The organism is Erythrobacter donghaensis (assembly GCF_002155425.1).
GTDB classification, from domain to species: domain Bacteria; phylum Pseudomonadota; class Alphaproteobacteria; order Sphingomonadales; family Sphingomonadaceae; genus Erythrobacter; species Erythrobacter donghaensis.
This window is the reverse complement of record NZ_MUYG01000010.1, coordinates 225874-446518: the sequence shown is the minus strand read 5'-3', so window position 1 is coordinate 446518 and position 220645 is coordinate 225874. Positions and strand designations below refer to the sequence as shown.

Here is a 220645-nt window from a genome sequence, read left to right as displayed (position 1 = left end):
CAGGGTTGTATTTGGGATCGCTGTCATACACCCCGTCGACGCTGGTGCCCTTCAGCAGCGCGTCACAGCGCATCTCCGCCGCGCGCAGCGCCGCGCCGCTGTCGGTGGTGAAATAGGGAGCGCCGACGCCCGCGGCGAAGATCACGACGCGGCCCTTTTCGAGGTGCCGTTCGGCGCGGCGGCGGATCACCGGCTCGCAAACCTTGTCCATCTCGATCGCGGATTGCACGCGGGTTTGGACGCCCAGTTGCTCGAGCGCGTTCTGCATGGCGAGCGCGTTCATCACGGTCGCCAGCATCCCCATGTAATCGGCCTGCGCGCGGTCCATCCCCTTGGCCGCGCCCGCCATCCCGCGGAAGATGTTGCCGCCGCCGATCACGAGGCAAATCTCGAGCCCCGTCTCCTTCGCCGCCTTCACTTCCTTGGCGAGTTCCGAGACGAACTCAGGATCGATCCCAAACTGCTGCCCGCCCATCAGCACCTCACCCGAAAGCTTCAGGAGAACGCGCTTGATGCTAGGCAGGGACATATCGGGCTGGCTTTCTGGCGGGAGTTGGCTAGCGGGGGCCTTTATCGGGGTGTCACCGTGCTGCCAAGAGGATAGCGGGGATAATGGGCAAGACAAGCATTCGCCGCCTCGCCCTGCTGGTGCTGGCGGTGGTGGTCGCGATGTGCGCCAAGGCGTGGCACGACACGATGCGCGCGCCGGTGGTGGAGCGGCTGGTGATCGAGAGCTCCGCCCTGCCCCGCGCCACGCCGCCTGTGCGGATCGCGCTGCTGGCCGATATCCACGTCGCCGGGCCCGACATGCCGCCCGAACGGCTCGCCCGGATCGTGGCGCAGGTGAACGCGCTGAAGCCTGACCTTATCGTCATCGCGGGCGATCTGATCAGCGAAAAGCGCACCGCCACGCATATCTACACCGCCGCCGAGGTCGTCGCCCCGCTCGGCAAGCTGTCCGCGCCGCTGGGAGTGGTGGTGGTGCCAGGCAATCACGATCACTGGTCGGGCTGGGAGGCAATCTCGGCAGAGCTGGCACGCCATCCGCAGATTACCGTGCTGCGCAATCAGGCGATAGCGCGCGGGCCGCTGGTGATCGGCGGGGTGGATGACGACTTCACTGGCCGCGCCGATGTGCCTGCCACCATGGCGGCGATGCCGCGCGGCGCGGGCGCGCGGATCGTGCTGTCTCACTCGCCCGACATCTTTCCGCAGGTTCCCGTCGATGTCGACGCGGTGCTCGCCGGGCACACCCATTGCGGGCAGATCGCCTGGCCCTGGGGCGGCGCGCCTGCGACGATGTCGGACTATGGCAACCTCTATGCCTGCGGAGTCACGCGCCAGCACGGCAAGGTGCTGGTGACCAGCGCCGGCCTCGGCACCAGCCTGCTGCCCTTGCGCATGTTTACGCACCCCGAAGTGTGGCTGATCGAAATACGGCCAGCCAAGCGCTGAAGTTGACGCCCGGTCAATCCGCGGCTGCAGCTTCTGCCAGCGTGTGCAACAGACCCTTGGTGAAACCGCGTGGCGCGACCGAGAGGTGATCTTCGTCAGCCAGAACATCCGACTTGAGCCGCAGCCCCGCAAATTCGCGCCCACGCAGCAGCGCGGCGAAGGCGGCATTGTCGGCGACCATGTCAACCTCCTGCTGGTAACGCGCATCGCCGATCCGCTGCGCCTCGAACTCTCCGACGTACAGATAGACGTCAGCGTCGATCGCATCGAGCGTGCCGAGCAATCCCGGTGCCTCACGCAGCAGGTGTTTCCGGTCGTACCAGAATGACGGACTGCCGAGCACATAGCCGCTGAACATTTCGGGCTGCGTCATCAGGATCTGCGCGCCCAGCAGGCCGCCGTAAGAATGCCCGACATAGACCCTCCGATCAGGCATGGTCCGGAACCGCGTCTCGATGAAAGGCAGCACCGCATCGCGCAGATAATCGCGATAGCGCAGCGACTGTCCATGGACCGCTCCCGCCGGGGCGTCCGAAGCACCCTTGGCGGTCGGAGTATAATCGCGCCGACGGCTCGCCATCGGGTCCTCGCCCTTGCCATAGGACAGGCCGACGAGGATGAACTCTTCGAGGCGCGGACCAGCCCCGTTCATCCGCCGGCCGATGGCGCGCAGCACGGGAAAGGCATAGTCAGCATCTGTCACATAGACGACCGGGTAGCGGCGTTGCGTTTGCTCGGCGTAGCTGGCCGGGAGGCTCACGAAGACCTGATAGGCGATACCGCTCGCCGGATCGGGCACATCGAACACCTGCGTGCCGAGCAGTTCGTAGGCCTGCCCTTCCCCGCGTTGCACTGGAGCCGCCGATGATGCCGCCTCGCTGAAAGGTACGGCCGAACAGGCCGATAGCAGCGCTCCGCCGATCAGCGCGCCCCTGAAAAATCGCATGATATGCCCCGTATATTGACGAGCGGCGGATGCCTTGCGGAACCGCGCAAACGCAACGGGCCGGATGGTCGATACCATCCGGCCCGTGCCATTTTTCCGATAATCGGGGGAAGGATCTGCGCTTGAGCGTAGCGATGGAGCGAGGAATCAGCCCTTCAGGATCGCCTTGATGCGTTGCTCTGAAGGGCGAAGCTCGGCGAAATAGGCGTTGGTCTCTTCCTGAGTCAGCTCGCCTTCGTCGCGCGAGGTGCGGATTGCTTCCCATCGGTCGTAAATCTCGCCCGCCGCCTGCAAGGCGCTGGCGAAATCGTGATCGCCCGCCGCTTCGAGATTGCGCACGCAGATTTTCCAGCGCTGCTCGAAGCCATGCTCGGACAGGAACCAGTCGAGACCCTTGTAGGACAGGACGCGCCTCGCGTCCTCGGCAGAGACGCCCTTGATCCAGCTTTGGTCATTCATCCCGTTCGGCTCCGGCTGGCGGTTGTGCGCGGGGCGTCAAGCCCCGAACACCATGCCGGAGGGACATAGGGCCGATTGGCAACCAACGGGTAAACAAGCAAAACGGCCGCCGCAGCGCTAAGCTGCGGCGGCCGTCTCAATGCCGATGGAAGGGAAGATCAGCCCTTGAGCGTCGCGGCGACTTCGGCTGCGAAGTCGACCTCTTCCTTCTCGATGCCTTCGCCGAGCTGGAAGCGGGCATAGTCCTTGAGCACGATCGGGGTGCCCGCAGCCTTGCCGGCCTGGGCGACCAGATCGGCGATCACGGTCTTGTTGTCCATCACGAAGATCTGGCTGAGCAGCGCGTTTTCCTTGGCGAACTTCTTCACCGCGCCATCGACCATCTTGGCTTGCACGTCTTCGGGCTTGCCGCTTTCGGCTGCCTTTTCGGCCGCGACCTTGCGCTCACGCTCGAGCACTTCGGGATCAAGGCTGTCGGCATCGAGCGCCATCGGGAAGGCCGCCGCTGCGTGCATCGCCAGCTGCTTGCCGAGCGGTTCGAGCACGTCCGCGCCCGCTTCGCTTTCCAGACCGATCAGCACGCCGATCTTGCCGAGGCCTTCCGCAGCAGCGGTGTGCATGTAGGACACGACCGCGCCCTTCTCGACCGAGACGGTCTTGATGCGGCGGATCTGCTGGTTTTCGCCGATGGTGGCGACGTTGTCGGTGAGCTTGTCGGCCACGGTGCCGCCGGTCGGGTATTCAGCCGCCTTGAGCGCTTCGACGTCTTCAGTGCCAAGCTCGAGCGCGACCGCGGTCACGTTGCGGACAAAGCCCTGGAACTGGTCGTTCTTGGCGACGAAATCGGTTTCCGAGTTCACTTCGACAGCCACGCCCTTGGTACCCGAAACGGCAACGCCGACGAGACCTTCGGCCGCGGTGCGGCTCGACTTCTTCTGGGCAGTGGCGAGGCCCTTGGCGCGCAGCGCGTCAACCGCGGCTTCGATGTCGCCGCCCGCTTCGGTCAGCGCCTTCTTGGCGTCCATCATGCCAGCGCCGGTGCGCTCGCGCAGCTTCTTCACGTCGGCGACGGAAAAATCGGCCATGAGAAATTCCTTTTCGTGTGTGTTCGGGCGCCCGGCCCTGCCGTCCCGGGAAGGGGGGCAATGCCGGGCGCGCTAGAGGGGGAATGTGACGGGTGATTGACGACCGGCGCCCATCACCCGTGCAAAAGATCAGGCTTCGGCGTCTTCCGCAGCCGGTTCGTCAGCGGCTTCGACCGGAGCGGGGGCTTCAGCCGGGGGCTCAGCCATCGCGCCGAAATCGCTCGACACGTCCTGCTGGAACTTGCCCTTGCCCGCCAGCGCGGCTTCGCCGATCGCCTGGCAATAGAGGCGCACAGCGCGGCTCGCATCGTCGTTGCCCGGAACCGGAAAGGCGATGCCGTTGGGGTCGACGTTGGTGTCGAGGATGCCGATCACCGGAATGCCAAGCACATTGGCTTCCTTGATCGCCAGGTCTTCCTTGTTGGCGTCGATCACGAACATCACGTCCGGAATGCCGCCCATGTCGCGGATGCCGCCGAGCGACATCTCGAGCTTCTCGCGCTCACGGGTGAGGTTGAGAACTTCCTTCTTGGTCAGACCGCTGGTGTCACCCGAGAGCTGCTCTTCGAGGCTCTTGAGACGGCGGATCGAACCCGAGATGGTCTTCCAGTTGGTGAGCATGCCGCCCAGCCAGCGGTGGTTGACGAAGTGCTGGCCCGACATGCGCGCAGCTTCCGCGATCGGCTCCTGCGCCTGACGCTTGGTGCCGACGAACAGCACCTTGCCGCCCGAACGCACGGTCGATTCGACGAAGTCCAGCGCACGCGCGAACAGCGGCACGGTCTGCGACAGGTCGATGATGTGAACACCGTTGCGCGCGCCGAAGATGTACGGCTTCATGCGCGGGTTCCAGCGGTGGGTCTGGTGGCCGAAGTGAGCGCCGGCCTCGATCAATTGCTGCATGGTGACGACGGGTGCCGCCATAGGTAATTCCTTTCCGGTTGTTCCTCTGGAAGGCTGGAACCGCGCTTGCGGAGTTCCCGCGAGCGGCACCGGTATGAGCGCCTTCCATGTGAATTTGCCCCGCGCCAAGGCCTCATGCCTCGCCCGGAGCGTGCGCGCCTCTAGCGGCCCTCCGGAACAAAATCCAGCCCCGATGTCTTGCTGCGGCAGAAAATTGCTTCCGCGACGACAACAAGCCGCTTGACAGATTGGAACAGGTGGAGAACAAAGCAGCGGAACAAAGATCGAACAGTTCGTCAGGAGTAACCGATATGCTCTCGCCTGCCCTCACTTTCGCGCTTGTTGCGCTGTTCACCTTCTCCGGACTCGTTTCTCTGGCCGTGATTACGGACAGCCTCATGCAGGCGCGCGTCGCCTATCGGCGGCTGATGGCGGAAGGCGAGGCGCTGCGAGCCGGGCTTGTGGCGCAGGCGGCAGCGGCAGAGCTGCGGCTGCGCCCGGCGCGGCCGGCGGCGGCGGCGGTTACGCCGCTGCGTCGCCCGGCACGTCTGGCGATGGCGCCGCTTCCAGCCCGCGCCGCCGCTTGATCGCGCCATATTTGACGAGCCCGTAAGGCATCAGCGCCAGATAGGCGATGCAGATCGCCGCCAGCGTCCACCACGGCTCCAGCAGCAGGGCGGCAAAGGCGAGGCCGGTAAACGCAATCAGCGGCAGCCGGATCGAACGGCGCGGGCGCAGCGAAGCCCAGCTGAGTGTCGCCATGTTGGAAATCATCAGGATCGCGATCACCGTCAGCCACCCGGTCATCAGCACCGGATCGCGAAACAGCGTGATGCCGGTCTCGTGCCACAGGTAGAACGGCGTGAAGGCCAGCCCCGCACCGACGGGAGCCGGAACGCCGGTCAGGAACCCGGCAGACTTGTGCGGCTGATCGTCCATGTCGATCCGCGCATTGAACCTTGCGAGGCGCAGCGCGCAGCAAATCGCGAAGGCCAGCGCGGCGAACCAGCCGAAGCGCGGCCAGTCCTGCAATGACCACATGAACAGGATCAGCGCGGGCGCAACTCCGAAAGAGATCGAGTCGGCGAGGCTATCGAGCTCGGCACCGAAGCGCGATTGTGCGTTGAGCAACCGCGCAACACGCCCGTCGATCCCGTCGAGCACGCCAGCGAGAACCACTAGTCCGATGGCGAAGGCCCATTGCCCTTCAGTGGCAAAGCGGATGCCGGTAAGGCCCGAACACAGCGCGGCAGCGGTGATCGCGTTGGGCAGCATCGCCCGCAAGGTCAGCCCGCCGGCGCGCGGATCCTTGATCGGGCCTTCGTCATCCTCGTCCTCGGCCGCCTTGGGGCCAAGCCGTGCGGTCAGGAACCGCGCACCGGGGATCGCGCGCGCGCCGCGCTTGCGGGGCGGACGGCTCATGCGTGGCGGCTCATTGGGCAATACCTTCAATCAATCCACGCTGGCCGATTTCGGCAATCACCGTCTCGCCTGCAATCACGGTCTGGCCGATCATCACCTTGGGATCGGTCCCCGCCGGCAGATAGACATCGACCCGGCTTCCGAAGCGGATCAGGCCGACGCGCTGTCCCTTGGCGACGATATCACCGGGCTTCACGAAAGGCACGATCCTCCGCGCCACCAGCCCGGCAATCTGGGTGAAGCCCAGCTTCAGCCCGTCGCTGCGCTCGATCAGGATATGCTGGCGCTCGTTTTCCTCGCTCGCCTTGTCGAGATCGGCGTTCATGAAGCGGCCCGGCACATAGACCACCCGCCGCACCGTGCCCCCCACCGGCGTGCGGTTGATGTGGACATCGAACACGCTCATGAAGATCGACACCCGCGTGACCGGCCCCGCCGCCAGCCCGGCAAGTCCCGATCCGTCGTCGATCTGCAATTCCAGCGGCGGCGCGGCCTCGGTGATCAGCGTAACCAAGCCATCGGCGGGCGAAATGATCGCGTTCTCGCTTTGCGGCACCACGCGTTCGGGATCGCGGAAGAAGGCAAAGATCCCCGCGCTCAGCAGCAGCACCGGCCAGCCGATCAGACCCCAGCCCACCGGCCAGAGGAAGAACAGGCCCACCGCCGCCGCGATCAGCCCGAACTTGCGGCCTTCGGGGTGGATCGCGGGCCAGTCCCAGCCAGCCTCGCCGCGTCCCTTGTTGTCGAGGATTTCGCCTGCCATCGCTCAGCTTCTAGGGGGTGCGGCGCAAGGCCGCAACCTCACGCGACCTTGCGCACAAAGACGGTGCCCGCCGAATAGCCCGCGCCAAAGGAGCAGATCAGCCCGGTGTCGCCCAGTGCCAGGTCGTCCGAATGCTGGTGGAAGGCGATGATCGACCCCGCGCTCGAAGTATTGCCATAGGTATCCAGCACAGTCGGGCTTTCGTCCTCGCTTGCCTCATGGCCCAGAACCTTGTGCGAAATCAGTCGGTTCATGCCCGCATTGGCCTGATGCAGCCACAGTCGCCGCAGGGCCGCTGGGTCGATCCCCAGCCGATCGGCCTCTTCGAGGATCATCTGCGCCACCATCGGAACGACTTCCTTGAAGACCTTGCGCCCCTCCTGCACGAACAGCTTGTCGGGCGTGCCCTCGCCTTCGGGCGCGGCGCGGTTGAGAAAGCCGAAATTGTTGCGGATGTTGTTCGAGAATACCGTCTTCAGCCGGGTACCGAGGATGTCCCAATGCTGCGCCGGGGCAATCGCGGCATCCTCCACCAGCACCGCGGTGGCGACATCGCCGAAAATGAAGTGGCTGTCGCGGTCGCGCCAGTTGAGGTGGCCGGACGTGATTTCGGGGCTGACCACCAGCACGCTTTTCGCATTGCCCGCGCGCACATAGTCGGCGGCGGTCTGGATGCCGAAGGTGGCCGAGGAGCAGGCGACATTCATATCGAAGCCGAAGCCCTCAATCCCCAGCGCCTGCTGGATCTCGATCGCCATCGCCGGATAGGCGCGCTGCATGTTCGAAGCCGCGCACAGCACCGCGTCCACGTCCTCGGGCTTGCGGCCCGCGCGCTCGAGCGCCTGCCGGGCCGCCGCCACGCCGATCTCGGCCATGACCGACAATTCGTCATTGGGCCGCTCGGGCAGGCGCGGGCACATGGTGTCGGGATCGAGGATCGGCGCTTTGCTCATCACGTGGCGCGCCTTGATCCCGCTCGCCTTCTCGATGAATTCGACCGAGGAATAGGCCAGCGGCTCAGCCTCGGGATGCGCCGCATTGTGGCGATCAACATAGGCGTTGAAGCTGGCGACCAGCTCTTCGTTGGTGATGCTCTCGGGCGGGGTGAACAGCCCGGTGGCGGAGATGACGGGTCGACCGGTCAGCATGACTTGCGTTTCCTGCATGGGGGCTGCGCCTTACTGTCCGCCCTGCCCGGCTGCAACCCCTGCCACCGCGCCAGGATCGGGTTCCAGCACATCGCGCAGCAGCGGATTGGGGAAGGTGCGGGCGATGGTGACCGCGTGGAATTCCTCGGTGATGGCGGGCAGCTGGAACAACTCGTAGAGCAGGCCCGCGGCCAGCTCGTCGCGCACCACAATCGGCGGAATCACCGCAACGCCTGCATCCGCGCGCGCAAGCAGGCGCAGCATCGCCATGTCGTCGGCTTCGGCAGCGATGCGCGGGACAATGCCCATCTGTTCGATCATCGCGTCAAACCCGGCCCGCAGCGCGGTCTCGGGCGTCGGCAGGATCAGCGGCGCATGGGCGAGCAGACGCGGCAGGCCCTGCGCGGCCAGCGCCAGTCGGCTGCGGGTACCGACGAGACTGACCGGTTGCTCGTCGATCCGGCGCACCAGATAGGGACTCGCTGCATCGCGCGCCGGGACCTGGTTGGTCAGCAGCACGTCGATGCTCATCGCCTCGAGCGCGCGAAGCAGCGAGGCTTGCGTGCCCGATCGCAGCACCACCTCGACATCGTCCCGGCCCAGCAAGGGCGCAAGGAACTGCATCTGGAAATTACGCGACAGTGTCGCCAGCGCGCCGACGCGCAGCACCTTGCGCTGCTCGCCAACCGCGCGGAAGGTGGCGGTGAGCTGTTCGGAAGCACGAAAGATCTGCTCGGCATAGTCCAGCGCGATCCGCCCCGCCTCGGTCAGCACCAGATTGCGCCCGCGCCGTTCGAACAGGTCGTGCCCGAGATCGGCCTCGAGTGCCTTGATCTGAGTCGAGACCGCGCTTTGCGAGATGTTGAGCGCGCGCGCGGCGGCGGTCAGGGTGCCTTCGCGCGCGGTGGCGCGGAACAGGCGCAGGTGGTGCAGATTGAGAGTCGCCATGGGGCTCCTGCGGCTTGATTGTTCTGTTGAGACGAACGTTTGCCCGCAAAATATGTATTTTCTTTAATTTCGTCCAGACTCTATCCGTCCGGCAGCCCAATCGCTGCCGGAGTGTCCCGATGCCGATCGCCCTCACCATGCTCGCCCCGCTGGCCCTGCTGCCGGTGATCCTGCTCGCCATCGTCCGCCCCGGCCAGCGCCCGGGCGCCCTGCCGCGCTTGTCCGAGACTGCCGCGCTGGCAGCGCTGGCGCTGGCGCTGGGCGGCCTTGTCCAGACTGCGATGGGAGCTGCCACCGGCGCAGCCCTGCCCGCCGGCCCCTTCACCCTCGCCCTGCGCGCCGACCTCGTCAGCGCAAGCGTCGCCACACTGGTCGGCTTCATCGGCTGGATCGTGATGCGCTACAGCCGCACCTACCTTGATGGCGAGGCGCGCGAGGGGGCCTTTCATGGGCTGATGCTCGCAACGCTCATGGCGGTGCTGGTGTTCGTACAGGCGGGCACGCTGCCGACCATGATCCTTGCCGCGATCGCCGTCGGCCTGACCCTCAAACGGCTGCTGCTGTTCTACCCCGATCGGCCCGAGGCCCAGCGCGCGGCGACCAAGTTTGCGGTCGTCTGGCACATCGGCGATGCGATGCTGGTGTGTGCGGCGGCGCTGCTCTTCGCCCGCTTCGGCACGCTCGATGTTGCCGCGTTGCCTGTCGCACTCGCCGCCGAGGGCCTCGGGCTTGCCGGAACCCTCGCGGTCGCCGCCATTGTCATCGCCGCCGCGCTCAAGACCGCAGCCTTCCCGCTGCACGGCTGGCTGACCGAAGTGATGGAGGCCCCCACCCCCGTCTCCGCGCTGCTCCACGCCGGGATCATCAACGCGGGCGGCGTGCTGCTGATCACGCTTGCTCCGCTTGTGCAGACGAGCCCCGGCGCGATGGCCGCGCTGGTACTGATCGGCGGATTGACCGCGCTGTTCGGGGCAGCCGTGATGCTCACCCAGAGCGCGATCAAGACCGCGCTCGCTTGGTCGACGATCTCGCAAATGGGCTTCATGCTGCTGCAATGCGGGCTCGGCCTGTGGACGCTGGCGCTGCTCCACATCGTCGCCCACTCGCTCTACAAGGCGCACGCCTTCCTCTCCTCGGGAGGCGCTGTAGCCGAGGTCGCGAGCATCCGCCGCCCTGGCCCGGTCGCCGCGCCGAGCGTGGCTGCTGTGCTCAAGAGCTTCGCGCTGGCGCTCGCCATCTTCGCCGCCATCGCCGCGATCTTCACCGCCGCATTCGGCCCTAAGTCGCCGCAAGCGCTGGCGCTGGGCGCGATCCTGATCTTCGGGGTTGCCTACCTTGTCGCGCAGGGCCTTGCCGACCGCGCGCCGGTGGCCCTGACCAAGCGCACCGTCGCCGCTGCTTTGGCCGCTGCCGTCGGTTACTTCAGCTTTCAGAGCATCGCGCAGGCGATCTGGGGGGCGCTGCTGCCGACGGCTCCGGCGCCGACCGATCTGGAATGGGCGATGCTGGTGATCGCAGTCGCGAGCTTCGGCCTCGTCGCCTTCGCTCAGGCGCTGTTCCCGCTGTGGGCACACCACCCGGCCACCGCCGGCCTGCGCGTCCACCTCGCCAACGGCCTCTATCTCAACGCCCTGCTCGACCGCGCGCTCGGCGGCTTCCGCACCGCCACCCGCACCGCGGGCGAGAGCTGACCCGAGCCTTCCAAGGAGACCTGCCATGCTGATGACTCACGCCGACATCGCCCCGGCCCGCTTCTCCGCGGTGCTCGACGCGGCCGAGGCCGCCGCCCGCGCCATTCCGCCCGCCTTTCCGCTGGATGCGACCGTCGCGGTGAACCCCTTCCTCGGACAGACCGGAGAGGATCTCGCCGCCACCGCCGCGCGGCTGGCGCGGGTCGCCGGGGTGCGCGTCACCCAGACCGGCGCGGACTATGTCGCCGCCATCGCGCAAGGGACGATCAGCGCGGATGACCTCGCCGAAGCGCTCGCCGCCTCGCCCTCGCCGCTCAAGCCCGCCAATGTCACGGCGCTGCGGGAAGTGGCCGAAACGCTGGGCGCTGGCCCCGATCCGCGCGCGCTGCCGACTGTCGCCGATCTCGCCGCCGAAGCGACCGGGATCGACTGGCCCGCGCTGATCGACAAGTGCATCGGCCTGTGGGCCGCCGGTCACTTCGACCGCGGGCAGGCGCTGTGGTCGCCCGCCCCCGGCGCCGAGGCCTTCGCCGCCTGGCGCGCCTGGGCGATGCATGACCTCACCCCGGAAATCGCCGGGCTCGACGAGTTTTGCGCTCATGTCGCCTGCGCGCCCGACACCACCGAGCGCGCGATCCTTTCGGCGGCCGAAACCCTCGGCCTCACCGACGCCGCCGCGCCGACTGCGCTGCACCGGCTCGCCATGAGCCTCGGCGGCTGGGCCCAGCACGCGCGCTGGCTGCTGTGGCAAGCCGAATTGCGGGGCGACACCGACCGCACGCTGGTCGATCTCATCGCGATCCGCATGATCTGGGACGAAGCGCTGCTGGTGCAGACCCCCGCCATCGCCGCACAATGGGCCGAAACCGTCGCCGCCCACGCAGCGCCGCTCGCTCCTTCACCCGACGAGGTCGCGCTGGCGATCCTGCAGGACGCCGCCGATCGCGGCCACCAGCGCCGCCTTGCCGCCGCGCTCGAAGGCAATGCCGCGCCGGAGGTCACCCGCCCCTTCCTTCAAGCCGCCTTCTGCATCGACGTGCGCTCGGAAGTGTTCCGCCGTGCGCTGGAGAGCATCGATCCCGCGATCGCAACCATCGGCTTTGCCGGCTTCTTCGGCCTGCCGCTGGCCCACCACGCACATGGTTCGGACACGCTCGAAGCGCGCCTGCCGGTGCTGCTCTACCCGGCGGTCCACACCTCGAGCGCGGGCGATCCGGCGCGCGATCAGGCCAGCCGCATCGCCGCCCGCACCGCGCGCGCCTGGGGCCGGTTCCGGCAAGCCGCCGTCTCCTCCTTCGCCTTTGTCGAAGCGATGGGGCCGGTCTATGCAGTCAAGCTGGTGAAGTCGGCGCTGGGGCTGGCCAGCAAGCCCAAGGCCGAGCCCGCCCCGGAAGTGATCGGCGGCATGAGCGCCGAGGCCAAGGCCGATACCGGCGCGGCGGTGCTCAAGGCGATGAGCCTCACCAAGGGCCACGGCGCAATCGTGCTGCTGCTCGGCCATGGCGGGAACGTCACCAACAACCCGCACGAAAGCGCCTATCACTGCGGCGCCTGCGGGGGCTACACCGGCGAGGTCTCCGCTCGCTTGCTGGCGATCCTGCTCAACGACCCCGAAACCCGCGCCGGTCTGGCCGCACGCGGCGTAGAGGTTGCCGAGGATACGCTGTTCGTCGCCGGGCTGCACGACACGACCACCGATGCAATCACCCTCTACGAAGACAGCCTGCCGCCCGCGCGCAGCGGCGATCTGACGCGGGTGCGCACGTGGCTGGCACAGGCCGCCAAGCTCGCCCGGGCAGAACGCGCCGTGCGTTTGCCGGGCGCGCGCGGGGATGCTATCGCCGCGCGGGCGCTCAACTGGGCCGAGATCCGCCCTGAATGGGGCCTTGCCGGATGCGCCGCCTTCATCGCCGCCCCCCGCAGCGCGACCACGGGCCGCGACCTCGGCGGGCGGGCCTTCCTCCACTCCTATGACTGGCAGGCGGACGAAGGCTTCGGCACGCTCGAACTGATCATCACCGCGCCTGTCGTGGTGGCGAGCTGGATCAGCCTGCAATATTACGGCTCCAGCGTTGCGCCCGAGATGTTCGGCGGGGGCAACAAGCTGATCCATAATGTCGTCGGCGGTATCGGCGTGATCGAGGGCAATGGCGGAACCTTGCGCGCCGGGCTGCCGTGGCAGGCGGTGCATGATGGCGACAGGCTGATGCATGAACCGCTGCGCCTCAGCGTGATGATCGAAGCCCCGCGCGAGGAAATGCTGAGAGTGCTGGAGAAGCACCCGCAGGTGCGCGCGCTGTTCGACAATGGCTGGCTGCACCTGTTTGCGCTGAAGGACGGCAAGGTCGATGCCCGCTATGTGCCCGGACGCGGCTTTGCCGAAGCCGGACCGCAGAGCATGGCAGCCTGAGCCCGGGTGAAGCGGGAGAGCCCCTGACGCCTGTGGCGTGATTGCCACATCGCCCTGAAATATGGGAACATCTCATCTCCCCTCTGGCGCTGCGAGAACGCCAAGCTAAGACGCGCGCCCCGGATTCGATACCGGGTGCAAACAACAAAAAAGGAATAGAAATGCGTCTTGCTACTTTCGCCGCTGCGGCCTCTCTCGCCGCCATCGCCACCTCGGCCCAGGCCGACGAAACCCGCGTCGAAGTCCGCACCGGGATCGTGTGGTGCTGCGGCGTTTCGGACGAAACCATCGGTCTGGCCGTCGGGCACGACTTTGATCTCGGCGGCGACCTCTTCGCCGGCGTCGAGGCGGTGGCCGATACCAACTTCGATTTCGTCGACCCGACGATTGGCGTAAACGCCCGTCTCGGCACCAAGGTTGGCGACAACACCAAGGTCTTCGGCCTGGTCGGCTATGCCTATGAAACCGGATTCGATTTTGACGACGCGGTGATCGGCGCCGGCGTCCAGCACAATGTCAGCGAAAAGGCGCTGCTGAGCCTGCAGTATCAGCGCTACCTCGACAGCGACGTCAACCGCGTCGCGGTCGGCGTCGGCCTGCGCTTCTGATACTCGCGCAAGGGGGGTGGCGCAGCGCTGCCCCCCAAACGCCTTCCCGCCGACCCGCACGGGCCGGAGGCCATTCTGGACAGCACCGAAGGAAGAAGGTGGTGGACAGGGCTGGATTCGAACCAGCGTACGCTTGCGCGGGCAGATTTACAGTCTGCTGCCTTTAACCACTCGGCCACCTGTCCACACAGTCCCCTGCTCGAGGGGGGCGATTCTGGACGTTTCCGCCCTGAAAAAGCGCGAGTCCGTTGCCGGGCCCGCCGCCGAGAGGCGCCCCTTTGGCGAAGCACTGCTTGCCTGTCAATGGCCCTGCTGGCAGGGGGCGCGCATGAAATCGCCAGTCGGGAAGATGAAATGAGCAAAGGTGAACGCAAACGCGCCCTCAGGGGCCGCGCAGGCCGGATGAAGGGCGGGCGCGGGTCGGGCCGGGCGTCGAGCGGGCAGGTGCGCCTGTGGGGCCGCCATGCGGTCGAGGCCGCGCTCAAGAACCCCGAGCGTCAGCACAGGAAGCTGTGGGCCACGCCCGAGGGGCTCGAGAGCCTCGACGGCGAACTCCTCGCCGATTTCCCGATCGAGCACGCGCAAGCCGCCGATCTTGCGCGGCTGGTCGCCAAGGATGCGCCGCATCAGGGGCTGGTGCTGGAATGCGCGCCGCTGGAGGACGTGTTCCTCGATGAAATCGCCAATGGCGAGGCGGGCCGCCCGATCGTGGTGCTCGACCAGGTGACCGATCCGCACAATGTCGGCGCGATCCTGCGCTCGGCGGCGGCCTTCAACGCGGCGGCGATCGTGACGCAGGATCGCCATGCTCCGCCCGAAGGCGGCGTGCTGGCCAAGGCGGCCTCGGGAGCGCTCGAAAGCGTGCCCTGGGTGCGGGTGGTCAACCTCGCCCGCGCGCTGGAGGAGCTGGCCGAGGCCGGATACTGGCGCATCGGGCTGGCGGGGGAGGCCGAGGCGACGCTCGCCGACATCCTGCCCACCGGGCCGGTCGCGATCGTGCTGGGCGCGGAAGGCGAAGGGCTGCGCCAGAACATCGCCGCGCATTGCGACGTGCTCGCCCGCTTGCCGATTGCTTCGGCGATGGAGAGCCTCAACGTTTCGAACGCCGGCGCGATTGCGCTTTATGCGGTGGCAACGCGCGGGTAGAAGGCGGGTATGAGGGGGGTATTGCCATGACCATGTTGTCCACCATTCGCCTGCGCGCCGCCGCGCTGCTGGCGGGCTTCGCGCTTGTTTTGACCGGGTGCTTCATGAGCCCCGGCAAGTTTACCTCGGAACTTGTGCTGACCGGCCCCGATAGCTTCATCTTCAGCTATGAAGGCGAGATCTTCTTCCTCGGCCTCAGCAAGCTGGCGCAGATGGAAGCGGCGGGCGAGGCCTTTGCGCCCAGCTGCTTCGACGAAGAGACCTATGAAAGCCGCGACTGCACGCCCGAGGAAGAGGCCGAACAGCGCGCCGAGTGGGAGGCCGGTGCGGCCGAGCGCGCTGCCAGTGCCAAGAAGCAGGCCGAACAGATGGCCGCGCTGATGGGCGGCATCGATCCCTTCGACCCCAAGGCCGCCGACGAGCTGGTCAAGCTGCTGTCCCGCCAGAAAGGCTGGGAGCGCGTGGTGCACAAGGGCGACGGTGTGTTCGACGTCAGCTACCGCGTGACCGGCACCATGGGTCACGATTTCACCTTCCCGATGATCGAAGGCTTCCCGCCGACCAATCCCTTCGTGCAGGTGTTCCTGCGCAAGGGCGGTCAGGTGCGGATCAATGCGCCCGGCTTTGCCGCGCAGAACAGTGAGACCGGCGTGTTGGGGACGATGCTGGGGGCCGGTTCTTTCGCAACGATGGCCGCGATGGGTATGGCTAGCGAGGCGCAAGACGGCGATCAGGCCGCAGAGGCGATCCCCGGCATCCCCGCGCTAGACGGCACGTTCACCATGCGCACCACGGGCGCGATGCGAGTGCTGGCGAACAACACCGACGAAGGCCCCGCAGCAGAGACCACCGGCGAGGCACTGACCTGGCGCATCAGCCCGCGCACCGCGCAGCCGCCGACCGCCCTGATCGCCACCGGCGGCTGACCCGCCCAGCTCGCGCCGCCTACGAAAAACCCCGCCAGCCCCAATCGGCTGGCGGGGTTTTTCGTAGACGGCCTCAAGCTGATGCCCAGGCCGCGTTAGTTGACAGCGTCCTTCAGGCCCTTGCCCGCCTTGAACTTGGGCTGGGTCGAAGCCGGGATCGGCATCGGCGCGCCGGTGCGCGGGTTGCGGCCCATCGAGGCCTTGCGCTTGGCGACCGAAAAGGTGCCGAAGCCAACCAGCCGTACTTCATCGCCCGCTGAAAGCGCTTTGGTAATCGCGTCGAACACGCTTTCCACCGCGCTCGAGGCATCGCTTTTGGACAGGCCGCTGGCATCGGCGACGGCGCTGATCAGGTCGTTCTTGTTCATCTGTGAACCCCCTCGTGTCAGGATATCATTGATCGTTGGGAATCGCGTTCGTTCAAAGCCGGAAACTTGAGACGTTTTTACAGGGGCTGTCAAAGCCAAAAGGCCAAGCCAATTTGCCCGTGCGAAAAGCGCACAGAAATCCCAGGTCGAGCATCGGCGATACGGCTGAGGCCCGGCCACACAAGCCGTCTTCGAAAGAAAGCGACCCTGCCGCGAATCACGGCAAGGTCGCTGTTCTAGCGGCTCAATGTGCGGTTGGCACGTCCGGGCTTGCCGTCCCTGCCGCAGCAGGGGCACTGCCCGGCTGGCTGGCGAGATCATCGGCCTCGGTCCACTCGATCGCCTCGAGCGGCTGCACCAGTGCGCGCGCCAAAACCTCGTCGACATGAGCGACGGGGACGATCTCCAGCCCCGCCTTGGCGTTGGCAGGGATTTCGGCGAGGTCCTTGAGGTTCTCCTCGGGGATCAGCACTGTCTTGATCCCGCCACGCAGCGCGGCGAGCAGCTTTTCCTTAAGGCCCCCGATCGCCAGCACGCGCCCGCGCAGGGTCACTTCGCCGGTCATCGCCACGTCGGGGCGCACCGCAATCCCGGTGAGGGTCGAGACGATCGAGGTGACCATACCGATCCCGGCGCTCGGTCCGTCCTTGGGCACCGCGCCCTCGGGCAAGTGGATGTGGACGTTCTTGCGGTTGATCAGGCTCGGCTTGATCCCGTAGGCTGGCGCGCGCGCCTTGACGAAGCTGAACGCCGCGGCGACGCTTTCGTTCATCACCTGACCCAACTTGCCGGTGGTCTTGACCTCGCCCTTGCCGGGCGTGGTGACGCTTTCGATGGTGAGCAATTCGCCCCCCACCGAAGTCCAGGCGAGCCCGGTGACCGCGCCGACCTGCGCCTCCTCTTCGGACACGCCATGCTTGAAGCGGCGCACGCCGGAGAAATCGCCGAGGTTTTCTGGCGTGATGGTGATGCTGTCGGCCTTCTTTTCGAGAATCTGCCGCAAGGACTTGCGGCACAGCTTGGCAATCTCGCGCTCCAGCGTGCGCACGCCTGCCTCGCGGGTGTAGTAGCGGATCAGATCGCGCAGGGCCTCTTCGGTGAGCGTGAATTCGTCCGCCTTGAGCCCGTGCGCCTTGACCTGCTTTTCGATCAGGTGGCGCTGGGCGATCTCGACCTTCTCATCCTCGGTGTAGCCTTCGAGCCGGATGATCTCCATCCGGTCAAGCAGCGGCTGCGGCAGGTTGAGGCTGTTCGCGGTGCACACGAACATGATGTCGGAAAGGTCGAGGTCGAGCTCCAGGTAGTGGTCCTGGAACTTGGCGTTCTGCTCGGGGTCGAGCACTTCCAGCAGCGCCGAAGCCGGATCGCCGCGGAAGTCCTGGCCAAGCTTGTCGATCTCGTCGAGCAGGAACAGCGGGTTGCTGGTCCCGGCCTTCTTCAGATTGGCGACGATCTTGCCCGGCATCGAGCCTATGTAAGTGCGCCGGTGGCCGCGGATCTCCGCCTCGTCGCGCACCCCGCCGAGCGACTGGCGAACGAATTCGCGCCCCGTCGCCTTGGCGATGGACTTGCCCAGCGAGGTCTTGCCCACGCCCGGGGGGCCGACGAGGCACAGGATCGGACCTTTAAGCTTGTTGGTCCGCGCCTGCACCGCGAGATATTCGACGATGCGGTCCTTGACCTTCTCCAGCGCATAGTGATCCGCATCGAGGACTTCCTGCGCCTTGCCGATATCCCGCTTCAGCTTCGACTTCTTGCCCCACGGCAGGCCGAGCAGCACGTCGAGATAATTGCGGATCACCGTCGCCTCAGCGCTCATCGGCTGCATCGAGCGCAGCTTCTTCAGCTCGGCCTGCGCCTTGGCCTTGGCTTCCTTGGAAAGCTTGGCCTTCTCGATCTTTTCGGTCAGCTCGGCAATCTCGTTGCCTTCCTCGCCATCACCGCCGAGCTCGCTCTGGATCGCCTTCAGCTGTTCGTTGAGGTAATATTCGCGCTGGGTCTTCTCCATCTGGCGCTTCACGCGCCCGCGGATGCGGCGTTCGACCTGCAGCACCGACAGCTCGCCTTCCATGAAGGCCATCACGAGTTCGAGCCGCTTCAGCGGGCTGGTCTCGGTCAGCAGGCTCTGCTTGTCGGCCACCTTGGCGCTGATCGCGGCGGCAATGGTGTCGGCCAGCTGCCCGGCATCATCGACATCGGCCAGATCGACCCCGGCATCTTCGCCCATCTTCTTGTTGAGCTTGACGTATTCGCCGAACTGTTCGGTCACCTGCCGCATCAGCGCGGTGACCTCGCTGCCCGAGACGGTCTCGGGCGCGATCAGATCGACTTCGGCGAGCAGATGGGTTCCGACATTCTCGAGCGCGGAGAGGCGCGCACGGGTCTTGCCTTCGACCAGCACGCGCACCGTGCCGTCCGGCAGCTTGAGCAGCTGGAGCACCTGCGCGATCACGCCGACATCGTAAAGGTCATCGCCCTCAGGATCGTCACAGCCCGGATCGAGCTGGGCAAGCAGGACGATATCCTTGGAAGCTTCCATCGCCGCTTCAAGCGCAGCCACGGACTTGTCGCGCCCGACAAAGAGGGGGACGACCATGCCGGGGAAAACGACAATGTCGCGCAAGGGGAGGAGGGGGAAGGTCTGTGTCATGCCCAAGATATGGGAAGGCCTGTCCGCTCCCGCAATGGCATGGTCAGGCTAAGCTGTGGACGCCCGAGCGGCCCCCCTCACCCCATTCCGGGCAGGTTGAACCCCGGCGGCAGGCCCATCGAGCCCTGCATGTCGCGCATCTGCTGTTCCGAGACGCGGTCGGCTCGGTCGCGCGCGTCGTTGAAGGCGGCGGCGACGAGGTCTTCGAGGATCTGCTTGTCGTCGGGCACCATTAGGCTGTCGTCGATGCTCACGCCAAGGATTCGGCCCTTTGCGCTGGCGCGGACCTTCACGAGGCCTCCGCCCGCCGTGCCCTCGACCTCGATCGAGTCGAGCTTCACCTGCATCTCGTTCATCTGCTTCTGAATGGTCTCGGCGGCCTTCTGGGCGGCGGCCATCATTTCTTCCATCGACTTCATGGGCGGGGACTCCTCAATTCCATGGGGGGGCCGCGCCGCCGGCAGCGGCGCGCACGGGGGTGATCAGTTCGGCATCGGGAAAGGCTTCGAAGGCCGCCGCAACCAGCGGATCGGAGCGGATGCGCGCGTCTTCGGCGGCGGCGGCGGCCTCGGCCAGCTCTCTCAGGGAGGGCTGCGCGTCGCCCGTGCCGCGTTCGATCTGCCAGCGCTTGCCCGTCAGCTTGAACAGTGCCTCGCGGATGTCGGGCGCGGGATCGTCGGGGAAATTGTCGGCCTGCTGATAGACCAGCCGTTCGGGCCCGAGCTCGATCACCCGCACCCGGTCGCGCATCATCTGAGCGACGCGCAGCTGGCCCGCCGCATCGACCCGCTCGACCAGCGCGGCCCAGCCCTCCACCGGCGCTGCTGCGACGGGCGCAGCGGCTGGAGCGGCAGCGCCCTCGCCCGCCGGAGCCACCACGGGCGCACGCGCCGCCAATTCCTCGATCCGCCGCGCCAGCTTGCCCGGATCGGGCATTTGCGCAGCGTGAAGGATGCGCAGCAGCGCCATCTGGAGCGAGACCAGCGGATCGGGCGCGGTGCGCACTTCGTCATGACCCTTGAGCAGCAATTGCCACAGGCGGTGCAACTCTGAAGGGGCCAGCCGTTCCGCGAAATCCGCCAGCGCCGCGCGCTCCTCCTCCGCCGGGGCATCGGGCTCGCCGCCGCTGACCTGCGCCAGCGTCACCCTGTGGGTTAGATCCATCAACGCCCGCATCAGCGCCAGCGGCTCCACGCCAAGCGAATATAGTTCGTCAACAGCGGCTAGCAAGGCCTTGGCATCGCCTGCCAAAAGGTGCCCTAGCACACGGCGCTGCGCGCTCTTGTCAGCGAGCCCCAGCATGTCGCGTACGCGCTCAGCGGTGACCTTGCCCTCGCCGTCGAGATCGGCATGGGCGATGGCCTGATCGAGGATCGAAAGCCCGTCGCGCACTGAGCCTTCCGCCGCCGCCGCGATGATCGCGAGCCCCTCGGCCTCGGCCTCGACTCCCTCAAGGCGGCACACCTTGGCGAAATGCTCGGCCAGCATCGGAGCGGGGATACGGCGAAGGTCGAAGCGCTGGGTGCGGCTGAGCACCGTGACCGGCAGCTTGTCGACCTCGGTGGTGGCGAACAGGAACTTCACATGCGCGGGCGGTTCCTCAAGTGTCTTGAGCAAGGCATTGAAAGCATTGCGCGATAGCATGTGGACTTCGTCGATGATATAGATCTTGTAGCGCGCCGAGACCGCGGCATAGCGCACCTGCTCGATGATCTCGCGCACATCGTCGACCCCGGTGTTGGAGGCCGCGTCCATCTCGATCACGTCGATATGGCGTCCCTCCGCGATGGCCGTGCAGGCCTCGCACACGCCGCAAGGGTCGATCGTCGGCCCACCCTCGCCGTCCGGCCCAACGCAGTTCAATGCCTTGGCGATCAGCCGCGCGGTGGACGTCTTGCCGACCCCGCGCACCCCGGTCATCAGGAAGGCATGGGCCAGCCGCCCGCGCGCGATGGCATTGGCAAGAGTACGCACCATCGCTTCCTGCCCGATCAGTTCCGAGAAGGTCTGCGGACGATATTTGCGGGCGAGCACGCGATAGGGCTGGCTCGCGGCAGCGGGTGCGGATGCCGGTGCCGCAACAGGCGGCGACGCGGGCGCGGGTGCAGGCGCTGGTGTCGGCTGGGGCGGCGGAGCGGGGTCGCCGAACAGCGCGCTTTGCCCCGCAGCCTCAAGTTCGGCCGCGCTTGGGCCGGTGTCGGTGTCTTCGGGCAGATCGGGGTCGGAATCGCTCATGGCGCGAAGCTAGGCGCTCGGGCGCGGTTTGTCATTTGCGATGTAGGGGAAAAGGAGCCGGGCGACCCGCCGCAATCCACCTGAGCTGCTTCCTTCCGGACCTGACTCGGTGAGCAGACGCAAACGTCCACCCGACTCCCGGAGCGTCATATGGCGCGGCTGGCGGGGGATTTCAATCGGGATTCTCACATCAAACGGCTCGGAGAGCCGCAAGCGCGACCGCGCGCCCGCAGCGGGTGCAGCTATGCTGCGCGTCTAGCGAGGACGCAGCCCCGGATGGGGCTGCACAAGAAGATCAGCGAAAATTATCGGCGTAGGCCTGCAGCTTGAGCCGCTTTGGCGGCGTCGCGTGGACACGCGCGGGGATGCCGTATTTCTCGGCATAGGCCTTGGCCGCGTCCTTGCTCGGAAACGTCAGCCGCACCTGCGACTGGGTGTCTCCCGAGCCCGTCCAGCCCATCAGCGGATCGGCAAAGCGCGCCTGCGACTGTTCGAACTCCAGCACCCACTCATCAGTATGGGCCTTGCCGGACTGCATCGCGTGCTTGGTCTTCTGATAAATTCTCGCGGACATTTTTGTTTTCGATCCTCGCTCATGCAGCCTGACGGCTGCGTCGCTGCGGGCGGGCAGTCGCCCTTGCGGGCCGCTCCGCGTCCCGAATTGTGCCTGTCCGTTAGCTGGATTCTATTCGCGGTTGAAGGCGTTTTTGGTCTTCATGCTCGGCTTTTCGAGCCAGGGCTGATCGGGCCAGCGGTGCTTGGGATAGCGACCCTTCATGTCCTTCACCACATCGCGCCAGCTGCCGCGCCAGAAGCCGGGAAGGTTACGGGTCGACTGGACCGGACGCCCGCCGGGGCTGGTGAGCTTCAGCAGCAGCGGCGTGTTGCCGATCATCGGGTGCGTGTCGAGCCCGAATACCCCCTGCACCCGCACCTCGACACTCGGCGCATCGTCGCCCGCATAGTCGATCGGGTGGCGCGTCTCGGCAGGCGAGGTGAAGTGGGTGGGCGCGGCACGATCTAGCGCTTGCCGGTCGTTCCAGTCGATGAGGCCCAATGCGGCTTCGGCATAGCGGTGCGGCGCCAGCTCGAGATCGCGCCGCCCGGTGAGCAAAGGCGCGAGCCACTCGCCGGCCCGTGCGCGCAGAGCCTCGGGCGAGAGCGCCTCGACTCCCGCAAAGCGGGCCCGCGCGAGAAAGCCTGCGGGGAGCAGTTCTCCCAGCTTTTCCAGCGCCTTCTCCACAAGGATATCCACAAGCAACGCCGGATCGGGCGCGGGTTCGGGGACGCTCGCCAAAACGATCGCGCCGAGCCGCCGCTCGCGGCGCGCCTCGACGCGGTTTTTCTCACCGTTCCAGCGGGTTGTGACGCGTTCTGCAAGTTGTTCGGCAAACAGTGCCGCGATCCGGTCGGTGGCAATTTCGGCCCCGGCGGTGATGCGCGCCCCCTTGGCCTGCCCGTGCGCGTCGCCGATCACGATCCACTCCGCGCGCGCGAGCGGCGAAGCAGGGTCAAGGATATAGCCGCGCCCGCCTGCGCTGATCCAGTGCTCGCCTGACGCATCACGGCGGCGCGCTACGAAATCGGGCCGGGCGAGCGCCAGCGCCTCGGCGGCATCGGCAGCGGGGCTTGCGCCGATAACCCCAGCCAGCTTGCGCGCCTGCCCTGCCCATCCCCTCGCGATCCCCGCCGCCGCTGTGCTGCGCGGTGCCCGGTCGCCGCGCCAGCGAGCGAGACGTTGCAGCAGGTCTTCCCCACGCCCGCCCAGCCCGCGTTCCTGCAACAGCATCACGAGCCGCGCCGCATCCTCGCCGCAGCCCGCCGCCGCGCCGTGGAGCACCGCGGCGGCCTGATCGGGGGCCATCGGCAGGCTCGCGATCGCTTCGCCCAGCGGCGTGATCCGCCCTGCCGCATCGAGCGCGCCGAGCGCCTCCAGCGCCTGCCGCGCCGCCGCGACCGAAGCCTCGGGCGGGGGATCAAGCCAAGGCAGCGCCGCCGGGCTCACCGTGCCCCACTTCGCCAGCCGCAGCAGCAGCGGGGCGAGATCGGCTTGAAGGATCTCGGGCGGCGCGAATTCCGGACGGCCGGCGTGGCCCGCTTCCTCCCACAAGCGGTAGGCGACCCCGAGGCCCTGACGCGCCGCTCGGCCCGCGCGCTGCGCTGCCGAGGCCTGCGAGGCGCGCCGGGTGACGAGATGCGTTGTGCCCGCCGCACGGTCGAACGCGGCGAGGCGCGCGAGGCCGCTGTCCACCACCACGCTCACCCCGTCCAATGTCAGCGAGGTTTCGGCAATCGCGGTCGCCAATACGATCCGGCGGCGGCGTTCCGGGTCGCGGCGGATCGCGGCGCGCTGGGCGGCAGGCTCGATCTGCCCGTGGAGCGCGTGGATCGGCACCCCGGCCAAGCGCGGCTCCAGTCGCTCGCGCACACGCTCGATCTCCCGCACGCCGGGCAGGAAGGCGAGGATGTCGCCCTCCTCCTCGCGCCATGCGGTCATCACCGCGGCGGCCATGCGATCCTCGATCGCCTGCGAACCGTCGCCGCCAAGCCATTTGATTGTCAGCGGAAAGCTGCGTCCCTCGCTTTCGATCACCGCGGCGCCTTCGCCTAGCAGCCGGCCAAACCGAGCGCCGTCGATGGTGGCGGACATCACCAGCACGCGCAGATCCTCGCGCAGCACGGCGCGGGTTTCGAGCGCCAGCGCCAGCCCCAAGTCGCTATCGAGCGCACGCTCATGCGCCTCGTCGAAAAGAAGAGCGGACACCCCCGGAAGCTCCGGATCCTCGACCAGCCGGTTCACGAGGATGGCCTCGGTGACCACAAGGATACGGGTCTTCGCCGAGGTCTTGCTGTCGAGGCGGGTCATGTAACCCACGGTCTCGCCCGGCTTTTCACCGAGCATCTCGGCCATGCGCTCGGCGGCGGCGCGGGCGGCGACGCGGCGGGGGGAGGTGAGGATGATCCGGCCGCTGCACCATGCCTCGCCCAGCAGATCGGGAGCGACCGCGGTGGTCTTGCCTGCCCCCGGCGGCGCGATCAGCACGCCCGCGCCGTCGCCCGCCAGCGCGGAGCGGATTTCGGGCAGGACTGCGTGGATGGGAAGGTCGGGGCGCATCACCCCGCCCGATAGCCTGCTCAGTGCCCTCGCGCGACCGCGAATTGCGCCGCTTCGGCCATGGCCGCGCGGGCCTTGCTGTCGGGGAAGATCGAGATGGCATCGATTGCCCGGTGCGCGAAGTGGCGGGCGCGTTCGCGGGTGTCTTCCACCGCGTTGTGCTTGCCGATCAGGTCGATGGCGTGGGCGAGATCATCGTCCGAGGTGCGGTGGCCGATGATCGCGTCTTTCCAGAACTTGCGCTCGTCCTCGTTACCGCGCGCATAGGCAAGGATCACCGGGAGGGTCATCTTGCCCTCGCGGAAATCGTCGCCCTGATCCTTGCCCATTTCAGCGGCGTCAGAATCGTAGTCGATAGCGTCATCGACCAGCTGGAAGGCGACGCCGAGATTGCGGCCATAGGCTTCGAGCGCGCGCTCCTGCTCCTCCGAACATTCGGCTACCACCGCGCTGATCTGGCTCGCGGCGGCGAACAGCGCGGCTGTCTTGGCGCCGATGATGTGGAGATATTGCTCTTCGCTGGTGTTGATCTGGCGCTGGGCCGAGAGCTGCGAGACCTCACCCTCGGCGATCACCGCGCTGGCGCGCGACAGGATCGAAAGGACACGCAAGCTGCCGTCCTCGGTCATCAGCTCGAAAGCGCGGCTGAACAGGAAATCGCCGACCAGCACGGTCGCCGGATTGCCGAAGATGATATTGGCCGCTGCCTTCCCGCGCCGCAGCTCGCTGCCATCGACGACATCGTCGTGCAGCAGCGTGGCGGTGTGGATGAACTCGACCGCCGCGGCGAGCTTATGGTGGCGCGTGCCCTTGTATCCGACCAGTTCGGCGCCCGCGAGCGTCAGCATCGGGCGCAGCCGCTTGCCGCCGCCGCTGATGAGGTGTCCGGCGAGGCGCGGGATCAGCGGGATCTCGCTCTGCATCCGGTCGAGGATGACCGCATTGACCGAATTCATGCCGCCCGCCGTCAGCGACAGCATCGGATCGAGTGTCGGCCGGTGGCGCGGCAGGGGAATGATGTCGGCACTCATGCTGCTTTGGCTCCTAGGGCCGCCCGCGCGTGCTTGGCAAGCGCAGAATTGGTGCTACTTTTGCGCGCTATGGCGCATGATCTGCAAAGCTCTCCCGTTCCCGACCCCGTGCTTGCGGGGTTCCGCAAGAGCATCGACAATATCGATGCCGCGCTGATCCACATGCTGGCGGAGCGGTTCCGGATCACGCAGGCGGTGGGGGAGTACAAGGCCAGGGCCACCCTGCCCCCCGCCGATCCCGACCGGGAGGCGCGCCAGATCGCCCGGCTGCGCAAGTTGTCGGAGGAGGCCGATCTCGACCCCGAATTCTCCGAAAAATTCCTGCGCTTCATCATCGACGAGGTGATCCGCCATCACGAGCGGGCGGCAGCGGGCTGAGCGCAGCTTACGGCCTGTCCGTATCCGCATCGGCAGGGCTTTCACTCTCGCGCGCCATGATCGGCGGCGCAGGCTGGAGCAGCGGCGGCGCGGTTTCGGCTTGGGATTGCTTGGCCACCTCGCGCAGCAATTCCGCCCGCTGGCGCAGGATGCGGCGCTGGTTCTTGGTGAGGCTGCGATAACTTCTCTCGCCGATCGCGTTGCCCCTGCCGTTGCGCGTCAGCGGTACGCCGAGGCAGGTCGCATCCTGCCCGCGGGCTTCGTCGCATTGCGGACCGACGCCGGTGCGGTCGATCTCCGGCACGGCATAGGGGTTGTTGAAGACGGTGCGCTGGCCCTCAAGCGAATCGGACGAGGCACAGCCTGCCAGCATGATGGCAGCAAGGCCTGCGGTGCAGCGGAACAGGATCATCGCGGCGCCTCCCCGTTTGGCGAGCCAAAATCAATCGCTTGACCGCTCTGAACCGGCCCTGAACCGGCACGCAAAAAGGGGCACGCAGCCGGGTCGCTTGCTGCGTGCCCCGCGGCGCGGGCGGCCCGTCCCACCAGATCGGGCCGCGCGCTGCCGTCATGCTCGCTCCAATCGGGGTGGCAGGCGCGCAGGGCCGCATCGCCTGCCAGAGCGCGGCATGAAGACTTGGCGGATCAGCCGCGCGGACGGCGCGCGCGCGGCGGGCGGCTGACGCCCTCGGCACGGGTGCGGGTGACCGAGCGGCTCACCTGCCCGTCGCTGCGGGTGGTGGCACGGCTGCGCGATGCGAGCGTATCCCCGGCGCTGTTGGTGACCGACTGGCTGGCCTGCGAATTGCCCTGCCCGTCGCGGCTGCGGCTGCCTGCGAGGCCATAGGTGTCCCCGCGCCGCCCGGTGGCAGTGCCGGAGAAGGTCGATCCGTCCTCGGTACGGGTGCGTTCGCCTTCGAGGCTGCGGCTGCGGCCCTGCGGACCGGTCTGGACCACGCCGATGGTCGATCCGGTCTCGGTGCGCTGGCGCTGGGCGCTGCTGCTGGCCGTGTTGCCGGTGTTGAGATTGGTGACCTCGCGATCGCGGGTGGCGGTGCCGGCGTCGCGGTCGACCGTCGTGGTTTGCGCGGCGCTGACATTGGGGCCTTCAAAGGTCTTGGTGCGGGTTTTCTCCTGCGCGGCGGCAGGCATGCTGAGTGCGAGCGCCGAGAGCGCGGCGAGCATCACGGGGGTCTTGATCATGGCGCATATCCTCCATCTTAATCATGGGCTTGCGGGGTTGTCCCGGCAAACCTTGTGAAGTGCAGCCGGTGACAAGGAGGAAACGTCGCAAGGTGCGATACCCTTCGCGCTTCGAGCGATTTTTCTACTCGGAAGGCGTGGGCGCGGCCGAAGGTTCGACCGACGGAGCCGGGCTCGGGGCCGCGGCGGCTTCGGCACGGCGGGCGCGGAACTCCTCGATCAGCGCGCGGCGTTCTGCCGGGGGCAGGCGGCGCAGCGCCTCGCGGCGTTCCTCGGGCGAGAGGCGGCGCAACTCGCGCAGGCGTTGCTGGCGTTGGAGGGCCTGCGCATCCTCGCGCAGGGGCTGGAGCACGTCCTGCCGGGTGAGCGCCTCGCCGCTTTCGACCTTGCGCGCCAGCTCCTCGCGGCGCGCGGCGACGACGTCGTCGACCCTTTGCTTGCGGCGGGCCTGAGCATTGTCGATCCGCTCGCGCAGCTGCGCCTCTTCCTCGGACGTTGGCACCCTCAGGCCGGCGGCGCGGCGGCGTTCGATTTCGGCATCGATGCGCTGGTCGATGCGCGATTGCCGGGCAGCAAAACGACCGTCGCGCACCGCGTCGATGCGACGGAAGGCTTCGGAGAGTTCCTCGGGCGTGTCGATCGGGCCGACGATTTCGACTGGGGCGAGCGCCGCAGCGGCACTCGCCTGCGCGGCAGGCACGGGCGGCGGAGCCACCGGCGCGGCGGCGACCTTGGCGGGCTTGCCTGTGAGGCTCGCCCACACCTTTTCGGCCGAGGGCACGGGGATGTCGAAACGTTCGAGCAGCCCCGTCGCCGCCGCCGCGCTCGCCAGCGCAGTGAAGCTGGCAAGGCCGATGACGACGCGCTGCCCCACCCGCCAGCCACGCCGCCGGGCGGGCGCGCGGCGCAGCGGCGGCAGCGGCGCGAGATCCGGTGCGGCGCGGGCTTCGGCGGCTGCCAGCACCCGGTCGGCGAACCCGACGGAGAGGCTGGGGGCGGCAAAGTCGTCCAGCTTGCGCGCCAGCGGGCTGCCGGGGGCAATGGGTGCGCCGGGATCGGGATCGGTGGCGCTCATGGCGCGTCTCCTTGCGCGGCGAAGGCCTGCCGCAGCGCCGCACGGGCACGGTGAAGCAGGCTTTCGAAGGCCTTGATGTTCATGTCCAGGGCCGCCGCCGCTTCGACATTGGGCATCTCCTCGTAATAGGTCAGGACGATCGCCGCGCGCTGGCGATCAGGCAGAGCCGCAATCAGCGCGCGCGCCTGGCCGTCGCGCTGCTCGGCAGCGATCAGCGCATCGGCGAGCGGCGCACCGTCCGCGCTGTCAGGCACTTCCGCGTCCGACAGGCGGCGGGTGCGGCGCAAGCGGTCGATCGCGAGATTGCTGACGACGCGGGTCAACCAGCCGCCGAGGCGCAAGGTCCCCGCCGCCGGGCTCCCGACCGAATGGCGCGCGGCGATGGTCGGCGCCTGATCCCACAATCGCAAAACCGCCTCCTGCACAATATCCTCAGCCTCGTGATCATCGCCCGTCATGCGGAAGGCGATGCGGTGGAGCACGGGGCCATGCTGCGCGATCACGGCGCGCAAGGCTTCCGCCTCACGCGCCGCCAGCCGCGCGGCGAGCACGGCATCGCCCCCGCCCTCGGCAGGGCGATGGGCGGTGGGGGAAGGCTCGCCGCTGGCTGTCATCCTGTCTCGCGCAAATGGCCCCGTTTGCGTGGGGCCCGGTGAGCCCCTGATGCTGACAACGCCGCAGCGGGCGAAACCCTTCGCGCCTTCCCGCGTACCGTCACTCGGCGCGCGGCAGGCGCAGTTCGACCAGCAGCCCGCCCAAGTCCTCGCTCTCCCGCAGCGTGACGTTGCCGCCGTAGATTTCCGCGACATCGCGCACGATCGCAAGGCCAAGCCCCGTGCCCGGCTTGCCCGTATCGAGGCGCACGCCGCGATCGAATATGCGGATACGCTCGGCTTCGGGAATGCCAGTGCCGTCATCCTCGACCCAGATCACGCACATCTTGGGGTCGCGCGGCGTGTCGTCATCCTCGGGGTCGATCGTCACGAAGACCGAGCCGCCGCCATATTTGGCCGCGTTCTCGATCAGGTTGCCGAGCAGCTCGTCGAGATCCTGCCGCTCCATCGACACAGTCGCATCGCGGCTCCCGGCGATGTCGAGGCGACCTTCAGGATAGAGCCGCTCGACCGCGCGGCGCACTGCCTCGGCGCTTGCCATCACATTGGTGCGCGCATGTCCGACCGCACGGCGACCCACGGCGCGGGCACGGGCGAGGTGGTGGTCGACGTGGCGCTGCATGGTGCGGGTTTCCCGGAACACCGCTTCGCTGAGCTTGGGATCTTGCGCGGTCGCAGCATTGGTCAGCACGGTCAGCGGCGTCTTGAGCGCATGGGCGAGATTGCCCGCATGGCGCCGGGCTTCCTCAGCCTGCCGCTCCGAATGTTCGATCAACGCGTTGAGCTCGTCCACCAGCGGCTGCACTTCCAGCGGCAGCGGCTCGGTGATGCGCCCCGCCCCGGTGGTGCGCAGGTTCTGGATCGCCGCGCGCACCCGCCGCAAGGGCGATAGACCATAGCGGATCTGAAGCAGCGCCATCACGAGGAGACCGAGGCCCAGCACCACGAAGCTCCAGATCAGAATCAGCCGTACGCGGGATATCTGCGCGTCCATCTGCTCGGTTGCGCTGGCGACGGCGAAGGTCCAGCGGGTCTCGCTGCCCGGCAGGATCACGGTGCGCTCGGCAATCCGGATCGGCTCGCCGGGGAACTGCGCAGAGTTGTAGAAATGCACATCGGCATCGAAGTGCTCGCCCTTCTCCCGGGAGCCTTCCAGCTCCATCGTCCGGTCCCACAGGCTGCGCGAGGCGATGGGTTCGAAGTCGCCGCCGCTGATCTGCCAGTAGAGGCCGCTGCCGGGTTCGAGGAACCGCTGGTCGCCCAGCGCGCGGTAGAACCACACCTCGCCGAACGGATCGATCTCGGCCGAGGCGATCATGGCGGTGAGAATGTAATCAAGCTGCTCGTCGAAATTGGCTTCGACCTGTCGGGTGAGCGTCCGTTCGAGCGCGATGCCGCCGCCCAGCAGCAGCACGAAGATCCAGCCTGCCGCGATCAACCCCATGCGCCGCGCAAGACTGGCGCGGGGCTTGGGGGCAGCGGGCGGCGCGGCTGCGGCTACGCTATCCGGCGCGCCAGCGCCCTCGCCCGCAGGCAAGACCGCAGGTGCATCGCCGCCGGACGCCCGCTCAGGCGCGGGGTGCGTCGGCGGGGTCGTCGAGGCTGTAACCGAGGCCACGGATGGTCGTTATCACGTCTGCGCCAAGCTTCTTGCGGATGCGGGTGACGAAGACTTCGATGGTGTTCGAATCCCGGTCGAAGTCCTGATCGTAGATATGCTCGATCAGCTCGGTGCGGCTGACCACCTTGCCCTTGTGGTGCATGAGGTAGCTGAGCAGCTTGTATTCCTGCGCGGTCAGCTTCACCGGCTCACCCGAAAGCGTCACCCGGCCCGAACGGGTGTCCAGGCGCACGTCGCCGGCGGTGAGTTCCGAGGAGGTGTTGCCCGAAGCGCGTCGGATCAAAGCGCGCAGGCGGGCGATCAGCTCTTCGGTCTGAAACGGCTTGGCGAGGTAATCGTCGGCGCCGGCATCCAGCCCTGCGACCTTATCGCTCCAGCTGTCGCGCGCGGTCAGGACCAGCACTGGGAAGGTGCGCCCTTCGCGGCGCCACATGCCGAGCACGGTCAGCCCGTCGATTTCGGGCAGGCCCAGATCGAGCACCACCGCATCATAATCCTCGGTCGAGCCCATGAAGTGCCCGTCCTCACCATCGGCAGAGAGATCGACGGCATAGCCCTGCCCCTCCAGCGTCGACTTCAGCTGCGCGCCGAGCGTGGGTTCGTCTTCGACGATCAGAATGCGCATGAACCACCATACCCTTGAATTGTGTTGGCCGGTTGGTGCGCTTTTGGCGGGGATGCGTCAAGCAAGGCACCCGCCGCCGCACCGCGGCTGTCCCCGAAAGATGCGCGCATCTGCCCGGCCCGTCAGCGCGACCGGCCGATGACACGCCCGGTGCGGGCATCGACATCGACATAGGTCACGCGGCCATCCTTGATGAACTTGAGGCGATAGGCCCGTGCGGTCGAATCATAGGCAAAGCCGAGATATTCCGCGCCCTTCATGGTCGGCAGGATCCGCGCCTCGATCTCGCGCGAACGCATGATGTTGCCCGCCTCGGCCTCACGCCGGGCCTCGCCCTGATCGCCGCGCGGCTGATCCTGCGCCGATGCGGGCATCGGGGCCAGGGCGAGCGCGGCAAGCGCGGACAGGAGGAGGGCGGAGCGGTGTTTCATAGTGTGACCATGCCTATCCGCCCTCCATTGAACAAGCCGTGAATGACTTAACGGGCCGCCGGGCCGCCGACCATCTCGTAAGTGATGGCGACATTGACGCCGGTCTGGACCATGCCTGGCTGCACCGGCGGTGCCGAAGCGGTGAGTTCGATTGCGTCGCGCGACTTGCTCATCGGCATCGGCCCCATGCCCTGCATCGCCTCGCTGATCGAGAGAACGCGGACGTTCTGGTAGCCGAGCATCGCGGCATAGGCCTTCGCCTGCGCGTTGGCGCGCTCGACCGCGCGCTTGCGGGCGGCGTCCTTTGCGGCGGTATCGTCGTCGATCGAGAAGTCGGGGCCGCTCAGATCGGTCGCCCCTGCCTCGACCAGCGCATCGAGCACGCGGCCCGTATCGTCGATCTTGCGCAGGATCACATTGACGCGGTTCGAGGCCTGATAACCCCGGAACACCTGCCGCTGGGATTGCTGATCGTAATCGTAGCGGGCATTGAGATTGATCCCGGTGGTCTGGATGTCCTTCTCGGCCACGCCCGAAGCCTTGATGCGCGCGATCACCTTCTGCATCTCGGCCGAGTTCTGGCGCAACGCCTCGGTCGCGGTGAGGGCTTCGGTGGTGACGCCCGCACCGATGGTTACGAGATCGGGGGCGACCTCCACACTCTCGAAGACGCTGAGTTCGACCACCGGCCCGGTGGCAGCGATGTCGATCTGCGGCGCAGCGGCGGCGATCGCGGGCATGCTCAGGGCGGCAGCGGCAACAGAAAGGGTAAGGGGCTTCAACATGGGCAATTCTCCGTTTCGCTGTGCGCATGGCGCGCCTCGGCTTTCGCGGGACTGAACCGTGGCGTTTCCGGCAATGTTCCGTCTCTTGTGGCGGGCGCCGTCAGCGCCTAGGTGGCGCATCGCATGGCACAGCCCCCCATCTTCTCGCTCGAAGGCATCGCGTTGCAACAGGGCGGCCGCTGGCTGTTCGGCGGGCCGACGCCCACCAGCGGCGCGGCGCCGATCGACCTGCACGTGCTCCCCGGCGATCGGCTGGCGCTGATCGGCCGCAACGGCGCGGGCAAGACCACGTTGCTCAAGATCATCACCGGCAAGATCGAGCCGGATCGCGGACATCGGCGGGTGAAGCCGGGCACGCGGATCGTGTTCCTCGAACAGGACCCCGATCTTTCGAGCTACGCCACGCTGATGGACTTTGCCATCGGCGGCGAGGATGCGCCCGCCGCGCACGAGGTGGATGCTATCGCCGGCCAGCTCGGGATCGACATGAGCCGTCCCGCTGCCACCGCCAGCGGTGGCGAGCGGCGCCGCGCCGCCATCGCCCGCGCGCTGGCGCAGGAGCCCGATCTGCTGCTGCTGGACGAGCCGACCAACCACCTCGATCTGGCCGCAATCGACTGGTTGGAGGACTGGCTGAGCCGCTATCGCGGGGCCTTCATCACGATCAGCCACGACCGCACCTTCCTCACCCGTCTGACCCGCGCGACCCTGTGGCTCGACCGCGGGACGCTGCGGCGCAAGGAGGTCGGCTTCGGCGGGTACGAGGCGTGGGAGGAGACCGTCTACGCCGAGGAAGCGCGCAACGCCGACCGGCTCGATGCCAAGCTCAAGATCGAGGCGCATTGGCTGGAGCGCGGGGTGACCGCGCGGCGCAAGCGCAACCAAGGGCGGCTTGAGAAGCTGCACCAGATGCGCGCCACGCGGGCCGCGATGATCTCGGGCGCGGGGACGGCCAAGCTCAAGCTGTCGAGCGATGATGACTTCAAGTCGAAGTCGGTGATCGTCGCCGAAGGCATCTCGAAGTCCTTCGGGGAGCGCGCGATCGTCAAGCCCTTCTCCCTGCGCATCCAGAACGGCGACCGCATCGGCATCGTCGGCGCGAACGGCGCGGGCAAGACCACGCTGCTGAAGCTGCTCACCCGCGAGCTTGAACCCGACACCGGCACTGTCACCCATGCGCGCACGCTGACCGGGGTGATGATCGACCAGCAGAGGAAGCTGCTCGAACCGGGCGCGACCGTGCGCCAGATCCTCGCTGAAGGCGGCGACTGGATCGACGTGCGCGGGGTGCGCAAGCATGTCATGGCCTACCTCAAGGACTTCCTGTTCGATCCCGGCCTGGTCGACACCAAGGTCGGCATACTCTCGGGCGGGGAGCGCTCCCGCCTGCTGCTGGCCCGCGAATTTGCGCGCACCGCCAACCTCTTGGTGCTCGACGAGCCAACCAACGACCTCGACCTCGAAACGCTCGACCTGTTGCAGGAGGTGATCGCTGATTTCGACGGCACCGTGCTGATCGTCAGCCACGACCGCGACTTCCTCGACCGCACCGTGACCGTCACGCTCGGGCTCGACGGGTCGGGGAAGGTGGACATTGTGGCGGGCGGCTATGCCGACTGGGAGGCCAAGCGCAAACCCGGCAACAAACCCGCCAAGACCGCACAACAACCCGTGCATGACCGCTCAACGCCCTCGCAACAACCCGGCGCACCGTCAAAGCCCGCTGCCGCGCCCAAGCTGACCTACAAGGACCAGCGCGATTACGAGATCCTGCCCGCACGGATCGAAGAGCTCGAAGCGATCATCGCCAAGGGCGAAGCCCTGCTGGCCGACCCCGGCCTCTACACCAGCGACCCCAAGCGGTTCGCCACGATCAGCGAAGGCATCGCCAATGCCCGCGCCGAGAAGGACGCCGCCGAGGAGCGCTGGCTGATGCTGGCGGAAATGGTCGAGGGCTGATGGCTCCGGCGCCTCCTGTTGGAGACACATGAGACACTGTCCAGGAGCAAAACTCCCGCCCCGCCGGATCAGGTGATCTGGTAGTAGTCCGCCACCCGCTCCAGCGCGATCGCGAGCACCAGCTTGCCGCTGCGCGCGGGCCAGCCGAGGCTCTTTTCGGCCTCGGGCAGCGCCTCGCCCGCGCAGACCACGCGCCACAGGATGTCCTCCAGCCCCTTGCCCGCAGCGCGGATGGCCCCGTCGAAGCGCTGACGCGCGGCGATCTGCTTTTCGGACGGTGCCAGGCCGCGATCGCCGGTCGATTTCACCCGCACCGGATCCCAGCGCATAGTGATGTTTGCGGGCAGCGCGCTGCGCTCGTAATCGGCGCGCAGGGCCTCGCCCGCGTCGAGCAGCCGCGTGGGCAGATGCCCGCGTGCGTGCAGCCAGGCGAGCGGGCTTTCGGCCAGATTGACCGTCACCGTGCGGCGCGGACGCGCGTCGCTCTTGATCGCGCCACGACGCGGGCCTTCGGGCGTAAGCTCTCGTTCGGCGAGATGGCGTTTCATGCTGGTTCCTTTGCGATTGGGCGCAAAACCGGACTTGCCAAGTCAGCACATCTGTAGGAAAGGGAAAACCAATTCGGTTAAATCTGCTGGAGTGACATGACCAACCGCATCCGCGACATCCGCAAGGCGAAGGGGCTGACGCTGGCAGACCTCGCCGCCGCCTGCGACCCGCCCACCACCGCGCAGACCATCGGGCGGCTGGAGACCGGGATGCGGCAATTGTCGCTTGGCTGGATGAACAAGATCGCCGCCGCGCTCGGCGTGGAGCCCGCCAGCCTGATGCGGGACGAGACCGGCGCGCGGGCGCAGATCGTCGCTGAACTCGGCGCAACCGGTCCCGAGGCGCTCTCCACCCCGCGCGAGGCAGTGCTGCCGCACGAGCTGGCGGGCGAAGATGGCCCGCCGCCGCTGGTGCTGGCGATCACCGCCAGCATCGGAGAATATCGCGCGGGCGATCTGCTCTGGCTGCGCCCGATCGCTCCATCTGCGGTGCAGTCGGCGATCAACCGCGATTGCCTCGTCCCCCGCTCCGGCGGGCGCTTCGCCTTCGGGCGGCTGATCGACCGGCGCGACACGTTGGTCGGCCTGCTGCCGCCGGGTGCGGGGCAGAAGCAGGTGGTGGTCGACAATCCGGCATGGGTGGCGGTCGCCTTCATGCTGGTGAGACCGCTTTAAGGCCGCCGGAGCTAAAGGTGCGCCCGTGAAGCACGTCCTCGCTCTCTCGACGCTCTATCCCAACCCGGTCAATCCGCGGTTCGGCACCTTCGTCGCGCGCTCGCTGGAGGCGCTGGCCAAGCGCGGGGACTGGCGGGTGACACTGGTCAATCCGATCGGCCTGCCGCCACTGGCGCTGGGTCGCTATCGCCCGCTCGCCGATCTGCCCGACGTGGCCGTGGAAGGCGGCGTAACCGTCTACCGCCCGCGCTTCACGCTGATCCCGCGTATCGGCGCGCGGCGCAATGCGGCGGCCATCTCCCGGGCCGCGCTCCCGCTGGTGGAGCGCATCCATGCCGCCACGCCAATCGACATGCTCGACGCGCAGTTCTTCTTCCCCGATGGCCCCGCCGCGGCGGAGATCGCACGCGCGACCGGCCTGCCGCTGTCGATCAAGGCGCGGGGGAGCGATATCAGCTTCTGGGGCGAGCAGGATTTCGCCCGCCGCCAGATGCTCGATGCGGCCGAGGCGGCAACCGGACTGCTCGCTGTCAGCCGCGATCTCGCCGGGCAGATGGCTGCGATGGGGATGGATGCGGACAAGATCACGCTGCACTACACCGGCCTCGACCGCGACCGCTTCCGCCCGCTCGGCCACACGCAGCTGCGCCGTCAGCTGAGCGTTGAGCTGGGCTTTGCCATGCCCGACACTGCGCCGCTGCTCGCCTGCGTCGGCGCACTGATCGAGCGCAAGGGGCAGGGAATCGCCATCGCGGCCTTGCAGGACATTCCCGGCGCGCGGCTGGTACTGATCGGCAAGGGCGAGAACGAGGCGGCCCTGCGCGTGCAGGCGGCGCGCGAGGGTGTGGCGGACAGGGTGTTCTTCGCCGGATCGGTCGATCACGACCTGATGCCGCTGCTGCTGTCAGCCGCCGATGTGATGGTGCTGCCGACGGTCAGCGAAGGGCTCGCAAATGCCTGGGTCGAAGCGCTCGCCTGCGGGACGCCAGTGGTGACCTGCGATGTCGGCGGCGCGCGCGAACTGATCGCGAGCGAGACCGCCGGGCGGTTGGTGGCACGCAATCCGCAGGCGGTGGCCGCCGGGATCAACGCGGTGCTCAACAACCCGCCCCCCCGCGAGGCCGTGGCCGCGCTGACCGAGCACTTCAGCTGGGAAGCAAACGCAGCCGCGCTGGCCGCGCATTACGAGGCCTTATTGGCCCGGTAATCGCGGGAGCGGGTCGCCCCGCTCCCCGCTTACACCTCGCCGCGCGCGATCTTTTCCTGCCGGTCGACCGCGCTTTCGGTCTGGACGAAGCTGTTGGTCGTCACCCCCATCCAGATCAGCAAGGGCCCTGCCATGTAGATCGAGGAATAGGTGCCGATGAACAGGCCCACGGTGATCGCCGCGACCATGCCGAACAGACTCGGCGGGCCGAAGATCAGCAGCGGGATCAGCGCGATGAACAGCGTCAGCGAGGTCATCACCGTGCGCGCCAGCGTTTCGTTGACCGACAGATCGAGCAGATCGCCCATGTCCATCTTGCGGTATTTCTTCAGGTTCTCGCGGATGCGGTCATAGACGACGATGGTATCGTTCAGCGAATAGCCGATGATCGCAAGGATCGCCGCGACGATCTGCAAGCTGAACTCCATCTGCGTCAGCGCAAACAGGCCGAGCGTCACCGACACGTCGTGCACCAGCGCGAACATCGCGCCGACTCCGAACTGCCATTCGAACCGCACCCAGATATAAAGCGACACCGCCGCCATCGCCGCCAGAAGCGCAAGGATCGCCGAATTGCGGAACTCGCCAGCGACCTTGCCGGACACGGTGTCGTTGCCGTCCTTCCGGGCGTCGGGATATTCGGTGGTGATCGTGGCGATCACCTTGTCGCCGATCGCGCGTGCGGCACCGGGGGTATCCTCGGCCCCTTCGGGCAGGGGCACGCGCACCGAGACCTGGTTGGGCGCGCCGAATTCTTGCACCACCGGGCTGCCATAGCCAAGCCCCTCGACCAGCTCGCGCAGCTGCGGGATGGGTGCGGTCTCGCGCTCCTGAAAGGTCATGCGCACTTCCTGCCCGCCTGCAAAATCGACGCCGAAGTTGAGGCCGTTGACCGCCACCGCCGCCCAGCTGCCGAGGATCAGCACGAGGCTGACCACGAAGAACGGCACGCGCAGCTTCAGGAACTTGATATTGGTGTTGTCGGGGACGAGCTTCAGAAGTTTCATCGTCTCGCGCTCCTCAAATATTGATGTCGTTGGGGCGCGCCTTGCGCAGCCACCCGGCGACGAACATGCGGGTCAGCGTCACCCCGGTGAAGACCGAGGTGATGATGCCGATGATCAGCACCACCGCAAAGCCGCGCACCGGCCCCGAACCGAAGGCGAACAGCGCCACGCCCGAGATCACGTTGGTGAGGTTGGCGTCGAAGATCGCGCGGCTGGCTTCCTTGTAGCCGGTCTCGACCGCGGCGATGACCTTGCGCCCTCTCGCCCGCTCTTCGCGGATGCGCTCGTTGATCAGCACGTTGGCGTCCACCGCCGCGCCGATGGTGATGACGAAGCCCGCGATCCCCGGCAGGGTCAGGGTGAACCCGCCCAACGCCATGATCCCCAGCAGCATCAGTACGTTGAACACCAGCGCCACGGTCGCATAGACGCCGAAGCGGCCATAGCTCGCCACCATCAGCGCAATCACCGCAAGGCTGCCGATGCCCATCGCGAGCAGGCCCTTGCGGATCGAATCGGCGCCAAGATCAGGCCCGACGGTGCGTTCTTCGACAATCGCCAGCGGCACCGGTAGCGCGCCCGAGCGCAGCGCGATCGCCAGCTGGCTCGCGCTTGCAGCGGTGAAACTACCCGAAATCTGGGCGCTGCCGCCGATGATCGGGCCGCGGATGCTGGGGGCTGAGAGCACCTGTCCGTCGAGGATGATGGCAAAGGGCTTGCCGACGTTCTCGGTGGTCAGTTTGGCGAACTTCGCCCCGCCCTGCGCGTCGAAGGTGATGTTGACCACGTCCTCGTTGGTCTGCGGATCCTTGCCCGCCTGCGCGCCGGTCAGGTTGTCGCCGCGGATGCCGCCGAGCCGTCGCACCGCCAGCGAAGAGCCCTGCTCCGGGGTGCCGGGGGCGAAGGGGAAGATCTCGCTGCCCGCCGGCGCGATCCCCGCCTCGACATTGCTGGGGAGCGCATTCAAATCGACCAGCTTGAATTCAAGCTGCGCGGTCTTGCCGACCAGCGCCTTCAGCGCTTCAGGGTCCTGCAAGCCGGGCACCTGCACCACGATCCGCGTGTCGCCCTGACGGATGATCGTCGGCTCACGCGTGCCAAGCTCGTCGATGCGACGGCGCACGACTTCGGTGGCGCTCGCCATGGCATCGTCGATCGCCTGGTTCACCCCGGCATCGGTCTGGGTGAGCACGATGCGCTGGCCATCGACCACGTTGAGTTCCCACTCGCGCACGGTGTTCGCGCCTTGCATCGCCGGTTCGATCAGCCCGCGTGCACGGTCGATATCGGCCGGACTTTCAAGCATGAAGGACAATTCGCCCCCTGCGGTGGAGACATCGCCGATCCGGATGCGCGGCTTGGCGTTGCGCATCAGCTGGCGGACGGTCTCTTCCATGTTCTCGAGCCGCTGGGCGCGCACGTCGTCGGCCTTGGCCTCGAGCAGCAGGTGCGAGCCGCCGGCAAGGTCGAGCCCGAGGTTGACCTGCGGGTCGGGCAGCGCGGCAGGCCAGTCCAGCCCCGCGACATTGACCAGCGAGGGCAGCGCCAGCAGCGAAGCCGCCAGTGTCACTGCCCAGAGCGAGAGCTTTTTCCAGAGGGGGAAGTCGAGCATTGCGTCAGGGTCTCATGCGCAAGAGAGCAGGTGCGGCGGTCGCCGGATCAATCATTGGCGGGCTTGCCGCCCGGCGGGATGATGTCGCCCAGCGTGGCCTTGATCGCCTTGACGCGGACATTGGTGCCGAGGTCGATCTCGCAATACACATCGTCGACCTTCACCACCTTGCCGACGAGGCCGCCTGCGGTCACCACCTGATCGCCCTTCTTGACGGCGGCGATCTTGGCGCGGTGTTCCTTCTGCTGCTTCATCTGCGGACGGATGATCAGGAACCAGAAGATCGCGACCATGCCGACGATCGGCACGACGTTGGACAACAGGAAGCCCGCCCCCGAGGGCGCGCCCGCGCCGGCAGCGGCGGCGAGAAGTTCGAATGTCATAGGTTAAAGCCCGTCAGGATCCCGTGAAACATGTGTCAGAGCAGCCGCCCTGCCGTTCAAGTGGGCGCGCCTAGCAGCAATGCAAGTCAGCCGCAATCATGGTGCGGATCAGCGTTGTGAACCGGCCACACCCGATCATGCGTGAAACCGGCTTGCAAGCCCCGGCCCGCGCTCCTATAGGCCCCGCTCCACTGGTGTCGGGACGTAGCGCAGCCTGGTAGCGCATCACACTGGGGGTGTGGGGGTCGGAGGTTCGAATCCTCTCGTCCCGACCAGTGGTTTCCCCCCTTTCTGCCGAGCCATTTCCTGTCCGGGGCCGCGCGATTGCGCGGGCGCGGCGGGCGGGCTAGGCTGGGCCGCGACCTCTCCAGGAAAGCCCCCTCGCCCATGAGCCGCTGGCATCTTGCCGCCCCTGTCGACGATATTCGCGAGGCGCTTCTCGGTCTTGAGACCCTGCCCGAGCGGTTCGCCATCGCCACGCTGGTGACGGTCGACGGCTCGGCCCCGCGCGATGTGGGCGCGCAGATGCTGATCACGGCTGAAGCGCATTGGGGCTTCCTGTCGGGCGGCTGCATCGAGGATGACGTTGCGCGCCATGGCCGCGAAGTGCTGGCAGAGGGCGTGCCGCGCCTGCTGCGCTATGGCGAGGGCAGTCCGTGGATCGACATCAAGTTAGCCTGCGGGTCGGGCATCACCGTGCTGGTGGAGCCGGTCGCGAGCGATGAGGACGCGGTGGAGACATGGCTCGACGCTTGGCGCGCACGCCATCCGGTGCTGTGTTCGAGCGACGGGGCGACGCGCACCGCCGACCCAGCGCCCATTGCTCCCGCGCCCGACAATTGGGACGGCACCCGATACGCCCGCCTGTTCCTGCCCCCCTTGCGGCTGGTTCTAATCGGGGAGGATGGCGCGACCCTGAGCTCCGCTGCGCTGGCCCGCGACATGGGCTGGCAGGTCGCGCTCGTCACCCCCGGCGGGCCCGAGACTGCGCCGTGGGAGGGCATCGCCTATCACTGCAGCGCCCCCGCTACCGCGCTCGCCGCAATCGGCATCGACCGCTGGACCGCCATCGCCGTGCTCTCGCACGACCGCGAGGATGACGAGGCCGGACTGGCGGCAGCGCTTCAGTCGGAGGCCTTTTATATCGGTGCGATCGGCGCACGGGTGCGGCTCGATCAGCGCATAGCGCGGCTGCGCGGGCACGGGGTGAGCGAGGCGGCGCTGGCGCGGCTGCATGCGCCGATCGGCCTTGCGGGCTTTTCCAAATCCCCGCGCGATGTCGCTTTGTCGCTGGTGGCCGAAGTCGCTCAGGCCTTCCACGCGGCGACGGCGGCGGCGAGGTCGGACGGCGTGTCGATATCGAGCAGCGCCCCGCTGTCGGCGGTCTCAACATAGGCCACGGCGTCGCCATGCGCCGCGAGCAGCGCGGTCGCACCCCGGTCGCCTTCGAGGGTTATCAGATCACCGAAGGCCGCGCGGGTGAAGGCGACGGGGTGGCCGGGCTTGCCCTTGCAGCGCGGCCTTGCCGCATAGCCCGCCTGCACCGCCGCTGCGACCAGAGGGGGGCATAGCTCCAGCGGCACCAGCGGCATGTCGCCGAGGAAGACGCACACGCCCTCGCTATCAGGGTCGAGCGCTGCAATCCCGGTGCGCAAGCTCGCCGCCATGCCTTCTGCCCAATCAGGTGCGGGAGTTATCGACAAATCGGCACCTGAAAGCGCGCGCGCGATTGCCGCATCTTCGGCCCCGGTGATGGCGATCACCTCGGCAAATCCGACACCCGCGACCCGGTCGGCCACCCGCCGGATCACCGGCGCGCCTGCCAGATCGGCGAGCAGCTTCCCCCCGCCAAAGCGCCGCCCCGCCCCGCCCGCGAGGATCAGCGCCGACCAGCGCGCGATCACGCCTTGGCTTGCGTCAGCACCGGCAGAGTGCGGATGCGCTTGCCCGTCAGCGCGGCGAGCGCGTTGGCGAGCGCCGGCGAGGCAGGCGGCAGGCCCGGCTCCCCGATCCCGCCCGTCTTCGCCCCGCTGTCGATGAAATGCACGTCCACCACAGGCGGCGCATCGGCGAGCTTGAGGATCGGATAGTCGGTGAAGTTACTCTCCACCACCGCGCCCTTGTCCAGCGTCACCTGCTCGCCCATCGCCGAGGACAGCCCCATGATCAGCCCACCCGCAATCTGCGCTTCGGCGTTCAGCGGATTGATCGCGGTGCCGCAATCGACCACCGCGAACGCGCGCACCACCTTGGGGCTGCCGTCATCCTTCAGCGCCACCTCCACCACCTCGGCGACGATGGTGTCGAAGCTTTCGACGATCGCGATCCCGCGCCCGACACCTTCGGGCAGCGGTGTGCCCCAGCCCGAGCGCCTGGCGACTTCATCGAGCACCGCACGGTGCCGTCCGCCCTCGGGCAGATGGTTGCGCCGGAACTGGTAGGGGTCCGCCCCGGCCGCCGCCGCCAGCTCGTCCATGAAGCTTTCGGTATAGAACCCGATCTGCGTCGCATTGACCGAGCGCCACGGGCCGTCGACCTGGTTCGACTGGTAGGCGTAGTGCCGCCGCGAGCTTGCCGGAATGTCGTAGATGAAGGGCACCTCGCCCTCGGCATTGCCGCTCTGGACGTAATCCATCCGCATCGCGGTGATCTGCCCGCTATACAGGCTGGCCTTGAGCGCCGCCGAGGATTGCGGGCGATAGGTGCCGTGACGCACTTCCTCCTCGCGGCTCCAGATCAGCTTGACCGGGTAAGGCACCTGCTTGGCCAGCACAGCGACCTGATCGATGATTTCGACCAGATCGGGGAAACGCCGTCCGAAGCCGCCGCCCATGATCATCGGATTGAACACGACGTTCTCGACATCGAGCCCCGCAGCCTTCGCCGCCTTGGTCCGCGTGCTGAGCGGATCCTGCAAGCCGCCCCACAGGGTAAGCGTGCCGTCCTTGAAATGGCCGGTGAGCGCAAAGGGCTCCATCATCGCGTGATGGAGGAAGGGCACCTTGTATTCGGCCTCGACCAGCTGCGCGCCGCTCGCGCCGAAGGCTGCATCGACATCCCCCGCGCCGCCCTTGTTATCGGGCTTCTCGGCAGTCTGGCGCAGTTTGGCCTGCGCGGCATAGACCGCCGCGGTCGAGACCGATGCGTTGCCGCCATCGCTCCATTTCGGGGCAAGCGCATCGAGGCCTTTCTTCGCCTGCCAATAGCCCTTGCCGACGACGATCACGGCGTCGGGCAGCTTCACGACCTTCTCGACGCCCTTCACGGCCATGGCCGGGGCTTCGTCCAGCGATTCGAGTTTGCCGCCGCGCACCGGGGCCATCGCGATGGTGGCGACGCGCATGTCGGGCAGCGTGAAATCGATCCCGTAGACCGCAGAGCCATCGACCTTGGCGGGAATATCGCGCCGGGGGATGGGCTTGCCGATCAGCTTCCACTGCTCGCGGGTCTTGAGCACCGGGTCGCTGCTGAGCGAACGCTCCGCCGCGCCCGCTGCCAACTCGCCATAGCGCAGCGACTTGCCGGATTTGGCATGGGTGACGACCGAATCGGCGGTGGTGAGTTCGCTCTCGGGAACGCCCAGCCGGTCGGCCGCCTCCGCGATCAGCGCCGCGCGCACCGCCGCGCCGGTGCGGCGCATCGCGACCTCGCCGGTAAAGCGGATCGCGGAGGAGCCGCCGGTGATCATCAGCGGCATCGAGCGCGCCATCATCCCGATCACTGCATCGGGGATCAGCCCGGCGGCAAATTCGCCCGTCATCGTCGGGAGGAAGCCCTTGGCCAGCGCGGCGTTGGCGAAGGCCATGTCCGCCGGGGCTTGCTCGATCGCCACCTTATCCCAGTCGGCATCAAGCTCGTCGGCGAGCATCTGGCCCAAGGCCGTGTGCGAGCCCTGACCGAAATCGATATGCGGCGAGAAGACCGTGACCGTGTCATCCTCGGCGATGGTCATGACGGAGCCGAAGGCCTGCTTGCCCTCGCCGCCGATCAGCGCATTGGCGCGCGCCTTGGCGGAGCTGTCGGTCCACCACACGCCGAAGATCCCGCCGCCCACCACCAACGCGGAACCGGCGAGGAAGATGCGGCGCTTGACGCCCTTTTTCTTGGGCTTGGCAGCGGGGGTTTCGGTTTCCGGGTAATCGAGATCGGGGGTCGGATTGTCGGCCATCACGCGGCTCCTTCGGCTGCGGCAGCGGCGCCGGTGGCGGCGAGGATCGCCTTGCGGATGCGCGGATAGGTGCCGCAGCGGCAGATATTGGTCATCGCCTCGTCGATCTGGTCGTCCGAGGGCGAGCCGACCTGCTCGATCAGCGCCACGGCGGCCATGATCTGTCCCGACTGGCAATAGCCGCATTGCGGCACCTGCGCGTCGATCCAGGCCTGTTGCACCTTATGGAGCGTGCCGTCGGCGGCCTTCAGCCCCTCGATCGTGGTGACGGATTTGCCCGCCACCTCGCCCACCGGCAGGCTGCACGAGCGGGTGAGATTGCCATCGACATGCACCGAGCACGCCCCGCAGGCGGCAACGCCGCAGCCAAACTTCGTCCCGGTCATGCCGAGATCGTCTCGCAGCGCCCAGAGCAGCGGCGTGTCGGGCTCTGCCTCCACGCTGACCGGTTTGCCGTTGACGGAAAATGCGATGGCCACTGGCGGCTCCCCCCGCTGGTTTGATGGTCGGTCTTTCATAGCAACGGACAGGCCCGCGCGCCACTTGTAAAGACCCCGCGCGGATGACCTCGGGCAAATGACGCAGGCTTGCGGGGCACGGCCGCGCTTCGTAAGCGCTGTGGCAACGACGAGAGGATTGCCCCGATGGCCCACACCGCACTTGCCCTGCCGAAAATGCGCTCATGGCTGTTCGCGCCGGGCGACAGTGCAAAGAAGATGGGCAAGGCGATTGCTGGCACTGCCGATATCGCGCTGCTCGATCTTGAGGATTCGGTCGCGCCCGAAAACAAGCCCGCCGCGCGCGCGATGGTGTGCGAGCAGATCACTGCGACGGAGAACCGCGCGCGGCTGTGGGTGCGGATCAATCCGGTCAGCACCCCCGCCTGCATCGCCGATCTGGTCGCGGTCATCCCCGCGCGCCCCGGCGGTGTGTTCCTGCCCAAGGCTGAGGGTGCCGGCGACATCACCCAGCTGCACCACTATCTTACTGCGCTCGAGGCCGCGAACGGCATTCCGCTCGGCCGAACCCTGATGGCGGCGCTGGTGACCGAGACAGCCGCAGCCATGTTCCGCACCGGCGACTATGCGGGCGACTATCCGGGCCGCGAGCGGCTGGTCGCGATGAGCTGGGGCGCGGAGGACTTGTCCTCGGCGCTCGGCGCGCGCGAGCAGCGGGGGCCGGACGGCGAATATTCCCACACCTATGAAATGGCGCGCAGCCTGTGCCTGATCGGGGCTTCGGCGGCGGGCGTCGCGGCGATCGAGACGGTGCAGCCCGAGTTTCGCGATCTCGAGGCTTTGGCAGCCCGCGCGCGGCGGGTGCGGGCGCAGGGGTTCCGCGGGATGCTGGCGATCCATCCCGCGCAGGTCGATCCGATCAACGCCGCCTTCACGCCGAGCGCAGAGGAGTTGGCCCATGCGCGGGCGGTGGTACAGGCCTTTGCCGATCATCCGGGCGCAGGCGTAGTGGCATTGGACGGGGCGATGCTCGACCGTCCGCATCTGGCGCTGGCGCAGCGGCTGCTGGCTGAAGCAGGGACGGAATAGGTTAAATCATTTTCCTACTCTAACCAATCTGGTCATTTTTGTGCGCGACTCACCCAACAGGAGCACGCATTATGGCCCTAGTCGACATTCTCATCGGCCCCATCGCCTCGATCATCGACAAGATCATCCCCGACAAGGAGGCGCAGGCACGCGCCAAGCTCGAGCTGATCGCGCTCGAAGGCACGCAGGAAATGAAGATGATCGAGGCGCAGCTTCAGGCGATCGTCGCCGAGGCGAACTCCGCCGACCCCTGGACCAGCCGCGCCCGGCCGAGCTTTCTTTATGTGATGTATATCCTGCTGCTCGCCGCGCTGCCGATGGGGGTGCTCTCCGCCTTCCACCCCGCCGCCGCGCGTGACATCGCGGCGGGAATGAACGCCTACCTCGCAGGCCTGCCCGAGCCGCTCTACGCGCTCTTCGGCACCGGCTATCTCGGCTACACCGCCGCGCGCCAGTGGGGGAAGGTCAAGGGCGTGGACCGGTAGCACGCCTGCGGCCAATCCTCTGCCGAGATCCTCCGACCCGCCCCTAACAGCATTTGTCACGGGCATCGCCGCAGGCCGCTGCTAGAAAGGCGGTGCGACCCGTGGAGCCGGAGGCTCCTGACTTCATGCCCCCGCCTGCGTGGCGGGGGCATTTTTTCATGACATCCCGCGCCCGGTGGCCTCAACGATCGAGCTTTGGCCGATGCCCCTTCCCCGCATTTGTTCGGCAAGCTAAGCGAGGGCCCATGAGCAACCTCGTCTATGTCCTCAACGGCCCCAACCTCAATCTCCTCGGCACGCGCGAGCCGGAGATTTATGGCACCACCACGCTCGACGACATCGCCGGGATGCTGGAGGATCGCGCCCGCGAACTCGGGCTCGAAATCGAGATGCGCCAGACCAATCACGAAGGCATGCTGGTCGACTGGCTGCACGAGGCGCAGGCCGAGGGTGCGCGCGCGGTGCTGCTCAATGCGGCGGCCTACACCCACACCTCGATCGCGCTGCTGGACGCAATCAAGGCGATCAAAACCCCGGTGGTCGAAGTCCACCTCTCCGACCCCACCACCCGTGAACCCTTCCGCCATATCTCCTATGTCGGGATGGCCGCCGCGCTCACCATCCAGGGGCACGGCGCGGATTCCTACCGCATCGCGCTCGAAGCCGTAGCGTCGGGGCGGGTCTGATCCGTCACCGGTCTTTCACAATTTCCCGCCCTTGCCACTTGCCAGCCGCAATTCGCGGCAATAGTCCCGCGCGGCATACGGGCGATGCACCATAACAAGGGACACACATGGCAAACGACGCTGGCCAATCCGGCAAGGCAAACGGGCGCAAGTCGGGCATGAACATCGACACCGCGCTGGTGCGCGAGCTGGCCGAGCTGCTCAACGAGACCGGCCTCACCGAAATCGAGGTCGAGGATGACGATCGCAAGATCCGCGTCTCGCGCGGGGCCGTTGCCTCGGCCGCGCCGGTCTATGCCGCAGCGCCCGCCCCTGTGGCCGCCGCGCCTGCGCCCGCTGCCGCCGCTGCGCCTGCTCCGGCAGAGGCTGCCGCACCCGCCGGGCCGGACATGACCAACGCCGTAAAGTCGCCGATGGTCGGCACTGCCTATCTGACCCCCGAGCCGGGCGCTGCGCCCTTCATCGCGGTCGGCAAGGCCGTGAAGGAAGGCGACACGCTGCTGATCGTCGAGGCGATGAAGGTGATGAACCCGATCACCGCCCCGCGTTCCGGCACCGTGACCGCGATCCTGATCGAAACGGCCCAGCCGGTCGAATTCGACCAGCCGCTGGTGGTGATTTCGTAAGCTCATGGCCATCAAACGCATCCTGATCGCCAATCGCGGCGAGATCGCGCTGCGCATCCACCGCGCGGCGCATGAAATGGGGATCGAGACGGTCGCGGTGCATTCCACCGCCGATGCCGACGCGATGCATGTGCGCCTCGCCGACCATGCGGTGTGCATCGGCCCGCCGCCCGCGGCCGAGAGCTATCTCAACATCGCCAACATCATCTCGGCTGCCGAAATCGCGCAGTGCGATGCGATCCACCCGGGCTATGGCTTCCTGTCGGAGAACGCCAAGTTCGCCGACATCGTCGAAGCGCACGACATCATCTGGATCGGCCCCAAGCCCGAACACATCCGCACGATGGGCGACAAAGTCGAGGCCAAGCGCACCGCGGGCGCGCTGGGCCTGCCGCTGGTGCCGGGCTCCGACGGCGCGGTTTCCGACTTCGACGAAGCGCGCAAGATCGCCAAGGACATCGGCTATCCCGTGATCATCAAGGCCGCTTCGGGCGGCGGCGGGCGCGGCATGAAGGTGTGCGAGAGCGAGGACAAGCTCGAAACCCTGATGCAGCAGGCCGGCAGCGAGGCGAAGGCCGCTTTCGGTGACGCCACGGTCTATATCGAGAAGTACCTCGGCAACCCGCGCCACATCGAATTTCAGGTGTTCGGCGATGGCAATGGCAATGCGATCCATCTGGGTGAGCGCGACTGCTCGCTCCAGCGCCGCCACCAGAAGGTGCTCGAGGAAGCCCCCTCCCCCGTCATCAGTCACGAAGAGCGGATGCGGATGGGCGAGGTCTGCTCCAAGGCGATGCGCGACATGGCCTATCGCGGCGCGGGGACGATCGAATTCCTGTGGGAAAACGGCGAGTTCTACTTCATCGAGATGAACACCCGCCTGCAAGTCGAACATCCCGTGACCGAAGCGATCACAGGCGTCGATCTGGTGCGCGAGCAGATCCGCATCGCCGAGGGCAAGCCGCTGTCGGTAACGCAGGACGAGCTCGAATTCACCGGCCATGCGATCGAATGCCGGATCAACGCCGAAGACCCCTTCAACTTCGCGCCCTCGCCCGGCCTCGTCACCTATTACCACCCGGCGGGCGGGATGCATGTGCGCGTCGATAGCGGTCTTTATGCCGGATACCGGATCCCGCCCTATTACGATTCCATGATCGCCAAGGTGATCGTCTATGGCCGCAACCGCGAAGGCTGCATCATGCGCCTGCGCCGCGCGCTCGAGGAAATGGTGGTCGAGGGGCCCAAGACCAACATCCCGCTGCATCAGGAACTGCTGCGGCAGGGTGATGTGCTCAACGGCGACTATTCGATCAAATGGCTGGAGAAGTGGCTGGAGGAGCGCGAGGTCTGATCGACCTGCGGCTCGATCAGGACGGAGCACAGCTTTTCCCCGGCGCCGGCACAGCGATGCTGCTGGCTTTGAAGGATTGGTACGCAAGCGCTCCGTCTGCGCCCGGCACCCGCATCACGCAGCTTGGTGCGCTGGGCTCGTTCCTGACAGGATCGGGGCCGATCGCTGCTGTCGTGACGCAATTGGGCGGCGCGAGGATGCGTCCCGTCCGCGCCATTGCCTTCGACAAGTCGCCGCAATCCAACTGGTCGCTTGGCTGGCATCAGGATCGCACCATCAATGTGGCCGGGCGGGCGGAGGTTGAGGGCTACGGCCCATGGACGATCAAACAGGGCAGCCCCCATGTCCAGCCACCCTTCGCGGTGATCGCGGAGATGCTGACGCTGCGCATCCACCTCGATGCGGTCACGCCCGACAACGCGCCGCTGCAAATCGCGCTCGGCTCTCACCGCAGGGGTTACATCGCCGAGTCCGATGTCGCCGCGGTCGTGGCCGAAAGCCCCCAGGCTGCGTGCCTCGCTCAGCCTGGCGATGTATGGGCCTATGCCACCCCGATTCTCCACGCCTCGCAGCGCTCGCGCAGCACCGCGCGGCGGCGCGTGCTGCAGGTCGATTTCAGTTCCGCCGATCTGCCCGTGCCGCTCGAATGGGCGCTGCGAGCCTAACAACGCCATCCCGCGATACATTGGGAAACGTTTTTCGCCTCACGAACTGTTGCCTTCATGCTGCACTGCAACATCCGTTGTGTGGCGCTACGTTGATTTGACGCGCAATTGTCGGCGCCACAGGCTAACACGGCTTCGGGATTGCGCTGCACAGTCGTGCCAAGGAGTGCCTGAATGAACCGCAAGACCCAGATTGTTGTCGTCGGCGGGGGCGCGGGCGGGCTGGAGCTGGTCCGCCGGCTCGGCGCCAAGTATGGGCGCGAGCGGCACGATATCATACTCGTCGACAAGAATCTCAGCCACATCTGGAAGCCCTTGCTGCACGAGGTCGCCGCCGGATCGCTCGACGCGAACCTGGACGAGGTCGGCTATCGCGGGCATTGCCACCGCTGGGGCTATCGCTTCTTTCAGGGCAGCCTCGAAGGGATCGACCGCGATGCCAAGACCATCCGCCTCGCGCCCGTGAAGGACGAGGATGGCAGCGAACTGATCGCGGGCCACACCATCCGCTACGACATTCTCGCGCTGGCGATGGGATCGGTCTCGAACGATTTCGGCGTGCCGGGGGTGAAGGAGCATTGCCTCTACCTCGACAGCCGCGTGCAGGCGGACCGGTTCCGCACCCGGCTGCTCAACCACTGCCTGCGCGTCAGCCGGGCGATGATGAACGATCCCGCAGCCAACGAGCAGGTGCGCGTCGCCATCGTCGGCGGCGGGGCGACCGGCGTGGAACTGGCCGCCGAGCTCTACAACGCGGCCGGGGCGCTGCGGCACTACGGGCTCGAGGTGTTCGACGAGAGCCGGATGCACGTTACCCTGCTCGAAGCCGGGCCGCGCATCCTGCCTGCCCTCCCCGACAAGCTGGCCGCCGCCGCCAAGCACGAGCTCGAAGTGCTCGGCGTCGATGTGCGGCCCGGGGTGCAGGTGGTCGAAGCCCGCCCGCGCCAGCTCATCACCAAGACCGGCGAGGTGATGGAAGCCGATCTGATCGTCTGGGCGGCGGGGGTGAAGGGCGCGGATTTCATCTCCGGCCTCGGGCTGGAGACGAATGGCCGCAACCAGATCCTCGTCACCGACACGCTCCAGACGACGGTCGATCCCTGCATCTATGCGCTGGGCGACTGCGCCAGCTACACCCCACCGGGCGAGGATCGTCCCGTCCCCCCGCGCGCACAGGCGGCGCATCAGATGGCGTCAACGGTGTTCGCCAATATCGTGCGGATGCAGCAGGGCAAGCCGCTGAAGCACTTCACCTATCAGGACAACGGATCACTGGTGTCACTCAGCCGGTTCTCGACCGTCGGCAGCCTCATGGGCAACCTGATCGGCGGGAGCATGGCGATCGAGGGGCGGCTGGCGCGGTTCATCTATACCTCGCTGTATCGCCTGCACCTGATCGGCATCCACGGCTGGGTGAAGGCGACCTTCCTGATGCTGGTCGGCCGCGTCAACCGCATCGTGCGACCCAAGCTGAAGCTGCACTGACCGGTTCAGACCACCCGCCCCGCCTCCCCACCCGGCCACCAATGATACCATCAGGCTATGGTGGCCGGGTGGAGAGGCGGGGCGGGTGGCGCGTGGGTTCGCATCGGCGAACCTTTATATCAAAAGTCGATCTTCAGCCGCAACTCGCCGCCCTGCGCGTTGAAGCCGCCGACGCCCGGCGCGGTGGCGTTGGCCTGCAACTCGGCATTTTCCGACAGCTTGATCCGCGCGCGCGGGATCGCGCTGCCGAAACCGTCGTCCACCGGGCCGATCAGCGGGCCGACACGCGGCGAGGGGCCGGTCACGGCGCAGACCACGATCTCGGAGGTGAGAGGATCGGTGGGTTCGTCGATGCATTCCTCGGCGGGCAGCGGGGGTACGAGCTGGGTGAGATCGATCACCACGGTGCCATCGTCCCTCTCGGCGATCACCGGCGCCGCAGCGCTGGAGCCGTCCTCAGCCGGGGCGGCGAGGATAGACGTTTCGGGCGGCGGTTCGTCGATCATCCGTCTCGCACTCCTCCGCGGTCAATCGAAGCTGAACCCGTGCGCTTTCGCTTCGGCGATTACTTCGGGGCCCGTCAGCATCGGACTTTCCCTAGCAATATCATACCAATCGGGCTTCTCGTCGACAAAAATCTGTTGCTCGATCCCGAAGCCCTTCGGCAGATCGAACAGGCCCGCGAGGAAGCTGCGATTGCCGGTCGGCAGGAAGCGATACCACAGGTTGCTGCCGCAGGTGCCGCAGAAGGCGCGCTCGGCCCATTGGCTCGAGCGATAGACGGTCACCGCGTCCTCGCCCGTGACCTCGGCGGCTTCGCCCTTCACGCCGGCGTAGAATACACCGCCCCATCGCTGGCACATACCGCAGTGGCAGATATCGACCTCGCACCGCATCGCCGTCACCGTGATCGTCACCGCGCCGCAGAGGCAGTGCCCGGTCACAGGCTCCGCGAGACGGGCCGTGTCACTCACAGCGGAACGCCGGGTTCCTGCTTGGCGGTGCGGATAGTGAGCGAGGTCTTGACGCTTTCCACATTGGGCGCGGGCGTCAGCTTGCCGGTCAGAAATTCCTGAAAGCTCTGCAAGTCCTTGCTGACGATCTTCAGGATGAAGTCGATCTCGCCGTTGAGCATGTGGCATTCGCGCACTTCGGGCAGCGCGCGCATGTGCTCCTCGAACTCGCGCAAGCTGCTTTCGGCCTGGCTCTTCAGGCTGACCATCGCAAACACGGTGATCGCGAAGCCGAGCTTCGACGGGTCGAGATCGGCGTGATAGCCACGGATGACGCCATCTTCCTCGAGCCCCCGCACCCGGCGCAGGCAGGGCGGCGCGGTCAGCCCGACGCGCTGGGCGAGTTCGACATTGGTGACGCGGCCTTCTGCCTGCAATTCCGCCAGCAGACGGCGGTCGATATCGTCGAGATTGGCCACGTGGCTTAAGCTCCTCCGGCGCAGGGTGCCGGGCCGGAGGGCGAGGCAGGCGCGCTATGATCCCAAAGAAACAAGAGGCGTGCCGCATGGCTCGCTCGGCTAATATTATTAGGTCTGCCAGCAATTGTCCCGCTTTGCAACGCACCTTTCGCGTCAGACTGTGACAAATGCTCCAGCCTGATAAGACGGCGGGGACTAAGCCGACTATAGCGGCGCTGCACCCGCCGGCCATGCGCGCGATTCGCGCCGCCTGCGTGTATTGAGGAGAGTTGTTTGTTTTTCGACGATCGCCTTGCCACCGTGCTGCGCCAGCGCGCCATGGGCGAGGGATCGTTGCGCACGCAATATCGGCAATTGCTCGATCTTCTGGGCCGCAGGCGCATCCATGCGCCGGGCGACGATCACAGCCTGCTCGCCGCCGCCTGGCTGCGGATGGACGCGCTCGCCGAGGCGATCCCGGCCGACGCACGCGCGCGGATGATCCGTGAGCCTGGCTGGCGCTTCCAGAGCCCCGATCTCGCCTCGCATCTGGCCGATCACGAGCCCGAAGTCGCCGCTGCCGCCCTGACCCGCGCCGATCTCGCCAGCGAGGATTGGGCCGCGCTGATCCCGCGCCTGCCGGTGCGCGCGCGCGGGTTTCTGCGATTGCGCCGCGATCTGCCGGTCGATGTCGAGGCGCTGCTGGCGCGGCTGGGGGTGCATGACCGCGGCCTGCCCGCGCCCGCGCCCGCAGCGAGCGATGACGCCGCGCAGGCCTCGGCCGAGACAGCGGCGCGGCCCACTCTTGCCCCGGCACCGATTGCGACACGCCCCGCCCAACCCATCCCGCTGCACCCCTCCCCCGCCAATCGCCGCGACCGCGACGAAAGCGGGCGCACCGAAATCTCCGCGCTGGTCGAGCGCATCGCCCAGTTCCGGCGCAGCCGCGGCGATAATCCGATCGACCTCGAACAGTCGCCCCGCCTACCGCTGGGGGAGCTGGCGCAGCGCCCGGATCGCACGCTGTCCAGCTTCGGCTTTGCCGCCGACACCGCCGGGCGGATCAACTGGGCCGTCAGCGACGTCGCACCGATGGTGGTGGGCACCCGCCTGTTCGGTGCGGATGACGCGATCGCCCGCGCCTTTGCCCGCCGCCAGCCGATCAGCGGCGGCGCGGTGAGCCTTGCGGGCGCGCCGGCCATCACCGGCGAATGGAGCCTCGATGCGGAGCCGCATTTCCGCGAGGACGGGCACTTCACCGGCTATCTCGGGCGGCTGCGCCGGGTGCCCGATCCGGCGGCGCGCACCCCCGGGCCCGAAGCGCGCGAGGCTGATCGGATCCGCCAGCTCCTCCACGAATTGCGCACGCCCGTCACCGCGGTGCAGGGCTATGCCGAGGTGATCCAGCAACAACTGTTCGGCCCGGCCCCGCACGAATACCGCGCTCTCGCCGCGGCGATCGCCGCCGATGCCGCGCGCATCCTTTCCGGGTTCGAGGAGCTTGACCGGCTTGCCCGGCTGGAAACCGGGGCGACGCGGATCGAGCCCGGGGAATCCGATCTGGCCGCGCTGGTGCGCCGCACCGCCGCGCAGCTCGATCCGGTGCTGGCCCCGCAAGGTGCCGGGCTCGACCCCGCTTTCGCGCTTGAGACCGCGCTGTTGATCGGGCTCGACCCCGAGGATGCCGAAGCGCTGGTCTGGCGGGTGCTCGCCAGCCTCGGCGCAGCATGCGGCGCGGGCGAGCGGATCGGTGTGACGCTCGCATCCCTTAACTCGCCGGGCGGACAGGCCATGGCGCGGCTGGCGTGCCAGCTTCCTGCCACATTGGCCGCAGCGGACAATCTCTTTGCCGCCACCACCCGCTCTGCCGAGAGCACGATCAATGCCGGGCTGTTCGGCACCGGCTTTGCCCTGCGCCTCGCCCGCGCCGAAGCTCGCGCCGCGGGTGGCGGGCTGGGCCGCGAAGGCACCGACCTGATCTTGACGCTCCCTTTACTTCGCGAGACTAGCATCTTCGCAGATACGGCCTGAGCCGAAAGGATCGCGACCGGGAGGCGCAAGTCAGGGGGATGACGACAGGTTCGATGCTCGAGGTGCCGCCCGCCGGGCGCAGCGCCCGCTTTGCGCCCGGCTTCGGGCGGCGGGTGCTGCTGACGGTCGACACCGAAGAGGAATTCGACTGGCGCGCCCCGTTCCGCCGCGATGGCTATGGGCTCAGCCACCTCGCCGCGCTCCCGCGCTTTCAGGCCTTTTGCGAGACGATCGGCGCGCATCCGGTCTATCTGGTGGACTGGCCGGTGGTGAACGAGCCCCGCGCGGTCGCCATCATTGGCGATGCCGTGCGGCGCGGCGTTGCCGATGTCGGCGTGCAACTCCACCCCTGGGTCAACCCGCCCTTCGAGGAGGAGGTGAGCGAGCGCAATTCCTTCGCCGGCAACCTTCCGCCCGCGCAGGAGGCGGCCAAGTTCACCATGCTACGCGATGCGATCGAGACCGCGTTCGGCACCGCGCCGCTGATCTACCGCGCCGGGCGCTACGGACTGGGCCCGCACACCGCCGACCTGCTCAAGCAGGCGGGAATCCGGATCGATACCTCGGTGCGCCCGCTGTTCGATTACAGTCCGCAAGGCGGGCCCGATTACAGCAATCACCCGCTCGCGCCTTACTGGGCCGACCCCGAAGGCGCGCTGCTCGAACTGCCAGTAAGCAGCACCTATGCGGGCCTGCTGAGCCCGGTGGGGCCGCTGATCCACCGCGTGCAGCGCCATTTGCCGACGGTATATTCGGGCTTTTCGCGCGCCGGCCTGCTCGAACGCATCGCGCTGACCCCCGAAGGCGTGTCGCGTGACGAAGCGCTGCGCGGGATCGACATTCTGCTCCGGAGCGACCTGCCGCTGCTGGTGCTCTCGTTCCACAGTCCGACCCTCGCGCCGGGCCACACGCCCTACACCAAGACCGAAGCCGATGTCGAAGCGCTCTACGGCTGGTTCGCGGCGGTCTACGCGCATCTCGCCGCGCGCGGGATATCGAGCTGCACCGTTGCAGAGATCATCGCCGCCACTACCCGTTAGAGCGCTTGTATCCCCGCCGCGCGCACAGTAGAGGCGGGGCTCGTCCTGTCTTCCGGTGCCTTGCGCGCAAGCCAGGGGCCTGTAGCTCAGCGGTTAGAGCTGGCCGCTCATAACGGCTAGGTCGCGGGTTCGAATCCTGCCGGGCCCACCGGAAGGGCGATGAGTAAAGTGTCGGGGAGTGGCGCAGTCCGGTAGCGCGCTTGCTTTGGGAGCAAGATGTCGCAGGTTCGAATCCTGTCTCCCCGACCACTTTCCTTCGGCGCGATCACGCCGCCGCGTTGGTCTGCTCCAGAATCCACTCGGGGATCGCTTCCTGCCTGAGATCGGCGAGGTCGAGCCCCTGCGCGCGCACGGCGTCATAGCGGTCGCGCGGGGCGTAGTCGGCGGGGCGCTGGTGGAAAACCTTGCCCCCGGTCTCGGCGAGGATCCCCAGACCGCGCACGCCATCGGCGCCGCTGCCGGTCAGCAGCCCGCCCAGCGCCGGCAGCCCGCTGCGGGCGAGCGAGCCGAACAGCAGGTCGGCCGAGGGACGGCAGCCGTTGATCTCATCGCGCTCGACCAGCCGCAGTCGCGGCGGTTCGCCCGGCTCGATAATCACATGGCGGGTCGGGTCATGCGCCAGCCACACCTTGCCGATCTCGAGCGACACGCCGTCCACCGCATCGCCCAGCTGGCACGGCAGCGAATGGCGCATCGCACGCACCGCGTTCTCGACCGCGGCGGGATCGGCATCGAACAGCACCACGGTCGGCGGGCAGGCGGCGTCATAGGTGGCGAGCACCTGCCGCGCGCTCTCGATCCCCGCCGCACCGCAGGCGAGCGCGACGATCCGCCCGTCGGAGCGGTAGCGCGCCCCGCTTGCCGCCGTGTCGCCCCCCTCCCCGCCGGGCTTCAGCGCGCCCGCCGCGGCCTTGAGCACGATGTCGCCCAGCTGGCGCACGGTCGCATCGAACTCCTCGCGCGAGGTGTGCAGCGGCTTGGGAAAGCAATGCACCGCCCCCAGATCGAGCGCGCGCCGGGCAGTGCCGGTGCCGGCCTGGGTGATGCTCGAGAGCATGATCACCGGCATCGGCCGGGTCGTCATCACCTCTTCCAGAAACTCCATCCCGCTCATGCCCGGCATTTCGACATCGAGAGTCAGCACATCGGGCTTGAGCGCATCGAGCTGGTCGCGCGCTTCGTCGGCATTCTTGGCCGTGCCGCACACCTTCACGCCCTTGGCATTGTCGAGAATGTCCCAGAACAGCGCGCGCATCGCGGCCGAATCGTCGACCACCAGAACCTTAACATCGGCCATTGTCGCTCAACCTCTTCATGGCGTTCGCGGCCCTGCCGGGGGCGCCCTGTCGGAGCCCGCGGCCTTGCCTGTCGGCCTTGCGATAATCGCGCAGCCGCGAACAAATTCGCGCGTGCCGCTTAAGGGCAAGCACAGAGGCGCGGCCACGGCATGAGTGGACCTTGAGACGATTGCCCACCCGGCACCTAGGGGATTTACCGAGGGCCCGCTGCGCCAAACGCAAAGGCAGCGGCGCTAATCCTCTGGCCGATTGACGCACAGCAGGGGCCGACAGGATGCTTAAGACAGTCGCCGTTTCCGAAGTCGAACTGGGCATGTTCGTCCATAAGTTCGAAGGAGGCTGGTTCGACCATCCGTTCTGGAAAGCGGGATTTGTGATCGAGGACGCGGACAGGCTTGCCGCGATCCGCGAAAGCCGTCTGCGCGGCGTGGTGATCGACACGTCGCGCGGACGCGATGTCGCCGCCAATGCCGCGCCATGCGAGGCCGTTGGTGCGGCGCAGGCCGCTGCACACCCTGCTTCTCGCGCCAAGCGGATCAGGCAGCGGGCGGTCGCGCAGGTCGCGCCCGTATCGCGCACCACGATGGCGCAGGAGGTCGAGACAGCCGCAGCCATCGCCCAGCAGGCGCGCGACCGGCTTGGTCAGACCTTCATCGCCGCCCGGCTCGGCAAGGCGCTCGACGTGCGCAAGGTCGAGCCGGTGGTGAGCGACATCCTCGCCTCGGTGCGGCGAAACCCGCAGGCATTCAGCGGGCTGATGCGCTGCAAGCTCAAGAACGAGGACGTCTTCCGCCATGCGCTTTCGGTAAGCGCGCTGATGGTGGCGCTGGCCGACCGGATGCGGCTGCCGCCGCAGGAGGTTCACAATTGCGGGCTGGCCGGGCTGCTGCTCGATATTGGCGTGAACTATCTCCCCCTGGCAGACCATGCCTCGCTCGGCGAATTGCGGCATCGCAGCGAGCGGGTGTGGCGCCAGCACGTGATGCTCGGCCACCGGGTCTTGCAGAACGACACCGACCTGCCGCAGCTGGTGCTGGACGCCTGCCTGATGCATCACGAGCGGATCGATGGCCATGGCTATCCCCAGCAGCTGGCCGGGGACGATATCCCGATGGTCGCGCGCATGGCGGCGATCTGCGATTCCTTCGAATTCCTGCTGGCTGGCAACGGCACTGCGCCCGGTCTCGACCCCGCCGCTGCGGTGGAGGCGCTGCGTGCGCAGGAAGGGGCTTTCGACGAAGAGATTCTGGGTCAGTTCGTCGAGGTCGTGGGCATGTATCCCGTCGGCGCCTTCGTGATGCTGCAAAGCCGCAAGCTGGCGATGGTCATCGACGAGGATCGCAAGGACCCGCTGCGCCCGGTGGTTCAGGCGTTCTACTCGCTCGATACGGGCGAGCGGATCCTGCCGCATCGCATCGTGCTGTCCGAATGCAACGACAACGAGCGGATCGTCGGGGTCGCCGACCTTACCGGGCTGGGCCTGCCGGCCGATGCCCAGCTGCGCGAGCTGGTGTTCCTCAGCGCCTTTCGCAGCCAGGCCTGAACGGCCCCGGACAACCTCAACCAGTAGGCGCGCCAGCCTGGCGAGCATTCTTGCCGGTGTCCCTATCGGCAAGGGTGCCACTCTGCCCGCCCGGACGCGGTTTGGCTGCGCGACCTAGGGAATTGCGCTGATCTGCCGCGCAAATCCGCTTTCAGCCAAGTCGCATAAACCTTCGGGTCAAACGTGTTTCAAGGACGTGGCAATGTTGAACTGGTTCACAAAAGACGCACCGATCCGCCAGAAATTCATGGTGCTGGCCGCCGCGGGCGGGATGCTGGGTGCGGTCAATCTGCTGGCTGCGACGCTGGTGTGGCTGGGTAGCGCTCCGCCGCTCACGGGTGTCATTGCCGCGCTGGTCACGATAACGGCAGTGACCGGGATGCTATTATTGGCGAGGACGCTGATTTGCGATCCGTATGTCGAGACCGTGGTGCGCATGGAAGCGCTCGCCGCCGGCGATCTCACCTCGCCGTTCCCCCACGCGGATCATACGGATTGCGTTGGCCCTATGAGCACGGCGATGACCACCTTCCGGAGCAATGCTGAAATGGTCCGTACAGCCAGCGACCACATCGAAGAAGTGGTTGAATTGCTGACGGAGGCGCTCAATCGCCTTGCAGAAGGCGATCTGACGCACCGAATTTCTGGCATGCCGCGTGGGGAAAATCAGCGGCTGGCCGAGGCGTTCAATGCATCGGTGGCTAAGGCTCGAGACCATGATCGGCGCTGTGCGGGCGACCGCGAGCGGCGTGCGCACCTCGTCGGACGAAATCCGCGCCGCCTCCGAAGACCTTGCCTTGCGCAACGAACAGCAGGCCGCCAGCCTTGAGGAAACCCGCCGCCTCGGTCGGCACCACCGTTGCCCTCACCCGCCAGTCCGCCGAGAATGCAGGCGCGGCCCGCAGCGCCATCACCCAGACCCACACCCGCGCCACCGAGGGCGGCGTGGTGGTCAGCAAGGCGGTCGCCGCGATGGGCGCGATCGAGCACTCCGCCAAGGAAATCACCCAGATCATCGACGTGATCGACGGGATCGCCTTCCAGACCAACCTTCTGGCGCTCAACGCCGGGGTCGAGGCCGCGCGCGCGGGCGAGGCGGGCAAGGGCTTTGCCGTGGTCGCGGGCGAAGTGCGCGCGCTCGCCCAGCGCAGCGCCGATGCCGCGCGCGACATCAAGGCGCTGATCGGCAAGTCCACTGCCCATGTCAGCGAAGGCGTGAGCCTCGTCGGCGAGACCGGCACGCTGCTGGCCGAGATCGTCGCGCAGGTCGGCGCGGTCACCGCACAGATGGGCGACATCGCCGACACCGCCGCCGCGCAGGCCAGCAATCTCGATCAGGTCAATTCTGCGGTCGGTTCGATCGACCGCATGACCCAGCAGAATGCGGCGATGGTGGAACAGGCCACCGCCGCAACCCGCAGCCTCTCGACCGAGGCTCAGCGCCTTGCCGAGCTCGTTTCGCAATTCCGCGTCAGCGGCGCAGGACAGCTTGCCGCCGCTGCGCCTGCGTCCGCGAGCGCACCCAAAGCCGCGGATGAAGCCGCCCTGCGCAAGCCGGCTTCGTCACCCGCGCCGGTGTCATTGCCGGTCAAGGGCAACCTTGCCCGCAATCCGGCGCCGATGCCCGCACCTGCACCGACTGCGCTCCCTGACGAGGATGACTGGAGCGAGTTCTGACACCCTCCCCGCCCTCCCCCAACCTTCGCACAAGGCCCTCCGCCATGATCACCCTTCCGCCGATCTGCGATCGCAGCGCCGCTGCCGCGCTCTATCCCGAAGTGGCCGAAGCGCTCGGGCCGATACCGCTCGCCATCGATGCCGCACGGGTCGAGCGGGTTGGTCAGGCGATGCTGCAGCTGCTGGTCTCCGCCGCGCGCAGCGAGGGCGGGATCGCGGTCCGCAGTCCCAGCCCCGCCTTCACCGCCGCTCTGGCGCTGACCGGACTTGACCAGGTCATCATGGAAGGCGTCGCTGCATGACCGAAGACGACATCAAGCAGATCTTCTTCGTCGAATGCGAAGAGGCACTGGAAGCCGCCGAAACCGGCCTTGCCGCCTACCGCGATGGCACCCACGATGCCGAGACGATCAACGCGATCTTCCGCGCGGTGCATTCGATCAAGGGCGGCGCCGGGGCTTTCGGGCACACCGCGCTGGCGGCCTACACCCACGGTTTCGAGAACCTGCTGGGAGAAATCCGCGAGGGGCTGGTGCCGCTCGATCCGGGGCTGGTCGATCTGTTGCTGCTGGCGCTTGATTGCCTGCGCGATCATGTCGAGGCGGCACGCGGCGGCACCGCTCCGCCCGAGGATGCCGAGCTGCTGACGCGGCTGGGAGCCGCCCAGGCGGGTGGTGACAGCGGCGCTTCGGCAACGCCCGCGCTGCAGCCTCCGCCACCCGCCTTCGACGATCTCGATTCGCTGCTCGACGAGCTTGCAGCACCAGCGCCCGTCCCGGCCCCGTCGAGCCCCGATAGCTGGCTGGTTCACATCCGCCCCCACGCAGGTGCGATGACCAAGGGCAGCGAGCCGCTGCTGTGGCTGCGTGAGCTGACCGATCTGGGCGGCGCTTGCGAACATTGCGACATCACCGCCATCCCCCCGTTCGAACAGCTGGCGACCGAACAAGGCTATCTCGGCTGGACCTTCCGGATGCCCGGCCATGTCAGCCGCCAGAGCGTGGCCGACATCTTCGATTTCGTCGGCGACGAGGTGGGGATCGCCTTCGGGCCTGAGTGGACGATGCCGGCGCCGCGCATCGCCGCGCCCGCGGTGGCTGCGGCTGCGGCGCCGACCCCCATAAACGCCGCGCCTGCGCCCGCGACCGAGCCCGGCACCCCGCCCCTCACCAATCAGCCAGCCGCACCCGCCGCTGCTGCCGCTTCCACCGCCCCGGCCAACCAGTCGGTGCGCATCGACCTAAGAAAGCTCGACATGCTGATCGACGGCGTGGGCGAACTGGTGATCGCGCAGGCGATGCTGGCCCAGCGGCTCGCCAACGAGAACCTCGCCCATGTCGAGGAGCTGGCGCTGATCGACACGCTGGTGCGCGACATTCAGGAACACGCCATGGCCTTCCGCGCCCAGCCGATCAGCTCGGTGTTCGGGCGTGTCCCCCGGTTGCTGCGCGAGCTCGGCAGCAGCACCGGCAAGCACGTGAAGCTGGAAGTTGCGGGCGAAACCACCGAGCTCGACAAGACCGTGATCGAGCGTCTCAGCGAGCCGATGACCCATCTCATCCGCAACGCGGTCGACCACGGGATCGAAAGCCCCGAAGAACGCCGCGCTGCGGGCAAGGACCCCGAAGGCACACTGACCCTCTCCGCAGAACAGAAGGCGGGCCGGATCATCATCCGCATCGCCGACGACGGGCGCGGGATCGACCGCGAGCGGGTGCTGGCCAAGGCGATCGCCAACGGCCTCGTCGCGCCCGAGGCGCAGCTGTCGGACGACGACATCAACCAGCTGATCTTCGCCCCCGGCTTTTCCACCGCCGCGCAGGTCTCCAACATCTCCGGGCGCGGCGTCGGTATGGATGTGGTCAAGCAGAACGTGAAGGAACTGGGCGGGCGCATCACCATCGAAAGCACGCCCGGCAAGGGCACCGCCTTCAGTCTCGCCCTGCCGCTGACGCTGGCGATTTCGGACGGGATGATCGTGCAGGTGGGCGATCAGTCGCTGGTTATCCCGCTCGCCCACGTGATCGAGAGCCTGCGCCCTGCGCCCGCCGACGTGAAGGGGCTGGGCACCAGCGCGCAGGTGCTGAACGCGCGCGGCAGCTTCGTGCCGATCGTCCCGCTCGGCCTGCTGACCGGCGCGGCGGACGCTGTCACCAACCCGTGCGAAGACGTGCTGGTGCTGGTCGAAACCGAGGGCCATGGCCGCGCCGCGCTACTGGTCGACACGATCACCGATCAGCGTCAGTTCGTGATCAAGGCGCTGGACGAGCATTACCGGCAGATCGACAGCGTGGCGGGTGCGACGATCCTCGGCAATGGCAAGGTCGCGCTGATCGTCGATGTCGACTTCATCGCCTCGGCCGCCGCACGCGGTCCGATCCCATCCGGCGGCGGCGCGACGCTGCTGGCTGCCGCCTGAGCCGGCAGCCAGAGCCATGTTCGCCCCTGCCACCGGTGCAAGCCCGGAGGGTATCGTGCCCGGTGTCAGCCCCGCGATCTACAGCGAGGCCGATTTCCAGCGTATCGCCGATCTGATCCACGCGGCCAGCGGGATCGTGCTGTCGGAGCGCAAGCAGATGCTCGCCTATTCCCGCCTCGCCCCGCTGGTGCGGCGCAGCGGGCTGGCGAGCTTCGGCGCCTTCCTCGATACGCTGGCGGATGATCCCGCCGCGATGACCGAAGTCATCACCGCGCTCACCACCAATCACACCTATTTCCACCGCGAGCCACATCACTAAGAGCATTTCGGGCGCGACGTGCGCCCTGCTCTGGTGGCGCAGGCGCAAGCGGGCAGGCCGGTGCGGATCTGGTCAGCAGGATGCTCCAGCGGCGAAGAGATCTTTACGTTGCTGATGGTGCTGCTCGGGCCCGAACGCAACGCAGGGCTTACCATTGCGCGCGGGCCGGTGGTGGCGCTTGCCAGCGATATCTCGACCAATGCGCTCGCCGGAGCGCGGGCTGCGACCTATCCAATCACCGCGCTCGATGCCTTGCCCGAGGCGCTGCGCACGCAATGGTGCGTGCCTGCCCATGCGGGCGAACCCGGGCAGCTGACGATCGACCCGGCGCTGCAGGCGATGGTGCGTTTCCGACGGCTCAACCTGCTGGAAGAATGGCCGATGCGCGGCGCATTCGACGTGATCTTCTGCCGCAACGTCATGATCTATTTCGATTCCCCCACCAAGGACCGTCTGGTGGAGCGCTTCGCCCGTCAGCTGGTGCCCGGCGGCTATCTCTACATCGGCCATTCGGAACGGGTCGGCGGCCCGGCCTCGGCGCTGCTCGAACCGGTCGGCCCGACCATCTACCGGCGAAAGGGCCACATATGACCATCCGTGTGCTGATCGTCGACGATTCCGCGCTGATGCGCGCGCTGCTCCAGCACCGGCTGGAGCGCGAGGCCGACATCGCCATCGTCGGCACCGCCGCCAACGCGGCCGAGGCGCGCCAATTGATCAAGACGCTCGACCCCGACGTGGTGACGCTCGATATCGAAATGCCGGGAATGGACGGCCTCAGCTTCCTCGAAAAGATCATGCAACTGCGCCCCACCCCCGTGATTCTCGTCTCGGGCGCGACCGAGGCCGGGGCGAGCGCAACCGCACGCGGGCTGCGACTGGGTGCGATCGCGTGCATCGCCAAATCGCAGCTGAGCGTGACGCCGGGCGCGGGCGACGACAGCGCGCTGGTCGATTTGGTGCGCGAAGCGGCCAGAGCGCGCGGGCATCTCGGTGCCCCGCGGCCAGCGCCGTCGCCGCCTGCCGCTGCCGTGCCCGCCGCCAATGCCGCAGCCGTCCGGCCCGAGGTGATCGTGATCGGTGCCTCGACCGGCGGGGTCGAGGCGCTGCACACCCTGCTCGCCAGCTTCCCCGCCGATTGCCCGCCGACGCTGATCGTCCAGCACATCAACGGCTGCTTTGCCGGAGCGATCGCGCAATCCTTCGACCGTGCGGTGCGCCCGCGGGTGATGCTGGCGGAAAGCGACATGCCGCTGGAGCCGGGCACGGTGTTGCTCGCCCCCGGCAACGAGCGCCATCTGCAGGTCGCCGCCGCGGGTGCGCGGGGGCTGCGCTGCGTATTGCGCGAAGGCGACCCGGTCTCCGGCCACCGCCCCAGCGTCGACCGCCTGTTCGCCTCGCTCGCCAGCACGCTGGCGGCGAACGGCAGCGGTGCGCGGGCGCTGGGCGTGCTGCTGACCGGCAGGGGGCAGGACGGCGCGCAGGGCATGGCGCAGCTTTCCAGCATCGGCGCCCGTACCATCGCGCAGGATCAGGCGACCTGTGTCGTCTTCGGCATGCCGCGCGCCGCGATCGAGCTGGGCGCTGCGGGCGAAGTGCTGCCGCTGCCGCGCATCGGCCCGTCCATCTTCACTCCCGCCAAGGCTGCGCTCGCATGACCGCCATGAACCCCATTGCCGCCGCCACGATCGAAATGCTGCGCGTGACCATCGTCCAGGGCGAGGCCAAGGCGAGCACCGATCCGCGCGTCGAGATGAGCACCATCCTCGGTAGTTGCGTGGCGACCTGCCTGTTCGATCCGGTCGCACGGGTCGGCGGCATGAACCACTTCCTCCTCGCCGAACCGCCCAGGCATGTCCGCAACCAGCAGTTCGATAGCGACTACGGCCTGTTCCTCATGGAGCTGCTGATCAACCAAATGCTCGGCCTTCGCGCGAGCAAGGGTCGGATGCGCGCGCGGCTTTGTGGTGGGGCCAATCTCAACCCCGATCTCGCCCCGATCGGCACCGCCAACGCGGCCTTTGCACGCCAGTTCCTCGACCGCGAAAGGATCCCCTGCGTGTTCGAGGACCTCGAAGGCACGCAGGCGCGGCGCATCCAGTTCCGTCCCGCCAGCGGACAGGTGCGCGCGCGCCTCGTCCCGGCAGAGACCGCCCCTACGCAAAAACCGCTGGGGCGGCCGCAATCGGCGCTTGGGACGGTCGAGCTATTCTAGGACCAAACGGAGACCATCATGAACACCCAATCGACACCGATCCGTGTCCTCACGGTCGACGACAGCGCCTCTATGCGCGCGCTCCTGCTCGGCGCCCTGACCTCGCGCGGCTTCGCGGTCGAACAATGCGAAGACGGTCAGGAAGCGCTCGAATGGCTCGCTTCGAACGAGGTCGATGTCATCATCACCGACATCAACATGCCGCGCCTCGACGGGTTCGGCCTGATCGAGAAGCTGCGGGGCAGCGCGCTCCATGCCGAACGCCCGATCCTGGTGCTGACCACCGAAAGCTCCGACGAAAAGAAGCAACGCGCCCGCAATGCCGGAGCAACCGGCTGGATCGTCAAACCCTTCGACACCGACAAGCTCACCGCCGCACTGCGCCGCGTGATCCACTGATCCCGCCGACCGAGGAGACCTTCCATGCGCCATGAACTCATCACCTTCGGCATCGCCAGCCAGCGCTTCGGCATCGACATCATGACCGTGCGCGAAATCCGCGCCTGGTCGCCCGTCACCCGCCTGCCGCGCGTGCCGGATTACGTCGCAGGCGTCGTCAACCTGCGCGGCGCGGTGCTGCCGGTGATCGACCTCGCCGCTCGTCTCGGCTGGGAACCGACCGAGGCCACGCCGCGCAACCCGATCATCGTCATCGAACACCTCGGCCAGATGCGCGGGCTGATCGTGCATGACGTGGCCGACATCGTCTCGAACGAGACCGGGTCGCTCCAGCAGCCCGATGCGATGGGGCATGAAACCATCACCCACTTCATCGAAGGCATCGCTCCGCTGGGCGAGGACATGGTGATGGTGCTCGATCTGGCGCGGCTGATGGCCGATGAACCGCTCGAACTGGCCGCGTGACGATAGCCGACGCCGCTCCCGCTGCTGACGCGTCTCCCGGCGCGCCGCATTCGCCCGCGCTGCTGGCAGCGATTGCCGCACGGCTGGCGACGCTGGCGCAAGGCTCGGAGGATTTCGGGATCGTGCTGTGCAGCGACCCCGGAGTCGCGGGCCGCTATCTGGTGCAGTTGCAACAGATCGACCGGCTTGCGCAATCGCTGCGTGAAGTCGCGGCGGTGCTCTGCGCAGAGGATCCCGCCGCTGCGGTTTCCGCCATCCGGCTGGGGGACCTGCGCGAGACGCTGGGGGCAGCCGATGCGCCGTGACACCGCGATGATCGCGCTGCTCAGGTGCAGCAGAACGCGGCGATGGCCGAACAGACCAGCGCGGCATCGATGCAACTGCTGTCGAGCGCGCAGGAACTGAACCGCGAAGTCGCACGATTCAGGCCGCAAGGGCAGTCGGCCCTCCAACTCTCTAACCCGCAAAGACGAGCAGCCTGACGACGATCACTCCCTCTCCCATCCCTACCTAGGAACACCATCATGTCCACCGACCCGTTGCAGGAACGCCTTGATTACTACGGTCTCGCAACCGTCCCCCAATCGACGCTGAGCGGGATCGGCAGAGCGCTGAAACGGCGGCTCGACGGCGCGCTCGAAGGTTTTTACCGCGTTATCGCCTCGCGCCGCGAGCTGTCGGCCCATTTCGACAGCCCGCAGCAGATGGACCGTGCCAAGGCGATGCAGGCCGAACACTGGCAGGCAGTGTTCCGCGACGGGGTCGACAACCGGTTCTACAACCGCGCGACCCGCATCGGGAATGTCCATGCCCGCATCGGGCTCGAACCCAAGTGGTATGTCGGTGCCTATGGTCTGGTGCTCGACGAGCTGATCACCGCGATCATCGCGCCCGGCTGGCGGAGCTGGCTGTCGTGGAAGCGCGCGCAGGCGCAGCACGTGGCGACGCTGGTGAAGGTTTCGTTGCTCGATATCGACCTCGCGCTCTCGGGCTATTTCCACAACTCCGAAGAACGCGTGCGCACGCTGGTCAGCGACAAGCTGGGAACCGCGCTCAAGCAGATCACCGCGGGCGACCTCACCGCCCGGATCGAGGGCTTCCCGCCCGAATATCGCCAAGTCGAACATGATTTCAACGCGGCCTTCACCGCCTTGTGCGCCACACTCGGCAATGTCGTGGCCGGTATGGAATCGATGAACAGCGGCGCGAGCGAGATCCGCCATGCCGCCGACGACCTTTCGCGCCGGACCGAAGAACAGGCCGCCAATCTGGAGGAAACTGCGGCGGCCATCGCCGCGATCAACTCGAGCGTACAAGACAGCGCCACGACCAGCGCCAGCGCCCGCACCACCATCACCGACACCACGGCGCGCGCCGAAGACGGGGCGCGGACCGTGTCCGAAGCGGTCGAGGCGATGCACCAGATCGAAAGCTCCTCGCAGGAAATTACCTCGATCATCGCGGTGATCGAAAGCATCTCGTTCCAGACCAACCTGCTGGCGCTCAATGCCGGGGTTGAAGCCGCGCGTGCGGGCGAGGCGGGCAAGGGCTTCGCCGTGGTCGCCAACGAAGTGCGTGCGCTCGCCCAGCGGTGCTCGGACGCGGCGGACGAGGTGAAGGCGCTGATCTCGGCAAGTTCAGTTCAGGTCGGCAAGGGGGTCGAGCTGGTGGGCCGCAGCGGCGAGGCCTTTGCCGCGATCAACCGCGACATCACCACGCTGTCCGAAGCGATCCAGACCATCGCCAGCGCTGCGGCGATGCAGGCCGAAAACCTCTCGCAGATCAACACCGTGGTGGGTGAGCTCGACCGCTCGACCCAGCAGAACGCAGCGATGGCCGAAGAATGCACCGCCGCGGCCACCTCGCTCACGCGCGAGGCCGAGGGGCTTAACTCGGCCCTGGCCGCCTTCACCGTCACCGGTGCGGCGTGGAACGGCGATGACCTGCGGATCGCCCGCGCGGCCTGAGGCGGCGTGAGCGCTGCCGGTTACATGATCGGCGGGGCGGAAGGCACCGGCGCGCCGGTCAGGATCGGCGCAGGTTCGTTGGCGAGGATGCCCACGACCTGCGTCCAGACCGCGACATTCTGACGCAGCTGGACGATGTCGATCTTGTCGAGCGTGTCGTCGGGGGTGTGGTGCAGGTCGAAATAGCGGGTGCCGTCCTGCTGGAGATCGACCAGCGCCCCCTTCTGGTCGCGCACGATGTTGAGATCGGCCCCGCCGGTCGCGACATCATTGCCGCTCGACACGCCGAAACGCGCGACGGCGGCGGCGATCTTTTTGTGCAGGGCCGGATTGGTCTCGCGGAAGTTCGAATCGAAGCGCCAGATGCGGTCCGCGCCGAAATCGCTTTCGAGGCCGACGGCGATCCGTTCGTCGGGATGCGCCGCGCTGTAGGCAGTCGAACCGAAAAGGCCCACTTCCTCAGCGCCAGCCATCAGCACGCGAATAGTGCGCAGCGGTTGGCCCGAACGGCTGACATTGAGCGCTGCCGAGGCGATGATTCCGCAGCCTGCCCCATCGTCGAATGCACCCGGCGCGTTCCACCAGCTGTCGATATGGCAGGCCAGCAACACCGGCGGCAGCGAGGGATCGCGGCCGACGATCTCGCCCACCACGTTGCCGCTCTCGGTCTGACCGATCTGGCGCGGGTTCATTTCGAGCTTCATTGTGATCGGCTTGCCATCTGCCCGCGCGAACATGCGTTCAAGATTGGCGGCATCGGGCAGGCTGAGCGCGCCTGCCGGGATCGCCGCAACGCCCTCGGGAAAGCTGGTGCCGCCGGTGTGGGGGTTGCGGTGATTGTCGGTGCCGACCGATTTGATCACCGTCGCCACCGCGCCCTTGCTCGCGGCGATCCCCGCACCGACCCAGCGCGCCGGGCCAGCAAAGCCGTACTGGCTGCCATCCTGCGTGCGCGACATGGCGTGACTGATATAGGCGATCTTGCCCTTGAGGCTCCCCTCAGGCGCAGCGCGCAGGTCGTCGACCGTGCGGAAGAACACCACTTCGGCTTCGATCCCGCCTACCGGGGTGGCAGCGGAATTGCCGAGCGGCACGACGACAAGGTCCTGCGCAAAGGGAGCGGTCACACGCGCACGGGCAATGTCGCCGGGTACCCAGGTGTCCATCATGAAGGGTTCGACGGCGACATTCTTGAAGCCAGATTGCTTCAGCCGCGCAACGGCCCACTCGCGCGCTCGAGCTTCAGCCTCGGTTCCGGCCTGACGAGGGCCGACCTCGGTGGTGAGGGCTTCGACAAACAAATAGGCAATCTGATCACTCTGCAGCGCTTGATCGGCCGCTTCTGCCAACGTCGGCGGGTTAGGCGGCACATTCGCAGCAGCAGGAGCGGCAACAGGAAGGGCAACGGCGAGTGCGGCAAGCGCGGTCAGGGTCTTGTTCATGGAGAGCGGTGCTATCCCCGCCCCGCCAGCCTGTCTAGCCGCTTGCCCTTGCCCCTCCCCTTCCCTATCTGCGCCACAACTTTCCAGACCCGCACGAGGACACATCCGATGGCCGCCCAATACGCCTATGTCATGAAGGGCATGACAAAGACCTTCCCCGGCGCGCAGAAGCCGGTGCTGAACAACATCTCGCTCCAGTTCTATCAGGGCGCGAAGATCGGCATCGTCGGCCCCAACGGCGCGGGCAAGTCGACGCTCATCAAGATCATGGCCGGGATCGACAAGGACTTCACCGGCGAGGCGTGGCCGGGCGAGAACATCACCGTCGGCTATCTCGAGCAGGAGCCCGAGCTCGACACGACCAAGACCGTGCTCGAAAACGTGCGCGAAGGGGCGAAGGAAACCGCCGATCTCGTCGCGCGCTTCAATGAAGTCTCGGCGTTGATGTGCGAGCCCGATGCCGATTTCGACGCACTTGGCGCGGAAATGGGCGAGCTGCAGGACAAGATCGACGCAGTCGATGGCTGGACGCTCGACAACCAGCTCGAAGTCGCGATGGAGGCCCTGCGTTGCCCGCCGGGCGACTGGCCGGTGAAGGACCTGTCCGGCGGCGAAAAGCGCCGCGTGGCGCTCACCCGCCTGCTGATCCAGAAGCCCTCGATCCTGCTGCTGGACGAGCCGACCAACCACCTTGATGCCGAAAGCGTCCAGTGGCTCGAAAACCACCTCAAGGAATACGCGGGCGCGGTGCTGATGATCACTCACGACCGCTACTTCCTTGATAACGTGGTCGAATGGATCCTCGAACTCGATCGCGGCTCCTACTACCCCTACGAGGGCAATTACTCGACCTATCTCGAGAAGAAGGCCAAGCGGTTGGAGCAGGAAAGCCGCGAGGAAAGCGGCAAGACGAAGGCGCTGCAGCGTGAACTCGAGTGGATTCGCCAGACCCCGGCCGCGCGCCAGACCAAGTCCAAGGCGCGTATCCGCAAGTTCGAGGAACTGCAGAACAGCCAGGACAGCCGCATGGTCGGCAAGGCGCAGATCGTCATTCAGGTGCCCGAGCGCCTCGGCGGCAAGGTGATCGAAGCCAAGGGCATCACCAAAGCCTATGGCGACAAGCTGCTGTTCGAAAACCTCAGCTTCATGCTGCCCCCGGGCGGCATCGTCGGCGTGATCGGGCCAAATGGCGCGGGCAAGTCGACGCTGTTCAAGATCCTCACGGGCAAGGAAACCCCCGACAGCGGCACGATCGAGATCGGCTCGACCGTGCGCCTCGGCTATGTCGATCAGAGCCGCGACCACCTCGACCCGAAGAAGAACGTCTGGGAGGAAATTTCCGACGGGCTCGATTACATGAAGGTCAACGGACAGGACATGAGCACGCGTGCTTACGTGGGCGCGTTCAACTTCAAGGGCGCGGACCAGCAGAAGAACGTCGGCAAATTGTCGGGCGGTGAACGCAACCGCGTTCACATGGCCAAGATGCTGAAGCAGGGCGGCAACGTGCTGCTGCTGGACGAGCCGACCAACGACCTTGACGTCGAGACGCTGGCAGCTCTGGAAGATGCGATCGAAAACTTCGCGGGTTGCGCCGTGGTCATCAGCCACGACCGCTTCTTCCTCGACCGTCTCGCCACCCACATCCTCGCCTTCGAAGGCAACAGCCATGTCGAATGGTTCGAGGGCAACTTCGAAGCTTACGAGGAAGACAAGCGCCGCCGCCTGGGGGACGCTGCCGACCGGCCGACCCGGCTTGCCTACAAGAAGCTGACGCGCTGAGGCTACCAATCGGGGCGGCGCGTTAGGCGCTGCCCCCTTGCTCGGTCAGCCGATCTTGACCTTGCGCTGCATCACGTCCTGACTGAACATCATCAGGTCGAAGATCGCATATTTGCGTGCCTCGTCCGAGATGTCGGTGCGGGTGGCGAATTCGCGCAGCTTCTGCCGCTGCAATCCTACCAGGCCATCGGCATAGCCGTTCTCGGCCGCGGGGTTGTAGAGCACCAGCCCGAAGCGCGCCTTGACCAGCGCCTCGCGCAGCGGATCATCGGGGCTCAGCGTCGCGAGCTTGGCCACGGTTGCCGGGCTCTTGGGCAGCGCGAGAATATTGCCCATCATGTGCGGTTTCAGCCCGTTCCTCTCGAGCATCGGCCCGATCGCCGGATCGTTCCACAGGCTCGGCGCGAAGATGAAGCCGCTCTCGAAATCGAGATCAAGGCCAAGCGCCTGCGAAAGCTACGCGATCGCTGCGTCAGCACCATCATGTGCGCCTGATTGCGACGGGCGCGGTTGCGGCGCGAAACTCTGCGGCGCGGGCTGAACTTTCTTGCGACCGAACATGCGGCACTCCCCTGACTTCCCTTGGGGATAACCCGTAAACGCAAGCGATTGAAAAGCGGTAAATGGTCGCGCGCGCCGCGCTGCACAGCATTACCGCGTCTTGCGTCTTCTTGCCACTTTCGTCAGCTTCGCCCTGCCTTGATTTACGCAATCTTAAGCAGGTTAACGTCACTCTACCTATCGACAAAACGGGGCACGAAAAGGGCAACGGGGCGTGATGACCGGAATCGAAGTGCCACTTGAAGTGGCTACTGTGCTGTGCGTCGGATGCGTGGCCATCGGTGTCTGGACCGGACGGGTCCGTGCCGCTCGCGAGTCTAATCCGCGCGGCAATGTCCTGTCAGAACGCCTTGGCGAATTGCTGAAGGCCGAGGCCCGCACCAACACGATTGACCTCGCCATACGGCGCGACGCGGTTCGGGCGGAGTCTCGCGCTGTGCTTGAGGCGAAGATCGACCCGCTCTGCGCGCAGCCGGGCAGCCTCAATGCCGATAACCGCAAGCAGATGCGCGATCACGTCGCGGCGGTGATGCGCGCGGGCCTGCGCCGGGGCGACCGTGTGACTCTGGCCGAGGGCGACGGCTTCACCATCATCCTGCCCGGTACCGATGAACGCAGCGCGGTGCGCATCGCCGACCGGCTGCGGCGCAAGCTCGCCCGGATGACGTGGCCCAACCTTTCCGCAGGCGCGGGCCTGAGCGCGCGCTTCGGCGTGGCCGCCGGTCGCCACGGTCAGCCGGTCGACAATATCGCGGCCCGCGCGCGCCGGGCGCTCGACGCGGCGTGGGATCATGGCAACGTCCATGTCATTCCGGCTAGCGCGATCGAGGAAATCCTGTTGCTACCGCCTCCCGCGGCGGCGGTATCGGCGGCAGCCTAGAGCACTTTCCGACCCATCCGGATCGCCCTGATCGCGTCAGGAAGTCCGCTGGACAGGAGTGATGCGCAGCAGGGGCTGGTTGCCCCTGCAAGCGTCGCGACGAAGCCAGCGGACTTCCTGACGCGACCCCGCAAGGGGCGGGCCGATTGGGGCCCAGCGCGGCGTCTCTCCTCACTCACTATGCTTCAGCATGGCTCGCTCGTCGTTCCTTGCTCTGGGCCCCAATCGGCTCCGTCAGGGTGACCCGGATGGGTCGGAAAGTGCTCTAGGGCGCGACCCAGCGCCCCTGCCAAGCCTCGCCCACGCGGGCAAACTGCGCGCGGACATGGCCGGTGTGCGCGAGATAAAGCCAGTCGAGCGCCATGATCCGAATGCGCAGCAGCGCGAAGTTTTCGCGCGCGGGCACCAGTTGCGCCTCATCGGGCTCCACCCCTTCGAACTCTGGCGGCAATCCCGACGTCGGCGCATCGGCTACGGCCCCCGGCCCTTCGCCCATGTAGCAGCGGCGGGCAAAGCGGGTGCTAGCCGCCCACGCGGTGTCGACCTCGGCCCCCTCGCGCACAATTTCGCCCTCCCCGCGCGCACGGATCTGCACCTTCGCGCCCTTGTCGTAGAACAGCACGGCGACGCGCGGGTCGGCGGCGATCACGCTCGCCTTGGGTGCGCGCGTGTCGGTGTGGAGGCGCAGTCGCCAGTCGGCCGCGTCGAAGGCGCGCAGCACCATCACCCGTGCATCGACATCGCCGGTCACGATCACCGGCGCATGCATCGGCGACTTGCGGTCGCGGGGCGCGCGAATCAGGCGGTTGCGGCAATCGGCGAGGGCATCATCGAGCGTGTCGAACATGCCCCGGCCCATTGGCCGCATCGGCCTCAACGTCAAGCACCTCGGCGCCCATGTTCATTTACAACGCAATTTTTCTGAACATCGACCAGTCGGTTCATCGCTGCGACAGATGGAGCAGGCTATTGCAGGCCATCTCAACAGACCGCTTGTGGTGGGCGGGCGATATTGGAGGCCTTTTATATGATGACCTTCCTTGCACGAGGCGGATCGCTGGCAGCTCTGGCTGCGGCGCTCGCCTTGACCCTTCCCGCCACCGCTGCCGAAGCGCAGGATCGCCGCAGCGGGTTCGAAGCCCGCGCTCAGGCGAGAGCCGAACGTGCGGCACCGCGCAGCGAAGTGCGCGGCGGTCCGGCACGCGCATCGGTTCAGCGCGCTGCTCCGCCGCCGCGTGCCGAGCGCGCTGCGGCCCCTCGCCCGGCAGCCCGCGCGGAGGCTCCGCGCCCCGCCCGCGCCGAAGCTCCCCGGCCCGCACAAGCCCGCTTTGAAGCGCCGCGTCAGGCCCCGGTGCGTGCCGCCGCGCCTGTCAGCAGTGCTCCGCCGCGCGGGTTTGGCGGCGATGTCCGTGCCCGGGTGAGCGCTGCCGAAAGCGCCGCCCAGCCGCGCCGCGGCCGGGCTGATCGCATCGACCGTCGCAGCGAAGTTCGCGCTGACCGCGTCGACCGTCGCAGTGAAGTTCGCGCCGATCAGGTCGATCGTCGCAGTGAATTCCGGGCCGACAGGATCGAGCGCCGCGGCGATGTCCGTGCCGATCAGCTCGACCGGCGCGGCCGGGATAGGGCCGCCGACCGAGTCGACCGCCGGACCGATTTCCGCTCCGACCGGATCGAGGATCGCGGCGACCGCAGGGCTGACCGCATCGAAGATCGCGGCGACCGCAGGGCCGACCGGATCGAAGACCGCGGCGACCGTCGCTTTGGCGACCGTCGCTTCGATCAGCGCGGCAGAGGCGGCTTCAGCGATCAGGTCCGTGACATCAGACGTGACGCACGCCGGGCCGACGATTGGCAGCGCGACGGACGGCGCGGTGACCAGTGGCGCGGCGATGATCGCCGCCGCGACGCCCGCGATCAGCGGCGCGATTGGCGGCGTGACGACTGGCGCTGGAGCTGGAACGGCCGTCCCGGCTGGGACCGGCGCGATTTCCGGCGCTGGGATCGCGGCTGGCGCGGTGGGCGCAATTACAACTGGATCGATTACCGGCGCGGGAACCAGTTCCTGTACCGTCCCGGCCCCTATTACGCCCCGTTCCGTGCGCACCGTTACAGCCGGGTGAATATCGGCTTCTACCTGGACAGCCTGTTCTTCCAGCCGCGGTTCTTCATCAACGACCCCTGGGCCTATCGCCTGCCGCCAGCCTACGGCCCCTATCAGTGGGTTAGGTATTATGACGATGTGCTGCTGGTCGATATCTACACCGGCGAGGTGGTTGATGTGATTGAGAACTTCTTCTGGTAGGTCTTCACCGGAATTGAGCGAGAGCCCCGTCGGAGCAATCCGGCGGGGCTTTTTCGTGCGGGCGCAGGCGCGCGCAGCGACTTGGCCGGGCCGCGTGCGCTTGCTAGTCTGGCGCGATGACTGCCGCAGCGCCCAGCCCCGAGACCGTTCCCGATCAGGCGGCCCTCGCCCGCCTCGGTGCGGCGGTGCGCGAACGGCTGGCGGCCGATCCGACGGTCTACCGCGTGCCGGTCGATCCGGTCGAGCTGTTCGCGGTCGGCGGGTTCCTGAACGATGACGAATGCGCCCGCCTGTGCAGCATGATCGATGCCATCGCACGGCCTTCGGCGCTGCACGAGATCGACTATGCGAGCGGCTTTCGGACGTCCTATTCGGGCGATCTCGATCCGCAGGACTCCTTCGTCGCGGCGATCTCGGCGCGGATTGATGCACTGCTCGGGGTCGAGGCAATGATCGGCGAGCCGGTGCAGGGCCAGCGCTATCAGCCCGGCCAGCAGTTCAAGGCGCATAACGACTGGTTCTACACCTCCGAAAGCTACTGGCCGCAGGAGGAAGCGCGCGGCGGGCAGCGCAGCTGGACCGCGATGGCCTATCTCAATCCGGTCGAAGCGGGCGGCGCGACCGCCTTCACCCAGCTCGGTATCCAGATCGAGCCGCAGCCGGGCGCGTTGCTGCTGTGGAACAATGCCCTGCCCGACGGCCGCCCCAATCCGGCAACTCTCCATGCCGGGACCCCGGTGGTGGCGGGGGTCAAATACATCATCACCAAGTGGTATCGCACCCGTCAGTGGAAGTAGCGCTGCCCTGCTACCCGGCAATCACCTCGACCCACTCCGACTTCACCCATCCCGAGGCACACGGGCCGAAATAGGGGCGGGTTTCCGGTTCAGGGTTCGGAATGTCGCAATCCCAGTCGGGGTCATGGCTGTAGACGATGCCCAGCATGTCGCCGACGACATCGCACACCCACACGCTGTTGCCGTCCCCCAGTGTATCGACCACCTCGAATTCGCTGGACGGCCCTGCAAAGACGAGGATCGCCCCCGTCTCGCCGCCCGTCGGCGGATCCTGGATCATGCCGAGCGCGCAAGGATCAACGTCCTCCCCGCCTGCCAGCATGACCGGGCGGCGGCTCTCTTCGGGTGCCGCCTGCTCCTGTGCCTGACTGGCGGGCGCGAGAATCAGTGCGGTCAGTGCGGTGCAATGGACTATCAGGCGAGAACGCATTGCGATGCCTCCTTTGGTCAGGCCTTGGCCAGTGCCTTGGCGATCAGCTGGCGCGTCGGCGCGATGCCGTAAAGCGCGATGAAGCTGCCCATGCGCGGACCCTGCTCGCTCCCCAGCAGCGTTTCGTAGAGCGCCTTGAACCAGTCGCGCAGGGACTCGAAGCCGAACTCCTCGATCTTGCCAATTTCGTAGACGATGGTCTGCAAGTCCTCGGCGCTGGTCGCAGGATCGGCCGCCTCGAGCGCCGCGTCGAGCGCCTGCAAGGCCCCCACCTCGCCGCCAGCAGGCGCGCGCTTCGCCAGTGTCGGTGCAACGAAATCGCGGTTAAAGGCCAGCGCCTTGTCCACCAGCGCATCGAGCGCCGGGTGCGCCGCCGGATCGGCGTCCTCGACATAATTGCCGAGGTACGACCACACCGCCTCACGCGTCGCGCCCGCGCCGAGCACGCCCACGAGGTTCAGCAGCAGGCTAAAGGGCACCGGCAGCGCCTCGCCCTGCCCGGGCGCATCCACGCCCTCGTGGCGCTGGTTGGCGCGCAGTAGGTGCCACACCGGATTGCCGAGCCGCTTGTCGATTTCCTGCCCGGGGATCGCGGCGCGGAACTGCCAGTAATCGTCGACCGCCTTGGGGATCACCCCGGCGTGCAACTGCTTGGCGCTCTTGGGATTGGCGAAGATGTAGTGGCCGAGGCTCTCGGGACTGCCATATTGCAGCCATTCCTCGATCGAGAGGCCATTTCCCTTGGACTTGGAGATCTTCTCTCCTCGCGCGTCGAGGAACAGCTCGTAGATCAGCCCCTCGGGCTTGTGACCGCCGAGCACGCGGGCGATCTTGCCCGACTGGATTCCAGAGTCGGTCAAATCCTTGCCATACATCTCGTAATCGACGCCCAGCGCCACCCAGCGCATCGCCCAGTCGACCTTCCACTGGCACTTTGCCATGCCGCCCAAGGCTGACTGTTCGACCACGCTGCCGTCCTCGTCGGTGAAGCGGATGACCCCGGCGGCGGCATCCACCACCTCTACCGGCACCTGCAACACCGCGCCGGTTGTCGGGCTAACCGGCATGACGGGCGAATAGGTCTTGCGGCGCTCTTCGCCCAGCGTGGGCAGCATGATGTCGAGGATCGCCTGAAAATTCGTCAGCACGCCCCGCAGCGCATCGTCGAAGCGGCCCGAATTATAGCAATCCGAGGAGCTGACGAATTCATATTCAAAGCCGAACCGGTCGAGGAAGTCGCGCAGCATCGCGTTGTTGTGCGCGGCGAAGCTTTCGAACTTCTCGAACGGATCGGGGATGCGCGACAGCGGCTTGCCGAGATTGGCGTCCAGCAGCGCCTTGTTCGGCACGTTGTCCGGCACCTTGCGCAGGCCGTCCATGTCGTCGCTGAAGGCCACCAGCCGGGTCGGCTGCCCGGTCAGCGTCTCGTAGGCACGGCGCACCAGCGTGGTGCGCAGCACTTCCTGAAAGGTGCCGATATGCGGCAGGCCCGAGGGGCCATAGCCGGTCTCGAACAGCACCCCGCCCGGCTTGCCCTGCGGCAGCCGCTTGGCAAGGCGCTGCGCCTCCTGAAACGGCCAGGCCTTGGATTGCATCGCGGCGTCGATCAGAGCGGTGTCAGTCATCGCCGAGGCTTTTATGGCCTGTGCCCAATGTTGCAAGCGCGAAGCGCGCAGCCTGCGAGCGCGGCGCGGCTTAGCGCATTCTCAACTCTCTTGGCTTACGGCGGTGAACCATGTCAGCGGGCACCACCTTCTTTATCCTGATCCCGGCGATGTATGCGATCTTTTCGCTGTCACTGGGACTGATCGCGCTGGCCGATCGGCGGCTGCCGGCCGCGCGCTGGGCCTCGCTCGGATTCCTGATCGCCTGCATCTCGATCAGCGTCGATGGCTACCGCGACCACAGCCAGATCGACTGGTGGCCATGGCTGTCGATCACGACCCATTACTTCGCTCTGCTGGCGATGATTCAGGCCTTCCTGTCGCGCCATCGCAAGCGGGCGGGCGCGGCGGCCCTCGCGATTTCCATGGTGGGCAGCCTGCTGGTCATGCCCTATGTGCCCTGGTCGCCCGAATACTGGTTCCGCGCCGTCGCGGTGCAGGCGATCGGCGCTGCGATCATCCTCTCGGCGCTACCGGTGATGTGGTCGTTCCGCAGAGCCTCGACGATCGACCGGATCGCCTTCTTCATCACCGCAAGCGCGTGCTTTGCCTATGCGGCGCGGGCCGTGGTCGCGCTGATTAACCCGGTCGGACAAACGACGCAGGCTTTGCGCGAGTTCTATTCGGGTCTCGCGCTCGTCTTCCACATGACCAGCGCGGTGACCGGCATGCTGGTGGGGATCGTGCTGATGATGTCGATCGGCTACGACATGCTGCGCAGCCGGATTGAGGAGACGGAGATCGATCCGCTGACCAAGCTCGGTAACCGGCGGCGCCTCGACCGGTTGATTGCCGACGACGAGGAAGCGGGCGGCGCGCAGATCGGCGCGGTAATCGTGATCGACCTCGACCACTTCAAGAAGATCAACGACCTGTTCGGCCACGATTCAGGCGACGTGGTGCTCCAGCGGGTGAGCGCGCGGCTGGCAGCGCTGCTCGGCGCGTTCGGCGAGGTGTGCCGCACGGGCGGGGAGGAATTCGTCGCGCTGGTCGGGCACGACTATGCGCCCGGCACATCGGCGCTGGCGCTGGCGGTGCGCGAGGCGGTATCCGCCATCACCTTCGACGGGCCGCTGGCCGAAACGCGCGTGACGGCCAGCGTAGGCTTCCACCGTCGCGCACCGGGGGTCGAGGTAAAGGCGGCGATCCACCGCGCAGATCAGGCCGTCTATTGCGCCAAGGCCGATGGCCGCGACCGTGTCGTCGCGGCGATCTGCGAGGGCGATTTGCAGGTATTGAAGGCCGTCGCCTGATCCGCGCCAGCGGTTCCGCATAAGCGCCCTCAGAGTCGTTTACTTATCGCGAGGTCTCGCCCATCGTGGCCGGTGTGAGCCTCCCCGATCCCCTCCCTCTGACAGCGCTCCACGCCAGCCATGGCGGGCACTGGCTGTGTGCCGCCGACGGCCGCACCACCGCGGTGTCGAAGGGCGATGCGATCATGGCCGCTGCCGACACCCCGGTGCTGCTGATCAACGCCCCGCTGGTGGCGAGCCGGCTGGGCTATCCCGATCTGTCGGGGCTCGATCTGCTCGAGGCTTTCGCCTTTGTCCACCCGGCGCGGTTCTGCGTGCCCACCCCGCGCGGGCTGGCCGAGGCGCTGGGGCTTCCGGTCCCTGCAAACGACGCGGCAGTGCCTGCGCTGCTCCAGCAGGCGGCGGGTGCGCTGGCGGCGGTGTGCCGCGATCCCGCTTGGCCCGAGCGCGAAGGCGCGTGGAGCGCGCTGCAATCGCTCGAACGGCTGCGCTGGCCCTGGGCACAGGTGCTCAAGGCCCACATCGCCAAGCCTGAGCGGGCCGAACGCTGGTTGTTCGCCAAGCTGCCCGAATGGGAGGAGGCCGGCGAGCGCGCTGCCCCACGGCAAGTCGAACTGGGGGCCGAGGCGGTGCAGGCGCAACTCGCGCGCCTTACCGGCGAGGGTGCAGAAAGCCGCGAGGGCCAGCGCGCCTATGCCGCCGACGTGTCGCGCATCTTCGGGCCGCGCTCCTCCCCCGGCCGGCCACATCTGGCGCTGGCGCAGGCGGGGACGGGCATCGGCAAGACGCTGGGCTATCTCGCCCCGGCCTCGGTCTGGGCAGGCCTGAGCGGCGGCACGGTGTGGGTCTCGACCTTTACCAAGAACCTGCAACGCCAGCTGCGCGCCGAGAGCCGCCGGGCATGGCCCGCCAAGCGCGGCGACGGCTCCCCGCCGGTGGTGGTGCGCAAGGGCCGCGAGAATTACCTCTGCCTGCTCAATCTTGAGGACGCTCTGCAAGGTGGCTTTGCCGGACGGCCCGCGGTGTTGGCGCAGCTGGTGGCGCGCTGGGGGGCCTATACGCGCGATGGCGACATGATCGGCGGCGACCTGCCCGGCTGGCTCGGCACGCTGTTCAGGAAGCGCGGGATCGCGGCACTGACCGACCAGCGCGGCGAATGCATCTATGCCGGGTGCCCCCACTACCGCAAATGCTTCATCGAGCGCGCCGCGAGGGATTCCGCACAAGCCGATCTGGTGATCGCCAACCACGCGCTTGTGATGGTCAATGCAGCCCGCGCCCGCGATCCCAACCAGCGCCCGACGCGGCTGATCTTCGACGAAGGCCACCACGTCTTCGATGCCGCTGATTCGACCTTCGCCGCCACGCTCTCCGGGCAGGAGACGATCGAACTCAGGCGCTGGATAATGGGCCCCGAACGCGAAGCGCGCGGACGCAGGCGGGGCCTTGCTGCAAGGCTCGCAGACCTTGCCAGCTATGACGATGCCGGCGCGGAAGCCATCGCCGCCGCCTGCAAGGCGGGGCAATTGCTACCCTCCGACGGCTGGCTCCAGCGCCTTGCCGAGAACAGCCCCTTCGGCCCCATCGAAGCCCTGCTCGCCGCGGTGCGCACCGCCACCTACGCCCGCGACGAGAGCGGCGGGCAGGAGGCGGGCTACGGGATCGAGACCGAGGCGGCGGGCCTTCCCGGAGAGGTGATCGAAGCCGCCAGCGCCGCAGCCGAGGCGCTCGCCAGTATCCGTGTGCCGCTGATCCGACTGGGCGGGCGGCTGGAGGCGATCCTCGCCGAACCGCCCGACTGGCTCGACGCACAGGGCCGCGCGCGGATCGAAGGTGCACGCTTCGCGCTGGCGTGGCGGATCGATCTGATCGCCGCGTGGGAAGCCCTGCTCGACCGGCTGGGCGGCCCCGCCGATCCCGAATTCGTCGACTGGCTCGCGGTCGACCGCTCCGACGCGCGCGAATTCGACATCGCGATCCATCGCCGCTGGCTCGACCCGATGAAGCCCTTCGCCCGCGTCGTGCTTGAACCCGCACACGGCGTGCTGCTGACCAGCGCGACCCTGACCGACCGCACCACCGATGCCGACGCGCCTGACGAGAAATGGGCCAGCGCGATTGCCCGCTCCGGCGCGGCCCATGTCGAGGTCGCGCCGCTGCTCTCCGCCGCCGAAAGCCCCTTCGACTACGCTGCCCGCGCCGAGGTGCTGATCGTCACCGACATCGCCAAGGGCGATCTGCCCGCGCTCGCCGGGGCCTATGCGCGGATCATCGAGGCGTCGGGCGGCGGGGTGCTCGGCCTGTTCACTGCGATCCGGCGGCTGCGCGCGGTGCATGGCCGCATCGCCGACCGGCTCGCGCGCGCCGGACTCCCGGTCTATGCCCAGCATGTCGACCCGATCGACACGGGGACTCTGGTGGACATCTTCCGCGACGATCCGCGCGCCAGCCTGATCGGCACCGACGCGTTGCGCGACGGGGTCGACGTTCCCGGCCATTCCCTGCGCTGCGTGGTGCTGGAGCAGGTGCCCTGGCCGCGGCCGGATATCCTCCACAAGGCGCGGCGGCTGGCAGGCGGCGGCTCTGCCTATGACGACCGCATCATCCGCGCCCGGCTGGCGCAGGCCTTCGGACGGCTGATCCGTTCAAAGGACGATGCGGGGCACTTCATCGTGCTCTCCCCCGCCTTCCCCACCCGTCTGCTCAGCGCCTTCCCCAAAGGCACCCCGGTGCTGCGCCTGACGCTCGATGAGGCTTTACAACGCCTCGCCGCTGGTGTTGTGCAGCAGCCGAGCGAGCACGCGGGAGGAGCCTTGCAACGATGAAGATTCTGGGCCTCCTGCGCCACGCCAAGTCGGACTGGGACGACACCAGCCAGCGCGATTTCGACCGCGGGCTGAACGCCCGTGGGCGCAAGGGCGCGGCCAAGATCGGCCAGCACATCCGCGACCATGGGGTGAAGTGGGACAAGGTGATCGCCAGCCCCGCGGTGCGGGTCAAGCTAACGCTTGAGAGCGCCCTGCCCGATGTCAGACCGATCTATGACGAGCGGCTCTACCTCGCCAGCTTCGACACCATCGTCGAGACGATCGAAGCCCATGCCGGCAGCGGAGATGACGAAGCGAAAACGATCCTGATCTCGGGCCACAATCCGGGCCTGCAGGACGTGCTGCTCGAACTGGTCGCGCCGGGCAAGGAGAACGCGCTGTTCAAGGAAGCGGTCGTGAAATTCCCGACCGCCGCCTATGCCGTGCTCGAATGCGACATCGCCCATTGGAGCGAGCTGAAGCGCTATTGCGCCGAGCTTGTCCACTTCGCGCGGCCCCGCGATCTCGACCCGGAACTGGGGCCGGAGAGCTAGGGCACCCGCTCAAGTCACCGGCACGACATTATCGTCCGAATCCCGGTCGATGTAGAAGTTGTAGGGATCGACCCCGGCAAAGGTCGGGCGCGCGCCCTTGGTCACCACCTCGATCACCTGCTTGCCGCCGCGCACGGGAAAGCGCTTCATCGACAGCACCTTGGCGCGGTCGAACACGCCGCTGCCGGGCCTTTCGGTGAAAACGCCGACTTCGATGTTCTCGGCGAGCTTCGCGGGGGTCTCGTTGCCCTTGGCGTCAGCAGTGAACTTGCCCGCTTCGATCGTGATGCGGGTGCGGTAGGTCAGATCGGGCAGCTGCGTGGTGACCGCTTCCTTGGCCTTGAGATCGTAGATCGTGATTGTTTCGAACAGGTCGGTGATCAGCGCCTGATCCTCCGGCGTTCTGGCTTCCTTGCGCAGCTCGGCAATCAGGTCGAGGCTGCGGGGATAGGGCGCCGGCTTGAACTTGTAGCGCGCGATCAGCCGCGCCAGCGCGCGGTTCACGGCGTCCTCGCCCAGCCGGTGCTGGAGCAGATACATCGCGATCCCGCCCTTGTTGTAATGGATGTGCTGCTGGTCCTCGACCCGCATCAGCGGCTGTTCGCCCACCACATCGCCCTTGCGCCCGGCCAGATAGCGGTCGAGCTCGAACTTGAGGAAACGGCGGATCTTGTCCTCGCCATAGAGCTCTTTCATCACCATCAGCGCGGAATATTCGGCGAGCGTTTCCGACAGCATGGTCGAGCCCTGCATGTCCCCGCCCACGATCTGGTGCGCCCAGTATTGGTGGCCCACCTCATGCGCGGTGACGAAGGTGACATAGTCGATCACCTCGGGATCGCGCACGTCGGCGGCAAAGCCGATGCTTTCGGAATAGGGCATCGTGCCCGCGAAAGCCTGCGCGAAGCTCGAATAGCCGGGGAACTCGATGATCCGCGCATAGCCGAACTGGTAGGGGCCGAAAGCGCGCTCGTAATAGCCGAGGCTGGTCTTCATCGCCTTGAGCATTGCCGGCACGTTCCAGGTGTGGCGGGGGTCGTGATAGACGCTCAGAAGAACGTCGCCCGCCTGCTCCTCGGCCACGGCATAGCGCGCCGACTGCACCGAGAAGAAGTTGAGGATCGGCGCCGGGCTCTGGAACACCGCCACCCGGCGGTCGCCCTTGACTTCGTCGGACAGCTTGTTGCCCGGCGCGATCGGCACCTGATCGGCGCTGGTCGAGATCGTGATGCGCGAATTGACCCAGTCTGCACCGATATAGTTGCGGCCCTGTGCGGCGGTATCTTCAAGCCGGGGCATCCGCAGCTCGTCAGGCAGGCCCTGACGGCGGCGCGCGGTGCGATCCTGCAACATCCCGCGGCGGTCGATCCCGATCAGCGGCGCGAAGGTGAAATTGTTCACGAAAGTGCCGTTGTCGACGATATCGGTCGCCGCCCCGCGATTGGCAAAGCCGCGCCGCCAGATCTGCGAGGCGAAATCGAGCCGCGTCGTCGCTCCGGGTGCGAGCGGCGTGTCGAAGCGGTAGATGCGGTAAGCGTGGCGTGTGTCATGGCTGGCAAGGCTTGCGCCGCCGATCGCAAGCTTTTCGAACACCGCCTCGTCGTCGCCCTGCCGTATGTGCACTTCGCGGATCGGCGCGCCGCTGTCGTTGCGCAGGTCGTAATGGCCGGTGACGGTCATGCGGCGGTCTTCGGGGTAGATCGCGACATCGAAAGCAACGTCGGTCACCACCGGGCGCGGCAGGTTTTCGTATTTCAGATACTTGCGCTCGTATTGCGCCGCGCGGACCTCGGCCTCGTCGGAGGTTTCGTAGGAGTTGAGCACCTTGATGTTCTGATGAATCACCACGCCGGTGCCGACCATGCCCGCCAGCGCCGCCGCCGCGATCCCGCCCGAGACCGGGGTGATCCGCCGCGCCATGCCTTTGAGGCGGGGCAGAACGGCGACCACCGTGCCCTTGGGCCAGGCCCAATGCGCCAGCACCAGCAAGAGCACGCCGAAGCTCGCCCAATAGGCCCGCGCGATCGCGCCGCCCTTCCAGAATTCGCCCGTGCCGTTCATGTCGCTCAACGGCTCGGCGGGCGTGCCCCCGAAGCTGTAGAGCATGTTGGTGTAGCCAAGGTTCGACAGGAAGATGCGCGTCAGGAACCACACCAGAAACAGGCCCCAGCCGACATATTTGTTGGGGCTCAGGACCTGGAAGAACACCGCCAGCACCGCGACCAGCAGCAGGTCGATGCTCTGCGGCACGACGAAGGCGGTAAGGTAGAGGCCGACATCGATGCTCGGCGCGCCCTTGATCAGTTGGTAGGCGATCCCCGTCACCATTCCGGCGAGCGACATGGTGATCAGCACCAGAAAGATCGCGAGAATCTTGGGCACGAACATCGCCCAGGCCGGGACGGGCGTGGCATCGACGATCTCGCCGATCTTCACGTCGCGCTCGCGCCACACCAGCTCACCGCCATAGAAGACCGCGACGATCAGGCTCGGTAGGAACATGTTGATGAGCACCGAGGTGATCACATTGGCGGTGAGCGGATAGGACGGCGTGCCGAAGATCGTCTGCGCAAAGGCGAGGTTGAGCGCGATAAAGGCCAGCGCCAGCAGCAACAGCACGATGAGGCCGGGGCTCTTGAGCACCAGCATCATCTCGGTCCTGAGGCGCGCCATGAAGCTCGCCCAGGCATGGCCAAAGCCGAAGCTGCGGGAGACGGGTGCGGCAAGCGTGCGCGGTTGCACCGTCTCAGCCTTGGCAGCACGCGCGGCCTGCTTGGCCAGCCGCCGCTGCCGCCAGCGCGAGGGCGCGCGGTCGGTCATGCTGAAGCGCGCCCATGCAAGGCCGAGGAAGACCGCCGACAGCCCCAGAATGAAAAGGCGGTTGAACAGCAGATTGCCTTCAAGCGGTATCAGCCGCGAGTTCATCTCTGCCGCCGTCCAATAGCGCGAGACCTCGCCGATCGCGCCCATGCCGAGCGGCTCGTAACGGGCGACGGCGTCCTGATTGGCCGGGTCGGCCCCGACGATGACGCTGATGACGAGATAACCCATCACCAGCACCAGCACGCCGAGATAGCTCGCCAGCATCGACCGGGTGATGGTCGCGAGGCTGAACAGCAGCGCCGAGGACAGGATGATATTGGGCACCGCAATAACGAGGAACGGCCAGGCATAGGCGGCAAAGCCTCCCGGCCCCAGCGTCTCGGGATCGACCCACGGCATCGCCGCGCCCAGCGCAATCCCGAGCGGCACGGCGGCATAGCCGATCAACGCGATCACCAGTCCGCCAAGAAAGCGTCCGGCGAGGAATTGCGTGCGTCCCACCGGCGTTGCGCGGATCATCGGGCCGAACCCGGTCACATCGTCACGCACCACGGCGTTGGCGACGAAGGAGGTGATGACGAAGAGATAGAACAGCGCCAGAATCCCCAGCGCGAAGGTGACGGCAAAGGGCGAATTCTCGTGCACCGATCCCGGCGTGCCGATGCTGAGATCTTCGCTGGCGCTGATCCCGAAACCGATCAGGAAGAAGATCATCACCGAAACCCAGAACACCGGGTTCTTCAGCTGATAGCGGATTTCGAAGCCGGCAAGGCTGGCGGTCAGCATGAGCGGTGCCCTCCCTTACGCGGCTTGCGCGGCGGGAGCGGTGGCGCGGCGGGTTTCGGCCAGCGTGGCGAAATAGACATCCTCCAGCCCGCCGCTGACCGGGGCGAAGCCTTCGGGCTGTGTCTCGCTGAGCACGTGCACGACGATATCGCCCGCAAAGAAGCGGTGCGAGATGACCTCGTATTGCGCCTGCATCTCTGCGAGCTGCGTGTGCGGCACGGTGCGTTGCCATACGCGCCCCTTGGTCGAGGCGATCAGTTCGAGCGGCGCGCCCTCCAGCCGCACCTTGCCGCCCGCCAACACCGCCATGCGCGGGCACAGGTCGGCAACATCGTCGACGATATGGGTCGAGAGGATCACGACCACGTTCTCGCCGATCCCGGCCAGCAGATTGAGGAAACGGTTGCGCTCTTCCGGGTCGAGCCCGGCGGTGGGTTCATCGACGATGATCAGATGCGGATCGCCGATCAGCGCCTGCGCAATGCCGAAGCGCTGACGCATCCCGCCCGAAAAGCCCGCGATGGCCTTGCTTCGCACCGCCCAGAGGTTGGTCTGGTTGAGCAGATGCTCGACCATCGCCTTGCGCTCTGCGCCGTTGTTCACGCCCTTCAGCACCGCCATGTGATCGAGCATCTGATAGGCCGAAACACGCGGATAGACGCCGAAATCCTGCGGCAGATAGCCCAACGTGCGGCGCAGCCGGTCGGGCTCGGCCAGAACGTCGATATCGCCGAAGCGGATCGCGCCGTGAGTCGGCGCCTGCAAGGTCGCGATGGTGCGCATCAGCGTCGATTTGCCCGCGCCGTTCGGCCCCAGCAGGCCGAACATACCCTTGGGGATCGACAGGCTCACATCGTCGAGCGCATGAGTGCCGTTGGGATAGGTGTGGCTGACGCTGGCGAGTTCGAGCATGTCTGTGACCCCCTTGCTGCAATCGCTTGCAATAGATGGCCAATCTAGCGCCATGCGCGGCGAGATAAAGCCGCATTGGTGGGCCAATACCCGCATTTGATCGAGCCTGCGCGTCGTTGGTCGATGCGGGCCTGCGGTTGGCCCCTTCACGCCAGCAGCTTGCGGGCGCCCGGCCCCTCCTCGCCCAGCGCATCCTGCGGGTTCCAGATCGCACAGTGGCTCAGGCTGAGACACCCGCAGCCGATGCAGCCGTCGAGCCGGTCGCGGGTGCGCACAAGATCGGCAATTTGCGCATCGAGCCGCGCGCGGATCGCGGCGCTGATCGCCTCCCAGTCGCGCGCGGTGGGCGTGCGCCCGTGCGGCAGACTGGCGAGTGCGCTGGCAATCTCGGCGAGCGACAGGCCGAGCCGCTGGGCAATCAGGATGAAGCTCAGCCGTCGGATGTCGGAGCGCAGGAAGCGCCGCTGGTTGCCGCCGGTGCGCAGCGGTTCGACCAGCCCCTGCTCCTCGTAGAAGCGGATCGCCGAGACACTTAGCCCGGTGCGGCGCGCGACTTCACCGATGGTGATGAGGTCCGTGGGTTTAAGTCGGGCGACGGGCATGGGGCACCTTCGGCGATAAAGCTTGACCTCAAGTTAGGTTGAGATCGCAAGCTGTGCAAGCTCACCGATTCGCACCCGCCCCGCGGCTCGCGCGTCGCCGACTTAACGAAAGGACACAGCATGGCCACCGGCTTTCTCGAACACGTCAACATCACTGTCTCCGAGATCGACCGCACTGCCGCTCTGCTGGAGCAATTGATGGGCTGGCACATACGCTGGCGCGGCCCCTCGCAAATGGGCGGTGAGACGATCCACGTGGGCAGCGCGCGCGATTACATCGCGGTCTATACCCGGGGCGCGCCGGTGGAGCGCTTTGCCAAGGGGATGCCGCTCAATCATGTCGGGCTGGTGGTCGAGGACCTTATCGCTGCGGAGACGGTGGTGACGGAGGCGGGCCTCGTCCCCTTCAATCACGCCGACTACGAACCGGGGCGGCGGTTCTACTTCTTCGACTGGGACGGGATCGAGTTCGAAGTGGTCAGCTACAGCTAAAGCAGCCCCGGCTGGCTCCCCGTTCCCTTGGCCCACAGCTGGTCAGTGTGGTCGATGACGAGCGGCCCTTCCCACCCCCGGCACAGATCGAGCGCGTCCTCGGCCGGGGCGGCCAGCCAGCGCGCGTGATCCTCGGGCGCGAGCAGCACCGGCATCCGTTCATGGACGCTCGCCGCCTCGGTGCCCTCGCTCGCGGTCATGACCATGGAATAGCAATCGCCCCATTCCTCGGACGGCCGCCAGACGCCCGCCACCGCAAACAATGGCGCGCCGGGCAGGGACAACCACGTGCGCGTCATCCGCCCTCTGGCCCCCTGCGCCTCGGCCCAGGCGCTGAGCGGGATCAGACAGCGGCGCTTGTGAAAGGCATGACGCCAGAACCCGGTCTGGAGCTTGTCGGAGCGCGCATTGTTGACCGGCTTGGGCTTCAACGGCTGGCCCTGTTTGCCCTTGAGCACCAGCGGGAAGCCCCATGTCATGGGCCTGACGGCCCCTTCCGCCACCACCAAGCCGGTATAGCCGGGATAGACCTCCTCGGCGAAATTGGCGCCCTGCGCGCGCTCCACTTCATCGAACCACGCTGCGACCTCGATGGCGTTCTGGGTCATGCGGTAGAGGTTGCACACCGCCCCTAGACCCCCGCGTTCCCGACCACGTAGCACGCCGCCGCCATCAGCGCCCCGGCCCAGCGGTTGGCGCGGAAGCGATCAAGCGGATTGGCGGGGTCATCCGCATTCAGCGTCGCCACCTGCCACAGCAGATGGCAGGCCACCGGCAGCAGCGCGAGCAGCGCGATCCAGTCCGCGCGGTAGAGCCAGAAGGCGGCGCCCCACAGGATGACAGCGGCAACATAGAAACCCGCTATCCCGCCCTGCACCCGCGCGCCCATCGCCAGCGCCGAGGAGCGGATACCGACCATCGCGTCATCCTCGCGGTCCTGGAGCGCATAGATCGTGTCGTAACCGATCACCCAGCAGATCGCGCCAGCATAGAGGCAGGCGAGCACCTCCCAATTGTCCCACCTGAGCTCAGTCCAGCCGACCAGCAGCCCCCAAGTGAACACCATCCCCAGCCACGCCTGCGGCCACCAGGTGATGCGCTTCATGAAGGGATAGGCGGCGACCAGTGCGAGACTGCTGAGAGCGACCACTTGCGCTTCGAGCCGCAGTTGCAGCAGCACCACCAGCCCGACGAGGCACAGCGCAATGAGCCACGCCCATGCGACTTTCTTCGACACCCGCCCGCTCGCCACCGGACGCAAGGCAGTGCGTGCCACCTGCCGGTCGAGATCGGCATCGACGATGTCGTTGTAGACGCACCCCGCCCCGCGCATCGCGATGCTCCCGAGCAGCAGCCAGCCGAGCAGCGCAAATTGCGCGCCCGCCCCCGCCAGCCACACCCCGAAGACGCAGGGCCAGAACAGCAGCCACCACCCGATCGGCCGGTCGAAGCGGGCGAGCATGGCAAGATCGCGCGGAAGCTGCGGCAGGCGGGCGACCATGCCGCGATGTTCAGAGTCAGGGACGATCTGTTCGTTCATCGCTTGCGCTCTAGCGTGCCGCGCGCCTAGGGCCAAGCCATGCCCGCCACTCCTGCCTGGCCCCCGAAAAGCGCACCGCGCCTGTTCGTCACGGGCGAACTGCGCGCCGGTGCGGATGTGCGGATCGAGGGCAATCCGGCCCATTACCTCGCCCGCGTGATGCGCGTGGGCGCGGGAGACATCGTGATCCTGTGCGACGACATCACCGGCGAATGGGCCGCGCGCGTCAGTGAGGTCGGCAAGCGCGACGTGGTGCTGGAAGTCGCCGAGATGCTCCGCCCGCGCGAAGCGGTGCCCGATCTGTGGCTGTGCCCCGCGCTGCTCAAGAAAGACCGCTTCGACCTGATCCTCGAAAAGGCGACCGAGCTGGGCGTGGCCCGCATCCAGCCGATCCTCACCCGCCGCTGTGTCGCCGACAAGCTCAACTTTGAGCGCGCCCGCACAATCACCACCGAGGCCGCCGAGCAATGCGCCCGCACCGCGCTGCCGCAGCTGGCCGAGCCGGTGAAGCTTGACGCGCTGCTCGCCAGCTGGCCCGAAGAACGCGTGCTGTTCTTCGCCGACGAGAACGGGGGTGAGCCTGCTGCTGCGGCTTTCGCAGCGCTCTGCGAGTCCCCGCGAAGGCGGGGACCTCATGCTGAGGGGCGCGAACCGGACGGAGGCCCCCGCCTGCGCGGGGGCGCGCCAGACATCAAAGCCGCGATCCTCACCGGCCCGGAAGGCGGCTTCGACGAGGCCGAGCGCGCCGCAATCCGCGCCCATCCGCAAGCCCGCCCGATCACCCTCGGCCCGCGCATCCTGCGGGGCGAGACCGCCGCGATCGCCGCGCTTTCGGTGTGGATGGCCACCGCCGGAGACTGGTAGACGCGCGTCGCCAAGGCGGATTTTGCAAGACAAACCGGCTTGGCCCGCGCAAAGGCGAATTTGCCTTCCCAGCGGCAAACCCGTTTTCTAAAGCAACCGGCCAGAGAGGGCCTTGTCGATGAGCACACGCGAAGTCACCACCGCCGAAGATCCGGTCATCGAGAGCCTCGACCAGCTGACCCTGCCGATGATCGGCGGCGAGAAGCCGCCCGAAAAGTGGCGCATCGGCACCGAGCACGAAAAGCTCGTCTACAAGCGCTCCGATCACCGTGCGCCGTCCTATGACGAGCCCTGCGGCATCCGCGACCTGTTGAAAGGCCTCGAAAAATTCGACTGGAGCCCGGTCGAGGAAGGCGGAAACGTCATCGCCCTGAAGGGCGAGGACGGGGCAATCAGCCTCGAACCGGCAGGCCAGCTGGAGCTGTCGGGCGCGCCGCTCGAAAACCTGCACCAGACCTGCGCGGAGACGGGTCGCCACCTCGCGCAGGTCAAGGAAGTGGGCGAGAAATGCGGGGTCGGCTATCTCGGCCTCGGCATGTGGCCCGACAAGACCCGCGCCGAACTGCCGATCATGCCCAAGGGCCGCTACGATATCATGCTGCGGCACATGCCACGCGTCGGCTCTATGGGCCTCGACATGATGCTGCGCACCTGCACGATCCAGGTGAACCTCGACTATTCTTCAGAAGCCGACATGGTGAAGAAGTTCCGCACCAGCCTCGCGCTGCAACCGCTGGCGACCGCGCTGTTCGCCAATTCTCCCTTCACCGAGGGCAAGCCCAATGGATTCCTGAGTTACCGCTCGCACATCTGGTCGGACACCGATCCGCACCGCACCGGAATGCTGCCCTTCGTGTTCGAGGAGGGCTTCGGCTATCAGCGCTGGGCCGAATACATGCTCGACGTGCCGATGTATTTCGTCTTCCGCGAGGGCAAATATATCGATGCGGCGGGGCTCAGTTTCCGAGACTTCCTCGACGGCAAGCTTTCGGTCCTCCCCGGCGAGCGCCCGACGCAGAGCGATTGGTGGGATCACCTCTCCACTGCTTTCCCCGAGGTGCGCCTGAAAAGCTTCCTCGAAATGCGCGGCGCGGATGGCGGCCCGTGGAACCGCATCTGCGCGCTGCCCGCCTTCTGGGTCGGGCTGCTCTACGATCAAGGCGCGCTCGATGCGGCGTGGGATCTGGTCAAGGGCTGGTCGATGGAGGAGCGCGAACGGCTGCGCAACGAAGTCCCGCGCCTTGCGCTCGCCACCCGCTCGCCCGATTGCGGCAACTTGCAGGATCTGGGGCGCGAGGTGCTCAAGATCGCGCATTCCGGCCTCAAGGCGCGCGCGCGGCTCAACGGCAGCGGCGATAACGAGACCGGCTATCTCGAAGCGCTCGACGAGATCGTGGCAACCGGCAAGGTGCCCGCCCAGCGCCTGCTCGACGCTTACCACGGCGAATGGAACGGCGACATCAGCCGCGTATACGAACAGTCGTTCTGACGAGGCCGGGGTGATCCTGATCGTCGGCACCATTCGCATTCCGCCGGGCACGCTCGACAAAATCAGGCCCGTGATGTCGGAGATGATCGAGGCATCGCGGCGTGAGGATGGCTGCCTTCATTATGCCTATGCGCTCGACGTTCTGGACGCCGGGCTCATCCATGTGATCGAGAAATGGCGCGACCGGGCAGCGCTCGATGCGCATTTCGCGGCGCCGCATCTGGCTGAGTGGCGGCAGCAATTCGCCCGCTTCGGCATTACCGATCGCAACCTGCAGCTCTACACCGCCGACGCGGGCGAGCCGACCTGACGCGCCCCTATTCAGCCGGAAAGGGATGCGTCTCTTCGGGGCTACGCACGCCGCCTCCGACAATCGCCCGCTTCAACCGCACCAGCGGCGCGGTGATGAGCCCGTGGCTCTCCATCCATGCGTGATATTCGCGGTACTTCGCATCTTCGGCGAGCAGATGCGCCTCCTCGGTGCGCGCGCGCCAGTAGTAGATGGCGTTGACCGCGAGCAGGAAGATGCTGTTGCGCACCCCCTCGATCACCGATCCGCCGGTGACGAGGAAGGGCAGCACGCTCGCCCACCAGAACAGATTCTTCGACAGATAGGCAGGGTGGCGGGTGAAGCGATAGGGGCCGTGGGTCAGCACCCCGCGATAGGTAAGGTTCGAAAAGCGGATGCCGAACACCACCGTCGCCCAGGCATAGACGCCGGTTAGCACCACCAGCACTCCGCCCCAGGCCCATAGCAACGCCGTGTTTCCGGCAAACCAGTGCGCCCAGCCCGGCGTTCCGGCCTCGTAGCTCAGGATCTGCTGATCCGGCCCGATGATGCCCCACACGAAGGGCGGATAGCACATCAGCGCCGCCAGCCATCCGGCAAGGAAGGGATTGCCCGACCGGATATGCGAATCCAGCGGGCGCAGGGTGAGCAGATAGCCCACCGTGCCGATCTGCACGTCGATCACGAACAGCAGCGTCACCAGTAGCGTGATGAATTCGACCGGATTGGCCAGCAGCGCCGCCGGATCGGCCTCGACGATCTGCGCGAAACCGGGCGGCAGGATCGAGATCATGAAGGCGCCGAAAAAGCCCTTGATGATCCACGCGCGCCAGTGCTTGGCCAGCCCCGCGCGGTCCCATTGCTCGCGGCCGATCACCCCGCCGCCCAGCACGAAGGCGCCGAACTGGAAGGCCCCGTCGCGCGGCTCCACCAGATAGCGGTCGAGCCAGATGACATAGGGCACCGAGAGCACCACCAGCGGCAGGATGGCGATGCTCAACACCTCCATCGCGAAGACGTAATTGCCGCTCCAGTACCACCGAGCCAACGCATAGAAGGTCGCCAGCAGCGCCCAGGTCGCCCACAGCCCGACCAGCTTGACCACCGCCACCGGCATGACATCGGGCAAGGGACGCCTGAGGCTCCAGTCGATGCCCGTGGAGGGGCGCAGGTGGACCTTGTCGACCAGCACCGACCACAGCGCCATCGGCACGGCGGTGAACAGCATCGCGGCGAGCGCCGCCAGCGGCCCGGAGAGCACGCCGCGTGCCCCCGACAGCTCTCCGCCGAGACTGAGCATTGCAGCAATTTCAGGATAGGCGCGGCAGAAGGCGATCCAGCCGAACAGGCCCACCAGCCCGATCAGGCCGACGCCGGTCGACACGTCGCTGCGCGGGGGCGCAGTTGGAGAGGGGGACGGATGCGGATTCATGGCCGCATCGTCCTACAAGACAAGGGTTAACACCCCGGCAATTGCGCCCCGGATTGGCGAAAAGGCCGCCCAAAGCGCACAACAACCCGACAACAACCCGCCAACGACCCCGCAACGGCGCACACCGGGGCAAAGCCGGGGTAGGACATCACTTCCAGGCGTGGATCGTGCCGCCGTCGTCCATCACGAACAGCATCCCGTCAGCTACCACCGGAGCAAGGCTGACCGGCTGGTCAAGCTCGGCAAAGAGGCTGGCCGAGCCTTCGCCCGCGCTCACCTTCCATACCTCGCCGCGCGAGCTGGCGACCCACAACTGGCCCCCGGCAAGCACCGGGCCGGTCCAGAAGATCGGGCCTTTCTTGTCCTTCTCGTCCTTGTAGGCCTGCAGCTGATTGATCCAGCGCACCCGGCCCGAAGACCGGGCGATCGCAAGCAGGCGCGCATCGTCGGTGAGGGTAAAGATCCACTCGCCCGCAATCGCCGGGGTGGAAATGCCGGCAAGGTTGAGCTCCCAGATGCGCTGGCCGGTAAGCAGTTCATAGGCGGCCATGCGCCCGCCCTGCCCCAGCGCATAGACGCGCCCCGAATCGATGATCGGATCGGCGTCGATATCGGTGACCGAACCGACCGAGGTCGAGATGTTGGTGCGCGCCAGCGCGTCCGACCACAGGGTGCGGCCGTTCTCGTAGCGATAGGCCGACAGCTCGCCGCTGGAATAGCCCGCGATCACCGTGCCCTGCCCCGCGGCAGGCGCAGCGACGCCGAACACGCCCGACTGGGTGTTCGATCCGCTTTCGTCCCACACCAGCGAGCCATCGGTGATGCTGAGCGAGATCAGCTGGTTGTCCTGCGTCATCACGAACAACTGGCCGAAGGCGATGGTGGGCGATCCGCGCAGCGGGCCTGCGGGCTTGACCTTCCACAGCACCTCGCCGGTTTCGGCATCGAGCGCCTTTACATCGCCCACGCCATTGGTGGCGTAAAGCTTGCCCGCTTCGTAGCTGACTCCGCCGCCGAAAGCCGAAGGCGCCTGATCCTTGGTCATGTCGCCATCATCGCGGGTCCACAGCCGCGCGCCGGTGGCCTTGTCGAAGGCGACGATCAGGCCATCGGTGCCCTCGGCGAACACCTTGCCCCCGCCGATCACCGGCGAGGAGGCGAGCCGCATGCGGTTGGTCGATCCGGCAACCTTGGCGGTCCATACCTTCTGCGGATTGTCGGCCAGCGCAAGGTGGCCATAGGACTTGCTGGCCGAACCGCCGGGCTGCGCCCATTCGGGGTTGGCGCGCTGCGGCGGCAGCACCACGCTGATCGCGGCGAGCGAAGGATCGACCTCGGCCCCACTTTCGATCCGCGAGAGAATCGGCACGCGGTTGCCGACGGTCGGCGTGGTTTTTTCGTCCCCGCCGCCGAACAGCCCGCCCTTGCAGCCGGTCAATCCGGCGGCGAACACACCGGCAAGCAGCGCGGCGCGCGCAAATTTCGTCGTCGTCATTCCCGTCCGTCCAATCTTACCTGACCTGCGCGGCAGCAGGCGCGCCGGTCGCTTGTGCATCATCGGACGTGGTCACGCCTTCGTCCTTGAGCAGCTTGTTGACATCGACCACCGCGTCGACCCCCATCAGCCCGGCCATCTGGCGCGCGCGGCTGCGCAGGGTTTCGGGCAGGTCTTCCTGCTTGGCGATATCGGCGAAGATCATCCCCGCCGCCTTGCGGTCGCCCTTTTCGAGATGCGCCATCGCCACCAGCTCCCCGGCCGAACCGAAAAAGGGATGGCCCGGCTTCGCCAGCGGGGCAAGCTGCGCGATCACGTCTGCGGGCTGCATCTGGTCGTATTTCAGCGTGACTTCGCGGATCCGCGCAAGGTCGCGCAGCGCCGGCGGGGCCTCGGCATCGTCGGCGACCATCTTGTAGAGATTGGCGGCGCCTGCCGTGTTGTTCTGTTCGATCAACCCGCCCGCCTGAATGAACCGCGCCGCAGCGCGCGCACCGGGCGAGGCATCCGCGCCGAGCAGCGGGGCGACCTTCTTGTTCGCCGTGTCGAAATCGCGTTGCTGGGCATAGTCGAGCGCCGAGATCAGCGCTTCGGACTGCTGCTCCAGTGCCTGTTCGGCATAGTGATCATAGATCAGCCAACCGCCCAGCCCCGCCACGCCGAGCAGAATCACGCCCAGCACCTTCATCCCGTGATCGCGCATGAAGGAATAGAGCGCATCCTCGCGCACCGCCTCGTCGATCTCGCGGATCAGCACCTCGTCCTCGGCCGAAGGGGTGGGGGTCGGGATGGTGGGAGTGCGCGCCATGGGGGCCTTCGTGTTCCTCGTGTCAGTCATGCGCCGCAGCTTGCGCGATACGGCGAGCGCGCTCTTTAGGCACCTGCGCCCCTTGGCGCAATGCCACCTGCGCGGGGACACGCAAATGGGGCGCGGCGATTGAACGGGGGATGAAGCGCAAGGGGCCTAGAACGAACGGCCCATCGCGGTGCTGTAGGCATCCTCGTAGGCAGCGCGCATCGCGGCGATGTCGAAATGCGCGGCCGCGCGCGCCCGGTTTTCGGCCCCCAGCCGCGCGCGCAGTGCCGGATCGGCGGCGAGCGCGGCCAAGGTCTTCCCCAGCGATTGCGGATCGTTCGCGGGCGTGAGCACAGCAGCGTTATCGGGCGCAAGGATAGCGCGGATATCCCCGACATCGGTCGCCGCCACCGGCAGGCCTGCCGCCATCGCCTCGACCACCGAGAGCGGGAATTGCTCCGAGGCGGAGGACAGTGCGAAGATATCGAACAGGCCCACCGCCCGCGCCGGATCGACATTGCCGGGCAGGTGCACCCGCGCAGCAAGCCCCAGTGCCTCGACCTCGGTCAGGATCGCCCCGCGCTCCGGCCCCTCCCCGCACATCACGAGGTGCCATTCGGGCGGGAGTGCCTCGAACGCCGCGACCAGATCGGGCAGCCGTTTGACCGCGCGAAGGCCCGCCAGCGTGCCGACCCAGAACTCGCCCTCGCCCTTGCGGATCGGCAAGGCGGCCGGATCGGGGGATGCGGCGAAGGCGGCGGTGTCGATGCCGTTAGGAATGCGGCGCAGGCGCGCGGGCGGCTGATGCCACGCCTCGCGTGCAATCGCTTCGAGTCCGGTCGAAGGCACGATAAGGCACGCCGCCCCGGCCAGCGCGGCGCGGCGATAGAGATTGCGGGCCGGGTTGAGCCGCTCGGCCTCGTCCTCGTTGAAACCGTCCTCGTGATGCACCAGCGGCGGCAGACCCTGCGGCCCGGCAAACAGGCGGTGCGCCATCACAACATCCATCGCGCCCCAGTTATAGGTGCACACCAGATCGTAGCCCTTGAGCGCCCGCGCCAGCCGCGCGAGCCGCGCCGGGGTGGGCTTGCCCTTCATCGCGGGGAAATCGTCCGGGATGCTGACCGGCACATCGGGCGCGATCAGCGCGGCGGCCCCCATCGCCTCGGGTTCGGCGGAGACGATGGTGTGCTCCAGCCGGTCACCCCAGCCGTTCATCAGCCGGGCGCAGCGCACCTCCTTGCCCCCGGCGGCGAAGGTCGAATGGCAGTGGAGGATACGGGGCACCGTGCCCCCCGCACTCGGGCTCACGCGGCCCCGTCGAACAACGCGGCGATCGCGGCGCGCACCTCGGGCTCATCAAGCGTCGGAGCATGGCCGACGCGCGGCACGGTGATGGTGCGCATCGCCGGATTGCGCACGCTCATCTGGCGCACCGTGTCCTCGCTCAGCAGATCGGACAGCGCGCCGCGCACCAGCAGCATCGGCACGCCGGTCAGCGCCTCGAAAGCGAGCCACAGGTTGGACGGTGCGGCGTTGCCGGGCTTGGCGAAAGGCTCGGCGATGGCCATGTCGTAATCGAACACGATCCGCCCCGATTGGCTCACCACCATGGTGCGCTTGGCCATTTCCAGCCACTGGTCGAGATCGTAGTCGGGAAACGCGGCCTCATGCGCCTCGGCCAGCCCGCGCGCGGCGTGGACCCAGGTGGGGTAGCTGCGCCCTTGCCCGACATAGCCCGAAATCCGCGCAAGGCCTGCCGCATCGACCTCGGGGCCGATGTCGTTCATCACCACCGCCGCCATGCGACCGGGCTCGCGCGCGGCCATCAGCATCATCATCAGGCCGCCCATCGAAGTGCCGACCACCACGAAGCGGCTGATCCCCTGTTCGGCCAGCAGCTTTTCAACATCGGCGACATAGGTGACGGGCGAGTAGGTGTCGGAATCCGGGGCATAATCGCTCATCCCCCGCCCGCGCATCTCGGGCACGATCACCCGGCGAGCGGTGGCCAGTTCCTCGGCCAGCGCGCTGAAATCGCGGGCGTTGCGGGTGAGGCCGTGCATGCACAGCACCGGCAGCCTGTCCGAACCCTCCGGTCCGGGATAGTTGCGATAATGCAGGTTCAGCCCGTCGCTGCTGGTCCAGTAGCGATCTTCGTAAGTGGCAGCCATTGGCGGCGGTATTCCCTTTGATCGTCGGGCCGCGGTGCTTGCGCGCAGACCCCGTTGCGCCCACTATCGCGGGATGAGCGAGCCTGTGCAACCCGCCGAATGCGATGTGCCCTATCTGGCCGATCCTGCCATCCTCGCCCTCGCCGACTGGCTGGGAGACCCGGTCGCCCCGGCGGACTTTCCCGAGGTGCAACTGCGCTGGCGCAACGACCGCGCGGCTGTGAGCGTCGGGCTGGCGGGGCTGAGCGACGCGGAATGGGTGCAGCACTTCGGGCGCTTCGCGCCGCTCGAAGGCAATCTCCCCCAGCCGCTCGCGCTGCGTTATCACGGGCACCAGTTCCGGGTGTACAACCCCGAGATCGGCGACGGGCGCGGCTTCCTGTTTGCGCAAATGCGCGATGATGCCGGCCGCCTGCTCGACCTTGGCACCAAGGGGTCGGGCCAGACCCCGTGGAGCCGCAGCGGCGACGGGCGGTTGACGCTGAAGGGCGCGGTACGCGAAATTCTCGCCACCGAAATGCTCGAGGCGCTTGGCGTCAACACCTCGAAAACCCTCAGCGTGATCGAGACCGGCGAGAGCCTGTGGCGCGGCGACGAGCCTTCACCCACCCGCTCCGCCGTGCTGGTGCGCCTCAGCCATTCCCACATCCGCTTCGGCACCTTCCAGCGGCTGCTCGCTCTGGAGCAGGCCGAGGAGATGGGCGCGCTGATCGACTATTGCCTCACCCAATTCCCCGCCTCGCCCCCGCCCGAGAACGCGCCGGGCCGCGACGAGCCCGCGATCCGGCTGATGCATGCCGTGGTCGAACGGATGGCCGATCTCGCCGCCAGCTACATGGTGGCAGGCTTCGTCCACGGGGTGCTCAACACCGACAACATGAATATCACCGGCGAAAGCTTCGACTATGGCCCGTGGCGCTGGCTGCCCGAATGGGATCCGGGCTTCACCGCGGCCTATTTCGATCACGGGGGCCTTTACGCCTTCGGCCGCCAGCCCGAGGCGCTGCACTGGAACTGCGGGCAGTTGGCGGTGGCGCTGCGGCTCCATGCCGAAACTGCGCCGCTGGTCGCCGCGCTCGAACGCTTCGGGCCGCTCTACATGGCGGCGGTCGCGCGGCGGTGGTGCTGGCGGTTGGGGGTCGAGCCGCAGGGGATTGAGGAAGACACGCAGCTTGTCGCGGGGTGCGAGGCGCAGATGCGCGCGTCCGCAGTGCAGCCCGACGCCTTCTTCTTCGCGCATCGCGGCGGGCGCGGCTTGCCCGAAGCCTTCAGCCATTACCGCCCTGTCGCGTCCGACCATCCCTACTGGTTGGGCGAAACCCCGCAATCCCTGCTGATCGAGGAGGTCGAGGCGATCTGGGCCGCGATCGCTGCGGATGACGACTGGGGGCCGCTCCACGCCAAGGTGGCCGCGATCCGCCGGATGGGCGAGGCCCACGGCCCTGCGCCCTTGCCTGCGGGTCATGCGTAGTCCGGCCCTACCCCTATCTTTTCAATTTCATTGCAGTTAGGTGCAGCGCGGGATGGCAGGTGCAGATCGGGCAGACAGACACGACGTGAGCGACGATATCCTCATCTCCACCCAGCCTGCCAACGGCGAGGAGCTGTGGCGCGGCCCTGTGAGCGATGTCGAGGCAGCGGTGTCGGCTGCGCGGCGCGCCTGGCCCCCCTGGGCGGCACGCGCTCTCACCGAGCGGATCGCGTTGCTGCGCGCCTTCAGCAATATCGTACGCCGCGATGCCGATACCTTTGCCGAACTGATCGCGCGCGAGACCGGCAAGCCCCTGTGGGAAGCGCGCACCGAAGTCGATGCAGTGGTGAACAAGGTCGATATCTCGGTGCAGTCCTACGCCGAACGCACCGGCAAGAAGAAGTTCGACGCCGGGTTGCAGGCGAGCGCTGCGCTGCGCCACAAGCCGCACGGCGTGATGGCGGTGCTGGGCCCCTACAACTTCCCTGCGCACCTGCCCAATGGCCACATCATCCCGGCGCTGATGGCGGGCAATGCGGTGGTGTTCAAACCCTCCGAAAAGACCCCCGCCGTGGGCGAGGCGCTGGTCGCCGCCTTCCACAGTGCGGGCGTTCCCGAAGACGTGATCCAGTGCGTGATCGGCGGGCCCGAACAGGGCAAAGCGCTGGTCGCGCATCCGGGCGTCGACGGCGTGCTGTTCACCGGATCGGCGCAGGCGGGGATCGCGATCAACCGCAAGCTAGCCGCAAATCCGGGCAAGATCGTGGCGCTGGAGATGGGCGGCAACAACCCGATCGTGGTGATCGACACCCCCCGTGTGGCCGATGCCGCAGCCCTCATCATCAAGAGCGCCTTCACCAGCGCCGGGCAGCGCTGCACGGCAGCGCGGCGGCTGATCGTCACGCAGAGCATGTTCGAGCCGCTGATGGCCGAACTCGTGCCGATGACGCGCCGGCTGATGGTGGGCGATCCGATGGGCGAGCCGCAGCCCTTCATGGGCCCGGTGATCGACAACGAGGCTGCCGACCGGCTGACCGAAAGCTTCCTCGCGCTGCTGACTGCAGGCGGGCGTGCGCTGCTGCACATGCGCCGCACGGTGATCGACCTGCCTTATCTCAGCCCCGGCATCATCGACGTGACCGACGTGCCTGAGCGCCCCGATATCGAACTGTTCGGCCCGATGCTGCAAGTGATCCGCGTCCCCGATCTCGACGCCGGGATCGCCGAGGCGAACAACACCGTCTACGGCCTCTCGGCCTCGCTGATCGGCGGCACGCCCGACGATTACGGCCGGTTCTGGGCCAATATCCGCGCCGGGATCATCAACTGGAACTCGCCCACCAACGGAGCCTCGTCCAAGGCGCCGTTTGGCGGGATAGGCCTGTCCGGCAATCATCGCCCGGCGGCTTATTACGCCGCCGATTACTGCGCCTACCCGGTCGCCAGCACCGAGATGGACCAACCGCGCGCGGCGATCACGGTCGGGATCCGGTCCTGACCGCGGGCCCTCGGGGCGCGAGGGTGATCAGATCGACTGCGGTAAGGCCATGTGCACCCGGACGGGCATGAACCGTCAGCCTTTCGCCTCCCTTCCCCTCGGCACGCAGAATATCCTCGGGCACTGCGTGGCGCACGGCTTTGAGCCCCGCACGGCGGGCCTTGGCATAGTGGTATTGCAGCACATCCTCGGGCCCCGCGGCCGTGCGATAACGGATGATGCGCAAGGCGCAGCCCGGCCCATCGGCTCCGCCCGCCTGCACCACCATAGCCTGTGGCGGCAGGGCGGCGAGCGGCGGCAGGCTGGCGGCGAGCGCGAAGTCTTCCTTCAAGCCCGATGCGCACGTCGCCGGCGCACCGACTGCCGCAAGCAGCGCCTCGGGGATCGCCATCGGGCCGAGCGGCGTGACCCCCGCGCCCGGCCTGACCGCGCGCGGCAGGTTGGGAATCGGCCCCTCGGCCAGCAGTTCGAGCCGCATCCGGTCGCGCGCAGCGCCAGCATCGGCGGCGCTGGCGGCGATGACCGGCAGGGCATGGCTGTCGGCAAAGCCAAGCGCGGCGTTGGCCTCGTTTCGGCTGGCAAGATCGGGATCGCTCATCAGCGGATCGGCGAGTGCGCGGGCCATCACCGGATCGGTGGCGATCAGCGCCGCGCGGGTCTGCTCCTCGCGCGCAGCCTCATCGGCGCAGGCAGCGAGCGCGAGGCTCAGCAACATCATGGCAGGCAAGCGGCGCATCGCCTTGGCCATCGCACAGGATGGTTAATTTCCCGCCACTCCTCCCCCTTGCAGGCAAAAATGAAAACGCCTCCGGATGCCGAAACCGGCAATCCGAAGGCGCTTTCCGCGAGAGGCACGAAGCCGCCTCGCGCTGGCGACCATTTGGTGGGAATGGCCGCAAGAGGGTTCGAGGCGGTCTGCCTCGCGGTGTTGTTCATTTATAGAGCGATTATTCTGAACGAATCGGCAGCAACGCCGACAGCCACCGTTCATCGCGCAAGGTCGCTTGCACGCAGGCCCGACGCCCCGTAACGCACGCGCGCCATGAGAGCCCCTTCCACCGCCGCCGCGTCCGCCCCCGTCGCCGGACACCAGCGTTCCGCATCGGGGCTGGCCCCGGCGATCGGGGCCTACACGATCTGGGGCTTCCTGCCGCTCTACCTGATTCTGGTGCAGAGCGTGCCGCCGTTCGAATTCGTCGGCTGGCGGATCATCTGGACGCTGCCGCTGTGCCTCGTGATCGTCGCTGTCCGCCGCCAGTTTCCCGAGCTGCTCGCTGCGCTGAAGAGCCGGCGCACGCTGCTCGCGCTGCTGGCAAGCTCGGTGCTGATCGGGATTAACTGGTTCGTCTATATCTGGGCGATCATGGCGGGCGAGGTCTATGCGACCAGCCTCGGATACTACCTCAATCCGCTGATCAACGTGCTGCTCGGCACACTGGTGCTGGGCGAGCGCCTGTCGAAGCGCCAGTGGCTCGCTGTTGCAATTGCCGGGGTGGCGGTGGCGCTGCTGGCGGCGGGCGCGCTCACCAGCCTGTGGATCAGCCTGTCACTCGGCATCAGCTTCGGCCTCTATGGCCTTGTTCGCAAACAGGTCGCTGTAGGCTCGCTCCCCGGGCTGACGATCGAGAGCGCGATCTTGCTGCCCGCCGCCATCGGCATCGCCGCGTGGTATGCGGCGAGCCCGCAAGGCTCGTCCTTCGGGCAGGATGCATGGCTGAGCGTGGTGATCGTCTTTTCCGGCGTGGTGACCGCCGTGCCGCTGCTGATGTTTGCGCTGGCCGCGCGGCGGATGGACTATTCGACGCTCGGCTTCATCCAGTATCTCGCGCCGACGATCGTGTTCTTTCTCGGCCTGTTCGTGTTCGAACAGCCGCTCGCCCCGGCCAAGCTCGCCAGCTTCGTGCTGATCTGGATCGCGGTGGGCGTGTTCGTGTGGGACTTGTGGGCCAAGCGCAAAAGCGCTGCTTAACCCACGAATTTCCAGCGCAGAGTCTGCCCACCATGCCAGGGCACGATCTCCTCGCCGGTCACGTGGAGACAGGCAGGCACCGCGATTTCAGTGCGTTCTAGTGTTACTGTGTCCTCGTTCACCGGCAGCTTGTAAAAGGCCGGGCCGTGGAGCGAGGCGAAGCCCTCGAAATGCTCCAGCGCGCCTTCCTCGTCGAACACGGTGACGTAGCTTTCCAGCGCATAGGGCGCGCCGAAGATGCCCGCGCAGCCGCAGGCGCTCTCCTTGGCGCTTCGCAGGTGCGGCGCGCTGTCGGTGCCGAGAAAGAATTTCGCCGAGCCCGAGGTCGCCGCGCGCCGCAGGGCGAGGCGGTGCTCCTCGCGCTTGGCGACGGGGAGGCAGTAATTGTGCGGCTGGATCCCGCCCACCAGCATGGCGTTGCGGTTGATGTGGAGATGCTGCGGCGTGATCGTCGCGGCGACCTGCGGCCCGGCCTCCATCACGAAATCGACCGCATCGGCAGTGGTGATATGCTCGAACACCACGCGCAGCTTCGGGAAGTTCGCAACAATCGCGCGCAAGTGCCTGTCGATGAATTCCTTTTCGCGGTCGAAAACGTCGATGGCGTGATCGGTCACCTCGCCGTGGATGCACAGCACGATGTCCTCGGCCTCCATCCGCGCGAGGACAGGATAGAGTTTTTCGACATCGGTCACGCCCGCCGCCGAATTGGTCGTGGCGTTGGCGGGATACATCTTGGCCGCGGTGAACACGCCCTCCGCCGCCCCACGCGCCAGATCGTCGGCATCGGTGTCGTCGGTGAGGTAGCAGGTCATCAGCGGCTCAAAGGCCACACCCTCGGGAACGGCGGCGCGAATCCGGTCGCGATAGGCGGCAGCAAGCGCAGTCGTCGTCACCGGCGGGGTGAGGTTGGGCATCACGATCGCACGTGCGAACTGCCGCGCGGTGTAGGGCACCACCGCGCGCATGATGGCGCCATCGCGGAAATGCAGGTGCCAGTCGTCAGGGCGGCGGATCGTGAGGCGGTCGGTCATGTGCGCGCCTTACGCCGGGCGCTCCGCTGTTTCCAGTGCCCGATGGCGTCTCGCGCGCCTATTGCCCCTTGGCGAGCTTTTTCAGCTCGTCACGCGCGGCAAGGTTCAGCCCCATGCACGAGGCCGTGCCCGTCGCCAGACCGGCCAGAAACCCGGCTGTCGCCCCCGACACCGTTCCGATCCCTGGCAGCGCGACTGTCCCGGCCTTGGCCGCCATCACCGCGCCCGCACCGCCCAGCGGCAGGCCCGACGTCTTGGCGCAGCGCTTGGCCAGCGCCAGCAGGCTTTCCTGCTCGTGATGGGCCAGAATGCCGAGCTGCATCAGCTGGTTGCGCATGTCGGTTGTCAGCACTTCCATCATCGTCTCCCTGTTTTGCACGCAGATATAGCGCCTCCGCGCAATCGCGCATTGCATGGAAGCGTCATGCGCCCCGGTCCGAGACGCCGCTTGACACCGCACCCATGCCGACCACTTTGGGCGGGACATGACCACTGCCACCCACCTCACCGCCCGCGCTCTGGTGCGCCTCTCCGCGCTCGACGAAAGCGAGGACGTCGCCGCCTTCCTGCAAGGCCTCGTCACCAACGACGTCACAGGCCCGCTGCCCTGCTACGCCGCGCTGCTGAGCGCGCAGGGCAAGCACATGTTCGATTTTCTGGTGTGGCGCGATCCCGCCGGGTTGCTGCTCGATTGCGAGGCGGAGCACGCCGATGCGCTGGTGAAGCGCCTTTCGATGTATCGCCTGCGCCGCAAGATCGACATCCGCCGCGACGATTCGCTGGCGGTGCACTGGAGCCTGGTGGAGCAGCCCGGCGCCGCGCCCGATCCGCGCCTGCCCGAACTCGGGTACCGCTGGCTGGCCGAGCCTGCGGGCGATCCCGCCGATGCGGCGTGGCAGGCGCATCGCCTGTCGCTGGGCGTGCCCGAGGGCGCGGGTGAGATGGGCGATATCCTGTGGCTGGAGACCAATGCGGTCGAGCTCCACGGCGTCAGCTTCACCAAGGGCTGCTATGTCGGGCAGGAGAACACCGCGCGGATGAACTGGCGGCAGAAGGTCAACCGCCGGCTGGTGGTGGTGCCGCTGGCGGCGTCGGACGAAGCGCGGCGCGTGGCGGCCTATCCCGATCTCGGCCTCGCGGTCGACCATCTGCGGGTGGAGAGCCTCGATCCCGCCGCCCTGCCCGCCTGGCAGCGCACCGCGGTCGGCGTCGATCAGGTGCCCTGAGCCTGCGCCAGCACGCTCTGCCGCTGCGCAATCGCGGCGGCCAGCAATTCAGACGCGCGCTCCCGCGCCGCATCGCGCGGTAGCCCCAGCGACTTGGCCAGCGCCCCGCCGATCAGGGCATCGCCCAGCGCCATCAGCACCAGCGTCAGCGTATCGCGCTCGATCCGCTGCTTGCATTCGGGATATTCGGGCTCCCCCGCCGACAATTCGTCGACCAGATCGTGGATCGTTCCGATGATCGGGTCGAGCGCGTCTTCATTTCCGGTCAGCAGCATCCAGCTGGTCAGCGCGCCTGCACCTTCCCGGTCAAAGGCATCGAAGGCGAGGTCGACCACCTCGCGTGCCGATGCCAACCCTGCGCGGCTGGCGCGCACCGCATCGATGATCGTCTGACAGACAGACCGCGCCAGATGCTCCGCCAGCGCCTTCTGCAAGCCCGAGGCCGAGCCGAAATGGTGCAGCAAATTGGCATGAGTCCGACCTATGCGCCCGGCCACAGCCTTCAGCGTAACGGCCTGCGGCCCAGCCTCAATGAGCAGGGTTCGGGCGGCGACGAGGGCGGAATTTCGGGATTCTTCGGGGGTAAGACGCTTGCGCTGGGTCATGGTTGCTCTGACGCTAACGCCTTTCGCACGGGCGAACAAGCAGCACTGACAACCCGCGCAGACTGCCGCCGTTGGCCCGCCCCGCTCAGGCGGCGCGGGCCAGCGGGGCGGGGTCTACCTCAGCTTCGGGATCATGCGCATATTCGGCCAGTTCCGCCGCCTCTCCCCGCGCCAGGCTGAAGCGTTTGGTGATCCGCCCGGTGGGGTGGAAGCCGATCTTTCTCAGTACCTTGCCTGAGGCAGGATTGTCGATGAAGTGCCCCGCCACGATCCGACGATGACCCAGCGTGCGGGCAATCCGCAGCACTGCTGAGGCCGCCTCGGTGGCGTAGCCCTGCCCCCAGTGTGCGCGCGCGATCCAGTAGCCGATCTCGGGCTCGCCCTCATGCTCGCCCATCCCCGCGGAGCCGATCACTCCGACGCCGGGGAGCGTGACGAGAAAGTGCGGCAGGCGCGGGTCCTGCGGCAGCGCGGCGAAGGCCTGGGCGTCGTCCAGCGTGTAGGGCCAGGGCGCGCGCGCAAGGTTGCGCACGATCGCCTCCTCCCCGATCGCGGCAAGAATGGCGCTGCCATCCTCGGGGAAAGCGGGTCTCAGGAACAGTCTTTCGCTGCGGTGGAACATGCGAGTTCTCCCATTCTCGCCCCACGCCGCCGATAGGACGGGCGCATGACAATTTCGTGCACGCGAAACATTGAAATCGCGCGATTGTTTCGAGGGAGAAACAAAAAGGGAGACGGACCCCCTCGGTTCGAGGACGGTCCTGTCTCCCTCTGATGATCGGTCTTTCACCGATCAGGACCATCCTTGCGGACGATCCCTTTAGCGAATCGTCCGCTTATTCGGCGGCTTCGGCCATCGCATCTACGCTGACGTATTTGCGGCCGAGCTTGCCTGCGTGGAAACGCACGACGCCTTCGGTCAGCGAATAGAGGGTATGGTCCTTGCCCATGCCCACGTTCACGCCCGGGTACACGCGGGTGCCGCGCTGACGAATGATGATGTTGCCGCCGATCACTTCCTGACCGCCGAACTTCTTCACGCCAAGGCGACGACCGGCCGAATCACGACCGTTACGCGACGAACCGCCTGCTTTCTTGTGTGCCATGGTTCAGTCGCTCCTTATTCAGCCGAGGCCGCCGCGGGGGCGTCTTCGGTCTTGGTCTTCTTGGCGGCGGCCTTCTTGGCCGGAGCCTTCTTTTCTTCCGCGCCCACGGCGGTGATGCGCAGCAGGGTCATCTGCTGGCGATGGCCGTTCTTGCGGCGATAGTTGTGACGGCGGCGCTTCTTGAAGACGACCACCTTTTCGCTCTTCGCCTGGGCGATGATCTCGGCCGAGACGGTCACCTTGGCCACGTCGGCGAGATCGTCGCCTTCGCCGGCGAGCAGGATGTCGCCCAGGGTGATCGTGTCGCCGGCTTCGCCAGCGAGCTTTTCAACGGCAATCTTGTCTCCGGCGGCAACCCGATATTGCTTGCCGCCCGTGCGCACTACAGCGAACATGGCTCTAAACTCTCTTGTCTGTGCAGGTCCGGAAAAGGGAGGCATTTGCCACACCATCCGAACAGCAATGCGAGGCTAGCGCGGATGCAGCCCCGTAAAGAAGGCGAGCCGTTAGAAGAAAGGCTGCGTCAAGTCAACGCCTGAGCAGCGATCCTGTCGCCAAAAAGTCGAACTGTCGGCGGTGTCGGCTGTCTTTGCCATTTGCGGGTGTCATGATAACAGGACATGGGATCACCATGCGAGCACACCGGCACAAAATCTGGATTTTCTCGGCGCTACCAGCGCTGCTGGGCGGCTGCGCGCAGGGCGAGGATGCCTATCCTTCGCTCGCGCTGCGCCCGTTCGAACGCGGCGAGCTGCTGCCTGCACCGCTCCCGACGCCTGCGCCTGCCCCGATTCGCCCGATCACCGACGCTGCCAGCCTCGCCGATCTGATGGCCACGATCACCGCTGCCGATACCGCCTTCCAGCGCCGCGAGCCCGAGGCGGGCCGACTTGTGCGCGCGGCTGCCGGGCAATCCTGGGAAAGCGGTGCGCGCAGTGCCGCGGTGGTGGCGCTCGCCGATCTCGATGCCGAGCGTGCCAAGACAGCCACAGCGCTCGCCGCGATCGATGCGCTGGTGGCGCAAGCCGCCACGGCGCTCGCTCCCGAGCCTGAGCTGGTCGAAGCGCAGGGTCAGGCCGCAGCGCTGCTGGCACGGCAGGATGCGGGAATCGCGCGGCTGTGGCAGGTGATGGGGTCATGAACCTCGCCTGCGCCACCTGCCCGGTCAAGGAAACCGCAGCCTGCGCGGTGCTGACACCGGAAGAACGCGACGCCATGGCCGCCGCCGGGCGCACCCGCACGCTGAAACGCGGCGAGATGCTGTTCGCCGCGGGCGACGAGGAAGCCGCCTGCGCGACTCTGCTGACCGGAGCGCTCAAGGTCTCGGCGGTCGATGTCGATGGCAACGAGCAGATCCTCGCGCTGGTCCACCCGGCAGGCTTCATCGGCGAGCTGTTCGCGCCTTTTGCGCATCACGATGTCGTCGCGCTGACCGAAAGCCGCCTCTGCACCTTCGCGCGCGCCGATATCGAACGCGCGATCGAGGATTACCCCGCCCTTGCCCGCGCGCTACTGCGCCGCAGTCAGGCCGATCTGCTTGCGACCCGCAACCTGCTTGAACTCACCGGCCACGCCAGCGCCGAGGCGCGGCTGGCCGCCCTGCTCCACGATTTCGCCGCCGCCGCGAGCGACAGCTCGTGCCACCTCGCGCAGCGTTTCGAACTGCCGCTGACCCGCGGCGAGATCGCCAACATGCTCGGCCTCACGATCGAAACCGTCAGCCGCAAGCTGGGCGAGCTGGAAGACATGGGCGCGATTCTGCGCGAGGGGAAACGCGGGATCGCCCTGCGCAACCCCGAATTGCTGCACGAAATATCGGGGCGGTAGCGTGGGAGTGGGCCACCGCCCCGAACCAAACCCTTCGCGTCAGGCGACCACCGCCGCGATCACCGCCACCGACAGACCCCAGACCACCAGCAGCACCGGCAGGATCAGCACCTGAATGGTCGCGTCCTTGGCGGCCAGCCGCCCGGTGTGGGTCATGATCCCGCGCGCACCGAACTCGCCGATGGTCTGCGGTTCGGAGGTGTTCCCCGCCAGCCGGGTCCAGATCGCCGGGACGCCGAAGCCAGCGACGATGAACACCACGAAAATCGCCATCGGGATCGCCAGCACCGGATTGGCAAAGGCGCTGCCGACCACCAGCAGAAAGCCGAGATAGCCCGCCACGGTCGCGGCGTAGAGCGCGCTCGGCAGGCCGAAATTGCGGTCGGTCTCGACCTGGTGACGCACCGGCGCTTCGGCGGGAGCTGGAACGATGCGCGCGTCGCCGCTGGCAAGAAGGTCGTGAACGATGTGGCTCATGGGACAATCCTTTCCTGTGTCGGAAAGGGATTTACCCTGCGTGGCGCGCCTCTGCTTTGACCGGGATCAAATCACGCCTGCCAGCGGGCGAGATCGGCATGATCCTGCGTCCGCGGTTCGATCCAGTGCCAGCCATCACCGCGCTTCTCGCGCTTCCAGAACCACGCGGCGCTTTTCAGGTGGTCCATGCAGAAGTCGACCGCATCGATGGCGTCGCGGCGGTGGAGCGCGGCCGCCGAGACGCAGACGATCGGCTCGCCCGGGCGCATCATACCCACGCGGTGGACCATGAGGAGACCCATCAGGGTGAAGCGTTCGAAGGCGCGGTCGGCCAGCTCATGCATCCCCGGCAGGGTGAGCGGCTCGTAATGCGTGAGTTCGAGCGCCTCCACCCCCTCGTCATACCGCACCTCGCCCACGAAAGTGCACACCCCGCCCAGCCCCGGATTGGCCTGCGTGAAGGGGCCAATCAGCGTGCCGGGGATGAACATGTGGGGCAGCAGGCGGATGTCGCGCATCAGCCCCCCGATACCGGCGGGAGCAGCGCGATCTCGTCGCCCGCCGCAGCCTGCAAGCCGGGCTTGTCTGCGATCAGCGCGCCGTTCACCGCCACGCGGTTGCGCGGATCGGCCAGCGCTTCGGCAACCGCCGGGGGCAGCGCGGCCTTCAGCCCCTCCCACCCGAGCGGCGCGGGTAGCTGTAGCGAGGGCGCGCCTGCCAGGTCGGCGAGCTTGCCGAGGAAGACCACGGTGACCACCCGCTCAGCCCCCCGTCATCGACATGTGCCGCGGTAGCGCCGGGGCGGCCCCGCGCGTGTCCATGCGGAAGTGGTGCTTCTCGGGCTTGATCCGCAGCGCCTCGTCCAGCGCGGCGGCGAGGTTCGCGGGCGGATCGTCGGAGCGCAAGGCAGCGCGCAGATCGACCTGCTCGCCCCCGCCGAGGCAGGGGTAGAGCTGGCCGGTTGCGGTCACCCGCAGCCGGTTGCAGCCTGCGCAGAAATTGCTGGTGTGCGGGGTGATGAAGCCGAGCCTGCCGCCGGTCTCGGCGATGTCGACATAGGTCGAGGGGCCGCCGGTGCGATGGTCGCTCTCGGTCAGCGTCCAGCGCTGTTCCAACTTGCTGCGCACCTGATCGAGCGGGAGGTACTGGTCGAGCCGCTCCTCCTCGACATCGCCCAGCGGCATCACCTCGATCAGCGTCACGTCGTGACCCTCGCCGTGACCCCATGCGATCAGGTCGGGCAGTTCGTCCTCGTTGACGCCCTTCAGCGCCACGGCGTTGAGCTTCACCTTCAGCCCCGCCGTCTTGGCCGCGGCGATGCCCTCCAGCACCTGCGACAAGGCGTCGCGGCGGGTCAGCTCCGCGAATTTTGCCCGGTCGAGCGTGTCGAGCGAGACGTTGACTCGCCGAACCCCCGCCTTGACCAGCGCCTCGGCATGTTCGGCAAGCTGTGTGCCGTTGGTGGTCAGTGTCAGTTCGGCCAGGTCATGCCCCAGCCTGCGCCCGAGCGCGGTGAACAGGTCGATGATGTCACGCCGCACCAGCGGCTCACCGCCGGTGATGCGGATCTTGGTGACCCCGCGCGCGATGAAGCCGGTGGCGAGATCGTAGAGCTCCTCAAGGCTCAGCACCTCCTTCTTCGGCAAGAAGGTCATGCGCTCGGGCATGCAATAGGAGCACCGGAGGTCGCAGCGGTCGGTGACCGAGAGGCGCAGATAGGTGATGCGGCGCTGGAAGGAATCGACCAGCGGCGGCGGCGCGGCCTCAGGGTCGCGCAGCAGGATGAGGTCAGGCTTGCGAGGCGCGTTCGTGGGCACGTGCGATGTCATGGCACACCAGATACTGCCCTGTCACCCCGGGCGCATCTGCCAAAAATCGCAAGGTCGCCGCCAGCGCTTCTCCGGGCCGCCCTGCGACCACGTTCACGCGGCGGGGCGTCGCCTCGCGCGCCAGATCGCGGGCCAACGCCAGCCGCCAGTCGCGGTGGTCGTAGGGCGCGGGCGGCAGGACGATCACCAGCGCGGTGGTGGCAGGCTCTGCCAGCAGAGCTCGCGCCGGTTCGAGGTAAAGCGCCATGAAAGCAGTTGCCGCATCCAGCGCGGTTTCGGGCAGCAGGCCGACGTCGAGCTGGCGCTGCACCCGGTCAGCCCCCGTGGTCTGTGCGCCGCTCACGGTGGAGCGTGATGCCGATCTGTTCGTCCGCCTCGGCAATCGCCAGCTTGACGATCTTGACCGTCACCGCCTCTACCCGCGCATCCTGCACGAACAGGGTCTCGCAAATGTGATCGGCGACCGCCTCGATCAGCTTGAAGTGCACCCCCTGCGGCAGCCCGGCCGACGCGGCGAACTTCAGGTCCATGTAATTCTTGGACGCCTCCAGCGGCGTATCGGGCTCGTAGCGATCCGCGACCTTGTAGCGCGCCGCAATCGAGATGCGCAGCGGCTGGGGCTTGCCGGTCTCCTCGGAATAGATGCCGGTGAGGACATCGACGACGAGATCGTTGACTTCGAGGGTAAGGGTGTCGGTCATTGCCGCGCGCGTTGGCAGGATGGGGCGCACAAGTCCAGTGCCCGAGGCGGGCCCGTCAGGGATTGCTCCACCGCGCGAAGATTGCGGTTGGCAACAGGCGAGCGCCCTCCCCCTCCTCGCGCACGGCAAGGTCGCCATGTTCGATCCGGCCCGGCAGGTGGCTGAGCGCCTCTTCGAGCAGGCCGGCAATCGCGAGGCTGCTCATGCGAACGGCATAAACGGTGAGGAACAGGAAGCGGCTGTCCGCATCGAGCAAACGGGCGCAATCGGTGACGAGGCCGGGGAGATGCTCCTCCAGCCGCCACACCTCGCCCTCCGGCCCGCGCCCGAATTTGGGGGGGTCGAGAATGATCCCGTCATAGCGCCGCTCCCGCCGCACCTCGCGCGCGGTGAACTTGGCGGCATCGTCGGTCAGCCAGCGGATCGGGCGCTCGGCCATGCCCGACAGCGCGGCATTCTCGCGCGCCTGAGCGACCGACTTTTTCGACGCATCGACATGGGTGACGCGGCCATGCTGCGAGAGTGCCAGCGTGCCGAGGCCGGTGTAGCCGAACAGGTTCATCGTCTCGGCCGCGTCCATCCCGGCGAGCCGCGCGCGCATCCAGTCCCACACCGGGGCCATGTCGGGGAAGAATTGCAGGTGCCGGAAGGGCGTGGGGCGTGCGGTGAAGCGCACCTCGTTCCACGCCAGCTCCCAGCCATCGTCGGGCAGGCGGTTCTGCATCTGCCCCGAAAACTGCCAGCGCCCGCCGCCGTCCTCGTTCGAGCCGGGGATGAACTCGCCCGCCGCCTGCCAGTTGTCGATCCGGGGCTGCCACAGGGCCTGAGGTTCGGGGCGGATGAAGCTGTAGGGGCCGAAACCCTCCCACTTGCGCCCCGCGCCGCTATCGATCAGCCGGTAGGAGTCCCAGCCGGTGCATTCCATCACCAGCGGTTGCTGGACGAGGGTTGCCATTACCCTGCCGCGCCTGCGCCCGCCGCGTGGCCGAGCACATGATCGCGGGTGGTGGCATAGTCGCCGGCAAGCTCGACGAAGCTCTCCTCGCGCCCGAACAGATCGCCGACGCGCGCCGGGAGCGCGGGGCGCACGCCGATGGCGCGCTCGACCGCGTCGGGGAACTTGGCGGGGTGCGCCGTGGCGAGCGTAACGATCGGCACGCCCGCAGGAACGGCGTCGGCAAGCGCCTGAGCACAGTGAAGGCCGACCCCGGTGTGCGGGTCGATCACTTGCCCGGCCGAGCGGTAAGCCCATTGCAGCGCACGCGCGGTTTCGGTCTGGTCAGCGCGGGCGCTGGTAAACAACGCCGATGCGCCTTGCGCTTGGCGGTTAGTGAGCTGCATGGCCTTGGACGCCTCGAAAGCGCGCATCTGCTCGCCCATCGCGGTGCCGTCGCGCCCGCCCGCGTCGAACAGCAGACGTTCGAAGTTGGAAGACACCTGAATGTCCATCGAGGGTGTGATCGTGGCGGTCACCCCGCCCGCCGAATAGTCACCGCTCGACAGCGCGCGGTGGAGGATGTCGTTGATATTGGTCGCGACGATCAGCTTCTCGATCGGCAGCCCCATCTTCGCTGCGACATAGCCTGCAAACACGTCTCCGAAATTGCCGGTCGGCACCGAATAGGCCACCGTCCGGTCAGGCGCACCGAGTTGCAAGGCGCTGGCGAAGTAATAGACCACCTGCGCCATCAACCGCGCCCAGTTGATCGAATTGACCGCGCCGAGATTCAGCGTGGCGGTCACGTCGGCGTCGTTGAACATCCGCTTCACGTGGGCCTGCGCGTCGTCGAAGCTGCCCTCGATCGCGAGGTTGTGGATGTTGGGCGCGCGCACCGTGGTCATCTGGCGGCGCTGGACATCGCTGACGCGGCCGTTGGGGTGGAGCATGAAAATCTCCACGCGCTCCAGCCCGGCGACCGCCTGAATGGCAGCGGAACCCGTGTCCCCGCTGGTCGCGCCGACGATGGTGAGGCGTTCGTCGCGCCGGGCGAGGAAGGTCTCGAACAGCCGCCCGAGCAATTGCAGCGCCACGTCCTTGAACGCGAGCGTCGGCCCGTGGAAGAGTTCGAGCAGCCAGTGCTGCTGATCGAGCTGCACCAGCGGGGTGACGGCGGCGTGGCCGAAATCGCCATAGACCGCGTGGCAGAGAGCGAGCAACTCGTCCTCGGTCAGACTGCCCGCGACGAAGGGCGCCATGATCCGCGCGGCAAGATCGGGATAGGCGAGGCCCCGCATGGCGCGGATCTCGTCTGCGGTGAAACGCGGCCATTCGACGGGGAGATAGAGACCCCCATCGCTGGCGAGGCCCGCGAGCGTTGCTCCTTCGAATTCCAGCGCCGGTGCGCTGCCGCGTGTCGAGACATATTGCATGGGCGGCGGACTAGCGCCGACGGCGACGCAATGCCAGCACGTAGATGACCAGCGCCGTCAGCGCGAAAAAGAACCACTGTCCGGCATAGGCGAGGTGATTGTTAGGCAGATCGCCGGGATCGGGCTTGGCCATCGGCTGCAACCCGGCAAGCGGCGGGTCGGCGACAAGGCGCGGCCCGGGAGCGATGATGCCGCTGACGGTGCCTCCGGTGAAGGCGGGCGCGGCAATGTCGCGGGTATAGCCGAGATCGACCGGAACGGTCGCGTCGTCGCTCACGATGCACCATGCACGCTGCACCCAGCCCTTTTGCCCCGTCGCCGAGGTGCCCGATACCGCCTCGATGCGCTCGGCGCCGAGACAGGTCAGAGCGCTACGTCGGAACAGCACCGCTTCACCCGCACCACCCAAGGGAAAGCCGACGGTTTCGCTGCTTCCTGCCGCCGCTTCGTAGCGCGCCAGCAGCACCTCCTTCTCGGCTCTGCGCCCCAGCTGCCAGATGCCCAGTCCAATCATCGTGGCGACGGCCGCCAGCACGATGATAGTGGGAATGATCGGCACGCGGCGGACGGTCATGGCTGCTGGCTTTCCTCGAATTGGTGATAGACCCACATCGTCTTGTAAAACCTGAGGCCAAAGACGACGCTGCCCACCGTCGCCGGCCCCCAGAACAGGAAGCTCGCCCACAGCGGCGGCTTCAGCCATTCGTCGACCGCCAGCGCGGCGAGGATCAGCGCCAGCGCCAGCAGCATGGTGATCACCCCGACGAACCGCCCGCCCCGCTCCAGCTTGCGGAAATCGAGGCCGCACTGCGCGCATTGCTCAGCCAGAGCGGCAGGCGCGGTGAACAGCGACTTCGCGCCGCAGCGGGGGCACAAACCGGAAAGGGCAGCCGAGACGAGTCCCGGCTGCCCCTTCTGTTCACTCGGACTTTCGTCCGGACGCATCAGTGGAATTCAGCGCCCCAGCCGCCCCACACGTAGATGGCGACGAACAGGAACAGCCACACCACGTCGACGAAGTGCCAGTACCACGCCGCCGCTTCGAAGCCGAAGTGCTGGCGCGGGGTGAAGTGGCCGAGATAGGCGCGGTAGAGGCAGACCGCGAGGAAGATCGTCCCGATCAGCACGTGGAACCCGTGGAAGCCGGTCGCCATGTAGAAAGCGCTCGAATAGGTATTGCCGCCGAAGCCGAAGGGCGCGGCGCTGTATTCGTAGGCCTGAATGCAGCTGAACAGCGCGCCCAGCGCGATCGTGGCCCACAGGCCCTGCTTGAGGCCAGTGCGGTCGCCGTGGATCAGCGCATGGTGCGCCCAGGTCACGGTGGTGCCCGAGCACAGCAGGATCAGCGTGTTGAGTAGCGGCAGCGCGAAGGGATCGAGCACTTCCATCCCTTCAGGGATGAACTGCGCAAGCGCGCCCTCTGTGCCGAACAGGCTGGTCGTCGCGCCCGTCGCCGCGTCATATTCGAGCGGGCTCGGGAACAGCGCGAAGTCGAAGAAGCTCCAGAACCAGCCGACGAAGAACATCACTTCCGAAGCGATGAACAGGATCATGCCGTAACGCATGTGAAGCTGCACCACCGGGGTGTGGTCGCCGCGCTGGGCTTCGACCACGATGTTCTTGAACCACATGAAGAAAGTCGCGATCAGGCCCGCGAGACCTGCCCACATGACGAAGCTGGAAGCGGCTCCAAAGACTTCGGGGTGGAAGCTCAGCACCATGCCGCTGGTGAAGGTGAGCGCCGAAAACGAGCCGACCAGCGGCCAGATATCGGGTTCGAGGATGTGATAGTCGTGGTTTGCCTTGCCAGCCATGTGGAAGTTCCCGTCCCTGGGTTTAGCGGATCAATTCGAGCTCCGGGGCGCCGCGGCTTGCGACGTCTCGGAACGGTGGAAAGTGTAGCTGAGGGTGATCTGTTCGACACCCTTCATGTTCGGATCGTCCAGCATCGCCGGATCGACGAAGTAGAGCACGGGCATGATCACCTCCTGCCCGGGCTGCAGCGTCTGCTCGGTGAAGCAGAAGCACTGGATTTTGTTGAAATACTTGCCCGCCTGCTCCGGCTCGACATTGAAGGTCGCCATGCCGGTGATCGGGAAATCGCTGTCGTTGCGCGCGACATAGGTCGCGATGTCGCGCTCGCCGATGGTGACGGTGTCGGTCGGCTGCGTCGGCCGGAAGGTCCAGGGCATCCCCATTGCCGCGGTCGCGTCGAAGCGGATCGAGATCTTCTGCCCGGTTACGCCCGCCGCAGCACGCGCCGCGTCACTCTCAGTCGCGGTCATGGTCGTGCCGCCAAAGCCGGTCACCTGACAGAACAACCGGTAAAGCGGCACCGAGGCATAGCCGAGGCCGAGCATCGCCAGCGCGCCCGCAAAGGCGATCAGCCCGGTGCGCAGATTGCGCCGGGCGGTATCGTCGTTGAGGGGCGCGGCAGACGCCATCAGCCCTGCCCTCCGATGCGGACCATGGTAATGGCGTAGAACAGCACCACGAAGAACAGCAGCGTCCCCGCGACAACCCAGTTGCGCGCCCTGCGACGGCGGATAAATTCGCGCTCTTCCTCGGGGGTCATGCGATCAGCCCCTGATAGGCCGCCACACGGTCTGCCACCAGCGCGGCGAACAGCACGAAAAGATAGACGATGGAGAACTTGAACAAGCGCTTTTCGGGCAGCATCGCGTCCGTTTCGGCCCGGCTGCGGGTGAAAACGGGCAGCGCCAGCAGAAGGAAGAGCGCCGAAAGCACCACCGCGACCGAGCCATAGATCCAGCTCGTCCCGGCAATCCACCACGGCGCGACCGCGATCGGCGCGAGCAGCACGGTGTAGCCCATGATCTGGCGACGCGTGGCGCGTTCGCCCGCGACCACCGGCAGCATCGGGATACCGACCTTTTCGTAATCGGTCTGCACGAACAGCGCGAGCGCCCAGAAGTGCGGCGGGGTCCAGAAGAAGATGATCGCGAAGAGCAGGATCGGCATCGCGGTAATCTCGCCCGTGACGGCGACCCAGCCGATCAGCGGCGGAAAGGCGCCCGCGCCGCCGCCGATGACGATGTTCTGCGGGGTGCGCGGCTTCAGCCACATGGTGTAGATCACGGCGTAATAGATGATCGCGCCGAGCAGCAGCGAGGCCGCCAGCCAGCCCACCGCAAGGCCCATCAGCCCCACCGACACCGCCGACAGGAAAATCCCGAAATCGCGCGCATCCTCGCGCCGCATCCGGCCGCCAGGCAGAGGGCGGCTCATGGTCCGCTTCATCCCGGCGTCGATATCGGCTTCCCACCACATGTTGAGAACCGCCGACCCGCCCGCGCCCATCGCGATGGCGAGGATCGCGGTGAAGCCGATCACCGGGTGGATGCTGCCGGGGGCCGCGAGCACACCGCAGATCGCGGTGAAGATCACCAGCGTCATCACCCGCGGCTTGGTCAGCGCGAAGAAATCGCGCCATTCCGTGGGCATCATCGCAGGTGTTGTGGTTGCGCTCGTGGCCATGCTCTTGGTTTCCATCGGCAAGGAGCGCAGGCACTGACCTGCGCTCCCTCCTTATGTCATTCTCCGGTGAGGGAGCTGATCACGCCGTCGCCGGACGGTGATCGTGGTAGTCCATGCTGTCGGTGATCACCGGCAGCGTTTCGAACTGGTGGTAGGGCGGCGGGCTCGGCAGGGTCCACTCGAGCGTCGTCGCGCCTTCGCCCCACGGGTTGGCTTCGGCCTTCTTGCCGGCGACCAGCGCGTAGAGGATGTTGACGAAGAAAAACACCATCGAACCGGCCATGATGTAGTACCCGTAGGTGCTGATCTCGTGCCAGAAATGGTAGGCTTCCGGATAGTCGGGATAGCGACGCGGCATCCCCTGCATCCCCAGGAAGTGCTGCGGGAAGAAGATCACGTTCACGCCGACAAAGAAAGTCCAGAAGTGGATGTGCGACAGCAGCTCGGAATGCATCCGCCCGCTCATCTTCGGGAACCAGTAGTAAAAGCCCGCGAACATCGAGAACACCGCGCCCATCGACAGCACGTAGTGGAAGTGCGCGACGACATAGTAGGTGTCGTGCAGGTTGTCGTCGATCCCGCCATTGGCGAGCACGACGCCGGTCACGCCGCCCACGGTGAACAGGAAGATGAAGCCCATCGACCAGACCATCGGCGACTTGAAGCTGAGGCTGCCGCCCCACATCGTCGCGATCCAGCTGAAGATCTTCACGCCGGTCGGCACTGCGATCACCATGGTCGCCGCGGTGAAGTACATCTTCGTGTTCACGTCGAGACCCACGGTGTACATGTGGTGCGCCCAGACGATGAACCCGACCACGCCGATCGCGACCATGGCGTAGGCCATGCCGAGATAGCCGAACACCGGCTTGCGGCTGAAGGTCGCGATGATCTGCGAGATCATGCCGAAGCCCGGCAGGATCATGATGTAAACTTCCGGGTGGCCGAAGAACCAGAACAGGTGCTGGTAGAGCACCGGATCGCCACCGCCCGCCGGGTTGAAGAAGGTGGTGCCGAAGTTACGGTCGGTCAGCAGCATGGTGATGGCAGCAGCCAGCACCGGCAGCGCCAGCAGCAGCAGGAAGGCGGTGACCAGAACCGACCACACGAACAGCGGCATCTTGTGCAGGGTCATGCCCGGCGCGCGCATGTTGAAGATGGTGGTGATGAAGTTGGTCGCACCCAGGATCGAGCCTGCGCCCGCAAGGTGCAGCGAGAAGATCGCGAAGTCGACCGCCGGGCCGACCGAACCGCTGGTCGACAGCGGCGCATAGACCGTCCAGCCCGTGCCGGCGCCCGGCCCGGTGCCACCGGGGACGAAGAGCGAGAACAGCAGCGAGAAGAAGCCCGCCACGGTCAGCCAGAAGCTGACATTGTTCATGCGCGGGAAGGCCATGTCCGGCGCGCCGATCATCAGCGGGACGAACCAGTTGCCGAAGCCGCCGATCATCGCCGGCATGACCATAAAGAAGACCATGATGAGGCCGTGCGCAGTGATGAACACGTTCCACATGTGGAGCGCGGTGTTCACGTCGCTCGCGCCGCCCATCAGCTGCGCCCACCAGCCGAGATACTGGATGCCCGGCTCGGCCAGTTCGACGCGCATGATGCCCGAAATCGCACCGCCAACGATCCCCGCGATAATCGCGAAGATCAGGTACATCGTGCCGATATCCTTGTGGTTGGTCGACATGAACCAGCGGGCGAAAAAGCCCGGCTTGTGGTCCGCGTGATCGTGGGCGTCATGCCCATGATCGTGGTGGGCATCGAAGCCTTCTGCGGTGGTTGCCATGGTCAGCTACTCTTCTCGCTTCTTGATCTTGTCGTGTTCAGTTTGCCGCAGCCGGAGCCGCTTCGGGCGCAGCCGGAGCGGCAGCAGCCGCTTCCTCGCCGGGCATGGAGCCGCCTTGCGCGCGCACCCAGGCAGCGAATTCGGCCGGGGGCAGCGCTTCGACGGCGATCGGCATAAAGCCGTGACGCGCGCCGCACAGTTCCGAACACTGGCCGTAATAGACGCCCGGCTCGGGAATGGTGAGCAGCTTCTCGTTCAGACGGCCCGGAACGGCGTCCATCTTGAACCACAGCGATGGCACGGCAAAGGCGTGGATCACGTCGCTGGCGGTGGTCTGGATACGCAGCGGCACGCCAGCGGGCACGACCATGCGGTTGTCCACCGCCAGCTGACCGGGCTCGCCGCGCTTCACCGCTTCGGCCGGGTCGAGCATGTTCGAGATCACCTCGATATCGCCGTGGTCGGGATAGGTGTAGCCCCAGTACCACTGATAGCCGGTCGCCTTGATGGTGACCGCGTCAGCGGGCGGGGTTTCATATTGGCGGGCCAGCAGCGTGATCGAAGGGACAGCGATGATCACCAGAATGATCACCGGAACGATCGTCCAGATCACTTCGATCGCGGTGTTGTGCGTGGTCTTGGAAGCGACCGGGTTGGCCTTGCGGTTGAAGCGCATCACCACATAAAGCAGCAGGCCCAACACCAGCAGGCTGATCGCGGTGATCACCGGCAGCAGGACGTAATCGTGCATCCCCAGCGCATATTCGCCGTTGGCGGTGTACTGATCCTGGAAGGTCATGCTCTTGAGCGGATCGTCCTCGTAGGAGGTCGGCATGCCCTTGCCCTCGGTCGGAGCCATCGGGATGTAAGCACCCTCACCCGCAGGCGCGGCCGACGCTTCAGCCGGGGTCAGATTGCCAACGCCCGCTTCAGCGCCGGGCGCAGTCTGAGCGCCTACGACCTGAACGGCCTCGGCCACAGCGGGAGCGGCGGCATCCTGCGCCGCCACGCTCAGCGGCGCAAAAGCCGCAAGTCCGGCTGCCAGCAGCGCCAGAATTGAATTTTTCATACGGGTGTGCCTCTGACCCATGAGAATGTGTCCAAATGGTTCGAATCTGATCCCATACCGCCTGTCGCTTCTGGCCCCTCGGACCCGCTCCAGATGGCGTCTGGCCAGCCCATAGGCTTGCCTGAACCTTGCCCTTAGCCGCGCTTGCCGAGGGCCTCAAGCGCTTCTAGGGAGAAAATTATGCAAGCCGCCATGTGGCAAGCGCAAGTCGGCCATTTCCCCAACGTTTTCCATGAGGAAGCCCTGTGACGCAAAAAGAAGTTCTCGCCGAATTCCGCCAGTCGGGCGCGCTGCTCGAAGGCCATTTCAAGCTGTCGTCGGGGCGGCACAGCGGGCACTATCTCCAATGCGCGCGGGTGTTGATGAACCCCGCACGCGCCGCGCGGCTGGCCGAGGCAGTGGTGGCGGGCATCCCTGCCGAGGTGCGCGAACAGGTCGATGTCGTCGTCTCCCCGGCGATGGGCGGGATCATCATCGGCCACGAAGTCGGCCGGGCACTGGGCAAGGACGCGCTGTTCCTCGAACGCCCGGACGGCGTGTTCCACCTGCGCCGCGGCTTTGCTCTCGAAAAGGGCGCGAAGGTGCTGATGGTCGAGGACGTGGTCACCACCGGCCTCTCCAGCCGCGAAGCCATCGCAGCGGTCGCCCGCGAAGGCGGCGAGGTGATCGCCGAATGCGCAATCATCGACCGGTCTTGCGGGTCGGTCGATCTGGGCGTGCCCTTCTACCCGCTGCTCGCCATTGATTTTCCGACCTATGACGAGAATGACATCCCCGCGAGCCTGGCGGCCGTAGAAGTGACGAAGCCCGGCAGCCGGAAGGAATAGCCCTGACCCACTCCCCCCGCCCCCTACGCCCCAATCCCCTCAGATTGGGCGTCAACATCGACCACGTCGCCACGATCCGCAACGCGCGCGGCGGGGATCATCCCGATCCGGTGCGCGCGGCGGAGATTGTCGCAGCGGTCGGCGGTGACGGGATCACCGCGCACCTGCGCGAAGATCGCCGCCACATCCGCGACGAGGACCTCGCCCGCATTCAGGCGGCGACGAACCTGCCGCTCAATCTCGAAATGGCGGCAACGCCCGAGATGCTCGCCATTGCGCTGCGCCACAAGCCGCACGCCGCCTGCATCGTCCCCGAAAAGCGCGAGGAGCGCACCACCGAGGGCGGGCTCGACGCGGAGGGGATGCACAACACGTTGGCGCCTATCTGCGAGGAACTGCGCGCCGCGGGCATCCGCGTCTCGCTGTTCATCGAGGCGGACGAGCGCCAATTGGACGCCGCGCTGCGCCTCGGCGCGCCGGTGGTCGAATTCCACACCGGCGAGTATGCCCACGCCTTCCTCGATAATGACGCCGAGCGCGTGACCCGCGAATTGCGCCGCATCACCGACATGGCCGCGCTCGCCACCAAGAACGGGATCGAGCCGCACGCGGGCCACGGCCTCACCTTCGACAACGTCCAGCCCATCGCGGCCATCCCGCAGATCGCGGAACTCAACATCGGCCACTATCTGATCGGCGAGGCGGTGTTCGTCGGCCTCGAAAACGCGATCCGCCGGATGCGCGAGCTGATGGACGAGGTGCGCTAGGCGTGAGCGAGCCCGAACTCCCCACGCTCACCGGTGCGCAGAAGCGCTGGGCCTTGGCCGCCGCCGCGCTGTTCCTGCTCGCGGTCGGCTTTCTCGGCTTTGCACTCAATACCGGGGTGATGCAGGTCTTCGCCGTCGGCTGGGTGGCGCTGATGATCTTCGGCTTCGTCGGCGCGTCCCGGGTGGCCAAGGGCGACTTCGCGCACCCGCTGTTCAAGGCGCAGGTGATGCTCCACGTGGTCGCGGTGGGCCTGCTGGTGGCGGTGATTATAAGGGCGCTCAAATGATCATCGGCATGGGCAGCGACCTCTGCAATATCGAGCGGATCGGCAATTCGCTCGCCCGCTATGGCGAGCGGTTCGAGAACCGCGTCTTCACCGATGTCGAGATCGCCAAGGCGCGCCGCCGCCCCTTCACCATCGCGGGCACCTACGCCAAGCGTTTCGCCGCCAAAGAGGCCTTCTCCAAGGCGGTCGGCACCGGGTTCAAGCGCGGCGTCTTCATGAAGGACATCGGCGTCGTCAACGCCCCCTCGGGCGCGCCGACGCTGGCGCTCACCGGCGGGGCGGCTTTGCGGCTTGAAGAAATGACGCCAAAAGGCCATGAGGCGCGCATACACCTGACGCTTACCGACGATCACCCCTGGGCGCAGGCCTTCGTCATCATCGAAGCCGTTCCCCTTTGAAGAGCCCTCCCATGGCAACCCCCATCGCAACCGACGAAAGCCCGAGCGTGACTGACAGCGACGCATCCGACAAGGTCAACTGGCTCGCCGAAATCCGCGGCCTTGCGCTGATGCTGCTGGCGGTGCTGGCGTTCCACAGCCTCGTCGCCAAGCCGTTCTACATCCCCTCGACCTCGATGATGCCGACCCTGTGGGTGGGCGACCGGCTGGTGGTGAGCAAATATCCCTATGGCTGGTCATGGGCCTCGGCGAGCTTCCACCTGCTGCCGCGCGGCAGCTGGCGGATCTGGCCGGCGACGCCGCAATATGGCGACATCGTGATCCCTGTGCACCCGGATGAGGATATCGACTACATCAAGCGCGTGGTCGCCCTGCCGGGAGACCGGATCGCGGTGAAGGATGGCGTAATCATCCTCAACGGCAAGCCGATCCAGCGCGAAGTCGTGCCTCAGGTGCGCCTGCCGTTCGAGCCGGAGCTGATGTGCCGCGACGAGAGCGGCGAGCGCGCGTGCCTTCAGGCGTTCGAGCAGTATCGCAAGACCGGCCCCGACGGGCGCGACTATTTCGACCCGCCCACCTGGCGCGAGACCCTGCCAAACGGCGCGACCTACCTCACCATCGATTACCGCGATCAGGATCTCGACAATTACGACGAGATCACCGTGCCTGCGGATTCGGTCTTCGTGATGGGCGACAACCGCGATCTTTCCGCCGACAGCCGCGCACCGGCGATTGCCGACGGTCTTGGCGGGCCGGTGCCGATGGCCAATATCGGCGGGCGCGCCGAGTTCATCACTTTCAGCCTCGACGGGTCGACCACCTGGAACCCGGCAAGCTGGTTCTCCAGCCTTCGCGGCGACCGGGCGTGGACGACGCTGCGCCCCGCGCTGGCCGAGGGCCAGGCCGCCAAGTGAGCTGACGAGACACATCGGCCATGGCCCGCAAGTTCCTCTACTTTGTCGCTGCCTGCATCGTGCTGGTGATCGCGGGCGGCTTTGCGCTGGCGCTGTTTCCGGCGCAGCTGACCAAGTGGGCGACGGTGCCTTCGGTCGACTTCACGCCCGTAGCACCGATGCAGGCCAATGCGTGGGAAGACCCCGCCCTGTGGTATTCGCGCCCCGGCATCGGGGTGAGCGACCCGGCGCGCTGGCAGCCGGCCTATGCCACTGATCGCGGCATGCTGCCCACCCCCGCCGATCCGCCCGCGCGCGCCTTTGCAGTCTTCTTCATCCATCCCACCAGCTATGTGAACCGCACCAGCTGGAACGCCCCGCTCGCCAATGGCGGCGACCCTGAAGCCGAGCGGATCGCGCGCATCTATCTGCGCGGCATGGCGAGCCCCTTCAATGCCGCCTCGGAAATCTGGGGCCCGCGCTATCGTCAGGCGACGATGGGCGCCTTCCTCACCGACGCGCCCGAGGGCAAGCAGGCGATCGACGCTGCCTATGCCGACGTGCGCGAGGCGTTCCGCTATTTCCTGTCCTCGGTCGATCCGGACATGCCGATCGTGCTGGCGGGTCATTCGCAAGGGTCGCTGCACCTCAAGCGCCTGCTGGCCGAGGAAGTGCAGGCTACGCCCGTCGCCGCGCGGCTGGTGGCGGCCTATGTGATCGGCTGGCCGGTTTCGGTGGAGCATGATCTGCCGGTGATCGGCTTCCCGGCCTGCGCCGTGCCCAACCAGACCGGCTGTATCATCAGCTGGTCGAGCTTTGCCGAACCGGCCGATCCGGCGCTGGTGCTCGAAGCCTATGGCAAGACCCCGGCGCTCGATGGCGATGCGCCGGGTAACAGCCCGATCCTGTGCACCAATCCGCTCACCGGCGGCGTCGGAGGAACGGCTCCCGCCAGCGCCAATCTCGGCACGCTGGTGCCCGAGGCAACGATGGAGAGCGGCACGCTTGTCCCTGCGCTGGTCCCCGCCCGCTGCGCGCCCAGCGGCCTGCTGCTGATCGGCCCACCGCCCGAAATGGGCGCCTATGTGCTGCCGGGGAACAACTACCACGTCTACGACCTGCCGCTGTTCTGGGCCAACACCAAAGCGGACGTGATCCGGCGGGCGGACGCGTGGACACCGCCGGCCTGATCTTCGAAGACGCGCGCGCCTTTGGCGAGGCTGTGGGGGAAGCGGGCGGCGCGCTGCTCGGGCTCGACCTCGGCACCAAGACCATCGGCACCGCGACCTGCGATGCGGGATGGCGCTTTGCCACCAACGGCACCACCATAAGCCGAGGCAAGTGGGGCCGCGACCGCGAGACGCTGGCGGCGCTCATCAAGAGCCGCTCGATCCGCGGCATCGTGCTCGGCCTGCCGCGCAACATGGACGGCTCCGAAGGCCCCCGCGCGCAGGCCAGCCGCGCCTATGCCCGCAACTGCGCCGAGGCCTTCTCCCTCCCCGTCTTGCTGTGGGACGAGCGCTGGTCGACCCAGGCCGCCGAAGCCGCGATGATCGGGCAAGACATGAGCCGCGCCAAGCGCGCCGCCGCGATCGACAGCCATGCCGCCGCGGTAATCCTGCAAGGCGCGATCGACCGGCTGGCGGGGGGTATTCTCTAGATGGTGGACGATGCGGTCGGCGAGGTGATCGGCGGCGCGGTTGAGGTCGCCGCCGAGGTTTTGGGCGACATTGGTGCAGATGTCGCCGCAGATGCCTTCGCTCCCGACCGTCGCCGTCGCCGGGGTTGCTGGCGGCTGTTCCTGATCGTGCTGGTGATCGCAGCGATCGTCGGCATCGTCATCGCGGTGATGCCCTAGGCCTGCCAATTCGACCATTGCGCGCCGCGCATCCTTGCCCCTATGCGCCATGCCATGACCACGCCCCCGTCCCCCCGGTTCGATGCGCGCGAAGCCTCCAAGTGGTTCTTCCGCCACGGTCACACCGGCTGGCTGGGCCTGCGCTTCACCGATCAGGGCGACAATTGGGTCGAGCTCGAACTGCCCTGGCGCGAGGATCTGCTGGGGGATGCCACCCGCCCGGTGCTCGCCTCGGGGCCGATCATCAGCCTCATGGACATGGCGAGCGGCATGGCGATCTGGCAGACGCGCGGCACCTTCGCGCCGGTTGCCACGCTTGACCTGCGCGTCGATTACCAGCGCCCAGCGCGCGAACGGGCGAGCGTGCGCGGGCGGGTCGAATGCTATCGGCTGACCCGCTCGGCGGCCTTCGTGCGCGGGATCGCCTATGACGATGATCCCGACGATCCGGTCGCCCATGTCGCGGGCGTCTTCATGACCATCGGCGCCGATCCGCGCTCCACGAACCCGGCGGTGCAGGGAGGCGGCGATGCCTGAAGGTCTGGAGCTGCCCGCCTATGCCCGCTCACTCGGGATCGTCGCGACCGGCGAGAGCGAGGGCGGAATGCCTGTCCTGACGGTCGATTTCGGCCCGCTGGTCGAAGGCCGCCCGCAGCATTTCCACGGCGGAGCGACCGCGGGACTGCTGGAGAATGCGGGCTATGCGGCCCTGCGCACCGCGCTGCTGGCGGCGGGGCGCGATCCGGTGATGAAGCCGATCAACATCACCGTCCAGTATCTCGCGGCGGGCAAGTCGCAGGCGAGCTTTGCAGTGGGGCGGATCACCCGGCTGGGGCGGCGCAATGCCAATGTCACGGTGGAAGCCTGGCAAACCGACCGCGCGCGGCCCATCGCCACGGCGGTCATGAACATCCTGATGGTCTGAGCCCCGCTTCGACCGGGGCGCTCACCCGCCGCGCCGGATCACGGCGGCGGCTGCGCGCTTGGGGCAGGCGCGGGCTGGATCACCACCCCGCCCCCGTCGAGCCGCAGTTCGATCGGCACGCCTTCCTGCCGCAAGGTCATGCCCTCGCGGTCGACCTGGAGGCTGGTGCCGTCCTCGCCGAGAGGAATCTCGCCGCCTTCGATCACGTCGAGCGGCTGGACCGGGCCTTCGGGATCGGGAGTGTCCTCCGCCACCGGCGCGGGCGCGGCGTCGATCTTGAGCGCGGCGCGCATGAAATCGGCCCAGATCCGCGCGGGCAGACTGCCGCCGGTGATGCCGCCCAGCGGGGTGTTGTCGTCATTGCCGACCCACACCCCCACCACCAGATCGCCCGCATAGCCCACGAACAGCGCGTCGCGGTAATCCTGAGTCGTGCCGGTCTTGCCATAATTGGCGATGGGCAGCACGGCATTGCGCCCCGTCCCCCGGTTGATCGCGGCGCGCAGCATCCCTTCGAGATCCTCGTGCGTGCCGCTCGACATGCTGTCGGTGCGGGTGGTCAGCCATTCGAGCCAGCTCTGCTCGCCGCGCGGGAAAGCATGGGGTTCGACCGGATATTCGTTGGCGGCTATCCCGGCATAGGCCGCGGTCAGTTCCATCAGCGTCATCGAGGAGGTGCCGAGCGCGAGGCTCGGGTCGCCCTCGGTCATTGGCGAAGAAATGCCCAGCCGCCGCGCGGTGCGGATCACCTTCTCGCTGCCCACCGCCTGAAACAATCGCACCGCCGCGACATTGCTCGACCGGGCAAAGGCGTCTTCCAGCGTGATCTGGTCGGAATATTGCTCGCGCGCGTTTTTCGGGCGGTAGCTGCCCTGCGTTATCGGGGTGTTGGGGATGGTGTCGTCCGGCTCCCACCCGTTCTCCAGCGCGGCGAGATAGACGATGGTCTTGAAGGTCGATCCCGGCTGGCGCTTTGCCTGCGTCACGCGGTTGAAGGGCGATTTGCGGTAATCACGCCCGCCCACCATCGCCACGACCTCGCCATTGCGCCGCATCGCCACCAGCGCAACCTGTGCCTTGCCCAGCGGCGCGCGGCCGACGATCCGGCTGGCGAGCGCCTGCAGCCGCGAATCGAGCGTGGTGGTGAGCGTCTGCTTCGAATAGCTCGCCTCCATCCCCTCGCGCGCCAGCGGCAGCGCCCAGTCGGCGAAATAGGTGCCGGTCGGCAGGTTATCGTCGCGGGTGCGCACGTCGATGCGCGGATCGGGCAGCGCGTCCGCCTCGGCCTTGGTCAGATAGCCGACATCGACCATCGACTGGATCACCAGATCCATGCGCTTCTTCGCCTTGTCGTAATGCTTCGTCGGCGCATAGCGCGACGGCGCCTGCAACAGCCCCGCCAGCATCGCCGCCTGTTCGGGCCGCAGCTTTTCGGGCTGGCGGTAGAAATAGTGCAGGCTGGCGGCGCGCAAGCCATACTGGTTGTCGCCGAAATAGGCGTTGGAGAGGTAGCGCTCGAGAATCTCGTCCTTGGTCAGCCAGCTCTCCATCCACAGCGCGATCAGCGCCTCGCGCGCCTTGCGGCTGACGGATTGCTCAGGGGTGAGGAAGGTGAACTTGGCGAGCTGCTGGGTGATCGTCGAGCCGCCGCCATAGCCGGTCCACGCCGCCCGGGCGATCCCGCGCGGGTCGATCCCCCAATGCGAATAGAACCGCCGGTCCTCGATCGCGAGGAAGGCTTCGACCACGTGCGGTGGCAGGTCGGCGACCTTGACCGGAGCCTCCACCACCGCCCCCTGCCGCGCGATTGGCGTGCCGTCGCTGGCGAGCAGCGTCACCTGCGGCGGCGCGATGGGCTCAAGGCTCTTGGAAAGCGGCGCGGTGATCGCCAGCCAGCCGATCAGCGTGACGAAGAGCGCCAGCGCCGCCAGCACGCCCCGCCCCGTCCACCACCACTTGCTGCGCGCGCGCCAGTAATCGCGCTGCCACCACCTGAGGCGGCGCTTCTCGGTAACGACCAGCGCCTCGTCGATTTCGCCGAGCCGCGCGTCCCATGTCTCGTAATCGGGCGTGGCCGAGACCTTGGGACGCGGGAGATCGTCGTCGTCCTCATCCTCAATGGGGCGCGAGGATTCATACAGCGGGAAGTACCCGGCAGGCCTGCCCGCGCCTTCGGGCGTATCGGCACGGGAGCCTTTCCAGAATCGATCAAACAGCGCCATGGTCGACGCTGTGTTATCAGGATAGGACACTTGGGGGCAAGAGGGACTAAAGCTTGCGCTTTTCGGGAATGGGATAGACCCGAACCTCGTCGCTGACCTGTCGCCAGCGAATCCGCGCCGAATTGTCGCGGCGGTTGGTTTCGAGCAATTCGATCTCGATCCCGGCAAAGGGGCTGTAGGCCGACTTTTCACCGACGGCGAACACGTTCTTGCGGTTCAGCGTGATGTCGCCCATTCGCAGCGAATCGAACTGGTCGACCCATTCATCGTCGATGAGGATCTTGAGCTCCAGTTCGACCCTATTCTCCCTGACAGTCGCCAGGCTGAGGAACGCCGAATTCCCCTCCCCGATAAACGCGCCGCGCTTTTCCTCGTAGCGCTGTGCGGGGATTTCGCCCAGGTCGATCACCTTCGTGCCATATCCGAGCGCCAGCGCGCGATCGAGCTGGCCGTCTCCGGCGCTGTCTTCGAGGCACAGCTGGCCGTCGCGCAGGCTCTTGGTCAGGTCGTTGAGCTGCTGGAGCAGGATGGGCAGCCCTTCGTTGCGGGCCTTGTTGCGCGAGCGGACGCAGAACGGCTGGCGCCAGATATCCGTCTCGCCAGCCTTCCTGACCATCACCCGCGGCAGCAAGGTGCCAGCCTTGATGACGGTCTGCTGGCCGCGGAACGAGAGTGTCACGTCCTCATCAATGCGTGTGGACGAAGGCCAGAGCAGCGGGAACAGCAGGACGATGCCGATTTCCTCGAACACCTCCTCACCGCTCCCTGCCATGGCCGGCACGAAGACGGCCGGAACCTGCCGGAATTCGACATCGGGGCCATCGGCCTCCTGCGCTACCAGCGGGCCAGCCAGAAATGCAGCGGCGAGAGCCGCCAGACCTGAACCGAGCGCGCCGCGCATGATCATTTTTTGCCCCCTTCAACGTCAGGGCAAAAATAGCCGGACGCGGCCCGGCGTCAACGCGAATTCAGGCGATTACCGCTTCTTCGCCGCGCCTTCCGGCAGGTCCTCGCCGAAGACGCGCTGGTAGTATTCGGCCACCAGCGTGCGCTCCGCCTCGTCGCATTTGTTGAGGAAGCTCAAGCGGAACGAGAAGCCTACCGAACCGAAGATCGCCGCGTTCTGCGCCCACGTGATCACGGTGCGCGGGCTCATCACGGTCGAGATGTCGCCGTTGATGAAGCCCTGCCGGGTCAGTTCGGCCACCTTCACCATGTCCGCGATCAGCTTGTCGTCGGCGTCCGGGGTCTTGGACTTGACGATCTGCTGCTCAACCTCGGGCTTGAGGTAATTCAGCGCTACGACGATGTTCCAGCGGTCCATCTGCGCCTGATTGATCGCCTGCGTGCCGTGATAGAGCCCGCTGGTGTCGCCAAGGCCCACGGTGTTGGTGGTGGCGAAGAGCCGGAACCACGGGTTGGGCGTGATCACCCGGTTCTGGTCGAGCAGAGTCAACCGGCCATCGAATTCGAGGATGCGCTGGATCACGAACATAACGTCCGGCCGCCCGGCGTCATATTCGTCGAAGGTCAGCGCCACCGGGTGCTGGAGCGCCCAGGGCAGGATGCCTTCCTTGAATTCGGTGACCTGCAAACCGTCCTTCAGCACGATCGCATCGCGCCCGACGAGGTCGATGCGGCTGATATGCGCGTCGAGATTGACGCGGATGCTCGGCCAGTTGAGGCGCGCGGCGACCTGTTCGATATGGGTCGACTTGCCGGTGCCGTGATAGCCCTGCACCATCACGCGGCGGTTGTGCGCGAAGCCTGCGAGGATCGCCAGCGTGGTGTCGGGATCGAAGACATAGGCGCCATCGGTCTCGGGCACGTGTTCGCTGCCTTGCGAGAAGGCGGGCACCTGCCAGTCGACATCGATGCCGAAGACCTCGCGGACATCGACCTTGGTGTCGGGCTGGGTGGGCAAGGCGTTTTCGCCGGCGACAGTGTTCTTGGAAGCTGAAGTCATCGTGGGGTTCGGTTAGAGCGCATGGCGCTTGGCCGCAAGCGGTGGTTTGCTGCCCCGCCCTCGCAAATTGACGAGCGCGTCTTTTGCGGGCCCCGATCGTGCCTATATTCGTTCCATGCCCGATCCGGTCGAATCGCTGCGCCTCAAACTGGTTTCTCAGGTGCGCGGCGTGTTTCACGATGCCAGCGCCGGGCAGACCCCCACCCCGCCGTCTGACGAGGCGCTGTTCGCGCGCGATACGCCGATCCGGCTGGTGCATGCCGATATCGTTGGCATGATGACCGGCGGCGTGCGTGCGCTGCTGCTCCAGATGCTCCACCCGCACGCGCTGCAAGGCGTGCTCGATCACTCCAATTTCCGCGAAGACATGCACGGGCGGCTGCAACGCACCGCACGGTTCATCGCGGTGACCACCTTCGGCCACCGCGACAAGGCCTTGAAAGCGATCGAACGCGTGAACCGCATCCACGCCAAGGTCGGCGGAACCTTGCCTGATGGCACAGCCTACGAAGCGACCAATCCGAGAACACTGGCGTGGGTCCATGTGACCGAAGCGCAAAGCTTCCTTGCGGGCTATCTGCGCCACGTCCGCCCCGACATGCCGGGGCATGAGCAGGACGAATATTACCGCCAGTTCGCGGTGATCGCCCGGATGCTGGGGGCCGATCCGGTGCCCGAAACGCGTGTCGAGGCCGAGCGGATTTTCCGCGAGTTGCGCCACGATCTCGCCACTTCGCCAGAGGCGCGCGAGGTCGCGCAGCTAGTGCTAAGCCAGCGGCCCAAGGGCACGCCGGTGGCGGTGCAGACCATGATCACCGCCGATGCGGTCGCGATGCTGCCCGACTGGGCGCGCCAGATGCTGCGGTTGCAACGCCCGATGCTGACCGCCCTCCCGGCGCGCGCGGCGACCTGGGGCATGGGCCGCACGCTGCGTTGGGCGTTCCGCCAGACCTAGAGTTTCGGAATGTCGAACAGACTGACGAAATCGAGCGCCGCAGCCCGGTTGCCGCTGATCGCGAGCGCCCCGTCCTGTTCCAGCGCCTCGGGGTCGACCTTGCCGTAGAACAGCGCGACCAGCACCTGCGCATCGCGCGCGGTGAAGGCAAAGTCCGGGTCTGCCAGCGGGCGGCGCGCGATCGGCAATTGCCCGCCTTTGAGTCGCGCAAGAAAGGTCTCCCCGGCGATGTCGAAGCCGATCCACGCCTCGCGCTCGCCCGCGCGGGCGGGATCGAACATGGTGCGCAGCGACAGCATCATCGACACCGCGGACATCGGCAGGGTTGGATCGTGCTGCGGCGAGAGCGCGGCCCAGCGCCCGAGCTCCTGCAACAGCGGCTCGGCGCGGTAGCCCCACTCGGTGAGCTCGTAGACCTGCGTCGCCGCCGGGGGCGGCAGCTGGCGGCGGGTGAGCACGCCGCTTGCCTCAAGCCCCGCCAGCCGCTCGGTCAACACCTTGGCGCTGATCGCGGGCAGACTGGCGCGCAAGTCGGAAAAGCGGCGCCCGCCCAGCATCAGTTCGCGCACGATCAGCATCGCCCAGCGCTCGCCCAGCAATTCGAGCGCGAAGGCCGTACCGCAGGCGTCGGCATACCACCTGCCATGCGGCGCCCCCTCAGTTTCTTTTGGTAACTTCATTGTTGCTTTAAGTAACCGATGCGCGCACATTCGGCAAGGATCGAGTCGGCGAGGAGGGAGATCTGCGATGTACGTCCAAGGTTTCGTGATACCCGTGCCCGAGGGCAACAGGGACGCCTACCGCGAAGTCGCCCGCAAGTTCTGGGACATCGCCAAGGATTACGGTGCGCTCTCGCAGATCGAATGCTGGGAGGCCGACGTGAAGGACGGCAGCTCGACCGACTTCCGCAGAGCGGTGAAGGCGCAAGGGGATGAGAAGATCGTCTTTTCATGGATGACCTGGCCCGACCGCGCCACCGCCGATGCCAGCCACGACAAGCTCATGGCCGACCCGCGGATGGAAACCGAATTCGGAGCGCCCGATGGCAGCGACATGCCTTTCGACGGCAAGCGGATGATCTTCGGCGGGTTCGAGCCGCTGTTCGTAGGGGAGGCCTGAGCCATGGCCGCATTCACCTTCTAAACCGTCGCCATGAGCCGCGGGCAGATCGCGCGCTGGGCGCTGCACGAAGCGGGCGCGGATTATCAGCAGGTGGTGTTCGACTGGCCGACACGGCCGGGGATACTCAAAGAGTTGAACCCGATGAACAAGGTGCCCACCTTGGTGCACCATCACGGCTCGCACGATCACGTCGTCACCGAATGCGCGGCGATCAACCATTACCTCGCCGAGACGCACCCCGAAAAAGGGTTGCTCCCTGACGCGCATGACCGCGCGGCCTATTTCCGCTGGCTGTTCTTTGCCGCCGGGCCGCTCGAACAAGCGGTAATCAGCAAGGCGATGGGCTGGGAAGTGCCGGAGGGCAAAGAGGGCATGGCGGGCTTCGGCAGCCTCGACCTCGCGCTCGATACTATCGAGAGCTGGCTCAAGGCCAACGACTACGTAGCAGGCAGCCGCTTCACGATGGCCGATACCTATGTCGGCAGCCAGTTCGTCTGGGGCCTGCGCTTCGGCTCGATCCCCGAGCGACCAGCGTTCAAAACCTATGTCGAGCGCATCACCCAGCGGCCTGCCTATGCCGAGGCCAATGCCATCGATGGCAGGCTGATTGCGGAGGTGCAGGAACGCTCATGAAGGTGCGCGAAGCCACCGCAGCCGATCTTGGGGCGTGGTCCGTGCTGCGCGCACAGCTCTGGCCCGACGATGATGCAGACGCCCACGCCGCCGATATTGCCGAAACCTTCCTGACGGGCGACCCCGACCAGATCGCGTTTCTTGCCGAGGACGCCCGGGGTCGTGTTGTGGGATTTGTCGAAGCCAGCATCCGGCACGACTATGTCAACGGGTGCGACACGTCGCCAGTGGCATTTGGCGAGGGCGCCTTCATCCTGCCCGAAGTACGCGGCACCGGGATCGGCCGCGCGCTGGCCGAGGCGGTAGCAGAATGGGGCCGCGCGCGCGGGTGCGCCGAGTTGGCATCGGATGCGCTGCTGGACAACACCGCCAGCCATGGCTTCCACGCGGCTTTGGGGTTCGAGGAGACCGAGCGGGTGGTGTTCTTCCGCCGGAGGCTCTGAGCCTCTACGCCAGCGCGGCGCTTTTCTTGAGCAATTGATAGGCGTCCACCACAGCCGTCAGCTGCGCCTCGTGCCGACGGTCGCCGCCGTTGCGGTCGGGGTGGTAACGGCGCACCAGTTCGGAATAGCGCCGCCTGAGCCGGGTGCGGTCTGTGTCGGAGCCAAGGCCCATCACTTCGAGCGCGCTCGCCTCCTCGCGGCTGAACCGCCCCGTCGCGGCCATCCGCCCCTCACGCTCGGCGCGCGACTTGATCCCGCGCGCGCGGGCGCTGATCGCATCCAATGGATCGGCATAGTCGGCCCAGCGCGGCGCGTCGGCGATCCCGGCGGTGGGGCGGAAGACGCGGCTTTCGGTCTGCCAGCCTGCAATGGGCGACTGCGCGCGAATGATCTCCTCGGCGCTCAGCCCCTCGAACCAGTCGTATCCTGCGTTGAATTCGCGCACGTGATCGAGGCAGAACCAGCGCCATTCGCCCGGCCCGTCGAAGCCATGCGGGCGCCGTCCGGGCGCGCGGAATTCGCCCGCCTCGCGGCAGCCGGGGGCCTCGCAAACGCGCCCCGGGCTCTCGACGCGGCCGTGAAATCGTGGTGAAGGCATAGGGGCCAAGAATGGCGATTGGGGCCCCAAGTTCCAAGTCCGAATTGGCCCGCAATGCTTGCAAAAAAGGAAAAACCCGATGTCCGTAGCCGAGGAAATGCGCGTCCGATTGACCGAGGCCTTTGCGCCGACGCGGCTCGCCATCATCAACGACAGTGCCAAGCATTCGGGCCACATGGGCGACGACGGATCGGGCGAGTCGCATTTCACGATCGAGATCGAGGCCGAGGCTTTTGCGAGCATGAACCGCCTCGCCCGCCAGCGCGCTGTGATCGCAGCGCTGGGCGATATCGTGGGCCAGAGGGTGCACGCGGTGGCGATCAAGGCGGGTGTGCCCGCTGAATGAGCCTTGACGATCGCGATAGCCTCAACCCCGCCCTGCGCCTGCGCCGCGCAGCGCGGCTGATCGTGCTCGATCCCGAGAGGCGCGCGCTGATGTTCCGCTATGACGTGCCTGGGCGCGAACCCTTCTGGGTGACGGCGGGCGGCGAATGCGAGCCGGGTGAAAGCTTCGAGGATGCAGCGCGGCGCGAATTGCTCGAGGAGACCGGCTTTGCTGTCGATCCCGGCCCTCAGATCGCGCGGATGACGCCCGAGTTCGTCACGGTCGAAGGCGAGCCGGTGCAGGCCGACGAACGCTTCTTCCTCGTCCGCGTCGCCGCAGCGCGGATCGACACCAGCCGCCACACTGCGCTCGAACAGGCGCTGATGACGCAGCATCGGTGGTTCACCCTCGCCGAATTGGCGAACTGGAAGGAACCAATCTTCCCTGCCAACCTTGCCGACATGATCGCAAAGGAGACAGGCGCATGATCACCCAGACCATCACCCCCGTCACGCACGATCTGGGCGCTTTCACCGTGCGCCGCGTGCTGCCCTCGAAGGCGCGCACCATGGTCGGCCCCTTCATCTTCGTCGACGAATTCGGCCCGGCCGACCTTACCGGTGACGGCATGAACGTGCGCCCCCACCCCCACATCAATCTCGCCACCGTCACCTGGCTGTTCGACGGCGCGATCGACCACCGCGACAGCCTCGGCACCTTCGCCACGATCCGCCCCGGACAGGTCAATCTGATGACCGCAGGGCGCGGGATCGTCCATTCCGAACGCAGCCCGCAAGGCGAGCTGGCGACCAATCCCGGGATTTTCGGAATGCAGACCTGGCTGGCGCTCCCTGACGGGCGCGAGGAGATCGACCCGGCATTCGAGGCGGTCAAGGATCTGCCCGTGGTGGAAGACAGCGGCGCACAGGCGCGCGTCATCATGGGCAGCCTATGGGGAACCCGCGCGCAGACCACCACCTATGCCGAAACGATCTACGCCGATATCGTGCTGGAACCGGGCGGCGCGATCCCTCTGGACGCCGAGGCCGACGAGCGGGCGGTGATGCTGGTGGATGGCAGCGCGGCGGTCGATGGCGTGGCGCTGGAGCGCTATCAGCTCGCCGTGCTCGCACCGGGCGCAGCGATGCGCCTGTCGAGCGAAAGCGGCGGGCGCGTGATGCTGCTGGGCGGGGAAGCATTCGCCACCAAGCGCCACGTGTTCTGGAACTTCGTCAGCTCGGACCGCGAACGGATCAATCAGGCCAAGGACGATTGGCGCGCGGGCAGCTTCCCGCTCGTCCCCGGCGACGAGGAAGAATTTATCCCCTTGCCCGACAAGCCCAAGACGGTCAGCTATCCCTGAAAGCACAGCTTCGGGAGAGAGAGTGATGGACTATACGGGCAAGGTGGCGTGGATCACCGGGGCATCATCGGGCATTGGCGCGGCGCTCGCGCGGGAGCTGGCCGCACGGGGTGCGCATGTGGTGCTGTCGGGCCGTGACGCGGCGCGCCTCGCCGAAGTCGCGGCGGATTGCGGCGAGACGCTGATCCTCGCCTTCGATGTGCGCGACGAGGCGGCTTTGGCTGATGCCACGGCAAAGGCGATTGACTGGAAGGGCGGTGTCGACATCGCCTTTGCCAATGCCGGCATCTCGCAGAGGAGCCGCGCGCTCAAGACCTCGATGCAGGTCTATCGCGACATCATCGAAGTGGATCTCCTCGCCCAGATCGCCTTCACGCAAGGGCTGATCGGCCACATGGCGGAGCGGGGGTCAGGAGCGCTGGGGTTCATTTCCTCGATCGCGGGCAAGGTCGGCGTGCCGATGCGCACGGCCTATTCCGCCGCCAAGTTCGGGCTGGCGGGCTATGCCGATGCGCTGCGCGCCGAGCTGACCGTCAACGGCGTCACCGTCCACACCATCTATCCCGGCTCGGTCGCCACCAATGTCTCGCGCAACGCGCTCAACGCCGATGGCACGCAGCGCGGGCGCAGCGATAGGGCGATCGACGAGGGCATCCCGGCCGACGTCGCGGCGCGCCAGATGCTCGACGAAATTGCCAAGGGGACACGCGAGATCATCGTCGCGGAAGGCATGGAACTTGCCATGGGCGAAGCGCGCCGCACGCCCGAGGCGTTGTTCGATCAGGTCGCAGGCATGGTCGCCAAGGGCTATATGGACAAGCTGGAGCAGCAGTGATGTTTGACCTCAAGCGCGTCCATCTGCCCAACGGCATCCACCTCGACATCGTCGACGAAGGGCCGGTCGATGCGCCGGTGCTGATCTTCCTCCACGGCTTTCCCGAGAGCCATCGGACGTGGCGTCACCAGATCGCGCATTTCAAAGATCGCTACCGCTGCATCGCGCCCGACCAGCGCGGCTATCGCGGCTCATCCAAGCCGCAGGCGGTCGAGGCCTATGCCCCGGCCAATCTGATCGGCGACATCTTCCTGCTGGCGGACACCTTGGCGATTCCGCATTTCACCATCGTCGGGCACGACTGGGGCGGGGCGATTGCCTGGGGGGTCGCGCTAAGCGGGCAGCACGCGCGCGTGACCGCTGCGGTGATCGCCAATGCGCCGCATCCGGTGACCTTCCAGCGGCTGCTCTACACCAACCCCGGCCAGCGCGAGGCGAGCCAGTATATCCGCGGCTTCCGCGATCCCGCCAATGACGCGCTGGTCAAGGAGCACGGCCTCACCGGCCTGTTGCTGAAGGAGGTCAAGTGGGACCGCCCCAGCGCGATGGAGCCCGAGGAGCGCGATCAGCTGCTGCGCGACTGGCAGAACCGCGATGCGGCCTTCGGAATGCTCAACTATTACCGCGCGAGCCCGATCGACGTGCCGACGATGGACGCGCCTTTCGAAGTCCCAGAGGGCTGGACGCCCCCTGCCCTGCCCAAACTCACCATCCCAACGCTGGTGATCTGGGGGCTCGACGACCTCGCCCTGCCCCCTGAGAACCTCGACGGGCTGGAGGACATCATCGATCCGCTGACCATTGTGCGCGTGCCAGATTGCGGGCATTTCGTCCCGTGGGAAGCGCCAGAGGCTGTGAACGCGGCGATGGACGCGTTTCTCGCGTGAACGACCCGGTCAAGAAAGATCCGCTCGCGCTTGCGCTGCGGGGTTGCGGCTGCGTCCTGATTGCGGCGGTGTCGCTGACGATTGCAGGGGCGCTGCTTCTTGGCGGCGTTCTCGGCGATTGTATCGATGACGCCGGTTGCATCGCCCGCAAGCAGAGCGCCTCGGTATGGCTCATCCCGCTGCTGGTGCTTGTGGCGGGAGGCGCGATCGGAGCGATCTTCCTGCGCATCACCCGGCGGCGCGACTAGGCCAGCCACTCCACATCCGCGCCATGTGGGTGCGACCAGGTGAGCTGCGTCTCTTCCGCCTCGCCCGGCCAGTAGCGCACCGTCAGCTTGTGGCGGTGGACCGAGCGGTCGGCTTCGACCATCACCCACGCGAGCGGGTGCTCGGGCGTGGCCTTGGCTCCCGCCGCTTCCATCGCCGCCGTCACCCGCGCCTGCTGGTCGACGGGGACATATTGCCAGACGATCGAGTGCATCAGCATCCGTGTGGTGCCCGCCGCCTGCGGCTTTGCGAGCTCGGCCTCGACAAAGTCCGCCGCATTCATTTGCACAATATCGGGCTTGCGCTCGGAGGCGGCGCGGATTGCGGCGTCCATCCGCTCGAAGCGGACGGTATGCTCGGGCCAGATATAGGCCTTCAGACGCAGCGCCTGCGCCGGATCGGTCAGGTCGACCGGGGCGACATCGCAGCCCTTTGTGCTGGCAATGGCGATGTCCCGCGTGGGCGGAGGCGCGCCGTGCCATTCGGGCCGGAACGCCATCACCGCATGCTTGGGCCCGACACTTACCCCGCCCAGATCATAAGCATAACGATCCAGCATCAGGTTGATCCCCGCGCTCGACCCGATCTCGAGACATTCGAAGCGCGGCGGCAGTCCCTGCTCTGCCAGCCACAGCATCGCCGCGATGAAATTGGCCGAGCGCCCCGCCTCGTTGGTCTGCGGCGGGCCGTCGAGCCAAGGGAGCAGCGCCGCCTCGTGCTCGGCAATCACGTCCGCGATCACCGCTGCGTCGTCGGCATCCTCACCGCCATAGATCGGGGCCAGCTCCGGCGCGGCGCCAGACAGATGGAGCGCGTGCAGGCCGCCTGCCACCCGCAAGGACAGGGCATCGGCGAGTGGTGCGCCCTGCCAGCCGCGCACGCGCTGGAGCAGTGCGCCTTTCGCATCCGATGCCAGCACCTCAGCGATCCCGCCGACCACGCGCGCAGTGATATGCGCTCCCGCGGCCGCGCAATAGGCGACCTGATTGGCAAAGGCCGTCGTCACTGCACCCGGCCCGGCGGTGTTCATGTCGACGAATTCATACGCTGGTCGCTGCTTCGATCCGCCCATTCCCATTGCCCTTTTGCCTGCTCGCCCCTAAGTGCGCCCCCGATCATGACCACCATTGGCCTTTCCGACAATCCCGGACAGCTGACCTTCGCTGTCCCCAAGGGGCGCATCCTCGATGAAGCGCTGCCAGTGATGGCGCGCGCGGGCGTGGAACCCGATGCCGAGTTTCACAATCCCAAGAGCCGCGCGCTCGCCTTCGGCACCAACCGCGCCGACATGCGCCTGATCCGCGTGCGCGCCTTCGACGTCGCGACCTTCGTCGCGCACGGTGCCGCGCAGGTCGGGATCGTGGGTTCGGACGTGATCGAAGAATTCGACTACGCCGATCTCTATGCCCCGGTCGATCTCGGGATCGGGCTGTGCCGCCTGTCGGTCGCGCGCCGGGCGGATGATGCCGACGAGGCCGCCAGCGTCAGCCACCTGCGCGTCGCGACCAAGTATCCCAGCCTCACCCGCCGCCACTTTGCCGCCGCGGGCGTGCAGGCCGAATGCGTCAAGCTGAATGGCGCGATGGAGCTTGCGCCTTCGCTCGGACTTGCGCGCCAGATCGTCGATCTGGTGTCGACCGGCACCACCCTGCGCGAAAACGGGCTGGTCGAAACCTCGGTGATCCTCGACATCAGCGCGCGTCTGATCGTCAACCGCACCGCCCTGAAGACCGAACCCCGCGTCGCCGCGCTGGTTGATGCCTTCCGGCGCGTGGTGGAAAGCGAGCCCGCATGATCAACATCCTCTCCACCCTCCAGCCCGATTTCGAAGCGAAGTTCGCCCGGATCGTCGACGCGCGGCGCGAATCCGACGCCGATGTCGCGGGGCAAGTGGCGGATATTCTCCAGACCGTGAAGCTGCGCGGCGATGCGGCGCTGGTGGACTTCACCCAGCGCTTTGATGGCTATGCGCTGGCCGAAGAGGCCGACTGGTCGATCCCGCGCGAGCTGTGCGAGGAGGCTTACAAGGCCCTCGCCCCCGATCTGCGCGACGCACTGGAACTCGCCGCCGCGCGCATCCGCGCCTATCACGAAGCGCAGCTGCCGCAGAACCGCGACTATACCGACAGCGCGGGCGTGCGCCTTGGCGCGATCTGGCGGGCGGTGGATGCGGCGGGGCTCTATGTCCCCGGCGGGCGCGCGGCCTATCCCTCTTCGCTGTTGATGAATGCCATCCCGGCGCGGGTCGCGGGCGTGGAGCGGCTCGCCATCGCCACGCCGACCCCCAAGGGCCAATCGAACCCGATGGTGCTCGCCGCCGCGCATATCGCAGGCGTGGACGAGATCTGGCGGATCGGCGGCGCGCAGGCGGTGGGCGCGCTCGCCTATGGCACGCAGCGTATCCGCCCGGTCGACGTCATCACCGGCCCCGGCAATGCCTGGGTGGCCGAAGCCAAGCGCCAGCTTTACGGCGTGGTCGGCATCGACATGGTCGCCGGGCCTTCGGAGATTCTGGTGATTGCTGACGGCAAAAACGATCCCGACTGGATCGCCGCCGATCTGCTCAGCCAGGCCGAGCATGACCCGACCTCGCAATCGATCCTGATCACCGACGACGCGGGCTTTGCGCGGCAGGTGGAGGATTGCATCGACCTTCAGATCGCCGCTCTCGCCACCGGCAAGACCGCGCGCACCAGCTGGGACGCGCACGGGGTGATGATCGTGGTCAACGATCTGCTCGCCGAGGCCCCGGCGCTCGCCAACCGGCTGGCGGCGGAGCACGTCGAACTCGCGGTCGACGATCCCGAGCCCTTCATGCACGCCATCCGCCATGCCGGGAGCATCTTCTTGGGCCGCATGACGCCCGAGGCGGTCGGCGATTATGTCGCCGGGCCCAACCACGTGCTGCCCACCGGGCGCCGCGCGCGCTTTTCGAGCGGGCTGTCGGTGCTCGATTTCATGAAGCGCACCAGTTTTCTGGGGCTCGACGCGGCGTCTTTTGCCGCCATCGGCCCTGCCGCTGCCACCCTGGCCCATGCCGAGGGGCTGCCCGCCCACGCCAAGTCCGTGGAACTGAGGATCAAATGAACTCTCCTGCCCGTTCCAAAGCCCGCTCGGCCGCGCGTCTCGCCGCCGTGCAGGCGCTCTACCAGCAGCACATGGAGGGCACCGCGCTCGCCAAGCTGCTCGACGAATTTCACCAGCACCGGCTGGGCCGCACCATCGACGACGACGATTTCGACGATGCCGAATATGCCGATGCCGAAGTGCCTTTCTTCGACGACGTGGTGCGCGGCGTGGACGCGCGGCGCGACGAGATCGACGCGTTGGTGGCTGGCAAGCTGGCAAGCGGCTGGAACCTCGCGCGGCTCGACAAGGCAATGCTTCAGGTGCTGCGCGCCGGAACCTACGAAATCATCGCCCGCGCCGATGTGCCCGCCCCCGTGGCGATCAACGAATATGTCGAGGTCGCCAAGGCCTTCTTCGACGACGGGCAGGCCAAGTTCGTCAATGGCATCCTCGATGCAGTGGCCAAGGACGCGCGCGCGGGCTAATCCATCGCCCGACGCATGAACGAGCCCGACTTCATCGCCGCCCTGCGCGCCCTGCCGCTCCATCCGGGTGCGCGCGGGCTGGCGGATGATTGCGCGGTTATCACGCTCGGCTCAGAAACTCTCGTCATCACCCACGACATGATGGCCGAGGGCACGCATTTCCGCAGCGGAGCCGACATGGCGGACGTGGCGTGGAAGCTGGTCGCGACCAACCTGTCCGATCTCGCCGCCAAGGGCGCGGAGCCGCTGGGCGTGCTGCTCGGCCACGTGCTGGGCCGCGACGATGCGCGGTTCCTCGAAGGGTTGCGCGAGGCGTTGGTCGCCTTCAACACGCCGCTGCTGGGCGGCGACACCATCGCCGCAGCCGGCCCACGCACCTTCGGCCTCACCGCTATAGGGCGCGCGACGCATACGCCCGTCCCCGCCCGCAGCGGCGCACAATTGGGTGACGCGGTGTTCCTCACCGGCCCGGTCGGATGCGCGATGCTGGGGTTCGAGGGCGCTTCCGATCACCACGCCGCCTTCCACCGCCCCACCCCGCGCGTTGCCGAGGGCCGCGCGCTCGCGCCGCTCGTGAGCGCGATGATGGATGTCTCGGACGGGCTGCTGCTCGATGCCTTCCGTTTGGCTGAGGCAAGCGGTGTGACCCTAGCGCTCGACCCGGCGGCGATCCCGGTCGCAGATCGAACGCGGCTGGAGGAATGCATCCGCTGGGGCGACGATTACGAGCTGCTGTTCACCGCCCCGCCTGCCGCCACCCTGCCGATAGCCGCGCACCGCATCGGCACCGTTGCACCTCGTGGCCCTGCGCCGCTGACCCTCGGCGAGATCGCCCTCACCGACCCCGCCAGCCTCGGCTACCGCCACGGGTGAGGCCCCCGGCCCGCCCCCGCACCCTCATAAAACTGCTGAAACTGTCGCAAAACCGGGATTGGCACTCGCGGTGAGGCTTGCCAGCCTTCGCGCAGTGCCTATGACTGTGCGCCTCGCGCCCGAGGGATCAACAAGAGGCGCGCGTCTTCATCACGGAAGACAGGACATAACGAGAGGGGATTGCTCGTGAATCTATTGCTCATTTCGATTGGGCTGGGGGTGCTTGCCATTGTCTATGGCATCATCACCAGCAGCCAGGTGCTCAGCGCGAGCCCCGGCAATGCCCGCATGCAGGAAATCGCCGCCGCCATTCAGGAAGGCGCGCAGGCCTACCTGAACCGCCAATATACCACCATCGCGATCGTCGGCGTGGTCGTCGCTGCGATCGTCGCCTTCGCGCTTGGCACCACCGCCGTGATCGGCTTTGTCACCGGCGCGGTGCTTTCGGGCGTGGCGGGCTATATCGGCATGAATATCTCGGTGCGCGCCAATGTCCGCACCGCCGAAGCCGCCAGCACCAGCCTGCAAGCCGGTCTCACCCTCGCCTTCCGCGCAGGGGCGATTACGGGCATGCTGGTGGCGGGGCTCGCGCTGCTGGCGATCGCGGTGTTCTTCGCCGCGATGATCGGGCCGATGGGCCTGACGCCTTCGAGCCGCGCGGTGATCGACGGGCTTGTGGGCCTCGCCTTCGGGGCCTCGCTGATCTCGATCTTCGCGCGTCTGGGTGGGGGCATCTTCACCAAGGCGGCAGACGTCGGCGCGGACCTTGTCGGCAAGGTCGAGGCGGGCATCCCCGAGGATGACCCGCGCAACCCGGCCGTGATCGCGGACAACGTGGGCGACAATGTCGGCGATTGCGCCGGGATGGCTGCCGACCTGTTCGAGACTTACGTCGTCACCGTCGGCGCCACCATGGTGCTGACCGCGCTGCTGCTGACCGATCTTGGCGAAATGCTGCTGCCGATGATGGCGCTGCCGCTGCTGATCGGCGGCGTGTGCATCGTCACTTCGATCCTCGGCACCTACTTCGTGCGCCTTGGCGGCGGGACCAACGTGATGGGAGCCATGTACAAGGGCTTCATGGTCACCGCGGTGACCTCGATCCCGGCGATCTATGGCGTGATGACCTACACGCTGGGTGATATGACGCGGGTGATTGCGGGCGGATCGGAAGAGACCACCCAGATTATCGATCGGGCCACCGGCGAAAGCATCACGCAGACCACCATCACGCTCGGCTTTTCGGGCATGAGCCTGTTCCTGTGCGCCCTGCTGGGGCTGGTCATCACCGGGCTGATCATCTGGATCACCGAGTATTACACCGGCACCAAGTATCGCCCGGTGCGATCGATCGCCAAGGCATCGGAGACGGGCCACGGCACCAACGTGATTCAGGGCCTCGCGATCAGCTTGGAATCGACCGCGTTGCCGACGCTGGTGATCGTCGCAGGGATCATCATCGCCTATGGCCTCGCTGGGCTGATGGGGATCGCCTATGCGGCGACCGCGATGCTGGCGCTGGCGGGCATGGTCGTGGCGCTCGACGCCTATGGCCCGGTCACCGACAACGCCGGCGGGATCGCCGAGATGGCGGGGCTGGACGATAGCGTGCGCGAGAAGACCGACCTGCTCGACGCGGTGGGTAACACCACAAAGGCCGTGACCAAGGGCTATGCGATCGGTTCGGCAGGCCTCGGCGCGCTAGTGCTGTTTGCGGCCTATACCACCGATCTTCGCACCTTCTTCCCTGATGCGGATGTGAACTTCAGCCTCGAAAACCCCTTCGTGATCGTCGGGCTCTTGCTGGGGGCCCTGCTGCCCTACCTGTTCGGGGCGATGGGCATGACCGCGGTGGGCCGCGCCGCGGGCGACGTGGTGGTGGACGTGCGCAACCAGTTCCGGGAGAACCCCGGGATCATGGCGGGCACCTCCAAGCCCGACTATGCGCGCACGGTCGACCTCGTCACCAAGGCGGCGATCAAGGAGATGATCATCCCGTCGCTGCTGCCGGTGCTGGCGCCAGTGGTGGTGTACTTCGTGATCACCGCGATCGCCGGGCAGGACAACGGCTTTGCGGCGCTCGGCGCGCTGCTGCTGGGCGTGATCGTGGGCGGGCTGTTCGTCGCGCTCTCGATGACCGCCGGCGGCGGGGCGTGGGACAACGCAAAGAAGTACATCGAGGACGGCAATCACGGCGGCAAGGGCTCGGAAGCCCACAAGGCCGCGGTGACGGGCGACACGGTCGGCGATCCCTACAAGGACACCGCTGGCCCGGCCGTGAATCCGATGATCAAGATCACCAACATCGTCGCCCTGCTGCTGCTGGCGGCGCTGGCGCATGGTGTGGCCTGATCCACTGATGGCCCTCAAGTAGCGAAGCGGTAGGGCACCAAGAACGCCCTCAAGTAGCGAAGCGGTAGGGCCGCAAAGACTCAACCCCGCCGGGAGCGATTCCGGCGGGGTTTATCTTTGCCGCACGCCCTGTCCCGGCCCCGGACAGCGCCCGCACGCGCTGAGGCTTTCTTAATCGCTCCATGTCATGACCCATCGCAAAGCTGCGCAGGGCTGCGCCGCGACGGGGTTAAGCACGATGGAAATGGGCCATGCGGACAGCTTCCGCATCCATGCAGAGACCGGCGACACGCCTGCCGCCCTGCCCCATGCCCAGTTGCGCCTGCTGACCCTCGCCGAAGCCGAAGACCCCGCCTTCATCGCCGCGTGGGAACGGCTTCTGGCCCGCGCGGCAGAGCCCAATCCCTTCTTCGAACCGTGGTTCCTCCTTCCCTCGCTGCGGCAATGGGGCGACGCGGCACGGGTCGTGATCATGGCGTGGTTTGCCGAGGGGCGGCTGGCAGGTCTGCTGCCGGTGGTGCGCAGCGCCAAATATTACGGCCACCGCGTCCCTCATCTGGGCGGCTGGCTGCACCCCAACGCCTTTTGCGGCGTGCCGCTGATAGCTGCCGGGCACGAGGAAGCCTTCTGGCGCGACCTGCTCGCCCACTGCGACCGGCAGGCGGCACGCGCGCTGTTGCTGCACCTGCCGCAGCTCCCCGCCGATGGCCCGGTGAACGCCGCGCTCGACCGGGTGCTGGCCTGCTCACCCCGTGCGCATTACACCGCCGCCGAGGAGCACCGCGCGCTGCTTACCGGCGAGGCCAGCGCCGCCGCCTATTGTGAAGCCGCGATGAGCGCCAAGAAGCGCAAGGAGCTGCGCCGCCAGCACAATCGCCTCGCCGATGAAGGTGCACTGACTTTCGAACGGCTGGCAGGCGACGAAAGCCTCACCGCATGGACCGCCGAATTTCTCGCGCTTGAGGCTGCCGGGTGGAAGGGCGCGGGCGGTTCCGCGCTCGCCAGCGCGCCCGATACGCGCGCTTTGTTCCAACAGGCGCTGGCGGGCGCGGCAGCGGCGGGGCGGCTCGAACGGCTGGCGCTGCGGCTCGACGGGCGGGCGATTGCGATGCTCGTCAACTTCATCACGCCGCCGGGCGCCTACAGCTTCAAGACCGCCTTTGACGAGGCCTATGCGCGCTTCTCTCCGGGGATGCTGCTGCAACTGGAGAACCTCGCGCTGCTGGAACGGCCCGAGGTGCAATGGGCTGATAGCTGTGCGGCGGAAGGCCACCCGATGATCGAGCGCCTGTGGCGGGACAAGCGCCGCATGGTCAGTCGCAATATCGCTATCGGCGGGCCGCTGCGGCGCGCCGCCTTCCGCCTGCTGATGGCCTATGAAACCCGATCGAGGACTCGCCCATGAACGCCCCTGCTCGCTTTGCAGACGCCCTGCCCGCCACGGTGTTCGACGCCGCCGCGCGCAGCCGCTTTGCCGCGCATTACCCTGAGCGCCCGCATATCCTCACCCACAGCCTCACCAGCCACCCGCTGCTGGAGATCGAGGCGCTGGCGCAGCTCGCGGAAAAGCTGCCGATCACCTCGGTCGAATACAACCGCGGCGATCTGCCGATCGGGGTGGACGGCAAGCCGGGCTCGAACGGCCTGACCATTGCCGAGACCATCCGCAAGGTGGCCGAGGCCGAAAGCTGGGCGGTGCTAAAGAACATCGAGCAGGTGCCCGCCTACGAGGGCCTGCTGCTCAGCCTGCTCGAGGAAATCCGCCCCGGGATCGAAGCCGCGACCGGTGCAATGCTGACGCCGCAGGGGTTCATCTTCGTCTCCAGCCCCAATTCGGTCACGCCCTACCACTTCGACCCGGAGCACAACATCCTGCTCCAGATCCGGGGCACCAAGGTGATGACCCAGTTCCCGGCGGGCGACACCCGCTTCGTGCCCGACGAGGCGCACGAGACCTACCATTCGGGCGGCCCGCGAGAATTGAAATGGGACGAAAGCTTCCTCACCCAAGGCACCGCGTTTCCACTCTGCCCTGGCGAGGCGCTGTTCGTGCCGGTGATGGCGCCGCATTTCGTCAAGAACGGCTCCGCCCCTTCCGTCTCGCTCTCGATCACTTGGCGCAGCGAATGGTCCTATCGGGAGAGCGACGCGCGCATCTTCAACGCAATCCTGCGCGAACGTGGGTTGAAGCCCCGCGCGCCGGGCCGCTGGCCGGTGCAGAACTATGCCAAGGCCTATGCATTTCGTGTGCTGAGAAAGCTGGGGTTGACCGGCAACTGACCGCCAAGCATGGCGGCAAGCCATGAGCGAGACACCCACCCCCGAAGAACTCGTCGCCGGCCTCGTCCGCCTGCTGACGGTCGAAAAACGCGCCGCCGATGTCTATGCCGGGCCGCCGCAGCAGGACGGCATCGGGCGGGTGTTCGGCGGGCAGGTGCTGGCACAGGCGCTGCAAGCCGCGCAGGCAAGCGTGAACGACGGCAAGAGCGCGCATTCGCTCCACGCTTATTTCCTGCGCGGCGGACGCGAGGGTGCGCCGATCGAATACCGCATCGCGCGGGATTTCGACGGGCGCAGCTTCGCCAACCGCCGCGTGGTCGCCAGCCAGGAGGACGAGCACGGGATGCCGGTGCCGATCCTCAACCTCACCGCCAGTTTCCAGCAGCCCGAGGCAGGCCTCGAGCACATCGACTCGCCCATGCCGGACTTGCCCTTGCCCGAAGACCTGCGCTCCGACATGGAACAGCGCCGCGATATCGCCGCCGCCTGGGGGGACAGGCTCTCCGAACAGCAACGCCGCCTGATGCTCCGCCCGCGACCGATCGAGATGCGCACCTGCGATGCGCTGCACTGGATGAGCAGCGAACCGCGTGAGCCGCGCGCGCATACCTGGTTCCGGGTCTGCGCGCCGATCACCGGGGTGGACGACACGCCCGACCTGCACCGCGCGATCATCACCTATGCCAGCGACTATACCCTGCTCGGCACCAGTGCGCTGCCGCATGGCCTCAGCTGGATGCGGAACGAGCTGGTTGGCGCGAGCCTTGACCACGCGATCTGGTTCCACCGTGACGCGCGCGCCGACGAGTGGCTGCTCTACGCTACCGACGCCCCGTGGAGCGGCGGCGGGCGCGGATTCAACCGCGGGCGCATCTTCAACCGCGCGGGCGAGCTGGTGGCGAGCGTCGCGCAGGAAGGGATGATGCGCAAGCGCGCGCCAGCAGCGAAACGGTAGCGCAGACGAGGGCCTGCGACACCTGCCCCGCCGATACCACGCTTCAAATGGATCCGCGCAGCTGAAGCACGGTTGCAACACGTGGAGCAGTGGTCAAAAGTTCAGATCGGTTCGATCGAAAACCGGGCCGATGATCGGACGGACCGAGCAGCAACCGACAGCGGGATGGCGCGGAGGAGCGAAATTGACGAGACACTTTTCGCAAGAAGCGCGCCAACTGCCGATCGCCGGAATGGCGCGATCGGGGGTCACGCGGCGGGTGTTTGCAGCCGGGTTGATCGGCGGCTCAGCACTGCTGAACGGCTGCGCCCGGAACCTCGCGGCCGGCGGCGACCTCCCCCAACCCATCGACCTTGGGGCATCCGAACGCGTTCGCGTGCTGCGCCAGGCGGAACAATGGCTGGAAGCGCCACCGATCACAGTCACTGCGTCGCTGGCACCGCGTAGCCCGGGGGACCGGCACGCCTATTATTCCGAAGGCGACTACTGGTGGCCGGACCCCGCCAACCCCTCGGGGCCGTTCGTCCGGCGCGACGGCGAGAGCTATCCCGGACGGTTCGACGATCACCGGCAGGCGTTGATCCGCCTGTCGCGCGCTGTCCCTGCGCTTGCGGCGGCATGGTTGCTGACCGGCCGGGATGTCTACGCGCAAGCTGCGCAGCGCCACCTGTCCGCCTGGTTCGTTGATCCCGAAACCGCGATGGCCCCGCATCTTGAACATGCGCAGGCGATTGTCGGCCGAAACACCGGGCGAGGGATCGGGATCATCGATACCCTCCACCTCGCCGAAGTCGCGGTGGCGATCCCGCAGCTGCCCATGCCGACCGCAACGCGTGACCGGATTGACGCATGGTTCGCTCGCTATCTTGAATGGATGTGGACGTCCCCCAACGGGCTGGACGAGCAGGATGAGCGCAACAATCACGGCACATGCTACGCCGTTCAGGTCGCCGTCTTTGCGCAGCTTATCGGCGACCGCGACAAGATCGCATGGTGCCGCACACGCTTGACCGGTTCGCTGGTGCCGGGACAGATCGCTGTCGATGGCTCGCAGCCGCTTGAATTGTCGCGAACAAAGCCATTCGGCTATTCGCTATTCAATCTCGACATGCTGTCGGTATTGGCGCACCTCGTTGCGCCGGGAGACCGTGCGGTCTGGACTCATCGTTCCACATCGCACGGCAGCCTCGCTGATGCTGCAGCCTTCATGCTGCCTTTCATCGAAGACAAGACTCGCTGGACGTTCGCGCAGGACGTCGCCTTCTGGGACCAGTGGCCAGTCAGACATCCGCTGCTCCTGATCGATGCCGCTCTGGAAAACCGCCCTTTGTCGCGCGCCTTGTGGGACAGGCTGGATCCTGACCCCTCAAATGCCGAGGTCATCCGCAACATGCCATTCAGGCAGCCGCTGATCTGGTTCAAGGGCTGAGAATTACAGCGCCGACCAATTCAGGACCACAAGGGCCGGATCGTCAGCGTGCCTTCGGCCCACCACGTGTCAGACGACTCGCTCCGCTAATGCGCCAGCAGGATCGGCATCTGCGGCGCGCTCAGCATCTTCCGCGTCACGCCGCCCAACAGCATTTCCGCCAGCCGCGAATGGCCATAGGCGCCCATCACCATCAGCCCGCATTCGCGCATCTGCGCGGCGGAGAACAGCGTGTCGGCAATGCTCGCCTCGCCGCGCGGGATCTCCACGATCTCGCAATCGATGCCGTGGCGGGCGAGATAGTGCGCGCCGTCGGTGGAGGGGAAATCATTGCGCGCCTTGTCAGAAGGCTCGGCGATGCTGGCGAGCGTCACCTTGCACGCGCAGGCCAGCAGCGGCACCGCGGCGCGCAGGGCATGGGCGGCCTCGGCAGAGCCGTTCCACGCCACCAGCATCGGCGCGCCGACATCAAGGCTGGGGGCACTTTCGGGCACCACCAGCACCGGCACGGGCGCTTTCAGCACCACATCGCCCACCAGCGCCGAAGGCCCGCGTCCGTCGCTCCCCGCCTCGGCCGGGCCGACGATCACCACATCCGCCAGCGGCGAGGCTTCGAGCAGGCGCTGCGGGGCGATGCCATAGACGAAGCGCCAGTCCCACGGCACGCCTTCGTTCTCCAGATCGGCCTCGATCTGGGCGCGCAGCTTTTCGGCGTTTTCCTTGATGATCGGCATCGCGGCGGCGATCGCCGATCCATAGAAGTCGCCCGGCGCGAAGACCTCGTAGCTGACCGCCTGAAGGCAGGTGATGTGGCCGTTGGTGGCCCGCGCGATGTCGAGCGCGACTTGCAGGCGCGCGGTCATCGCCGTGTCGTGGTCGATGTGTAGCAGGATCGATTTCATGGCGTGTCTCCCGGTGATGGTGAACATGGTCGCCCCGAACGCCGCGGCTGGCTTTGACAGGGATCAAATTCGGCCTGCGTGCGTCCGCCCAGCATAGCATCTTGCCATGGACAAAGCCCGCGCTCATTCTGGCGGGAGGGAGAGACCATCATGCAGATCACGCGCCACCCGCCGGTGAAGACCAGCCTGGAACCGTCGAACCACCCCTATCTGACCGGGGCGTGGACGCCGCTGCACGAAGAGGTCGATGTCGCAGAACTGCCGGTGCTGGAAGGCGCGATCCCCGCCGACATCGACGGCATCTACCTGCGCAACACCGAAAATCAGGTGCACCAGCCGCTGGGCCGCCACCACCCCTTCGATGGCGACGCGATGATCCATCAGGTCAACATCAGCGGCGGCACGGCGAGCTACCGCAACCGCTTCGTGCGCACCCATTGCTTCGAGGCCGAGCAGATCGCCGGGCAATCGCTGTGGGGCGGGTTGATGGACCCGTGGGGCACGTCGAAGCGCCCCGGCTTCGGTGCGCATGGGGGGCTGAAGGATACGGGCTCCACCGACATCATCGTTCACGCCGGAACGGCCTATGCGACGCTCTACCAGTGCGGTGAGGCGTGGATGCTCGATCCGGTCACGCTCGCCAGCCGCGGCAAGGCGCCGTGGGTGCCGCTCGATGGCATCTCGGCCCACCCCAAGGTCGACGAGGCGACCGGGGAGCTGATGTTCTTCAACTACTCCAAATACGCGCCTTACATGCATTACGGGGTGGTCGACCGCGAAGGGCGGCTGGTGCATTACGTGCCGGTGCCCCTGCCCGGCCCGCGCCTGCCGCATGACATGGCGATCACCAAGAACTGGTCGATCCTTAACGACATGCCGCTGTTCTGGGACGAGAGCCTGCTGGCGAACAACATCCACGCCGCGCGAATTCACGAAGGCCTGCCGACCCGCTTCGCGCTCATCCCGCGCCATGGCCAGCCGGAGGACATTCGCTGGTTCGAGGCCTCGCCGACCTATGTCCTGCACTGGACCAACGCGTGGGAGGAAGGCGACGAGGTCATCCTCGAAGGCTATCATCAGGCCAAGCCCATGCCCGATCCGCTCGAGGAAATGGGCCGCTACAGCCACATGATGGCTTATGTGGACGAACATTCCTTCCAGAGCCGCCTGCACCGCTGGCGCTTCAACCTCAAAACCGGCGAGACGCGCGAAGAGCGCCTGACCGACCGCATCGTCGAATTCGGGATGATCAACCCGGCCTACGCGATGCGCAAGAGCCGCTATGTCTGGTCGACCACCACGCGGCCCGGCTGGTTCCTGTTCAACGGCTATGTCCGCCACGACACCCAGACCGGCGAGGAACAGGTCTATCGGCTGCCCGAAGGCGTCTATGCCAGCGAAAGCCCGATGATTCCCAGAAAGGGGGCGGTTTCGGAAGACGACGGCTATCTGGTCACCTTCCTGATCGACGAGAACACCGGCACCTCGCAATGCGCGATCCTTGATGCGGCGGACATCGCCAAGGGCCCGATCTGCCGCCTCGCGCTGCCGCACAAGATCTGTTCAGGCACCCATTCGGTGTGGGTCGAGCACGATCAGCTGCGCGCCGATGCCGCCTTCCACGCCGCGCGCTTCGCCCGCACCTGATTCTGCGGCGCAACGTCACCCGTCGAACTGGCTCGCCCGCTCGTCGCCGCCGCGCTTGCGCCGGGTGCACCCCAAGGCGTAACGCGCCGGGATTGCACGACTGCCATTTTCGGGAACCCCACTTGATGACCCTGCGCTATGCTCTTGCCGCTTCGACCGCTCTGCTGCTGACGGGCGCCCCCGCGCTGGCGCACTCCCCCGCCGCGCCGATCGCCACAGCGGCACAGACGGCCACGAGCACCGCCACCGCCCCGCAGACTGAGCATGACAAGCTCTTCGCCCTGTTCGAGGACGCCGACGCGCGCGAGCTTGAGCTCGATCCGCTGGGCCGCCTGTTCCGGGGTGACGATCAGAATGCCGACCGCCTCGGCGACCTGCTCACCGATTCAAGCTTCCTAGCCAGCCGCACCAACATCAAGCTGAACCTCGCGCTGCTGGCGCAGATCGACCGCAGCAAGCTCGATGAGACCGACGCGCTTGCCTATGACGTGTTCAAATACACGCAGGAGCGCGCGCTCGACGGCTATTCGGACGAAATGCGCGCGCTGACCGAAGTGCGCCCGATCAACCACTTCTTCGGGCTGCACACCTTCTACCCGCAATTCGCCAGCGGCACCGGGGTCGCGCCGTTCAAGACGCTGGCCAATTACGAGGACAACCTCAGCCGGCATGACGATTACATCGCCTTCATCGGCCGCGCGATCGGCAAGTTCCGCGAAGGCATGGACAGCGGTGTGCTCGAAACGAAGCTCACGGTCGAAATCATGGTCAGTCAGCTCGACACGCAGCTGGAAACCCCGCTCGCCGATTCGATGTTCATGGCCCCGACCAAGGCCTTCCCCGACACGATTTCGGCGGAAGACCGCGCACGCCTGACCGCCGCCTACGAGGCCAAGACCCGCGAAATCTACGCCGCCACCACGGGCTTGCGCGATTTCCTCAAGAACGAATACCTCCCCGTCGCGCGTGACAGCATCGGCCTTTCGCAGATGAAGGGCGGCGACAAGCTCTATGCCCGCATGGTCGAAGAATCGACCACCCTGCCGCTCGATCCCGAAACGATCCACCAGCTCGGCCTGTCGGAAGTCGCGCGGATCAAGGCGGATCTGGAAAAGCTCAAGAAGGAAGTGAAGTTCAAGGGCACGCTCACCCAGTTCTTCGACTACGTCCGCACCGATCCCAAGTTCCAGCCCAAGACCCGCGAAGGGCTGACGCAAAACTTCTACGACATTGGCAAGCAGGTCGACGCCAAGATCGGTGACTATTTCTCGCTGCTGCCCAAGTCGCCGCTGGAAATCCGGCCCTATGACCCCTCGACCGAAAAGTTCGAGGCGGGCGGTTCCTATCAGGGTGGCTCGCCTGACGGGTCGCGGCCCGGCGTGTTCTACTTCAACGCCTATGACCTGCCGAGCCGCCTGACGCCGGGCAATGTCACGCTCTACCTCCACGAAGGCGCGCCGGGGCACCACTTCCAGATCAGCCTCGCGCAGGAAAACGAGGCGCTGCCCGCTTTCATGCGCTTTGGCGGGACGACCGCCTATGTCGAAGGCTGGGCGCTCTATGCCGAAACGCTCGGCTACGAGATGGGCTTCTACAAGGATCCGTGGAACCGTTACGGCACCTTGCAGGACGAACAGCTGCGCGCGATGCGGCTGGTGGTCGACACCGGCATCCACGCCAAGGGCTGGACCCGCGATCAGGCGATCGACTACATGCTCGAAAATTCCGGCATGACCCGCACCGAAGTGGTGGCCGAGGTGGATCGCTACATCGCTATCCCGTCGCAGGCGTTGGCCTACAAGATCGGCGCGCTCAAGATTCAGGAGCTGCGCCAGCGCGCCGAGGCGAAGCTGGGCAAGAAGTTCGACATCAAGGCCTTCCACGCCGAGGTGCTGGACACCGGCGGGTTGCCGCTGGCGATCCTCGAACAGAAGATCGACCGCTGGATCGCGGCCCAAGCGGCAAAGTAGGGCCAAGGCACCGGCCAGACGCGCGGCTGACGGAATGGGCCTTTCGCGGAGGGGCATTCTGCTCTCTGGACACTGTCTCATGTGTCTCCAACAGGCCCGATTCTGAACGCGCATCTCCGCGCTGTGCGTCAACTCGTCGCATCCCATGCCCCGGTTGCCCGCTCCTTTGGGCACCGGGGCATTGACGTTCACCTGCGAGCAAGGTGTTGCTGAACAACCACGCCCCACACGGAATTCACCAAGGGCCAGCATACGGGATCGCGGCCCATTTCGCAGGAGTAGAACCGCTGTGACCACCACCATCCGAAACTCTCGCAAGCTGGCGCTCGCCGCCATGCTGACAGCCACCGCCGCCACCGGCCTTGCCGCGCAGCAGACCATGCCGCCTGCCGAACAGGGCGGGGTGCTGACCACCGTCTACGGCTCGCTGCCGCCGCTCGCCGACATGACCGAAGGCCCCAAGGTGACCGGCATCATCTCGGCGCGTCAGGGACAGCGCCTGCAGGTGACCGCCAATGACGGCACAAACACCGTCATCACGCTCCACCCAGACACCGAAATTCGCACCCGCGGCGGGTTCCTCGGGATCGGCAACAAGACCTTCGATCAGAGCGCGCTGCTCAACGGCATGCCGGTGATCGTCAAGACCTCGCAATATGGCGAGGGCCTGGTCGCCAGCGAAGTGCGCTTCACCAGCGACGATGCGCAGATCGCGCGGATGATCCGCGGCGGCACCCAGCAGCAGTTTGGCGAGCAGGGCGCGGCGATCCAGGCCAACGCCGCCGCCACCGAAGCGCTGCGCGGCCGACTCGGCGATATCGACAAGTACAACCTCAAGAGCACCACCAACGTCTATTTCGACACCGGCAAGTCGGTGCTCTCGCCGATGGCCAAGAACGAGCTGTGCGCCGCCGCGCAGGAAGCCAATGCCAACGAGAATTCGCTGATGCTGGTGCTTGGCTACACCGACTCCACGGGTTCGCAGGAGATCAATCAGACGCTGTCGGAAAAGCGCGCTGCGGCGGTGGTCAACCACTTGCAGCAGGTGTGCAAGTGGAAGCCCTACCGGATGCTGACGCCGACCGGCATGGCGACCGCCGATCCGGCGGCCGACAACACCACCGCAGCGGGCCGCGCGCAGAATCGCCGCGTTTCGGTGAATGTGCTGGTGAGCAAGGCGCTCGACGGGCAGTAAGACCATTGGCTGCGGCAGCGCTGAGGCGTTGCCGCAGCCGCCTCACATGATGGGCAGGACGCTCGCCATCTGCGTGTTGGGCTTGCCGCCCTCGGGATGCGGCAGGCCCAGCGCCGCATTGACCGCACGGCGCACCGGATTGGTGCAGGTAGAGGGGCCCTGCGCGTAGTAGATCAGCCCCTCGACCCGGCGGGTCTTCGTATCGGGGATGAGGATCACCTGCCCCGCCGTGCCCCCGTCCCCGTCCCCGTCTTGGGCAACAGGATCGCAGCGGCGCAGGGCAATCGACCCGTCCGCCGCCCGGTCGATCGCGGTGCAGACGAACGGCTCGTCGAACCTCAGGATGCGGGTGTTGCGCTGATACGACCCCAGCTCGTCCGACAGCACATATTGGGGATCGCGTGGGGCGAGATCGAGCGCACCCGGCGCGACGCTGTTCCTCTCGGGCGACTGGCCGAAATAGTCCGCGACCTGCGCGAGGATCGCCTGCCGGTAAGCGCCGCTCGCATACCACCGGTCGAAGCTTGCCGCGTCGGGAAAAGCCACGTCGGATCGCCACAGGACCGCATTGCGCCAGCAGTCGCCCAAGCGCAGCGTCTTGTCGCGCTGCCGGTCGACCATCGTGCCCTCCGGCAGGGCAAAAGCGGCGCTCACCAGCGCGGCCTCATCGTCGAAATAGTCGCCCTGACTGTCGAGGTTGAGCAGCAGGACAGGCAGCCCGATGCACGACAGGAAGCCGGTCACCGCCACGGCCTGCACCGGTCGGCTGTACCAGATCTTTGTCGGGGTCAGACGGTGAGCAAGGAAGATCAGCGCGATAATCGCGGCAGGCACGCCGAACATGGCAGCAAGGGCGAAGGCGAACTGGGTCACCCCGCCGCTTTAGCCGCTGGAATGGTAAAAATCGTAAATCTGCCGCGCCACCGCCGCACTCACCCCCGGCGCGCGCTGGAGGTCCTCGAGCGCGGCGGCGCGCACCTTGCTCGCGGTGCCGAAGTGCAAGAGCAGCGCGCGCTTTCTCGCCGGGCCGATGCCGGGGATCTCGTCGAGCGGGCTTGCGGTGATCGCCTTCGAGCGCTTGGCGCGGTGTGCGCCGATGACGTAGCGGTGCACCTCGTCACGCAGGTTCTGCAAGTGGAAGAGCAGCGGCGAATTGACCGGCAGCAGCTTCTCGCGCCCGTCGGAAAAGTGGAACACCTCGCGGCCCTCACGCCCGTGATGCGGCCCCTTGGCGATGCCGATCACCGCGACCTCGTCGGCGATGCCGATCTCCTCGAGCACGCGCATCACGCTCGACAGCTGCCCCTTGCCCCCGTCGATCAGGATCAGGTCGGGGAGGATGGTCTCGTGCCCGCCCGACTTGGCCTCGGGGTTGCCCTCGCCCTCGGCGAAGTTGCGGAACCGCCGCGCCATGACCTCGCGCATCATCGCGAAGTCATCATTGGTCTGCGCCTCGCGGATGTTGAACTTGCGGTACTGGCCCTTTTCGAACCCGTCCGGCCCCGCCACCACCATCGCGCCCACGGCCTTGGTACCCTGAATGTGGCTGTTGTCGTAGACCTCGATCCGCTGCGGGGGCGCGTCGAGTTCCAGAAACTCGGCCAGCTCGCGGTTGAGGCGCGCCTTGGTGCCGGTCTCTGCCAGCCGCCGCTCCAGCGCCTCAACCGCGTTCCTCTGCGCCTGCGCCATCAGCTTGCGCCGGTCGCCGCGCTCGGGGACGGAGATGCGCACCTTGCGCCCCGCCAGCTCGGACAGCGCGGCCTCGATCAGCTCGCATTCGGGCAGGTCACGGTCGACCAGCACCGTGGGCGGCGGCGGCACTTCCTCGTAGAATTGCAGCATCACATCGGCGAGCACCTGCGCCTCGGCCACCTCATTGGTGTGGCGCGGAAACAGCGCGCGGTGGCCCCAGTTCTGCCCGCCGCGGATGAAGAAGGACTGCACGCTCATCTGCCCGTTCTTCGCCGCCAGCGCGAAGACATCGGCATCGCCCAGCCCTTGCGCGTTGATCGCCTGGCTGCCCTGAATGAAGGTCGCCGCGCGCAACCGGTCACGCAGCATAGCGGCGGTCTCGAAATCGAGGTTTTGCGCCGCCTCGGCCATCTGCCGCTCAAGGTCCGCCTGCACCGCGCCCGATTTGCCCGAGAGGAAATCCTTCGCCTGCCGCACCAGCGCGTCATAGCCCGGCTCGTCGATCCGCCCCACACACGGGGCTGAACAGCGCTTGATCTGATAGAGCAGGCAGGGCCGGTCGCGATTGTTGAAGAAGCTGTCGGTGCAGGATCGCAGCAGGAACAGCTTTTGCAGCGCATTGAGCGTGGTGTTGACGCTGCCCGCGCTGGCGAAAGGCCCGTAGTAATTGCCCTTCGCCCGCCGTGCGCCGCGGTGTTTCTGGATGCGCGGGTAGGCATGATCAGCGCGCAGCAGGATGAAGGGGAAGCTCTTGTCGTCGCGCAGCAGCACGTTGAACGGTGGACGAAAGCGCTTGATCAGCTGCGCTTCGAGCAGCAGCGCCTCGGCTTCGGAATTGGTGGTGATGATCTCCATGCTGCGGGTCTGGCTGACCATGCGCTGGAGCCGCCCGGAAAGCTGCGCGATCTGGGTGTAGTTCGCCACCCGTGCCTTCAGCGAGCGTGCCTTGCCAACATAGAGAACATCACCGCGCGCATCGAGCATGCGGTAGACGCCCGGCGAAGGCTTGAGCACCTTCACCGTCTCGCGGATCGCCTGCACCCCGGCTTCGAGATCGGGCTGGGCGCTCGAAACGGTATATGCAGCGCGCTCCTCGTTGAAGCGCTCCGCACCGCGTGGGTCGTGAGAGGTGCCGGCGGGGGAGTCGGCGGGGTTTCGGGCCATGGGGGCCAGATAGGGACTGCACCGCCCCCTTGGCAATTCCCCCGCGAGCGGTTTCCGTCAGGCCGCGATGATCGCCTGCGCGATGTCGTCGATCGGCTGATTGGTCATTTCCTTGCCGATCTCGCCCAGCAGCCGCTGTTCGAGCTCGACGTGGTAGTGCCGCCGCAATTCGCCTAGCGAGCGCTTGTCGGCGACCACGATCAGGTTTTCGATCTGGTTGGTCTTGGCCTGATGGTTCATCCATTCCGCCGCCGCTGCGACATGCGCGCCTTCCTCAAGCGCGCTGTCGCTGCTCTGGCCCGAAGTGATCGAATGGCGCTGGTTGCCCTGACTGTAATTGGTCGGGTCAAGCTCGGGGGTGTCGATCATTTCCAGCTGCGGATGAACCGCATCGCCGGTGTTGTGGAGCCACAGGAAACGCTCGCCATCGAGCACTGCGACATGGGTTCCGCCGGGTATTTTCATGGGGATTCTCCTATTTGCGGTGACGGTCGGCCTTGCCGAACACGGTATCGAGCCGGGTGACGAGCGTCCCGAGCGCGGCATTGACCGCGTCCATCGGCTTCTCGCCGCGTTCGGCGACGAAGATCGGATCGCCGTTCTTGGGCCGTGCCTCGAGCCGCGCCTCGATACCGTCGGGACGGTTGCTGTCGCCATCGACATCGCGAACGTGCACTTCGATCGTGGTCAGGCGCTCGCCGAAGCGCGCGTCGAGCCGCTCGGTCAGGCGCTCTTCGACTGCCTGTGCCATGTCGGCCGAACCTGCGGTGGCGTTGTCTGTGTTAAAGCGAATGTCCATCTCAGCGCACCTTCCGGCTGCGTTCGAGCACCGGGCGCTGACCTTCGGCGTCGAAGGCACCCGAAACGGGCTCTTCGCGGTTGCGCTGGCTGATCGGCCCTTCGCCTGCGGTCTTTTCCTGATGGTCGAGATGCTCCTGCGCGGGCGCGTTCTCGGTCTTCAGCTTCATGGCCTTGTCGGCGATATCTTTTTGGGTGGTGTCGGTCACGGGGACTTCCTCTCCTGATTGGTGTGGGGGGCCGCGCGGGGCAGCCTGGCATGAGAACCAAGGGCATAGGGCGCGCCTTGTTCCATTTGCGCCCGGGATTGGCGGCAGACAGAGGTGCCTCGCACGGCGGGTCGCAGCGGCGATTGGCAAGCGCGCCGCACACGCCTATCGCGCCCCAATGGAGCATAGCGACGTCATCATCCTCGGCGCGGGCGCGGCCGGGCTGTTTTGCGCCGGACAGGCGGGGCAGCGCGGGCTGCGGGTGGCGTTGCTGGAAAAGGCCGAGGCGCCGGGGAAGAAAATCCTCATTTCGGGCGGGGGGCGCTGCAACTTCACCAACCTCGGCGCGGGGCCGGGCAATTACCTTTCGGCCAACCCGCACTTCTCCAAGAGCGCGCTGGCCCGCTACAACCCGGCGGACTTTATCGCGCTGGTCGAGCGTTACGGGATCGCGTGGCACGAGAAGACGCTGGGCCAGCTGTTCTGCGACGGGTCGGCGAAGCAGATCGTGGCGATGCTGCTGGAGGAATGTCCGCCGGAGCGCGTGCAGCTGACCTGCGGCGTGGAGATCGCTGCCGTCGCGCGCGGGGAGGATGGCAGCTTCACCGTCACCGCCGCCGATGGCCGCGCATGGCAGGCCCCCGCACTGGTGATCGCCACGGGCGGGCCCTCGATCCCCAAGATGGGCGCAAGCGACTTTGCCTTCCGGCTGGCTCGGCAATTCGGGCTGAAGGTGGTCGAGCCCCGCCCTGCCCTCGTGCCCCTGACGCTGGGAGGCGAGGACGCGCTGTTCCGCGAGCTGTCGGGCGTCGCCGCGCCGGTGCGCGCGCGGGCGGGGAAGAGCGAATTCGCCGAGGCGGCGCTGTTCACGCACAAGGGGCTCTCCGGCCCGGCCATCCTGCAGGTTTCAAGCTATTGGCGGCATGGCGAGGAGGTCGGCATCACCTTCCTCCCCGATGCGGCGAGCGACTGGCTGCTTGAGGCCAAGCGCGATCGGCCCCGCACCCATCTGCGCACCTTGCTGCGCGAACGCCTGCCCGCGCGGCTGGCTGATGCACTGGCCGACCGGCTGGCGCTGGAGCGCGAGCTCGGCAACCTCTCCGACAAGGATTTGCGCGCGGCACAGGCGAAGCTCGACGACTGGCGCTTCGCTCCGAACGGCACCGAGGGCTATGCCAAGGCCGAAGTCACCGCAGGCGGCATCGCCACGACGGAGCTTTCCAGCCGCACGATGGAAGCCGCCAAGGTGCCCGGCCTCTACGCCATCGGCGAGGCGGTGGACGTCACCGGCTGGCTCGGCGGCTACAACTTCCAATGGGCCTGGGCGAGCGGCTTTGCCTGCGCCGAGGCGCTCGCCGAAAAATCGGCCAAATCGGGTTGAAGGTTCCCCTCGGGACGAAGGCCCGCAAGCGCGACCGCGCGCCCGCAGCGACGCGCCCAAAGGGCGCATGAGCGAGGATAGCGCCCGCCCGGATGGGCGGGCGCTCCCCATCAAAAGAGCTTCCGCAAGTCAATCCCGAGATAGAGCCCCAGCGGGTCGATCACGAAGGGCTGGTAATTGATCGGCGTCTCGCCCGCCGAATCGCGGACCCGGCGCTGCGCGTCGAAGACGTTGTCGGCGATAAGGCTGACGCGGAAATCCTTGAGCAGCCCTTCGTTCTTGCCCGTCACCTCACCCATATTGGCAAAGATGCGCAGGTTGAACGTGACGATGTCGTCGAAGAACAGATCGCTGGTGCCGACCGCGCCGTCGAGCCTGGTCTCGCCCGTGTAGATACCCGACAGGCGGAAGCCGATCCCCTTGCCGAACAGGCCCGCTTCGAGCCGGCTGGAATGCCGCGGCTGGCCGAAGGCGCCGGTCGCCTGACCGTCAAGCTGGTCGAGTGGGGCGATGCCGGGGGCGATCAGGACCTCGTTGGCGAGCTCGATCGTGTGGGTCAGGTTGGCGAAGTAGCGCCAGCCCTGAAACTGCCGACCGGCCAGCGGATTGAAGGCCGGGCCGCCCGCCGGCGCGCCGCCGCCTGCTGCCGGAGGCCCGCCCGCGCCCTGCCCTGCCGGGGCCGCCGCGCAGAAGCGCTGCTGGAACTGTGCCAGCGCCTCGGGCGGGATAGTGCCGTCAGGACGGCGCGAGCGGTCGATCGCCATCTTGATGAAGGCGGGGTCGACGCCGGGCAATTCGGCCGAGACATCTTCGCCGCGCTCGATCTTGGCGATCAGCTCGGCGATGGCTGTGGCGCCCTCGGGGCCGCAGGCACGTTCGCGGAAGGCGGCGCGCTGCGGCGGAATCTCGGCGGGAGCCCCGCCCTGACCGCCACTACCCGGCCCGCGCCCAGCACCCATCATCGCCGGGTCCATGCTGCAGATCCGGGTGCGGAACTGCGCCAGCCGGTCGGTGTCGACCGTGCCGTCCGCCGCCCGTACGCGCGCCAGCATCGGGGCGAGGCGGGCTGTGTCGATGCCGGGGAACTCGGCGGAGATGTCCGCACCGCTGTCGATCGCGGCGACCAGCCTTTCTAGGAAGGCCTGCCCGTCATCGGCGCACAGGCGGGTGCGAAAGGCCATGAACTGCTCGCGCTGTTCGGGCGTCGGGGCCGCGCCGCCGCCGAACATGCCGCCGCCGGGCCGTCCGCCCGCAGGCGGGGTCGCCGCCGGGCCGGTGGTCGGCGGGGCAGGCTGGGCCGCAGGGGCCGCCGCCGCAGGAGCGCCGCCACCACCACCGCCACCAAAGCGTCCGCGACCGCCGCCGCCAAGGCCACCCTCGCCCTCGGCAGGCGCGCCGATGCTGCCACTGGTCGATAACGTGAACTGGAGCCGGTCCGCCTTCGTCTGGGCGAAGCTGACCGAGCGCCGGTCGACCGCGATCAGACGTCCGATCTCGCCGGGATTGTCAGGCGCCGCGCGCGTCACACGGCCCGGGAAGGCCGCTTCGATCTCGGAGGTGATCTGCGGAAAGCCGCTCACGACATTGTCCGACCGGTTGCGAATGTAGTCGACCGCCAGGCGCGAATTCTCCCAGAACGGCAATTCCCAGTTTGCCGAGAATTTCCAGTCGCGCTGGGTCTCTGCCGGAAGATCGGGATTGCCGCCGGTGCGTACGGTCGCAAGCACCGTCTCCCCGCGTACGAAATCGAACACCGGCACGTTGAGATTGTCGATCTGCGGGTTGCCGAGCGCAGAGATCGAGGGAGCCGATTCGCGCCAGATATAGGTCGCCGACAGATCGAGCCCGTCGGTCGGCCGCCACGTGATCCCCGCGTTCCAGTCCCCCAGCGTTCCGAAATCGCTGAGATTCTCGAGCCCGGCCTGAAGGTTCAGCGTGAAGTCGCCAAGCGCATCGAGGAATTCGTCGCGGGTGCTGGTGAGCGGCACCACCACATTGGCGCCGGTGGAAATGCGCCGGCGGGTCAGTTCCGATCCCGTCAGCGACCGCGTGTCGTTGCTCTCGATCCGCTTCCAGTCGAAGCCGAGATCGAAGGTCGCCAGAACTTCGCCCGCAGGCAGAAGTGCAAGCGGCCCCTCCAGCGTGGTCTGCGTTTCGGTGCTGATGATCTTGCTGCGCGCCAGATCGAACCCGTTGTCGGTGTCGGACGGCAAGGAGCCGGTGATCGCCAGCGTGCCCGCCGCCGCGGCATCGCGGAACACCTGCAACTGGTCGGACCGCAGGCGCCGGTCGATCTCGGTTGCAGATTCGCTGTATGCGCCGTCGAAGGTGCTGGTAAGCCGGAAGGCATTGATCGGCTGGTTGATCGAACCGGCAGCCGACACCGTGTCGCTCGACGTGCGCCGGGATAGCGGGGTGTCCGCCCCGAAGGTGCGAAACGCCGTGTCGCCATCCGGCCCCGTCAGCGCGACCGTGTTGAGCCCGTCGAGACTGCGGCTCTCATTGCGGGCGTAGTTGAGGTTGGCGCTGAGCGAGGTGCCGCTGTCGATGATCGCCTTGGCCCACGACACATTGGCATCGAGCCCGAAGGTGTCGGCCAGCAGGCTACGGTATTCGGCCTGATCGGGATCGCCGGCAACGTCGGACTGCGAGCCTTCGGTCTGGATGATATTGCGTTCCGCCTCGGTCAGCAGCGTCGTGTCTTCGAGCTGCACGCTGGCGTTGATCCGGCCGCCATCGGCGATCCTGAGCGTTCCGACCCGTTGTTCATTGCGAACATAACCCCCGCGCGAGGGTGCCTCGAGCTCGAAATCGAGCTGCCGGTTCGAATAATTGTCCTTGAGGATCAGGTTGATCACGCGGCGATCGGGCGGAAAGCCGAAGCGCTGGGCGACTTCCTCGGGAAACACCTCGACCCGCGCGAGCGCCTCAGGGGGATAATTGGCGAATTCGCGGAATGACCCGATGCGGATGCCGTTGACGAGGATCACCGGCTGCCCGCCGCCTCCGCGCCCCCGCGCAGAGCCGGTGCGCGCGCTGATTTGGGCGATCAGATCGGTGATCGAGGTTACGCCCTCGGCTGCGATTGCTTCTTCATCGAGTTGCAGCAGCGGGGCCTGTTCGACGAACAGCTGCCCGCGCAGCCGCCCGGAGCGCACGATGATTTCCTTGTCCGCCGCCGGCACCACATCGCTGGCGCTGTCGAGCTCTTCCTCCTTGGGCTGGTTGGCAAGCTCGGGCTGCGGCTGCGCTGCCGCGGCGGCGGGCGCGGGCGCCGAAATTGCGGGCGCGGGGAACAGCGACAGGGCGAGAGCACAGGTGCCGGCGCGCAAGGCAGCGCGGGAGAGCGGGGAGAGGTTCATCGAGTCCCTTTGTTTACCGTATGTTATGTGGCCGGGCGGCTTGTTGTCGCCGCCATCTGGCCGTTGGGTTACGCTCTGCGCCGTGACCGGGACGCACACTTGCAAGTCAAAGGGCGCCCCGGCAGAAAACTGCCCGGACGCCCGGCTTTCCAGACCCCTAACGCACGAGCCTTCCCTTTTGGTTCCCGCATCGCTAAAGCGCAGCCCCGCATCGACGGACGTATTGTGCGTTCGCGGAACACATGAAGGAATTACATGGCCAAGGAAGAACTCCTCGAAATGCGCGGGCGCGTGGTTGAGTTGCTGCCCAATGCGATGTTCCGGGTGGAGCTTGAAAACGGCCATGAGGTTCTCGGCCACACGGCGGGCAAGATGCGCAAGAACCGCATCCGCGTGCTGGTGGGCGACGAAGTGCTGTGCGAACTCACGCCCTATGATCTCACCAAGGCGCGCATCACCTACCGCTTCATGCCGGGTCGCGGCGGCCCCGGCCCGCAATAATTGCCGGCGGCCCACATGGGCGCGCTTCACCTGACGCTCGCATCGGCCTCGCCCCGGCGGCGCGAATTACTCGCGCGGCTGGGCCTTGCGCCTGACGCGGTCACCCCCGCCGATATCGACGAGACCCCGCTGAAGGGCGAATTGCCCCGCGCCTATGCTTCACGCATGGGCCGCGAAAAGGCGCTCGCGGTGGACGCGCCGGGCTTCGTGCTGGCGGGCGACACGGTGGTCGCGGTGGGACGGCGCATCCTCCCCAAGACCGAAACCGAGGACGAAGCGCGCGCCTGTCTCGACCTGATGAGCGGGCGGCGGCATCAGGTGCTCACCAGCGTGGTGCTGCGCGCGCCCGATGGGACAATGCGCGAAAGGCTGAGCGAAACCGTGGTCTGCTTCAAGCGGCTCTCGTCCGAGGAAATCGCCGATTACATTGCGGGCGGCGACTGGCAGGGCAAGGCGGGCGGCTATGCAATCCAGGGCGCGGCGGAGGGCCTGATCCAGTGGATCCGGGGCAGCCACTCGGGCGTGATGGGCCTGCCGCTCTACGAAACGCGCGCTTTGCTGAAAGCGGCGGGGTTTCCGATTGGCTGAGTGGCTGATCGAGGAAGGGATCGGGGAAACCCGCGCCCTGCTGGTCGAGGGCGAGCGCGTGCTGGCCGCGAAGATGATGTGGCCGGGAGAGTTGACCGCAGGCGCGCGGGTGACCGGCCGGCTCACCGCCAAGCTCAAGGGCACGCGGCGCGGTGTGGCGCTGCTGGATGACGGGCGCGAGGCGCTGGTCGATCACCTCCCGCCGAGCGCCACGGAAGGCCAGAACCTCGATCTCGTCATCACCCGCGCGGGCCTTGCCGAGCGCGGACGTTTCAAGCGGGCGCAGGCGCGGGTGGCGGGGGCCGATGCCCCCTCGCCCGCTTCGGGCTGGCCCGAAGGCCGCATCGTCCGCCGCTTTCCCGCTGGCCTGTGGGACGAAGTCTGGCACGCCGCATCGGCGGGCAGCCTCGACATTTCCGGCGGCGAGATTCTTGTCAGCGTGACCCCCGCCATGACCGTGATCGACATAGACGGTGTCGGCACCCCGCGCGAGGTTGCGCTGGCGGCCGTGCCCGCAATAGCCCGCGCGCTGGCGTGGTTCGGGCTTGGCGGCAATATCGGGATCGATTTTCCGACGCTCCAGGCAAAGGATGATCGCCGCGCGGTCGATGACGCGCTGGGAGCGGCGCTCGCAGACTGGCCGCATGAACGCACGGCGATGAACGGCTTCGGCTTCGTCCAACTGGTCGCGCGGCTGGAGGGCCCCTCGCTGCTGCACCGATTCGCCACCTCTCGCGTCGGGATGTGCGCGCGCCTCGCCCTGCGGATCGGCGAGCAGGCCGAAGGGCACGGCCCGGTGCTGGAGCTGCGTGCCCACCCCGCGCTTAAGGCCAAGCTGAAGGCGCAATGGCTCGATGAACTCGCCCGCCGCACGGGGCGCACCGTGCGGGTAGAAACCGATCTCGGTCTTGCGCTCGAAGCGCCCAATGCCCAGATCGTGGCGGCATGACCAACAAGCCCTGCCCGATCTGCCGCAAGCCGCGGCATCCCGATCACCACCCTTTCTGCTCGCAGCGCTGCCGCGATCGCGATCTGGCGCGCTGGTTCTCGGATTCCTACGCTGTCCCCGGCCCGCCCGCCGACCCGGACGAAGTGGCGCAAGGCAGCTGGCCCGAGCAGGATTGAGTGCGCGCGCAATAATCCGGCGACGCGGCCATAAAAGCCCCTTGCCAACCCGTCACGCCTTCGCCATAGGGCCGCTCTCATTTGCTCGCCGGGCCACAGCGCCCGTCGCTCGCAGCGAATGCCCGAGTAGCTCAGGGGTAGAGCAGCGGATTGAAAATCCGCGTGTCGGTGGTTCAAATCCGCCCTCGGGCACCATTCGCTGAAAAGGGCCGAGCGCCCAAAGGGAAAATGCCAATGTCCCGCCGCACCAAGCTCTACGAAGGCAAGGCCAAAATCCTCTACGAGGGTCCTGAACCCGGCACGCTGATCCAGTATTTCAAGGACGATGCCACCGCCTTCAACGCGGAAAAGAAGGGCACGATCAACGGCAAGGGCGTGATCAACAATCGCATCAGCGAACACGTCTTCACCCGCCTCGCCCATATCGGCATCCCCACCCACTTCATCCGCCGCCTCAACATGCGCGAGCAGTTGATCCGGCAGGTCGAGATCATCCCACTGGAAGTGGTGGTGCGCAATGTCGCTGCCGGCTCGATCAGCAAGCGCCTCGGGATCGAGGAAGGCGAGCCGCTGCCGCACACGCTGATCGAATATTACTACAAGGACGATGCGCTGGGCGATCCGCTGGTCGCCGAAGAGCACATCGCCTGCTTCAACTGGTGCAGCCATGAAGAGATGCACGACATCTCCTCGATGGCGATCCGCATCAACGATTTCCTGTGCGGGATGTTCGCCGCGATCGACATCCGGCTGGTGGACTTCAAGCTTGAATTCGGGCGGCTTTACGATGGCGATTACAGCCGCGTGATCCTCGCCGACGAAATCAGCCCGGATGGCTGCCGGTTGTGGGACATGGCGACCGGCGAAAAGCTCGACAAGGACCGCTTCCGCCGCGATCTGGGCGGTGAGGAAGAGGCCTACCGCGAAGTCGCCCGCCGGCTCGGCCTGCTCAACGGTGAGGACAATGGCCCGGGCGAGGTGTTCGACCTCTCCCACGCCCGCTCGCGCCTGCGCGGGCCCCCGCCGATCAAGAAGTAACGCCGGGCAAGAAATAGGCTGACAGCCCGGTTTCAGTCGCTAGTCTCTCAGGTCACGCCAATGGCCTGAGAGAGACGTCTGATATCCATGCGGAATTTTGCCCTTGCCGCCAGCCTGATGCTGGCCCTGTCGCCGCTTGCCTTCACCACCGCGCTCGCCGCGCAGGATGCGCCGGCCACCGACGCTCCCGCTGCCGCCGAGGCCGCCGCCGAGGCTCCTGCCCCGGTCTGGGCCTTCGAGACCAGCGATGTGCCGGTCGACCCCGGCTACACCTTCGGCCAGCTCGACAACGGGATGCGCTACGTCATCCGCCAGAACGCGACCCCTGCGGGCACCGCGATGGTGCGGATGCGGATCGATTCGGGCGCGCTGGAAGAGACCGACAGCGAGCGCGGGCTCTCGCACTATCTGGAACACATGGCCTTCAACGGGTCGAAGGGCATCCCCGAGGGCGAGATGATCAAGCTGCTCGAACGCGAGGGGCTGGCCTTCGGCGCGGACACCAATGCCTCGACCGGCTTCGATGCGATCACCTACATGCTCAACCTGCCGCGCAATGACGAGGCGCTGCTCGGCACCGCGCTGATGCTGATGCGCGAGACGGCGAGCGAGCTGACCATCTCCGAGGACGCAGTGGCGCGCGAGCGCGGGGTGATCCTCGCCGAACGCCGCGACCGGGCGGGTTTTCAGCTGCGCAATTACGAGGACAACGCCGCCTTCCTTGCCCCCGGCGCGCGCTATACCGAGCGCCTGCCGATCGGCACCGCCGAGGTGCTGGAAAACGCCACCGCCGCGCAGATCCGCGCGCTCTATGAGCGCACCTATCGCCCGGCCAACACCGTGCTGGTCGTGGTCGGCGACTTCCCGGTCGATGTGGTCGAGGCCGCCATCCGCGAGCGGTTTGCCAGCTGGGCACCCGCCCCTGCCCCCGCCGAGCCCGAGGCCGGCCCGATCGACACGTCCGCCAAGGGCCTGACCGACATCCATATCGATCCCGCCTTGCCCGAAACCGTCACCATCAGCCGCCTCGCCCCCTGGCGCGACGATCCCGACACCGTTTCGAGCCGCCGCGCAGATGCGATGCGCAGCCTCGGCTATGCGATCATCAACCGCCGCCTCGCCCGGCTGGCGCGCGGGGCCGATGCGCCTTTCCGGGGCGCGGGCTTCGGCACCGGCGACATCTTCGAGGATGCGCGCATCACCAGCCTCAGCATCAGCAGCGCCGATGGCGAGTGGAACAAGGGGATGCTTGCTGCGGTGCGCGAGGTCAATCAGGCGCTGACCTTCGGCTTCACCCAGGCCGAGGTCGACGAGCAGCTCGCCAATCTGCGCACCACGCTGGAAAATGCCGCGAAATCCGCCGACACGCGCGGCAACAACGTGTTCGTCAACGCCGCGCTGGCGCTGGCGGGGGACGAGCGGGTACCGGTCACCCCCGAATGGCAACTCGCCGAGTTTGAGCGGCTCGCCCCCGAAATGACCCCGCAGGCGCTGTGGGAGGCGGTGCGGGAGGATGCCGCGCCGCTTGATGAGCCGCTGATCCGCTTCACCGGCCGCACCGCGCCCGAGGGCGGCGAAGTCGCGCTGCGCAGCGCCTTTGGCGAGGGCATGGCACTCGCCATCACCGCGCCGGTCGACAACGGCCCGCTGGCCTTCGCCTACACCGATTTCGGCACCCCGGGCACGGTGGTGAGCGACACGGTAGAGGAGCGCCTCGGCATCCGCCGCATCGTGTTCGACAATGGCGTGCGGCTGAACCTCAAGCAAACCGATGTGCGCAAGGACCGGATCGCGGTGAGCTTTGCCCTCGACGGTGGCGACCTACTCAACACCCGCGATGCGCCGCTGCGCGCCTACCTTATCGGCTCGCTGCCAGCGGGCGGGCTCGGCAAGCACAGCCAGGACGAGATCACCAGCGTGCTGGCCGGGCGCAGCGTCAGCTTCGACCTCGATAGCAGCGCCGATGCCTTCACCGCCTCGGCCGTCACCACCCCGCGCGATCTTCTGCTGCAAATGCAGGTGCTGGCCGCGACGCTGACCGATCCGGGTTACCGGCCCGAGGGGGTCGAGCGGTTCCGCAAGAACATCGACAACTTCTTCAATACGCTCGATTCCACCCCCGACCGCGCGCTGTCCTCGGCCAGCGGAGCAATCCTGTCGGACAATGACCCGCGCTTCAGCCTGCAACCGCGCGAGGCCTTTTTCGCGCTGGACTACCAGGCTCTGCGCAAGGCGATCGGCGACCGCCTGGCCTCGGGCGCGATCGAGATTGCGCTTGCGGGCGATCTTGATGAAGACGCTGCCATCGCCGCTGTCGCCGCCACACTCGGCGCTTTGCCGCAGCGCGAGGCGGCCTTCAATTCGCGCACCGAAAACCGCGATCGCAGCTTCACTGCGACGCGCGGCGAGCGCGTGCTGACCCACAAGGGCGAGGCCGATCAGGCGCTGCTGCAATGGTATTGGCCCACCACCGACGACAGCGACCTTGGCGAGACCCTGCGGCTCGATCTGTTGTCGCGCATCGTCCGGCTGGAACTGACCGACCGCCTGCGCGAGGAGCTGGGGCAGGCCTACTCCCCATCGGCGGGGTCGCAGCCGAGCCATTACTATCCGGGCTACGGCGTGTTCATCATCAACGCCTCGGTCGCGGTCGATCAGATCGAGCCGAGCCGCGCGGCCTTGCAGGGCCTGATTGCCGATCTGCGCAAGGGGCCGCTGGATGCGGACGTGATCGAGCGGGCGCGCAAGCCCTATCTCGAGGATTACAGCAATGTTCTGAAGGACCTGAGCGGCTGGATCGGGCTCGCATCGCGTACGCAAAGCGAACCGGAGCGGCTGGATCGCTTTGTCGCGGTGCCCGATGTCCTGCGCGCCATCACGCCTGAAGACCTGCACCAGACCGCGCTCAAATATCTCGATCCCGATGGCGCGGTGGCCTTCACCGTCGTCCCGGAAGCGGCAGCCGCAACCGCGGCCGAGTAGCAGGCAAAGAAAAAGCCGGCAGGTCGCCCCCCGCCGGCTTTCCCCTTTGCGGCGCGCCCCTCAGCGGGGCTGACCCTCAGTACTTGACGCTGATCATCGCGCCGATGATGCGCGGATCGTTGACGAAAGCGGTGTTGTTGTTGAAGTCGACCACGCCGAGCACGTTGTCTTCATTGGTGATGTTGCGCGCGAAGGCGGCGACTTCCCACTGGCCGTCATCCCCCGCATAGCCGATCTTGAGGCCACCCTCGATCCGGCTGCCGGCGTTGAACTCGGCGCTTTCGTAGAGCAGGAAGTTGGTCTCACCGAGGTAGACCCAGTCGGTGAAGATGAAGAATTCACCCGAATTGCCCACCGGGATGCCGTAGCGAGCGGTGAAATCGCCGCTCCATTCCGGCGCATTGGGGAATGGGTTGCCGTCGATGAAGGCACGGCGGGTGCCGCCCACCAGACGGGTCGGATCGGTCACGGTGCACTGCGCACAGATACCAACCGCGAGGTTCTCGTCTTGGATCTCGGTGTTGTTGTAGGCCACGCCCAGCGTGACCAGGAATTCGGGGCTGATCTGGAACGCGCCGTCGAATTCGACGCCCCAGCCCTCACCCTTGTTGGCATTGATCAGCTGCACGAGGTTCCCCGCGCCGCCTACGGCGGTGAACTGCGGGTCTTCGACAGTGTAGTAATAGGCTGCACCGTTCAGGCGCACGCGGCGATCGGCCAGCTCGCTCTTGAAGCCGACTTCGTAGGAGGTGATGTTCTCCGACTGGGCGACCGAGGGCGGGCTGAAGAACGCCACGTCGCGGCCCTGAATGGTCGGCCCGCGGAACGAATTGGCGACCTTGGCATAGACGCTGGCATCGTCCGAGACATCGGCGAAGACGCTGATGTCCCAATCGAACTGTTCGTCACCCACGCTCACCGGCTGCGGCGCCGCGCCCGAGCGGACGAAGAACGCCTTGTCATCCTCGGTGTAGCGCAGGCCCCCGGTGACGCGCAGGCTCTCGGTCAGCTGGTAGCCGACCTGACCGAACAGCGCCCAGGCTTCGTTGGTGTGGTTGACAGTGACCGGCGGCGGGAAGCTGAAGCCGACCGTGGTGACGTCGAAATCGCTCTCGAAATAGAAGCCGCCGACCTGCCAGCTCAAGGGCCCGCTGCCGTTCGAGGCAACGCGCACTTCCTGCGTGGTCTGCTTGAGGTCGATCGAGTCCTGCGTGTCCGAGGGGAACGGGATGAAGCCCGGCCCCGTCACGAGGTTGCCGCCATCGACATCGCCGCGGCTGGAGCCTTCGCTGGTCCAGTGGCTGGTGATCGAGGTCAGGGTCGCGCCGTCGAATTCATAGGCCGCCGTCAGCGTCGCGCCGAACTGCTGGTAATCGGCCACGTTCCCGCCGCCGGCGTCATAGAACACCCGGTTGCGATCATAGTTTTCGTTGAGCTTGTTGGTGTTGTTCGGCTGGTTGGCGCTCGGCCCCAGCACGTTGGCACGGAAGAAGGTCGAGGAACCGGCCAGATCGCGGAAATTGACCGACGCAAGGATGCTCGCCCGTTCGCTCGGCGTGAACAGCAGCTGCGCACGGGTGGCGAAATCGGTGTAGCCGCCGAGCACGTTGTCCTGCCCGGTGAAGCCGTTGTCGATCCAGTCGCCGCGCGTCTGGATCTGGGCGGCGACGCGGAAGGCCAGCACGTCTTCGGCGATCGACCCGCCGACCGCGCCGGTGAGCGACACCGTGTCGAGGCTGGCGAAGGACAGCGAAGCGGCGACCGAGGTATCGTGGCTCGGCTTGATCGAGTCCACCTTGACGATGCCCGCCGGGGTGTTGCGCCCGAACAGCGTGCCCTGCGGCCCGCGCAGCACTTCGACGCGCTGGATGTCGAAGATCGGGAAGCTCTTGAGGGTGACGTTCTCGAGCACCACGTCGTCGAGCAGCACCGACACGGGCTGCGAGGCGGCGAGGTCGAAATCGGTGTTGCCGAGGCCGCGGATGTAGAAGCGCGGGGCGACGCGGCCGTTCGAGCTTTCGACATTGAGGCCGGGCGCGGTGCCTGCCAGCGCGGTGATGTCGCCCGCGCCGCTGAAGATCGCGCTGACCCGCTCCTGATCCAGAATGTCGGCCGATACGGCGACATCCTGAAGGTTCTCCTCGCGCCGGTTGGCGGTGACGATGATAGTCGCAAGCTGACCTTCGGGCGCTTCGGCGGTGGCCTCGGCATCCTGCGCGGCGGCGGGTGCGGCAAGTCCGAAGGCGGCGGCGGCGAGCACGGTGGAACCGGCCCAGATGGCACGAATGGCGGAGAAACGAGTCGACATCGGACAACCCCCTGGTTGGAGCGGATGGAGAGTGGGTGCCGCGGCCCGTGACATTTTTGTTCGATTCGCGCGAGAACGCAGGCCCTGAAGGCTGGGCGAAAGCGGCACATCTGCGGCGTTCTTGCGACGGTTGTTGCAACAAGGTTACAATTGGGAGGCGCTTGCGACCCGATTATGACAAGCCCGCGAAAAAGCCGGCCCCTCTCCGCGTGCGCCAGACAGCGGTGCAGAATGCGCATCAGCGCGATTGCACCCTCCCGCCGGAGCGCTATAGCGGCCCCCAACACAGCCCCCCGAACAGGAGCCTCCCGCGATGCAAGTGCGCGTCCTTGTCCGATTGAAGCCCGGCGTGCTCGACCCTCAGGGCCGCGCGGTGCACCATGCGCTCGAAGGGATGGGCTTCGAGGGGGTCGGCGATGTCCGGATCGGCCGCCTGATCGAGCTCGATCTCGCCGACGGCACCGATCACGACACGATCAAGGCGATGTGCGAAAAGCTGCTCGCCAACACCGTGATCGAAAGCTTCACCATTGAGGGCGCCGACTGATGGCGTTCCGGGCGGCGGTCATCACCTTCCCCGGCTCCAATTGCGACCGGGACATGGCAACGGCGCTGGAAGCGGTGTCGGGCGTGCCGGCGATCCGGGTCTGGCACGGCGATGCCGAGCTGCCCGAGCGGCTCGACCTGATCGCCCTGCCCGGCGGCTTTTCCTATGGCGACTACCTGCGTTCGGGCGCGATGGCGGCGACCAGTCCGATCATGCGCGCGGTGATCGCGGCGGCGGAGCGCGGTGTGCCCGTGCTCGGCGTCTGCAACGGCTTCCAAGTGCTGACCGAGGCCCGGCTGCTCCCCGGCGCGCTGCTGCGCAATGCCGGACAGCGTTTCGTCTGCAAGACCGTGGCGCTTACCGTCGAAGGCACTGCTTCGCCCTTCATGGCCGGTTACACGGCGGGCGAAACGATCCGCATTCCGGTGGCCCACCACGACGGCAACTACTTCGCCGATGCCGACACGCTCGACCGGCTGGAGGGCGAAGGCCGCGTGGCCTTCCGCTATGCCGAAGCCTGCAACGGCTCGGCGCGCGACATTGCCGGGGTGCTCTCCGCCAATGGCCGGGTGCTGGGCATGATGCCGCACCCCGAACGGGCGATCGAACCAGCGGCGGTTACGGCGCTGGGCGGCGAGGATGGACGGCGGCTGTTTGCCGGCTTCCTTGAAAGCCTCGTCAGGGCCTAACCGGTCAGCGCCTCAGGCGCGGCGTTCGTTCGGCAGCACGAACAGGCGGCGCGCGTCCTCATCGGTCATCGGTCGGCCGAAATAGAAGCCCTGAATCTTGTCGCAGCCGAGGTTCCGGATCAGTTCCGATTCCTCGGCGGTCTCCACCCCTTCGGCAGTGGTCGTCATCTTCAGGCTCTTTGCCATCGCCACCACCGCGTTGATGATGGCAAGGCTCTCGGCGCTGCCCTGCGCTGCGCCCTGCACGAAGGTGCGATCGACCTTGATGGTCGAGAAGCGCAGCTTGCGCAGATAGCCGAGCGAGGAATAGCCGGTACCGAAATCGTCGAGCGCCACAGAACAGCCCAGCGCCATCACCTGCTCCAGCGCGTTGCGCGCCACGCTGGCGTCGCGCAGGAAGATGCTCTCGGTCACTTCGATCTCGAGCCGTTCGGGCTTCAACCCGGTCGCCGCGAGCGCATCCAGCACCTCGCCATGGAAGCCGGGCTCCAGCAGCTGTTCGGGCGAGACGTTGACATTGACCTTGACGTGATCGGGCCAATAGCGCGCCTCTTCGCAAGCCCGGCGCATCACCCATTGGCCGATCGGCACGATCAGGCGGGTGTCCTCGGCCAGCGGGATGAACTTGCCGGGACTGACAAAGCCGTGCTCGGCGCTGTTCCAGCGCACCAGCGCCTCGAAACTGACCACGCTTTCGGTCCGCGCATCGACCACGGGCTGATAGTGCAGCACCATTTCGTTGCGCCCCAGCGCCTTGCGCAGCGCCACTTCAAGCTGGCGGCGTTCTTCAGCGGAAGCATGGAGCGCAGGCTCAAAGCGGCAATGCTCGCCCCCGCCGCCATCCTTGGCGCGGTAGAGCGCAAGGTCCGCATTGCGCATCAGCTCTTCCACCGAGGTGCCGTCGCGCGGGCCTTCAGCCGAGCCGACGCTGGCGCCGACATAAAGCGTGTGGTGATCGACCAGATAGGGCTCCGACAAGCGCTCGATCACGCGCCGCGCGAGCTGGCCGATGCAGCCCGGCGCGCTGGCATCGCGCACAACGATCGCGAATTCGTCGCCGCCCAGCCGTCCGCACAGCTCGTTCTCGCCCATCAGCGATTGCAGCCGTGCCGACACCTGCGCCAGCAGCTTGTCGCCGGTCATGTGGCCAAGCGAATCGTTCACCGACTTGAACCGGTCGAGATCGACCATCAGCAACGCGCAGCGCGTGCGCCACTGGCTGGCATAGGCCAGCGCCTCGCCCAGCGCCTCGGTCAGTTGCAGGCGATTGGGCAATTGCGTGAGCGTGTCGAAGCGCGCGAGATAGGCGATTTTTTCCGAGGAATTGCGCTGCTCGGTGACATCCGATCCCACCCCGCGAAAGCCGGTAAAGCGGCCCTGCTCGTCGCGCATCGGCGTGCCCGAAAGCTCCCACCAGCGTTCCGCACCGTGGATCGAGACCTGCACCAGCATGTTCGAGAAATTCTCGCGGTTCTTGAGCCGCTCGGCCAGATCGTGGAGGCTCGGCGGAAACTGCCCCGTTTCCCACCCGCGCCCGGCGATCACTTCAAGCAGGGGCTTACTTTCGGTGTCCTCCTGCGAGCGGCCGAGCGCGAAGGCAAAGCGGGGGGACACCGCGCGCAGCCGCCGGGCGGGATCGACTTCCCACAGCCAGTCTGCCTCGTTCTCTTCGAACTCGCGCAGCAGCAGCGAGACCACCTCTTCCTTCTCGCTCACCATCGCCTCGGCGAGACGCGCCTTGAGGAAAATCGTGCGCACCTGAATGATGGCGACCAGACTGGCGATGGTGAACAGGATCGTTGCACAGGCGCCATGCCACTCGCCCTGCGCCGCCAAATTGCCGGCGGCCCCGAGCCCCATGATCGCATTGTAGATCATTACGCTGAGCGGCGCGGTCGAAAAGACGAAGGTGGAGCACATCATCAGCACGAGCACTACGAGCAGCATGGTGGTCTCTTGCGCCCCGTCCGCGAGCCGCGGGAAGAGGACCAGCGCCACCAGCCAGCACACCGCCGCCGCCACCGCGTTGAGATGCTGCGAACGCTCGTGCGCGCCGCCACCCGGCCTCTGCCCGGGCACTACCAGCAGCAGATCGGTCTGGCGGGTAATGTAGAGCACAAAGCCGAGCACCGCGGCCCAGGGCACCACGATCAGCAAACCGATCAGCGGGGCAAAAACCGATACGGCAAACACCGCCACCAGCGCGTTGGCAAACATCCGGTAGCGGCTGACCCGCGCAAGTTCCGAAAATTCGACCCCTCGCAAACGCGTCGGCTCAAACGCCGGATTGCGTGACAATCCAAGCACATCGGCGATTGCCAGTTCTGCCGGGAGCGGCGCAGGGACGGAGGACGGTTGTTGGACCACGTTCGGGCGATAGCGGCCAAACGTTAGGTTGGAGTAAAGTCTCCGGCCCGATTTTCGGCCCGTTGCAGCCCTATTCGACGGTCACCGATTTGGCGAGATTGCGCGGCTGATCGACATCGGTGCCCTTCACCACGGCGACATGATAGGCCAGCAATTGCACCGGCACGGCATAGACCAGCGGCACGATCAGCGGGTGGACGACGGGCATCTCAATCGTGGCGATGCAGCCCTCGCCCGCTTCGGCGATGCCTTGCGCGTCCGAGATCAGCACCACCTGGCCCCCGCGCGCACGCACTTCCTCCATGTTCGAGACGGTCTTTTCGAACAGCGGCCCCGAAGGGGCGATCACCACCACCGGCACGGCATCGTCGATCAGCGCGATGGGCCCGTGCTTCATCTCGCCCGCGGCATAGCCCTCGGCATGGATGTAGCTGATTTCCTTCAGCTTCAGCGCGCCTTCCAGTGCCAGCGGATAATCCTGCCCGCGCCCCAGATAAAGCACGTCGCGCGCCGGGGCGATCAGCGGCGCCATGGCGGCGATGTTCTCATCATGCGCGAGAGCGGCGTTGAGTGCGGCGGGCGCTTCAAGCAGATGGCGCACGATCTCGGCCTCCTGCTCGCGGGTCAGGCGGCCCTTTTTTACCGCCATATGCGCGGCGAGCGCCGCCAGCACGGCGAGCTGGCAGGTGAAGGCCTTGGTCGAAGCGACCCCGATTTCCGGGCCCGCGTGCGTCGGCAGCAGCAGATCGGCCTCGCGCGCCATGGAGCTGGTCGGCACATTGACGACCACGCCGATGGTCTGCCCGTTCGCCCGGCAATGGCGCAGCGCCGCCAACGTGTCCGCCGTCTCGCCGCTCTGCGAGATGAACAGCGCAAGGCCGCCCTCTTCCAGCACCGGGTTGCGATAGCGGAACTCGGAGGCGACATCGATGTCCACCGGCACGCGTGCGAACTGTTCGAACCAGTATTTCGCCACCATCCCGGCATAGAAAGAGGTGCCGCACGCAACGATCGTCAGCCGGCGGATGCTCGACAGGTCGAAATCGATCTGCGGCAGCGCCACGGAGTTGTCCGAACGGCGCAGATAGGAGGCGAGCGTCTGCGCCACCACCGTCGGCTGCTCGTAAATCTCCTTCTGCATGAAGTGGCGGTAATTGCCCTTCTCCACCGCTGCCGCCGAAGCGCCCGAGGCACGGATCTCGCGGGTGACGGGCTGGCCCTCGGCGTCGTAAATCTGCGCGCCGTCGCGCCGCAGCACGACCCAGTCACCCTCTTCAAGATAGGTGATGCGCTGAGTCAGCGGCGCGAGCGCCAGCGCGTCGGAGCCGAGATACATCTCCGCATCCGACCCTTCCGGCCCATAGCCCAGCACCAGCGGCGAGCCCAACCGCGCACCGATCAGCAGCTCGGGGTGCGCGCGGAAAGCGATGGCGAGCGCAAAGGCCCCGCGCAGGCGCGGCAGCACGGCCCGCACCGCATCCTCAGGATTGGCCCCGGCCTCGACCTCGGCGGAAATCAGGTGAGCGACCACCTCGCTGTCGGTCTCGCTCTCGAATGTGCGGCCCTTGGCGGCGAGATCGGCGCGTAGTTCCTTGAAGTTCTCGATGATCCCGTTGTGGACAATCGCGACCTCGGCGGTGGCGTGCGGGTGGGCATTGGCGGCCGTCGGCGCGCCGTGGGTCGCCCAGCGGGTGTGCGCGATGCCGACATCGCCCGGCGCCGGATCCTGCGCCAGCACGGTCATCAGATTGGCGAGCCGTCCTTCCGCCCGCCGCCGCACCAGCGCGCCATCGTTGAGCGTGCAGATCCCGGCGCTGTCATAGCCGCGATATTCCATCCGCCGCAGGCCATCCACCAGCCGTTCGGCGACGTTGCCCTGCCCCACGATCCCGATAATGCCGCACATCCGCCCGTGCCTTCCCTCAGTGTGATTGCCGCCGCTCTAGCCGTGCGCCGGTGAACAACAAGCCCCGATTGGCGCGAGGCCGAACGGGCTTAGGAAAAAAACAACCTTTCCTTTCTATTCACCATTGTTCGAGACGCACCATTCGCCTGTTTCGGGCGAGGTGCGCAAGGTTTCAGGCTAGAGCCTCGGGGGCTGGGAATGAGCGCATTCGGCAAAAAGGGCAATGCAGGCGGGTTGAAGTCGGGGGCACGTCCCGCCTTTGGCGTCGCACGGCCAATGAAGGGTGCAGGCGCGGGGCCGCGCGGCGGGGAACAGTTCCCGCCGATCCCCGGAGAGCCTGCGGCCGCACGCCCGGCACCGGCGCCTTCGCTGGCAAAGCCCGCCACCACATCGGAAGCGATCGAGCGTCTCAACGAGCGCATGGCGTCCGTCAACACGGGCGATTCCGAAGTCGGCGGCTTTGAAGCCAGCGTCCACAAGATCAAGGAACAGGTGCTCCCACGCCTGCTCGAGCGTGTCGATCCCGAAGCGGCGGCGACGCTGTCCAAAGAGGAACTCTCCGAGGAATTCCGCCCGATCATTCTGGAAGTGCTGGCCGAACTGAAGGTCACGCTCAACCGGCGCGAACAATTCGCACTGGAAAAGGTGTTGATCGATGAGCTGCTCGGCTTCGGCCCCTTGGAAGAGCTGCTGAACGACCCCGACGTCTCCGATATCATGGTCAACGGGCCGGATCAGACCTACATCGAAAAGAAGGGCAAGCTCACGCTCGCCCCGATCCGCTTCCGCGACGAACAGCACCTGTTCCAGATCGCACAGCGCATCGTGAACCAGGTCGGCCGCCGCGTCGACCAGACCACGCCGCTCGCCGACGCCCGCTTGAAGGACGGCTCGCGTGTGAACGTGATCGTCCCCCCGCTGTCGCTGCGCGGCACCGCGATCTCGATTCGTAAGTTTTCCGAAAAGCCGATCACGCTCGACATGCTGCGCGACTTCGGTTCGATGTCGGACAAGATGTGCACCGCGCTGAAAATCGCGGGCGCATGCCGCATGAACATCGTCATCTCGGGCGGTACGGGTTCCGGTAAAACCACGATGCTCAACGCCCTGTCGAAGATGATCGACCCGGGCGAGCGCGTGCTGACCATCGAAGACGCGGCGGAACTTCGCCTGCAACAGCCGCACTGGCTGCCGCTCGAAACCCGCCCGCCGAACCTTGAAGGGCAAGGCGCGATCACCATCGGCGACCTTGTGAAGAACGCCCTGCGTATGCGTCCTGACCGCATCATCCTCGGGGAAATTCGCGGCGCGGAGTGTTTCGACCTCCTCGCGGCGATGAACACCGGTCACGATGGCTCGATGTGTACGCTCCACGCCAACAGCCCGCGCGAATGCCTTGGCCGTATGGAAAACATGATCCTGATGGGCGACATCAAGATCCCCAAGGAAGCCATCAGCCGCCAGATCGCCGAATCGGTCGATCTGATCGTGCAGGTGAAGCGTCTGCGCGACGGTTCGCGTCGCACCACCAACATCACCGAGGTGATCGGGATGGAGGGCGACGTGATCGTGACGCAGGAGCTGTTCAAGTTCGAATACCTGGACGAGACCGACGACGGGAAGATCCTCGGCGAGTTCCGGAGCTCGGGCCTGCGCCCTTACACGCTGGAAAAGGCGCGGCAGTTCGGTTTCGATCAGGCGTATTTGGAGGCGTGTCTCTGACACGCCGATCCGGGCCATCCGGCCCGGATCGTTCGGCCTAACCGGCCGGCGGCCGGTCGGCCTTGCGACGCCTTTGGCGTCGTGCCGCCTTGCGTTGAGGATGGGCGGTTTTACATCCCCCCGATCACAACCGGCAGGCTCATCGCGAGGCATCCGCCGCCTGCGATGGCGAGGGTCATGAACAGGCCGGTCCACGGCACCCAGCCGACCCGCTCGAGCCGTTCAAGGCTGCGCCCGCGTGCGCGGCGGCGGTCCATGATGGCGGCAAAGGCGGCCAGCAGCCACAGCGCTCCGCCCGCCCAGGCCAGCTGCGCGGCATCGCTCAGCAGTTCGAATTGCGCAACAATATCCATGCTGCGCGCATATGGGACGCTCGCCCGCTTGCGCAATCCCCGGCGCTCGGCCAAGCCCTCCCGCGATGGATGGCTCGATCGCCCGCCCCCGGCCCCTGCTCGCGCTCGGCGTCCGCCTGCTCGCCGCCTTTGCGCTGGCGACGATGGGCATGTTGGTGAAGCTTGCAGGGACACGCGGCGCGCATCTGATCGAGCTGATTTTCTGGCGGCAATTGCTCACGCTGATCCTACTCGGCGCAGGGCTGGCGCTGACCGGGCGGTTGGCGATGCTGAAAACCCGGCGCCTGCCTGCCCACACCCGGCGCGCGGCGAGCGGGCTTGTCGGAATGCTGTTCACCTATGGCGCGGTGCTGCTGCTGCCGCTGGCCGAGGCGACCACGCTGGGCTTTACCGCTCCGGTCTTTGCCGTGCTGATCGCCATCGTGCTGTTCCGCGAGCGGATCGGGCCCTATCGCTGGGGCGCGGTGGCGATGGGCTTTGCGGGCGTGATCGTAGTGATGCAGCCTTTCGGCGGGTTTCACGAGGGCGTGACGCTCGCCGGGGTGGCGGTGGGGCTGGTCGCACCCTTCATGGTCGCGCTGATCAGCTTCCAGTTGCAGGACCTGAACACCACTGAAAACCCGTGGAGCATCGTCTTCTGGTTCAGCGCGCTGACGACCCCGATCGCCGCGCTCGCCCTGCCCTTTGTCGCCGCCGCGCATGATCCGCTGACGTGGGGGCTGATCCTCGGCATGGGCTTCGTCGGCGCAGCTGCGCAGATGCTGCTGACGACGTCGCTGCGGTTCGGTTCGGCGGCGGTGATCCTGTTGATGGATTACACCGCGCTGCTGTGGGCGAGTTATTATGGCTATGCCGTGTTCGACCGCGCGGCGCCCGCCAGCCTGTGGCTTGGCGCGCCGCTGATCATCGGCGCGGGGCTGCTGATCGCCTGGCGCGAGCGACAACTGGCCCGATCCCGGGTGCATTCTGCCGAATAGGATGGATCATTCCCGTCGCGAGGGCACTTGCGGGTTCTGGTTCAATAGGAGACCCGCCATGATCAATCGTAAACTGCTTCTCGCTCTTGCCGTCGGTGCCGTCACCCTCACCGCCTCGGCCTGCAACACCGTGGAAGGCGCAGGCGAAGACCTGCAATCGGCTTCGCGGGAAGTCGAAAAGGAAATCTGACCCGGCACGGCGGCGACGCGCTTCACGTTCCTGTCAGGAATATTTTTGCATGTTCATGCGTTACATTCCCGTCCCTGCTGAAAAAGGATGCAGCACGATGATTCGCAATATCTTGACCGCCGCCGCCCTCGCCGCGCTTTCGCTCACTGCCACCGCCTGCAACACGGTCGATGGCCTTGGCGATGACATCAAGTCGGTCGGCCAGGCCGGCAAGCGCGCGATCGACTGATTTCTATCGATAAACCAAAATGATGTTATTGGCCGGAAGTGCGTAGCGCGCGCTTCTGGCCAATCCGTTTTGGGCCGCGAGCGCATCCAGCGCTTCGGCTTCGCGCAGGCCCCAGCGCAGGTCGCGGGCCTTGAGGCTGGCGTCGAATTCCAGATTTGAGGGCGCGGTTTCGATCCCCTGCTCGATATAGGGCCCATAAAGGATCAGCGGCCCGCCGCTGTTGCCCAACAATCGGGCAGCCCCCCGGAAAAGCCCCAGGGTCGCCTCCCACGGGCTGATGTGCACCATGTTGATGCATACGATGGCATCAGCCTGTGTCACCGGCCAGCTGTCGGGTGCAGCGGCATCGAGCAGCTGCGGCGCGGCGAGATTGTTGCCGGGATAGTCTTCGCGATAGGCAGCAATCGACGCCAGCGCTTCGGGTGACGGATCGCTCGGTTGCCACGCCAGCGCGGGGAAGGCCTCGGCGAAGAACACCGCGTGCTCGCCCGTCCCTGCCGCAATTTCGAGCACCGTGCCGCTAGGGGGAAATTCGCGCGCCAGCACCGCGGCGATAGGTTCGCGGTTGCGCAGCGTCGCGGGGGCGTGCTGTTTCGCGCTCACGACACCTGGCGCTCCTGCCCCTCCCAATAGGGCGCGCGCAATTCGCGGCGCAGGATCTTGCCGCTGGCGTTGCGCGGCATCAGCGGGATGATATCGACGCTCTTGGGCGCCTTGAACGCTGCAATCCGCTCGCGCGCCCAGGCGATTACGTCGGCCGCGTCGACCTCGCAGCCGGGCTTGGCGACGACGCAGGCCTTGACCTCCTCGCCCCACTTGTCGCTCGGCACGCCGATGACGGCGACTTCGGCAATCGCGGGGTGGCCGTAGATCGCGCTCTCGACCTCGGCGGGATAGACGTTCTCACCGCCGGAGATGATCATGTCCTTGATGCGGTCCTGAATATAGACATAGCCGTCCGCATCCATCACGCCCGCGTCGCCGGTGTGGAGCCAGCCGTCGGCATCGATCGTCTTGGCGGTCGCCTCGGGCAGTTTCCAATAGCCGGAGGTATTCGAGGGAGAGCGGATGCACACTTCGCCGATCTCTCCGCGCGGCACCTCGACATTGTCCGGCCCACGGACCGCAATCTCCACCCCGGGCAGCGCCTTGCCCGCCGATCGCATCCGCTCATTGCCTTCGAGGCTGTGGTCCTCGGGCGGCAGGATCGAGACCGTGCCGGTGGTCTCGGTCATGCCATAGGCCTGCAGGAACTGCGTGCTCGGCATGGTGCTGACTGCCTGCTTGAGCAGTTCGAGCGGCATCGGTGCGGCGCCATAGATGAGATAGCGCAGGTTCGAAAAATCGGTGCCGGCCGCCTGCGGGTGCTGGATAACCATCTGCAAGGCGGCGGGGACGAGGAACATGTGCGTCGTCCCCGCCTCGATCGCGGCGAGCACGCCCGCGGGGGTGAATTCCGCCTCGAACCGGCAACGGATGCCCGCCAGAATCGCGAGGCTGAAGGTGCCTGTGCCGCCGATGTGCGCAATCGGCATGGCGACCATCATGCAGTCGCCGCTGCGGTAATCGGTGTAATAGGTCAGCCCCGCCGCCACCCCTTCGTTGCGCAGCCGGGTGAGGTTGGCGTTGGAGAGCAGCACCCCCTTGGGATGGCCGGTGGTGCCCGAGGTATAGAGCTGAAGGATCGGATCATCCGCGCCGCAAGGAGCGTAATCGGCCGGATCGCAGCCGCGCGCTTCTTCCAGCATCGCGCTATCGACGATCAGTTCGGGTGGGCTGTCGAGCTCGGCCATCGCCTTGCCTGCCAGCTCGATGAAATCGGGCGTCGCCACCAGCAGCCGGGCCTCGGTGTCGGCGAGGATATAGGCGATCTCGCGCGCGGCCAGCCGCCAGCCGGTAGGGGCGATCACGATCCCGGCGCGAGCGCAGGCGCAGTAGAGCACGCCGTAACTTGCCGCATTCTTGCCCAGAAACGCCACCCGGTCGCCCGCGCCGATCCCGCGCGCGGCCAGCCAGGCGATGATCTGGCGCGAGAGGAGATCGAGCTCGCCGTAGGAGACGGCCAGCCCACCATCCTCGATCGCGGGCGCATCGGGCTGCACCACCGCCCAATGGGACAGGATCTGGTCGAGGGTCACGAACTGGTGCTGCGCGATTTCGGTCATGCTGGCGTCTCTCCCCGATGCCATTTTGCGACCGAAGATAGCCCGCCCGCGCGCGTCGTCCACCCCCCGTTTTCAGCGAGAATCGTTTAGCGAAACCGGCCCTGCCGCCGCGCAGCCGGTTCGCGCAGAGCGAGCCAAACCCCCAAACCCAGCGGCCCGGCCAGCAGGGTCGCGAGCAGGATCGGCGCCTGCACGAACCGCGAAATGCTTTTCGCATCGGCATCGCGCGCGATCCACAGGCCGACGAAGAGATCGAAGGCGAGGTAGTGCGTCCAGCCGATCGTCACCCCGGCATCGCTGCCGAAGATCGCGCGCACGCCTGTAATGGTAGAGAAATCCGCCTCGCCGCCGCCGGGGGTGGCAAGCAGCCCGGTGAGCACCCCGATCAATCCGCCGGCATAGATCAGGCACAGCAGACCGACGCCGAGATAGAGCACACCCGAAAGCAGCGCAGGCCAGCGCGGCAGCAGGATCAGCGCCGCCCAGGCGATCATCGCGAGCAGGTTCACCATGCTGAACCAGGCGTTCCAGTCGATCATTCCGCCTCTCCCTGCGCGGCGACCTTGCGCCATTCGCGCGCGGCGCGGCGCATCGCGTCGTTATCGTGCGTGAAGCGCCCACCCGCGCGGCGCAGCGCGAGGCCGAGTGCGGCCTCGGCCACCAGGCCTGCGTCGATCGAGCGAAAGCGCGCCCAGGATCCCGACAGCAGCGGGTCGATCAAGGGCGCGGCGATCATCGCGGCGCGTTCGGCAAAGCGCAGGTCGTCCGGGCGCTCGCCACGCAGTAGGCCGGGGTGGAGGATGTCGAGTCGCTTGAACCCCGCGCGGCTCAGCGCGTCTTCGGTCTCGCCCTTGACCTGCATGTAGAAGTTCTTGGAGCGCGCATCGGCCCCGGCGGCGCTCACCAACACCATGTTGGGCACGCCCGCCCGCCGCGCCGCTTCCGCGGTGGCGAGCACCAGATCGTGATCGACCGCGCGGAAGGCATCCTTGTCGCCCCCGGCCTTCTTCATCGTCGTCCCGAGCGCACAGATCAGCGCGCGTGGACGCACCGCTTCCAGCACCTCGCCCCACTTTTCCGGCTCGGCGACGAACATCTCCATCCGCGCGCCGGGCGGCAGGGGTGCCTCGCGCCGGGCAATGCCGACGATCCGCACTTCGTCGCCTGCGCTGGAGACCTCGATCACCCGGCGGCCGACGAGGCCGGTCGCCCCCACCAGCGCGACGCGCACCGGGCCCACGGGGCGCGGATCAGACATTGATCAGGCCTTCGGGCTGGAAGCCATAGATGCGCGCCACGGCCTGCATGGCAAAACGGTCGCTCATCCCGGCGATGAAATCGGCGATCACGCGGGCGCGTTCGGGATCGCGGGCGGGTAGCCGCGCCTGCCAGTCTTCGGGCATCAACGTCGCATCCTGCGCATAGGCCGCATAGAGCCGCGCCACGACATCGCGTGCCTTCTCCGCCGCGCTGATCTGTTCGGGATGGAAATAAAGCCGTTCGTACATGAAGCTTTTGAGCCGCCGTTCCTGCGCCGCCATCGCGGGCGAGAATCCTGCGAGCTGGCGGCCTGCCGCGCGCACCTCGGCGACCGAGCCCATGCCCCGCACCTGCGCAGCCGTGTGGTCGATCACGTCATTCACCATCAGTCCGATCTGGTCGCGTATCATCTCTCGCAACAGACGCTCGCGCGGGGCATTGGGAAAGCGCTTTTCGACCGTCCGCCACTGGTCTGCGAGGAAATCGAGGCTGAGCAGGTCGTCGAGGCTCAGGAACCCGGCGCGCAAGCCATCGTCGATGTCGTGATTGTCGTAGGCGATATCGTCGGCGACGGCCGCCACCTGCGCTTCGAGCGAGGGCCAGGTGGTGAGGTCAAGCGGGAAAGCCGCATCCAGCTGCGCCAACGCCCAGCCGGGGGCGGTGACCGGGCCATTATGCTTGGCCAGCCCTTCGAGCAGATCCCAGGTGAGGTTAAGCCCGTCATGCTGGGGATAGGGGCATTCGATCCGCATCACCGTGCGCAGCGCCTGTGCATTGTGGCAGAAACCGCCGTGGCGCTCCATCGCAGCGGAAAGCGCCGCTTCGCCCGCATGGCCGAAGGGCGGATGGCCGAGATCATGCGCGAGGCACAGCGCCTCGGTCAGATCCTCGTCCAGCCCCAGCGCGCGGGCGATCACCCGGCCGATCTGCGCGACTTCGAGGCTGTGGGTCAGGCGGGTGCGGTAGTGATCGCCGTCGGGCGCGATGAACACCTGCGTCTTGGATTTCAGCCGCCGGAAGCTCATCGAGTGGACGATCCGGTCGCGATCGCGCTGGAAAGCGCTGCGCGGGCCGCGGCGTTCGCCCACGTCGGCCCCGCCGAATTCGCGGGGGCCGCAGGCGGCAGGATCGGCGGCATAGGGGGCGCGGGTCATCACGGCGCGAGCGATTAGGGCAGCGCGTGCATCCGCTCAACCGGAACGGGCCGTGAACACATGCAAAATGTCAGGAAAACAGGCGCTTGACGAGCGACAAATTATGGGGCCGCCTTCCGGTGATTGGGGGGGAGGAAAGCGACCCCATGGGTCCGTCGGTGCGACCCGAAGACCCGGATGATGCCAAAAACTTGTCGTGACAAAATCCACGGGCCACTTAGGGAGAGCGTTAACAAGTTGCACCCCCCGCAACCCGGCTATGCGCCAAGCCGCCCGCGTCAACAGACGAGCCGAGGACTAATTCACCGCTTCCTGCCCAAGGATCCAGTTCGCGGCCGCCTCGCAATGGATTCGGGTGCTGTCGAAGATCGGCAGGACATTGGCATCGACATCGACCACCAGATCCAGCTCGGTACAGGCCAGCACAATGGCGCTCGCGCCGTCCTGCGCCTTGTTGGTGATGATTGTCTTCAAGGTGCGCTCGGCCTCGCGCGTGACCTTGCCGACCATCAGCTCTTCATAAATGATCCGGTCGAGCATCGCGACATAGTCGAGATTGGGCGGGAGCAGGTCGATCCCGTGCGCGACGAGGCGCTTGCGGTAGAAGCTTTCGGTCATGACATTGCGCGTGCCGAGCAGCGCCGCGCTGCTGACCCCGGCGCGCTTCATGGCGAGGCCGACATATTCGGCGATATGCAGGATCGGGATGCCGACCGCGACGGCGACGTCATCATACAGACGGTGCATCGAATTGGCGCCGATGATCAGCCCTTCGGCCCCAGCCGCTTCGAGCCGCTGGGCGCTATCGATCAGGACACCCGCCGCGCGCTCCCAGTCGTGCGCTTCGCGCAGCGCGTAAAGCTGGCAGAAATCGAGACTTTCGATCAGCAGCGGCGCGCTCGCCATCGGAGGGCTGCGCTTCTGGACGAGGCGGTTGATGCGTTCGTAATAGGTCGCGGTCGACACCCAGCTCATGCCGCCGATGATCCCGAGTTTGCGCAAAACCGCCGCCCTTTCTCTTTTTGTGTGCAACTGCGAACCGGTTTAGGGCGCACAGGTTCCTTGCGTCCAGTGCGCAAGGCATTGCGGGCGTGGTTTACTCGGGTTTTGCAGTCGGGGCGTGTTCGGCAAGCCACGCCTGAAGGTCGCCCAGAGTGGCAGCGGGCGCCTCTTCGTGCGGAAGGTGACCGATGGCGGGATAGATCACGAGCCGATTGTTCGGCAGGGTCCGGCCCAGCCATCGCCCCGCTTCGACCGGGATCAGCCGGTCTTCCTCGCCCCATAGGATCAGGGTCGGCGTGGTAACCGAAGCGATTTCGGCCTCGCTCAGGGGATCGTAGGGCAGGCTGAAGCGCGCCAACGTAGCGCGCCTGTTGCCGGGATAGCGCAGCAGTTCCCAATAGCGGTCCACCGCTGCCTCGGTCACGACCGCTTTGTTCGAGACCGATTGTTCGAGGCTCTGCCGGATCAGGCTGCGCGGGGTGATCTGTTCGACCAGCAGGTTGATCCCCGGGGTCTGGGCGATGGTAAAGCCGATATTGCCGCTGTCGTCGTCTTCGGCGTCGCCAAGCTTCAGCATCGGTCCGCCGCTGGCGTCGACCAGCACGAGGCCGGTGAGGCGCTCCGGGTGCGCGATGGCGAAGGCGAGCGCGTGCTTGCCGCCCATCGAATTGCCGGCGAGGACGAATCTGTCCAGACCCAGCTTGTCTGCGACTTCGAGGATATCCTGCGCGAAATTGGCGCGGCTGTAATCGCCCTCGGGATCGGGGCCGGTGAGGCCGTGGCCGACCTGATCGAAGCGGATCACGCGATATTGGCCCTTGAGCGCCTGCACCCACGGCTCCCAGGTGTGCAGATCGGCGTTGGAGCCATGCAGCAGCATGATCACGGGCGCGTCTTTCGGTCCCTCGTCGCGCAGGTGGACTTTCACGCCGTCGCCGTTGGCGAGGAATTGCGAGGGCGGAGCGCCATATTTGGCGCGCATTCCCGCCGGATCGGTGTCGGGCGTGCGGAAGACGAGAAAGGCGATCACCAGCAATGCGACAATCGCCAGCAGCCCGCGCCAGAGCCATTTCATTCGGTTTTCATCTCCGCAATCCAGCGCCGCACCACGGCCACGCCGTCCTTGTCGACGCTCGCCTTGCCCAGTTCTGGCATGGCGACGCCGGGTTCGGCGCTGTCCATCCGGTAGAGCAGGATCGACGTGTCGGGCTGGCCGGGGACGATCGAGAATTCATGGCCGCCCGCCCCGCGTCCTGCCGCGACCGGGCGCTTGAAGATGCCGATGGCGTGGGCGTCCGACTGCTCCCAGCGCAGATCGAGGCCCGAGTTCGACGCGCCCCCACCCGGCTGATGGCAGTGCGCGCAGTTCACATCGAGATAGGCGCGGGCGAGCGGCGCGGCGGGGCCGGATGCGTGGGTGGACCAATCGGGCAGTATCCCGGCGCTGTCAGGCACACGGTCAATCGCGCGGCTTTCGACCATCTGCGCGAACCACTCGGCGGAGAGATTGCGCGCCTTGGGGCCGATCGGGATCACCTGCTCGTCCTTGCCGTGGCAGGACTTGCACTGGTTCTTGTTGGGGATCGCGTAGGAAATCGCCTCGCCCGCAGGCGTCACCAGATCGACCCGCCCGCCTGCCAGCGCGAGGCTGGCATCGGTCTGTTCGGCGTTCCAGCGATAGGGCAGCGCCACCCAGCCATCCGCACGGTGGAGCAGGACGCGGGTTTCGATCAGGCGGCGCGCATCGCCTTCGCCGAAGGCAAAGGTCTTGATGATCGCCGCACCGACCGGGAACTTGAGCAGGCCCTCCCCTTCCGCTTCCAAACGGGTTCCCCGAGGCAGATAGATGAACCGCAGTTTCTCCGCGCCGTCCGACCAGAGCGGGGTGTTGAGAGCATAGGGAAAGACGTAAGGGATCGGCTGCTGGGCGCGCGCATCAGCAAAGAACCGATAGTCCGAAAGCTGACGCGGCATCCCCTCGCCGATGATCGCCGCATCATTGACCCGCACCGCCGGCAGCCCGCTCGCAAGGCTATTGGCGGTCGCTGACGCCATCAGCGCCGCAGCCGCCAAGGCAATCAGGCCATTGCCCCACCTCACTTCAGCCGTGCCTCCAGCTCTGCAGGCGCGCCGACTTCCGGGAACTCCCAGCTTTCGAGCGGGGTGAGGGTGAGCGGACCGGGCTGCGCCTCTGCCAGATCCTGACCGGGCGTCGACAGGTTGAGGCTCCAGCCCGTCACCCCCTCGGCGATCATCAGCCCGTTGCCGTCCTCGGCGATCCCGTCCCAGAGCACCGGCGGCAGCGCGCCGCCGAAGGCTTCGAGCAGTTGCTCCTTGTCATCGAGCTGCGGATCGTACCCGCCGCGCCCGAAGGCGTTGGAGCCGACGATCACGTTGCGGGCGTGGGGGTTGTAGCGAGGGTCTTTGAAGGGCTGGGAATAGGCGATCACCATGATGTGCGCCGTGGCGTTGCCCTCGAAGGCGTTGCCCTCGATCAGCACGCCGTCATTTGCCATCACCAGAACGCCGGTGCCGCGCCGCACGGAGGCGACGATATTGCCGGGAGGCGCGAAATTGGGGGTGTCGTTGTCGATCACCATGTTGTTCCGCAAGATCACGTTGCCGCCGTTCATCACGGGGAGGCCCGGCAGGTCGAACACCAGCAGCCCGCCGGTATTGCGCATGGCAGTGTTGTTTTCGACCAGCGCATTGCGGCTGTTCTCGATCTCGATCCCGGCGACGTTCAAACTGACGACATTGCGGCGCACTGTGATGTCGCGGCTTTGCCCCACATAGATCCCCGCATCCGACGCGCCCATCACGACCGAGCCTTGGACCAGCACGCCGGTGCTCTCGACCGGGTAGATGCCGTAGGCGCCGTTGGTGGCCTTGGGCCCGCCGGTCCATTCGACGCGCAGACTGTCATACACGATCATGTCCGCGCCTTTGGACTTGATCCCGTCGCCCTTGGCGTTCTCGACCGCGAAGCCGCGCAGGGTGACATTGTCGGAGGTGACGAGCAGCCCCTCGCCCGAGCCCTGCTGGCCGGTGAAGTCGAGGATGGTCTTTTCCATCCCCGCGCCCCGCACCGTCACCCCGTCGACATCGAGGCTGAGCCCGTCGGTCAGCACGAAGCGCCCCTCGCCCAGTTCGATCGTGTCGCCGGGCGCGGCGAGGATCAGCGCCTCCTGCAAGCGTGTGCCCGCGCCCTCGCCCGGTTCGACCCGGTGCGTTTCGGCGGCGAGCGGCGCTGCGGTGCAGAGCAGCGCGGCAGCCAGAGCAAAGCGTTTCATGATTGTCTCCCTCTCCGCCGCGCAGTGTGGCGCATTGGGGGGAGCAATGGCAAGCCTTAGCCCAGCCCCATCGCGCACAGCCCGGCGCTGGTGGTGAGCACCGCCACGACCTCGCCATCGTTCACGCGGTCAAGCCGCTTGACGAGTTCGCCGAGGCCGTAGCCTTCCTCGGGCTCGCCCTCGCGCGGGGCCATCGCCTGACGCAGGTTCCAGAGCTGGCCGATGGTCAGGCGGTCGACCATGCGGCCGGCCATGCATTCGGCACGGCGCTCGCCCACCCCGGCCTCGACCAGCGCGCCCTTGACCTGCCATTCGACCAAGGGATCGGCGAGGCCGGTGAACAGCGCACCGGCCCCGAGAGCCACGACCAGCAAAAGGCCGATCAGCAACTTCTTCATAAACGGATCAGTCCAGCGACTTGACGATTTCCTCGACCATCTTCTTCGCATCGGCGAGGAGCATGACGGTCTGGTTCATGTAGAACACGTCGTTATCGACCCCGGCATAGCCTACGCCCCCCATCGAGCGCTTGATGAAGAACACCTGCTTGGCCTTGTCGACATCGAACACCGGCATCCCGTAGATGGGCGAGGACTTGTCGGTCTTGGCCGCGGGGTTCACCACGTCGTTCGCGCCGATGATGAAGGCGACGTCGGCCTGCGCGAATTCGGAGTTGATGTCCTCCAGTTCGAACACCTCGTCATAGGGCACGCTGGCTTCCGCGAGCAGCACGTTCATGTGCCCCGGCATCCGGCCTGCGACGGGGTGGATGGCGTATTTCACCGACACGCCCTTTTCGCGGAGTTTGTCTCCCATTTCGCGCAGCGCGTGCTGGGCCTGCGCCACCGCCATGCCGTAGCCGGGGATGATGATGACGCTTTCGGCCTGCTCGAGCATATAGGCCGCGTCTTCCGCGCTGCCCTGCTTGTAGGGCCGCTGCTCGCGCGCGCCAGCGCCGCCCGCTTCGGGAGCCGCGCCGAAGCCGCCCGCGATCACCGAAATGAAGCTGCGATTCATCGCGCGGCACATGATGTAGCTGAGGATCGCGCCCGAAGAACCGACCAGCGCCCCGGTGATGATCATCGCGCTGTTGCCCAGCGTGAAGCCCATCGCCGCGGCGGCCCAGCCCGAATAGGAGTTCAGCATGGAGACGACGACCGGCATGTCCGCCCCGCCGATCGGAATGATCAGCAGGAAGCCGATGGCAAAGGCCAGCGCAGTGACGGCAATCACCATCCACCCCTCGCCCGCGCCGCCCTCAGGCGAGACGGTATAGAGGCCGATCAGCACCAGAATCGCTGCCAGCGTCCCGAGGTTGATGACATGCCGCCCGGGCAGCATGATCGGAGACCCGCTCATCCGGCCCGAGAGCTTGAGAAACGCGATGACCGAACCGGAGAAGGTGATCGCCCCGATGGCGATGCCGAGACCGAGTTCCACGCGGCTGACCGCATTGATCTGCCCTGCAGCATCGGTGATCCCGAAGGCGGCGGGGTTGAGCCATGCGGCAAGGCCGACCACCACCGCAGCAAGGCCGACGAGGCTGTGGAATCCCGCGACCAGTTCGGGCATCGCGGTCATGGCGATGCGCCGCGCGATGGTGACGCCGAGGATCGCACCGATGGCGATGGCAATGCCGATCTCGACCAGATTGGTGCCGTGCATGATCAGCGTCGTCACCACCGCGATGGCCATGCCGATCATGCCATTGCGATTGCCGGCGCGCGAGGTCGCGGGGCTCGAAAGTCCGCGCAGCGCGAGGATGAAGAAGACGCCCGCGACAAGGTAGGCGAGCATCGCCCAGGCGGGAGTCGCGCCCTCGCCCGATGCGGCGGCGGAAAGCAGGGAGAAGCTCATCTCTTACTTCTCCTTCTTCTTGTACATCGCGAGCATCCGCTCGGTCACGGCAAAGCCGCCGAAGATGTTGATGCTGGCCATCACCACGCCTGCCAGCGCGAGATATTTCGCAACCGGGTTCTCGGCCTCGGCGGCAGCGATCAGCGCGCCGACGATGATCACCGAGGAGATCGCATTGGTCACCGCCATCAGCGGGGTATGGAGCGCCGGGGTCACCGACCAGACAACGTAATAGCCCACAAAGCAGGCCAGCACGAAGATCGAAAGGATTGCAATAAAGTCCACTAGTTAGCCTCCCGGGCACGGGGAGGGGGACCAGCCGCAGGCTGGTGGAGGGGACTCGCCGTGCGCGCGACAATGGCGTCAGCCGTGTCCACACAATCGCGCAGCACTCGCTGCGCCGAGACCCTCAGAACCCTGAACCCGTTTTCTTTCAAGAATGAAACCCGCCGGTCGTCGAACTTGGCCCGGTCGATATTGTCGTGCGCGCTTCCGTCAACCTCGACCACGAAGCGCTCTGACAGGCAGCAGAAATCGACCACATAGGGGCCAATGGGGTGCTGCCTGCGAAACTTGAACCCGCCTGGACGCTGGCGGAGCAGTTGCCAGAGCATCCGCTCGGGAAGCGGCATGTCCTTGCGGAGCTTGCGCGCGAGCGCCACCTCGGGCCGCGCGACGAACCGCGAGTCCCCACCACCGCGCTGCGCGCGGTCCCCCTCCCCGTGCCGGGGAGGATTGTGGCGGGCCGCGTTCAACCTAGCAGCCTCTCGCTGACAACCTTGCCGCCCTGCGTCAGGCGGATCGCGTTGCCGATTTCCTCATCGAGCACGGGCCGCTGCGCTTCCTTGTCCCAGAAGGCGCTCAGGAAGTTGTAGTGGTTGCGCGCGAACAGCGCCGAGGCGTCAGCGGGGAGCGCGGCGGGGGTGTTGGCGTAGCCGATGATCTTGACGCCGTGCTTCTCGACCACCTGATCGGCGACCGAGCCTTCGACATTCCCGCCCTGCGCCACCGCAAGGTCATAGATCACGCTGCCCGGCTTCATCGTCGCGATCTGCGCGTCGGTGACGAGGCGCGGCGCGGCCCGGCCCGGAATCAGCGCGGTGGTGATCACGATATCCTGCTTGGCGATGTGGCTGGAGACCAGTTCGGCCTGCGCCTTCTGGTACTCCTCGCTCATTTCGGTGGCATAGCCGCCCGAGCCCTCGCCCTCGATCCCCGCGACATTCTCCACGAAGATCGGCTTGGCGCCGAGCGACTGGATCTGCTCCTTGGTCGCGCTGCGCACGTCGGTTGCCGACACCTGCGCGCCCAACCGGCGGGCAGTCGCAATGGCCTGAAGGCCCGCAACGCCCACGCCCATGATGAACACGCGCGCGGCCTGCACCGTGCCGGCCGCAGTCATCATCATCGGAAAGGCGCGGCCATAGGCATCAGCCGCCGCCAGCACCGCCTTGTACCCGGCGAGGTTCGATTGCGAGGACAATACGTCCATGCTCTGCGCGCGGGTGATGCGCGGCATGAATTCCATGCTCAGCGCTTCGAACCCGGCGGCGGCGTAGGCGTCCACCACATCACGTTTGGTGAAGGGATCGAACAGCGCGGCGACCCACGCACCGGGCTTCGCGCCCTTCAACAGCCCCACATCGGGCGCCTGAATGCCGAGCACGATATCGGCATCCTTCACCGTCGCCGCCGCATCGCCCACCTCGGCGCCCGCCTCGGCATAGGCGGCATCGGTGATCGAGGCGACCACACCCGCGCCCGCCTCGACCGCGACCGTGCAGCCCAGTGCAGCGAACTTCTTGGCCGTTTCCGGCGTGGCGGCAACGCGCGTCTCACCCGAGGCGCGCTCTTTCAGGATGGCGATTTTCACTGGCGCGGCGGCTTAGTTGGCGATCAGCGCGACGACGATGAACGCGATCACCGCGATCACCGGAACGGCCCACTTCAGCGTTCCCATGAAGCCGCTGTAGGTGGCCTGCGCCTTTTCCATGTCGTGAACAGTCATGATCTCTTTCCCCTTGGGCTGTCCGAACGCGCCGCGGCGCGATTGGTTGCCGGTGGTTGTCGAAAAATCGGGCCGGTTGGCCCCCGCCTTCATCCCGTATCGAAGCGCGCGCGCTATCTCAAGTCACCTTTAATGAGAGTCTCCGCCCCCCCGCACCTGTCCCGTCGCGGCACAGTCTTAATCACGTTTTTACCTCCCCCGCTTATGCACAAGCCTCTGTTCTGCCCGTCCGCGCCGGACCGGCAGCTGGACATAAAGCGAGTGCCGAGACCGATGGCCGAGATGGATTGCCTACCCGAAGCGCAGGAACATGCGCGAATCGTGATGCTGATCGACGATGAGCCGGCTCAGTCGCGGCTCATCACCGCGATTGCCGCACGCGATGGCTGGCGCACGATCGTCGCGCCCGATGCCGAAACCGCCATCGCGATGCTGGGCACGCGCGAGGGGATGCAGCTGTCGGCGATTCTGCTCGATCAATGGGTTCCGGGTGACGATGCCTGCCAGTTGATCGCCGAACTGAAATCGCGCCGCCCCGCCCTCCCCATCCTGATGCTCACCACCAGCGCCTCGCCGCTGCTGGCGGTCGAGGCGATGCGTGCGGGCGCTTCGGATTATCTCGTCAAACCCGTCTCGCCCGACCGGCTGATGGAGGCGCTGCGGAGCGTCACCACCCGCGAGGCCCCGCGTGATGAGCTCGCGCCGCTAACCGAAAAGATGTCCGCCAGCCTCGATTTCGACGCGATGATCGGCACTGCACCGCAATTCCGCGCCGCGCTGGCGCAGGCCGCCAAGGCCGCGCGCGGGCATGGCCATGTGCTGATCGAAGGCGAAAGCGGCACCGGCAAGGAAATGCTGATGCGCGCGATGCACGGCGCATCCCCCCGTGCGAAGGAAAATCTGCGCACCATCAACCTCGCCTCGATCCCGCCCGGCTCGATCGATTCGGTGCTGTTCGGGCATGAGCCCGGCAGCTTCCCCGGCGCCTTCGACCGCCAGATCGGTGCCTTCCAGCATTGCGACGGCGGCACGCTGATCCTGGACGAGATCGACCGCCTCACCCCCGTGCTCCAGCAACGCCTCGCCGAGGCGCTGGAGAGCGGCATCATCCGCCCGGTCGGCGCAAGCTACGGCTTCCGCGTCGATGTGCGCCTGCTGGTGACGAGCAATGTCGGGCTCGAACGGATGGTGGGGGCCGGACAGTTCGACGCCGGGCTCGCCGCCAAGCTGGGCGCGACCCGCATCGTGCTGCCTGCGCTGCGCGACCGCACCGGGGATATTCCCGCCCTCACCCGCCACTTCCTCGCCCGGATCGGCGAGCAACCGGGGCTCAACCACCTGTCGGTCAGCGATTCGGCGCTGGCGCTGCTCGCCGCCTATGACTGGCCGGGCAATGTCCGCCAGCTGCAATCGGTGCTGTTCCGCGCGGCGGTCTATTGCGAGGGCAATTCGCTGACCGCCGACAGCTTCCCGCAGCTCTCCGAAATGCTCGGCGAACAGGGCAGCGTCACCGTGGCGAGCGCGCATGAGGGCGTGGGGATCATGCTCTATACCCCCGACGGCAACCTGCGCCCGCTGGAAGAGATCGAGGCCGACGTGATCCGCCTCGCCATCGGCCACTATCGCGGTCGGATGACCGAAGTGGCGCGCCGCCTCGGCATCGGGCGCTCGACGCTCTATCGCAAGCTCTCCGATCTGGGGATCGACAACGCTGCTTGAGCACTATTGTTTAGCCTTGTGATTCCCCGCGAAGGCGGGGACCTCAGGAAGCATTGCGCAATTCCGAAGGAGGCCCCCGCCTGCGCGGGGCGCACGGAGTTGACTTATTGGCCGCTTGATCGGCGCGGCGTTGCGGCCTAGCCCGCGCGCCATGACGAATATTCGCGATTTCGAAGGGCGCTCGGCGCTCGTGACAGGTGCGGCTTCGGGGATCGGGGCGGGTTGCGCGCGGGCGCTGGCCGCAAGGGGCGCAGGCCGGCTGTGGCTGGTCGATGTCGACGGCGCGGGGCTCGACGCCCTCGACCTGCCCTGCGAGGTGCACCGCATAATCGGCAGCGTTGCCGACGAGGCACTGTGGGCCGAACTCGAACCGCAAATGGCTGGGCTCGATCATGCCGTGGTCAATGCCGGGATCGGCGCGGGCGGGCCCATTGCTTCGCTGACGCTGGCCGAATGGCGGCGGGTGATGGCGGTCAATCTCGACGGGGCGTTCCTGACGCTGGCAGCATCGCTGCGCGCGATGGGCCAGACCGGCGGCAGCGCCGTCGTGGTAGCCTCGGTCACGGGGTTGAAGCCCGTACCCGGCATCGGCCCCTATGGCGTCTCCAAGGCGGCGGTTGCGCACATGGCCCGCATCGCGGCGGTCGAGCACGCCAAGGCGGGCATCCGCGTCAACGCCATCGCACCCGGCGGCGTCGACACCGCGATCTGGGAGAGCGGCGAGGACTTCCAGCGCTCGGTCGCCGCCATCGGGCGCGAGGCGACGATCAAGGCGATGGCCAAGACCACCCCGCTCGGCCGCTTTGCCACCCCGGACGAAATGGCCGCGACGATCTGCTACCTGCTCAGCGACGCCGCCGCCAACATCACCGGCCACGTGATGGTGTCGGACGGCGGCTTTACGCTTTAGCGCTTAAGCAGGCTCGATCGTGAAGCCCGGCACCGCTGCCGTCTCGCGGTGACCGCGATGATACATGTCCATGAAAATCAACGATTTCTCGGGCGAGCTGCCGTCGCACAGCACCTCGTATCCGTCGATGATCCGGCCATAGACACCAACCCCGAAGCTGCCCACCCGATCGAAGGTCGGGCGGTTGCCATCCGCGCAGCGCAGCCGTGAAAGATAGGCGCGCTGCCCTCCCGGCATATCGGCACGGACCGGGTTTTCCTGACTGCCGAGCGGGTGCTTCTGCGCCTTGGCAATCAGCTTTTCGAGCTTCTTGCCGCTGGGCGCCTTGGGGCCGCCGAACAGCTCCGAAAAATCCTGCGCATGGACTGCCGCCGGTGCGAGCGTGGCGACCGGCATGGCGAGCATCGCAGCTGCCAGCATCGCGCGGCGGATCGATCTTTGCATCATCCTGAATTCCCCTCCCAGACCCCTGAAACTTCCCACAAAATCACGGGCCGGGCAAGCGCTGGATCACAGGCCGGGCGGGCCCGTTTCACCAGTCGACAGTCTGCTCCGCCAGCGTCGCGCTCTGGTTGTTTTTCAGCGTCAGGGTCAGACGCCTGGCCTTCCAGTCGATATCGACGAGGCCGTAGTTCTCTTCCGAGAAGAGCTTCGATACCCGCGCCGGATCGGGCTCGCGCGCCGTGCTGCGGTCGTTGTTGCTCTCGAACGACAGGTTGAGCGAGGAGCTGGTCAGCTCCCACAGGGTCTCGTCCTTGTAGCGCGTGCTGTAGACCCCGCCCGCGTGGCGATCGCCCGACAGCAGCACCACCCCGCTCGCCTCGCGGCGGCTCAGCGCATCCAGCAGCCGCGCGCGCTCGATCGGGAAGTTGGTCCAGCCCTCGTATTGGTGCGCGGTGGTGATCACCTGCGTCGAGGAGACCACGATCCGCACGTCGGCGGGCTTGGCAAGCTCGGCCTCCAGCCACGCCCATTGCGCCTCGCCGAGCACGGTCTTGTCGAGATCGTCCTCGGGCAGATACCCACCCATCGGCGGGCGCTCCTTGCTCCATGGCATCCGCTTGAGGTCGGAGCGGAAGAATCGCGTGTCGAGCAGGATCACCTGCACGCGCTTGCCCTCGGGGCCGGTGATGGTGCTTTCATAGACGCCGGGCCGCGCGCGCACGGCGTCGGAGGAATTCCAGAAGGTCTCGAACAGGTCTTCCGCCCAGCGCCGGAAGGGGAAGCTGGCGCCTGCATCGTTGAGGCCGAAATCATGGTCGTCCCAGGTCGCCAGCATCGGCACCTTCGCCCGGAAGCCCGCGAATTCGGGGTGCGAGGCTTGCAGCGCGTAGGAGGCGCGCAGGGACTCCAGCCCCGCGTCGCCATCCCAGCCGTTATCGCCATAGACATTGTCGCCAATCATCAGGAACAGCTGCGGGTTCTGCGCGGCGATCTGCGCCCACATGTGCTGCGAGGCGTTCTGGTGGTTGCAGCTGCCAAAGGCGATGCGGGTGAGCGTCGTCGCCGGGGCGAGGGCGGGGTTCGGCCCGGCCTCGGGCATCGCGACCTGCTGGCGCAGCGCGGCGTAATAGGGTTCGAGCAGTTGGTCAGGCGTCAGGCTGACCGCTACCGGCGCGCCGCGCGGCGTGGCGAGCTCGTCCTCATGCGCGGCAAGCGGCGCGGCGAGCGCGGCAAGGGCGGTGGCGGCAAGCGGAATGAGGCGCATGGGAGGCTCCGTGACAAGATGGCAGCGGCTGGGTTCTGGCGCTGTCCGATGACAGAACCGGGGCAGCTGGAAAAGCGGGAATTAGGCCAGCGGGAGCGTGCTGAAATCGGTCAGCGCCGCATCGCGCAAGCCGCGCCAGACATTGCGCGCCTGCACCGTCTCGGCAACATCGTGGACGCGCAGCAAGTGGACGCCCGCCTCCATCCCCTTGACCGCCAGCGCCAGCGATCCCGCGAGGCGCCGGTCAGCGGGCTCCTCGGCCGAGAGCGCGCCGATCATCCGCTTTCGGCTCGCCCCCAGCATCAGCGGGCTGCCGAGCGCGTGGAACAGCGGCAGGGCGTTGATGAGCGCAAGGTTTTCGCTGAGCGACTTGCCGAAGCCGATACCGGGGTCGAGGATGATGCGATCCTCGGCCACCCCGGCGTCGATCGCCCGCGCACGAGCCGCCTTGAGGAAGTCGAACACCTCGCTCACCACGTCGGCATAGTCGCCGCCCTTATGCAGATCCTCGCCCGCACCCGGCGCGTGCATCAGCACCACCGGGCAGCCCTCGGTCGCGACCAGCTCGATGCTGCGCGGATCGTAGCGCAAGGCCGAAACGTCATTCGCCATGTGAGCGCCCGCCGACAGCGCAGCCGCCAGCACCCCGGCGCGGCGGGTGTCGACGCTGATCGCCGCGCCCATGCTCGCGCAATATTCGACTGCCGGGACGACGCGGCGGATTTCCTCGTCCTCGAAGGTCGCCGCCGCGCCGGGGCGCGTGCTTTCGCCGCCGATGTCGATGATCGCCGCGCCCACTTCGAGCATCGCAGCGGCGTGGGCGCGGCCGGCCTCGATCTGATCGTGCTGGCCGCCGTCGGAGAAACTGTCGGGCGTGACGTTGAGGATGCCCATCACCTGAGGCTGGTCGAGCCGGACGGTGCGACTGCCCAGCTGCAGCGGGGCGTGGGCCTTGGCGAGGTTGGCCCACTGCGCAGCCCCGTCCTCGGCCAAGGCACCGGAGAGGCGGGCAAGCGCGGTCTCGATCGCGCGCGGCGTGCCCACGATCCGCTCGGCCACCGCCCCGCCCTCGCGCACCACAAGCGCGAATTCGCGGGCATAGGCCATCGAGCCGCCGAGCCGGACCGCCGAACCCTCGACCGCCTGCGGACCGGAGACGAGGGTCAGGGGGTGGATGTAGACGGAATCAGCCATTGGTTCTCGCGGTGAGTTAATGTCGAATACGAGGGCGTGTTCTTACGACAGTGTGCCGCGTTAAGCGCGGCTTTTTTGAAACCACGAAAGCCCCAATTTCTCTACCAACTTCGCAGCCTTCTGAGCTCGCGCGGTTCGGCGATAGCTTGGATACAAGTCGATGACGGTAGCTATAGGAACCAGCCTCAGGTAGCCGGGATCAATTTGGATTTCCAGCCGATCAGAGTCCTCGCTTTTTGTAACAAATTCATTGCTTCGCCAAGGAATAATGAACGGCGTCAAAGGTGCAGAAGTTGAGAGCCAGATCGAAAATTCTGCCCGCAAGCCGCGCTCATTGTACTTCCGCGCACTGTAACCAATACGGTCGATTGCATCTTCTCGACTACGGACAAGCTGCCGCTTTTTCCCTTCACGGACAAACCCATGAGCGTTCATCCGTTGCTCGAGAACAATGAACGCGTCGTCGATAAGCTGACGTGGCAAAGGCGCATCGCGTTCTGGAAAGGCTTGCTTGATCGGTGAGCTAAAGATCAACCAGAACAATCCGACACACAGATGAGTGAAGATGATCGGAAAGAGGACGGCACTGACAACAAGGTCAAACCAGGTCGGCTTTTGGTAGGTCACCAAGCCGAACTGAGGTTCTTCCTCGAAGTTCATCAGTCCTCGGCGGCGAGGAGGTAGAGCTGCCGCGCCGCGTCAATCGGCTGCACGTCACCGCCGGTCTCGAAGTGCCAAAGGGCCCAGCCATTGCAGCTTGGCGCGCCTTGCAGCTCCTTGCCGAGGCCGTGGATCGATCCGGTCTTGCCGTCGCACTCAAGGCTGCCATCGGCGCGCACCGTGGCGATCCAGCGGCGCTTCTTGTCGAACACTTGGGAGCCGACCGGGATCAGCCCGCTCTCGACCACTGCTCCGAACGCCACCTTCGGCGCGGTGCGGGGCGATTGCATCGTGGTGAGCGCGCTTTCATCGAGCGGCAGTTCCTTGGCGATGCGCTTGGTCGCAACCTCGCGGTAGGCATCCTCGCGCTCGCAGCCGATCCACTCGCGCCCGAGCCGCTTGGCGACCGCGCCGGTGGTGCCGGTGCCAAAGAACGGATCGAGCACCACATCGCCCTTTTCGGTGGTCGCCAGCAGCACGCGATACAGCAACGCCTCGGGTTTCTGCGTCGGGTGCGCTTTCTTGCCGTTTTCCTTCAAGCGCTCCCCGCCCGAGCAGATCGGCAGCACCCAGTCCGAGCGCATCTGAAGCTCGTCGTTCAGCGTCTTCATCGCGCGGTAATTGAAGTGGTAGCGCGCCTTTTCGCCCATGCTCGCCCAGATCAGCGTTTCATGCGCGTTGGTGAAGCGGGTGCCGCGGAAGTTGGGCATGGGATTGGTCTTGCGCCAGACTATGTCGTTGAGGATCCAGAAGCCCAGATCCTGCAGGATACTGCCGACGCGGAAGATGTTATGGTAGCTACCGATCACCCACAGCGCGCCATCGGGCTTCAAGACGCGGCGCGCCTCGGTCAGCCATTCGCGGGTGAATTTGTCGTAGATCGCCATGGAATCGAACTGGTCCCAGTGATCGGTCACGGCATCGACATGGCTGCCATCGGGCCGGTTGAGATCGCCGCCAAGTTGCAGGTTGTAGGGCGGATCGGCGAAGACCAGATCGACGCTGTTGGTGGGCAGGGATCGCATGGCGGCGATGCAATCGCCCGGCAGGATGCGGCCCAGCGGCAGATCCGATGCGCGCGCAATTTCCTGCGTTTTTCCAACGCCTTTCGCGCGTGTCTTGACCTTCTCTGTCACACTCACCGGATCAACCCCGCCTTGTCTCGCTTGCACTTATCCACAGGCATGAGTCTTTGAAGAGTCCGCGTCAAGCATCTAATTTTGCGGATATTGTCTGTTGCCAGCAGGGCTGCGCGCGGAACGAAACGAGTCCGGCACAAGATGTAGAGCCCGCCGACGCTCGTCAGACTCCAGATGCGGGGGTGTGGCGCAAAAGACTCGAAACTGGCACAACCTCTCCGGGGCGCGTGCAAGGGGGGAATAGCTATGGCTTTGGAAGTGATCGCCGCCGGTCTGGGTCGCAATGCGACCTTCTCGATGAAATTCGCGCTGGAAAAGCTCGGCTTCGGCCCGTGCCACCACATGGTCGAGGTGTTCGCCGCGGGCAGCAAGCAAGTGCCGCAGTGGATCGCCGCCGCGCAGGGGAAGCCCGATTGGGACGCGATCTTCGACGGCTTCCGCGCGACCAGCGACTATCCCTCGGCCAGCTACTGGCGCGAACTGGCAGAGCACTTTCCTGCGGCCAAGGTGGTGCTGGCCACCCGCGATCCGGACAGCTGGTTCGACTCGGTCAGCGAAACCATCTTCTCGGACACGATGCAGGCCGGAGCCGTCGGCACGCCGATGGGCGAGATGATGCAAGGCGTGATCTTCAGCCATTTCGGCGGCGGCGACATCCGCGACCGTGCCTTCATGACCGATTGGTATGTGAAGCGGAACCAGCAGGTGATCGACACCCTGCCGCCCGAACGCCTGCTGGTGTTCCACCCCAGCCAGGGGTGGGAACCGCTCTGCGCATTTCTGGGTGTCGACGTGCCGCCGGTGCGGTTTCCCAAGGTCAACAGCCGCGACGAACTGAGCACCGCCGCCGAGCACGAAGGGGGCATGCCCACCGATCCGGACAAGGTCGAACGCTGGGCCCGGGATTACATGGCGCAGCTCGCCGAAAAAGCTTTCGCCTAGGCGAACGGAAGCGCCTGCGTCGCCGCGGCCCTAGCGCTTGGCGGCAAACAGATCGGCCTGCGCCACCGGCGCGAAGCTGCGGCGGTGGAGCGGGCTAGGGCCGTGGCGGCGCAGGGCCTCCATGTGCTCAAGCGTGCCATAACCCTTGTTGCGCTCCCACCCGTAATGCGGGTGCGCGGCGGCGGCTTCCAGCATCAGCCGGTCGCGCCATTCCTTGGCGATGATCGAGGCGGCCGAGATGCACGGCTCGAGCCCGTCCCCGCCGACGATCGCGCGCGCAGGCCAGCACCAATCAGCGCAGCGGCCGTGCGGGGTCATGTTGCCGTCGATCAGAACGGTATCCGGCGCGGCGTCCAGCGCATCGACGAGGCTCGCCACAGCGCGGGTCATCGCCAGCATGGTCGCCATGAAGATGTTGACCCGGTCGATCTCCTCGGGCTCCACCACTGCCACCGCCCACCCGCAGCCCGCTCGGATCGCTTCGTCGAGAACGGCGCGGCGCTTTGCGGAAAGGCGCTTGGAATCGTCGAGCCCTGCCGGTATCGCCGAACCCAACACAACCGCCGCGGCCACCACCGGCCCGGCGAGCGGCCCGCGCCCCGCCTCGTCGACCCCGATGACCAGCGGCTGGCCCGTTGCCGTCAAACCCGGAGTGACCCCTCGCATGAACCGTCCTGCTCGCTTTCTCGCCCTCCTTTCCGCCACCGTGCTGCCGCTGGCAAGCTGCGCGCAGGCCGAAACCGGGGAAACCACCGCTGCGGCCACGGCCACCGGCCCCGTCTCCTTCGCGGTGAACGAAGTCGCCAGCTTTGAGGAGCCCTGGGCCATCGCCTTCGCGCCGGGCACCGGGATGCTGTTCGTCACCGAAAAGTCGGGCACGCTGAAAATGATCGACACCGCCAGCGGCAAGACCGGCACAGTCGCGGGCGCGCCCAAAGTGGATTATGGCGGCCAGGGCGGGCTTGGCGATGTCGCGTTCCTGCCCGCCGAGGCCGGCAAGCCGCTCGATGGCCGCACGATTTATCTGAGCTGGGCCGAGGCCGGTGAAGGCGACACGCGCGGCGCGGTCGTCGGCAAGGGCACGCTCGCCTGCACCGGGATCGACGCCTGCGCAATCGAGGGCCTCGCGGTGATCTGGCGCCAGACCCCCAAGGTGAAGGGCCGCGGGCACTATTCGCACCGCATCACCTTCTCGCCCGACGGGCAGTATCTGTTCATCGCCAGCGGCGAGCGGCAGAAGATGCAGCCTGCGCAGGACACCTCGAACACGCTCGGCTCGATCGTGCGCCTCAACCTCGACGGTACGCCGGCGGCAGGCAATCCGCTCGCCGCAGAAGGCGGCGCGAGTGCCGAGATCTGGTCTTGGGGCCACCGCAACATCCTCGGCATCGACTGGGACGCGCAGGGGCGTCTGTGGGAGGTCGAGCACGGCCCGGCGGGCGGGGACGAGCTCAACCTCGTCCAGCAGGGCGCCAACTACGGCTGGCCGATCCGCTCCAACGGCGAGCATTACAACGGCGACCCGATCCTCGATCACAGCGCCGATGACGGCTTTGCCAAGCCCGCGCTGAGCTGGAATCCGGTGATCGCGCCGGGCGATATGCTGATCTACACCGGCGACATGTTCCCCGTGTGGAAGGGCCATGCGCTGATGACGGGCCTTGCCACGCAGGCGATCATCGACGTCGCGATCGAAGGCGAAAGCGCGCGCGAAGTCGCCCGCCACGAATTCGACAAGCGCCTGCGCTCCATCGCACAGGGCCCCGACGGCGCGCTGTGGGTCGCCGAAGACGGCAAGGGCGCCAAGCTGGTGAAGCTCACCGCGAAATGACCGCAGCCGCCAGCGCGCCGGCCAGCGCGACCCTGATCCCGCTCGAGGCGGTCGACCCCGCCATGATCGAGGAAGTGCTCGACCGTGCCTTCGGGCCGGATCGCCATGCGCGCACGGCCTATCGCATCCGCGAGGGCATGGACTGGCTGCCGGGCCTGAGCCTCGCCGCACTGGATGAGCACGACATGCTGGTGGCGACGATCCAGTGCTGGCCGATCGGGCTTCAGACGAAGCAGGGGCAAGTGCCGCTGGTGATGGTCGGGCCGGTCGCGGTCGTTCCCGAACGGCAGGGCGAAGGCTTCGGCGTCGGCCTGATGAGCGCGATGATCGCCGAGGATGCTCGGCTTGCGGCAAATGGGGGACGGGCCCTTCCGCAGGTGCTGATTGGTGATGCGCCCTATTACGGCCGCTGGGGCTTTTCCGCCGCGATGACCGGCGGCTGGCGCTGCCCCGGGCCCTATGCGCCCGAGCGGCTGCTGGCGCGCGGCACGGCGCTGGCGGCCATGCCGTCCGAAGGCATGCTCGGCCCGTGGGAATCCTGACCCCCTTCACCTTGGCCGCCGCATCTGCCATTCCCTGACACCATGCCCTACGAACCGCCCCCCTATCTCGCCAGCCTGACCCTTGCGGAAATCGCCCAGCTGGTGGCCGACCGCAAGCTGCCCCCGGTCGAAGGCTGGGCGCCGCAGGTGATCGGCGAAAGCCACATGGTGATCGCTGCCGACGGCACATGGTTCCACGAAGGCGGCCCGATCCGGCGCGAGGCGATGGTGCGCGCCTTTGCGGGGCTTCTCACGCGGGACGAGGCCGGCCATCACTGGCTCGTCACCCCCTTCGAGAAGCTCGCGATCGAAGTCGAGGACGCGGCCTTCATCGCCACCGATTGCGTGCGCCGCGAGGATGCGCTGGCCTTCCGCCTCAACACCGACGACATCGTTATCGCCGGGCCGGAGCATCCGCTGCGGGTGACGGGCGACCCGGCGAACCCTGCGGTCTATCTCCATGTCCGCCGCGGGTGCGAGGCGCGGCTGAACCGTTCCACATGGGCGCAGCTGGCCGAAATCGCGCTGGCCGAGGGGGCGGAGGAAAACGGCTGGCGGGTCACCAGTCAGGGCGCGACCTTCAACCTGCTGCCATGAGCCTGTTCGATCCCCTCGCCCGCGCCTTTGCGGCAGGCCATGCGCGCGAGATTCCCGATCTGCTGAGCGATGCGCATTTCGCGGCGGATGGCCGCGCGACTCCGGCGGCGGTGCTGGTTGCGATCACCGATGTGCCGAGCGACCCGCAGGTGATCCTCACCCAGCGCCCCCGCGCGATGCGCGATCATCCGGGGCAGGTCGCCTTTCCGGGTGGCAAGATCGATCCGGGCGAGGATGCCGTCACCGCCGCCCTGCGCGAAGCCGAGGAGGAACTCGCCCTGCCGCGCGATGCAGTGCGGGTGATCGGCACCAGCGATGTCTATCACACCGGCACCGGCTTTCTGGTGACCCCGGTGGTAGGCGTGGTGCCACCGGGGCTGCCGCTGGTGCCCAGCCCTCAAGAGGTCGAGGCATGGTTCGAGGCACCGCTCAGCGTCCTGCTCGATCCCGCCAGCTGGACGAGCAACGAGGTGTTCTGGCGCGGGGCGAACCGGCGCTATCTCGAGCTCGAATGGCAGGGCTTCCGCATCTGGGGCGTGACCGCGGCGATCATCGCCAACCTGTCGCGGCGGATCAGCTGGGAGGCGCTCAGCGATGCTGCGTGATCTGGCAGCGGCGGACTGGACCCGCCGTGAGGGCCTCACCGCGCTGACCACAGCGCTCGGTGCCGAGAACATCCGCTGGGTCGGCGGCGCGGTGCGCGACGGGCTGCTGGGCGTGCCGGTCGCCGATGTCGATTGCGCCACGCTGCTGCCGCCGCCCGATGTCATCGCGGCTTGCGCCAAGGCCGGCATCCGCACCGTCCCGACCGGGATCGAGCACGGCACGGTCACCGCGCTCCTCAAGGACGGCCCGGTCGAAGTCACCACCCTGCGCCGCGATGTCGCCACGGACGGCCGTCGCGCCACGATCGCCTTCGCCTCCGACTGGGCCGAGGATGCGGCGCGGCGCGATTTTACCATCAACGCGCTCTACGCCCATCCCGAAACGCTGGAGATTGCGGACTATTTCGGTGGGCTTGGCGATCTGCGCGAAGGCTGGGTGCGCTTCATTGGCGATGCGCGCCAGCGGATTGCCGAGGACCACCTGCGGATCCTGCGCTACTACCGCTTCCAGACCCGCTTCGGCGCGGCGCTGGACGAGGTGGCCGAGGACGCCTGCGCCGAACTCGCCCATACGCTCAAGGGCCTCAGCCGGGAGCGGATCGCGGCGGAACTGCTGAACCTGCTCGCCCTGCCCAATCCCCACTCCACGCTCGCCCGAATGCGCGCGCGCGGCGTGCTCGGCGTGATCCTGCCCGAGACCTGCCCTGCCCACCTCGCTGCGCTCGAACGGCTGATCGCCGCCGAAGCCGCGCAGGGTTTCGCGCCCGATCCGGTGCGCAGGCTGGCCGCGCTGCTCCCGCCCTCGCCCGAGGTGGCCGAGACCGTCGCCGCGCGGCTGCGGCTGTCGAAAGCCCAGCGCGGCAAGCTGGTGAACGCCGCCGAGCGCCGCGCCAGCGACGCCGACAATCCCAAGGCGCTCGCCTATCGCATTACCCCGCCGCTCGCGATCGATCGACTGCTGCTCACCGGGGCCAATGCGCGCCCGCTGGAGGGGTGGGAGCTGCCCGTGTTCCCCCTCAAGGGCGGCGCGATCGTCGCGCGCGGTATCACCGCCGGGCCAGAAGTGGCGCGGCTGCTCCAGACCATCGAATCGCGCTGGGTGGCCGAGGGCTTCCCTTCCGCCGACCGCGTCAACCAGATGCTCGCAGAGGAACTCGGGACCAGCGCCTTCAACTTCGATTAGTCGAACCGGTTCGCCTTGGGGAACCCCTGCGGCGGCATCCGCCCGGCGGCACCGCGGGCGACCTTCCACAGGCGGATTTCGGTCTCGGTGCGGGTGCGCTCACCGCTACCGCCCATCTGCCAGCTGAGCCCGTCCGCCAGCACGAAGGTCGTCGCATCCGACAGCCCGCCGTCCCGATAGCGTTGCAGCTGCACCCCCTGTCCGCGGGTCATCACCGGCAGCTCTTCGAGGTTGAACACCACCAGCTTGCGGTTGTCGCCCACCACCGCGACATGATCGTGGCCCTCACCGATCAGGCGGATCACCGCGAGCTGCGCGCCGTCCTTGAGGTTGACCACCTGCCGCCCCTTGCGGGTCTCAGCCAGCAGCTCGTTCATCTCGGCAACGAAGCCCTTGCCGTGGCTTGAAGCGAGCAGCAGCCTGCCGCCGGGCTTGTGCACCATCATCGCGCTGACCGAGGCCTCGCTTTCGAGGTCGATCATGGTGCGCACCGGCTCCCCGAACCCGCGCGCGCCGGGCAGCTTGTCGCAGCCGAGCGTGAAGAACCGCCCGTCAGACGCGGCCAGCAGCAGCTTGTCGGTGGTCTGCGCGTGGACGATGAAAGCGAGGCCATCGCCCTCCTTGTACTTGAACTCCTGATCGAGCGGCACATGCCCGCTCGCCGCCCTGATCCAGCCTTTCTGGCTGAGGATCACGGTGACGGGCGCCTTCTCGATCATCGCGTCCATGCTGAATTCGACCGTCGGCGCGGCTTCGGCAATCAGCGTGCGGCGACGGCCCAGCGGCGTGTCTTCGGCATAGGTCTTGCGCAGCGCCCGCAGATCGCGCTTCAGCCGGGTGCGCTGCGTCGCCGGGCTTTCGAGCAAAGCGTTGAGATCGGCCTCCTCGGCAAGCAGCTCGTCCTGCTCCTTGCGGAGCTGCATTTCCTCGAGCTTGCGCAGGGAGCGCAGCCGCATGTTGAGGATCGCCTCGGCCTGCCGGTCGGTCAGTTCGAATTCAGCGATCATCACCGGCTTGGGCTCGTCCTCGGTGCGGATGATCTCGATCACCCGGTCGAGGTTGAGGAAGGCGATGATATAGCCGCGCACCAGTTCCAGCCGGTCGGCAATCTTCTCCAGCCGGTGCTTCGCGCGACGCTGGAGGATGTCGATCTGCGCGAAGGTCCAGCTTTCCAGCAGTTCCTTCAGCCCCATCACCATCGGCGTGCGGCCATAGCCGGGCCGCGCGTCGAGCACGTTGAGATTGAGGCTGAAGCGCGTTTCCAGATCGGTGAGCTTGAACAGGCTCTCCTTCAAGAGCTCCGGATCGACATTGCGGCTCTTGGGCACGATCACGATGCGGATTGCCTCGTCGCTCTCGTCGCGCACGTCCTCGAGGATCGGCAGTTTGCGATCGGCGATCGCCTGCGCGATCTGTTCGATCAGCTTGCCCTTGGGCACCTGATAGGGGATTTCCGAGATGACGAGCTGCCACTGTCCGCCGCCCAGCCGCTCGATCCCCGCCGCAATATCGGCCGCGTCCTTGGCCTCGGGCGCGAGGAAGCGCCCGCGCAGGCGGAAGGCGCCGCGCCCGGTGCGATAGGCCTCGCTGATCGCGGCTGCGCTGTCGATCACCTGGCCGCCGGTGGCGAAATCGGGGCCGTGGAACAGCTCCATCAGGCGTTCGTGGCTGACAGAGGGATTGTCGATCAGCTCCAGCGTCGCGTCGATGATCTCGGCGACATTGTGGCTGGGGATGGAGGTCGCCATGCCGACCGCAATCCCGCTCGATCCGTTGGCGAGCAGGTTGGGGAACAGGCCGGGGAAGATCTCGGGCTCGATTTCCTCGCCGTTATAGGTGGGGATGAAGTCGACTGTGCCTTCGTCCAGCCCCGCCATCAGTTCCAGGGCGGTGCGCGTCAGGCGCGCTTCGGTGTAGCGATAGGCGGCGGCGTTATCGCCATCGACATTGCCGAAGTTCCCCTGCCCTTCGACCAGCGGGTAACGCAGGCTGAAATCCTGCGCGAGGCGGACCATAGCGTCATAGACCGAGGCATCGCCATGCGGGTGATACTTGCCGATCACGTCGCCCACCACGCGCGCCGATTTCTTGAAGGCATCGCTGGGGTTCAGCTTCAACTGCCGCATCGCCCACAGCAAGCGGCGGTGCACCGGCTTCAGCCCGTCCCGCAGGTCGGGCAGTGAGCGCGCGGTTATGGTTGAGAGCGCATAGACCAGATAGCGCTCGGACAGCGCGGCATCGAAGGGCGCATCGACGATGGCGTCAAACGGATCGGAATCGGCGGTGACAGGATCGGACATGGCCTTGATCTAGCAACCCGCGCGCTGCGCCGGGAGAGGGCTTTCCACAGGGTTGGCCCCGGGGCGACCCATCGCAGCCCAGCCACTCCCCGCCCTGCCCGATGGAACAAAATGCGCTGCCTACAGTTGGTGCAGTAACGTAAAAACAAGGAGATAGCATATGAAACCGATCCTCATCATCGCCACCGACGGGTTTGAACAGTCGGAATTGATGGAACCCAAGCGCCTACTCGAAGAAGCCGGTGCCGAGACCGTGGTCGCCAGCCTCGACGAAGGCGAGATCAAGGGCTGGAATGACGGCAACTGGGGCGACAGCGTCAAGGTCGACATGCTGGTCGATAATGTCAGCACCGACGATTACGCCGCGCTGCTGCTGCCGGGCGGCCAGATCAACCCCGATATCCTGCGCATGAACGACAAGGTCATCAGCCTGGTGCGCGAATTCGACAAGGCCGGAAAGCCGATCGCGGCGATCTGCCACGCGCCGTGGCTGCTGGCCGAAGCCGGGATCATTCGCGGCAAGGTGGTGACCGGTTGGCCCTCGATCCGCACTGACCTCACCAATGCCGGCGGTGCGGTGATCGACCAGAATGTCGCGGTCGACGGCCACATCATCACCAGCCGAATGCCCGACGATATCCCCGCCTTCACCAAGGCATTGAAGGATGCCGTGGGGATGCGCCGCACCGAAGACACCCGCAAGGTCGCCTAAGCCTGAAACAGACAAAACACCGCCCGCTCCCTACCCAGGGGGCGGGCGGTTTTACATGCGTCTGAGATCGTTGCTTTCGCCGGGCACGCTGACGGTAAGGCCGTCAAGCTCCGGCGTGATTTCGATCTGGCACGACAAGCGGCTCGTCCGCCGCGCACCCGCGGCGAAATCGAGCATGTCTTCCTCTTCCTCGCTGGCGGGCGGCAGGCGGTCGAACCATTCGGCGGCGACGACGACATGACAGGTCGAACACGCCATCTGCCCCTCGCACGTCCCCTCCAGCGGCAGGCCCGCCGCTTGTCCTGCGCGGAGCAGGTTGTCGCCCGGCGCGGCCTCGGTGGTGACCGTTTTCCCGCGCGGGTCGATGAAGGTCAGGGTGATGCTCACAGGCCTTGCTCCTTCGCGGCGGCGAGAATCGCGGCGGCGGCGGTTTCGATGTCCTGCGCCGTGGTATAACGCCCGAAACCGATGCGGATAGAGGACTTTGCCTGAGCGTCCGTCAGCCCCAGAGCGCGCAACACATGGCTCGGCCGGCCCGATCCGCTGGCACAGGCGCTCCCTGCGGAGAACATGATCTGGCGGCAGTCGCTCATCAGCCGGGCGACGTCGAGGCCGTCCTTACGGATGTTGAGGTTGCCGTGCCAGCGATCCACCGCGCTGCCGTTGAGCGTCCAGTCGGCGAAGGCGGTGCGACCGATGTTCCATAAATGTTCCACGTGAAACATTTGCTCTGACAGACCCTCCTGCGCGGCCTGCGCCGCTGCGCCGAACCCGGCGGCGAGCGCGGGCGAGAGCGTGCCTGACCTGAGGCCACCCTCCTGCCCCCCGCCCAGCATCAGCGGCGCGGGCGGCGGCGTGTCGGGGCCGATCCACAGCGCGCCGATGCCCTTGGGCCCGTGGCATTTGTGCGCGGAGATCGCGATGTAATCGGCCGCGACTTCGACCGGCACCTTGCCATAGGCCTGCACCGCATCGACCAGCACCCGCGCGCCCACGCGCCGGGCGATCTCCACCACCGGGGCGAGCGGGTTGCGCACCCCGATCTCGTTATTGATCGCCATCACCGCGACAAGGCCGGTCGAAGGCGTGACATGATCCGCCAAAGCTGCGACATCGGCGCGGCCATCCGGGGACACGGGAAGCACCGTGAAGCGCCGCCCCTGCGCCTCGACCGCGCGCTGGCAATCGAGCACGGCGGCGTGTTCGGTGGCGAAGGTGATGACATCGCCCGGCGTGCCCTGAATGACGGTGTTGATCGCCTCGGTCGCGCCGCTGGTGAAGATCAGCTTGCCGTTCGGGGGTAAGAGCGCCGCGACCCGCTCGCGCGCCGTCTCGACCGCGGCGGCGGCCATGCGGCCCATGCGGTGGGGCGAATGGGGGTTGCCGAAAGTGTCGCTCTCCGGCCCGCCGAGCCAGCGCAGCATCGCCTCGCGCGCTTCGGGCGCGAGGGGCGTGGTTGCTTGATAGTCGAGGTAGATCATGGTGTTACACTTCACCGCTTTTCGTCTTCCCGGGCTTGACCCGGGATCCCGCTGTCTTTGCGCTGCGGTTCAAGATAGCGGGGCCCCGGATCAAGTCCGGGGAGACGGTAGGGATTCAGCATAGCGACGCCCAGGCGTCAGCAAACCGCTCCAGCTCCTCGGGCGTGGTCGACCACCCGAGGCTCACCCGGATCGTGCGCGCCGCGACGTCGTCGGGCACCCCGAAGGCATCGAGCACCCGGCTTTTCTTGAGCGTGCCCGAAGAACACGCGCTTCCCGCCGAGACCGCGAAGCCTTGTCCGTCGAGCCGGATCAAAAGGGCTTGGGCGGACATGGTGGGGTGGGCGACTGCCATGATGTGCGAGCATTGCGGCCCCATCGTCATCCCCTCGCCAGCGGCCCATATCGCCTGTCGGAAGTCGAGCCGCTCGGCCTCGCTGGTGGCCCAGCTTTCCAGTCCCCCCGCGTCCAGCGCCGCTGCCATACCCATCGCGCCGGGAAGGTTCTCGGTCCCATGCCGATAGCCACGCTCATGCCCGCCGCCGGGTTCGAGCATAGCGAAATCACGCACCAGCAGCGCGCCGATCCCGATCGGCCCGCCGAACTTGTGGGCGCTCGCCACGATCATGTCGGCCTCGGGAAGCGCCATCTTGCCCGCGCTCTGCGAGCAATCGGCCAGCAACAGCCCACCGGCCTCGCGCACCTGCCACGCGAGGGAAAGGCTATGCTCCCACTTGGCATGGAGAAGCTGCGTTCCCGTCTCGGAATTGAGCGATTGAAGCGCGAAGACCGCCTCGCCCTCGCCCAGCGCCTCGGCCAGTGCATCGCGGTCAGGCTCCGCGCCGGACGGCGGGATGGGGATGACCGTCGCATCCGGCGCTGCCCGGAACACCGCATCATGTTCGACCGCGCTGACGATCCGGCGCTTCGCCTTCGCCCGGTTGAGTGCAATCCACAAAGCCTCGCTCGCGCCGCTGGTGAAGATCAGCTCCCCTTCCCACCCCAGCGCCCGCTTGATCCGCTCGCGCGCGTCTTCAAGCGCAGCGCGCGCTCGGCGGCCCTCGGCGTGGGGGCTGGAGGGGTTGGCCCATAGCCGGAACCCCTCTTCCATCGCCGCCCGAGCCTCGGGGCGCAAAGGCGAGGTCGCGGCGTGGTCGAGATAGACCCGCTCAGCCATTTGCTGCCCCCTTTTCAGGCACCCGCAAAGCCAACGCGACAAAAAATTGCGAAAATACCATCGCACCCTATATAGAGCCCGCTTTCGCGCGCGCCACCCGGCGTGGTGCGGCTCCTCGATCACAAGGTCTACCGATGCCCTCCGTCATCTTTCCCGGCCCTGAAGGCCGTCTTGAAGGCCGTTTCTCCCCGCCCCCGCGCCCGCGCGCGCCGGTGGCGATGATCCTCCATCCGCACCCCGAAGGCGGCGGCACGATGAACGACCGCATCGTGCAGCGGCTCTACAAGACCTTTGCCGACCGCGGGTTCGCCACGCTGCGCTTCAACTTCCGCGGCGTCGGGCGCTCGCAAGGGAGCTTCGACTCCGGCATCGGCGAACTCTCCGACGCGGCGAGCGCGCTCGACTGGGTGCAGTCGATCCACCCCGAAGCGCAGAGCACGTGGATTGCGGGCTACAGCTTCGGCGCGCTGATCGGGATGCAGCTGCTGATGCGCCGCCCGGAAGTGCGCGGCTTCATCTCGGTGGCACCGCCCGCCAACATGTACGACTTCAGCTTCCTCGCCCCTTGCCCGGCGAGCGGCATCTTCGTGCAAGGCGCCGCCGATACCGTGGTGCAGCCCGGCGCGGTGCAGAAGCTGGTCGACAAGCTGCGCACGCAGAAGCACATCACCATCCACCACGACGAAATCCCGCGCGCCAACCACTTCTTCGAGAACGAGATCGACGACATGATGAAGTCGGTCGACAACTATCTCGACTTCCGCCTCTCGCCGGATTGCCCGATTAAATAGGTGGTATTGAGGGCTGGAACACGCCTGCACCGGCCTGCCTCAAGGCAGGCCGCAAGCGCGACCGCGCGCCCGCAGTTGCTCCGGAGCGAAGCGAAGGAAACGCAGCGAGGACTGCACGCCGGATGGCGTGCAGTTAACAAATTCAGTCATTTCTCTACTGAAATGGTTGCAAAAAATACAGTATTGAAAAGCAACGCGAAAGTTCTTCGCGCCTATCAAAAATCATAGTATCTTCGACAGCGAGCCGGGCCGGAGGTCCTGCTTGCGATACGGTGCTCCGGCCCTGCTCCCATGATGATGGAGAGAGGAGCCCCCCTATGACCTATGCTTCTGCCAATCGCCGTCCCAATCCTGCTGCCATGCTGGCGGCGCTCGGCGTTCCGGGTGCCTTCGGCGCGGTGCTGGTGATCGGCCTTGCGGTGACGGTGGTGACCGTGCCCGAAAAGCCCCGGCCCGAGGCGCGCGATATCCCCGACTTCCCCTTGCCCCCGCCCCCGCCGCCCAAGCCGGACACCCCGCGTGACCGTGACACGCCCACCAGCGGGCCCACGACCACGCCCGACAATCCGCCGCTGCCCACGCCCGACCTGCCAAACGACTGGACCGGCTGGGACACCCCCGCCGATCCCTTCCCGGGCACGGGCGACGGCGGCGCGGGCACCGGCACGACCGGCGACAGCTTCCCCACCCCCGGCCCCAGCGCCTCGCCCTTCGACCCGGTCGGCGCCAAGCCCAAGGGCAATCCCGGCAAGTGGGTGACGAATGACGACTACCGCCCGCGCTGGGTGCGTGAGGAGCTGACCGGCACGGCGCGCTTCACGCTGGCGATCAGCGCGAGCGGCAAGGTCACCGGCTGCACCATCACCCGCTCGACCGGCCATGCCGCGCTCGATACCGCCACGTGCGAGTTGGTGACCAAGCGCGCCCGGTTCGAGGCGGCGCGCGACGGTTCGGGCAAGGCGGTGGCGGGCAGCTATTCGAGCTCGATCACCTGGCGTATTCCGTAATTTGTTGGTCGGCGCGCCCCTCCGGGCGCGCCGTTCCTCGCTCATGCGACCTGACGGTCGCATCGCTGCGGGCGGCCGGTCGGCCTTGCGGCGTCTGCGACGCCGAAAATCCGGCAAGCGCGCGACGGGAGTGGGTTATTCGCCCCCGGCCGCCTTGATCTGCTCGATCGGCGCCTCGCCGCCGGTGGAGGGCAGCGTCCAGATCAGCACGTTGATCACCGCGATGGCCGCGAGCAGCACCATCAGCAGCGGGTTCTTCGCCTCGCCCGTGCGCCGCCACAGCACGAAGGCACCCGCCAGCAGCGCCAGCGCGGCAAGCATCACGATGGAGAGCACGATATCGGTCATTGCGCGAAGGAGTCCTCGGCCTATGGTGCTGCGGCGTCACCGCAATTGCGCATGCGCCGGATATGGCTGGTGCAGCGACAATCTGCCGCGCGAAGGAGGGTATGATGGGGATTTTTGGTTCGATCAAGAACGCGATCTGGGGTTCTGACAAGGAAGAGGCCAAGGCCCCTGCACCCGCACCGGCTGCCGCTCCCGCCGCGCCTGCTGCTCCGGCTGCGCCCGATCCGATCAGTCAGGCGGAAATGGAAGCACGCATCGCCGCCATGCCGGGTGCCGACAAGTACAACTGGAAGACCTCGATCGTCGATCTGATGAAGATGGTCGGCCTCGATCCCAGCTTTGCCAACCGCAAGGAACTGGCCGAGGAACTGGGCATGGAAGGCTACTCGGGCACGGCCGAGGAGAATATCAATCTGCACCACGCGGTGCTCAACCTGCTGGCGGCCGAAGGCGGCAAGGTTGGCGGGATGCTGAAGGATTGATCCCGCAGCCATTGGCGCGCGATTGACTCGGCTCGGCCCCCTCGCCAAACCGGGGGCATGAGAGAGAACCACGCTGATTTCACACGCCGTCAGGCCCTCACCGGGCTTGGCGGCGTTTCCGCAATTGCCCTGATGCCCGCCGCCGCGCGCGCCGCGCAGGCAGCGCCGCCGATCCCCGGCCCGATCGCGGGCCTTGCGCCCGATGCCGCGCTCGATGCGATCGCCTACCGGATGCTCGCTTTTGAGCCGGGCCGTGCGACCGGTGCGGGGGTCGACACGGGCGATTATGCCGCGTGGCGCTCGACCTTCGGGACGCCGGGAGAAGCCGGGCGGCAGGCCTATGCCAGCGCGCTCAAGGAGATGGTCGCCGAGGTCAAGGCCTACCCGCGTGACGGCCTCACCAGCGATCAGCAGATCGGCTTCGAAGTGGTCGAGACCGCCTTCACCCGCGCGGTCGAGGGCATGGCCCTGCCCTATGGCGATGTCGCGGTCGGCAGCTGGCGTAACGCGCCCTATGTCGTGATCCAGAATGTCGGCGGCTATATCGACATGCCGCGCTTCTTCTCCTCGAGCCAGCCGCTCGCCACCGCCGATGATGTCGGCCCCTATCTCGACCGGTTGATCGAAGTCCCCGCGTTGCTCGATGGCGAGCGCGAGCGCATTCAGGCCGCGCGCGCAATGGGCGTGGTGCCGCCCGCCTTCCTGCTCGACAAGGCGATCGCGCAGATGGAATCGAGCATTGCCGGTGCGAAGGAGGCCTATGCCGGGCCGCTCGCCGGATCGGAGCTGGCCGAGGCCCAATCCGCCGCGGCCACGGCGGAGCGCATCGCCGCGCGCGGGATCGTCCCCGCGCTCGAACGCCAGCTCGCCGAACTGCGCGTCCAGCGCGCTGCCGCCAAGGATTCGGCGGGCGTCTGGGCGCAGCCGATGGGCGAGGAATATTACGGCTGGGCGCTGGGCGCTTCGACAACCACCAGCCTCTCGCCCGACGAAATCCACCGCCAGGGCCTCGCCGAGCTGGAGGAACTCCACGGCAGGATGGACCCGATCCTGCGCAAGATCGGCTACACCAAGGGCTCCGTGGGCGAACGGATGCGCGCGCTCGCCGAAGACCCGCGCTACCAGTTTGCGGAAGGGGACGAGGGCCGCAAGGAGATCTTCGCCTTCATCGAAGAGCGGCTGCAGTGGATCAAGGCGCAGATGCCGCGCGCCTTCACGCAGGTGGTCAATCCGCGCATGGAGGTGGTGCGCCTGCCGCTGTCGGAAGAGCCCGGTGCGCCCGGCGCTTACGGCGGGGCGGGCAGCAAGGACGGCAGCATTCCGGGCCGCTTCTGGATCAACTTGCGCACCACCGATCTGCACCGCAAATATGATCTGGCCGATCTCACCTTCCACGAGAGCATTCCGGGCCACGTGTGGGAGGGCGAGTTCTCCAACCGCCTGCCGCTGATCCGCTCGATCCTCGCCTTCAACGCCTTTTCCGAAGGATGGGCGCTCTATGCCGAACAGCTGGCGGACGAGCTGGGCGCCTACAAGGGCTTCGAGGTCGGGCGGCTGGGCTTCCTCCAGAGCCTCGCCTTCCGCGCCTGCCGGTTGGTGGTCGACACGGGGCTCCACTCCAAGCAGTGGACGCGCGAACAGGGCCGCCAGTTTTTTGTCGAAAGGAACGGTTCCAAGGTCGAGGAAGTCGCCTCCGAAGTCGATCGCTATTGCAGCTGGCCGGGGCAGGCCTGCGGCTACAAGATCGGCCACAGCGAGATCCTGCGCCAGCGCGAGCGGGCGAAGAGCGAGCTGGGGCGGCGCTACGACATGCGCGAATTCAACACCGCGCTGGTGCTGGGCGGCAATGCGCCGCTCAGCGTCATGGCGAACACGGTGAGCCGCTACATCGCGAGGGCGAAGGGATAGGGTCCGCCCCCTTCCCTTCCCCTGCCCCCGTCCCCATCTTGCAACCTTCGGCGCGCAGGAGGGTAGCATGGAAACACTGGGACAAGACCTTGAAACCATGCGCCGCGTGCCGCTCGCACAGGCCCATGTCGATGCCATCGGCGCGATTGGCGGAGAGCGGCATTACCCGGCTGGCACCACCGTCATGGATATCGGCGAGCCGCTCGACCGCTTCGTCTATGTGATCGAGGGCGAGGTCGAGGTGGTCAATCCCTACACCGACGAGCGCATGTTCGAACACGCGCTCGGCCCGACGCAGTTCATGGGCGAGATCGGCTTTCTGAGCGGCGCGACCAATTACCTCAAGATGCGCGCCGCGCGCGACACCCGCGTAATCGAGGCCCCGCGCGAGGCGATGCTGGCGCTGATGAGCCGCGTGCCCGAACTCAGCGATCACATCATCACCGTCTTCGCCGCGCGCCGCCGCAAGCAGTTCGAGCTGCGCAACAGCGCGGTCAAGGTGATCGGCGCGGACCGCGATGCCAAGGTGCAGGCGGTCGAGCGTTTCCTGTCGCGCAACCGCATCCCGTTCCAGTCCTACGACATGGATGCAGGCGATGCGGAGACCTTGCAGGTCTGCTCGCTGACGCAGCACGAACCTTCGGTGATCCTCGGCGTCGATACGCGGCTGGAGAACCCGACCCCGCGCAAGGTGGCGCAATATCTCGGTCTCGATCTCGATATCTGTTCGCGGCGCACTTACGATCTGCTGATCGTCGGCGGCGGGCCTGCCGGAGTGGCGGCGGCGGTCTATGCCGGCTCCGAGGGGATTGAGGCGCTGGTGGTGGAGGACACCGCCGTGGGCGGGCAGGCGGGCACATCCAGCCGGATCGAGAATTACATGGGCTTTCCCACCGGCATCAGCGGCACCGACCTTACATGGCGGGGGCAGGTGCAGGCGATGAAGTTCGGCACGCGCTTCGTCATGCCGCGCCGGATCGAGGCGATGATGCGCCGCGAGGACGGAGCCTATTGCCTGACGCTGGATGACGGTGACGAACTCTGCGCCCGCGCGGTGCTGGTGGCGACGGGGGTGCAATACCGCCGCCTGCCGCTTGCCCATCTGGAAGAGCTCGAAGGCGCCGGAATCTTCTATTCCGCGACCGAAATGGAAGCGCGGTTCTGCGCCAAGACCGAGGCGGTGGTGATCGGCGGGGGCAATTCCGCTGGGCAAGCGGCGATGTTCCTCAGCCGCGCGGCGAGCCATGTGCATCTGGTGGTGCGCGGCGGCTCTCTGGCAGCCTCAATGTCGAGCTACTTGTCGCAGCGTTTGGAGGCCGATCCGCGCGTCACGATCCACTATCACTCGGAGGTCACCGCGCTCCACGGCGAAAGCTGGCTTGAGGGAATTACCCTCAAGACGGGGGACAGCGAACGCCGGATCGATACCCGCGCGCTGTTCATCATGATCGGTGCTGCGCCCAACACCGGCTGGCTCTCAGGCCTCGCGGAAACCGACGCCAAGGGCTTCGTCCTCACCGGCGCAGCGGCCGGGCAGGCCGACGATTACGCCACCACCGCGCCCGGCATCTTCGCCGTGGGCGACGTGCGCGCCGGATCGGTCAAGCGCGTGGCGAGCGCGGTGGGCGAAGGGTCGGTGGTGGTCAGCCGGATCTGGCAATATCTCGAGGATACGCGCGTATCCGGCTGACCCCCGCGCGGATCAGCTCTTGCCGCCGCCGAACAGGCCCTTGGCCATGTCCATGATGTCGTTGACCGGATTGCCGTCGCCATCGCGGTCGATCATCGAGGCGAAGTTGCTGAGCGAGCCTTCGCCGCCGATCGCGCTGACGATCTGGCTGAGGATGTCGGGGCTGATCCCGGTCTTCTCCGCCGCCAGCGTCACGGTGTCGCCATCGAGCTGATGGGTGTGGCCGAGCGCGGCGATCGCCTTTTCCGCCATCGCCGGGTCGAGCCCGACCTGTTTGGCGAGGTTCACCACATCATCCGGCGCGCCGCCGATGTTCTTCAGAATGCCGTCAAGAATGCTCATGTCTGTTCCTCCCACGCGAATCGTACAGGCGCGATTGTGGCGCAAAGCCGCAGCGAGGCAAAGCAAAAGGCCCCGCTCCGGTCTTAGCGCCGGGCGGGGCCCCTCTCCCGAGCTGGTGATAGGATCCTGTCAGGCCGCGATCGGGGCAGGCGCGGCCTGCAGCACGCCGGCATCGACGTGCTGTTCGAACTGGGCGAAATTGTCGATGAACAGCTGCACCAGCTTCTTCGCGGTGGCGTCATACTCCGCCCCGTCGGCCCAGGTGCTGCGCGGATCGAGGATGGCTTGATCGAGCCCCGCCTCGGCCAGCGCGGGCACGAAGACCGGCACGTCGAAGCCGAAATTGGGGTCCTTGCGGAACTCAACTTCGTCCATCTTGCCATCGAGCACGGCGTTGAGCAGCGCGCGGGTCGCCTTGATCGGCATCCGGTGGCCGGTGCCGTACTTGCCGCCGGTCCAGCCGGTGTTGACCAGCCAGCAATCGACGCCGCCCTTGGCGATGCGCTCCTTCAGGAGGTTGCCGTAGACCGAGGGGTGCCGCGGCATGAAGGCGGCGCCGAAGCAGGTGCTGAAGGTGGCTTCCGGCTCGGTCACGCCGATCTCGGTGCCCGCGACCTTGGCGGTGTAGCCGCTGAGGAAGTAATACATCGCCTGATCCGCGGTCAGCCGCGCGATCGGAGGCAGCACGCCAAACGCGTCGGCGGTGAGCATGATGACGTTGGACGGCGCGGGGCCGAGGTTCTTCTCGCTCGTGTTCGGGATGAACTCGATCGGGTAGGCACCGCGGGTATTTTCGGTCTTGCTGCCGTCGGTGAAGTCCAATTCGCGCGTTTCCGCGTCCATCGTCACGTTTTCGAGGATCGTGCCGAACATCTTGGTCGTGGCGTAAATCTCGGGCTCGCCCTCGGCTGAGAGGTTGATCATCTTGGCATAGCAGCCGCCTTCGAAATTGAAGACCGCCTCGTCCGACCAGCCGTGCTCGTCATCGCCGATCAGCGTGCGGCTGGCGTCGGCGCTGAGCGTGGTCTTGCCCGTGCCCGACAGGCCGAAGAAGATCGCGCTCTTGCCGTCCGCGCCGATGTTGGCCGAACAATGCATCGGCATCACGCCCTGTGCGGGCAGGAGGTAGTTGAGCAGGCCGAACACGCCCTTCTTCATCTCGCCCGAATATTCGGTGTTGCCGATCAGGATCAGCTTCTCGGTGAAGCTCACCGCAATCACGGTGTCGCTGCGGCAGCCATGGCGCTCAGGGTCGGCCTTGAAGCTGGGCAGGTTGATGATGGTGTATTCGGGCGCGAAGTCCGCCAGTTCCTCGGCGGTGGGGCGCACCAGCAGGGTGCGGATGAAAAGGTTGTGCCAGGCCATCTGGTTGATGACGCGCACGTTGACGCGGTAATCGGGCTGCGATCCGCCGAACAGATCGGCGACGTAGAGCTCGCTCTGCCCTTCGAGTTCCTTGAGGAAATCGGCCTTGAGCGCGGCGAAGTGCTCCGGGCTCATCGGCTGATTGATCGCGCCCCAGTTGATCGTTCGCTCGGTCTCGGCGTCGCGGACGATATACTTGTCCTTGACGCTGCGCCCGGTGAAGCGGCCGGTATCGACCAGCAGCGCGCCATGCTTGGTCAGCTGCCCCTCGCCCCGCTTCAGCGCATGTTCGACCAGCGCCGCGGTGCCGAGATTGGCGTGAATGCGCGCCGCCGTGTTGAGATTCTGGGCGGCCAGCGGGGTTGCGAGCGAGGTCAACTTGCGTCTCCTGAGCGAAGGCGGATTCATGATGAGCGGCCAAAGCAGGATCACGCCGAAGCCGCGAATCCCTGTCCCGTCCGGGACCCTCCCTAGCACCCCCGCATACGTATGCAACCGCGCGCGGCACTACGGCATGCAATGCCACCGGTTTCCTTTGCGCTCCGCC

The 220645-nt window shown here is 66.8% G+C and carries 227 protein-coding genes, 5 tRNA genes, 1 other RNA gene and 1 pseudogene (1 of these 234 cut by a window edge); 114 read left to right on the top strand and 120 right to left on the bottom strand.

Annotated features, from left to right (window positions below):
- Positions 1 to 529 carry the 5' portion of a UMP kinase gene (gene pyrH / locus BZF59_RS10645; protein WP_086608214.1) on the bottom strand. The gene continues 191 nt to the left of window position 1, outside the view, so 529 of the gene's 720 nt are visible here — the first part of the coding sequence; it begins with the start codon at positions 527 to 529; the stop codon falls past the left edge of the window.
- An 83-nt stretch (positions 530 to 612) separates the two neighbouring features.
- On the opposite strand from pyrH, the gene BZF59_RS10640 reads away from it, so the two are divergent.
- Complete coding sequence (locus BZF59_RS10640) at positions 613 to 1455, top strand: metallophosphoesterase (RefSeq protein ID WP_086608213.1); 843 nt, start codon at positions 613 to 615, stop codon at positions 1453 to 1455.
- Positions 1456 to 1468: 13 nt separating this feature from the next.
- Here the strand turns inward: BZF59_RS10640 and BZF59_RS10635 are convergent, their stop codons facing one another.
- The 4 genes from BZF59_RS10635 to rpsB all read right to left on the bottom strand — a co-directional run bounded on the left by BZF59_RS10635 (position 1469) and on the right by rpsB (position 4869).
- The gene (locus tag BZF59_RS10635) at positions 1469 to 2401 is read right to left on the bottom strand and encodes an alpha/beta hydrolase (protein ID WP_211277385.1); all 933 of its coding nucleotides are present in this window, start codon (positions 2399 to 2401) and stop codon (positions 1469 to 1471) included.
- Positions 2402 to 2548: 147 nt separating this feature from the next.
- On the bottom strand, positions 2549 to 2860 hold the full coding sequence (locus BZF59_RS10630) for a hypothetical protein (RefSeq protein ID WP_086608211.1): 312 nt from the start codon (positions 2858 to 2860) through the stop codon (positions 2549 to 2551).
- A gap of 158 nt (positions 2861 to 3018) precedes the next feature.
- Positions 3019 to 3945 (bottom strand): translation elongation factor Ts, encoded by a 927-nt coding sequence (tsf, locus tag BZF59_RS10625; protein WP_086608210.1) that lies wholly within the window; start codon positions 3943 to 3945, stop codon positions 3019 to 3021.
- Positions 3946 to 4074: 129 nt separating this feature from the next.
- A complete protein-coding gene (gene rpsB, locus BZF59_RS10620; RefSeq protein WP_086608209.1) occupies positions 4075 to 4869 on the bottom strand; it encodes a 30S ribosomal protein S2 in 795 nt (264 codons plus the stop codon).
- A 290-nt stretch (positions 4870 to 5159) separates the two neighbouring features.
- Here rpsB and BZF59_RS16060 point away from each other — a divergent pair, with 290 nt between their 5' ends.
- A complete protein-coding gene (locus BZF59_RS16060) occupies positions 5160 to 5435 on the top strand; it encodes a hypothetical protein (protein WP_143738144.1) in 276 nt (91 codons plus the stop codon).
- On the opposite strand, the gene pssA is transcribed toward BZF59_RS16060, so the two are convergent.
- The 4 genes from pssA to BZF59_RS10600 are packed head-to-tail and all read right to left on the bottom strand — an operon-like array spanning position 5371 to position 9129.
- Positions 5371 to 6270 (bottom strand): CDP-diacylglycerol--serine O-phosphatidyltransferase, encoded by a 900-nt coding sequence (pssA, locus tag BZF59_RS10615; RefSeq protein WP_086608208.1) that lies wholly within the window; start codon positions 6268 to 6270, stop codon positions 5371 to 5373. The genes BZF59_RS16060 and pssA overlap by 65 nt on opposite strands.
- A gap of 10 nt (positions 6271 to 6280) precedes the next feature.
- Positions 6281 to 7033 carry a phosphatidylserine decarboxylase gene (locus tag BZF59_RS10610; protein WP_086608207.1) on the bottom strand — a complete coding sequence of 251 codons (753 nt, stop codon included), beginning with the start codon at positions 7031 to 7033 and terminating at the stop codon, positions 6281 to 6283.
- 38 nt (positions 7034 to 7071) lie between these two features.
- Positions 7072 to 8199: a beta-ketoacyl-ACP synthase III gene (locus BZF59_RS10605; protein ID WP_211277384.1), complete on the bottom strand. Its 1128-nt coding sequence runs from the start codon at positions 8197 to 8199 to the stop codon at positions 7072 to 7074.
- A 12-nt stretch (positions 8200 to 8211) separates the two neighbouring features.
- Positions 8212 to 9129, bottom strand: coding sequence for a LysR family transcriptional regulator (locus tag BZF59_RS10600; RefSeq protein WP_086608206.1), 918 nt, complete (start codon positions 9127 to 9129; stop codon positions 8212 to 8214).
- Positions 9130 to 9248: 119 nt separating this feature from the next.
- Here BZF59_RS10600 and BZF59_RS10595 point away from each other — a divergent pair, with 119 nt between their 5' ends.
- The 3 genes from BZF59_RS10595 to BZF59_RS10585 all read left to right on the top strand — a co-directional run bounded on the left by BZF59_RS10595 (position 9249) and on the right by BZF59_RS10585 (position 13838).
- Positions 9249 to 10820 (top strand): proton-conducting transporter transmembrane domain-containing protein, encoded by a 1572-nt coding sequence (locus tag BZF59_RS10595; RefSeq protein WP_086608205.1) that lies wholly within the window; start codon positions 9249 to 9251, stop codon positions 10818 to 10820.
- A gap of 25 nt (positions 10821 to 10845) precedes the next feature.
- The gene (locus BZF59_RS10590; RefSeq protein ID WP_086608204.1) at positions 10846 to 13230 is read left to right on the top strand and encodes a YbcC family protein; all 2385 of its coding nucleotides are present in this window, start codon (positions 10846 to 10848) and stop codon (positions 13228 to 13230) included.
- A gap of 161 nt (positions 13231 to 13391) precedes the next feature.
- The gene (locus BZF59_RS10585; RefSeq protein WP_086608203.1) at positions 13392 to 13838 is read left to right on the top strand and encodes an outer membrane beta-barrel protein; all 447 of its coding nucleotides are present in this window, start codon (positions 13392 to 13394) and stop codon (positions 13836 to 13838) included.
- A gap of 99 nt (positions 13839 to 13937) precedes the next feature.
- On the opposite strand, the gene BZF59_RS10580 is transcribed toward BZF59_RS10585, so the two are convergent.
- A tRNA-Tyr gene (locus BZF59_RS10580) sits at positions 13938 to 14023 on the bottom strand.
- 169 nt (positions 14024 to 14192) lie between these two features.
- Between BZF59_RS10580 and rlmB the strand changes: the two genes are divergently transcribed.
- Together rlmB and BZF59_RS10570 are read left to right on the top strand one after the other, a co-directional pair.
- On the top strand, positions 14193 to 14984 hold the full coding sequence (gene rlmB / locus BZF59_RS10575; RefSeq protein ID WP_158094297.1) for a 23S rRNA (guanosine(2251)-2'-O)-methyltransferase RlmB: 792 nt from the start codon (positions 14193 to 14195) through the stop codon (positions 14982 to 14984).
- A 26-nt stretch (positions 14985 to 15010) separates the two neighbouring features.
- Positions 15011 to 15910, top strand: coding sequence for a hypothetical protein (locus BZF59_RS10570; RefSeq protein ID WP_086608201.1), 900 nt, complete (start codon positions 15011 to 15013; stop codon positions 15908 to 15910).
- A 95-nt stretch (positions 15911 to 16005) separates the two neighbouring features.
- Here BZF59_RS10570 and BZF59_RS10565 read toward each other — a convergent pair whose 3' ends face one another.
- The 8 genes from BZF59_RS10565 to BZF59_RS10530 all read right to left on the bottom strand — a co-directional run bounded on the left by BZF59_RS10565 (position 16006) and on the right by BZF59_RS10530 (position 25309).
- Entirely contained in the window at positions 16006 to 16278 is a 273-nt protein-coding gene (locus BZF59_RS10565; RefSeq protein ID WP_086608200.1) for an HU family DNA-binding protein, read from the bottom strand.
- A 244-nt stretch (positions 16279 to 16522) separates the two neighbouring features.
- On the bottom strand, positions 16523 to 18928 hold the full coding sequence (gene lon, locus BZF59_RS10560) for an endopeptidase La (protein ID WP_086608199.1): 2406 nt from the start codon (positions 18926 to 18928) through the stop codon (positions 16523 to 16525).
- A 77-nt stretch (positions 18929 to 19005) separates the two neighbouring features.
- Positions 19006 to 19347: a YbaB/EbfC family nucleoid-associated protein gene (locus BZF59_RS10555; RefSeq protein ID WP_086608198.1), complete on the bottom strand. Its 342-nt coding sequence runs from the start codon at positions 19345 to 19347 to the stop codon at positions 19006 to 19008.
- Positions 19348 to 19360: 13 nt separating this feature from the next.
- On the bottom strand, positions 19361 to 21163 hold the full coding sequence (locus BZF59_RS10550) for a DNA polymerase III subunit gamma/tau (protein ID WP_086608197.1): 1803 nt from the start codon (positions 21161 to 21163) through the stop codon (positions 19361 to 19363).
- 47 nt (positions 21164 to 21210) lie between these two features.
- Positions 21211 to 21305, bottom strand: an RNA gene (gene ffs / locus BZF59_RS10545) — signal recognition particle sRNA small type.
- A 153-nt stretch (positions 21306 to 21458) separates the two neighbouring features.
- Entirely contained in the window at positions 21459 to 21737 is a 279-nt protein-coding gene (locus tag BZF59_RS10540) for an ETC complex I subunit (protein ID WP_086608196.1), read from the bottom strand.
- 111 nt (positions 21738 to 21848) lie between these two features.
- A complete protein-coding gene (gene hrpB / locus BZF59_RS10535; RefSeq protein ID WP_086608195.1) occupies positions 21849 to 24278 on the bottom strand; it encodes an ATP-dependent helicase HrpB in 2430 nt (809 codons plus the stop codon).
- Between the two features lie 20 nt (positions 24279 to 24298).
- Positions 24299 to 25309, bottom strand: a complete 1011-nt coding sequence (locus BZF59_RS10530; RefSeq protein ID WP_086608194.1) for a polyprenyl synthetase family protein — start codon at positions 25307 to 25309, stop codon at positions 24299 to 24301.
- A gap of 69 nt (positions 25310 to 25378) precedes the next feature.
- On the opposite strand from BZF59_RS10530, the gene BZF59_RS10525 reads away from it, so the two are divergent.
- A complete protein-coding gene (locus tag BZF59_RS10525) occupies positions 25379 to 25687 on the top strand; it encodes a chorismate mutase (RefSeq protein ID WP_086608193.1) in 309 nt (102 codons plus the stop codon).
- Positions 25688 to 25694: 7 nt separating this feature from the next.
- On the opposite strand, the gene BZF59_RS10520 is transcribed toward BZF59_RS10525, so the two are convergent.
- The 8 genes from BZF59_RS10520 to BZF59_RS10485 form a co-directional block, all read right to left on the bottom strand.
- On the bottom strand, positions 25695 to 26099 hold the full coding sequence (locus BZF59_RS10520; protein WP_086608192.1) for a hypothetical protein: 405 nt from the start codon (positions 26097 to 26099) through the stop codon (positions 25695 to 25697).
- A 233-nt stretch (positions 26100 to 26332) separates the two neighbouring features.
- Complete coding sequence (locus BZF59_RS10515; RefSeq protein ID WP_086608191.1) at positions 26333 to 26890, bottom strand: hypothetical protein; 558 nt, start codon at positions 26888 to 26890, stop codon at positions 26333 to 26335.
- Positions 26891 to 27014: 124 nt separating this feature from the next.
- Positions 27015 to 27965 carry a hypothetical protein gene (locus BZF59_RS10510; protein WP_086608190.1) on the bottom strand — a complete coding sequence of 317 codons (951 nt, stop codon included), beginning with the start codon at positions 27963 to 27965 and terminating at the stop codon, positions 27015 to 27017.
- On the bottom strand, positions 27962 to 28579 hold the full coding sequence (locus BZF59_RS10505; RefSeq protein WP_086608189.1) for a sigma-70 family RNA polymerase sigma factor: 618 nt from the start codon (positions 28577 to 28579) through the stop codon (positions 27962 to 27964). The genes BZF59_RS10510 and BZF59_RS10505 overlap by 4 nt, the downstream gene beginning before the upstream one ends.
- A gap of 100 nt (positions 28580 to 28679) precedes the next feature.
- The gene (locus tag BZF59_RS10500) at positions 28680 to 30197 is read right to left on the bottom strand and encodes a sensor histidine kinase (protein ID WP_245806111.1); all 1518 of its coding nucleotides are present in this window, start codon (positions 30195 to 30197) and stop codon (positions 28680 to 28682) included.
- On the bottom strand, positions 30148 to 30825 hold the full coding sequence (locus BZF59_RS10495; protein ID WP_086608187.1) for a response regulator transcription factor: 678 nt from the start codon (positions 30823 to 30825) through the stop codon (positions 30148 to 30150). Before BZF59_RS10495 ends, BZF59_RS10500 begins: the two co-directional genes overlap by 50 nt.
- 122 nt (positions 30826 to 30947) lie before the next feature.
- On the bottom strand, positions 30948 to 31256 hold the full coding sequence (locus BZF59_RS10490) for a PepSY domain-containing protein (RefSeq protein ID WP_086608186.1): 309 nt from the start codon (positions 31254 to 31256) through the stop codon (positions 30948 to 30950).
- A gap of 47 nt (positions 31257 to 31303) precedes the next feature.
- Positions 31304 to 32041 (bottom strand): SIMPL domain-containing protein, encoded by a 738-nt coding sequence (locus BZF59_RS10485; protein ID WP_086608185.1) that lies wholly within the window; start codon positions 32039 to 32041, stop codon positions 31304 to 31306.
- Positions 32042 to 32164: 123 nt separating this feature from the next.
- Between BZF59_RS10485 and BZF59_RS10480 the strand changes: the two genes are divergently transcribed.
- Complete coding sequence (locus BZF59_RS10480) at positions 32165 to 34000, top strand: ABC-F family ATP-binding cassette domain-containing protein (RefSeq protein ID WP_086608184.1); 1836 nt, start codon at positions 32165 to 32167, stop codon at positions 33998 to 34000.
- A gap of 68 nt (positions 34001 to 34068) precedes the next feature.
- Here the strand turns inward: BZF59_RS10480 and BZF59_RS10475 are convergent, their stop codons facing one another.
- A complete protein-coding gene (locus tag BZF59_RS10475) occupies positions 34069 to 34548 on the bottom strand; it encodes a DUF6456 domain-containing protein (RefSeq protein ID WP_086608183.1) in 480 nt (159 codons plus the stop codon).
- 96 nt (positions 34549 to 34644) lie between these two features.
- On the opposite strand from BZF59_RS10475, the gene BZF59_RS10470 reads away from it, so the two are divergent.
- Positions 34645 to 35223 (top strand): helix-turn-helix domain-containing protein, encoded by a 579-nt coding sequence (locus BZF59_RS10470; RefSeq protein ID WP_086608182.1) that lies wholly within the window; start codon positions 34645 to 34647, stop codon positions 35221 to 35223.
- A 25-nt stretch (positions 35224 to 35248) separates the two neighbouring features.
- Positions 35249 to 36430 carry a glycosyltransferase gene (locus tag BZF59_RS10465; RefSeq protein WP_086608181.1) on the top strand — a complete coding sequence of 394 codons (1182 nt, stop codon included), beginning with the start codon at positions 35249 to 35251 and terminating at the stop codon, positions 36428 to 36430.
- Positions 36431 to 36459: 29 nt separating this feature from the next.
- Here the strand turns inward: BZF59_RS10465 and secF are convergent, their stop codons facing one another.
- The 3 genes from secF to yajC are packed head-to-tail and all read right to left on the bottom strand — an operon-like array spanning position 36460 to position 39432.
- A complete protein-coding gene (gene secF / locus BZF59_RS10460) occupies positions 36460 to 37437 on the bottom strand; it encodes a protein translocase subunit SecF (protein ID WP_086608180.1) in 978 nt (325 codons plus the stop codon).
- Positions 37438 to 37450: 13 nt separating this feature from the next.
- The gene (secD, locus tag BZF59_RS10455; protein ID WP_086608179.1) at positions 37451 to 39049 is read right to left on the bottom strand and encodes a protein translocase subunit SecD; all 1599 of its coding nucleotides are present in this window, start codon (positions 39047 to 39049) and stop codon (positions 37451 to 37453) included.
- A gap of 47 nt (positions 39050 to 39096) precedes the next feature.
- Entirely contained in the window at positions 39097 to 39432 is a 336-nt protein-coding gene (gene yajC / locus BZF59_RS10450) for a preprotein translocase subunit YajC (RefSeq protein ID WP_086608178.1), read from the bottom strand.
- A 198-nt stretch (positions 39433 to 39630) separates the two neighbouring features.
- On the opposite strand from yajC, the gene BZF59_RS10445 reads away from it, so the two are divergent.
- A tRNA-Pro gene (locus BZF59_RS10445) sits at positions 39631 to 39707 on the top strand.
- A gap of 112 nt (positions 39708 to 39819) precedes the next feature.
- A complete protein-coding gene (locus tag BZF59_RS10440) occupies positions 39820 to 40827 on the top strand; it encodes an XdhC family protein (RefSeq protein WP_086608177.1) in 1008 nt (335 codons plus the stop codon).
- On the opposite strand, the gene BZF59_RS10435 is transcribed toward BZF59_RS10440, so the two are convergent.
- The 3 genes from BZF59_RS10435 to BZF59_RS10425 are packed head-to-tail and all read right to left on the bottom strand — an operon-like array spanning position 40740 to position 44079.
- Complete coding sequence (locus BZF59_RS10435; RefSeq protein ID WP_086608176.1) at positions 40740 to 41336, bottom strand: nucleotidyltransferase family protein; 597 nt, start codon at positions 41334 to 41336, stop codon at positions 40740 to 40742. The two genes, BZF59_RS10440 and BZF59_RS10435, sit on opposite strands and share 88 nt — an antisense overlap.
- A complete protein-coding gene (locus BZF59_RS10430; protein WP_086608175.1) occupies positions 41333 to 43600 on the bottom strand; it encodes a xanthine dehydrogenase family protein molybdopterin-binding subunit in 2268 nt (755 codons plus the stop codon). The genes BZF59_RS10435 and BZF59_RS10430 overlap by 4 nt, the downstream gene beginning before the upstream one ends.
- On the bottom strand, positions 43600 to 44079 hold the full coding sequence (locus BZF59_RS10425; RefSeq protein WP_425429572.1) for a (2Fe-2S)-binding protein: 480 nt from the start codon (positions 44077 to 44079) through the stop codon (positions 43600 to 43602). The genes BZF59_RS10430 and BZF59_RS10425 overlap by 1 nt, the downstream gene beginning before the upstream one ends.
- Before the next feature lie 165 nt (positions 44080 to 44244).
- Between BZF59_RS10425 and BZF59_RS10420 the strand changes: the two genes are divergently transcribed.
- The 7 genes from BZF59_RS10420 (at position 44245) to BZF59_RS10390 (ending at position 50448) form a co-directional block, all read left to right on the top strand.
- On the top strand, positions 44245 to 45147 hold the full coding sequence (locus BZF59_RS10420; protein ID WP_245806110.1) for an HpcH/HpaI aldolase/citrate lyase family protein: 903 nt from the start codon (positions 44245 to 44247) through the stop codon (positions 45145 to 45147).
- A gap of 71 nt (positions 45148 to 45218) precedes the next feature.
- Positions 45219 to 45632: a holin family protein gene (locus BZF59_RS10415; protein ID WP_086608174.1), complete on the top strand. Its 414-nt coding sequence runs from the start codon at positions 45219 to 45221 to the stop codon at positions 45630 to 45632.
- A 245-nt stretch (positions 45633 to 45877) separates the two neighbouring features.
- Positions 45878 to 46318 carry a type II 3-dehydroquinate dehydratase gene (locus tag BZF59_RS10410; RefSeq protein WP_086608173.1) on the top strand — a complete coding sequence of 147 codons (441 nt, stop codon included), beginning with the start codon at positions 45878 to 45880 and terminating at the stop codon, positions 46316 to 46318.
- 107 nt (positions 46319 to 46425) lie between these two features.
- Positions 46426 to 46944, top strand: coding sequence for an acetyl-CoA carboxylase biotin carboxyl carrier protein (gene accB / locus BZF59_RS10405; RefSeq protein WP_086608172.1), 519 nt, complete (start codon positions 46426 to 46428; stop codon positions 46942 to 46944).
- Positions 46945 to 46948: 4 nt separating this feature from the next.
- On the top strand, positions 46949 to 48298 hold the full coding sequence (gene accC / locus BZF59_RS10400; RefSeq protein WP_086608171.1) for an acetyl-CoA carboxylase biotin carboxylase subunit: 1350 nt from the start codon (positions 46949 to 46951) through the stop codon (positions 48296 to 48298).
- Positions 48262 to 48963, top strand: coding sequence for a phytanoyl-CoA dioxygenase family protein (locus BZF59_RS10395; RefSeq protein ID WP_143738143.1), 702 nt, complete (start codon positions 48262 to 48264; stop codon positions 48961 to 48963). Before accC ends, BZF59_RS10395 begins: the two co-directional genes overlap by 37 nt.
- A gap of 174 nt (positions 48964 to 49137) precedes the next feature.
- Positions 49138 to 50448, top strand: coding sequence for an NAD(P)/FAD-dependent oxidoreductase (locus BZF59_RS10390; protein WP_086608169.1), 1311 nt, complete (start codon positions 49138 to 49140; stop codon positions 50446 to 50448).
- Between the two features lie 119 nt (positions 50449 to 50567).
- On the opposite strand, the gene BZF59_RS10385 is transcribed toward BZF59_RS10390, so the two are convergent.
- The 3 genes from BZF59_RS10385 to BZF59_RS10375 are packed head-to-tail and all read right to left on the bottom strand — an operon-like array spanning position 50568 to position 51880.
- Positions 50568 to 50954: a hypothetical protein gene (locus tag BZF59_RS10385; protein WP_086608168.1), complete on the bottom strand. Its 387-nt coding sequence runs from the start codon at positions 50952 to 50954 to the stop codon at positions 50568 to 50570.
- 21 nt (positions 50955 to 50975) lie between these two features.
- Positions 50976 to 51422, bottom strand: coding sequence for a GFA family protein (locus BZF59_RS10380; protein WP_245806109.1), 447 nt, complete (start codon positions 51420 to 51422; stop codon positions 50976 to 50978).
- Entirely contained in the window at positions 51419 to 51880 is a 462-nt protein-coding gene (locus BZF59_RS10375) for an Lrp/AsnC family transcriptional regulator (protein WP_068862764.1), read from the bottom strand. Before BZF59_RS10375 ends, BZF59_RS10380 begins: the two co-directional genes overlap by 4 nt.
- Positions 51881 to 52153: 273 nt before the next feature.
- Here BZF59_RS10375 and BZF59_RS10370 point away from each other — a divergent pair, with 273 nt between their 5' ends.
- The 4 genes from BZF59_RS10370 to BZF59_RS10355 all read left to right on the top strand — a co-directional run bounded on the left by BZF59_RS10370 (position 52154) and on the right by BZF59_RS10355 (position 55179).
- The gene (locus BZF59_RS10370) at positions 52154 to 53890 is read left to right on the top strand and encodes a histidine kinase dimerization/phospho-acceptor domain-containing protein (protein WP_086608167.1); all 1737 of its coding nucleotides are present in this window, start codon (positions 52154 to 52156) and stop codon (positions 53888 to 53890) included.
- 38 nt (positions 53891 to 53928) lie between these two features.
- The gene (locus BZF59_RS10365; protein WP_086608166.1) at positions 53929 to 54930 is read left to right on the top strand and encodes a polysaccharide deacetylase family protein; all 1002 of its coding nucleotides are present in this window, start codon (positions 53929 to 53931) and stop codon (positions 54928 to 54930) included.
- A 75-nt stretch (positions 54931 to 55005) separates the two neighbouring features.
- A tRNA-Ile gene (locus BZF59_RS10360) sits at positions 55006 to 55078 on the top strand.
- A 24-nt stretch (positions 55079 to 55102) separates the two neighbouring features.
- Positions 55103 to 55179, top strand: a tRNA-Pro gene (locus BZF59_RS10355).
- A 16-nt stretch (positions 55180 to 55195) separates the two neighbouring features.
- Here BZF59_RS10355 and BZF59_RS10350 read toward each other — a convergent pair.
- The gene (locus BZF59_RS10350; protein ID WP_086608165.1) at positions 55196 to 56227 is read right to left on the bottom strand and encodes a response regulator; all 1032 of its coding nucleotides are present in this window, start codon (positions 56225 to 56227) and stop codon (positions 55196 to 55198) included.
- A 275-nt stretch (positions 56228 to 56502) separates the two neighbouring features.
- On the opposite strand from BZF59_RS10350, the gene BZF59_RS10345 reads away from it, so the two are divergent.
- The 13 genes and pseudogenes from BZF59_RS10345 to BZF59_RS10290 all read left to right on the top strand — a co-directional run bounded on the left by BZF59_RS10345 (position 56503) and on the right by BZF59_RS10290 (position 67232).
- On the top strand, positions 56503 to 57771 hold the full coding sequence (locus BZF59_RS10345) for an HD-GYP domain-containing protein (RefSeq protein ID WP_086608164.1): 1269 nt from the start codon (positions 56503 to 56505) through the stop codon (positions 57769 to 57771).
- Between the two features lie 202 nt (positions 57772 to 57973).
- Entirely contained in the window at positions 57974 to 58600 is a 627-nt protein-coding gene (locus tag BZF59_RS10340; protein WP_086608163.1) for a HAMP domain-containing protein, read from the top strand.
- Positions 58597 to 59448, top strand: a complete 852-nt coding sequence (locus BZF59_RS10335; protein WP_245806108.1) for a methyl-accepting chemotaxis protein — start codon at positions 58597 to 58599, stop codon at positions 59446 to 59448. The genes BZF59_RS10340 and BZF59_RS10335 overlap by 4 nt, the downstream gene beginning before the upstream one ends.
- A gap of 44 nt (positions 59449 to 59492) precedes the next feature.
- Positions 59493 to 59750, top strand: coding sequence for an STAS domain-containing protein (locus BZF59_RS10330; protein ID WP_086608161.1), 258 nt, complete (start codon positions 59493 to 59495; stop codon positions 59748 to 59750).
- Positions 59747 to 61867 carry a chemotaxis protein CheA gene (locus BZF59_RS10325; protein ID WP_086608160.1) on the top strand — a complete coding sequence of 707 codons (2121 nt, stop codon included), beginning with the start codon at positions 59747 to 59749 and terminating at the stop codon, positions 61865 to 61867. Before BZF59_RS10330 ends, BZF59_RS10325 begins: the two co-directional genes overlap by 4 nt.
- Positions 61868 to 61883: 16 nt before the next feature.
- Entirely contained in the window at positions 61884 to 62186 is a 303-nt protein-coding gene (locus BZF59_RS16425; protein WP_245806107.1) for a protein-glutamate O-methyltransferase CheR, read from the top strand.
- Between the two features lie 15 nt (positions 62187 to 62201).
- Positions 62202 to 62777, top strand: a pseudogene (locus tag BZF59_RS16420) (CheR family methyltransferase); the annotation flags it as partial.
- Positions 62774 to 63844 carry a chemotaxis-specific protein-glutamate methyltransferase CheB gene (gene cheB, locus BZF59_RS10315; protein ID WP_086608159.1) on the top strand — a complete coding sequence of 357 codons (1071 nt, stop codon included), beginning with the start codon at positions 62774 to 62776 and terminating at the stop codon, positions 63842 to 63844. The pseudogene BZF59_RS16420 and the gene cheB, both read left to right, overlap by 4 nt.
- Positions 63841 to 64401, top strand: coding sequence for a chemotaxis protein CheD (locus BZF59_RS10310; protein ID WP_245806105.1), 561 nt, complete (start codon positions 63841 to 63843; stop codon positions 64399 to 64401). The genes cheB and BZF59_RS10310 overlap by 4 nt, the downstream gene beginning before the upstream one ends.
- Before the next feature lie 18 nt (positions 64402 to 64419).
- Positions 64420 to 64800, top strand: coding sequence for a response regulator (locus BZF59_RS10305; RefSeq protein ID WP_086608158.1), 381 nt, complete (start codon positions 64420 to 64422; stop codon positions 64798 to 64800).
- A gap of 24 nt (positions 64801 to 64824) precedes the next feature.
- Entirely contained in the window at positions 64825 to 65265 is a 441-nt protein-coding gene (locus BZF59_RS10300; RefSeq protein ID WP_086608157.1) for a chemotaxis protein CheW, read from the top strand.
- Entirely contained in the window at positions 65262 to 65570 is a 309-nt protein-coding gene (locus BZF59_RS10295; RefSeq protein ID WP_086608156.1) for a hypothetical protein, read from the top strand. The genes BZF59_RS10300 and BZF59_RS10295 overlap by 4 nt, the downstream gene beginning before the upstream one ends.
- Positions 65571 to 65789: 219 nt before the next feature.
- On the top strand, positions 65790 to 67232 hold the full coding sequence (locus tag BZF59_RS10290; protein WP_086608155.1) for a globin-coupled sensor protein: 1443 nt from the start codon (positions 65790 to 65792) through the stop codon (positions 67230 to 67232).
- 20 nt (positions 67233 to 67252) lie between these two features.
- Here the strand turns inward: BZF59_RS10290 and BZF59_RS10285 are convergent, their stop codons facing one another.
- Positions 67253 to 68674, bottom strand: coding sequence for a M28 family peptidase (locus BZF59_RS10285; RefSeq protein ID WP_086608154.1), 1422 nt, complete (start codon positions 68672 to 68674; stop codon positions 67253 to 67255).
- 108 nt (positions 68675 to 68782) lie between these two features.
- On the opposite strand from BZF59_RS10285, the gene ettA reads away from it, so the two are divergent.
- On the top strand, positions 68783 to 70456 hold the full coding sequence (gene ettA / locus BZF59_RS10280; protein WP_086608153.1) for an energy-dependent translational throttle protein EttA: 1674 nt from the start codon (positions 68783 to 68785) through the stop codon (positions 70454 to 70456).
- Between the two features lie 45 nt (positions 70457 to 70501).
- Here the strand turns inward: ettA and BZF59_RS10275 are convergent, their stop codons facing one another.
- Positions 70502 to 70825 carry a hypothetical protein gene (locus tag BZF59_RS10275; protein WP_143738142.1) on the bottom strand — a complete coding sequence of 108 codons (324 nt, stop codon included), beginning with the start codon at positions 70823 to 70825 and terminating at the stop codon, positions 70502 to 70504.
- A 409-nt stretch (positions 70826 to 71234) separates the two neighbouring features.
- On the opposite strand from BZF59_RS10275, the gene BZF59_RS10270 reads away from it, so the two are divergent.
- A complete protein-coding gene (locus BZF59_RS10270; RefSeq protein ID WP_086608151.1) occupies positions 71235 to 71897 on the top strand; it encodes a GGDEF domain-containing protein in 663 nt (220 codons plus the stop codon).
- Between the two features lie 265 nt (positions 71898 to 72162).
- On the opposite strand, the gene BZF59_RS10265 is transcribed toward BZF59_RS10270, so the two are convergent.
- Positions 72163 to 72744, bottom strand: coding sequence for a pyridoxamine 5'-phosphate oxidase family protein (locus BZF59_RS10265; RefSeq protein ID WP_086608150.1), 582 nt, complete (start codon positions 72742 to 72744; stop codon positions 72163 to 72165).
- A gap of 183 nt (positions 72745 to 72927) precedes the next feature.
- Between BZF59_RS10265 and BZF59_RS10260 the strand changes: the two genes are divergently transcribed.
- Entirely contained in the window at positions 72928 to 74199 is a 1272-nt protein-coding gene (locus BZF59_RS10260) for an RcnB family protein (protein WP_086608427.1), read from the top strand.
- A 116-nt stretch (positions 74200 to 74315) separates the two neighbouring features.
- Positions 74316 to 74996 carry a prolyl hydroxylase family protein gene (locus BZF59_RS10255; RefSeq protein ID WP_086608149.1) on the top strand — a complete coding sequence of 227 codons (681 nt, stop codon included), beginning with the start codon at positions 74316 to 74318 and terminating at the stop codon, positions 74994 to 74996.
- A 10-nt stretch (positions 74997 to 75006) separates the two neighbouring features.
- Here the strand turns inward: BZF59_RS10255 and BZF59_RS10250 are convergent, their stop codons facing one another.
- Together BZF59_RS10250 and BZF59_RS10245 are read right to left on the bottom strand one after the other, a co-directional pair.
- A complete protein-coding gene (locus BZF59_RS10250; RefSeq protein ID WP_086608148.1) occupies positions 75007 to 75426 on the bottom strand; it encodes a hypothetical protein in 420 nt (139 codons plus the stop codon).
- A gap of 17 nt (positions 75427 to 75443) precedes the next feature.
- Positions 75444 to 77051, bottom strand: a complete 1608-nt coding sequence (locus BZF59_RS10245) for a lysine--tRNA ligase (RefSeq protein WP_086608147.1) — start codon at positions 77049 to 77051, stop codon at positions 75444 to 75446.
- A 110-nt stretch (positions 77052 to 77161) separates the two neighbouring features.
- On the opposite strand from BZF59_RS10245, the gene BZF59_RS10240 reads away from it, so the two are divergent.
- The 3 genes from BZF59_RS10240 to BZF59_RS10230 all read left to right on the top strand — a co-directional run bounded on the left by BZF59_RS10240 (position 77162) and on the right by BZF59_RS10230 (position 81704).
- Positions 77162 to 78343: a GGDEF domain-containing protein gene (locus BZF59_RS10240; RefSeq protein WP_086608146.1), complete on the top strand. Its 1182-nt coding sequence runs from the start codon at positions 77162 to 77164 to the stop codon at positions 78341 to 78343.
- Between the two features lie 74 nt (positions 78344 to 78417).
- Positions 78418 to 81168 carry an ATP-dependent DNA helicase gene (locus BZF59_RS10235; protein WP_086608426.1) on the top strand — a complete coding sequence of 917 codons (2751 nt, stop codon included), beginning with the start codon at positions 78418 to 78420 and terminating at the stop codon, positions 81166 to 81168.
- Positions 81165 to 81704: a SixA phosphatase family protein gene (locus BZF59_RS10230; protein WP_086608145.1), complete on the top strand. Its 540-nt coding sequence runs from the start codon at positions 81165 to 81167 to the stop codon at positions 81702 to 81704. Before BZF59_RS10235 ends, BZF59_RS10230 begins: the two co-directional genes overlap by 4 nt.
- Positions 81705 to 81713: 9 nt before the next feature.
- On the opposite strand, the gene BZF59_RS10225 is transcribed toward BZF59_RS10230, so the two are convergent.
- The 3 genes from BZF59_RS10225 to soxR all read right to left on the bottom strand — a co-directional run bounded on the left by BZF59_RS10225 (position 81714) and on the right by soxR (position 86827).
- Positions 81714 to 85313, bottom strand: coding sequence for an ABC transporter permease/M1 family aminopeptidase (locus BZF59_RS10225; RefSeq protein ID WP_086608144.1), 3600 nt, complete (start codon positions 85311 to 85313; stop codon positions 81714 to 81716).
- 15 nt (positions 85314 to 85328) lie between these two features.
- Positions 85329 to 86225 (bottom strand): ABC transporter ATP-binding protein, encoded by an 897-nt coding sequence (locus BZF59_RS10220; protein WP_086608143.1) that lies wholly within the window; start codon positions 86223 to 86225, stop codon positions 85329 to 85331.
- A 146-nt stretch (positions 86226 to 86371) separates the two neighbouring features.
- Positions 86372 to 86827: a redox-sensitive transcriptional activator SoxR gene (soxR, locus tag BZF59_RS10215; protein ID WP_086608142.1), complete on the bottom strand. Its 456-nt coding sequence runs from the start codon at positions 86825 to 86827 to the stop codon at positions 86372 to 86374.
- Positions 86828 to 86947: 120 nt separating this feature from the next.
- On the opposite strand from soxR, the gene BZF59_RS10210 reads away from it, so the two are divergent.
- Positions 86948 to 87319, top strand: coding sequence for a VOC family protein (locus tag BZF59_RS10210; protein ID WP_086608141.1), 372 nt, complete (start codon positions 86948 to 86950; stop codon positions 87317 to 87319).
- Here BZF59_RS10210 and BZF59_RS10205 read toward each other — a convergent pair.
- Positions 87316 to 87945 carry an SOS response-associated peptidase gene (locus BZF59_RS10205; RefSeq protein WP_086608140.1) on the bottom strand — a complete coding sequence of 210 codons (630 nt, stop codon included), beginning with the start codon at positions 87943 to 87945 and terminating at the stop codon, positions 87316 to 87318. The two genes, BZF59_RS10210 and BZF59_RS10205, sit on opposite strands and share 4 nt — an antisense overlap.
- A 5-nt stretch (positions 87946 to 87950) precedes the next feature.
- On the bottom strand, positions 87951 to 88859 hold the full coding sequence (gene ubiA / locus BZF59_RS10200) for a 4-hydroxybenzoate octaprenyltransferase (RefSeq protein ID WP_086608139.1): 909 nt from the start codon (positions 88857 to 88859) through the stop codon (positions 87951 to 87953).
- A gap of 39 nt (positions 88860 to 88898) precedes the next feature.
- Here ubiA and BZF59_RS10195 point away from each other — a divergent pair, with 39 nt between their 5' ends.
- The 3 genes from BZF59_RS10195 (at position 88899) to BZF59_RS10185 (ending at position 91522) form a co-directional block, all read left to right on the top strand.
- On the top strand, positions 88899 to 89723 hold the full coding sequence (locus tag BZF59_RS10195; protein WP_086608138.1) for a 16S rRNA (uracil(1498)-N(3))-methyltransferase: 825 nt from the start codon (positions 88899 to 88901) through the stop codon (positions 89721 to 89723).
- A 118-nt stretch (positions 89724 to 89841) separates the two neighbouring features.
- A complete protein-coding gene (locus BZF59_RS10190) occupies positions 89842 to 91212 on the top strand; it encodes a glutamate--cysteine ligase (RefSeq protein WP_086608137.1) in 1371 nt (456 codons plus the stop codon).
- 10 nt (positions 91213 to 91222) lie between these two features.
- Positions 91223 to 91522, top strand: coding sequence for a putative quinol monooxygenase (locus BZF59_RS10185; protein ID WP_086608136.1), 300 nt, complete (start codon positions 91223 to 91225; stop codon positions 91520 to 91522).
- Between the two features lie 7 nt (positions 91523 to 91529).
- On the opposite strand, the gene BZF59_RS10180 is transcribed toward BZF59_RS10185, so the two are convergent.
- The 5 genes from BZF59_RS10180 to BZF59_RS10160 all read right to left on the bottom strand — a co-directional run bounded on the left by BZF59_RS10180 (position 91530) and on the right by BZF59_RS10160 (position 97398).
- Positions 91530 to 92933, bottom strand: coding sequence for a methyltransferase family protein (locus tag BZF59_RS10180; protein ID WP_086608135.1), 1404 nt, complete (start codon positions 92931 to 92933; stop codon positions 91530 to 91532).
- Between the two features lie 148 nt (positions 92934 to 93081).
- A complete protein-coding gene (locus BZF59_RS10175; RefSeq protein ID WP_086608134.1) occupies positions 93082 to 94428 on the bottom strand; it encodes a PQQ-like beta-propeller repeat protein in 1347 nt (448 codons plus the stop codon).
- Between the two features lie 16 nt (positions 94429 to 94444).
- Positions 94445 to 95236, bottom strand: coding sequence for a tetratricopeptide repeat protein (locus BZF59_RS10170; RefSeq protein WP_086608133.1), 792 nt, complete (start codon positions 95234 to 95236; stop codon positions 94445 to 94447).
- A gap of 156 nt (positions 95237 to 95392) precedes the next feature.
- Positions 95393 to 96511: a glycosyltransferase gene (locus BZF59_RS10165; protein WP_245806104.1), complete on the bottom strand. Its 1119-nt coding sequence runs from the start codon at positions 96509 to 96511 to the stop codon at positions 95393 to 95395.
- A 20-nt stretch (positions 96512 to 96531) separates the two neighbouring features.
- Positions 96532 to 97398, bottom strand: coding sequence for an alpha/beta fold hydrolase (locus tag BZF59_RS10160; protein WP_086608132.1), 867 nt, complete (start codon positions 97396 to 97398; stop codon positions 96532 to 96534).
- 73 nt (positions 97399 to 97471) lie between these two features.
- Here BZF59_RS10160 and BZF59_RS10155 point away from each other — a divergent pair, with 73 nt between their 5' ends.
- Both BZF59_RS10155 and astD read left to right on the top strand, forming a co-directional pair.
- Positions 97472 to 98869, top strand: coding sequence for a protein adenylyltransferase SelO family protein (locus BZF59_RS10155; RefSeq protein ID WP_086608131.1), 1398 nt, complete (start codon positions 97472 to 97474; stop codon positions 98867 to 98869).
- Positions 98870 to 98921: 52 nt separating this feature from the next.
- Positions 98922 to 100367 carry a succinylglutamate-semialdehyde dehydrogenase gene (gene astD / locus BZF59_RS10150; RefSeq protein ID WP_086608130.1) on the top strand — a complete coding sequence of 482 codons (1446 nt, stop codon included), beginning with the start codon at positions 98922 to 98924 and terminating at the stop codon, positions 100365 to 100367.
- Here astD and BZF59_RS10145 read toward each other — a convergent pair.
- On the bottom strand, positions 100345 to 101085 hold the full coding sequence (locus tag BZF59_RS10145) for a hypothetical protein (protein WP_143738141.1): 741 nt from the start codon (positions 101083 to 101085) through the stop codon (positions 100345 to 100347). The genes astD and BZF59_RS10145 overlap by 23 nt on opposite strands.
- A 324-nt stretch (positions 101086 to 101409) precedes the next feature.
- Between BZF59_RS10145 and rarD the strand changes: the two genes are divergently transcribed.
- Positions 101410 to 102336 (top strand): EamA family transporter RarD, encoded by a 927-nt coding sequence (rarD, locus tag BZF59_RS10140; protein ID WP_086608128.1) that lies wholly within the window; start codon positions 101410 to 101412, stop codon positions 102334 to 102336.
- Here the strand turns inward: rarD and pyrC are convergent.
- Together pyrC and BZF59_RS10130 are read right to left on the bottom strand one after the other, a co-directional pair.
- On the bottom strand, positions 102333 to 103370 hold the full coding sequence (pyrC, locus tag BZF59_RS10135; protein WP_086608127.1) for a dihydroorotase: 1038 nt from the start codon (positions 103368 to 103370) through the stop codon (positions 102333 to 102335). The genes rarD and pyrC overlap by 4 nt on opposite strands.
- A gap of 58 nt (positions 103371 to 103428) precedes the next feature.
- Positions 103429 to 103728: a hypothetical protein gene (locus BZF59_RS10130; protein ID WP_143738140.1), complete on the bottom strand. Its 300-nt coding sequence runs from the start codon at positions 103726 to 103728 to the stop codon at positions 103429 to 103431.
- A gap of 127 nt (positions 103729 to 103855) precedes the next feature.
- On the opposite strand from BZF59_RS10130, the gene ygfZ reads away from it, so the two are divergent.
- Positions 103856 to 104596: a CAF17-like 4Fe-4S cluster assembly/insertion protein YgfZ gene (gene ygfZ / locus BZF59_RS10125; protein ID WP_086608125.1), complete on the top strand. Its 741-nt coding sequence runs from the start codon at positions 103856 to 103858 to the stop codon at positions 104594 to 104596.
- On the opposite strand, the gene BZF59_RS10120 is transcribed toward ygfZ, so the two are convergent.
- The 4 genes from BZF59_RS10120 to rplU form a co-directional block, all read right to left on the bottom strand.
- Entirely contained in the window at positions 104584 to 105201 is a 618-nt protein-coding gene (locus tag BZF59_RS10120; RefSeq protein WP_086608124.1) for a TetR/AcrR family transcriptional regulator, read from the bottom strand. The two genes, ygfZ and BZF59_RS10120, sit on opposite strands and share 13 nt — an antisense overlap.
- A gap of 85 nt (positions 105202 to 105286) precedes the next feature.
- A complete protein-coding gene (locus BZF59_RS10115; protein ID WP_086608123.1) occupies positions 105287 to 105823 on the bottom strand; it encodes a GNAT family N-acetyltransferase in 537 nt (178 codons plus the stop codon).
- 214 nt (positions 105824 to 106037) lie between these two features.
- Positions 106038 to 106307, bottom strand: coding sequence for a 50S ribosomal protein L27 (gene rpmA / locus BZF59_RS10110; protein ID WP_086608122.1), 270 nt, complete (start codon positions 106305 to 106307; stop codon positions 106038 to 106040).
- A 14-nt stretch (positions 106308 to 106321) separates the two neighbouring features.
- Entirely contained in the window at positions 106322 to 106690 is a 369-nt protein-coding gene (rplU, locus tag BZF59_RS10105; protein ID WP_245806103.1) for a 50S ribosomal protein L21, read from the bottom strand.
- A 248-nt stretch (positions 106691 to 106938) separates the two neighbouring features.
- Between rplU and BZF59_RS10100 the strand changes: the two genes are divergently transcribed.
- Together BZF59_RS10100 and BZF59_RS10095 are read left to right on the top strand one after the other, a co-directional pair.
- On the top strand, positions 106939 to 107448 hold the full coding sequence (locus tag BZF59_RS10100; RefSeq protein WP_086608120.1) for a hypothetical protein: 510 nt from the start codon (positions 106939 to 106941) through the stop codon (positions 107446 to 107448).
- On the top strand, positions 107445 to 108134 hold the full coding sequence (locus tag BZF59_RS10095; protein WP_086608119.1) for a Crp/Fnr family transcriptional regulator: 690 nt from the start codon (positions 107445 to 107447) through the stop codon (positions 108132 to 108134). Before BZF59_RS10100 ends, BZF59_RS10095 begins: the two co-directional genes overlap by 4 nt.
- A gap of 39 nt (positions 108135 to 108173) precedes the next feature.
- On the opposite strand, the gene BZF59_RS10090 is transcribed toward BZF59_RS10095, so the two are convergent.
- The 16 genes from BZF59_RS10090 to coxB form a co-directional block, all read right to left on the bottom strand.
- Positions 108174 to 108611: a hypothetical protein gene (locus BZF59_RS10090; RefSeq protein WP_086608118.1), complete on the bottom strand. Its 438-nt coding sequence runs from the start codon at positions 108609 to 108611 to the stop codon at positions 108174 to 108176.
- 71 nt (positions 108612 to 108682) lie between these two features.
- Positions 108683 to 109129: a molybdenum cofactor biosynthesis protein MoaE gene (locus BZF59_RS10085; protein ID WP_086608117.1), complete on the bottom strand. Its 447-nt coding sequence runs from the start codon at positions 109127 to 109129 to the stop codon at positions 108683 to 108685.
- On the bottom strand, positions 109129 to 109368 hold the full coding sequence (locus BZF59_RS10080) for a MoaD/ThiS family protein (RefSeq protein WP_086608116.1): 240 nt from the start codon (positions 109366 to 109368) through the stop codon (positions 109129 to 109131). Before BZF59_RS10080 ends, BZF59_RS10085 begins: the two co-directional genes overlap by 1 nt.
- 4 nt (positions 109369 to 109372) lie before the next feature.
- Entirely contained in the window at positions 109373 to 110440 is a 1068-nt protein-coding gene (gene moaA, locus BZF59_RS10075; protein WP_086608115.1) for a GTP 3',8-cyclase MoaA, read from the bottom strand.
- Positions 110400 to 110783 (bottom strand): Rossmann fold domain-containing protein, encoded by a 384-nt coding sequence (locus BZF59_RS10070; protein WP_086608114.1) that lies wholly within the window; start codon positions 110781 to 110783, stop codon positions 110400 to 110402. Before BZF59_RS10070 ends, moaA begins: the two co-directional genes overlap by 41 nt.
- On the bottom strand, positions 110755 to 111141 hold the full coding sequence (locus tag BZF59_RS10065; RefSeq protein ID WP_086608113.1) for a dihydroneopterin aldolase: 387 nt from the start codon (positions 111139 to 111141) through the stop codon (positions 110755 to 110757). The genes BZF59_RS10070 and BZF59_RS10065 overlap by 29 nt, the downstream gene beginning before the upstream one ends.
- A gap of 55 nt (positions 111142 to 111196) precedes the next feature.
- A complete protein-coding gene (locus BZF59_RS10060; protein WP_086608112.1) occupies positions 111197 to 112096 on the bottom strand; it encodes a class I SAM-dependent rRNA methyltransferase in 900 nt (299 codons plus the stop codon).
- Positions 112096 to 113511, bottom strand: coding sequence for a threonine synthase (gene thrC / locus BZF59_RS10055; RefSeq protein WP_086608111.1), 1416 nt, complete (start codon positions 113509 to 113511; stop codon positions 112096 to 112098). The genes BZF59_RS10060 and thrC overlap by 1 nt, the downstream gene beginning before the upstream one ends.
- A 10-nt stretch (positions 113512 to 113521) precedes the next feature.
- Positions 113522 to 114085: an SURF1 family cytochrome oxidase biogenesis protein gene (locus BZF59_RS10050; RefSeq protein WP_086608110.1), complete on the bottom strand. Its 564-nt coding sequence runs from the start codon at positions 114083 to 114085 to the stop codon at positions 113522 to 113524.
- Positions 114082 to 114456, bottom strand: coding sequence for a DUF983 domain-containing protein (locus BZF59_RS10045; RefSeq protein WP_245806102.1), 375 nt, complete (start codon positions 114454 to 114456; stop codon positions 114082 to 114084). The genes BZF59_RS10050 and BZF59_RS10045 overlap by 4 nt, the downstream gene beginning before the upstream one ends.
- Positions 114456 to 115325 (bottom strand): cytochrome c oxidase subunit 3, encoded by an 870-nt coding sequence (locus tag BZF59_RS10040; RefSeq protein ID WP_086608108.1) that lies wholly within the window; start codon positions 115323 to 115325, stop codon positions 114456 to 114458. The genes BZF59_RS10045 and BZF59_RS10040 overlap by 1 nt, the downstream gene beginning before the upstream one ends.
- A 30-nt stretch (positions 115326 to 115355) precedes the next feature.
- Entirely contained in the window at positions 115356 to 115955 is a 600-nt protein-coding gene (locus BZF59_RS10035; RefSeq protein ID WP_086608107.1) for a cytochrome c oxidase assembly protein, read from the bottom strand.
- Positions 115955 to 116086, bottom strand: a complete 132-nt coding sequence (locus BZF59_RS16490) for a hypothetical protein (protein WP_281251653.1) — start codon at positions 116084 to 116086, stop codon at positions 115955 to 115957. The genes BZF59_RS10035 and BZF59_RS16490 overlap by 1 nt, the downstream gene beginning before the upstream one ends.
- Positions 116083 to 117009, bottom strand: a complete 927-nt coding sequence (locus BZF59_RS10030) for a heme o synthase (RefSeq protein ID WP_086608424.1) — start codon at positions 117007 to 117009, stop codon at positions 116083 to 116085. Before BZF59_RS10030 ends, BZF59_RS16490 begins: the two co-directional genes overlap by 4 nt.
- Positions 117010 to 117088: 79 nt before the next feature.
- Positions 117089 to 118801, bottom strand: a complete 1713-nt coding sequence (ctaD, locus tag BZF59_RS10025) for a cytochrome c oxidase subunit I (RefSeq protein ID WP_086608106.1) — start codon at positions 118799 to 118801, stop codon at positions 117089 to 117091.
- A 37-nt stretch (positions 118802 to 118838) separates the two neighbouring features.
- Positions 118839 to 119870 carry a cytochrome c oxidase subunit II gene (coxB, locus tag BZF59_RS10020; RefSeq protein WP_086608105.1) on the bottom strand — a complete coding sequence of 344 codons (1032 nt, stop codon included), beginning with the start codon at positions 119868 to 119870 and terminating at the stop codon, positions 118839 to 118841.
- A gap of 245 nt (positions 119871 to 120115) precedes the next feature.
- Here coxB and pyrE point away from each other — a divergent pair, with 245 nt between their 5' ends.
- Genes pyrE through BZF59_RS09970 form a run of 10 tightly spaced genes read left to right on the top strand, consistent with a single transcriptional unit; the run spans position 120116 to position 125825 of the window.
- Complete coding sequence (gene pyrE / locus BZF59_RS10015; RefSeq protein ID WP_086608104.1) at positions 120116 to 120697, top strand: orotate phosphoribosyltransferase; 582 nt, start codon at positions 120116 to 120118, stop codon at positions 120695 to 120697.
- A 44-nt stretch (positions 120698 to 120741) separates the two neighbouring features.
- Positions 120742 to 121464: a pyridoxine 5'-phosphate synthase gene (locus BZF59_RS10010; protein WP_245806101.1), complete on the top strand. Its 723-nt coding sequence runs from the start codon at positions 120742 to 120744 to the stop codon at positions 121462 to 121464.
- 2 nt (positions 121465 to 121466) lie between these two features.
- The gene (locus BZF59_RS10005) at positions 121467 to 121751 is read left to right on the top strand and encodes a pyridoxal phosphate biosynthetic protein (protein ID WP_086608102.1); all 285 of its coding nucleotides are present in this window, start codon (positions 121467 to 121469) and stop codon (positions 121749 to 121751) included.
- Entirely contained in the window at positions 121748 to 122149 is a 402-nt protein-coding gene (acpS, locus tag BZF59_RS10000; RefSeq protein WP_086608101.1) for a holo-ACP synthase, read from the top strand. Before BZF59_RS10005 ends, acpS begins: the two co-directional genes overlap by 4 nt.
- Before the next feature lie 11 nt (positions 122150 to 122160).
- Positions 122161 to 123063, top strand: coding sequence for a signal peptidase I (lepB, locus tag BZF59_RS09995; RefSeq protein ID WP_086608100.1), 903 nt, complete (start codon positions 122161 to 122163; stop codon positions 123061 to 123063).
- Positions 123064 to 123083: 20 nt separating this feature from the next.
- Entirely contained in the window at positions 123084 to 124232 is a 1149-nt protein-coding gene (locus BZF59_RS09990; protein ID WP_086608099.1) for a DUF3089 domain-containing protein, read from the top strand.
- A complete protein-coding gene (gene ruvX / locus BZF59_RS09985; protein WP_086608098.1) occupies positions 124214 to 124702 on the top strand; it encodes a Holliday junction resolvase RuvX in 489 nt (162 codons plus the stop codon). Before BZF59_RS09990 ends, ruvX begins: the two co-directional genes overlap by 19 nt.
- A complete protein-coding gene (locus BZF59_RS09980) occupies positions 124703 to 124900 on the top strand; it encodes a hypothetical protein (protein WP_086608097.1) in 198 nt (65 codons plus the stop codon).
- A gap of 54 nt (positions 124901 to 124954) precedes the next feature.
- Positions 124955 to 125437, top strand: coding sequence for a PaaI family thioesterase (locus BZF59_RS09975; RefSeq protein WP_086608423.1), 483 nt, complete (start codon positions 124955 to 124957; stop codon positions 125435 to 125437).
- Entirely contained in the window at positions 125430 to 125825 is a 396-nt protein-coding gene (locus BZF59_RS09970; RefSeq protein ID WP_086608096.1) for a PaaI family thioesterase, read from the top strand. Before BZF59_RS09975 ends, BZF59_RS09970 begins: the two co-directional genes overlap by 8 nt.
- Before the next feature lie 38 nt (positions 125826 to 125863).
- Here BZF59_RS09970 and BZF59_RS09965 read toward each other — a convergent pair whose 3' ends face one another.
- The 3 genes from BZF59_RS09965 to cobS form a co-directional block, all read right to left on the bottom strand.
- Positions 125864 to 128047 (bottom strand): transglycosylase domain-containing protein, encoded by a 2184-nt coding sequence (locus tag BZF59_RS09965; RefSeq protein WP_086608095.1) that lies wholly within the window; start codon positions 128045 to 128047, stop codon positions 125864 to 125866.
- A gap of 46 nt (positions 128048 to 128093) precedes the next feature.
- Positions 128094 to 128954 (bottom strand): hypothetical protein, encoded by an 861-nt coding sequence (locus BZF59_RS09960; RefSeq protein ID WP_086608094.1) that lies wholly within the window; start codon positions 128952 to 128954, stop codon positions 128094 to 128096.
- A gap of 69 nt (positions 128955 to 129023) precedes the next feature.
- A complete protein-coding gene (gene cobS, locus BZF59_RS09955) occupies positions 129024 to 130013 on the bottom strand; it encodes a cobaltochelatase subunit CobS (protein ID WP_086608093.1) in 990 nt (329 codons plus the stop codon).
- A 115-nt stretch (positions 130014 to 130128) separates the two neighbouring features.
- Between cobS and BZF59_RS09950 the strand changes: the two genes are divergently transcribed.
- Positions 130129 to 130968, top strand: a complete 840-nt coding sequence (locus BZF59_RS09950; RefSeq protein WP_086608092.1) for an oxygenase MpaB family protein — start codon at positions 130129 to 130131, stop codon at positions 130966 to 130968.
- Here the strand turns inward: BZF59_RS09950 and BZF59_RS09945 are convergent.
- Positions 130965 to 131648 (bottom strand): winged helix-turn-helix transcriptional regulator, encoded by a 684-nt coding sequence (locus BZF59_RS09945; protein WP_086608091.1) that lies wholly within the window; start codon positions 131646 to 131648, stop codon positions 130965 to 130967. The two genes, BZF59_RS09950 and BZF59_RS09945, sit on opposite strands and share 4 nt — an antisense overlap.
- 67 nt (positions 131649 to 131715) lie before the next feature.
- On the opposite strand from BZF59_RS09945, the gene BZF59_RS09940 reads away from it, so the two are divergent.
- Genes BZF59_RS09940 through aac(6') form a run of 3 tightly spaced genes read left to right on the top strand, consistent with a single transcriptional unit; the run spans position 131716 to position 133166 of the window.
- Positions 131716 to 132087 (top strand): DUF1428 domain-containing protein, encoded by a 372-nt coding sequence (locus BZF59_RS09940; protein WP_086608090.1) that lies wholly within the window; start codon positions 131716 to 131718, stop codon positions 132085 to 132087.
- Positions 132088 to 132120: 33 nt separating this feature from the next.
- A complete protein-coding gene (locus BZF59_RS09935) occupies positions 132121 to 132723 on the top strand; it encodes a glutathione S-transferase family protein (protein ID WP_086608089.1) in 603 nt (200 codons plus the stop codon).
- Positions 132720 to 133166, top strand: a complete 447-nt coding sequence (aac(6'), locus tag BZF59_RS09930; protein ID WP_086608088.1) for an aminoglycoside 6'-N-acetyltransferase — start codon at positions 132720 to 132722, stop codon at positions 133164 to 133166. Before BZF59_RS09935 ends, aac(6') begins: the two co-directional genes overlap by 4 nt.
- 4 nt (positions 133167 to 133170) lie before the next feature.
- On the opposite strand, the gene BZF59_RS09925 is transcribed toward aac(6'), so the two are convergent.
- The gene (locus tag BZF59_RS09925; protein ID WP_086608087.1) at positions 133171 to 133764 is read right to left on the bottom strand and encodes a J domain-containing protein; all 594 of its coding nucleotides are present in this window, start codon (positions 133762 to 133764) and stop codon (positions 133171 to 133173) included.
- A 79-nt stretch (positions 133765 to 133843) separates the two neighbouring features.
- Here BZF59_RS09925 and BZF59_RS09920 point away from each other — a divergent pair, with 79 nt between their 5' ends.
- From BZF59_RS09920 to BZF59_RS09895, 6 genes are read left to right on the top strand one after another with little or no spacing between them, the layout of a single operon-like run.
- The gene (locus BZF59_RS09920; protein WP_086608086.1) at positions 133844 to 134110 is read left to right on the top strand and encodes a BolA family protein; all 267 of its coding nucleotides are present in this window, start codon (positions 133844 to 133846) and stop codon (positions 134108 to 134110) included.
- Positions 134107 to 134577 carry an NUDIX hydrolase gene (locus tag BZF59_RS09915; RefSeq protein ID WP_086608085.1) on the top strand — a complete coding sequence of 157 codons (471 nt, stop codon included), beginning with the start codon at positions 134107 to 134109 and terminating at the stop codon, positions 134575 to 134577. Before BZF59_RS09920 ends, BZF59_RS09915 begins: the two co-directional genes overlap by 4 nt.
- Positions 134574 to 135452 carry a pirin family protein gene (locus BZF59_RS09910; protein WP_086608084.1) on the top strand — a complete coding sequence of 293 codons (879 nt, stop codon included), beginning with the start codon at positions 134574 to 134576 and terminating at the stop codon, positions 135450 to 135452. Before BZF59_RS09915 ends, BZF59_RS09910 begins: the two co-directional genes overlap by 4 nt.
- A gap of 25 nt (positions 135453 to 135477) precedes the next feature.
- Positions 135478 to 136287: an SDR family NAD(P)-dependent oxidoreductase gene (locus BZF59_RS09905; protein ID WP_086608083.1), complete on the top strand. Its 810-nt coding sequence runs from the start codon at positions 135478 to 135480 to the stop codon at positions 136285 to 136287.
- Entirely contained in the window at positions 136287 to 137174 is an 888-nt protein-coding gene (locus BZF59_RS09900) for an alpha/beta fold hydrolase (RefSeq protein ID WP_086608082.1), read from the top strand. The genes BZF59_RS09905 and BZF59_RS09900 overlap by 1 nt, the downstream gene beginning before the upstream one ends.
- Positions 137171 to 137422, top strand: coding sequence for a hypothetical protein (locus BZF59_RS09895; protein ID WP_086608081.1), 252 nt, complete (start codon positions 137171 to 137173; stop codon positions 137420 to 137422). Before BZF59_RS09900 ends, BZF59_RS09895 begins: the two co-directional genes overlap by 4 nt.
- Here the strand turns inward: BZF59_RS09895 and BZF59_RS09890 are convergent.
- Complete coding sequence (locus BZF59_RS09890) at positions 137419 to 138513, bottom strand: DUF2332 domain-containing protein (RefSeq protein ID WP_086608080.1); 1095 nt, start codon at positions 138511 to 138513, stop codon at positions 137419 to 137421. The genes BZF59_RS09895 and BZF59_RS09890 overlap by 4 nt on opposite strands.
- Positions 138514 to 138558: 45 nt before the next feature.
- Between BZF59_RS09890 and hisG the strand changes: the two genes are divergently transcribed.
- The 9 genes from hisG (at position 138559) to BZF59_RS09845 (ending at position 148884) form a co-directional block, all read left to right on the top strand.
- Positions 138559 to 139236, top strand: a complete 678-nt coding sequence (gene hisG, locus BZF59_RS09885; RefSeq protein ID WP_086608079.1) for an ATP phosphoribosyltransferase — start codon at positions 138559 to 138561, stop codon at positions 139234 to 139236.
- Entirely contained in the window at positions 139233 to 140528 is a 1296-nt protein-coding gene (hisD, locus tag BZF59_RS09880) for a histidinol dehydrogenase (RefSeq protein ID WP_086608078.1), read from the top strand. Before hisG ends, hisD begins: the two co-directional genes overlap by 4 nt.
- On the top strand, positions 140525 to 140995 hold the full coding sequence (gene nusB, locus BZF59_RS09875) for a transcription antitermination factor NusB (RefSeq protein ID WP_086608077.1): 471 nt from the start codon (positions 140525 to 140527) through the stop codon (positions 140993 to 140995). The genes hisD and nusB overlap by 4 nt, the downstream gene beginning before the upstream one ends.
- Positions 140996 to 141010: 15 nt before the next feature.
- Positions 141011 to 141868 (top strand): thiamine-phosphate kinase, encoded by an 858-nt coding sequence (gene thiL, locus BZF59_RS09870; protein WP_086608076.1) that lies wholly within the window; start codon positions 141011 to 141013, stop codon positions 141866 to 141868.
- Positions 141869 to 142054: 186 nt separating this feature from the next.
- Positions 142055 to 144220, top strand: coding sequence for a sodium-translocating pyrophosphatase (locus tag BZF59_RS09865; protein WP_086608075.1), 2166 nt, complete (start codon positions 142055 to 142057; stop codon positions 144218 to 144220).
- A 187-nt stretch (positions 144221 to 144407) separates the two neighbouring features.
- A complete protein-coding gene (locus BZF59_RS09860) occupies positions 144408 to 145625 on the top strand; it encodes a GNAT family N-acetyltransferase (protein ID WP_245806100.1) in 1218 nt (405 codons plus the stop codon).
- Positions 145622 to 146500 (top strand): cupin-like domain-containing protein, encoded by an 879-nt coding sequence (locus tag BZF59_RS09855; RefSeq protein WP_086608074.1) that lies wholly within the window; start codon positions 145622 to 145624, stop codon positions 146498 to 146500. Before BZF59_RS09860 ends, BZF59_RS09855 begins: the two co-directional genes overlap by 4 nt.
- 22 nt (positions 146501 to 146522) lie before the next feature.
- On the top strand, positions 146523 to 147455 hold the full coding sequence (locus BZF59_RS09850; RefSeq protein WP_086608073.1) for an acyl-CoA thioesterase: 933 nt from the start codon (positions 146523 to 146525) through the stop codon (positions 147453 to 147455).
- Positions 147456 to 147639: 184 nt separating this feature from the next.
- Positions 147640 to 148884, top strand: a complete 1245-nt coding sequence (locus BZF59_RS09845; protein WP_211277383.1) for an alginate lyase family protein — start codon at positions 147640 to 147642, stop codon at positions 148882 to 148884.
- Between the two features lie 86 nt (positions 148885 to 148970).
- Here the strand turns inward: BZF59_RS09845 and BZF59_RS09840 are convergent, their stop codons facing one another.
- Positions 148971 to 149786, bottom strand: a complete 816-nt coding sequence (locus tag BZF59_RS09840) for a universal stress protein (protein WP_086608421.1) — start codon at positions 149784 to 149786, stop codon at positions 148971 to 148973.
- 150 nt (positions 149787 to 149936) lie between these two features.
- Here BZF59_RS09840 and BZF59_RS09835 point away from each other — a divergent pair, with 150 nt between their 5' ends.
- The 3 genes from BZF59_RS09835 (at position 149937) to BZF59_RS09825 (ending at position 154598) form a co-directional block, all read left to right on the top strand.
- The gene (locus tag BZF59_RS09835; RefSeq protein ID WP_086608071.1) at positions 149937 to 151433 is read left to right on the top strand and encodes a carotenoid oxygenase family protein; all 1497 of its coding nucleotides are present in this window, start codon (positions 149937 to 149939) and stop codon (positions 151431 to 151433) included.
- A 125-nt stretch (positions 151434 to 151558) separates the two neighbouring features.
- Positions 151559 to 153403, top strand: a complete 1845-nt coding sequence (locus BZF59_RS09830) for a DUF885 domain-containing protein (RefSeq protein WP_086608070.1) — start codon at positions 151559 to 151561, stop codon at positions 153401 to 153403.
- Between the two features lie 289 nt (positions 153404 to 153692).
- A complete protein-coding gene (locus tag BZF59_RS09825) occupies positions 153693 to 154598 on the top strand; it encodes an OmpA family protein (protein WP_245806099.1) in 906 nt (301 codons plus the stop codon).
- 42 nt (positions 154599 to 154640) lie between these two features.
- On the opposite strand, the gene BZF59_RS09820 is transcribed toward BZF59_RS09825, so the two are convergent.
- The 5 genes from BZF59_RS09820 to BZF59_RS09805 are packed head-to-tail and all read right to left on the bottom strand — an operon-like array spanning position 154641 to position 158461.
- Complete coding sequence (locus BZF59_RS09820) at positions 154641 to 155471, bottom strand: hypothetical protein (RefSeq protein WP_086608069.1); 831 nt, start codon at positions 155469 to 155471, stop codon at positions 154641 to 154643.
- Positions 155472 to 155480: 9 nt separating this feature from the next.
- Positions 155481 to 157454, bottom strand: a complete 1974-nt coding sequence (gene uvrC, locus BZF59_RS09815) for an excinuclease ABC subunit UvrC (RefSeq protein WP_086608068.1) — start codon at positions 157452 to 157454, stop codon at positions 155481 to 155483.
- 57 nt (positions 157455 to 157511) lie between these two features.
- On the bottom strand, positions 157512 to 157919 hold the full coding sequence (locus BZF59_RS09810; protein ID WP_158094296.1) for a baeRF12 domain-containing protein: 408 nt from the start codon (positions 157917 to 157919) through the stop codon (positions 157512 to 157514).
- Between the two features lie 10 nt (positions 157920 to 157929).
- A complete protein-coding gene (locus tag BZF59_RS16240; protein WP_158094295.1) occupies positions 157930 to 158253 on the bottom strand; it encodes an HPF/RaiA family ribosome-associated protein in 324 nt (107 codons plus the stop codon).
- 1 nt (position 158254) lies between these two features.
- On the bottom strand, positions 158255 to 158461 hold the full coding sequence (locus BZF59_RS09805) for a hypothetical protein (protein ID WP_086608066.1): 207 nt from the start codon (positions 158459 to 158461) through the stop codon (positions 158255 to 158257).
- A 178-nt stretch (positions 158462 to 158639) separates the two neighbouring features.
- Here BZF59_RS09805 and BZF59_RS09800 point away from each other — a divergent pair, with 178 nt between their 5' ends.
- Positions 158640 to 159842: a BaiN/RdsA family NAD(P)/FAD-dependent oxidoreductase gene (locus BZF59_RS09800; protein ID WP_086608065.1), complete on the top strand. Its 1203-nt coding sequence runs from the start codon at positions 158640 to 158642 to the stop codon at positions 159840 to 159842.
- A gap of 110 nt (positions 159843 to 159952) precedes the next feature.
- On the opposite strand, the gene BZF59_RS09795 is transcribed toward BZF59_RS09800, so the two are convergent.
- Positions 159953 to 163204, bottom strand: coding sequence for a porin family protein (locus BZF59_RS09795; protein ID WP_143738139.1), 3252 nt, complete (start codon positions 163202 to 163204; stop codon positions 159953 to 159955).
- 255 nt (positions 163205 to 163459) lie between these two features.
- On the opposite strand from BZF59_RS09795, the gene infA reads away from it, so the two are divergent.
- From infA to BZF59_RS09760, 7 genes are all read left to right on the top strand, one after another.
- On the top strand, positions 163460 to 163705 hold the full coding sequence (gene infA / locus BZF59_RS09790; protein WP_007163491.1) for a translation initiation factor IF-1: 246 nt from the start codon (positions 163460 to 163462) through the stop codon (positions 163703 to 163705).
- A 15-nt stretch (positions 163706 to 163720) separates the two neighbouring features.
- Positions 163721 to 164293 (top strand): Maf family protein, encoded by a 573-nt coding sequence (locus BZF59_RS09785; protein WP_086608063.1) that lies wholly within the window; start codon positions 163721 to 163723, stop codon positions 164291 to 164293.
- Positions 164286 to 165242, top strand: a complete 957-nt coding sequence (locus tag BZF59_RS09780; protein WP_086608062.1) for an Rne/Rng family ribonuclease — start codon at positions 164286 to 164288, stop codon at positions 165240 to 165242. The genes BZF59_RS09785 and BZF59_RS09780 overlap by 8 nt, the downstream gene beginning before the upstream one ends.
- On the top strand, positions 165239 to 165418 hold the full coding sequence (locus BZF59_RS09775) for a DNA gyrase inhibitor YacG (protein WP_086608061.1): 180 nt from the start codon (positions 165239 to 165241) through the stop codon (positions 165416 to 165418). Before BZF59_RS09780 ends, BZF59_RS09775 begins: the two co-directional genes overlap by 4 nt.
- A 120-nt stretch (positions 165419 to 165538) precedes the next feature.
- Positions 165539 to 165613 (top strand) — tRNA-Phe (locus BZF59_RS09770).
- Between the two features lie 39 nt (positions 165614 to 165652).
- The gene (gene purC / locus BZF59_RS09765; protein WP_086608060.1) at positions 165653 to 166456 is read left to right on the top strand and encodes a phosphoribosylaminoimidazolesuccinocarboxamide synthase; all 804 of its coding nucleotides are present in this window, start codon (positions 165653 to 165655) and stop codon (positions 166454 to 166456) included.
- An 87-nt stretch (positions 166457 to 166543) separates the two neighbouring features.
- Positions 166544 to 169438: a M16 family metallopeptidase gene (locus BZF59_RS09760; RefSeq protein ID WP_086608059.1), complete on the top strand. Its 2895-nt coding sequence runs from the start codon at positions 166544 to 166546 to the stop codon at positions 169436 to 169438.
- A 76-nt stretch (positions 169439 to 169514) separates the two neighbouring features.
- Here the strand turns inward: BZF59_RS09760 and BZF59_RS09755 are convergent, their stop codons facing one another.
- On the bottom strand, positions 169515 to 171746 hold the full coding sequence (locus BZF59_RS09755) for a TonB-dependent receptor (RefSeq protein WP_086608058.1): 2232 nt from the start codon (positions 171744 to 171746) through the stop codon (positions 169515 to 169517).
- A 313-nt stretch (positions 171747 to 172059) separates the two neighbouring features.
- On the opposite strand from BZF59_RS09755, the gene purS reads away from it, so the two are divergent.
- Positions 172060 to 172293: a phosphoribosylformylglycinamidine synthase subunit PurS gene (gene purS / locus BZF59_RS09750; protein WP_086608057.1), complete on the top strand. Its 234-nt coding sequence runs from the start codon at positions 172060 to 172062 to the stop codon at positions 172291 to 172293.
- On the top strand, positions 172293 to 172982 hold the full coding sequence (gene purQ / locus BZF59_RS09745; RefSeq protein ID WP_086608056.1) for a phosphoribosylformylglycinamidine synthase subunit PurQ: 690 nt from the start codon (positions 172293 to 172295) through the stop codon (positions 172980 to 172982). The genes purS and purQ overlap by 1 nt, the downstream gene beginning before the upstream one ends.
- 12 nt (positions 172983 to 172994) lie before the next feature.
- On the opposite strand, the gene BZF59_RS09740 is transcribed toward purQ, so the two are convergent.
- Positions 172995 to 175349 carry a putative bifunctional diguanylate cyclase/phosphodiesterase gene (locus tag BZF59_RS09740; RefSeq protein WP_245806098.1) on the bottom strand — a complete coding sequence of 785 codons (2355 nt, stop codon included), beginning with the start codon at positions 175347 to 175349 and terminating at the stop codon, positions 172995 to 172997.
- Between the two features lie 70 nt (positions 175350 to 175419).
- Complete coding sequence (glmS, locus tag BZF59_RS09735) at positions 175420 to 177255, bottom strand: glutamine--fructose-6-phosphate transaminase (isomerizing) (protein WP_086608054.1); 1836 nt, start codon at positions 177253 to 177255, stop codon at positions 175420 to 175422.
- Between the two features lie 198 nt (positions 177256 to 177453).
- Here glmS and BZF59_RS09730 point away from each other — a divergent pair, with 198 nt between their 5' ends.
- Positions 177454 to 178977: a TadA family conjugal transfer-associated ATPase gene (locus BZF59_RS09730; RefSeq protein ID WP_086608053.1), complete on the top strand. Its 1524-nt coding sequence runs from the start codon at positions 177454 to 177456 to the stop codon at positions 178975 to 178977.
- A gap of 110 nt (positions 178978 to 179087) precedes the next feature.
- On the opposite strand, the gene BZF59_RS09725 is transcribed toward BZF59_RS09730, so the two are convergent.
- Positions 179088 to 179330, bottom strand: coding sequence for a hypothetical protein (locus tag BZF59_RS09725; RefSeq protein WP_086608052.1), 243 nt, complete (start codon positions 179328 to 179330; stop codon positions 179088 to 179090).
- Between the two features lie 65 nt (positions 179331 to 179395).
- On the opposite strand from BZF59_RS09725, the gene BZF59_RS09720 reads away from it, so the two are divergent.
- The 3 genes from BZF59_RS09720 (at position 179396) to BZF59_RS09715 (ending at position 180726) form a co-directional block, all read left to right on the top strand.
- Positions 179396 to 180307: a DMT family transporter gene (locus tag BZF59_RS09720; RefSeq protein WP_086608051.1), complete on the top strand. Its 912-nt coding sequence runs from the start codon at positions 179396 to 179398 to the stop codon at positions 180305 to 180307.
- 58 nt (positions 180308 to 180365) lie between these two features.
- The gene (locus BZF59_RS16305; RefSeq protein WP_425429571.1) at positions 180366 to 180497 is read left to right on the top strand and encodes a hypothetical protein; all 132 of its coding nucleotides are present in this window, start codon (positions 180366 to 180368) and stop codon (positions 180495 to 180497) included.
- Positions 180498 to 180594: 97 nt separating this feature from the next.
- Positions 180595 to 180726: an Entericidin EcnA/B family protein gene (locus tag BZF59_RS09715; RefSeq protein ID WP_086608050.1), complete on the top strand. Its 132-nt coding sequence runs from the start codon at positions 180595 to 180597 to the stop codon at positions 180724 to 180726.
- A gap of 3 nt (positions 180727 to 180729) precedes the next feature.
- On the opposite strand, the gene BZF59_RS09710 is transcribed toward BZF59_RS09715, so the two are convergent.
- From BZF59_RS09710 to BZF59_RS09640, 15 genes are all read right to left on the bottom strand, one after another.
- Complete coding sequence (locus tag BZF59_RS09710; RefSeq protein ID WP_086608049.1) at positions 180730 to 181329, bottom strand: DUF938 domain-containing protein; 600 nt, start codon at positions 181327 to 181329, stop codon at positions 180730 to 180732.
- On the bottom strand, positions 181326 to 182891 hold the full coding sequence (locus BZF59_RS09705) for a long-chain-fatty-acid--CoA ligase (RefSeq protein ID WP_086608048.1): 1566 nt from the start codon (positions 182889 to 182891) through the stop codon (positions 181326 to 181328). Before BZF59_RS09705 ends, BZF59_RS09710 begins: the two co-directional genes overlap by 4 nt.
- 86 nt (positions 182892 to 182977) lie before the next feature.
- Complete coding sequence (locus BZF59_RS09700) at positions 182978 to 183430, bottom strand: ABA4-like family protein (RefSeq protein WP_245806097.1); 453 nt, start codon at positions 183428 to 183430, stop codon at positions 182978 to 182980.
- Positions 183427 to 184149, bottom strand: a complete 723-nt coding sequence (locus tag BZF59_RS09695; protein WP_086608047.1) for an NAD(P)H-binding protein — start codon at positions 184147 to 184149, stop codon at positions 183427 to 183429. The genes BZF59_RS09700 and BZF59_RS09695 overlap by 4 nt, the downstream gene beginning before the upstream one ends.
- Complete coding sequence (locus BZF59_RS09690) at positions 184142 to 185305, bottom strand: deoxyguanosinetriphosphate triphosphohydrolase (protein ID WP_086608046.1); 1164 nt, start codon at positions 185303 to 185305, stop codon at positions 184142 to 184144. Before BZF59_RS09690 ends, BZF59_RS09695 begins: the two co-directional genes overlap by 8 nt.
- Before the next feature lie 297 nt (positions 185306 to 185602).
- Complete coding sequence (locus BZF59_RS09685; RefSeq protein WP_086608045.1) at positions 185603 to 186307, bottom strand: aspartate/glutamate racemase family protein; 705 nt, start codon at positions 186305 to 186307, stop codon at positions 185603 to 185605.
- Positions 186308 to 186401: 94 nt separating this feature from the next.
- Positions 186402 to 187382 carry an alpha/beta fold hydrolase gene (locus BZF59_RS09680; RefSeq protein WP_086608044.1) on the bottom strand — a complete coding sequence of 327 codons (981 nt, stop codon included), beginning with the start codon at positions 187380 to 187382 and terminating at the stop codon, positions 186402 to 186404.
- The gene (locus tag BZF59_RS09675) at positions 187379 to 188362 is read right to left on the bottom strand and encodes an SO2930 family diheme c-type cytochrome (protein WP_086608418.1); all 984 of its coding nucleotides are present in this window, start codon (positions 188360 to 188362) and stop codon (positions 187379 to 187381) included. The genes BZF59_RS09680 and BZF59_RS09675 overlap by 4 nt, the downstream gene beginning before the upstream one ends.
- A 41-nt stretch (positions 188363 to 188403) precedes the next feature.
- On the bottom strand, positions 188404 to 189600 hold the full coding sequence (locus BZF59_RS09670) for a parallel beta-helix domain-containing protein (protein ID WP_086608043.1): 1197 nt from the start codon (positions 189598 to 189600) through the stop codon (positions 188404 to 188406).
- A gap of 56 nt (positions 189601 to 189656) precedes the next feature.
- Positions 189657 to 189998, bottom strand: coding sequence for a hypothetical protein (locus BZF59_RS09665; RefSeq protein WP_086608042.1), 342 nt, complete (start codon positions 189996 to 189998; stop codon positions 189657 to 189659).
- A gap of 7 nt (positions 189999 to 190005) precedes the next feature.
- Positions 190006 to 191457 (bottom strand): NAD(P)(+) transhydrogenase (Re/Si-specific) subunit beta, encoded by a 1452-nt coding sequence (locus BZF59_RS09660; RefSeq protein WP_086608041.1) that lies wholly within the window; start codon positions 191455 to 191457, stop codon positions 190006 to 190008.
- A 3-nt stretch (positions 191458 to 191460) separates the two neighbouring features.
- Complete coding sequence (locus BZF59_RS09655; protein ID WP_086608040.1) at positions 191461 to 191742, bottom strand: NAD(P) transhydrogenase subunit alpha part 2; 282 nt, start codon at positions 191740 to 191742, stop codon at positions 191461 to 191463.
- The gene (locus tag BZF59_RS09650) at positions 191742 to 192212 is read right to left on the bottom strand and encodes an endonuclease domain-containing protein (RefSeq protein ID WP_342744121.1); all 471 of its coding nucleotides are present in this window, start codon (positions 192210 to 192212) and stop codon (positions 191742 to 191744) included. The genes BZF59_RS09655 and BZF59_RS09650 overlap by 1 nt, the downstream gene beginning before the upstream one ends.
- Positions 192209 to 193330: an NAD(P) transhydrogenase subunit alpha gene (locus tag BZF59_RS09645; RefSeq protein WP_086608039.1), complete on the bottom strand. Its 1122-nt coding sequence runs from the start codon at positions 193328 to 193330 to the stop codon at positions 192209 to 192211. Before BZF59_RS09645 ends, BZF59_RS09650 begins: the two co-directional genes overlap by 4 nt.
- A gap of 12 nt (positions 193331 to 193342) precedes the next feature.
- On the bottom strand, positions 193343 to 193558 hold the full coding sequence (locus tag BZF59_RS09640) for a hypothetical protein (protein WP_086608038.1): 216 nt from the start codon (positions 193556 to 193558) through the stop codon (positions 193343 to 193345).
- A 189-nt stretch (positions 193559 to 193747) separates the two neighbouring features.
- Between BZF59_RS09640 and BZF59_RS09635 the strand changes: the two genes are divergently transcribed.
- On the top strand, positions 193748 to 195184 hold the full coding sequence (locus tag BZF59_RS09635; protein WP_086608416.1) for a sigma-54-dependent transcriptional regulator: 1437 nt from the start codon (positions 193748 to 193750) through the stop codon (positions 195182 to 195184).
- A 151-nt stretch (positions 195185 to 195335) separates the two neighbouring features.
- Positions 195336 to 196094, top strand: coding sequence for an SDR family NAD(P)-dependent oxidoreductase (locus tag BZF59_RS09630; RefSeq protein ID WP_086608037.1), 759 nt, complete (start codon positions 195336 to 195338; stop codon positions 196092 to 196094).
- Positions 196095 to 196097: 3 nt separating this feature from the next.
- On the opposite strand, the gene BZF59_RS09625 is transcribed toward BZF59_RS09630, so the two are convergent.
- The 5 genes from BZF59_RS09625 to BZF59_RS09605 all read right to left on the bottom strand — a co-directional run bounded on the left by BZF59_RS09625 (position 196098) and on the right by BZF59_RS09605 (position 200798).
- Positions 196098 to 196541, bottom strand: coding sequence for a hypothetical protein (locus tag BZF59_RS09625; protein ID WP_086608036.1), 444 nt, complete (start codon positions 196539 to 196541; stop codon positions 196098 to 196100).
- 85 nt (positions 196542 to 196626) lie between these two features.
- The gene (locus BZF59_RS09620; protein ID WP_086608035.1) at positions 196627 to 197802 is read right to left on the bottom strand and encodes an alkaline phosphatase D family protein; all 1176 of its coding nucleotides are present in this window, start codon (positions 197800 to 197802) and stop codon (positions 196627 to 196629) included.
- Between the two features lie 81 nt (positions 197803 to 197883).
- Positions 197884 to 198996: a dihydropteroate synthase gene (gene folP / locus BZF59_RS09615; RefSeq protein ID WP_086608034.1), complete on the bottom strand. Its 1113-nt coding sequence runs from the start codon at positions 198994 to 198996 to the stop codon at positions 197884 to 197886.
- A gap of 60 nt (positions 198997 to 199056) precedes the next feature.
- Complete coding sequence (locus BZF59_RS09610; RefSeq protein WP_086608033.1) at positions 199057 to 199656, bottom strand: hypothetical protein; 600 nt, start codon at positions 199654 to 199656, stop codon at positions 199057 to 199059.
- The gene (locus BZF59_RS09605) at positions 199656 to 200798 is read right to left on the bottom strand and encodes a site-specific DNA-methyltransferase (protein ID WP_143738138.1); all 1143 of its coding nucleotides are present in this window, start codon (positions 200796 to 200798) and stop codon (positions 199656 to 199658) included. The genes BZF59_RS09610 and BZF59_RS09605 overlap by 1 nt, the downstream gene beginning before the upstream one ends.
- 243 nt (positions 200799 to 201041) lie before the next feature.
- On the opposite strand from BZF59_RS09605, the gene BZF59_RS09600 reads away from it, so the two are divergent.
- Positions 201042 to 201737 (top strand): sulfotransferase family protein, encoded by a 696-nt coding sequence (locus BZF59_RS09600; protein WP_086608032.1) that lies wholly within the window; start codon positions 201042 to 201044, stop codon positions 201735 to 201737.
- 30 nt (positions 201738 to 201767) lie between these two features.
- Here BZF59_RS09600 and BZF59_RS09595 read toward each other — a convergent pair whose 3' ends face one another.
- The gene (locus BZF59_RS09595; protein WP_086608031.1) at positions 201768 to 202403 is read right to left on the bottom strand and encodes a ribonuclease HII; all 636 of its coding nucleotides are present in this window, start codon (positions 202401 to 202403) and stop codon (positions 201768 to 201770) included.
- Between BZF59_RS09595 and BZF59_RS09590 the strand changes: the two genes are divergently transcribed.
- From BZF59_RS09590 to BZF59_RS09570, 5 genes are read left to right on the top strand one after another with little or no spacing between them, the layout of a single operon-like run.
- The gene (locus BZF59_RS09590) at positions 202402 to 203568 is read left to right on the top strand and encodes a PQQ-dependent sugar dehydrogenase (protein ID WP_086608030.1); all 1167 of its coding nucleotides are present in this window, start codon (positions 202402 to 202404) and stop codon (positions 203566 to 203568) included. The two genes, BZF59_RS09595 and BZF59_RS09590, sit on opposite strands and share 2 nt — an antisense overlap.
- On the top strand, positions 203565 to 204110 hold the full coding sequence (locus BZF59_RS09585) for a GNAT family N-acetyltransferase (protein ID WP_086608029.1): 546 nt from the start codon (positions 203565 to 203567) through the stop codon (positions 204108 to 204110). Before BZF59_RS09590 ends, BZF59_RS09585 begins: the two co-directional genes overlap by 4 nt.
- 42 nt (positions 204111 to 204152) lie before the next feature.
- Positions 204153 to 204707: a DUF1285 domain-containing protein gene (locus BZF59_RS09580; RefSeq protein WP_086608028.1), complete on the top strand. Its 555-nt coding sequence runs from the start codon at positions 204153 to 204155 to the stop codon at positions 204705 to 204707.
- Complete coding sequence (locus tag BZF59_RS09575) at positions 204704 to 205312, top strand: CoA pyrophosphatase (protein ID WP_086608027.1); 609 nt, start codon at positions 204704 to 204706, stop codon at positions 205310 to 205312. The genes BZF59_RS09580 and BZF59_RS09575 overlap by 4 nt, the downstream gene beginning before the upstream one ends.
- Entirely contained in the window at positions 205302 to 206495 is a 1194-nt protein-coding gene (locus BZF59_RS09570) for a CCA tRNA nucleotidyltransferase (protein ID WP_086608026.1), read from the top strand. The genes BZF59_RS09575 and BZF59_RS09570 overlap by 11 nt, the downstream gene beginning before the upstream one ends.
- Here the strand turns inward: BZF59_RS09570 and parC are convergent.
- A complete protein-coding gene (parC, locus tag BZF59_RS09565; protein WP_086608025.1) occupies positions 206492 to 208795 on the bottom strand; it encodes a DNA topoisomerase IV subunit A in 2304 nt (767 codons plus the stop codon). The two genes, BZF59_RS09570 and parC, sit on opposite strands and share 4 nt — an antisense overlap.
- Positions 208796 to 208955: 160 nt before the next feature.
- Here parC and BZF59_RS09560 point away from each other — a divergent pair, with 160 nt between their 5' ends.
- Positions 208956 to 209507, top strand: a complete 552-nt coding sequence (locus tag BZF59_RS09560) for a type 1 glutamine amidotransferase domain-containing protein (RefSeq protein WP_086608024.1) — start codon at positions 208956 to 208958, stop codon at positions 209505 to 209507.
- Positions 209508 to 209558: 51 nt separating this feature from the next.
- Here the strand turns inward: BZF59_RS09560 and BZF59_RS09555 are convergent, their stop codons facing one another.
- The 3 genes from BZF59_RS09555 to BZF59_RS09545 all read right to left on the bottom strand — a co-directional run bounded on the left by BZF59_RS09555 (position 209559) and on the right by BZF59_RS09545 (position 212099).
- Positions 209559 to 209894: a 2Fe-2S iron-sulfur cluster-binding protein gene (locus tag BZF59_RS09555; RefSeq protein WP_086608023.1), complete on the bottom strand. Its 336-nt coding sequence runs from the start codon at positions 209892 to 209894 to the stop codon at positions 209559 to 209561.
- Positions 209891 to 210988 (bottom strand): cysteine desulfurase family protein, encoded by a 1098-nt coding sequence (locus BZF59_RS09550; protein WP_086608022.1) that lies wholly within the window; start codon positions 210986 to 210988, stop codon positions 209891 to 209893. The genes BZF59_RS09555 and BZF59_RS09550 overlap by 4 nt, the downstream gene beginning before the upstream one ends.
- A gap of 115 nt (positions 210989 to 211103) precedes the next feature.
- Complete coding sequence (locus BZF59_RS09545; RefSeq protein ID WP_245806130.1) at positions 211104 to 212099, bottom strand: cysteine desulfurase family protein; 996 nt, start codon at positions 212097 to 212099, stop codon at positions 211104 to 211106.
- A 200-nt stretch (positions 212100 to 212299) separates the two neighbouring features.
- Here BZF59_RS09545 and BZF59_RS09540 point away from each other — a divergent pair, with 200 nt between their 5' ends.
- Together BZF59_RS09540 and BZF59_RS09535 are read left to right on the top strand one after the other, a co-directional pair.
- Positions 212300 to 212956: an alpha/beta hydrolase gene (locus BZF59_RS09540; protein WP_086608020.1), complete on the top strand. Its 657-nt coding sequence runs from the start codon at positions 212300 to 212302 to the stop codon at positions 212954 to 212956.
- 317 nt (positions 212957 to 213273) lie between these two features.
- A complete protein-coding gene (locus BZF59_RS09535) occupies positions 213274 to 213963 on the top strand; it encodes a TonB family protein (protein WP_086608019.1) in 690 nt (229 codons plus the stop codon).
- A 135-nt stretch (positions 213964 to 214098) separates the two neighbouring features.
- On the opposite strand, the gene BZF59_RS09530 is transcribed toward BZF59_RS09535, so the two are convergent.
- Positions 214099 to 214311 carry a hypothetical protein gene (locus BZF59_RS09530; protein WP_086608018.1) on the bottom strand — a complete coding sequence of 71 codons (213 nt, stop codon included), beginning with the start codon at positions 214309 to 214311 and terminating at the stop codon, positions 214099 to 214101.
- Between the two features lie 101 nt (positions 214312 to 214412).
- On the opposite strand from BZF59_RS09530, the gene BZF59_RS09525 reads away from it, so the two are divergent.
- From BZF59_RS09525 to BZF59_RS09515, 3 genes are all read left to right on the top strand, one after another.
- Positions 214413 to 214793 carry a DUF3597 domain-containing protein gene (locus BZF59_RS09525; protein ID WP_342744119.1) on the top strand — a complete coding sequence of 127 codons (381 nt, stop codon included), beginning with the start codon at positions 214413 to 214415 and terminating at the stop codon, positions 214791 to 214793.
- A 57-nt stretch (positions 214794 to 214850) separates the two neighbouring features.
- Positions 214851 to 216701: a DUF885 domain-containing protein gene (locus BZF59_RS09520; protein WP_086608017.1), complete on the top strand. Its 1851-nt coding sequence runs from the start codon at positions 214851 to 214853 to the stop codon at positions 216699 to 216701.
- Positions 216702 to 216768: 67 nt separating this feature from the next.
- On the top strand, positions 216769 to 218391 hold the full coding sequence (locus tag BZF59_RS09515) for an FAD-dependent oxidoreductase (RefSeq protein ID WP_086608016.1): 1623 nt from the start codon (positions 216769 to 216771) through the stop codon (positions 218389 to 218391).
- Positions 218392 to 218403: 12 nt separating this feature from the next.
- Here the strand turns inward: BZF59_RS09515 and BZF59_RS09510 are convergent, their stop codons facing one another.
- Both BZF59_RS09510 and BZF59_RS09505 read right to left on the bottom strand, forming a co-directional pair.
- Positions 218404 to 218733 carry a hypothetical protein gene (locus tag BZF59_RS09510; protein ID WP_086608015.1) on the bottom strand — a complete coding sequence of 110 codons (330 nt, stop codon included), beginning with the start codon at positions 218731 to 218733 and terminating at the stop codon, positions 218404 to 218406.
- 129 nt (positions 218734 to 218862) lie between these two features.
- The gene (locus BZF59_RS09505; protein WP_086608413.1) at positions 218863 to 220506 is read right to left on the bottom strand and encodes a phosphoenolpyruvate carboxykinase; all 1644 of its coding nucleotides are present in this window, start codon (positions 220504 to 220506) and stop codon (positions 218863 to 218865) included.
- Between the last annotated feature and the right edge of the window lie 139 nt (positions 220507 to 220645).

Excerpts from the sequence above, each read along its gene's own strand:
- BZF59_RS10640 (WP_086608213.1), top strand. The coding sequence starts at position 613 with ATGGGCAAGACAAGCATTCGCCGCCTCGCCCTGCTGGTGCTGGCGGTG.
- BZF59_RS10635 (WP_211277385.1), bottom strand. The coding sequence starts at position 2,401 with ATGCGATTTTTCAGGGGCGCGCTGATCGGCGGAGCGCTGCTATCGGCC.
- BZF59_RS10630 (WP_086608211.1), bottom strand. The coding sequence starts at position 2,860 with ATGAATGACCAAAGCTGGATCAAGGGCGTCTCTGCCGAGGACGCGAGG.
- tsf (WP_086608210.1), bottom strand. The coding sequence starts at position 3,945 with ATGGCCGATTTTTCCGTCGCCGACGTGAAGAAGCTGCGCGAGCGCACC.
- rpsB (WP_086608209.1), bottom strand. The coding sequence starts at position 4,869 with ATGGCGGCACCCGTCGTCACCATGCAGCAATTGATCGAGGCCGGCGCT.
- BZF59_RS16060 (WP_143738144.1), top strand. The coding sequence starts at position 5,160 with ATGCTCTCGCCTGCCCTCACTTTCGCGCTTGTTGCGCTGTTCACCTTC.
- pssA (WP_086608208.1), bottom strand. The coding sequence starts at position 6,270 with ATGAGCCGTCCGCCCCGCAAGCGCGGCGCGCGCGCGATCCCCGGTGCG.
- BZF59_RS10610 (WP_086608207.1), bottom strand. The coding sequence starts at position 7,033 with ATGGCAGGCGAAATCCTCGACAACAAGGGACGCGGCGAGGCTGGCTGG.
- BZF59_RS10605 (WP_211277384.1), bottom strand. The coding sequence starts at position 8,199 with ATGCAGGAAACGCAAGTCATGCTGACCGGTCGACCCGTCATCTCCGCC.
- BZF59_RS10600 (WP_086608206.1), bottom strand. The coding sequence starts at position 9,129 with ATGGCGACTCTCAATCTGCACCACCTGCGCCTGTTCCGCGCCACCGCG.
- BZF59_RS10595 (WP_086608205.1), top strand. The coding sequence starts at position 9,249 with ATGCCGATCGCCCTCACCATGCTCGCCCCGCTGGCCCTGCTGCCGGTG.
- BZF59_RS10590 (WP_086608204.1), top strand. The coding sequence starts at position 10,846 with ATGCTGATGACTCACGCCGACATCGCCCCGGCCCGCTTCTCCGCGGTG.
- BZF59_RS10585 (WP_086608203.1), top strand. The coding sequence starts at position 13,392 with ATGCGTCTTGCTACTTTCGCCGCTGCGGCCTCTCTCGCCGCCATCGCC.
- rlmB (WP_158094297.1), top strand. The coding sequence starts at position 14,193 with ATGAGCAAAGGTGAACGCAAACGCGCCCTCAGGGGCCGCGCAGGCCGG.
- BZF59_RS10570 (WP_086608201.1), top strand. The coding sequence starts at position 15,011 with ATGACCATGTTGTCCACCATTCGCCTGCGCGCCGCCGCGCTGCTGGCG.
- BZF59_RS10565 (WP_086608200.1), bottom strand. The coding sequence starts at position 16,278 with ATGAACAAGAACGACCTGATCAGCGCCGTCGCCGATGCCAGCGGCCTG.
- lon (WP_086608199.1), bottom strand. The coding sequence starts at position 18,928 with ATGACACAGACCTTCCCCCTCCTCCCCTTGCGCGACATTGTCGTTTTC.
- BZF59_RS10555 (WP_086608198.1), bottom strand. The coding sequence starts at position 19,347 with ATGAAGTCGATGGAAGAAATGATGGCCGCCGCCCAGAAGGCCGCCGAG.
- BZF59_RS10550 (WP_086608197.1), bottom strand. The coding sequence starts at position 21,163 with ATGAGCGATTCCGACCCCGATCTGCCCGAAGACACCGACACCGGCCCA.
- BZF59_RS10540 (WP_086608196.1), bottom strand. The coding sequence starts at position 21,737 with ATGTCCGCGAGAATTTATCAGAAGACCAAGCACGCGATGCAGTCCGGC.
- hrpB (WP_086608195.1), bottom strand. The coding sequence starts at position 24,278 with ATGCGCCCCGACCTTCCCATCCACGCAGTCCTGCCCGAAATCCGCTCC.
- BZF59_RS10530 (WP_086608194.1), bottom strand. The coding sequence starts at position 25,309 with ATGAGTGCCGACATCATTCCCCTGCCGCGCCACCGGCCGACACTCGAT.
- BZF59_RS10525 (WP_086608193.1), top strand. The coding sequence starts at position 25,379 with ATGGCGCATGATCTGCAAAGCTCTCCCGTTCCCGACCCCGTGCTTGCG.
- BZF59_RS10520 (WP_086608192.1), bottom strand. The coding sequence starts at position 26,099 with ATGATCCTGTTCCGCTGCACCGCAGGCCTTGCTGCCATCATGCTGGCA.
- BZF59_RS10515 (WP_086608191.1), bottom strand. The coding sequence starts at position 26,890 with ATGATCAAGACCCCCGTGATGCTCGCCGCGCTCTCGGCGCTCGCACTC.
- BZF59_RS10510 (WP_086608190.1), bottom strand. The coding sequence starts at position 27,965 with ATGAGCGCCACCGATCCCGATCCCGGCGCACCCATTGCCCCCGGCAGC.
- BZF59_RS10505 (WP_086608189.1), bottom strand. The coding sequence starts at position 28,579 with ATGACAGCCAGCGGCGAGCCTTCCCCCACCGCCCATCGCCCTGCCGAG.
- BZF59_RS10495 (WP_086608187.1), bottom strand. The coding sequence starts at position 30,825 with ATGCGCATTCTGATCGTCGAAGACGAACCCACGCTCGGCGCGCAGCTG.
- BZF59_RS10490 (WP_086608186.1), bottom strand. The coding sequence starts at position 31,256 with ATGAAACACCGCTCCGCCCTCCTCCTGTCCGCGCTTGCCGCGCTCGCC.
- BZF59_RS10485 (WP_086608185.1), bottom strand. The coding sequence starts at position 32,041 with ATGTTGAAGCCCCTTACCCTTTCTGTTGCCGCTGCCGCCCTGAGCATG.
- BZF59_RS10480 (WP_086608184.1), top strand. The coding sequence starts at position 32,165 with ATGGCACAGCCCCCCATCTTCTCGCTCGAAGGCATCGCGTTGCAACAG.
- BZF59_RS10475 (WP_086608183.1), bottom strand. The coding sequence starts at position 34,548 with ATGAAACGCCATCTCGCCGAACGAGAGCTTACGCCCGAAGGCCCGCGT.
- BZF59_RS10470 (WP_086608182.1), top strand. The coding sequence starts at position 34,645 with ATGACCAACCGCATCCGCGACATCCGCAAGGCGAAGGGGCTGACGCTG.
- secF (WP_086608180.1), bottom strand. The coding sequence starts at position 37,437 with ATGAAACTTCTGAAGCTCGTCCCCGACAACACCAATATCAAGTTCCTG.
- secD (WP_086608179.1), bottom strand. The coding sequence starts at position 39,049 with ATGCTCGACTTCCCCCTCTGGAAAAAGCTCTCGCTCTGGGCAGTGACA.
- yajC (WP_086608178.1), bottom strand. The coding sequence starts at position 39,432 with ATGACATTCGAACTTCTCGCCGCCGCTGCCGGCGCGGGCGCGCCCTCG.
- BZF59_RS10440 (WP_086608177.1), top strand. The coding sequence starts at position 39,820 with ATGAGCCGCTGGCATCTTGCCGCCCCTGTCGACGATATTCGCGAGGCG.
- BZF59_RS10430 (WP_086608175.1), bottom strand. The coding sequence starts at position 43,600 with ATGGCCGACAATCCGACCCCCGATCTCGATTACCCGGAAACCGAAACC.
- BZF59_RS10420 (WP_245806110.1), top strand. The coding sequence starts at position 44,245 with ATGGCCCACACCGCACTTGCCCTGCCGAAAATGCGCTCATGGCTGTTC.
- BZF59_RS10415 (WP_086608174.1), top strand. The coding sequence starts at position 45,219 with ATGGCCCTAGTCGACATTCTCATCGGCCCCATCGCCTCGATCATCGAC.
- BZF59_RS10410 (WP_086608173.1), top strand. The coding sequence starts at position 45,878 with ATGAGCAACCTCGTCTATGTCCTCAACGGCCCCAACCTCAATCTCCTC.
- accB (WP_086608172.1), top strand. The coding sequence starts at position 46,426 with ATGGCAAACGACGCTGGCCAATCCGGCAAGGCAAACGGGCGCAAGTCG.
- accC (WP_086608171.1), top strand. The coding sequence starts at position 46,949 with ATGGCCATCAAACGCATCCTGATCGCCAATCGCGGCGAGATCGCGCTG.
- BZF59_RS10395 (WP_143738143.1), top strand. The coding sequence starts at position 48,262 with ATGGCTGGAGAAGTGGCTGGAGGAGCGCGAGGTCTGATCGACCTGCGG.
- BZF59_RS10390 (WP_086608169.1), top strand. The coding sequence starts at position 49,138 with ATGAACCGCAAGACCCAGATTGTTGTCGTCGGCGGGGGCGCGGGCGGG.
- BZF59_RS10385 (WP_086608168.1), bottom strand. The coding sequence starts at position 50,954 with ATGATCGACGAACCGCCGCCCGAAACGTCTATCCTCGCCGCCCCGGCT.
- BZF59_RS10365 (WP_086608166.1), top strand. The coding sequence starts at position 53,929 with ATGACGACAGGTTCGATGCTCGAGGTGCCGCCCGCCGGGCGCAGCGCC.
- BZF59_RS10350 (WP_086608165.1), bottom strand. The coding sequence starts at position 56,227 with ATGGCCGATGTTAAGGTTCTGGTGGTCGACGATTCGGCCGCGATGCGC.
- BZF59_RS10345 (WP_086608164.1), top strand. The coding sequence starts at position 56,503 with ATGCTTAAGACAGTCGCCGTTTCCGAAGTCGAACTGGGCATGTTCGTC.
- BZF59_RS10340 (WP_086608163.1), top strand. The coding sequence starts at position 57,974 with ATGTTGAACTGGTTCACAAAAGACGCACCGATCCGCCAGAAATTCATG.
- BZF59_RS10330 (WP_086608161.1), top strand. The coding sequence starts at position 59,493 with ATGATCACCCTTCCGCCGATCTGCGATCGCAGCGCCGCTGCCGCGCTC.
- BZF59_RS10325 (WP_086608160.1), top strand. The coding sequence starts at position 59,747 with ATGACCGAAGACGACATCAAGCAGATCTTCTTCGTCGAATGCGAAGAG.
- BZF59_RS16425 (WP_245806107.1), top strand. The coding sequence starts at position 61,884 with ATGTTCGCCCCTGCCACCGGTGCAAGCCCGGAGGGTATCGTGCCCGGT.
- cheB (WP_086608159.1), top strand. The coding sequence starts at position 62,774 with ATGACCATCCGTGTGCTGATCGTCGACGATTCCGCGCTGATGCGCGCG.
- BZF59_RS10310 (WP_245806105.1), top strand. The coding sequence starts at position 63,841 with ATGACCGCCATGAACCCCATTGCCGCCGCCACGATCGAAATGCTGCGC.
- BZF59_RS10305 (WP_086608158.1), top strand. The coding sequence starts at position 64,420 with ATGAACACCCAATCGACACCGATCCGTGTCCTCACGGTCGACGACAGC.
- BZF59_RS10300 (WP_086608157.1), top strand. The coding sequence starts at position 64,825 with ATGCGCCATGAACTCATCACCTTCGGCATCGCCAGCCAGCGCTTCGGC.
- BZF59_RS10290 (WP_086608155.1), top strand. The coding sequence starts at position 65,790 with ATGTCCACCGACCCGTTGCAGGAACGCCTTGATTACTACGGTCTCGCA.
- BZF59_RS10285 (WP_086608154.1), bottom strand. The coding sequence starts at position 68,674 with ATGAACAAGACCCTGACCGCGCTTGCCGCACTCGCCGTTGCCCTTCCT.
- ettA (WP_086608153.1), top strand. The coding sequence starts at position 68,783 with ATGGCCGCCCAATACGCCTATGTCATGAAGGGCATGACAAAGACCTTC.
- BZF59_RS10275 (WP_143738142.1), bottom strand. The coding sequence starts at position 70,825 with ATGCTCGAGAGGAACGGGCTGAAACCGCACATGATGGGCAATATTCTC.
- BZF59_RS10270 (WP_086608151.1), top strand. The coding sequence starts at position 71,235 with ATGACCGGAATCGAAGTGCCACTTGAAGTGGCTACTGTGCTGTGCGTC.
- BZF59_RS10265 (WP_086608150.1), bottom strand. The coding sequence starts at position 72,744 with ATGTTCGACACGCTCGATGATGCCCTCGCCGATTGCCGCAACCGCCTG.
- BZF59_RS10260 (WP_086608427.1), top strand. The coding sequence starts at position 72,928 with ATGACCTTCCTTGCACGAGGCGGATCGCTGGCAGCTCTGGCTGCGGCG.
- BZF59_RS10255 (WP_086608149.1), top strand. The coding sequence starts at position 74,316 with ATGACTGCCGCAGCGCCCAGCCCCGAGACCGTTCCCGATCAGGCGGCC.
- BZF59_RS10250 (WP_086608148.1), bottom strand. The coding sequence starts at position 75,426 with ATGCGTTCTCGCCTGATAGTCCATTGCACCGCACTGACCGCACTGATT.
- BZF59_RS10245 (WP_086608147.1), bottom strand. The coding sequence starts at position 77,051 with ATGACTGACACCGCTCTGATCGACGCCGCGATGCAATCCAAGGCCTGG.
- BZF59_RS10240 (WP_086608146.1), top strand. The coding sequence starts at position 77,162 with ATGTCAGCGGGCACCACCTTCTTTATCCTGATCCCGGCGATGTATGCG.
- BZF59_RS10230 (WP_086608145.1), top strand. The coding sequence starts at position 81,165 with ATGAAGATTCTGGGCCTCCTGCGCCACGCCAAGTCGGACTGGGACGAC.
- BZF59_RS10225 (WP_086608144.1), bottom strand. The coding sequence starts at position 85,313 with ATGCTGACCGCCAGCCTTGCCGGCTTCGAAATCCGCTATCAGCTGAAG.
- BZF59_RS10220 (WP_086608143.1), bottom strand. The coding sequence starts at position 86,225 with ATGCTCGAACTCGCCAGCGTCAGCCACACCTATCCCAACGGCACTCAT.
- soxR (WP_086608142.1), bottom strand. The coding sequence starts at position 86,827 with ATGCCCGTCGCCCGACTTAAACCCACGGACCTCATCACCATCGGTGAA.
- BZF59_RS10210 (WP_086608141.1), top strand. The coding sequence starts at position 86,948 with ATGGCCACCGGCTTTCTCGAACACGTCAACATCACTGTCTCCGAGATC.
- ubiA (WP_086608139.1), bottom strand. The coding sequence starts at position 88,859 with ATGAACGAACAGATCGTCCCTGACTCTGAACATCGCGGCATGGTCGCC.
- BZF59_RS10195 (WP_086608138.1), top strand. The coding sequence starts at position 88,899 with ATGCCCGCCACTCCTGCCTGGCCCCCGAAAAGCGCACCGCGCCTGTTC.
- BZF59_RS10190 (WP_086608137.1), top strand. The coding sequence starts at position 89,842 with ATGAGCACACGCGAAGTCACCACCGCCGAAGATCCGGTCATCGAGAGC.
- BZF59_RS10180 (WP_086608135.1), bottom strand. The coding sequence starts at position 92,933 with ATGAATCCGCATCCGTCCCCCTCTCCAACTGCGCCCCCGCGCAGCGAC.
- BZF59_RS10175 (WP_086608134.1), bottom strand. The coding sequence starts at position 94,428 with ATGACGACGACGAAATTTGCGCGCGCCGCGCTGCTTGCCGGTGTGTTC.
- BZF59_RS10170 (WP_086608133.1), bottom strand. The coding sequence starts at position 95,236 with ATGGCGCGCACTCCCACCATCCCGACCCCCACCCCTTCGGCCGAGGAC.
- BZF59_RS10160 (WP_086608132.1), bottom strand. The coding sequence starts at position 97,398 with ATGGCTGCCACTTACGAAGATCGCTACTGGACCAGCAGCGACGGGCTG.
- BZF59_RS10155 (WP_086608131.1), top strand. The coding sequence starts at position 97,472 with ATGAGCGAGCCTGTGCAACCCGCCGAATGCGATGTGCCCTATCTGGCC.
- astD (WP_086608130.1), top strand. The coding sequence starts at position 98,922 with ATGGCAGGTGCAGATCGGGCAGACAGACACGACGTGAGCGACGATATC.
- BZF59_RS10145 (WP_143738141.1), bottom strand. The coding sequence starts at position 101,085 with ATGATGTTGCTGAGCCTCGCGCTCGCTGCCTGCGCCGATGAGGCTGCG.
- rarD (WP_086608128.1), top strand. The coding sequence starts at position 101,410 with ATGAGAGCCCCTTCCACCGCCGCCGCGTCCGCCCCCGTCGCCGGACAC.
- pyrC (WP_086608127.1), bottom strand. The coding sequence starts at position 103,370 with ATGACCGACCGCCTCACGATCCGCCGCCCTGACGACTGGCACCTGCAT.
- BZF59_RS10130 (WP_143738140.1), bottom strand. The coding sequence starts at position 103,728 with ATGGAAGTGCTGACAACCGACATGCGCAACCAGCTGATGCAGCTCGGC.
- ygfZ (WP_086608125.1), top strand. The coding sequence starts at position 103,856 with ATGACCACTGCCACCCACCTCACCGCCCGCGCTCTGGTGCGCCTCTCC.
- BZF59_RS10120 (WP_086608124.1), bottom strand. The coding sequence starts at position 105,201 with ATGACCCAGCGCAAGCGTCTTACCCCCGAAGAATCCCGAAATTCCGCC.
- BZF59_RS10115 (WP_086608123.1), bottom strand. The coding sequence starts at position 105,823 with ATGTTCCACCGCAGCGAAAGACTGTTCCTGAGACCCGCTTTCCCCGAG.
- rpmA (WP_086608122.1), bottom strand. The coding sequence starts at position 106,307 with ATGGCACACAAGAAAGCAGGCGGTTCGTCGCGTAACGGTCGTGATTCG.
- BZF59_RS10100 (WP_086608120.1), top strand. The coding sequence starts at position 106,939 with ATGCGAGCACACCGGCACAAAATCTGGATTTTCTCGGCGCTACCAGCG.
- BZF59_RS10095 (WP_086608119.1), top strand. The coding sequence starts at position 107,445 with ATGAACCTCGCCTGCGCCACCTGCCCGGTCAAGGAAACCGCAGCCTGC.
- BZF59_RS10090 (WP_086608118.1), bottom strand. The coding sequence starts at position 108,611 with ATGAGCCACATCGTTCACGACCTTCTTGCCAGCGGCGACGCGCGCATC.
- BZF59_RS10085 (WP_086608117.1), bottom strand. The coding sequence starts at position 109,129 with ATGCGCGACATCCGCCTGCTGCCCCACATGTTCATCCCCGGCACGCTG.
- moaA (WP_086608115.1), bottom strand. The coding sequence starts at position 110,440 with ATGACATCGCACGTGCCCACGAACGCGCCTCGCAAGCCTGACCTCATC.
- BZF59_RS10065 (WP_086608113.1), bottom strand. The coding sequence starts at position 111,141 with ATGACCGACACCCTTACCCTCGAAGTCAACGATCTCGTCGTCGATGTC.
- BZF59_RS10060 (WP_086608112.1), bottom strand. The coding sequence starts at position 112,096 with ATGGCAACCCTCGTCCAGCAACCGCTGGTGATGGAATGCACCGGCTGG.
- thrC (WP_086608111.1), bottom strand. The coding sequence starts at position 113,511 with ATGCAATATGTCTCGACACGCGGCAGCGCACCGGCGCTGGAATTCGAA.
- BZF59_RS10050 (WP_086608110.1), bottom strand. The coding sequence starts at position 114,085 with ATGACCGTCCGCCGCGTGCCGATCATTCCCACTATCATCGTGCTGGCG.
- BZF59_RS10045 (WP_245806102.1), bottom strand. The coding sequence starts at position 114,456 with ATGCGTCCGGACGAAAGTCCGAGTGAACAGAAGGGGCAGCCGGGACTC.
- BZF59_RS10040 (WP_086608108.1), bottom strand. The coding sequence starts at position 115,325 with ATGGCTGGCAAGGCAAACCACGACTATCACATCCTCGAACCCGATATC.
- BZF59_RS10035 (WP_086608107.1), bottom strand. The coding sequence starts at position 115,955 with ATGGCGTCTGCCGCGCCCCTCAACGACGATACCGCCCGGCGCAATCTG.
- BZF59_RS16490 (WP_281251653.1), bottom strand. The coding sequence starts at position 116,086 with ATGACCCCCGAGGAAGAGCGCGAATTTATCCGCCGTCGCAGGGCGCGC.
- BZF59_RS10030 (WP_086608424.1), bottom strand. The coding sequence starts at position 117,009 with ATGGCCACGAGCGCAACCACAACACCTGCGATGATGCCCACGGAATGG.
- ctaD (WP_086608106.1), bottom strand. The coding sequence starts at position 118,801 with ATGGCAACCACCGCAGAAGGCTTCGATGCCCACCACGATCATGGGCAT.
- coxB (WP_086608105.1), bottom strand. The coding sequence starts at position 119,870 with ATGAAAAATTCAATTCTGGCGCTGCTGGCAGCCGGACTTGCGGCTTTT.
- acpS (WP_086608101.1), top strand. The coding sequence starts at position 121,748 with ATGATCATCGGCATGGGCAGCGACCTCTGCAATATCGAGCGGATCGGC.
- lepB (WP_086608100.1), top strand. The coding sequence starts at position 122,161 with ATGGCAACCCCCATCGCAACCGACGAAAGCCCGAGCGTGACTGACAGC.
- BZF59_RS09990 (WP_086608099.1), top strand. The coding sequence starts at position 123,084 with ATGGCCCGCAAGTTCCTCTACTTTGTCGCTGCCTGCATCGTGCTGGTG.
- BZF59_RS09980 (WP_086608097.1), top strand. The coding sequence starts at position 124,703 with ATGGTGGACGATGCGGTCGGCGAGGTGATCGGCGGCGCGGTTGAGGTC.
- BZF59_RS09975 (WP_086608423.1), top strand. The coding sequence starts at position 124,955 with ATGACCACGCCCCCGTCCCCCCGGTTCGATGCGCGCGAAGCCTCCAAG.
- BZF59_RS09970 (WP_086608096.1), top strand. The coding sequence starts at position 125,430 with ATGCCTGAAGGTCTGGAGCTGCCCGCCTATGCCCGCTCACTCGGGATC.
- BZF59_RS09965 (WP_086608095.1), bottom strand. The coding sequence starts at position 128,047 with ATGGCGCTGTTTGATCGATTCTGGAAAGGCTCCCGTGCCGATACGCCC.
- BZF59_RS09960 (WP_086608094.1), bottom strand. The coding sequence starts at position 128,954 with ATGATCATGCGCGGCGCGCTCGGTTCAGGTCTGGCGGCTCTCGCCGCT.
- cobS (WP_086608093.1), bottom strand. The coding sequence starts at position 130,013 with ATGACTTCAGCTTCCAAGAACACTGTCGCCGGCGAAAACGCCTTGCCC.
- BZF59_RS09950 (WP_086608092.1), top strand. The coding sequence starts at position 130,129 with ATGCCCGATCCGGTCGAATCGCTGCGCCTCAAACTGGTTTCTCAGGTG.
- BZF59_RS09945 (WP_086608091.1), bottom strand. The coding sequence starts at position 131,648 with ATGAAGTTACCAAAAGAAACTGAGGGGGCGCCGCATGGCAGGTGGTAT.
- BZF59_RS09940 (WP_086608090.1), top strand. The coding sequence starts at position 131,716 with ATGTACGTCCAAGGTTTCGTGATACCCGTGCCCGAGGGCAACAGGGAC.
- BZF59_RS09935 (WP_086608089.1), top strand. The coding sequence starts at position 132,121 with ATGAGCCGCGGGCAGATCGCGCGCTGGGCGCTGCACGAAGCGGGCGCG.
- BZF59_RS09925 (WP_086608087.1), bottom strand. The coding sequence starts at position 133,764 with ATGCCTTCACCACGATTTCACGGCCGCGTCGAGAGCCCGGGGCGCGTT.
- BZF59_RS09920 (WP_086608086.1), top strand. The coding sequence starts at position 133,844 with ATGTCCGTAGCCGAGGAAATGCGCGTCCGATTGACCGAGGCCTTTGCG.
- BZF59_RS09915 (WP_086608085.1), top strand. The coding sequence starts at position 134,107 with ATGAGCCTTGACGATCGCGATAGCCTCAACCCCGCCCTGCGCCTGCGC.
- BZF59_RS09910 (WP_086608084.1), top strand. The coding sequence starts at position 134,574 with ATGATCACCCAGACCATCACCCCCGTCACGCACGATCTGGGCGCTTTC.
- BZF59_RS09905 (WP_086608083.1), top strand. The coding sequence starts at position 135,478 with ATGGACTATACGGGCAAGGTGGCGTGGATCACCGGGGCATCATCGGGC.
- BZF59_RS09900 (WP_086608082.1), top strand. The coding sequence starts at position 136,287 with ATGTTTGACCTCAAGCGCGTCCATCTGCCCAACGGCATCCACCTCGAC.
- BZF59_RS09890 (WP_086608080.1), bottom strand. The coding sequence starts at position 138,513 with ATGGGCGGATCGAAGCAGCGACCAGCGTATGAATTCGTCGACATGAAC.
- hisG (WP_086608079.1), top strand. The coding sequence starts at position 138,559 with ATGACCACCATTGGCCTTTCCGACAATCCCGGACAGCTGACCTTCGCT.
- hisD (WP_086608078.1), top strand. The coding sequence starts at position 139,233 with ATGATCAACATCCTCTCCACCCTCCAGCCCGATTTCGAAGCGAAGTTC.
- nusB (WP_086608077.1), top strand. The coding sequence starts at position 140,525 with ATGAACTCTCCTGCCCGTTCCAAAGCCCGCTCGGCCGCGCGTCTCGCC.
- thiL (WP_086608076.1), top strand. The coding sequence starts at position 141,011 with ATGAACGAGCCCGACTTCATCGCCGCCCTGCGCGCCCTGCCGCTCCAT.
- BZF59_RS09860 (WP_245806100.1), top strand. The coding sequence starts at position 144,408 with ATGACCCATCGCAAAGCTGCGCAGGGCTGCGCCGCGACGGGGTTAAGC.
- BZF59_RS09855 (WP_086608074.1), top strand. The coding sequence starts at position 145,622 with ATGAACGCCCCTGCTCGCTTTGCAGACGCCCTGCCCGCCACGGTGTTC.
- BZF59_RS09850 (WP_086608073.1), top strand. The coding sequence starts at position 146,523 with ATGAGCGAGACACCCACCCCCGAAGAACTCGTCGCCGGCCTCGTCCGC.
- BZF59_RS09840 (WP_086608421.1), bottom strand. The coding sequence starts at position 149,786 with ATGAAATCGATCCTGCTACACATCGACCACGACACGGCGATGACCGCG.
- BZF59_RS09835 (WP_086608071.1), top strand. The coding sequence starts at position 149,937 with ATGCAGATCACGCGCCACCCGCCGGTGAAGACCAGCCTGGAACCGTCG.
- BZF59_RS09830 (WP_086608070.1), top strand. The coding sequence starts at position 151,559 with ATGACCCTGCGCTATGCTCTTGCCGCTTCGACCGCTCTGCTGCTGACG.
- uvrC (WP_086608068.1), bottom strand. The coding sequence starts at position 157,454 with ATGGCCCGAAACCCCGCCGACTCCCCCGCCGGCACCTCTCACGACCCA.
- BZF59_RS09810 (WP_158094296.1), bottom strand. The coding sequence starts at position 157,919 with ATGAAAATACCCGGCGGAACCCATGTCGCAGTGCTCGATGGCGAGCGT.
- BZF59_RS16240 (WP_158094295.1), bottom strand. The coding sequence starts at position 158,253 with ATGGACATTCGCTTTAACACAGACAACGCCACCGCAGGTTCGGCCGAC.
- BZF59_RS09800 (WP_086608065.1), top strand. The coding sequence starts at position 158,640 with ATGGAGCATAGCGACGTCATCATCCTCGGCGCGGGCGCGGCCGGGCTG.
- BZF59_RS09795 (WP_143738139.1), bottom strand. The coding sequence starts at position 163,204 with ATGAACCTCTCCCCGCTCTCCCGCGCTGCCTTGCGCGCCGGCACCTGT.
- infA (WP_007163491.1), top strand. The coding sequence starts at position 163,460 with ATGGCCAAGGAAGAACTCCTCGAAATGCGCGGGCGCGTGGTTGAGTTG.
- BZF59_RS09785 (WP_086608063.1), top strand. The coding sequence starts at position 163,721 with ATGGGCGCGCTTCACCTGACGCTCGCATCGGCCTCGCCCCGGCGGCGC.
- BZF59_RS09775 (WP_086608061.1), top strand. The coding sequence starts at position 165,239 with ATGACCAACAAGCCCTGCCCGATCTGCCGCAAGCCGCGGCATCCCGAT.
- purC (WP_086608060.1), top strand. The coding sequence starts at position 165,653 with ATGTCCCGCCGCACCAAGCTCTACGAAGGCAAGGCCAAAATCCTCTAC.
- BZF59_RS09760 (WP_086608059.1), top strand. The coding sequence starts at position 166,544 with ATGCGGAATTTTGCCCTTGCCGCCAGCCTGATGCTGGCCCTGTCGCCG.
- BZF59_RS09755 (WP_086608058.1), bottom strand. The coding sequence starts at position 171,746 with ATGTCGACTCGTTTCTCCGCCATTCGTGCCATCTGGGCCGGTTCCACC.
- purS (WP_086608057.1), top strand. The coding sequence starts at position 172,060 with ATGCAAGTGCGCGTCCTTGTCCGATTGAAGCCCGGCGTGCTCGACCCT.
- purQ (WP_086608056.1), top strand. The coding sequence starts at position 172,293 with ATGGCGTTCCGGGCGGCGGTCATCACCTTCCCCGGCTCCAATTGCGAC.
- glmS (WP_086608054.1), bottom strand. The coding sequence starts at position 177,255 with ATGTGCGGCATTATCGGGATCGTGGGGCAGGGCAACGTCGCCGAACGG.
- BZF59_RS09730 (WP_086608053.1), top strand. The coding sequence starts at position 177,454 with ATGAGCGCATTCGGCAAAAAGGGCAATGCAGGCGGGTTGAAGTCGGGG.
- BZF59_RS09725 (WP_086608052.1), bottom strand. The coding sequence starts at position 179,330 with ATGGATATTGTTGCGCAATTCGAACTGCTGAGCGATGCCGCGCAGCTG.
- BZF59_RS09720 (WP_086608051.1), top strand. The coding sequence starts at position 179,396 with ATGGATGGCTCGATCGCCCGCCCCCGGCCCCTGCTCGCGCTCGGCGTC.
- BZF59_RS16305 (WP_425429571.1), top strand. The coding sequence starts at position 180,366 with ATGATCAATCGTAAACTGCTTCTCGCTCTTGCCGTCGGTGCCGTCACC.
- BZF59_RS09715 (WP_086608050.1), top strand. The coding sequence starts at position 180,595 with ATGATTCGCAATATCTTGACCGCCGCCGCCCTCGCCGCGCTTTCGCTC.
- BZF59_RS09705 (WP_086608048.1), bottom strand. The coding sequence starts at position 182,891 with ATGACCGAAATCGCGCAGCACCAGTTCGTGACCCTCGACCAGATCCTG.
- BZF59_RS09700 (WP_245806097.1), bottom strand. The coding sequence starts at position 183,430 with ATGATCGACTGGAACGCCTGGTTCAGCATGGTGAACCTGCTCGCGATG.
- BZF59_RS09695 (WP_086608047.1), bottom strand. The coding sequence starts at position 184,149 with ATGTCTGATCCGCGCCCCGTGGGCCCGGTGCGCGTCGCGCTGGTGGGG.
- BZF59_RS09690 (WP_086608046.1), bottom strand. The coding sequence starts at position 185,305 with ATGACCCGCGCCCCCTATGCCGCCGATCCTGCCGCCTGCGGCCCCCGC.
- BZF59_RS09680 (WP_086608044.1), bottom strand. The coding sequence starts at position 187,382 with ATGAAATGGCTCTGGCGCGGGCTGCTGGCGATTGTCGCATTGCTGGTG.
- BZF59_RS09675 (WP_086608418.1), bottom strand. The coding sequence starts at position 188,362 with ATGGCGTCAGCGACCGCCAATAGCCTTGCGAGCGGGCTGCCGGCGGTG.
- BZF59_RS09670 (WP_086608043.1), bottom strand. The coding sequence starts at position 189,600 with ATGAAACGCTTTGCTCTGGCTGCCGCGCTGCTCTGCACCGCAGCGCCG.
- BZF59_RS09665 (WP_086608042.1), bottom strand. The coding sequence starts at position 189,998 with ATGAAGAAGTTGCTGATCGGCCTTTTGCTGGTCGTGGCTCTCGGGGCC.
- BZF59_RS09660 (WP_086608041.1), bottom strand. The coding sequence starts at position 191,457 with ATGAGCTTCTCCCTGCTTTCCGCCGCCGCATCGGGCGAGGGCGCGACT.
- BZF59_RS09640 (WP_086608038.1), bottom strand. The coding sequence starts at position 193,558 with ATGAAGGCGGGGGCCAACCGGCCCGATTTTTCGACAACCACCGGCAAC.
- BZF59_RS09635 (WP_086608416.1), top strand. The coding sequence starts at position 193,748 with ATGGATTGCCTACCCGAAGCGCAGGAACATGCGCGAATCGTGATGCTG.
- BZF59_RS09630 (WP_086608037.1), top strand. The coding sequence starts at position 195,336 with ATGACGAATATTCGCGATTTCGAAGGGCGCTCGGCGCTCGTGACAGGT.
- BZF59_RS09625 (WP_086608036.1), bottom strand. The coding sequence starts at position 196,541 with ATGATGCAAAGATCGATCCGCCGCGCGATGCTGGCAGCTGCGATGCTC.
- BZF59_RS09620 (WP_086608035.1), bottom strand. The coding sequence starts at position 197,802 with ATGCGCCTCATTCCGCTTGCCGCCACCGCCCTTGCCGCGCTCGCCGCG.
- folP (WP_086608034.1), bottom strand. The coding sequence starts at position 198,996 with ATGGCTGATTCCGTCTACATCCACCCCCTGACCCTCGTCTCCGGTCCG.
- BZF59_RS09610 (WP_086608033.1), bottom strand. The coding sequence starts at position 199,656 with ATGAACTTCGAGGAAGAACCTCAGTTCGGCTTGGTGACCTACCAAAAG.
- BZF59_RS09600 (WP_086608032.1), top strand. The coding sequence starts at position 201,042 with ATGGCTTTGGAAGTGATCGCCGCCGGTCTGGGTCGCAATGCGACCTTC.
- BZF59_RS09590 (WP_086608030.1), top strand. The coding sequence starts at position 202,402 with ATGAACCGTCCTGCTCGCTTTCTCGCCCTCCTTTCCGCCACCGTGCTG.
- BZF59_RS09595 (WP_086608031.1), bottom strand. The coding sequence starts at position 202,403 with ATGCGAGGGGTCACTCCGGGTTTGACGGCAACGGGCCAGCCGCTGGTC.
- BZF59_RS09585 (WP_086608029.1), top strand. The coding sequence starts at position 203,565 with ATGACCGCAGCCGCCAGCGCGCCGGCCAGCGCGACCCTGATCCCGCTC.
- BZF59_RS09580 (WP_086608028.1), top strand. The coding sequence starts at position 204,153 with ATGCCCTACGAACCGCCCCCCTATCTCGCCAGCCTGACCCTTGCGGAA.
- BZF59_RS09575 (WP_086608027.1), top strand. The coding sequence starts at position 204,704 with ATGAGCCTGTTCGATCCCCTCGCCCGCGCCTTTGCGGCAGGCCATGCG.
- BZF59_RS09570 (WP_086608026.1), top strand. The coding sequence starts at position 205,302 with ATGCTGCGTGATCTGGCAGCGGCGGACTGGACCCGCCGTGAGGGCCTC.
- parC (WP_086608025.1), bottom strand. The coding sequence starts at position 208,795 with ATGTCCGATCCTGTCACCGCCGATTCCGATCCGTTTGACGCCATCGTC.
- BZF59_RS09560 (WP_086608024.1), top strand. The coding sequence starts at position 208,956 with ATGAAACCGATCCTCATCATCGCCACCGACGGGTTTGAACAGTCGGAA.
- BZF59_RS09550 (WP_086608022.1), bottom strand. The coding sequence starts at position 210,988 with ATGATCTACCTCGACTATCAAGCAACCACGCCCCTCGCGCCCGAAGCG.
- BZF59_RS09545 (WP_245806130.1), bottom strand. The coding sequence starts at position 212,099 with ATGGAAGAGGGGTTCCGGCTATGGGCCAACCCCTCCAGCCCCCACGCC.
- BZF59_RS09540 (WP_086608020.1), top strand. The coding sequence starts at position 212,300 with ATGCCCTCCGTCATCTTTCCCGGCCCTGAAGGCCGTCTTGAAGGCCGT.
- BZF59_RS09535 (WP_086608019.1), top strand. The coding sequence starts at position 213,274 with ATGACCTATGCTTCTGCCAATCGCCGTCCCAATCCTGCTGCCATGCTG.
- BZF59_RS09530 (WP_086608018.1), bottom strand. The coding sequence starts at position 214,311 with ATGACCGATATCGTGCTCTCCATCGTGATGCTTGCCGCGCTGGCGCTG.
- BZF59_RS09525 (WP_342744119.1), top strand. The coding sequence starts at position 214,413 with ATGATGGGGATTTTTGGTTCGATCAAGAACGCGATCTGGGGTTCTGAC.
- BZF59_RS09520 (WP_086608017.1), top strand. The coding sequence starts at position 214,851 with ATGAGAGAGAACCACGCTGATTTCACACGCCGTCAGGCCCTCACCGGG.
- BZF59_RS09515 (WP_086608016.1), top strand. The coding sequence starts at position 216,769 with ATGGAAACACTGGGACAAGACCTTGAAACCATGCGCCGCGTGCCGCTC.
- BZF59_RS09510 (WP_086608015.1), bottom strand. The coding sequence starts at position 218,733 with ATGAGCATTCTTGACGGCATTCTGAAGAACATCGGCGGCGCGCCGGAT.
- BZF59_RS09505 (WP_086608413.1), bottom strand. The coding sequence starts at position 220,506 with ATGAATCCGCCTTCGCTCAGGAGACGCAAGTTGACCTCGCTCGCAACC.